Raw genomic sequence first — 230,686 nt, forward strand, 5'->3', positions numbered from 1 at the left:
AAGTTAACGCGGACGAGATCGGCGGAATGTCCATCCAGGATGCCGCGAAATCCGTGGTTAAACGAGTCGTGCAATCCGTTATCGATCACAGTCCTTCGAATAACTACGATATTTAATAAGCATGTCCGATAAAGCGGTTGCCGATTAGGTAGCCGCTTGTTTGTTTCGTCAAGATCCCTCTTTATATGGGGAGACTGATCTCTGGATGCCAACATCACCCGTGCTGAGGTTGCAGCTATCGTCCAAAGAATATTGAAGGCTTCTGACTTGACTTAAAACACCGAAAGGGTTCCCCCATGCAGGAAGAACTGCATAAGGGGAACCCCTTTTTGTCTTTGTTTTAATACCATCCATTAACTGTAGTAGTCTAAAACTCCCCATCATCCCAGGCGGTAATTAATACACATGCACAACCGTACCAAGCACGGATTTGTTTTGGACGGAATTACCGGAGAGATACACCTTTTTCAGATCAGGCAGTTGGCTTAGGGTCTCGATATTGGAAATGGCATTATTCTCGAGATGAAGCTCTTCTATGGCCTGCCAGTTACTCATGAATTCGAGAGAAGCCAAATTGCTGTCTTGCAGAGTAAAGGAACGCAGAGCGGGCAGTTTCGCAAAGTAAGGCATCATTTGGTCAACTTCAGTAACAGAGGTATTGTTTATGCTGAAATACGGCTGCTCTAAGGTCAAATGTTCAAGTACGCTGTTCTCCGTGGCCGATTTTTCTTCAAAGTTCAGCCTGCACTCGGAGCACATCAGAGATTTGATCTGCTTCAAACGAAATAAAGCATCGCTCTCCTGATATAGTGACGAGTCGTAAATGCTTAGAGTCTCCAGGCTGGATAAGCCGTCCAGGGCGCCCAGACGGGTTACTTCACTGACCTCCGAGAGGGAGAGTTGCTTAAGTTTCGGGAATTTCCCCAGCGCCGCCAAATTCAACTCGCCACTTCCGCCACGGAGCGTCAGGCTGGTTGCGGCGGGCGCTTTCAGTCCGGCGAGAAAAGCGCTTGGAATTTCTACTCGCGTTGCCTTAGGTAATGTCAGCGCTTCTGCATTCTCGTAGTAGCCGGACAACGTTAATTCCCGCAAAGAGGACAGGCTATTGATGGCCTTTACCGAACTAAGTTGACTTAGAGAAGCTAGGCGCAGTGAAGTAATAGAGGCCTTGCCGTCCAAGGGCTCCAGGCTTGAGAAGTTTACGCTTTCGAGATCAAGCGTTTGTAGAGCAGGCATATTTTGTACAAAGTCGATAGACTTTACATTTGTTAAAAAGGATAGCTGAAGCTCCTGAAGCTGGGTCAAGGCGTACAGCGGTTGCAGGTCTGTGGTTTCACTGTATTGTATGGATAAGGATGACAGCCCGGTCATGGAGGATAACCATCCCAGTTCATCGACAAAGGTGAGCGACAGGGACTTGAGCGGCAGCTTGTTCAACAGAAAGAAATCCGTTACGGATTCATCCACATAGGTAATGGATAACGAGCTCAGATTAGGAAACTCCAGCAGCATGGCCAATTCCTGATTGCTGCGAAGCTGAGTGGAAAGCTCCGTAATGTTAGTCTTGTCGCCAAAGTAGCCCGAAAATTTGCTAAAGGATTCGTTAAAAGCGCCTCCATAACTTTTTAATCCGGACATATGGGCCAAAGTGGTTTGATCCGTCTGGGAGATTTCATAGGTATTCGTCAGATCGAGTGCCGTCAGTCCCGTAAAGGCTTCAAAATCCCGCTGATCGATCTCCTGGTTATTCAGTTTCTTGTCCTGAGTAACATAAGTGATTTTCTCAGCCTGTTCATCGCTGAAGGGGTCGGAGAAGCTGTATGTAAACTCCCACTGGTCATTATCCGAATAGTCTACAGTTAAGTAACGAATACGAGCAAGTTCATCCTCAGTCGGCAGGGCAGTCCCTTTATCGAAGATATCTCGCAAAAAGGAGAGTAGAACCTCGCTTTCAGGCATCTTTCGCATAGGCAGTTTGGCTTCTGTTGGTGAATGAGTAGAGCTGACATTGGAGTACACATAAGTACCGATGGCACCGGTTAACACCAGCATCAGTATAAGTAAAAGCTTTACGGAGACAGCCTGCTTCGGTGTTGCCTTGGGAGGCGTTCCATGGTAATGATTAATGGTCTGGTCCACGTAATAGACATTATTTTGCTTCAATAGAAGCTCTGTTTCACAATAGGGACACTTTAAAACCTCATCCTTCTTGTATTCAATTCGTCCGTTGCAATTGGGACAGTTTAACGGAATAAACGCCACAAATGTCCTCTCCTTCGTTATGATGTTCATCAATTTATGCCAAACGGTCATCTGACTTCATTATACCTTGTATACTCCTGTGAGAGCTTGATTATATTGAAAAAAATGTAGTTGACGTGTGGCTTGGACAATATATATCATATGATATATAACGTTTGAAATTTATCGTTGCATTTATGGCAGGAGGAGACATATGGCACCCAAAAAGAAATTTACTAAAGATCAAATTATTGATGCGGCATTTGAAATCGCAAGAACAGAAGGCATTGAATTCATTACAATTCGCAAGGTGGCAGAGAAGCTGGGAGGGTCCATTGCACCGATCTATGTGAATTTCAAAGAGGTAGGCGAATTGTTAGAAGGTGTATATCAGAAAACCTTCGAGTTGAGCAGACAAATGCTGCGGGAGCAGAATTCAGGACATCCGTTTCAGGATATTGGTGCTGCCAGCATCCGTTTTGCCAGAGAGTACCCTGTATTGTTTCGGGATATTGTGATGAAGAAAAATGATCAAGCGAAGCACAATGAGGAGGAAATGAAAAGCTTTATACACGTGATGAGAATGGACCCTGATCTGAATGGATTATCAGATGATGAACTGCAAACCATTTTGCTCAAGATGAAGATGTTTCAGGTAGGGATCAGCGTGATGGCCGCGAATGAAATGTTGCCGGAAGAGTACACGGAACAAGAGATGATCCGTCTGATGAACAGTGCAGCGGAAGATGTCATCAGCACAGCGAGGCGAAGAGTGGAACAATCCTGACAGGAGGTGCTTGTCAATATGTCAGCAGCAAGAATAAAGCTCAGTCTGCTTGTATTCATGGTGGTCGTATTAGCAAGTGGCTGGATTGGTGTATGGGTGGATACGATGATGCCGGAGCAGCCAGCAGAAAATTCGTTAGGAATGGGATTGTGGCTAATCCTGCCGTTACTCATGATGCTTTTACTGCGAATTGTGAATCGAGATTGGAAAGATATTGGTGTGAGATTCAAGCTGGAGGGCAATTTGAAATGGTATGGTGCGGCTCTTCTCATCTATCCGGTTGTGATGGTGATTGTTGTAGGTCTTGCCTTCCTTTTCAATAGTGCCCGTGCTGCTGATGTTGAGCTAAATACATTGCTGCCGCTTATCGGGGTTTCTATTGCAGGCAGTTTTATGAAGAACATTTTTGAAGAGTTTGCCTGGCGCGGCTATCTGACTCCCAAATTGATTGAATTGAAGCTGAACGATTGGGCGCTCTATTTTGTGTCAGGCCTTATATGGGCTTTATGGCATGCTGCGTATTATATGGTTTTCCTACCGGAAACGTATTTCGAGAATACGACCAGATTGAACTTTATGATCCTAGGGTGTGTGTTGATGATTGCCTGGTCCATAATGTATGTTGAAATATACCGTCTGACCGAATCTGTATGGCCATGTGTGATCATGCACGCTGTGGAGGATGGAGTACCGACCTTGTTGGTATCCGTAGCAGGGATCATCACGTTAACCCAAGCAGGGGAATTCTGGTTCAGTCCAACCACGGGGATTGTGACAACCGTTTTGTTTGTTGGTTTCGGGTTATTTCTAAGGTCAATTCGAAAGAAGAAGGAGCAGAAGATCAATCTTTGATCATAAAAAAAGAGCGGGGAAGCCCACTCTTACTGATCTGTCTTCAATGCAGAGCATAGTGCTGATATAAGGTTGGTCCGAAGATACATCAAGCAATCGATGTAATCGGATGTTTAACTTGCACCGGGTAGAGATGCTCACCGGGGGTTCTTACAAATAAGCCTTCATGGGTAGCGGTACTTTTTAGAACGAGATGTTCTGTTGCATCTGGTGTGAAATGGAAGGTGATTGTCTCTGTATCCTCATCTGCAATCTTATCCAAGATATCTTTCATATTTATTTCGTTTAAGCTAACAACGTCGAAGAGCTCAATATGATTGTCTTCTTTCTGATAAATAACAATGACGTTTTCATCTTCTAAGTAATTAATATCATTACTAAAGACATTCAGGCAATAAAACATGAGTATGCCTTGCGTCTGGGCGGTTCCGAAATGCCGAGAAACCGGCAATCTTTCCGATGCGAATTTTTGAATAAGATGTAAATCATCCGAGATAGTAACATCGAGCCTCTGAAGGTTCGCAGGTTTGGGTGATTTTTTTGCCGTATAATCCATTGAAAAAAGATGTTCTTCCACCGGCTTAAAACCAAACTTGGGGTAAAAATCAAGCACCGATTCATTGGCAAAAAGGTACATGAGATCGTATTTGTTCTCGTATTCCTCTAAAATTCTGTTCATTAAACGAGTGGATAGTCCTTTCCCTCGATAGTCGGGATGTGTCATTACTGTACCGATTTGAATCGCTTTTTTCTGCTCCCCGTGAATGATGAGCTCAAGGATGTTAACGGGAGCATTGGCAACAACCCGATCTCCGTCCACAAATGAAAAAGGGATGTAGTTCTCGCCCCAGCATCCGTGCTGGTACCAATTTTCAAAATCAATATCAAAAGTCTCGGCAGCAAGCTCGAAAAAACTCTTGCGCAGTACTTCGTTGTTTTTATAATTCTTCATAAATATTAATTCTTGCATGGTATTCTCTCCTTAACCCTCAATAGTAACTACATAATATGACCATGCCGTAATTGCAATTAAGTCAGTAATCTGGTATTCACTATTCAAAGTCTTGGTCCATTAATCTAAGGCAAAATGCACAACTGCGCTATATAACATTTTGGTGCGAATAGGATCAAACGTTACTTGATGTTGGACTTGCTTTACACGCAGCATTAATGCCTTATTGATTTCAATACGTTCTTCGATCGCTCGCGCCAGTTCATGAAAGTCATAAGCCTGCAAGCATTCGACTTTATCTTTTATGATATCCAGTGAAATTTCCATATTTAAGTCAAGCCTCCTCGGAATGTCGATCTGCAGGTTAAATGCCTGTCGAGCTTCATTGTAGAGGAGCTTTTCCAGTTCGGCAAGATGAATTCCACTCAACATATCAGAATCTAAAGAGACGAAGCCAACCGCCCGATATATATGTATAAATAAATTTGGATGTAAACATTGATTCAAGGCCGCTAATCTTTAGCATGAACGAAAAAGGAGAACAGCCAATGATCCGTGTTATGTTGATTGACGATGAAGAAGATGCACTAGATCTGCTTGAAATATTGCTTGGTCAAATGGGGAATGTGGAGATCGCTGGAAGATATCTAAATCCCCTTCAGGCGTTGGAAGATTTAAACCGAACCATGATAGATGCTGTGTTTTTGGATATCCAAATGCCGGGTATGAAGGGTACCGAAGCAGCTCGGCGAATAAGAAGCATTTCTCCTGAGTTGCCGATCATTTTCACGACGGCCTATGCCGAGTATGCATTAGAAGCGTTTGAGATTGATTCAACCGACTATCTGTTAAAGCCGTTTACGGTGAGCCGTTTACAGAATACGGTGGCACGGATAACCAAAGATCTGTACAAGCAGTCCAGTCTAACAGAGGAAAATAAGCTTTTAGTTCCGTCAGTTCTTTCTCTCGGAGGATTCCATATCATATCACCAGGCGATACGGGCAAGGAAGTTATATGGAAAACGAAAAAAGAGCGGGAGCTATGCGCATTTCTAATTCATCATGAAGGTAAGCGCGTAAATGCCGCTGTCATTATAGAGGCGTTGTGGCCGGGTTACGATCTCGATAAAGCCAAATCGTATTTGTACACCTGTCTTTCTTATCTTCGAAGAAGCTTGACAGAGCATGGCGTAGCAATTCATATCCGTAAAGGAAATCAGGGGTTTTCCGCTGAACTGAACGACATTACAATAGATGTCTCTCAATTCGAGACATTGTTAAATAAAATATTGGCGGAAGAGCACATAAATGAGCTTCATTATGATCAGATGAACGAGATGTACGTCGGAGATTATATGGATGGATGCAATTTTGACTGGGCAATTGCCAGACAGTTGAATATCAAGTCGTTGTATGTCCGTGCACTTCGCAAATGGTATATGTATTATCGTAGCCAAGGAAAGCTTTTGTTTGCAGCTAATAGCTTACAGCGATTACTGGCACTTGTTCCTGACTCCGAGATCGATGGACGTGAGTTGATTAGAATTCATCTGGAACTCAGTAACCGGAGTGAGGCATACCGTGTAAGTCAGGAGTTAGAGCAAGCCGTGCGCATTCAACTTGGAACAGAACTGGAGGAGGAGACGTTGTTATTGATTCAGAACACGATGGAGGGATCGGGGCGCACATTTCAATGAAACGCAAAATCGTTGCGATCCTAATTACATTGACAATGTTGTTCGCGACTTACGGTATGCTGTTAACATACTTTACTTTTAACAAGAAAACGATGCCGATGGCGGCCAATGGAGTCATGGACTTAACCAATTGGGCATTTCAGGAGAAGGGTGTCGTCCGGCTGGACGGGCAATGGGAGTTTTACCCGAATCGACTACTCTTCAGCCATCCCCTCACCTCTGAGGAAGCGGGAGATGAAGCCCCTTCTTTCATTCAGGTGCCCGGGTCATGGTCCAAACAGATGGATACGTTGGGTGTGGCAACGTATCGTTTGAAGCTTTTAATTGATGACGATAGCGTCATATATGGAATGAAGACGGCAGCCATATTGATCTCCAATAGGCTTATCGTCAACGGGCAAGTCGTGGGCTCAAGCGGGTATCCCGATCACAAAGACGATTATTGGGCGCTTAACAAGCCATATGTCAGTTATTTCACTTTAAAGCCAGGCTGGAACGATATCGTGATCGAAGTTGCCAACCATGAATTCCGGGTAACGAGTGGAATCGGGGAGTCTATCCAATTTGGCAAGGCTGACCAAATTGCGAAAATTCGGGATGTCGCGACAGCACACGATTGGATTGCCCTAACAGCCTTCCTGATCATGGGGCTGTATTTTATCGGATTATTTTCTCAGCGCAGGAATGATCAGTCCCTTGTTGTATTCGGACTCGTCTGTGTATTTATTGCAGCGTTTACAAGCATCAGCGGTGAGAGGGTGCTGTTCGATGCGCTGGGCCCACTTCCATTTTGGCTATATTTTCGCATTCAAATGGTGTTGACCATTGGGGTAGGTGTAGGATTTTTCTTGTATGTGTATACTGCTTTTCGTCCCTACAGTTATAGAGGATTTACGAAGGCAGGACTACTATCAGGAGGTGCTTTACTTCTCTTGCATATGGGCTTTGCTACGCAAATTACGACAGGGCCGTTTCGCCTTGTGACATCACTGTACGTCACGTTAGCTTTGTTGTACGCCACCTATGTGTTTGTATATGCTGTTCTAAATAGAGTGGCTGGCAGCTGGTATCTGGCTGTGGCGGCGATGGCTTTGAACGCGCTAGTGTTGAACCAGAACTTAAACGTCTACTTTGGCGTTCCGATCTATTCGCTGCCACCCGTCGAGCCATTTCTTGTACTGCTCATGCTTGCACTATTGATGTCGCTCCGCTTCTCAAACGCATTCCAGAGAATAGAGGAACTCTCGGGTCAGTTAATGGAGGCGGACAAGCACAAGGATGATTTTCTCGCACGTACCTCACACGAATTCAAGACGCCTCTTCATGGTGTTATGAACATATCCCGGTCTATGCTTGATGATACTGCGTTACCTCCTACGTCAGGGCAACGAGAGAAGCTTCAGTTGATGATCGATATTACCAGGAAGCTTTCTCAGATTGTCTATGACATTCTGGACTTGTCGAAGCTTAAACAGGGGGAGCTTAGAATTGATCCGGCGCCAGTCGATGTCCGTTCAGTCGTAGAGATGCAAATCCGTTTCTACTCTTATCTCAGTGCGGAAAAGGAGATTCAACTCGTCAATCAGGTGCCAGCGGACTTGCCGCTCGCTTATGCTGATGAAATCAGGTTAAGTCAGGTCATTAGCAATCTGCTGGACAATGCAATCAAGTACACAGAGAACGGAACGATCATTGTTGCCGGGAAGGAACAAGAAGGCCTGTTGCAATTCGAAGTACAGGATACGGGAGCGGGTATACATCCGGAGGATATGCCGTCTATCTTTGAGCCGTTCAAATCCATGGAAGAAGTAAGCCAACGCGGCTCCGGGCTTGGGCTGTCTATCGCTAAGCAGCTGATCAATCTGCAAGGGGGGACACTATCCGTGAGCTCAACCCTGGACGTGGGGACGACATTCACGTTTACCCTGCAGCGGGCAACGTCAAATAATGAAAATATAGCTAGCTCGGACCATTCATCAGCATCTTACATTCAACCTTTGGAGAACGAGTATTCGTTTCCTACACCGTATATTGCGAATGCCGCTGGTAAGCGCACGATTTTGATCGTTGATGATCAGTATGTCAATCTGAAGGTTTTGCTGGATACGCTACAATCCCATGACTATCGGATCATCGCAGTCAAAGATGGATACGAAGCACTTCGCCAGATCGATGAACCGGGCAGAATTGACCTTGTCATTCTGGACCTGATGATGCCAGGCATGTCCGGATACGAAGTATGTCAAGAAATTCGCAAGCGCTATTCACTCCTGGAGTTGCCCGTGTTGATGGTTACTGCGGCAATTCAACCACAGGATAAGGTGGCTGCATATCAGGTTGGAGCAAACGACTACTTGCCCAAACCGTTTGATTTGGAAGAATTAAAAGCCCGAATCGGAAGTTTGCTTGCCATGAAGGAATCATTGGGACGTGCAGTATATATGGAAGTGGCTTTCCTTCAATCGCAGATCAAGCCGCATTTTCTATATAACGTTCTTAATAGTATCGTTGCCTCCAGTTATACAGATATAGAGCGTGCACGGAGCATGATCATCGCGTTGGCTGATTATTTGCGAGGAAGCTTTCGGTTCAGCAATTCAGATAAACGCATCGAACTCGATGAGGAATTCAAGCTTATTCAAACCTATGTACAGATTGAGCAGGCAAGATTCAGGGACCGTATTTGCTTCCAATATGAGATTCCTGAAGAGGCATATCGTTTACAGATACCACCGTTGCTGCTTCAGCCGTTGATCGAAAATGCGATTCGCCACGGCATCGGAGATCGAATTGAAGGCGGAACAGTGAAATTGATAGTGCAGAGATTAGAAGAGGATTGGTTATTTGTTGTATCCGATGACGGAGTCGGAATTCCTCCCGACCGTATGAAGATATTACTTGAACATAGCGAATCGGCCGTCCAGCAAGGAGTAGGTTTACGAAATATCGATAAGCGATTGAGATTTGAATACGGAACTTCACTGGTACTAACGAGTGAACCTGGGCATGGAACGAGCGTTGCCTTTCATATTCCTAATGGGCTGTCTTAAGAGAACATGTGTTATATCAATGGGTTCCATCGTACATGCGGTGGGGCTCTTTTTGTATTTATTTGATGGATAGTTAACTGAAAATGTGGATTGGTGGACGGGTATGATTAATGTCGTCGAATAAAGTCGAATAACATCGTTTTTTAAGGTTTTTTTAAGGTGTACTCCGTTATGCTGAGTAGAATGCAACTGATTAATATTGCGGAGGGGGAGACATGTAATGATTTCAGTGGGGGGAGCAAGTAAGAAATACGGAAATTTTCGAAGAATGGCACATCTGTTTCTAGCCATCATTCTTTTTATACCATCTTTAGTGATTGGGGGCGGTGTAACTTCGGCGGCATCCGGCTGGTCGATCATTGATGGGAATGGAGCAACTGGCATTAATGTAAATTCAGCCATGAGGGGTGAAAAACCTGCCATAGTGGAATGGAATGGTGAGATTTATGTGGCATGGAAAGAAACGATTCCGAGTACGCCTACAATTAGCCAGATCAGAGTTAAAAAGTTTAATGGCTCAAACTGGATTAGTGTTGACGGCGGTCACCCAACATATGGTCTGAATTACGATTTAACCAAAGATGTCGTATCTCCGACCCTCGCCGTGTACAATAACGCTCTATATTTGTCTTGGACGGAAATGAAAACTTCTTCTATTGGCCAGATTCGGGTCAAAAAATATGATGGTACGAGCTGGACAAATGCTGAAGGAGGAAGCACAGAAGGAATTAATGAAAGTCCCTCCGTAAGCGCGGGTACTCCCAAGTTGGCTGAATACAATAATGAGTTGTACGCAATCTGGACAGAAGCAGCTAAGATTCGCGCTAAGAAGTATAATGGCGTCACGTGGACAAGCCTTGACGGGGGCGGAGCAGATGGGTTGAACGTGAGTCCAGGCAGTGGAGCAGGTAGCCCCGTCATGGCTGTATATGGTAATGATTTATATGCTCTATGGTCTGAAAAAGTGGGTACCGGCTATTATTCGGTGCGTGCTAAGAAGTATGATGGCAACAATTGGACAGTAGTCGACGGTGGAGTTGGATTGAACAAGGTTAGTTGGAACAACGCAATAACCCCGGTCTTAAGTGTTATCGATGATCATCTGTATGTAGCATGGGTAGAAGCCCGCGGTGGTCAATATAGCACGGATGATCAGATCCGTGTCAAAAAATTTGACGGCATCACCTGGACTAATATTGATGGAGATGGCGAATATGGTATCAACGTAAATATAGGGATGCGTGCTTTTGAAGTTCAGTTAGCTAGTTTGAATAATGAATTATATGCCACTTGGTCCGAAAATTCAGGAGAATGGGTAAGCGGAGTTCCCGTTTTCAAGATCCGCATAAAAAAGTATAACGGCAATGGATGGGCTCTAGCCGAAAATGGAAGAAATGGTGGCTTGAATGCTTTTGCAACTAAAACCGCCAGAAATCCTGCCATAACAGCAATGAATGGAGCGCTGTATGCGGTGTGGGACGAGGATGACAGAAAAGTGGTAAATATAAGGGCAGCCCAATTCACGCCGCCGCCTCCACCAAGCGTCACCAGTGTAACTGTGAGCCCGATCACGACAAGTACGATGCAGGGTGGAAGCAGGCAACTATCGGCTGCTGTTAACGCCGTAGGAGAGGCGCCAACAACGGTGACATGGAGCAGTAGTGATGCAACGAACAAGGTCGCAGTTAATGCTACGGGTTTAGTTACAGTTGCACGGGACGCAACACCAGGTAATTACATCATCACGGCGACTTCCACGTTCGATAGTACCAAGACAGCTACATCAACCGTTACGGTGACATATGCACCAGCAGTTCAGAGTATAACCGTTAATCCAAGTACGGATAGCCTGATGCAGGGTGAGAGCACCCAGTTAACGGCAACGGTAGTTGCCGTAGGTGGAGCGCCAGACACGGTAAGCTGGCATAGCAGTGATCTCAGTAACAAAGTAACGGTAGATGCAACGGGGAAGGTTAGTGTAGCATCGGATGCTGCACCGGGCGACTACACCATTACAGCATCTTCCACTTATGATACGGGTAAGAGGCAATCAGCGGTCATTACGGTTACCTATGCACCAGCTGTTAATAGCGTTAGTGTTAGCCCAGATACCGACAGTTTGATGCAAGGAGAGAGCAGACAACTGGTCGCAACGGTAAACGCTGTAGGTGGGGCGGGAGCAACGGTGACATGGGCCAGCAGTGATACGGATCACAAGGTTGAGGTAAGCGATACCGGCTTCGTGACGGTTGCCCCAGACGCTATGCCAGGGAACTACACCATTACGGCAACTTCGACGGTAGACAGCAGTAAGGTGGGTACAGCAACCATTACGGTGACGTATGCACCAGCAGTAAACGGAGTTATCGTTACGCCTGATCCAGCAAGCATCGTGCAAGGAGATGGTACACAGTTAGAGGCAATCGTTGAGGCAGTCGGTGGAGCTTCGACGGAGGTAACATGGAGCAGCAGTGATCTAACCGGCAAAGTCTCTGTAAGTAATACCGGCTTCGTAACGGTTGCAGCGGATGCTGTACCAGGGGATTATACGATAACAGCTACATCGATTGAAGACAGCAGCAAGATGGGAAGGGCAACCGTTACCGTGATGTATGCGCCAGCTATTCACAATATCGCTGTCAATCCGGAAAATGCTTCTGTCGCACAAGGAAGAACCGAGCAACTCACTGCCACGGTAACTGCGGTAGGTGGAGCCGATTCTTCCGTGATGTGGACGAGCAACGATTCCAGCAACAAGGTAACCGTAAGCAGCATGGGAAATGTTAGCGTTGCTTCCGATGCCGTGCCAGGTGACTATGTGATTACAGCGACATCCGTGTACGATCTAACCAAGGTTGCAACGGCAACCATTAAGGTGACGTATGCACCGGCCGTGAACAGCGTCACGGTTAATCCGATTACGGACAGCCTTATGCAGGGAGAGAGCAGACAACTGACGGCAACGGTTGATACCGTAGGCGGAGCGGATGTAACGGTGATGTGGAGCAGTAGCGATGCAACCAACAAGGTGAAGGTCAGCGATTCCGGCTATGTTACGGTAGAAGCCGATGCCGAGCCAGGGGAATATACCATTTACGCGACCTCAACAGCAGATATCAGCAAAAAAGGCAGCATGGTTCTTACGGTGACAGCAGCTCCAACGTATACGATTGCTCCAATTGAAGATCGCACATTGGAACCGCTCATGCTCGATTATGAATCCGGTACTCAGGAAACGAACAGCGTATCCATTCAGCATACGGGAACAGGAAATCTGGTTCATTTATCTGCCTCTCTGAGCGGGCATGATTCGGATGCCTTTGTTATTACGCAGCCGGATGCTGAATTGATCGCTGGAGATCAGACAGAGTTCACTCTCCGTGCCAAGGACGGATTGCCCGCAGGAACATATACAGCAACGGTTACGTTGACAGCAGATCTGATGGTACCAGTCACTTTCAAAGTAATACAGGCCGTAAATCTGCCTAATGCGCCAGCCAACCCTCGGAATCTGACAGCCGAACCTGGGGATGGTCATGTCACGTTGAAATGGGAAACGGAACCCGATGTAGAGTACCGAATTTACATGGCAACAGATGATGATCCTGATCATAGGGTTGAAATCACAGCCGAGGCATCATCACCTTATACCATTCCTGAGTTGGTTAACGGCAAGACATATTACTTTGTTGTAAAAGCAGAGAATAAGGGAGGGCTTAGTGAAGCCTCCAATCAAGTAAGTGTAATTCCATCAAGCGTTCCGGGATCGCCAACAGATGTGACAGCGACATCGGGCAACGGACAAGCGACCGTAAGATTTGCAGCGCCAGTCCATGATGGTGGAAGTCCAATTACGGGATACGAAGTGACTGTATCGCCTGGGAATACGATAATTACAGGCAGCACTAGTCCAATAACAGTACCGGGATTGAGTAACGGAATAAGCTATACGTTTACGGTGAAAGCCATTAACGGTGCAGGCAAAAGTACAGATTCGACTAGGTCCAATGCAGTTGTGCCTGCAGCGGCCTCTGCTCCGTCAACCAACCCGCCTGTAACACAAGCTCCATCAAACCCACAGTTAACGCCTGTCACACCACCGACAACAACACCAACTACAGGCGTCAATATTTTGGTTAATGGAAAAGTGGAAAATGCTGGACAAGCGATCATATCCCGGCGTGACCAACAAACCGCATTGACAATTGTAGTAGATCAGCAGAAGCTGAATGACAGATTGGCAGAGGAAGGACAACACGCGGTTGTCACAATTCCTATTAATCAAACGTACGACGTTTTTGTGGGTGAGTTTACAGGCGAGATGATTAAAACGATGGAAGATTATCAAGCTATTCTCGAATTCAAAACAGAGCAGGCTTCGTACACTGTTCCTGCTGGACAAATCCGCATTGGGGAGATTGCGAGCCAAGTTGGAGTGTCTAATGACTTGCAGGAAATCAAGGTACAGATTGAAATTGCAGCTCCGACCTCAGTTCAATCGGACATTGTAGATCGCGCAGTCGCTCACAATGATTTAACTCTGATTGCTCAGCCGCTTAATTTTACAGTTAATGCCGTTTATGGTGACAAGTCTGTTGAAGTAAAAAACTTCGATGCATATGTCGAAAGAACGATAGCTATGCCAGAAGGCATAGATCCGAACAAAATTACAACTGGCGTTGTCGTGGAGCCAGACGGATCAGTTCGTCATGTCCCGACCAAAGTACGTCAAAACAATGGCCGATACGAAGCTCAAATTAACAGCCTGACTAATAGCACATATGCAGTAGTGTGGCATCCATTACAATTTACAGACGTAATGCATCATTGGGGTAAAGAAGCTGTAAATGATATGGGATCTCGCATGATTGTGGAGGGCGTTGGCAATGGTATCTTCAATCCTGATCGAGCCGTGACTCGTGCAGAGTTCGCTGCCATCGTTGTTCGTGGTCTGGGACTTCGTCCGGAGAATGGGGAAACTCCATTTACGGATGTGAAGACTGAGGATTGGTACAATGGTGCTATCCGCACAGCACATGCATATGGGCTGATCAACGGCTTCGAGGATGGTACTTTCCATCCTAACGAAACGATTACAAGAGAACAAGCGATGGTTATATTGGCGAAAGCGATGACGATTACTGGATTAAAAGATAGCCTGAACGCAGAGTCTTTAGATGCCACACTCCAGATGTTCCAAGATGAGACTACTGTATCCTCATGGGCACGCATCAGTGCAGTGGACAGCGTGAAGTACGGTCTTGTGCAGGGTCGCAGCCAGTCTTTATTGGCGCCAAAAGGTAAGATCACACGTGCCGAGATTGCCACGATCATGCAGAGATTGTTACAGAAATCGAATCTAATCTAGGTGGTAATCGATAAACTTTTGGATGATTCGTAAGGTACAGTCCGGGGAAGCTAGAAAAGCGGAATGAGTGCTAATTAGTGCTCATTCCGCTTTTTTCCCATTCAGGGTGTACAGTTGGATTCATAATATATCTAATCTTCCTGATTTCCCGGTATGAAAACACGTTTCATAAAGAGAGAAGATGAAGCCTAGCAAGATATTCATTATCTTTAATGTGTCGAAAAAAAGGCATAACAAAAAAGCCTATACTTGATAAGAATTCAGTAGAATGGCATACCGTTGATCTATTTTGTTAAATAGATGATTCCAGGCTCATTTTATTTTGCTAAATTCATTTTGGGCGGGATGTATCCGAGTAGTCTGGCTATTTTTGCGATTTGTCCCCGATGATGGAATTCATGGGTTGTGCAATGTGTAAAAAGCCATAATTCACTTAATTCGGCGGTTTCACTCATCCAACTGGATTGAATGTCGGGGTTCCAGTTGCTTCTAAAATTCTGCAGGAATTCGTTAACGAGTAAGTCTGTCGCCTCAAATAATTTACGCATCTGCTGAACATTTTGGATGGATTCTGGTTTTATTTTGGGCATGGATCGCCCAAGACCACGCACACCTAACCATACGCGATAACAATCTGTAACATGAACATGCAGGTTACGAATTGAATCTCCACCTAAAGCTTCTACCGGTTTAATATACGCTGTGGGGGACATGTTTTCACACATTCGGAAGAGGGATTCCCTTGTCCGTTTAATCATTTCGTACTGACTTTTTAGTACATCCATGTTTATTGATCTCCTTTCTAACTGTACTGTCTGTTGTATGTTAAACTGCAATCTCGAGCAAGGTCTGACACTGTCTGATTTTAATTAAAGATTACATGTATCTATAATATATATGATATATTATGATGTCAAACATATATAGCTACTCCTTGATGGGTTAAATAAAGTGAATGCATAGGAATGAACAGATGGAAAAAAGAAGTTAGTATAAATGTGGATAATGAAGTTGTCTTGCGCCAAGCAGTGGTTTTATAATGGTACATTCAAGATATTTAGATATCCATTCCTACGTAGTCGACGTTGTTTATTCAGGCTGGCGGGAGAAGTATGCTTCTCTCGGGGGTGTGATATAATCGGTTACAGATGATTTAATTTTCGGGATAAAGAAGTTCCCTAGTATGCATAGAGAGGTTTTGGATATGACGAAAGACAATTTTTGGCGTGAATTGCCACGACCATTTTTTATATTGGCACCGATGGAGGATGTGACGGATGTTGTGTTTCGTCATGTGGTAAGTGAAGCAGGACGACCAGATGTATTTTTTACGGAATTTGCGAACACGGAGAGTTATTGTCACCCGGAGGGGCACAAGAGCGTGCGTGGGCGTTTGACATTTACAGCAGATGAACAGCCGATTGTGGCTCACATCTGGGGAGATAAACCGGAATTCTTTCGTGAGATGAGTATTGGCATGGCGAAAGAAGGCTTTAAAGGTATCGATATTAATATGGGCTGTCCTGTAGCGAATGTGGCTGAGAATGGAAAAGGAAGCGGCTTGATCTGCCGCCCGGCTCTTGCGGCGGAGATTATTCAGGCGGCGAAGGCCGGAGGACTGCCAGTCAGTGTAAAAACGCGTCTCGGATTCACGGAAGTCGACGAATGGCGCGACTGGTTAACTCATATTTTGCAACAGGACATCGTGAATCTGTCCATCCACTTGCGGACGAGAGAAGAAATGAGCAAGGTAGACGCTCACTGGGAACTGATTCCGGAGATTAAGCAGCTTCGTGATGAGATCGCACCGAATACACTTCTGACGATTAACGGGGATATTCCGGACCGTGAGACAGGCGTTAGACTCGCGGAGCAATATGGTGTGGATGGCATTATGATTGGACGCGGTATTTTCCAGAATCCGTTTGCGTTTGAGAAGGAGCCGAAGGAACACAGCAGTGAGGAATTGCTTGATCTGCTACGGCTGCATCTGGATCTCCATGATCAATATTCAGGACAGGAGCCACGTTCGTTCAGCGCGCTTGCCCGTTTCTTTAAAGTCTATGTCCGCGGATTTCGAGGAGCAAGTGAACTCAGAAACAGCCTAATGAACGCCAAGTCGACAAGTGAAGTTCGTACGCTGCTCCATGAATTTGGAAATAAGGATCAAGTTGAGGCGGAGGAACGTGGGATTTAAGTTTCCGAGTTCGGATAAAGAACGGACGATAAGTAAGGTTAGTTTTGGTGTGGGCAAGCGTCATACTCCGGTCAACAAACTAACAGGGATTGAAGAGTTACGTTATTTAGGAGTACTTCCAAAGTGGGAAATCATGAGGGTATCCCGATATATTAGCAACTTCATCCACGGTAGGCTCTCAAGCCATGTCGAGTATTACTCGCACTTAGTCAGGAAAGAGTAGTAGTTATGATGTATTGACGATTATTAAGAAAATAACAGCTAAAAAAGAAGCGGGAATAACTCCGCTTCTTTTTTAGCTGTTGTCGTCTATCCTTGGAACGTTAACGCGTATACTCCGGTTGGGCCATGGCGATCGGCTGAGGGTTCGTTACTACCCATAATACCGCCAACTCGGATAATCTGGCAGGCGCATCAAAATCATATCCATCATGAAGCCTGCTGACCAAGTCTGATGCTTCTTGGAGAAGTGCCGGGGTGAGTGGCTCACCAGTGCCCAGGTGACGAATCAGTGCATCCAGCATCTTGCGATACTCGCTATCCCAGTTACCTCCGCCATTATCTAATACTTCATGAGACACGCGCCCTGTGATGCGGATCATCTCTCCCTGCACCGTTTGCGCATGTCCCTGGGCCGGGACAAGATATTCCCACAGCTCTTGGTGCTGCTTGGGCCAGGTGGTTTCTTTTACCTGAATGGGGGTGGTTCCATCGTGCATGATCCGATTCGCGACCGGCTCAACATTAAATAACGGGTACAGTTTAATCAGCGCGTCTGAAACTCCATCGACCTTGTCCTTATTGAACTTCTCACGGGCGAATTCAAAATCCTTACCGATCCGCTTCACCGATTCTTTCATATCCGGGGTGAGCGATGCTCCGGCATCCAGCAGAATTGCGGCAATCTCCGCTAGATTGACAATATCACTATTCCTGCAATTGACTAAGCCCTTGGCTAATGGCGTATTTCCCTGTTTATTTTCTACGTTAATCGCAGCGCCATGGTTTACCAACGCTTGAACCACTGTGGTTCTATATCCACTGACCGCTGCATGTAAGGGTGTTTCATTTTGGTAGTCCACAGCGTCCAGATCCGCACCTAATTCAAGAAACAGGGCTACATTTCCTGACCAGTGTGAGGCATGGGCATGTAAAGGCGTGCGTTGATATTTGTCACGTGCATTAATATCTGCCCCTTGCTCTACTAGCCAGCCGACCACTTCATCCGATATTTGACGAAAGCTGAGGGCTGTACCTTTGCTATAGCCCCCACGGGCATCCCATTCACATTGCTCGAATACTTCTTTTACAGCAGAAATATCATTATCTTTAACGAGTTTTTCCATATGAGCAGGTAAGGTTGCTTTCTTCTTAGCCATTTAAAATCCCTCTCCTTGTGAATGACATCGTATTTTCGTAATGATAGGCAATGATAGATGGATAGAAAGCAGATAATTTCTGCAAGTTTATCACATGAGGAATGTTAAACCAATTACTGGATTTAATCTGCGGATACGACGAACAGAGGGATTGAATCTGTTTTCAGATTGAATAGGGGACTTTGCTTTGTTTGGCTATGTTATAATTTTAGATGAGTTTCCGTAGGATTGATGGATTGAAAAGTATATAAAATGATCACCGCAATACGTGCGGTAGGCTTTTGATAATAGGAGGATCTATGTCCTGGAGTAAACTGAAGCAACAATTAGAGAGTTTTCTTAGTCCCGCGTTAATTGGAAAAGTGGAGTATCGTGCAACCAGCTATCGCTATGCCCCTGATAAATCAGGCAATTGTTACATTACCGTAGATCAAAAGAACATCCTGAATATGAGTGATACTTCAACGCCGATCCGTTGGTATCAGACGGAACAGGAGATTAAGAACGACCCTAACATTCTCATTCCTGTAAGTGAAGATGAGATTGAAGTTATCCGGCAAGAGTCCAAAGGCAATATCCCCGAGGATCGATTGCATATCATGGCAAGGAGCAGAAAAATCTCCGTACATGCCAAAGCGCTTTTGGGGGCACAGGCTGCACTCAGTAAATCAAATTTTACCGTTGCAGCTACCACATATTTATCTACTTCTATAGAAGATAATCTGGAGAGCAATGATATTTTGTATAATGTTCTGGCTTTAATGGACAGACGGGTTGGCAAAAAACGAATTCTGAACATGTCCGAGCAGATCAAATTAAAACATCCAGCGGTGCAATATTTCTATGAACTGCGTCGTCGTACGGTGTGAAATTTAAATAACTGTCATGGATAGAGATACACTGTGACGAATTCAATGAAATCTGCTAACAAGTGGGTATAGCTTTTAACTATAACCAGTTATGGTTTTTAAGTATCCCTTCTAACTGCTCTCGGCGTGATATGATCATGGTATACAACGAGGGGGTAATTTACATGACTGACAAGTTCCAGATCGTAGGAAGTTTATTGCGGCCGGAAGAGCTGCTGAAATATAAAACGCAAATTGAACATAACGATGATATCCAATATCCGTTCTATGAAAACTACGAAGGATATGAGAAGTGCGAGACGGAGGCTATCAAACAAGTTGTAGCCAAGGAGATCGAACATAACTTGTCCGTTGTTACCGATGGTGAATTCTCCAAATCGATGTGGCATCTGGACTTTGTATGGGGATTTGGCGGTGTGAAGCGTTACATCGCGGATCACGGCTATTTCTTCAGAGATGTGGACGGAACTTCGAAGTATGAAACACGCAAAGATATTGGACTGCGCATCACGGACAAATTAAGCGGAAAGAATCATCATTTCATTCAGTTGTTCCAACAACTGCAAGACACGGCGGGTGACCAGCAAACGAAACTTTGCGTACCATCGCCATCCCATATTTTCGGTGAACTCTCCTGGTCAGATAACATTGGGGGTACAGATTCCGTTTATCAGAACAAACAGGAGCTCAAAGAGGGCCTAGTAATCGCGTATAAGGAATTCGTCGAAGAATTCGCTGCAGTGGGCGGTAAAATTCTGCAATTCGATGATTGCTTGTGGGAACTGTTTGCAGACGACAACCCGAACTCTCCATTTACAGGGGAGCATATTAATCAAGATGAAGTACAAGGTCTCGCTTCTGAATTCATTGATATTAACAATACCGTGATTGACTTCGGACATAGCCTGGGCTTGAAAATGTGGACACATAACTGCCGCGGTAATTATGATTCCCGTAACATGGGCGGTGGATCGTATGTGAAAATCGCCAATCTGTTCCTGAAGCAATTGAAGTATGACCGTTTCTTCCTGGAGTGGGATGATGATCGTGCGGGTTCCATCGAAGCTCTGGAAGTGTTCAAGGACAGACCGGAAACGGAAATTGTATTGGGTTTGCTTTCCTCCAAAACGAGTACCCTTGATGATGAAACACGTGTTGTCCGTTTGCTGGACGAAGCATCCAAAATCCTCGATAAGGATCGACTGCTGCTGTCTCATCAATGCGGCTTTGCATCCTGTGATGGCGGTAACGAATTAAGTGAAGCTCAGCAATGGGCGAAGATTGATCAAGGGCAGAAGATTGCAAAGCAATATTGGGGCGGCACCGTCTAGGATTCAAGTTGAATGTATTGTGACCGTATAAACACATTGCTCGATCAATAGTGTTCTGCGCGATAATAAAACGGCGACTTTTCCTCTGGAATCTATCCAGGGAGAAGCCGCCGTATTTGTTGTGGAACGTACGCATGGTTACGTTCTCATGTCTATAATCTTTTTACGAATGATGAGGCTTGTAAGGCTTTATTTCTGTACTTCACGCTGTGCCAGCCATTCCTTTTTCAACAGTGCATATTGATACGTATTTTCATATTTCGGTGTGCCGTCCTCATTTTTGACAAATGAAATGAACTCCAAAAAAAGACCTTCCCGGCGCATGCCCAGCTTCTCACACAGTTTCTGGGAACGAAAGTTATCATCCTCGACATAGGCGTACACTCTTCTTATTCCCTGTTCCATAAAGAGGTGCTCGATGAAAGCATTAGCGCTTTCACTTGCGTACCCCTTCCCTTCGAATCTTCCATTAAAATTCCAACCAATACTATACGTATCTGAATTCGAATCCTTATCTGTATCAGGATCCTGATCTTCCCTCATGCCAAACAGCTCACCGATCAGCTCGTTACTGTCTTTCAGGCAGACTGCGATTTGGGAATCGTCATTGCTTCTTTTTGCGACCTCCGCCGCCGCGTCTTCCAGTGTTGAAATTCGGTGATCCATAAAGCAATTCACTCTGGGATTTGCTGTGTATTCCAACAGTCCGGCTGCGTCTGTTGCGGTGAAATTTCGTAGGATTAATCGATTGGTTTCAAGGTTTTGCATGAGATATACCTCCAGTGTTCATATCAATAGATTGGCTTTGTTCGTATTGTATTTCTTTTCATTCTACCAAACACACTATTCTTTACTATAGCTGGGTGTAGCTTTGAGTTTGGCTTTCGTTCTGGTTGTGTCAGACCGGGAGAACAATCCCACCAATTTCTCCCTATAGATATAACCGAGCACGAACCCGATTACAGCGATAACAGAAATACTAATGGCGATTGTATATTGTTGCATATGAATGGTGGACCCCACGGCGGCAGATGCAATGATCCATGGCAGCCGACCGACGATAAGGATCATGAAGAACTTAAACGAACGAATTGAGGTAAGAGCGGCAACAAACACAAGCATGTCTTTGGGCAAGCCGGGTATCACGAAAAAGATAAATAAAAAAGCGGAGAACTTCTTCTCATCATGTATAAACGACATCCACTTATAATTTTTCTTTTGCAGCAGCCGTGAAATGTAAGCCCGACCGATAAAACGAGTGAAATAAAAGGCGATCGCTGAGCCGAGTATCAAACCTATCGTTGTATACAATGAACCAATGGCTGTACCGTAAATATATCCGCCTGCGACTTGCACCACTTCTCCTGGAATAGGTGCAACCACGATCTGAAGAATCTGGAATAAGATGAACATGATTGGACCCCAATGTCCGGTTGAATGAATATATTCTCTGAAGTTGTCCATGGAAGACATGATTTTAATTATGGCAGGAGAATAATAGACCAGCAGACCAATGAACAACATGAGGAACAGACCCAACAATAGGTTAGTCATTACTTTTTTCGAGGGTTGTGGCATAGCTGACGACTCCTTTGTGTAATAACCTTTAGATATTTACAGTATAAGGCGAAGTTATTAAGAGATAACTACATAACTTCTGAAGAATTCTTAAGTCGATTGTATTTGCTGGTAGTCGCCAATAGCGCATATTATACTGAAATTAGACGGAGGGATCAGATGAGTAAGAAAATTCTAATTGCTGATGATAACAGCGAAATTCGTGAAATTGTAAGGATTTTATTAGAGAGCGAGAATTATGAAGTCATTGAAGCGATAGATGGTCAAGATGCGATTGATAAAGTAAACGAAGAGACGGATCTCATTATCTTGGATATGATGATGCCCAATAAATCGGGCCTGAAGGCATGTCTGGAGATTCGTGAACAAACAAGCGCACCGATCCTGTTTCTCACGGCGAAAACGCAGGATTCTGACAAACAATTGGCCTTTTCTTCCGGCAGTGATGACTTCTTGTCCAAACCCTTCTCCTATACAGAACTCGTTTCAAGAGTGAAGGCCTTACTGCGGAGGTATTACGTTTATCGGGGCAAGGAGAAAACTGAAGAAACGGATCAAATCATCGTTAAAGATCTTACCGTCCATCAGGATTCAAAAGCCGTGTTTGTTGGGAAGAAGGAAATTGCTCTAACTGAAATTGAATACCAGATTTTGCTGCTGCTGGCTAAGAAGCGACGAAAGGTGTTCTCTGCAGAAAACATATATGAGAGTGTTTGGGGGCAACCCTACTTTTATACGTGTAATAACACGGTGATGGTTCATATTCGTAATTTGAGAGGCAAACTGGAGGATGACCCGCAGAACCCTAAATATGTGAAGACCGTTTGGGGGAAGGGGTACAAAATTGAATAGATTACTAATGGGAAAGAAACTGAAGATTAAACTGGTTCTGGCGGTTGTCATCTCTTTGGTCATAGCCGTAAGTACTTTCGTTATTTTACAAGTTGTTGGCGAGACTGTATTGGATAGTTATTTAAGCAAATCCACTTTTGTAGAGAACAGGCAGCAAGATGCGCTTGAACGATTCGAAGCGTTCGTGAACAATCAGAACGTGTCAACACGTAATCATGAGCAATTGTCTGATTGGATAAGTCATGAGCGCTACTTAAATCTGTATATTTTTGCAAAAGAAAAGTTGATATTTTCCTCTAACACGGAGATTGATCCTGCCATTAACGAGGAGCTGTTAACTCAATTTGTACCATCGAAAATACCCATCACCACCATCCATTTTGCGGATCAGGATGCCCAAATATATTTGGTTGGCTTTTATGAGTATCAATATTACAACCTCATTCTGATTATTGGTGTTTTCATAGCAGCTATCGTGTTCATCGTTTCCTTTCTACTGATAATTAATAAGAAAACGTCGTATATTGGCCTGCTTGAACAAGAGATCAAAATACTTGAAGGTGGAAATTTGGAATATTCGATTACGGTATCGGGAAAGGATGAACTGTCATCTTTGGCCCAGAGTATAGATGAGATGAGGAAATCTTTTGTGGAGCGGCTCGGCAGCGAGGAGAGGGTCAGGATGGCCAACCGCGAATTGATCACGGCGATTTCCCATGATTTACGAACGCCACTCACGATTCTATTGGGGTATATGGATATCATAGAGCTCAACAAGTATAAAACACATGAGGATCTGTTGCAGTATATTCATAATAGCCGGGAGAAGGCCTATCAGATCAAAGTGCTGTCGGACAAACTATTTGAATATTTCACGGTATCCTCTGCCGCTGAAGAAGAGGAAATAGAATTTGAAAGGTATGAGGGCAGAGCGCTTATCGATCAACTCATCGATGAACAATTAGTGGTTTTAAACGATATCGATGTGCAGGTTCAGACAGATGCACATCATGAGGAGTTTTTACTTGAAGTCAATCTGGTCGCCATGCGTCGCGTAATGGATAACATATTTTCAAATATTCGAAAATATGCCGATCCAGTGTTTCCCGTTCATATCCAGATTTCTTTGAAGCAACAATGGGTCACTCTTGAGGTGGAGAATAAGATTAAACGTGTTGGCAAAAAGAAAGATAGCAACGAAATTGGGCTCGTTAGTTGTCAGAAAATGATCGAACAGCACAACGGGACGTTGAAGGTGTCACAGGAAGAAGATACGTTTTCACTACAAATTACGCTACCTGTCATCTCCAATAAACCAACACAGACTCATATATAATGGGAAAAGAGAGATGTTATTGTATTAAAAGAGCCATGCATTCGCATGGCTCTTACGATATCGTCAGAGGGCAAGCCTCATGTCTCAAACAACAGGTTCATTCTGTTTCTTGAAATATTGTTCAATGAGAAACGAGAGCATCGGTCCAGGCTCAGCCTGCTGTAATTGAGACTGATCGCCAAATTCCATGAGATACGGCTGTTCCGTAGTACAAGGAATCCAATGAGGCATCCGTTTTCCGGTGGAATCTGGACCGTTCGGGTCACCTGTAGCAATAAAATTGGATAAATAATTGCACATCTGGCGCGCCAGATCATAATGTTTGCCCGTGAAAGGCCGCCAGCACTTGGCCAATGTCTCGAAGAAAAACCACAGATCGACGGAGTGAAAGGTTCCCGGCTGGTCCCATCCCGGAATCTCGGCGTCAAAGTTATAATAATAAAGAGGCGTCTCAGACGCATGACCGCTGTTCGCGCGGATGGCGAGCAGAATGGCATGTTGGATCATGCGTACTGATGCTTGTTGCAAAGCCTGCTCGATTTGGCCGGTCTCGGTCTCACATAGCTTCAAAAAGGCAGGAGCATCCTCGCCGAACAGCTCCACAGCCATCTGTTTCAGTTCTTCCAGATTGGCTGCGGCGGGACGGGTCCAGAATTCGGAAGATGTATGCCCCAGCATGACGGGGATCGCCTCGCGCTCCTGCTGAACAAAACGAGTAAACGGATCGCCTGCGCAGAATTGATCGTCGATGATGGTTCCCCAGAAGCTTTTGTATTCGAGTGCTTTGTCACGGAGAAATTCAGCATCCAGTTGTCTCGCTTCTGTAAGGGAAGATACCCCCAGGAAGTCGAAAAATGCAACCCCGGCCTGCTCTGCATCCCGCAGTGTGGAACGGACAGAAGGCACGCGGACTTTCGGGTACAACTCCGTAGCCATGCCGCTCATAATGACGGCTCGCTGGAACAAGCCCTTATTTTGCGGAGAGGTCATCTGGCTGAGTACACTTCCTCCGCCTGCCGACTGTCCACCGATGGTGATCTGGTCCGGATCACCGCCAAAGGCGGCAATGTTGCGTTTGACCCACTGCGTGCCTGCTTGCTGATCGAGATGACCGAAGTTGGCGGGTGCATGGGGAGATTCAGCGCTAATCTCGGGATGACACAGGAAACCAAAGGCATTCAGTCGATAATTAATCGTCACAACGACAATACCTCTGCGAGCGATTCGTTCGCCATCAAATTCCATTTCGGCCGTATGGCCAACCTGTAGGCCCCCGCCAAAGTACCAGACAAAGACAGGCAACTTCTCGTCCGTGCGCTTGGCGGGTGTCCAGACATTCAGATACAGACAATCCTCGTCCATGGGCAGGTCAGGATCAACTGCCCATTCGCGGGTGTAGATATTGTTATCATCGATGACTGTTGGGGCTTGCATGGAGATAGGGGCAAAATCGAAAGCTTGCAGTACACCGTCCCAGTTCGACTGCGGCTGCGGAGCACGCCAGCGGTTCTCACCTACAGGAGGTGCGGCAAAAGGAATTCCCTTGAAGCTGGTAATCCGCGGATCCGCCGCAGGCAGTCCTTGCACTTGTCCATGTTCTACCGTAACCATTCTAAGCATAACAACAATCTCCTCTCTGGATTTAGGTTGTAAGCGTTACCGAACATCTGATTAACGATATTAAGATAAACCGAACGCGAGAACAGGGTAGCTGTAGAAATGGGGGAATCAAGGTTGAATCCGATTTGGCATGAGAGTAACAGAGCCAGTAATTTGTATTTTATCAGCGGTGGTCACAAGCCAGCTAATTCTCATCAATGGGGGCCAGGCGTGCGTGACGTTTATGCGCTGCATTATATTATCCGCGGTCAAGGGACGCTGGAGACGGGCGGCCGCGTATTTCGGTTAGTTACAGGGGAAAGCTTTATCATATTTCCGCAAAAGGAGATTTATTATTATCCAGACCCGCAAGATCCATGGGAGTATGTCTGGGTGGAGTTTAGCGGTGAGGATGCCGGACGGTTGCTGGGGCTAACGCAGCTTTCAGAAGTACAACCCGTAGTGACGATCTCACCGGAGACACTGCAGCCTTTTTATCACCTTGCCTGGAACGCAGGTGCATCATCCTATGAATTGCTGCGGGCGGATGCGCGTTTGCGTCTGCTGCTCTCCTACTATATGGAGTTTTATCCAAAGAGGCCGCAGGTGGAGGCCAAGGATTATGTCTGGTTGGCGAGAAAGTACATCGAGCAGAACTACTGGAAGCCGACATTGACCGTCACGGAGATTGTAAAGGCAGTCAATCTGGAGCGCAGCTATTTGTTTCGTCTGTTTAAAGGAGCAACCGGCAAGTCTGTTCTGGAGTATATTACCTCCTGCCGAATCCAGCGCGCCTGTGAGCTGCTGAAGACATCAGGTCTGCCGATTCAATCGGTAGCCTACTCCGTCGGCTACAATGATCCGTTATATTTTTCCAAAGTATTCAAGAAATCCACTTCACATACACCAACAGCGTTCATGATGCTGCACCAGACCAAGGCATAACGTTAACGGAACAGGGCGCAGTTCCCGGACTCGCGGAAATAACGTATCAGCTTTTCAATGGGCTCGCGTCCACAGTTCAGTTTCACTCCAAGACAATCGATGCACAGAAATTGCTGGGCAGAGCGCGAGATCAATTTGAGATAGATGCCCACATCGTCTGAAGAGAGCGGGACCTGACAGGAGGTGCATAGGCGATGTTGAGCCATTATTTCACCAGTTTGGCCCGGACGATGAGGCAATCATGTGCTGCGACAACGGGAGCGAAGCGTTCACGGAACACGCCAAGCTCTTTATGTTCCCAGCAGTCGTACAGCGACAGAGCATAACCGGCAGCGTAAGGCAGACCCATATCCCAAAACTGCAAAGACAACTCCCGCTGGCTGTCGCTCAGGTTGAAGAAGCCAATAGCCAGATCACCATCTGTAAGTACCTTCACCAGCATAAAGACATCGTCTGTGTGAAACCATTGCGGCTCTGGTTTAATGCGGTAAGCGCCGCGAGCTTCTACATCCTGATTGATGGCAAGAAGGTCAGGATTCAGGAGAATATCTTTGGTGATCTGGTTAGCCTTGCGCACGTCGCATCCGATCATTAATGGAGAACCCATCATGGACCAGAGGGAGAAGTGGGTTTTATATTCGATGTCGTTGCATCCGCCGATACTGCCAATATAATCATTGTTGCTTCCACCGTACATACCAACGATTAGCATATCCATATCGTTATGGCAGAAGGAGCCGGTGTAGCTTTGTTTCCCCAATTGAGATAGGGCAAGTTCCTTTACTGAGTCCCAGTTGTCGCGGATATCGCCAGTGGAGCGATACATGTGGGCACCCGATTCCCGAATCCAGTCGTATACGTCGTCAGCTCCCCAGTTGCAGGCGGAGAACAGGATATCGCGACCGCAGTTTTTCAGCGCCAGGCTCATTCGTTTGTACAGCAGCTCTCCTGAGATATGTCGTGGCTTGAAGCAATAATCATATTTCAAATAGTCAACGCCCCATTCGGCAAAAAGGGCAGCATCCTGGAATTCATGCTCAAAGCTGCCTGGATATCCGGCACAAGTATGCGTACCCACGCATGAATACATGCCGAACTTCAGTCCTTTGCTATGGATGTAATCAGAGAGCGCTTTCATTCCGCTGGGGAACTTCTCCGGGTCAGCCACCAGGTTGCCACTTTCATCCCGTTCCTTCAGGCTCCAGCAATCATCAATGACGATATACTCGTAGCCAGCGGCCAGATAACCTTCCGATACAAAAACATCAGCGACATCCCGAATTAATTGTTCATTAATATCCCACGTAAAGGTATTCCACGAATTCCAGCCCAGCGCAGGGGCAAAGCCTAATACTTGATTGTTGCTCATGATCTCGCATCCTTCCTCTCCTCAATTTCGTTAACGATACTAAACTGAACATAAACGATGAGCGATGATTCCTGCCATAGCTTAACGTTGCTTGGACATGGACATATGTTGCTCAGCTGTGCTGAGAGGAATGATTGCTTCAATCCAGACTTTGGGCAGGTATTCAGAAGTGGTGGGGAGAAGCATTTAAGGAAGGAAAAATGTCTATCTGCACAGAATTTATGTTATCTTTTCAGGAATCTGTGGGGAATGATACTATGAATACTATGGTCGGTAATCATGCTCGAACAGGATAATGTGTGATTTTCCATCGGTAGTTCGTTAAACATAAGATTCTGTTTGATATGATCAGATATATAAATGATAGGATGGGGAGTGTCACCAAATGAATCTAGATGAAGTGATGCAAGAGCTGGAAGCGCTGGGTAAAGAACGAACGAAAAAAATCTACATCTCCAATGGTGCGCATGAACCGCTATTTGGCGTGGCAACCGGGGCGATGAAACCAATGGCGAAGCGGATCAAAAAGGATCAACCTTTGGCGGAGCAACTATACGAGACGGGAAATTATGATGCGATGTACTTTGCGGGCGTGATTGCCGATCCTCAAGCGATGACGGAAGCTGATTTTGACCGTTGGATCGATGCTGCTTATTTTTACATGATCTCTGACTTTATCGTTGCCGTCACGCTGGCAGAGACGGATATTGCTCAAGAAGTTTCGGATAAGTGGATTGCGAGCGGAGATGAGCTCAAAATGTCAGCAGGATGGAGCTGTTACTGTTGGTTGCTCGGCAGTCGAAAGGATAGTGAGTTTTCTGAGAATAAACTGACGGAGATGCTGGAACAGGTAAAAAGGACGATTCACGAATCTCCGGAACGAACGAAATATTCGATGAACAACTTCCTGTATACCGTTGCAACATCCTATCAACCGTTGCACGATCAGGCGGTGGAGACGGCCAAGGCCGTGGGACCTGTCGAAGTGAACAAGGACATGCCAAAGAGCAAGCTTCTGAATGCCTCAGAGAATATCCAAAAGGCAGTGGAAAAAGGGCGGACAGGGTTCAAGCGTAAATATGTAAGATGTTAATGGCAATCGCTGTAATGTGATAGACTAGAACATCAGGGATGTAACACATACAGGAGGTGCTCGTATGCATGTAAAGAGTGTCTCCCTATTTGTGTTGTTGTGATTATCACGTGCGTGTGTAACTGAAATCCATTAACCGTCAAGCAACAAGTTAGTCAACAAATTCTCTGTCGATCCTTTATACTAATAAAGCCAGAAACATATCTAAGGAGTTGCCGAATCCAATATGAATAAAAAAGAAGTCGCGCATATACGCAAGCAGTTTAAACTCGATCACGATTTACTGAATATTTACGATATTCTCAACGTCTATATTACGAAGGAAACCAACGAGGTCTATCACTGGGAGCGTCACCCGTTCGAACTGGTGGACAGAGAGAAGCAGGAGCTGTACATGGGCAATTTCAAAAAGCTGCTGACAGGCGATCTGGATCAGAAGCTGTTTGAGTTGAAGTTCCAGGAAGCAGCGGAGGACCCGGCTCAGGTATTGCTTCACCAGGCTCTGGTCACAGGTGACCCGGACGAATGGCAGGATCTCATGCTGTTGCTCGTGGATCGAATGTTGGTGGATGCCAAGTATGAGCGGGATATGGTAGCTACGTTCGTGCGCGGACAGTATTATCTGCCGACTAAGGCTAGAAACGAAGCCACGGAAGAGAGTGAGAAGAATGAGGTGTTCGCCCATCCCTTCATTCTGTGCAGCGTGAACTCCACGGAGAAACAGCGGAAAACGCTCTTGTTTGACTATGTGGAGAGAGAATTCAAATACAACATTATTGTCGATCCGATTATCAAATTAAGCACGCCAGAGCAAGGGTTCCTGTACCCGAGCGTAACGGACAACTACTCCGATGTGAATCGTGTTCTATATTGCACCGGGAAATCCAATTTCCCGGACCCACATTTTGTTGAAAATGTACTGAATGGCGAAAGATCCGTAACCGCACTGGAAGAACGGGCGATCTTCGAGGATATCGTCAAGGAAGTGGCCGGTGAACAGCTCGATTCAGCCACCATTGCACATGTATATGAGGAGATCAACCGCGTTATCGAAATAAATGAAGAGTCTCATGAGGAAGAACCTCCGAAGCTGGATTATAAGGATCTGGAACGTGTACTGACCGCAAGTGGTGTGGAAGATCTGACAACGGAGAAAGTGGAACGTGCCTTCGAAACGATCGTGGACAACAAGAATTATGAGATGAAAGCGACCAGTGTTATGCCGAAGTTTACGTCCAAGTCCATCAAGATCGAAACTAAGGTTGCTACGATTTCGGTTAGCCCGCAAGACCTAAGATATGTGAAACAGGTGAACTATCAAGGCAGACGTTGCATCATGATTGAAGTGGACGAAGATGTCGTGATTGAAGGGTTTACCCTTAATACAGAAAAACTTATCAATGAGTAATTGATTCTAGACCCTGATGATGTAATATCATCAGTTATGGACGAATGAACGTCCATTTATGGCAAAAAGCCCAAGCCTAAAGGAACACCGAACTGCTCCCTGTCGTAGTAAACCATAGAAGACTACGATAGGAGCAGTTCAGTATGCCAAGGCATGGGCTTTTTTGCTATTTCAGGACTGTCGCAACAGTTGCTTGATTTCCGCTGCCGGACTGGAGCCAAGTTCTTCTTTGAGTAGTTCCTCCAGAACAAGATACTGTCGCTGCGCTTCGGTTCTTCGTCCAAGCGACAGATACAACAGGATGATCTCACGATGAATATCTTCCCGAATCGAATCAATCTGGAGGATACGTTCAAAATAATACAGCGCCCGTAACGTCTCGCCTTTCTTCGCGTGATAGTGGGCAGCGGTTTCCATCGTCATGAGGAAATCCAGTTCCAGCTGTCTGGACCACGCGAAAGCCCACTCATAGTGCCTTCCTTTCAGGAGTTCACCCGTATACAATGTGTCCATCCGCTCGAAGAGCTCTGGACGATGTGCCGAGGCCTGACGCATCTGGCGGAACAAGGCCTCAAACTCGTACAAATCGCAGTTGATTGCATCTCGGTCAATACGAATGCCATTCCTGTCCTTAAGAATGATTGGCACGTCACTGTTGTCGCCGATGGCACGCCGCACGTAATACAATGTGGAATTGATGTTCGTCCAGGCCTTCTGCGGACTGAGGTCCTTCCACAACGTATCAGCCAATGCATCGCGGGTGGTTGACTTGGTATACAACAAGAAGGCGAGTAACTCTTCCGTTTTGGGCGTTCTAAGTTTGATGGGGCTATCTGCTCCGGCTCCACCGAACACGGTGAATTCACCAAACAGACGAACGTTCAGTTTCGGTTCTGGCACCGCTGGCCCTGGCGTTGTCACGGATTTGTGAAGCTGCTGCTGCAACCGCTGAATGCTGCGATTCAGTCGCTCTGCCGTGACCGGTTTAATAACGTAATCGATCACCTCTTTGTCGAAGGCCTGCACCGCATATTCCTCATATCCGGTCACCAACACGATGGGAAGCAAAGGGTGATGTTTCCGCAATTCACCAATGAGGTGCATACCCGAAATGCGAGGCATTGTAATGTCCAGAAATGCTGCATCGAAGCTATTCTCTGCCGCGTATTCACAGGCTTCCTCCGGATCGTGAAACGCACGACATACTTCAACTTCTCCGCTTTCTGTCAAAATACGATTCAGTCGCTTGAGCGACAGATCCTCATCATCCACGATGATGACTTTTATCATGTCTCATAACCCCCGTTCCCATCTGTGCTAATACGTTGATTGGGAAGATCAAATGTAATGCGCGTTCCCTCGCCGTCCAGACTTTCCATCTGAAGGTGTCTGCCATACAGCAGGTTCAACCGGCTGGAGATATTCCATATTCCCACGCCGTTACTGCCGTCCGTGGATTGCCGAATTTCCTCCATTCTTTGCTTGGTTATGCCGATTCCGTTGTCCTCGATAGAGAAACGTGTTTCCGTATCATTCAGATTACGAATGGACAATATGACGCGACCACCGCGAATGCTGGACATCAGCCCGTGCCGAATCGCGTTTTCAATCAGGGGTTGCAACGTGAGGGGCGGAATGTCCATATTTCGGTTCACGTCCGCATCCACATCAATAATGACCTCCAGCCGTGAGCCAAAGCGTGCCTGCTCAATGGCAACGTATGCTTCGATCATCTCCAGTTCGTTCATCAGGCTGGTTTTGGAGTCCAGATGTTTGAAGTGCACACTGCGCCTTAAGTAACTCGATAATTGCAAAATCAATTGTTCTGCCTGATTTGGCGCATCTACACACAATTCGGCAATGGCATTCAGAGCGTTATACAGAAAGTGCGGGTTCATCTGTGACCGCAAAAAGGATATCTCGGCATCTCGCGCGGCTTGAACAGACGTTATCATCCGGGTCAAACCGCCGATCCGTGCCAGCAATTCCTCTGATTCAAACGGTTTTGATACGAAATCATTGGCACCTTTCTCCAAAGCCAGCTTCAACTGGTTGGCTTTATTACTTGCCGTCAGCATAAGCACCGGAAGCTCGGAAGGAGAGTAACGTTCCCTGATCCGTTCCAACAATTCGTACCCTGACATGTCCGGCATCATAATGTCAGCAATGACCAGATGTACGGAAGGAAGCTGGTCGAGCAGATCCAGTACAGAAGGGGAACGTGAGGTTACCGCATAACAGTAGCCCTCCAACTTCAAGAGATTCACTATGGTCTGTAAATTAGCCGAGTCGTCGTCCACAACGATGATCCATTCGTTGAGATGCCCTTCCACAATCGTTGGTTCTTCGAACCTTAGTAACTGATTACCATGACTTGTAGGAGCTATGGTAATTGGCTTGACGTTGGATCGTTTCTCACCTTTGCCATCGGCCAACGGAAAAGTCAGGATGAACGTGGCCCCCATGCCAGGTGCCGATTCTGCATGAATGGTTCCTCCATGCAGCTCTACCAGCTTGCGTGTAATGCTTAGTCCAAGTCCGGTGCCTCCGGCAACGACTGGTCCTGTATCTGCTTCCTGCTCGAATGGCAGGAAGATATGCTCCAGCTTGTCCTTGCCGATGCCACGACCGGTATCGATAATGCGGATTTCCGCTTTGCCATGAACAACGGCAGCTTCGATGCTTACTGTACCTTTTTCCGTGAATTTGACGGCATTACCGATCAGATTATGTAAAATCTGAATCAGTCGGTTGCCATCCGCATAGATTGGCGGGAAATGAGCCGGGATGCGATTAACGAGCTCCACCATTTTCGAGCCAAGCAGGAAGGAGTGCATACGCATGACCGATTCGACAAACGAGTACAGATCGGTTGAAGACCGGTAAAGCGGGATGTCGCCATGTTTCATTTTCGAATAATCCAGTAATTCATCGACCAGGTAGGTTAATCGTCTGCCGCTACCCGTCACGATCGCCAGGTTATGCGCCTGTTCGTTGGTAAGCGGACCTTCGGCACCTTTGAGCAGGCTCTCACTGATGTTCACAATGGCATTCAGCGGTGTTTTGAGCTCATGCGAGGTGTTCGACAGGAAGTCATCTTTCACCTTATCCAGCAAGAGCAACTGATCTTTTAGCGCACGGACTGTACGATATGACTCGAAGAACCGAAGTACCGCCAGAAACAACATCAGGATGCTGAACAGGACAATGGAGACCTGCCCGATGTTCATATTTTCCTTTAGCGAGATGGAGAAGAGATTAATGTCCAGACAGTACAGCATGATGCTTAAGAGAGCCGCATACCACAAGAAAGTAGACAGCCGATCACCCTTCTCACTCGTCAGAAACTGTGATGCGCATTGATATAACAACCAGAGCAACATTAACGTGTACATAACGACAACGTAAGGTGCAGCCAGCCCGTAGATGGAAATAGGCAGGAGCGCGACCATGCATAAGTAAGCTCCGAAGATAATCAGGATTACCGTTGTAAGCAGACTGGTCAAGATGCCTGTTTTGAATCGGTAGAAGTAAAAGGTCAGCAGACCCAGGCATGCAACGGAGCAGAAATCTTTTAATTTATAAAGCGTGCTAAAGGAGATTTCCATGTTCACCATGGATAACACACGTTCGCTGATCATGCCGTTATAGAGCGCATACAGCAGACAGACTAGACCAAGCAGCAGCAGGGAATCGTCCCTGTTTCGGTAGAGAGCAGACCCCAGGTAACTGATAAGGAATATGATCGAAATGGTAGCCAGGACAGCAAGTGTGCCGAATTCAACGGCTGTGCTGATTTGATGTTTTTTCAGCATGGCTGCTTGTTCGCCGAAAAAGAGTGGCCCCGGAATGCCAGCGTCCGCGTAATCATAATTAGCCACCCGGATCACAATTTCAATGTCACCGCCATGATAAGGAAAGAAGCCGATCTGTGGGGAGTTTCCCGGTCGATATCCCGCTGATTTCTCCACGGCATGTCCGTCTTCCAGTAGCTTGTTGCCATTGATATAGATTTCGCTGGCAAAACGGATGTTCATTTTTTTGATAGCCAGCGTTCCTTCAACTGGTACATTTCGGAGCACCAGTCGATACGTGGCGAAGCCGTGGGTTGGCAGTCGTTCGCCGTCCATTTTAATTCGATTCCATGAACCGGGAACCTTTGCATATGTATCGGGTGCTATTGTTGGACCAACCTGATTCGGAGTTGCAGATTCAACAGGAAGCAACTTGTTCCAGTAAAATTCCCACTCACCGTCCAGCTTGATCCGCTCGTCTTGTTCCGGGTTCCAGCCCGATAGATCCATAACACCTTGACGGGCAAGAAGAGCCGCAGATTGGGGTTCTCTGATTGTTGACAGGAGCAGTACGGTAACAGCAACTACAACCGTCAGGACAACGCCTGAAATTTTTAATAACACGAAATGCTGCTCCTTTAGAGGTTGTATGAACCATTGGTAGATTCGAACCAAATCTCTTGTATTCTATCGGCATTGTAGCGAATATCTCTGGGGGGTGCAATCATATTTCGACAAAATCCTTCATACCCACCCCGTGAATTCCAGTATTGATGCTTTTGCAGACTGTGCTTCTGTATGGGCTGCTTTGCGCCAGGCTTTGGGTGATTGTCCCATCAGTTTGACGAAGCAGCGGTTAAAGCTGGAGATGGATCGGAAGCCGACTTGCTCGGAGATGGACAGGATGGAGGCGTCCGTGCTTTTCAATCGCTTGCATGCCTCTTCAATTCGGGTACTGTTCAGAAAATCAAGCGGTGTGGTTCCCATAATTTCATGGAACTTGCGCCGAAAATGCGTTGTACTCAGATGACACAGATCAGCGAGGTAATCGATGGTCACAGGCATCATATAGTTTTTGGTGATAAACTCCAGCACGGGTGAGATGACCAAGTCTCCTTGGAGGTCTCGTTCCCGTTCCTGATTCTGGGCTGACCAGCTCTCGTTGCTTGCATGAAGTCGAAGCAGTTCGATGTATAGAGACATCAATAAGCCGTACGCGCTCTCCCGATAATAGGGGGACTGCTGCTTAATCTCTTCTACGATTGATGTTGCGAGTGAGTGAATTTTGGGATGCTGCTCCTTATTCAGAATGCAATTGGTTCCCTGAATCGCCCATAGATTCGGTTCAATGTGGTTTTGGGCTGTTTTGAGTGAATGGCGGAAGAGTTCTTCCGGTGAAAAAAAGATATATGCCCACAGGCTGGCGTTATTAGGTGAACTATATGTGGTATGCGGAAGGTAACGGGGAATGAACGTGACGTCGCCTGCCCGAAACGGTACAGATTCCCCCTTAATCTCCATGACCCCTTCATCCGAATAACAGATGCCAATCTCCATGTGGTTATGGAAATGAAGATGCTCACTCTTGATATCGGATATTCTCCAGCGGTCTCCACTGAGTAACAGGACAGGGAAATCAATGGGCAGGCTGTAGTGACGATATTCAATGACAGGTTTCTTCGGTTTGGGCATTGTCGAGGGCTCCTATGTATAAATGATTGAAATTGCGCACTTTTGTTGTGAATATGCTTAGATTGAGACTATTTTACTGCGTACAATGGAATAAGTAAAGCGTTTACAAATGGACGGACACCTCTCAAGGCGCACTTGGGGGTGTGTGCGCAGGGAGAGGGGAATAACAATGCTTCAAGTGAAATATGACAGAGAACAGATTCTTCACGTAATCGAGAATGTTACCAAGAAAACACTGGATATGGATCTGACATGGGATTGGCCCGGCGGTGTGGCCTATTATGGTGTATCCAGAGCCTATCAGACGACAGGCAACCAAGAGATTCTGGACAGGCTGGTGAAATGGGCAGACGAATATATCGAGCTGGGTCTGCCAAGTTGGACGGTAAATACATGTGCCATGGGTCATGTGCTCATCACTTTATATGAAGAAACAGGGGATCAGAAGTATTGGGATATTGTTCTCAGCAAGGTTGATTATCTCCAGAACCATGCACTTCGCTTTGGAGACAATGTCCTTCAGCATACAGTATCCGTGTCCAATGATTTTCCGGAACAGGCTTGGGCGGACACCTTGTTTATGGCGGCATTTTTCCTGCTCCGTGTAGGTAGCAAATTAAAGGATGAAGCCATGATTCAGGATGCGCTGAATCAGTATTACTGGCATATCAAGTACCTTCAGGATCCAAGCAGCAGTCTGTGGTATCACGGTTATAACAATATCAACAAGGATCATATGTCCGGATTTTACTGGGGGAGAGCGAACGCTTGGGGCGCCTATACAATGTCTCAAGTGAAGCCGCAATTGAACGACTGGTATCTGTATCCGCAATGTATGGATGTAGAATGTGCTCTTCGCGATCAATTGGCGGCTCTGAAGCTGGTACAGACCGAGAACGGCTTGTGGCGTACGGTGCTGGATGACGTAGAATCGTATGAAGAGGTATCAGCTTCCGCGGGTATTGCAGCGGCAATGATTAATAACGGCAACCCACTGCATACCAAATATGTGCAAAAGGCACTCGAAGGCATCCTGAACAACATTAGCGAAGATGGCCGTGTGCTTGGTGTATCTGGCGGTACAGCAGTGATGAAGGATCGGGATGGCTATCGCAATATTCCTAAAGACTGGATTCAAGGCTGGGGTCAGGGCCTGGCACTCGCTTTTCTGTCCGATATGTTGAGATAGGGAGGGAACCCAATTGTCCAAATTAACCAAAGGCTCCTTTACACTGCCGGGAGAATCCGGTTATGAGGCGCTTACGCTGGAACTTGCCGATCGCTGGGGTGCTGATGTGATCCGTGACAGTGACGGTACGAAATTGTCTGACGAGATTATTAATGCCGGATATGGCATCTATTCAACCATTTGCATCATTCGGGATCATAATGAGTGGGCATCCCGTAATCTGGATAAGCTGCAGCAATGTTTTCTCATTACGAATCCGAAGGTCGCTGTACAAGATTATGTATCCATCTATCTGATGGAGGATTTTTTTGCTGAACAATTCAGGGTGAATGATTCCAAAGAAGCGTTTAAGTATTGGCAGGTATATGATCGAACGACTGGAGAAGAGGTACCAAGAGCACAATGGAATTATGAAAGGGAATCTGGCAATGTAGTGATTACTGGCGTTGCTCCCTGGCATAAATACACGGTAAGTTTCATGGTCTATCGGATCTGGGAAGAGATATCCATGTACAATCATACGACGAATAACTGGGATAAAGAGCATCTGATGCAGATTGACCCAATCTATACGGAAACGCAAACCTATCTGCTGGATTGGATGGAAAATTGGTGCCAAAATCATCCAGAAACAACGGTTGTACGTTTTACATCGCTATTCTATAACTTCGCCTGGATCTGGGGCAGTGATGAACGGAATCGCCATCTGTTGTCGGATTGGGGTTCATACGATTTCACGGTAAGTTCGAGAGCGCTGGATCTGTTTGCTCAGAAATTTGGGTATTCACTCTCAGCCGAGGACTTTGTGAATGGCGGTAAATATCAGGTCACTCATATGCCTGCGGATCAGCGCAAACTGGACTGGATGGCCTTTATCAATGATTTTGTCATTGAATTCGGTAAGAAATTAATTGATATGGTGCACAAGCATGACAAGCTGGCGTATGTCTTCTATGATGACAGCTGGGTGGGCATGGAGCCGTACAATGATCGCTTTCAGGAGTTTGGATTCGACGGCATGATCAAATGTGTGTTCTCCGGTTATGAGGCTAGAATGTGCTCAGGCGTTAAGGCTGATACCCATGAGATTCGATTGCATCCCTACTTGTTCCCGGTTGGCTTAGGCGGGCTTCCTACCTTCAAGGAAGGCGGAGATCCTACCCTTGATGCAAAGAAATATTGGATTAATATTCGGCGTGCGCTGCTGCGTGAGTCAATCGACCGGATAGGACTGGGTGGGTATTTGCATCTGGTTGAGCCTTATCCTGATTTTGTGGATTACATTGAGAAGATTGCCCATGAATTCAGGGAAATGAAAGAGCTCCATCAGAAGGGAAAACCTTATCAGATCAAGACAAAAGTAGCCGTTCTGCATAGCTGGGGCAAGTTAAGATCGTGGACCTTGTCCGGTCATTTTCATGAAACGCATATGCATGATCTGATTCATGTGAATGAGGCATTAGCCGGATTACCTGTTGACGTGCAGTTTATTGATTTTGAGGATATTCGTCAGGGCGTATTGAAGGATGTGGATGTTGTCATTAATGCGGGTTCTGCGGGTTCAGCATGGAGCGGTGGAGAGCACTGGAAAGACCACCAATGTGTAGACATCCTAACCCAGTGGGTGTACGAAGGCGGTACATTTATGGGGATCAACCAGCCCACAGCGACCCACGGGTACGACAGCTATTTTAGAATGGCTCATGTGCTTGGGGTAGATGAGGATACAGGTGCAAGGGTTGTTCATGGAAAATGGTCCTATGAGGTTAGTGATGAGTATGGTTTGGTGCCTGAGGGGGCCAGCATACTTCCGAAAAAGAACATTTATCTTACTGATGGATCAGCAGCTGTAATGAGTGAAACGAATGGTCAGATCACGTTGTCCACACATGCTTTTGGAAAAGGAAAAGGGATCTACCTGCCTTCCTTCGAATTCAGCTGGGCAAATACAAGATTACTTCTGAATTTGATTCGATTTGCGGGCAATGAATTCCATGAAACATTGTACATCACGGATAACTTGTATACCGAGTGCGCTTACTACCCTGAAAGCAACATATTGGTTGTGATCAATAATAGCGATCAGGTTCAGTCCACGACGATCCATACAGAGCATGGGAAACAGACCATGGAATTGGAGCCGTATGATACGGTGATCACCAAAATTGGTTTAACCAAATCGGTATCCCCATAGAATAAATAATGATTAAATAGACCGTATCCCTTAACCAGGGAGCGGTCTATTTAGTGATTAGGGCGTGTCTGAAAACTCTCAAGGAAGCAGATTGTATAGTACGGATATTACTGTATCGTGTTAAAACTATTTAGTAGAATATTTAAATAAGGATAGGGATCATGAGCCCTAAATATATTATTGTTTTCATCCTTTCAAAGGAGAGAGTGCCCTAATGTACAGTTATAAAATGTTGGACAAGATAAGCACGGAAACACTTCACCAAGCGTTTGTGGATGCGTTCTCCGACTATCAGGTTAAAATGGGTCTGCCCTTTTGGAAGTTTCAACAAATGCTCCAACGAAGAGGGTATCACCCCGAAATATCTATGGGAGCCTTTAAAGATGGGAGAATGGTCGGATTTGTTATCAATGGACTTCGAAGCTGGAATGGAAAGGCAACTGCATATGACCTTGGGACAGGCGTTGTACAAGAATGCAGACGGCAGGGCATTACAAGCCATCTGCTCTTGAATATTCGAAAGCTGCTAAAAGAAAAAAATATAGCGCAATATCTGCTGGAAGTCATCCAATCCAACGAATCTGCAGTTCAGCTTTACAGTAAACAAAACTTCAAAATTCAAAGGGAATTCGCATGTTTCCAGCTGGAAAAAGATAAATTCATACCGAAAACGGCCTGCACAGTGGAATGTGTGGAGAGAATTGATTTGGAGCAGTTTAAGGAATTTTGGGATGTGGAGCCCTCCTGGCAAAATTCAATAGATTCCATCTACGCTGTACCAGAAGCTTTTAGCTATGTAGTTGCACGTCAGGATGACAAAATTGTTGGCTATGGCATTATAGATCAAAAAACAGGTGATATTCCACAGCTTGCAGTGAACCCAAATTATCGGGGCAAAGGTATTGCAAGCAGCATCCTGACAGAGATGGTCAAGCGCACAGAATCGCCAATAATCAGTGTCCTCAATGTGGAATCTCATCTCAAACCGATGGAAGATTTCCTCCTGGTCAAATCAGGTTTTACGTATCATGTTGGCCAGTATGAAATGCTCCTAAAATTATAACGTGATCGTCGTCTCTACGTAGGATCAAATCGGGTTCATACGAAAATATGTGAGGTATTCGTATCTGTCCTGTTGGGCCAGTCGATCGGGAGGTTGAATTATAGGCCTCCCGAATTCCTGGATTGGAGTATCCAATCATTCCCTTACTCGTTATAATAATGTGGATGTCAATGTAAGAGGAGACAACGATAAGACATGAGCCGCAAGATGCACTGTAAGCGCATTCAGTTTCTGGATGATTGGAGCCTCAAAACGAAGTTGTACATATTGTTCATTTTTTGTGTGCTGGTTCCGGTTCTGGTCACAAATACCGTGTTTTACCTAAGCATCAAAGGTAACATTGAGGAGAAGGAGCATAGCCGATTCAATGAAATGCAGCAAAGGATCAAGTTCAACCTGCGAAACAGTATAGACAATAGCTTGTATGTGTCCAATTTTCTCTATACCGATGGAACGCTGAACCGGTTCATGGAGTCCAAGTACCGCGATCAGGAAGACTATTACTCTGCCTACTATGATATGCTTAGCAACAACAATCTGGTCAGGTACTATTACAGCTATCAGCAGGTGAACCAAGTTACGTTTTATGTTGGAAATGATACCTTCGTCAATGGAGGAAACTTCATTAAGCTGGATGATGAGGTGAAGAAAAGTGATTGGTATCAAGCGCTGATGAACACAAGCGACCATATCATGATCTATTCGTATTTTGACAAGCAGCAGGCAGAGATGTCGCAAAGTCAGGGAGGACGCAAAGTCAGCATTATTCGCAAGCTGGATTACTTTGGGGAGCAGCAGGTTGAAAAGGTGTTAAAGGTTGATCTGGACTATTCTTTCATCAACAAATCGCTTAAAAATGAGGGAGCGAACGGGAAGGTATATGTCGTTTCGGATGGCAGGGTCATTTTCTCGAACGATTCCGAAATGAATCAGACGCGCCAGCCATTTAATCTGATTGCAAACAGTCCAATTGATCCTGTTCAATCCATGCAATCGATTCCCGTCGTATCCGAGGATTGGCAGATTTTCGTCAGCACGGAGAAATTGGACGTTCTGTCGGAGATTGTTAATTCCAAGCTTAATTTGACGTTGCTGATCATTCTTAATCTGTTGGTGCCCACACTGCTGATCTGGTTGATATCCAGATCACTGGTCATCAGAGTTGATCGGATAGCGAAGCACCTGGATCAAGTGAAGCATGAGAAATTTGAAGTGATATCGGGACCTGTGGGCAAGGACGAGATCGGTAGCCTGACCCATAGTTATAACATGATGGTCATCAAGATCAAGAACTTGATTGAAATTGTGTTTAAGGGTCAAGTGGAGCGGCAAGCCCTTGAGCTCTCCAAGAAGCAGGCGGAGCTGAAAGCCCTTCAGAGTCAGGTGAATCCCCATTTCATGTTCAACACGCTTGAAACGATCCGTATGCGGAGTTTGATCAAGCAAGAGCTTGAGACCTCCGATGTCATTCATAGACTGGCACTGCTGCTGCGTCAGACGATCAATTGGGGCGACGATCTGATTACCATCGCACAAGAAATCAATTTCGTGGAAAGTTATCTGAGTATTCAGCAGTATCGCTTTGGCGAAAAGCTGCAATTTGCAATCAGGATCACTGACGAATCCATTGCTGCGATGATGATACCCAAACTAACCGTTCTCACCTTTGTGGAGAATGCTTGTATCCATGGCATTGAAGGGACAGCGAATGATGGGATCGTGGAGGTATTATTCGAAATTCGAAGTAATGCGCTCTACATTTCCATTCGAGACACCGGCGTCGGTATGGATCAGGACAAGCTGTCCTCGCTCCGCAAAATGATGCAAGACCCGAGTATGGATCGGATGAGCGAGCTTAGCAGCATTGGCATGATGAATGCATATATTCGGCTACGGATGTATTTTGATGATTTCGTTCAGGTGCACATATTCAGTGAAAAGGGGAAGGGGACAACGATTGGCATTCAAATTCCTCTTATGCTGGCATCCCAAGAATAAGGAGCGAGGATATGATCAACGTGCTGATTGTGGACGATGAGCCATTTATTCGCCAAGGACTTCAATTGTTAATTGATTGGGAGTCTTACGGTTTCCAGATTTGTGGTCAGGCTTCCAATGGCAAGCAGGCATTGGAAGCCATACGCGCTGTGCAGCCGGATCTGGTCATTTCCGACATCAAGATGCCGGAAATGGACGGCATGCAGCTTGCTCAAACCTTGTATGAGCAATATAACGGTGATATCAAGCTGATTCTGCTTAGTGGATTCTATGAGTTCGGATATGCCAAGCAGGCAATTAAATATCAGGTGAATGACTACATTCTCAAGCCTATCGTGAAGACAGAACTGGTACAGGTGCTGGAGGAGTTCAGGGATGCATTTCATGCGCGGACAGAAGAGAAGCGTTATCAGCAAAAAAAGGATCAAATGATTATGGCTCAGCATATGCAGTCAATCTTGCTTGGGGTGGCTGAGGAGGAGGCTGTTACGAGTCTGCAGCCGCACTATCAAGATGCTGGCACAATGCGTTGCATTCTGATTGAGGTGGAAGGCATTCCAGAACAGGGAACGGATTGGTGCGCTCGGGTTGAGGCATGGGTGGGTGAGCCCTTGCCGGGGCAAGTTTTGAAGCCGTTCACAGGTGATAAAAATGCGATTCTGCTCATTGTTACGGATTCGATGGTGAAACGTAAGGCAGCGGCCTTGGAGCACTATTTGACCCAACTACATACCGAGCTGAGCCGCGATCAAGGGGCGGTGGTTGCTTGTTATGTCGGGAAGGAAGTACAGGGGTTGGAGGCGCTGCATGAGTCTTATCAATCCTGCAGCATAATGAAAAACTTACGTTTCTTCACCACGTGTGGGCCCATTTATTATTTCGAGCTTATGGATACGAACTTATTTGTTAATCGGCCTGGTCAATTCGAAAAACAATTGTTTGATGGGCTGGTCAAGTCTATCGAGGAACAGCAGACGGATGAGCTATACAGCCATGCAAAGGCCATTTTTCAATATTTTCTGGATGAGCGAATCGAGCCTGCTATTGTCCGAATCCACTTGCACTATTTGGCATACAATTTGCTGGATCTTGTGAATAACGATACGGTTACTCCAGATTCCAGGCTGATGGAATCGGCTTTTCTGAAGGTGAACTACGCGATGTTATCCATGGAGGAAAACATTGAACATTTATGTGAGTTCTCGCTTATGTGTGCAGAGGAGCTGAAGGAGCAGCAAAAGTCGAAAGGGATGGGCATATTAGCCAAGATTGAGGCCTTCATTCACGAGCATTACAGAGAGAATATCAGCCTGAAGCTGCTGGGAGAGCAGTTCTACATGAACAGCGCATATCTGGGACAGATTTTCAAAAAGCATTACTCGATCAGCTTCAGTGATTATTTGAATCAATTGCGAATAGAGGAGGCCGCGCGGCTGTTGCGCAGAACAGATCAAAGAGTATACGAGATTGCAACAATGGTGGGATATCGGGACTCCGATTATTTTATTAGCCGGTTCGAGAAACTCATGGGGGAGACGCCTGCACAATATCGTAAAAGTGCCCATGCTGCGTACTCTCTTGATTCAACATCCTGCACTCCTTGACGGAGCGGCGGGATATTTTTTTCGCAGATACTGGAATTAGTGGGATTCCGTCTATAGTTTATCCCGTTGAGAGGGGCATGGAAGCATGATAATTTTAAGTCAGCCTTTGGAAAGCGCTTTCCAAAAAGCTTCTGTCAATATAATCGATGGAGGGGTCATGATGAAAAAGGATGTTAGAAAAAGAATCAAGTATAGTGCTCTGCTAGCTTTAATACTGGTCATTGCACTCGCTGGATGTACACCGGGATCGTCCTCGAAAGGGGAAACAACAGCAGATGGAAGGGAATTAAAACAGTTTTCAGCCTTTTTTGCCGTACCTGGGAAAATTGCGCCTGACGATAATCGGGTGTTAAAAGCCATTGAGGAGAAAACAGGCGTCAGAGTTACGATGGACTGGCTTACGGGCCAAACAGCCAAAGAACGAATTGGTGTGCTCATTGCAGGCGGCGAATATCCCGACTTTATCGATGGGAGTGACGGTACTCAGCAACTGGTAGCAGCAGGGGCGTTAGTACCACTTGAGGATTACATCGATAAATATCCAAACATCAAAAATTACCTGGGTGAAGACTGGAAGAAGATGAAAAATACGACGGATGGACATATCTACTTCATTCCTCAGTTCGGCAATATACAAGAAAAGTCGATGAAAGTAACCCATGATGGAGAAGCGTTCTGGATTCAGAAGGCCGTACTGGAATGGGATAATTATCCGACCATCAAAACACTTGACCAATACTTTGACTTGATTGAACGGTACAAAGCAGCGCATCCGACCGTTGATGGTCAGCCAACCATTGGATTCGAGATTATCTCTTATGACTGGCGTTATTTCGCACTGGAGAACCCTCCGCTCTTCATGGCTGGTTATCCTAACGAAGGCGCAGCCATCGTTGATAAAGAAACGCTGACGGCCAAAAACTATAATACTATTCCCGAAGCGAAAGCATATTTCAAGAAGATCAATGAAGCATATCATCAAGGCCTGGTCGATAACGAAACCTTTACAGCAAACTATGATCAATATATATCCAAAATTTCAACCGGACGTGTGCTGGGCATGGTGGATCAAGGATGGCAGTTCCTTGACGCCGAAGCATCACTCGTGAAGCAAAAATTGTATGACAAAACCTATGTACCGTTGTCCATCACACTCTCCGAGGATGTCAAAGGACGTTATCAGAACAATCCAATCCTTAACGTAAATGGTGGCTTGGCCATTACTAAGAGTTGCGAGGATATCGAAGGGGCACTTCAATATATTAATGATTTGCTGGACCCTGAGATAGAGGTATTGAGAACCTGGGGACAGGAAGGCGTGGATTACCAGGTGGATGACAAAGGCGTGTTCTCCAGAAATGAAGAGCAACGTGCGAATTCCAAAGATCCGGACTGGGTGCTTGCGAATACGGGAAGCCCATTGGTCTATTTCCCGCATCATGAAGGCATGACCGCTGATGGGAAGAATGCTCTTGATCCTAAGGAGCAGTCGGAGGAGTACCTTGCCACATTGAATGACATCGATAAAAAAGTGCTCAAGGCTTATGGATATACGAAGTTTACCGACTTCCTGGAGCCTGCGGAGGAAAATGAACCGTGGTTCCCGATCTATACCTATAATTTCGAACCGAATAAACCGGAGACCATTGCCAGACAGAAGATGGACGATGTTAAACGCAAATGGCTGCCAAAGGTGATTATGACTTCACCAGCCGAATTTGATAAGGCTTGGGAAGAGTATCAAGCCACGCTCAAGGAGAGTGCAGATATTAAAGCGTATGAAGATGCGCTGACGGAAGAAGTTCGCAGACGTATGGAACTGTGGGGATAAAGGCCTGTCACACCGGAAGGCTATGGGGAACCCCGTAGCCTTTCTTACACGCCAGATTCGGGAAGATTGGATAGGAAAGGAATCGATTCATCCAGACTGGGTGATATAGATAAACTCGTCAGCAAGGAGAGAAAAAACATGGCCAAAAAGGAGCTGCAGCCTTCGTTAAAGACCAGCCATATCCCAGCGGGAACAAGCTGGATCGGGTACAACCTGTCCAGAATGAAAAGTCAGCGACAATTAATGTGGATGTCATTTCCGTTTATTGCGTTTATCGCTATTTTTGCGTATGGGCCATTATGGGGCTGGTTGATGGCTTTTCAGAATTATAGACCGGGCATTGGTTTTATGGAGCAGGATTGGGTTGGGCTGGATCATTTTCGAACGTTATTCACGGACCCTACATTTTTACGTGTCATTCGCAATACGCTGGCGATGAGCCTGATCAGTCTGTTTCTGGGATTTGTCGGTTCAATTGGTCTGGCGCTCTTATTGAATGAGCTGCGGATGGTATTGTTCAAACGCGTGGTACAGACGGTCTCTTACCTTCCGCATTTCCTGTCGTGGATCATCGTAACAGGGATCGTTGCGAATGTATTGTCAACGGAAACCGGAATTGTGAATGTACTGCTGACAAAATTGGGTCTGATTGATGCACCGATCAACTTTTTTGCGGAACCCAAATACTTCTGGGGGATTGTGGGTCTATCCAGCATGTGGAAGGAAATTGGCTGGGGTACGATCATCTATCTGGCGGCCATGGCGTCGATTAATCCGAGCTTATACGAAGCAGCTTCCATTGACGGAGCCGGCCGCTTTCGCAAAATGTTCAATGTCACACTTCCAAGCATCAAACCAACGATCATTATCCTGCTTATCATCAACGTGGGTAACGTACTGAACGCAGGTTTTGAGATTCAATACTTGCTGGGGAACGGACTTGTGCAGGATGTGTCCGAGACAATCGATATTTTTGTTTTGAAATACGGAATTAATCTCGGCAACTACTCACTTGCCACCGCCGCAGGCATTTTCAAAAGTGTGGTCAGTCTCGTGCTCATATTTATCGCTAACGGGATTGCCAAGTCTCTTGGTGAAGAGCGGTTGATATGATAAGGGGGCAGAACTGTGAAGCGATTTCGTAGAAGACGAAGCTTGGGTGATTCAATTTTTTCCATCACGAATGGCATATTTATGTTGCTTGTCATGGTTGTTACGTTATATCCTTTTTTAAACACCATTGCCGTATCTTTCAATAACGGGCTGGATACGATCCGCGGAGGGATCTATCTCTGGCCGAGGGAATGGACACTGCAAAATTATGTCTCCGTATTCCAGAATCCGAATCTGACACAAGCTGCATTTATTTCGGTTGCCCGAACCGTGGTTGGAACGGTTGTGCAACTGTTCTGTACCGCGATGTTGGCCTATGTGCTGAGCCGCAAGGAGTATATGTTTAACAAATTGGTCACGACGCTGTTCGTAGTAACGATGTATTTCAGCGGCGGTTTAATTCCAGGATACATGCTGATCAAACAAGTGGGGCTGCTGAACAGCTTCTGGGTATACATTATTCCCGGCTTGATCGGGGTGTTCAACATGATTGTCATTCGTACCTACATTCAGGGACTCTCGGAGGGATTGATAGAATCAGCGAAGATGGATGGAGCTGGAGATTTTCGGATTTTCATGCGCATCGTGCTTCCGCTGTCCAAGCCGGTGTTGGCTACAGTTGCTCTGTTCATTGCTGTAGGTCAGTGGAACTCCTGGTTTGACTCCATGTTGTACACGGCGGGTAATCGGAATTTGACCACTTTGCAGTATGAGCTTATGAAATTATTATCCTCTGCGACCTCACAGGGTGGAACCGTCAACGTGGATTCATACAAAAATGTGACCAACATGGTGACTCCTGTATCCATTCGTGCAGCAATCACGGTTGTGACGGCCATGCCGATCGTTTTACTGTATCCGTTCTTGCAAAAATACTTTGTCACTGGACTCACCATTGGAGGGGTAAAAGAATGAAAAATGCAAATCAAAACGAACAATGCTCGTTTAACAATCCGATTATGCCCGGGTTTTATCCAGATCCGTCCGTTTGTCGGGTGGGTGAAGATTTTTATTTGGTGACCTCGACTTTTGCCTATTTTCCTGGGGTTCCGATCTTTCAGAGCCGTGATCTTGCACATTGGAAACAGATTGGCAATGTACTGGATCGCCCTTCACAATTGAATCTTCAGGGAGCAGGGCATTCACAAGGAATATTCGCTCCAACGCTTCGGTATCATGAAGGGACCTTCTATATGATTACAACCAACGTATCACATGGCGGCAATTTTGTTGTAACCGCTACCGATCCGGCTGGGCCATGGTCTGATCCTTATTTTATCGAAGGCGCAGAAGGAATAGACCCTACGATTTTCTTCGATGACGGCAAAGCATATTACCTGGGTACACGTCCTTGTTCCGAGGGAGTTCGTTATAACGGAAACTGGGAAGTTTGGCTGAGGGAGCTTGATCTGACCACCATGAAACTGGTGGGGGACAGTTACGTGCTCTGGCGTGGGGCCATGGTTGATGTTATTTGGCCTGAAGGACCGCATCTGTATAAGATCGACGAATATTACTATTTATTGATTGCAGAGGGCGGCACAGGACCCAACCATGCCGTGACCATTGCGCGTAGCCAAAGCTTAACCGAAGGGTACGTTGGAAATCCCAATAATCCAATCATTACACATCGCCATTTGGGCAAACGATACCCTATTGTTAATGTGGGACATGCCGACTTGGTGCAGGCTGCGAACGGTCAATGGTTCATGGTCATGCTTGCTTCGCGTCCTTACGGTGGGAGCTTCAGCAATCTGGGGCGGGAGACGTTCCTTGCTTCGGTCATTTGGGAGGACGGATGGCCAGTTGTCAATGAAGGGCGCGGCATCCTGGAGGAGCAGGGTACGCTGGATTTAAAACCTGTTCCGGTAGAGCCCCAACTGCGTTTTGACCATTTTGACAGTGATCGTCTGGGCTTGCAGTGGATGTTTTTGCGCAATCCTCAGGAAGACCTGTATTCATTAACCGAGCGAAAAGGATATCTGCGATTGAAGCTGAAACCGCAAACATTGAAGGAAAAAGAGAATTCCAGCTTTGTCTGCCTGCGGCAAAGGCATATGGATTACGTGGCAGCTACAGCGATGGAATTTGTGCCCGGTAATGCAAATGAGACGGCTGGTGTTGTCGTCATTCAGAACGATCAGTATCATGTACGTATTGAGCGTGCACTGGTTGAGAAACAGCAGATGCTGCGTGTGGTGACCTGTATAGATGGTCAGGATACTCACATTGCGCAGGTCGCGCTGGATGATGAAGTATCGCGGGTGTATATCAAATTGGCCGCGACAGGTCAGCAACTCAACTTCTACTACAGCACGGATGGAAGTCAGTATCATCTGGTTGCGGAACAGGTGGATACAAGCAGCCTGAGCACTGAAGTGGCCGGCGGCTTTGTTGGCTGCTGTATCGGAATGTTTAGCAGCAGCAACGGGACTTCATCGGATCAGGTAGCGGATTTTGACTGGTTTGAATATGGTTCCTATGAAAGTTAGTTAGATGACAGAATAACAGCAAGTAAGCTCAATCCGGTGGCGGTAGTCCAGGGATTGAGCTTTTTTTTCTTTTTGTTTAAGCGAAAACTGTGGGGAGTGGGGCCGCGTTACAGTTTATTGTCCAGCTTCATGTGCTGAGCTTTTTATGATGTTAACAATTTTACGCTGAGCATCCCTGGCTTCCGGAATCGGATAGAGGACGAAGACATGATTCATTTTGGGATAAACGTATGTTTGGTGATCGATTTTCTGATCCGTCAGCAGCTTGTCGAGCTTCATATTATCAGGAAACAAACCTTCGTGAGTTCCGATAAAGATGCTGATTCTGCCAAGGCCGGCGAAATCTCCGTAGATTGGACTGATTAACGGGTCATTTAGAGGTTTATCAGCTGCCCAGATTCGCCGGATGACATCATATCCTTCCACAGCGAGCATCGGGTCGCGGGTCTCGTATTCAAATATGACCGGATTGTCCAGCACCATATCCACACAAGGTGATAACAAGATGATATCTTTGGGCTGCGAGAGATCATGCATTTTCAGATAATGGGCTAAGGCTAGGGATATGTTGCCTCCTGCGGAGTCCCCCATAATGGTGAGTTGTGCCGGGTCGTCCACAGAGGCGAGCAAATCCCGATATAGATTGAGCAGTTTCGGATACGTGTGCTGATAATTAAAATGAGGAACCTTTGGATAGATGGGAGCAACCACCTTGGCATTCAGAGCCTGAGCCATGCGGTCCATGAATTTCCAGTGTAAAGAGAGCGGCTGGTGTGTATGCGCCCCGCCATGAATGTAGAGAATGACCCTCTGTTCACGGGAATGCTGATCGTTTAATGTGAATACCTGCATGTCTTCATGGGAGCGTTCTTTGATGGAAGATGACCATTTTGTTTTAGCCAAGGTATAGGGTTTAATGTTTTCCAAGCCCATATGATCCAGATGTTTGCGAGTAAGCTCGCGTGTTGAAAAATTCTTTTTGGTATCTAACGTTGCGATATATTTCTCGAATAGAAAACTCGTCAACGAGCGTTTATGATTATGGATATACAGATTCATTGAGGAATCACCCTTCCTGATGGAGTTCAGATATAAGATCTGTGAAGAAGAATATAAATAAAGTATAAAGGTTGAAGTGTACTGCATGGTCAATCTTAATTTTTCCATCGAATCGTTTACGGTTAGAGTAAAGCATGGTATCCGTTCTATGTTATGATATTTGCATCTTCAAAAGTTCGATTGAAGGGGCATAGCGTATGAATCAAAGCATACAACAGTTTAAAGCGGATTTTTTCAAAGCGTTGGCACACCCGATGCGGATTCAGATTCTGGAGCTGCTGAGTGAAGGAGCCAAGAATGTGAATGAACTGCAAAGCATTCTGGGATCGGAAGGCTCTGCTGTTTCACAACAACTGGCTGTACTGCGCAGCAAAAACGTTGTTCATGGAATCAAAGAAGGCACAACCGTCACCTATTCGCTGCGTGATCCGCTGATTAAGGACCTGCTGGCAGTCACCAAACAGATTTTTGACAATCATCTGGTTGATGCCATTTCCATGTTGGAAGACATTCGTAAAGAGTCCTGACACAACAAACAAGAGCAACTGGGTGTCATCACCGGAGGTTCTTGTTTTTTGTGTTAGTCTCCTGCCGGAAATAGTGTGCAATCCGATTGACGGATGTGTGCGGGGGAGTAGTCTTTTATTTATATTCAAATATTTAAATATATGAAGAAAAGAAGGTTTTTGTACATGAGATGGATGGGGAGATATGCAGGTTACAATGCTGCCGCTTTTCGCAAGGATCTGTTATCGGGGCTGATTGTAGGTATTATTGCAATTCCACTCGGTATGGCCTTTGCCATCGCTTCCGGGGTCAAACCGGAGTATGGATTGTATACCACAATAATCGCAGGGATTCTCATTTCCTTGCTGGGTGGGTCTAAGTTCCAGATTGGCGGGCCAACGGGTGCATTCATTCCGATTCTATTCGCCATTGTGATGCAGTATGGATATGAGAATCTGTTGATCGCGGGAATGATGGCTGGTTTGATGCTTGTTCTTATGGGCGTATTCAAGCTTGGGGCATTAATCAAGTTCATTCCCAGGCCGGTGACAATCGGTTTCACGGCAGGAATCGCCGTTATTATTTTTAGCGGACAGATTCCGAACTTCCTGGGACTTCGCGGCATCGAGAAGCATGAGGACTTCTGGTCCAATATGAAAGAAATTGGGATGCATATCTCGACAGTTAATATATACAGCGTGCTTACAGCTGGAATCTGTCTGGCTGTTCTTCTGCTTTTGCCCAAGTTTGCACCGAAGGTTCCTGCATCACTGGTGGGACTGATTCTTTCGACGGTCGTCGCAGCGTTCTTTTTTGAAGGGCAGGTGGCTACGATCGGTTCGTCCTTTGGCGCCATACCTAACGCCTTGCCTCAGTTTCATGTGCCGGAGATCACTTGGGAACGTATCATGAACTTGCTGCAACCCGCTTTTGTCATTGCCATGCTGGGTGGCATTGAGTCGTTGCTGTCAGCTGTGGTTGCCGATGGCATGACCGGAAGTCGACATAACAGCAATCGGGAGTTGATTGGGCAGGGGATTGCTAATATGGTGACGCCGCTATTCGGGGGCATTCCTGCAACAGGAGCGATTGCACGTACGGCAACGAATATCAAATCCGGCGCAGTATCGCCATGGTCTGGCGTGATTCACGGTGTAGTGGTACTGCTGGTACTTGTTCTCTTTGCGCCATATGCATCCCACATTCCTCTTGCCAGTATGGCTCCCGTTCTGATGCTGGTGGCTTGGAACATGAGTGAACGGAGATCCTTCATGCATGTCATGAGAACCAAAACGAGCGATTCACTCGTTCTGCTCATTACCTTTTTGCTTACTGTATTTACAAGTTTAACGACGGCTGTAGAGGTGGGGTTGATTCTGGCTGTTGTTTTATTCGTTAAGCGGATGAGTGAGATGTTGAAGGTTGCCAAAGTACTGCCCGATCCCGAGCATAAACATGAGAAAGTCATGGCCCACATGGTTCGGGAAGGACATGACTGTCCGCAGATCAGCTTATATACGATTGAAGGACCTTTATTTTTTGGTGCGGCAGATATGTTCGAGAAGTCGGTCATGGATTCCATTCATCGTCGACCGGGCATTTTGCTGTTGCGCATGGGTAAGGTACCCTTTATGGATACAACAGGCGAGGCTAACCTGGCGAGTTTAATCAAGCATTTTGAACGGTCGGGCAGGATTGTATTGTTATCGGGCATACAGGAGCAGCCGCTTGAGATGTTGAAACGAACGGGTCTGTTAGAGCGTTTAAATCCTGCACATCGGTTTGAACATACTGGGGAAGCCATTAATTATGCGTTACAGCATTTGAACGAGGAGAAGTGTAAGGGGTGCAAACATTTTGCCTTTCGTGAATGTGCTGTATTGTCGAGCGCTGGAACCGATCCAGAGCGTATGAACCGGCTGAAGACTGGAAAGCGGGCCAATGCAAGTAACCCTGTATGATCACCAAAAGAGTGCGTGTTAAAATGAACTTTGATTATAAATATAGGCCGTAAGATCGACATTTTGAAAAAAGGTTCCACCCATCAGGCAAATTTCAGACGTGGGAGCAGTGTGCGCTCACGTCTTTTTTTATTTTTCATAAGATTAATTTATAGAGGGTCTAGATATCATTCCAATAAATTCCTATGTACGATATATTAAGAATATATTAATAAAGAAGGAAGGGAATAATGTGTTCTACCGAAAATGGTTCACCGTTTGCCTGACGATTGCGCTAGTGATGTCTTCCCTGGTATTCATTGAACCCACGTATGCTGAGGAAGGGCCGATAGCAAGCTACCGATATACACCGAACGAGGATGGCAGCATTTTTATTGAAGGGGTAGGCTATAATTCCAAAAATGAAAAAGTTAGCTTACGAGTGAGTACAGGAGATTTTGTCATCGTTGGGAAGAAGAAAGAGTATAAGCGCGTTATCTTGTTTGAAACAACGGTGCCAGCGAATAAAAATGGATATTTTGCCGTGACTACTATTCCCATAGATGCTGCACAGGTACAGCGAAATTCCATTACAATATCCTTCTATGATGAACGAGGAAAGGAATCCAGTATCTCCCCGGACTATCCTTTGCCCGTGCCGAAGGTGGATACGAATATTTACTATGTAGATCCTGATCATCTCCCCGAGGGAGAATATGATAAATATAAGGACGACTATACCCCGCAAACAAAGGTGATCATTGATTATTCCCAATATGGAGTAGGCAGCGCTGCACCCGATGTGCATTTTGCAAAACAGATCAAACAAGTGGTTAAACCGATATCAGTAGCAGCAAGTGATACGCATGTTATTGCTCTTACCGCTGACGGTACGTTATATGGTTGGGGAGATAATTTACATAATGAACTTAACAATAGTATTTATCCAGTACTGCCTGTTACGAAAATCAACAAGGTATCTAACGTTAGCCAAGTCGGAGCGGGAGATCGCTTTTCACTGTATTTAACCAAGCAAGGGGAACTGTTTGGCTGGGGTGATCTGAACTATTTAGGCATTCAAACGAAAACTGGAACACCTCAGAAGGTTACTCTTGTACCTGAAGCAATCAAAAAGATGGATGTTTATAGTAACGGGGTTGTGTTGTTAACTCATTCAGGTAATGTGTATCAACTTGGTGGGGCTCCAGGTACAGGTATGAAACTTCTGAAAAATCATTCGAGGAAAATTGGGATTACAGGTGTTATTGATGTAACCATTGGTGATCTGAATCGAGCTTACGCTGTGAAAAAGGATGGTACGGTCTGGTTCTGGGACACGAATATGAAAGAAACCGAAACGATAGCAACACCTATTCAAGGATTCAAGAACATACGGCAGATTTCTTCCTCAGGAGCGAACAATCCGTACCTCATCGCAATTGATCAAAAAGGAAATCTATGGGCTTGGGGTAGCAATTCTTCACGCCAATTGGGCTTCAATGTGACTCAGAAGATGTATAAGCCAATCATGATTAACAGGGGACCCATTCGGATTACGAAAACAGGATATTACTACCCTCAGGAAGATTTGGTGTACAAGTCCATATCTGCTGCGGATAACGGAGCCCTGGTGATTACCGACAAAAATGAGATGCTCTTCATGGGGTATAATGCGGGCACGATCGTATATGCCGATACAAAGGAAGCTCAACGTTCGTACCAGAATGTGACGCTCATTGAAACAAGTAAGAGTAACATGTACTGGGTATCGGGTGGCAAGTTGTGGGTTGCAGGATATCGTAATGAACTGGGTCAGCTCGGTTTCGGTGTTAAGTTGAACTAAATATCATTTCAGAGTGAAGGAGTATACATATGTCCATTCAACCGACTGCTTTACGTTCAGTGCTTAACCCCAGGTATCTGGAGTCTGCATTGAGCAATCAGTATGACCTTGGAACATGGGAAGAATGTTTGTTTTGGCTTAGAGGATTGAATGATACCTACCGGGTTCGCACGTCCAGTGGTATCTATATTCTCCGGATCTACCGCACTGAAATCACGGAGGAAGATGTTCAGTATGAGCTTTCGTTATTGTCTCAACTCAAGAACGTTCTAGGTTCTGCGGAACATACCGATATTGGAGAATATATTCAGAAGAGAGATGAGACTGGATATACGGTGCTGGAGGCGGCAGAAGGCAAACGGGTTGCTGTAATGTTTAGTTATATTGAGGGCACGGAGAACAACTTGGAGGATGAGGAGTCTTGTTACGCCTTTGGTCAATCTGCCGCTGAATTGCATAAGGCTATGGATCAGGTGAACGTGGGGCTGCCGCGATATGAGCTTGATTTGAAATTTCTCATCGACGAACCCTTAGAAAGAATCATCCGGTATATCGGTGAGAACCATGAAGCAGCAGCATTCCTCCATACGTTTGCAACAGCATTAAAAGAACGCATCTTTGCCACTTCCAGCCAAGACCTGGACTTTGGTCTGTGCCATGGTGATATGCATGGGAATAACAATGCATTTCAACAGGAGCATTCGTTTATTCATTATGACTTCGAATGGGCAGCCAAAAGCTGGCGTGCTTACGATCTGGCCCAAGTGAAAATTCGGAAACGGCAGTCGGGTGATTCAGGGCAGAAACAAAGACTATGGGATGCGTTGATGAAAGGATACCGGTCGGTCCGGAAGTTTACGGATGCAGATGAACAGGCGGTTGATCTCTTTATTATCGCTCGAAGGTTCTGGGTGATGGGTCTGGATGTTGCTTTTATCGAAAGTGATATGGGAGCTCTGGATTATGGCGAGGATTGGCTGAATGATTTTCTGGAAGAGTTCCGAGATACGGGGATTGTATCATAGCGAAGATGAATATTATTTAAGATGTATGCATGAATGCTTTAAGACCCTTCCGAGTGAACTTGAACTCGGGAGGGTCTTTTTTAACTCATATTCAAGGCAACCTGGTCCTTGTTAGTTGGAAGATGATGAAGAAGCGGCAGCAGCCGATGCTGCGGCAGCTGCGGCCATGGCTGCTTGTTGAGCGATGATAATATTCGTGATGCTGGTTGAGATCGCTGTCGTTAGCATACCGTTTCGCAGATTCTCCACATATTGAATGGCTATCAACGCGGATGAGAACAGAAGCAGCTCCTGTTTATCGATCGACCATGCACCGAAACCTTTTTGAGTCCGTAACCAGTCATTTGTCTCCGCGACTTCATCCACTAATGCGTCTCTGTCCGAGGGCAGTAGAGAAAGTAACCCGAGAGAAGGTAATGTGTACGTTTTATCCATTCGGAGATTCCTTTGACGAAAAGCTTCATTTAAGGCAATCACACGAGTCCCTGCATCCGGGGTATCCTCTCCAAGAACGAGTACCTGTGTTAACGCCTGCACACTGTTTCTGGAAGAGAACTCTGGTTTCAATTCCCCGTAGAGTTGTTCCATTCGTGCCACACCAGTATGCACGTCGAGATCGGAAAGGGCTAACATGGCAGCGAAAATGTAGTCATCCTGCCCAGTAAGGAAGCGATGCTCTGCTTTCATGCCGTCATAAAATGATTTTGCTCGCTCCACCGTAGGTTGAAACTGCTCGGGTGACACCTGAGTTGCAATCTGATAGGCGGCAATAACGAGATAATCCGAGTTGCGGAATTTGATCTCTTTCATCAGATCATAGACATGCAGGGTATCTGCCAGCTTTGTGTTCTCATCCGTTGTAAGGGAGAGCATGGTAGCAATGCTAATGGCAGAATTACCTCTGAAGGCAGAGAAGAGTTTTGTGTTTTGTTTAATCAACTCTTGGCTTTGGCGAATAGCTTCTGCATCAGCAACTTTATTCTCCGCTGCATAGAGCAGGGCGGCCAGACGGTGAATCATCCCATGTTGCCATTTGAACGACTTCTTGATGATCTGAGTGTTGGAAACGAATAATTCAACTCGTTCTGCATGAGGTTGTTGCATAGGGCTTACCTCCATTTTAAGAAAATATCATAGTCAATCTTTCATCCTGCCGTCATTGAGAGATCAGATGATTAGGAATATTAAATGAATTAAAGAAATTATTCCCATTGGATATATGAATGTTCTGGAGAATCCATTTTTAAATTCATTGTGCGGGTGCTTCTCGAAAAAGAAGTGCAACACGGTATGTATGATGAAAAAGATATCCAGCACCCAGAATGTAATCGTTTGATAGGAGCTAAAGAGCAGAGAGAGGATGATAGTGTACATTGGCAAGTGAATCCAGGTGAAATACCTGTAGGCTTTATCATCTTTCATATTTTTTAATACAATAAACAATTTCCACTCGGACCGCCTGATCGCATCCATTTCATGAAGCAGGAATAGAGAAAGGTTAAACAAAAATAAGACCAGTAAGAAGTCAGGCATGTGAAGCCTCCTATTTATCAATTTTATACAAGCAGATCGATAACGACAAGTCGCATAATACCCAAAGTTACAATACGTGAGCTGTCCATAGCGGTTCCAGTGACCTCCCTGTAGAGTCGGGGAAAAGGAAGTCTGGCGCTATGATTACACAACACTGCGAGGAATTGTTGAATCAGTTGTCTGCCATATTCATTAAGCGGTTATCCTATACCTATATGTGTAGTGAATCCGTTTCCTCACATTCCTTGTTGTATTTCTGCGGCACATCTCGTACAATTTGGTGAAGCAATTCTGCATTGCGTTAATGTGAATGTGAAAATTAAAAAATTACATCAAGAAGCTGTACACAAGAAAAGGGGAGAATCGCTTGGAATCAAAGCAACTATCTAGAGGGCTAAAGCCCCGCCATGTTGAGCTGATTGCACTCGGAGGTACAATCGGTGTTGGCTTGTTCATGGGATCGGCGAGTACGATCAAATGGGCAGGTCCATCCGTGCTGCTTGCCTATTTGCTGGCCGGTATCATTATCTTTTTTGTCATGCGTATTATGGGGGAAATGCTGATTCAGGAGCCAGTCACGGGTTCGTTTGCGACATTTGCTCACAAATATATTAGTCCGCTTGCCGGATTCCTCACCGCCTGGAGTTATTGGTTCCTGTGGGTTACAGTTGGAATGGCGGAAGTTACGGCAATTGGCATCTATGTCGGGTATTGGTTCCCGGATATTCCACAGTGGCTGCCGGCACTTGCCGGGGTGCTCATCATTGCGGCGGCGAATCTGGCGGCTGTGAAGTTCTATGGGGAATTTGAATTCTGGTTTGCGATGATCAAAGTAACGGCTATTGTAGCCATGATCGTGATTGGAACGGGGCTGATCTTCTTCGGATGGGGGAATGGGGGGCAGCCAATCGGACTATCGAATCTGTTCAGCCATGGTGGCTTCTTCCCTGGAGGCATCAAAGGTTTCCTCTTCGCGCTGTGTATCGTCACGGCTGCTTATCAGGGGGTGGAGATGGTCGGTATTACAGCAGGCGAAGCGGAGAATCCGAAACACACCTTGCGTAAAGCGATCAAAAATATCGTGTGGCGTATTCTTATTTTCTACGTCGGTGCCATATTTGTCATCGTGACCTTGTACCCGTGGAACGAGGTAGGGGAGACAGGCAGTCCGTTTGTGCTCACCTTTGCCAAGGTCGGCATTGTTGCTGCAGCGGGAATCATCAACTTTGTGGTGCTCACGGCGGCCATGTCGGGTTGCAACAGCGGAATCTACAGTGCGGGACGGATGCTGTACACGTTGGCTGAGAATGGGCAGGCACCTGCCTTTTTCAAAAAGCTGTCCAAAGGTGGGGTTCCCCGCAACAGTATCGTCATTACGATCTCCTTGTTGTTAATCGGAGTTGTACTGAACTATCTGATGCCAGACTCCAAGCTATTCCTGTACATCTATAGCGCAAGTGTTCTTCCAGGCATGGTTCCATGGTTCGCGCTGGCGTTCAGTCAGTTCCGATTCAGAAAGCGCTGGGGCAACGAGATGGCGGATCATAACTTTAAGTCCAAATGGTTCCCGATCAGCAATTACATTATCATCGTGTATCTGATCCTCGTTATCATCGGTATGGCGTTTAACCCGGATACGCGCTTGCCTCTGATAGTTGGAGCTACGTTCATGGCTATCGTGGTGGCTGGATATTTCGCATTTGGCATCGGAAAAAGACAACGCATAGATGGCGGCAAAGGTCGCTAATCTAATATTCAGTAATCAACTTATATCGTAATATCATACGTGCATTCCTTGAAATGACTGGAGAACCTGCGGGTGATTCAGCATCATTCAGGGAGTGCTTTTTTTTATCTGGAAATACATGTTTGATATAAAATTCTCTAATCTCCGTAGATTCTAAGCCAGACAGTTGCCAACGAAAATGGGGCAGGTCCAGTTTAAATTTGGCCAATCTCGGTTACAAAGAAAAGAGTGAAACTTTTATGAAAACAACTTCTGTGATTGTAGTGATCACTATAAATATCCAAGGAGGAATTGAACATGGCTAATCAAGACCAGCACACCATGCAAGATCCAACGACACAATATCCGAAGGCTACACCGGAGTGGAAACAGCAACAGGATGAGCCGGGACTTCAGCGTGAGATGACTCCTGTTCCTGATGCGGGTGAGAAAAGTTATAAAGGTAGCGGACGTTTAACAGGCCGCAAAGCGGTTGTGACCGGAGCAGACAGCGGGATTGGCCGCGCGGCAGCGATTGCGTTTGCCCGTGAAGGTGCAGATGTTGTCCTGGCATATCTACCGGAAGAGGAAGCAGATGCACAGGAAGTCGTGAAGCTGATTGAGGAAGCTGGCCGCAAAGCAATTACGATGCCAGGTGATCTGAAGGATGAGAAATACTGTGAAGAACTCATTGAATCTGCGGTCAAAGAGCTTGGTGGGATTGATATCCTAGCTAACGTGGCAGGGAAACAGCAGTTTGTAGAGCAAATCGCGGATCTGACCACCGAGCAGTTTGATGCAACGTTCAAAACAAATGTCTATTCCATGTTCTGGCTCTGTAAAACAGCCGTGAAACACATGAAGCCGGGCAGCTCTATTATCAACACATCGTCGATTCAGGCGTACAAGCCTTCGCCAATCCTGCTGGACTATGCGACAACGAAGGCAGCCATTAACACGTTTAGCAAAGCATTGGCCCAACAGGTGGGCAGCAAAGGAATTCGTGTCAATGTTGTTGCACCAGGTCCGGTATGGACACCGCTGCAAGTTGTAGGTGGACAACCCGTCGAGAAGCTGGCCGAGTTTGGTTCCAATACACCGCTTGGTCGTGCAGGACAACCTGCCGAGATGGCTCCGGCATTTGTGTTCCTGGCAAGCCAGGAATCCAGCTATGTGAGCGGCGAAACATTGAATGCAAATGGTGGTACGGTTAGTCCGTAAGGTTTTAGATAATCCGATTATAGTCTCAGAGGATACCATCTCCATAGTGGGGGGCGGCATCCTCTTTTTTTTCGTTAAGATTAGAGAAATAAATATTTTTATATATGAAAGCGTTCTTATTTAAAACGGGAAGGGTACATGGTAATATATTCAAGAACATGTTCTTAGCTCCCAGATTTAAGAGTGCGTTGCTTATACAATGAATCTGTTCAGAAGAATACACTATGCCTAGGAATCGAAGGAGGAATTCTGTAATGGCCAAGAATGTACTTAAACTAGGTGACCCTGTCATTAGCACGTACACATCTTATGGGGCATTAACATCCATTATGCACGAAGATTTATGGCCATGGATTTTCAATAACTTTATACAGATCAGGTACGCACATGGATGGGGAATTTTTTCGTTTGATTCTCATCAGTTTCTGCTAGGTACCTGCCCTGGAATTTCTTTTTACAACCTGCCACAAGAAATTGTGATTAACAAATGGGGAAAATCGCTTAAGCAAGTGATTACGGAATCAATAGATATGGGATATTATCTATATATTTATGCAGACAGATATTACATTGGGTGTACAGACTATTATCAAAAAGAACATCTCATGCATGAACTATTGGTGTACGGGTATGATCTGGAACAAAATGTGATCTACATTGCTGATAATCTGGAAGATGGTAAATTCATACAAACCTTATGTAGTCTGGATGAACTTGAGAAAGGCTACTGGAGCATGTCTAATGAGTACAGTTTTTGGACAGAGATGAGATTTCTTAAGCCGATCGAGAATATCAATTACGCCGTCCATGTAGAACAGATAATAACGGCGATGGAAAACTATCTTCAATCAAGGGAGACATATGATTTAGTAAGGGATCAGCAATACGATTTTGGAATGCAAGCCATTCAGCGCATCTTTACCGATATTGAGCAGGCAGCCCTAGTTGGGGAAGAATTGGATTCACGAGTTTTTCATCTTTTGTATGAACATAAGCTGCTGATGGAGTTGCGTTTATCTTACTTAATGGAGAAATCAATCATTGAGCCAGATGCAGCATTTATGGAAGCAAGCACTGGTCTGAAACAGGACTACTTTAAATTGAGAAATATTGTTCTCAAATACAATATAACGCGTGATGCAAGTACACTCCGTAAAATAAGTGAGAGATTGCAAGAGAATCTTACAAAAGAGAAAGCATTTATTTCTTCTTTTATTACCAGATTGCAACAGGTTAAATTGCTGGCTTGAAGCCATCCAATAACAGACTAAAAATCCCCTTTGCTTGTTGGAAAGCAAAGGGGATTTTTAGTGAAATTAAGTTACTTCTGTTCTGGTTTCGGGTCCAGAATGGCATAACTGCCGAGCGTGGCCAATTGCGCCGTGTTCAGTAGGGCTTCATCCACAGCAGCAAGGGCTTCACCGGCAGCTGTCATGAGCTCATCAGAATCGACAGGTGAGGCAAAACGGAGAATGACCCGGTTCTCTCCTTTTTTAAGTTCACTCTCAGCCTTGGTTTTGTACTCAGTAATGGAAGCGACTTCGAGATCATTCTGCACATAATAATCATTGGCATCGCTCTCGCCATCGAACATCGCGAGTTCGGAATCAAGCCAGTAATCCTTATCTGCTATCGTTTTCTGACTGGCAGCAGTCTCATCGTTGGCATTGTACAGGAAGTAAGGGATGCCGGAGTTGGTCAGATTGTTGGTGGCATCGACATGGAACCATTCGTTTCCGATTTTGACCTTGTTCCAAGCATGTGGAACGCCGCTGGAAGCTCCCGTTACGACGATGCTTTCCAGTCCCGAGAGATCGGAAAGCAATTTGTAGACGGAGGCATAGCTGGCACATACCCCAACACCTTTGACTAGAATACCGTAAGTAGTAAACGAGTCATTGAACTGTGGGTCGACATTTTTGAAATTGTTCTGCTCTGCATTCTCCAGCGCTGCATCGTCATACTTCGCGTTATCGTTCAGATAATCGTAGATGGCTTTACGTTTCTCGTCTTCGTTCATGCCATCCTTGATGATGGAAGCCACGACTTCGTTTGCTTTGGCAATAATCTCATTTTGCTTCTTCTGAATACCACTTGCAGACTCATTGTAATGAATCGAAAGGGTAAGCGTACCGTAGTTATATTCGAAACCTTCCACACCAAGAATCAATGGATTCTGGTACATCACTTTCAGAACCACATCCGAGAGTGTCGTGAAATTTTGAGCCTCGGGAAAAGCCTTTAACGAAATTTTATCTTGTGCCGCAATCATGTTTTTGGCCAAAACTTCTTCCAATGCGGAATCTGCATTGATCATTGCATCACCTGTAGCAGGTTGGGGCACAGTTTCCTGATTACCTTGTTCTACATTTTGCTGTGTATTGGATTTCTGTTCATCTACCAGGTTGTCTTCTACAGCTTCAGGAGCTGGAGCAGGTTCTTCGTTCGAAGTTTCCTCGGAGGCGCTCTCGGAACTATCACTAGAAGCCTCGGTGGTTACCGGATCAGCTGCATTCTCTGAAGTCTCAGTATCGGTTGTGGACTCTGTAGTTGGAGTTTCCGCTACCGGTGCTTCTTCTGTGTCTGTTGCAGACTCAGGTGCATCATGATTGTTGATGATCGTTGGCACATCAGGGGCAGGAACGTAAGGTGTGTCATTCTTCGGTTCCACCAGTCCGTTGCTGGAATCGGCTACGGTTTGCTGAGCAAGTCTGTCCAGGTCTGCTTGGGTCACATTTTCTACGCGTACGTAACTTTTCAAAGCAGTTCCTTTAACGTGAAAAGGAATATTCGTCTCATTGAACTCTGAAATTTCTACGCTTTTGGTATCATAGACAATGGTTTCACGAGCTAGAGAGCCGTCATTGTACTCAACTGTTACTTTCTGAGGAAGTATATCTATATTCTTTAATTTCTCCCTATACAATTGTTCTTTCAGAGATGTTGGTAACTGGGAAGCAAGCGGAGCTGTAGGGACACCTCTGCTAAAATTGGATTCTTTGCCTCCGCCGATTGCAGTGACATAATATTCTCCTCGTATACCATGGTTCTGAGTGGTAGTTATCATTTCATTATAAGTGCCTAGCCCGCCTTTTCCGTCTCTCAAAAAATCATTGAAAGACGTCTCTGTCGTTACCGCAATATCTAAAGGCAGACTATTACTGAAAGCGTCCTCTGCGCCAGTTAGAGGTACATTGGTTTCGAAGTTGGTTAGGTCAGAACGTTTATAAATTTTATATTCAGTGGCACCTTCAACTTTGTCCCAGACCAGCTTGAACCGTCTGTCTTTATCAATCTCATATCTTAGGTTGGGCACAGGTAACTCCGATTTCACTGTAAACGGAATAATGATGGGCTGATCGAGTAGTGTTAGCTTCTCAGCATCTGGATCATAATTCAGACGAATGTAATAAATGGGGGCACCGCCCCAAGAACTTTGATCCTTGTTCATCATGGAATCTGAACTTAAAACGCCCCATCCAAGAGGTTTAATGGAAACACTATTGTCGTTTGTCTCGGGAATGGCATATACATCGCTTGCTTTGAGTGCTTTAATATCGGTATGTACACTAATAATGTCACTAGCTCGCAGGTTACTTTTACGTAAATCTGCTTTAAACTTGAACGTAAATTCTTCATCCTGAGCTACGTTGTACATCGGCATGATCGCTTGTTCCGATTCAGAGCCGTATTTCTGCTTCAAACTTAAAATGGTAGAACCTTCTACGACTTCTGTAGGATTATTCTCGGACGGACTGCTTTCCTGTTCATTACTCTGGCATCCAGCCAGTAACAGGGTGAGCGCAAACATAATAAAAAATAGACGTTTCATGATACACCGCTTTCTTGTTTTTCTGAGTGACTCTAATGGCTAGTTCTACACACCGAAAGATTATCAGATATGGTTAAAACCCATACTCAATCCTCTTAACGGCTAAACCTCCTATTAATTTCCTGACATCCTTTGCTAGTTTATGGTCATATTGACGCATTGTCAAGGTAAGAGGGTAGGTTTTAAGTCCTGTAGAACAATAGAACAGATGTGATTCCGTAGCGTGTGTTCCATGTTAAAATACAAGAATTACTACATATTTATATATAATCGGATATTTTGAATAGACTGGAGTGGCTCAGATGATAGCAGAACAGATTGTCAGATCCTTTTTTGAAGAGGTCCGATCAGGCCGGAATCCGGATTATGCAAGCACTGTAATGGCGGAACAGGTACTGGCCCATCAAGTGATATCCGAAGAAGAGGTCACGGTGACCCGAACGCCTTCCGATTATGCGGATCATGTGCGAGAGATGATCGAAGCTTACGGGGATTTCTCACTTGAGATCCAGGAGTTGCTGACACAAGGGGATAAAGTCTATGTGCGCTGGAAACAAACCGGTACCCTTGTAGGAGACGTGGACGGATATACACCAACGAACTTGCCAGTGATCGAAATTGCGAGCGCGGTATACCGGGTGGCAAACGAACGGATTGCAGAATATTGGATTCAGATTGACAGGTTGGGCATCGAAAAACAATTGGAACGGAATCGGAGCTGATTTTTCAGCTCTTTTTTAGTTTTTGATTTTCTGTAAGCGTTCTCGTGTTATAATGGACCAAGTTGTATACAAGTTACCTAAAACGTTTTCTGACTTTTGACTCCATAATCTGAAAGCGAGGATCAGAGATGATTAAAGCAACGGAAGATAATCAATATGTTGAACTGACAAGCCCGACAAGTTTACCGAAGGCATCCGGATTTCTTTGGAATGAAAAGATGATGATTCATGTGAATTGTCGGGGGTACGCTGTCGCCCAATTTATGCAGCCCGAACCTGCCAAATATTCGTACGCGCCTAACCTGGAAGCGAAGACATTTATGCAACCGGAGCAGCCATACTATGCCCACCATCCGGGTCGGTTTGTTTACATTAAAGATGAAGTAAGTGGCGAAATCTTCTCGGCCCCGTATGAACCGGTTTGCAAGCAGGCGGATAGTTATACGTTCGCTGTAGGCAAACATGATATTCATTGGAAAGTGATTCAGGACGACATTTGCATCGAGATGTCCCTGCGTCTGCCGAGGGAAGATGTCATGGAGCTGTGGCGTGTAAAGGTAACCAATCTGTCTTCGAGAAAACGCAAGCTGAGTATCTACCCGTATTATACGGTCGGTTATATGTCATGGATGAACCAGTCCGGTTCCTATGTGGAAGATTTACAGGGCATTGTCTGCTCGGCGGTTACGCCGTACCAGAAATATCAGGATTATAGCAAAATCAAAACCTACAGTGACAAAACCTATCTGCTTGCAGATCACCAACCGACCGCCTGGGAAGTGAATCAAGAGAGCTTTGAAGGTGAAGGGGGACTTCATCATCCTTCTGGACTTCAGTCGGAGACACTCGCTGGTGGAGATGCGCGATATGAGACACCTGTGGCCGTATTGCAATACAGAGTAGATCTGGAAGCTGGTGCTGAGCAGGCCTACCGATTTATCTTTGGCCCGGCTCATGATGAGGCAGAGATTGAGGGCATCCGTCAGCATTATTTTGTGAAGCAGAATGTGGAAGGACAGGATGGTTTTACGGCTGCCGAGCAGGAATATGCGGCTTATGTTGCAGAAGGGCAGGGGAACATCCAGATCCAGACACCGGATGGCTGGCTGGATAATGTCGTGAATCACTGGCTGCCTCGGCAGATGTATTATCACGGGAAAACAAACCGTCTCTCGACCGATCCACAGACCCGGAATTATCTGCAGGATAATATGGGGATGAGTTACATTCAACCGCAGGTTGCGCGGGCTGCGTTCCTGACTGCATTGTCACAACAGCATATTAGCGGCGCCATGCCGGACGGCATTATTTTGCACCCGGATGCAGAATTGAAATATATTAACCAGATTCCTCATACCGATCACTGTATCTGGCTCCCGGTCTGTATGAAGACTTATCTGGATGAAACCAATGACTATGGCATTCTGGAGGAACAGGTTGCTTTTACAGACAGTCAGCAGAAGCTTTCCGTACTGGAACATATGAATCTCGCGATGCGCTGGTTGATCCATGAGCGGGATGCGCGTGGGTTGAACTATATCAATCAGGGTGACTGGTGTGATCCGATGAACATGGTGGGATACAAAGGCAAAGGCGTATCCGGCTGGCTGACCATTGCAACGGCATATGCTTTTAATGTGTGGGCAGATCTTGCTGAACAGGCAGGCCATGCCGAGGTTGCAGCGGAATTCCGCCAGGAAGCCAATCAGACGAATGCGACAGCGAATGAGTACCTGTGGGATGGGGACTGGTATGCCCGAGGCATTACGGATGATAATGTAGTGTTCGGTGTGAGCAAAGACGTGGAAGGGCGCATCTATATCAATCCTCAGAGCTGGGCACTTATGAGCGGTGCTGCCGATCAGGAGAAACAGGAGAAGTTAATCCGCGCGGTAGAGGAGCAATTGGAGACGCCATATGGTGTCGAGAAGCTCGCGCCGTCTTTCACAGCGATGCGGGAAGATGTAGGCCGTGTCACGCAGAAACATCCGGGAAGTGCAGAGAATGGTGCAGTGTACAACCACGCGGCAGCTTTCTATATTTATGCATTGTATCTGGTGGGTGAGAAGGAGAAGGCGTATCGTCTGCTGCGTAAAATGATTCCGGGGCCCGATGCCGAGGATATTCTCCAACGGGGTCAACTGCCTGTATTTATCCCAAATTATTATCGCGGAGCTTATCGTCAATTCCCACGTACAGCCGGGCGCTCGAGTCATTTGTTCAACACCGGCACAGTGCCTTGGGTGTATCGTTGCCTGATCGATGGATTGTTCGGCCTGCAAGGTCACGCACAAGGGCTTCAGGTTCGTCCGCAACTTCCTGCCGATTGGAACGAGGCATCAGTTACGCGGTTGTTCCGCGGGGCTGAGCTGAACGTGAACATGAAGAAGGATGCAACAGTCCAGACGATTGAAGTGTATGTTGACGGTGAACGTATAGAAGGTGACATCATCAAGAATATCCAAGCTGGCGTGAATTATGAGGTGCTGGTGAAGCTGCCTTTGTAGAAAAGAGTACGGAGAACTGCCTTTCCTCTAAATAGGAGGAGGGCAGTTTTTGCTGTCAGCTTGATCAGGACTTGTTCCATTCTTTGACTCTGTACCAGTAGCTATATACTTCCGAATAACCAAGCTTGGCGTAGAGCTTTACCGCAGGTGCATTATTTGCAACAACTTGCAGATAACTGGACGTGGCGCCATTCTCTTTTGCCCAATGGAGGAGGTGAAGGATCATCTGTTCAGCAAGTCCCTGATTCCGAAAGTTAGCATCTGTAATGATATCATACAACCCAACATAGCCGCGTTCGATTACACCAAATCCACAAGCGACGACTTGCCCGTCAAGTAACAGCGAGATGAAACCTGCCTTTGTGCGAATATTGTTCAACATAAGTTCTGTCGTTTCCCGTTGCAGATCATTCACCTTGTTCAGTCGGCAAAAGTGATCCAGCCACGTAGTGGTCAACTGTTCGTCAATCTGTACAGCTTGGTGCACAGGTTCTTTGATGTCATCTAGGCTCCGAATCTGGATACGAGTCAGATCCACAACAGCATACCCTTTGTCCTGCAAAAGCTGGTCGAGATGATCCGGCTGAATAAACGGCGTGATTTTGAAAATCGTACTTAACTGATTGGAAGCATAGATACGCTCACATTCCTCAATTTTTTCATGCACATCCAGTGTGGAGTAGTAGATGGGTTGAATGGAATTGGCACGTTTGGTATACCCTTTGGCAAAACGCAGTACCCAGCCGTCATATAGTAAGGTAGACAAGGGCTGCCAGTGGTTAAGAGATATCTCTTCAATGGTTTTGTGTTCTGTATCCGTTGTATGCGTCATATTCAACCTCCGATTTTATAATTTAATAATAATACATATTAATGAATAAAAATACAATACGAATATATATCGCCGAACAGTATGCATATTGGTTGGAGATGGTATACAATTTGATTTGGTTGAAAGAATGTATATATCTTTTACACATTAACGGAGAGGACAGAAATAACCTGAAGAAGCGAAGTGTTCGCCTTTATCCACGGATTTTTCCTTTTAAAAAGGAATCAAAAAAATCTGGGGATAACAGCGATCGGAAGGTTGTTCTGTCATCGGAGTGCCAGAAGCGGAGCGCATTATGTTAACGATAGAGATGCAAGGCCATAACATTAACTGTCATATCGAATACGGCAAACGCAAGAAAGTTTCCATCACGATGGACTTGCCTTATATGGTAACGATCAAAGCACCCAATGGTACCAGTGAAGACATGATCCGGCAACTTGTGGAGCAGCATGGAGATGTGATTTTGAAGAAGTCCGCTCTGATGCAGCGGGCGCTCGAGGGTCCTCAAGCGAAGGAATACGAAGATGAGGGCAAGGGGATGTTTTTGCTTTTTGGCAAGGAACATGCACTGCATGAATTAATTCCTGTAGAGGGGCTTACAGAAGAGGAGCTACGAGCGAATCTGAAGAAGTTTTATTTTGCCGAATGTAAACGCATGATTGGGGAGCGCATCGGTCGTTATCAGCAGGAGTTGAAGGTGAAGCCGAAGTCGATAGAAATCGTAGATTCTCCCACGAAGTGGGGAAGTTGCAGCTGGGACAAAAAGCTTACGTTCAATTACCGCCTGGCAATGGCGCCACTGGAAGTAATCGATTATGTCATCATTCATGAACTTTGCCATATTCACCACATGAATCATGATCGCTCCTTCTGGCGGCGTATTGGCAGCATTATGCCGGATTACAAAACAAAAGAAGATTATCTGATGCGAAATGGTCGGGCCATGACGCTGTAAATTCAGGCTTAATTCTACATTTCAAATTGCATGAAAATAGCTGTTCTCCTCGTCCATCTGAAGTACAATATAAGCAAATATGCCCGTACCACGAGACCATTGCTGTATCCGTGGTGGAAGGAGTCCCCGATGGCTGAGAGTAACCATTATTCGGTGCTGGTAGATGAATATATCTCCGAGTTTGCACCCGATGTACAGGTGAGATTACAGGCGTTAAGACAGATAATTCGTGAAGCAGCTCCGAACGCCGAAGAGAAGATCAGTTACAAGATGCCTACGTATGCACAGCATGGGAATTTGATTCATTTTGCCGCATACCAGCATCATATTGGCTTCTACCCTGCTCCCAGTGGAATTTTGGCGTTCAAGGAGGAACTCTCCAAGTATAAAGGGGCCAAGGGATCTGTCCAGTTTCCGCTGGATCAGCCATTGCCGGAGGATCTGATCCGCCGGATTGTGGAGTTTCGGGTGAAAGAAAATGTGGAGATCGCGCTGGAAAAGAAACGGAAAAACTGAGTGATGGCGATAGACAGGCCTATCTATGGAAGGAGATACCGGGTGAATAAAGGGTTAATTGTACTTGATGTGCAGCATGGACTTACAAGTCTAAGGGATGTATCTGTTCCAATTGCAAAGATTCAGTCTGTCATTGCTATTTTTGAAAAGATGAACTGGCCTATTGTGTTTACCAAACATCTGGACCAGGACAATGAGGAATCCTCTCTCTATTATGCGAAAAGTACCAATGTGCAGATCGTTGTCGATACTGGGGAACATCCTATTCTGGAGAAAAGTAAACCAAGTGCGTTCAGTAATACGGAGCTGAAAAAATGGCTGCTGGATCATCAGATTGAACATGTATTCATTGTTGGATTTAACATGGAGTATTGTTGTCTGTTTACTGCGATTAATGCTGAACATGAGGGGTTTAAAGTAACTCTGATCGAAGATGCGTCGGGTACAGTAAATACAGCAGAAACGTATGAAATGAAGGGACTAGACATACAAGATTTTATCGGTTCGATTCTGAATTGGTCAGGTTGTATTGATGTTCTGTATATGAATGAATTCAAGGAGCAGTATACTTAGACATTTTTTGAATTTAATATGCACTACTGAATCTATAGTAAACAAAAGCTCGTATCATAAACCAAAAAACAGTCGGATGCCTATGCATTCCGACTGTTTTTGTTGTTGAATTTTTTTAATCCGATCACTACTTCATTTTACTTTAGTTATTCCAGTACTCTTGCTCCCGTTCTATTCGAAGTAATACGTGACGTCTGAATTACTTGCCGTAGGAATCAAGTACATAAAGCTTGGGTCCACTTGCAAATAGATCGTCAGATCGGACACGCCCAGATTGGGAACGGTTAGACTAAATCGACCGTCAGCATCCAGCTTCACCGTTTCAGTACGAATATGCTTTTCGTCAGGTGAAGGACCGTGGATCTGGAAAGAGAATGTTTTGCCTGCATAAGCGGTGAGGGTTCCGCGTACTGTCAGCGTTCGATCCGCTGTATATACGAATTGCATCAGATGATTATCCAGGTAATCCTCGTTCCCGGTATCCGGTTCTTGTGGCTCTGTTCCAGGTTCTGTCCCAGGATTCTGTGGATTAGTACCAGGCTCTTGTGAAGGGTTGCTAACCGAGAAGAAACGAGTCTGATATGAAATTTCTGCTTTGGACCCGTTTTTCTTTTTCAAACCGGTAATGCGAACGTTGAACATATCGCCTGCCTTCAGGGCTTTCAAGCTATCCGGGCGGAAAATGACAGCGTAGTTATATCCGTAACCATCGGTATTTACATTGAAAAAGGCCTTTGCAGGATCACTGCTAACCGGCGTTTTTGCTCCCAGTACCCATGTTTTCTGATCGGATGAACGCACGATCTCTACCTGTACCTCGGAATTGGAAGGCTTCGCAAAGACGTCTGGATTCAGCTGTGCAGACCAGGCTTGTGACACATGGAATGCTTCAATCGGGAATGCACCTTTGTTCGGATACAAGTTGTAATTGTAATTGAGTTTTCCTGAACGGCTTGTATCCATCACTTGCATAGTGCTGAAGTGGCTCGCATAGTTTTTGTTGTCCCTGGATGCGATCCCGAAGCCGACTTTCTTCAGTTGCGGACTCAAAATCCAGCGACGATGGCCGAGTGCAGCAATGTTGCTGGCATCCGAATCATCCATATAAGCTTCTACGCTTTTGACTGCAAGATTTCCTTGAGCACCATATGCAGCATACAGATTGGAACTTGAAGCCGATTTGGCGCCCAGATCAAAAAAGTCTTTTGGCATATCGGCAGGACGGGCCGGGAAATGAGTCAATTCTCCGGTAGAGACCACAACTGCTCCATGTTGGGCTTGACGATTAAGCGCAGCGTCCAGAACGAGATCCCCATCCAGACCGGAGATATAACGATAGAAGTTGGCTGCTCCTAAAGCTTGCTCTAATGTGGAATCACTTACTACACCAGCGACGTAAGGTGCCTTGATCGAGGGATTCTGAGTGAATGTAGCAGTTTGGTTCCTGCCACTCATCCATTGCGTCCATTTTTGACTGATTTCTTGTTCACTTCGCTCAGGCAGCAGACTGTCGACAGGGGCCGCAGCGATTGGCTGCGTTCCGAGCAGCATAAACAACAGACCTGCCAGAGACAGACTTGCCAGAGGAAGAAAGAGTAACGAGCGGATGTACCTTTTTTGAATAAACATGTTCTAATCTCCTTCTAGTTAAAAATGATATGATTATGTATTCGATGTATGTTATCGACATTAAAGGTATAATTCGTTAGTTTTGTGGATGGAATTGGTGTTCAAATTCAGCGATTTTTCAGCCAGAGCGATTATAATACTCACGGAATCCTGTAATGGAAAAGGAGTTTTGGCATGTCTAAGATGCTGCATAAGTCGTTTTATCTCATTTTGCTCGTGTTTGTTGCGGTGTTTATTGCTTCATCCTTGTTGGTTCGGGCACAGTACAACTACGCCTTGTATGGGGACAATCCCATTTTGGGCATGCAGCAGTGGAGTATTTTTCTGCCGGTCATTCTTTTGCTTCTTGGTTCTGGTGTCGGATTATATGCTCTGTGTCTGAAACTGAACAAATACAGTCCGAAAGTTGTCATTCCAATCGTGCTGTTATGTTCTCTGGCCATTCAGATTATCATCATTTTCGTATTTCCAAGAGTGCCTACGGATGATTCGCAGACGGTTCTTTCACTCGCCATGAACATGCTCTATGACCAGGATTACTCCTCGTTTGAAACGGGCGGTTATTTGCACATGTTCCCGTTTAACTACTCGATCGTACTGTACCTGAAGACGTTGCTGTACCTGTTCCCGGACAACTATCTGGTTATCAAACTATTCAATATTTTGTTTTCAACATTAACCACATTCATGATTTACCTTATTTATAAACAAGTGAATGACAGATCCACTGAACGTGATTACGGTGTGTTGATCTTTGCAGCGACGTACCTGCCGTCCTTGTTCCTGAACAACCTGATCTATAACGATGTGATTGCCACAGCATTTCTGACATCGTGTTTATACTTTATCATTCGTTTTGTGCGTGAAAAGTCTTGGAAAACAATCGTCATTGCCGCCATTTTTCTCGCGATGGGCAATTACTTTCGAAGCATCGGTGTTATCGTGCTAATCGCTGCTATCATCTATATTTTGCTGAATATGCGGAGCATCGGAGTGAAGAAAGTTGTCATTTCCATCGGTGTGCTAGCTATGTTGTTTAATGTACCAACCTGGACTCAGAATGCAGTTCTTCAATCTTCCGGTGCTGTAAACGAACCTGTTGGAGAGAATGCTGCACCAGTCTATATGTGGCTAAATATGGGGATTAATCTGGAGCGTTTTGGCTTCTGGGACAACATGGAGAGTTATCAGATCTATCAGAGACAGGCCAACTACAATAAGGCCGACAGCGCAGCATTGTTCAAACAGGAGATTGGTAACAAGCTGTCTGAAGCAAGTGCGAGTGACTTGGTGCAGATGTACTACAAAAAGATCATATGGACCTGGACCGAAGGGACATACCAGATGGACCGATACGGAATCGGCAATGAAAGTTCCATCGGTGCCGGAAGAGGAAGGGGAGGCGCAATCGCAGGGTCCTATAGCTATACCAATGCAATAACAGAACTGTTGCAGGGGGATTCGGCTTATCGGACGGGATTACTCTGGATCGTTTATGTGATGAATTTCCTGATGTACTGTTTTATTCTCATTCGGTTGATCGGTGGAATTCGTCGTAAAAGGTATGATGAAGTTTCATTGATTCTGGTCATTCTCGGATTCATCGGTTTTTATATTCTCTGGGAGATTAAGTCCAGATACATCTATCCTGTATATCCGTTGTTGGTTGTGCTGTCCTATATGGGGTTCAAAGACATGTATGACTTCATATTCCATCGTAAAGGTACCTTGGAGCAATATTCCCTGAGAAAAAGGTGATCATATGCGAAAAAAACAATATTTCACATCGGTTACGCTATTCCTGTTGCTAGGATGCTTGGTTATGCTGACGGCTTGCGATGTTATAACCGCCCAGAATATTACCAACACCGGTTCTGTGCAAGGCATGAACGGGTTTGGGATGCCAAATGGTGGCGGTCTGGGCATGAACGGAGGAACACCAAGAGGTGGAAGGGGTACCCCGGGCACGAATGATCGAACAGGCAGTCCCGACATGACGCAGGGGACGATGAATGCCGACATTACGGGTAGAATCGTCTCCGTGGAGGGAAACACAGTTACGCTGGCGTTACTTGAAATGCAGGACACCTCATCTCCAAGCATGGAATGGAAGGATACCGGAATGGAATTGAAATTGAATATAAAAGATGATGTCACTATCACTGAAGGCATGGGGATGCCACGCTCGGGCAAATCAAGCCCGAGTGCGAATACGTCCATTCAAGTGTCTGATCTTCAAAAAGAAAATATCGTGATGGTGTGGTATAAGGATAACTCTGAGACGGTGGAACGGATGATGGTTGTGCAGTAAAAGATGATGGGATTATCGTCATTTTGTAATTGCTTACAATAGGGTTATCGGCTATTATGGAAACAACTGGTTTTTTTGAAGGGAGTGAGCGTCATGAAACGACGGTCTAAGATGGTATGTTCGATCACTACAAATAAGGTAAGAATGAACTGAATAATTCCGGCAGACCAGCAGACGAAGGGGGAAGCACATCTTGTTTCCCAGTCCGATCTGAGTTCTGCCGACATATAGGGATATAACTGCTCAATTTTTCTGGCGTATGCGAGGTTTATTTGCTTGTGCAAATTTCTCATACACTCAGAATTTTTAAAAGCCGCAGGCATAGCCTGCGGCTTTTTGCGCGCAAAAATAGGCACACGATGGCTATAAACCATCCACACGAAATGATCAAAAAGGAGAAATGCCCATGTTATCATTAAAATATTTATTTCAAAATAACAACCTTGCCGAGATGATTCTAAAGAATTGGAGTTATGATCCCGAGTCACTGGATATGTTTCAGTATTATCGCATATCCTCCAATGCCGTGTATCCGTTTAGAGATCAGGGAGAGGTCCGATTGCTTCGATTTGCCCCGGTAGAGGAAAAGAATAAAATCAACCTTAGCGCTGAACTGGATTTCCTCCGTTATCTTCGAACGAATCATTATGGAGCCATGGAGGTGGTACCTGCCCATTCAGGAACAGAACTCGTAGAGACTCACACGCCGTGGGGAACATACTACGCTTCCGTATTCAAGCGAGTACCCGGATCGCAGTTAGGGAGCATTGAACTGAATGACTCCATCCTGTACAGCTATGGTGAGGCTTTGGGTGAACTGCATCATTTATCGCGATCATTCATACCTGAGCAAAAGGAGAAGCAACGCTGGACCTATACAGATGTTTTGGATTGGATGCAGAAGATTTTGGAGGGGTTTCCTGCGGAGGCGGCTGCTCTGAACGAGGTAGAGCTTCTTCGAACGTATTTTGCAGCATGGCCGATAAACAAGCAAAATTTTGGACTTATCCACTACGATTTTGAACCGGACAATGTCTTCTATGACGAAAAAAAACAGTCTTGTTATGCCATTGATTTCGATGACTCGATGTATCACTGGTACGCGATGGATGTGGAGCGAAGTCTGGATAGTCTGCGTGAGGAGATCGAGCCTGAGCAATGGGAGCAGAAGAAACAATGGTTCCTGAACGGGTACTGGTCCAAGGCGGGAGAACGTTATGATCTGGAGAGCATGTTCCCCGCATGTCGCCGGTTTGCCAATCTATATGGATACGTGCGTGTGCTTCGGTCTGCCGAAGAGCAATTTTCACATGAGCCGGAATGGATGAGTGCACTCAGAGCAAAATTGAGTCAGAAGATGGCTGAACAAGCGGAGCAATTTGGTCATCCGATGTAAAGTCTACACGTAAACAGTGATCCCATAGATTAAACATTGAACGTAAGTCACATCCCATACCAGAATCAATCCTCATAACTAACAAACCAGCTTGGGAAATCGAATGTAGAATCCCCGAGCTGGTTTTGAGCACAGGTTACCCCGCTGATTCGGGGCAGCTCATGCTCTTTCTACATATGTATCTATTTGGTTAGTCGAGACTCAGATCGAAATCAGGCTCACACATATATTCTAATGGGTACAGATCGTCACGTGCCGAGATTAATGCACGGAAGTGAAGATAAAGATTATTGGGTTGTACCACAATGCCACCAACACGATGAGGTATTAGTTCAGCCACGACGAAGACATCTTCGGCATTGTTACATTTAAACAGAACATTCTTCGGATGAATAACTTCCTCCAGGTAACTGTATGTCATCACATGAAATGTTTGTGCACGCCAGTTTGTCTTGATTACTTTATAGGACTGTGTGCGAACTAGGTCCAGATAACGTTCCAGCTGGAACGTATGTTCAAATTGCGTAATATAACCTTGTTTATCTACATCAATCGTAAACTCCACATCGTAACTGACATGCATTTCATCTTTATAAGTTCCGTTCATGACCTCCATGACGTCAAAGTGTGATCCGAATGCCGGATCCTCCACATAGGGAATGGTTACGAGTTCGGCATCAACATAATCTGTAATCTTACTGTTTATGGAAGGTGGGCTGTAATACTTCGATGGCTGAAGATTAATGGTTCCAATCATGCTTCCAGGAAAACCGGGGCTGCAAGTTATTCGCATAGTCATCTCCTTCGTCGTTGGTCAGTAGTTAGACGAACGAGTAAGAAGAAAGTTGCACCAGAATAAGGAAATGGAAGGTGAACGTGAATCCGGCATGTTTCGTTTGAATAGGAATACTGGCACTATTTCCAATCTACCTTCTCTTTTGATACAGTAACTGTAGGACATATCGGAGGTTATATCATATATGGAACAAGCACTTCAGATCCTGATGCAAAATGCACGAGCAGAAGAGAATACCTTGTTGTATATGCTGCATGAGGAAGCACGTTTCGATCAGGAACTATTCTGGCAATACGTGAACAGTATTATGGAACTGACTCGTCTTACTGCCAATCAGCCTTTGGATCGAGAACTTTCCAGTGCCGTTAGTTTCACCTATTCCAAAATCATGGAGTATTTGCAATGGCATCAGTTGGATCGTGATGTGTATGAGATTAAACAGTTTCCATATGTCTACGCACATCAGATTGTGAATCTGCTAGGCAATGTAGTTAACGGTTTCTATCAAGGTATCGCACCCGATGAAGCCAGTTTCGATGAGGAGTTCCCCAATCCAGCCTTCACAGGCAAAATGGCAGAAGAGCAACCAGCTGTTCTGCAGCTGGGCTACTATAAACAACATACGAATGTACACGCCCTTGGCTTCCGCGAGGAAGATGGGGCGTATCGAATTGTTTTGAACGAAGAAGAGGATCGGGATCTTGCAGATTCCAGGATGAGTCGCCGAGAGGTGGAGGGAACGTATCTTTTTACGGCCCCCGATGCCAGCAGCGCCTACCAATGTTTTCACGAATGGGTCATGGAGAACAGTGCCCCGTATCGCTCTTGGAGAGGAGTCCATCGAATGAATGTGAATGAACATGTAATTGAACAGCAGCCGCTTACCTTTGTGGGAATCAAACAAACATTTTCTTGTGTGGATGGTGAGAATTTAAGAGGGATCCCCAAGATGTGGCAGGAGGCTTTGGCAGATGGGATTGAGGAACGTTTAAACGGGTTCAATAACGGAGCTATTCCCGGTCTGGTGGGTATCTGTGTAGATCAGAGGGAGTTGCAGGACAATCAAATGGAGTACTGGATTGCCACTTCTCACACAGGTGAAGTGCCTGAAGGCCTGGTGTCGATCGAACTTCCCGCGTCTCATTGGGCTGTATTTGAGGCCGATGAATTAGAGCCCGAGGCGATACAACGGTTGTGGCACCATATTATGACAGAGTGGTTTCCTTCCACTACATATAAGCATGCAGGTATTCCGGAACTTGAAGTGTATAAAGGTCACGGCACACCTCCCCAAATCTGGATACCTGTAAAATCTGTGTGAGAAAAATTATATCAGGAGGCTTACGATGTTATCCCATAAAGTAATTGATTATTGCCAGGAACAAGGTTGGTGGCATGAAGATGTTCCAACGGCATACGAAGACGCATTACGGAAGCTTGAGATTGATCTTCATTCGGATTTTGCCCAATTTTATTTACATGCAGAGGATGGACCGACTTTTTACAGCAGGCATCAGGAGTTGTATCAGATCTGCTGGTTTATGGAGAACACCGTATATATGGAAGACATGAATGTAGCACAGCTTACACTGGGACTTCCCGAGGCGTATATTCCACTGGACAGTTTTGAAGGTGAAGGTGGATTTTTCTACAATCGTCGGACGGGAGAAGTAGTACTGGTGGAATTGGGGGAGTCCATCGAACGGTTTCTTAATGGCGAGAGCAAACCGCAGTGGGCTGATTTCAATGCTTTTCTGGAATGGTATTTCGTCCTGGAGGAGGAGACGGTGCAATGAAAGATCTGACACCGGAACATGCCGAACTGGAGCGACAAATTATTGAGACCGTAGAAGCCGGTAATGTGCTGGATGAGACGCAGCAGCATGAACAAGCACTTATCCATTATGATCAGGCATGGGGCATGTTGCCGGAGCCAAAGATGGAATGGGAGATTGCAAGCTGGATCGCGTCCTGCCACGCGAATGCACATATCGATCTGAAGCAATATGAACTGGCGAAGCCGTGGGCTGAGATATCGTTACATACGCGGAGTACGGATAGAAATACGAGTCCATTGATCGATCTCGGCATGATCTGCATGAGACTTGAACAGCATGACGAGGCGTATATGTATCTGCACCAGGCGTATGAGTTCGGCAGAGAGCGGGCATTTCAGGGAAGTTCGAAGGACGTACTGAGTTATTATAAGGAAGAGCGGGCTAGACGCAAGTAGAGCCAATTCCATATCCATACCATGCAACGAAAAGGGTACCCCGGTTTGGCCAAACATGACCATAGGAGTACCCTTTCAATTATTACGGCATGTTCGACTTCATCTAATCCGAAATGTTACGCGTATAGTATTCAATAATATCCTTACGACGGATAATACCGAGGAAGACACGATCGACATCCACCACAGGCACAAAATTTTGGTCTGCTGCAAGTGTCAGCATATCCTCCATCTCAGCCTCAATGAATACACATTCATTATATACCCGATTGTTAATCTCATGGACTTGAACCTGATCCATCGTATCAAAAGTCAATCCGGGTGTATTTCGCATTTTCCATAACAAATCGCCTTCGGACAGGGTAGCAACATATTTTCCATCCTGGTCAATCACGGGAATGGCGGTGTAGTGGTGCGATTCCAATTGCTCAATAGCATCTTTCATGGAAGCGGTAGACTTGATATAGGCCACTTCGGCTTTGGGGAGTAAAAAATAGCTGATTTCCATCATCGGGCTCCTTTTCAGCCTTTTGCATAGCAAAAAAGCTTTAGTATGTAATCTCACTATCCTTATTTAAACATATTATGTGAGCTTTCGGCTATTTTTAATGATAAATTCGTCAGATTTGTTTCATTGTTTAAATGGCGCTGGAAATCTATAGTGTATATTAGAGGTGATGTAACCATGAAATCCAAACGTAAATTAATGTACGGACTGCTACCCATCTTGTTTGCAGGTGGAATCGGAATGTATCTATACATGCAGAATAACAAAGAAGCAGAAGCCAAGCCCCAGACTACCGTGAATCAGTACGTAGAGCATCTGCAAAAAAAGGAGTTTGACCAGCTGTATACCTTGATGACGTCTGCTTCGCTGCAAGAGTCCGGCATGAACAAGGAACAATTTGTTGAAAAATACAATGCGATCTATTCAGGTATGGAAGTATCCACCGTCAAGGCAGAGGTTAAGCCAGTGGATATTGCCGAAACGGCGGCCGATGGCAGCAAGACCGATGCAGAGAAACAAAACCCGGATACATATGAGGTGGATTATAACCTGCAGCTGACAACCTTTTTGGGGGAAGTCAGTGAGACGCATACATTGAAACTGGTCCGACAGGAGCTTGAAGATGGAAGAAAAAGTTGGAAAATTAACTGGCAGCCCTCGCTGATCCTGAATGACATGATTAAGGGCAGTAAGGTACGCGTGAGGACACTGTTCCCTGAGCGTGGAGACATTGTGGATCGTGATGGTTTGCCATTGGCTACCAAGGGTACGATGAACGAATGGGGCATTGTACCTGGGAAACTTGGTGATAACCCGGACCAGATGATTACCCAAATCGCAAATCATTATCAGGTTTCGGAAGATGCCATTCACAAGGCGCTTGCACAGACATGGGTGAAGCCGGAGTACTTTGTCCCGATTGGTTCAACAGAGGAGTTTGACGTGCCAGAATCTTTGAGCGGGGTTACGATGCAAAGCAAGGAAATTCGTTATTATCCCCTCGGCGATGCGGCTGCGCACCTGATTGGTTACGTGCGTAAAGCCACCAAGGAAGATCTGGATAAGGATACAGAAGGCTATTATCGCGCAGAGGATTGGATTGGCAAAGCGGGTTTGGAGCAGTCCATGGAGAAACAGCTGCGTGGTGAACGGGGTGGATTGATTGAAATTACGGATGAATCCGGCAACTCCCGTTCTGAGCTTATTCGCAAGGATGCTGTAGATGGACAGAATGTTCAACTGACGATTAGCTCCAAACAACAGAAGAAATTGTATCAGACATTGTCCAGTGGTGGAGACGCCGGTGCGATGGTTCTGATGAATCCGACGGACGGCAACTTGCTGGCGTTGGTGAGCGCGCCTTCCTATAACCCGAACAAGATGGTTACAGGACTTACACAGGCAGAGTGGGATGCTTATTCGGCGAATGAGAAGCTTCCTTTTATCAATAGAGTCACTACTCGATATGCTCCAGGATCAACCTTCAAAGCAATAACTGCGGCAGCAGGCCTAATGGAGAAGGTAACGACAGCGGACAAAACCCACGAGATTTCCGGTTTGCAGTGGCGTAAGGACGACAGTTGGGGCGGATATTACGTCAAACGGGTGAAAAGCCTGAGCCCTGTCAGTATGGTCGATGCTCTGGTGTATTCTGATAATATTTATTTTGCGATGGAAGCCACCGAGATGGGCAGTGCAAAGTTCATCGACGGAATTCAAAAGTTCGGGTTTGATGACAATTTCGGGTTGGATGAACTGTACCTGAAGCCAAGTCAATATGCGAATGAAGCTCATAAAGACCTTTCCTCCGAGGTGCTGTTGGCTGACACATCCTATGGACAGGGTGAAATGTTAATGTCGCCAATTCATCTCGCCGCTGCCTTTACGCCATTTGTGAATGAAGGAAAGCTGGTGAAGCCTGTTCTGACTGCTGGCAAAGAAACCTCTGACCCCGAGGTGATCATTACACCGGAGGTGGCAAATACGGTCAAAGACGCTCTGAGAGAAGTCGTATCTCGCCAAGGTGGTACGGCACACACATTGAGTTCTGTTGGTGGCAGTCTTGCAGGTAAGACTGGCACGGCAGAACTGAAAGCGAAGAAGGGTGAGCAAGGGCTGGAGAATGGCTTCTTCGTCACCTTTGATACTGAATCACCGTCTTTTCTGGTGGCAGCGGTAATCGAGGAAGTCAACGGCCGCGGCGGCAGCCATTATGTGGTGGATCGCTTGAAGCCGTTCTTGGAGAAGCTTAAATTGACGGAACAGTAAACGAACGATATACATTTATTAAAAAGCGGGTTGAAGAATTCATTATACTGAGATGTGATTAACTCATGGACTGATTCTCCTTGTGTGAATGGTAGTGTAGCAACTATTATTCACACAGAATCAGGGTATGAGTTTTTTGTTGTCCAGTAATACCTCTGTGCTAAGTCCGCTATAATCCAGGTCTGTTTACCGCGATATTTCTACATTTGCTGGTCTGGAATATATATCTTCATCGCAAAAGGAAATACGTGGCTAAAAAATAAAAACTCCATCCATATCTTTTCACCAAAAGAATTAGCTCTCCGGAACAAAAAATAAATGTATAAAAGGGCTATCCCCAGTTCATACGAGGGGATAGCCCTGGCCATTACTTATCCTTTGAACTTCTGCTTATTTCCTTGCAGTTAGCATAAAACGGGCCGAATTGGTGCGAATGCCTTGATCGCATCGATATGTTTCCACAAACTGCTGGAATCGCTCAAGGTCAGAGGCAGTTTCTCCAAAACCGGGAATGATCGGTGCATGGGTGAGCAGAAACAGCAAATCATCCGGTGTGGCGTAATACTCAATCGCATCATATTCACGGGCCTGAATGTCATGAAATCCAGCTTCGTGAAGTTCATGCTTGTAACGTTCCATCAAAGTGCCAGGTTGAATGCCAAGGCTTTGTCCACGGCCGAAAACTTCTGAAATGTTGGATTTATCGTGTTCGCTGACCTGCTGAGTTAGAAAAATCCCACCCGTATCAAGTACCCTGAAAACTTCTGAAGCAGAGAACCGGGAGTGTCTGGAGGATACCACATTAAAGAAAGAATCAGGAAAAGCCAGTTTTTCTGCGTCCATTTGAAGAAAGCGTACATTGGAATGAGTTCCCTTAGTCTGAAGATTCTGCTGTGCGGTCTCAATCATTCCTTGAGCAAGGTCGATTCCCACCAATAACAAGGCCTTTCCCGCAATGGACAAAACAGCTTCTCCACCGCCTGTTCCAATATCAAGTAACAGATCGGACGATCGCGTACGGCGAACAACTTCCTCATAGAAGTTCCATCCGATGTTCTCCGAGACAACATTCATGGAGCTGAAGTTCCAGCCATTCGTCCGGCCTACGCGTTCATAAAAGTCAGCATAATCTATATTGTTTTTCATTTACATTTCCTCCAATGTGAGTTTGATTAAACAGGACAAGAGAGTTGTGCCGAATCGTTCTATTGTAAATGATCGAATGGGGTCAAATGGACAGACGTATCCCTTAATAGCTGGTACGCGTTTTGACCCAGCCCGACCACTATGTACTTCGAACAATACGGAGCAACATCCGTGTCACCTCACAAGTTGGAATGTCTTCATTATATTCAATTGACAGCGTATTCGCGAGGTTCTATTTTGAGTTGGAATCTGTTCTATGCAGATTTTTGTCAATTTACCTGTTCAAGACCTGAAGAAATCAACGAACCGCAGGATCAAGGATTCATGTACGGATGGAGTTTTCAGGATATGGATGATCATCTGCGGGAAGTTCCTATATGGATCTAAGCACTTTTCCTTCGGCATGACAAAAATATGTATGTAGATCCTTCCTATAGTTGTATAGGAAGTTTTTTTGCATTCATTATAATTCGTTCAAACGTGAAAGGTTATCGCTATCGTATTGGTAAAAAGCAATATATCGTAATCCAGATTCACCAAACGGCGAAGGGGTATGCCGACTACAGGTTAACCAGGTGGACGTGGACAAAAGCCGTTTGAAATTCCAGGCACGACAGCTATAATCTAGATAGAGGTACCATTACGAGAATGGTCAACTGAAAATATTGCATGGCAAAGGTAAAAAAGTGAAATGATTGTGGAGGGAGGGTTGGCCGATGTGCCAAGTCTCCTTTTTGATTGCTTATATTCAATGCATCTGTTAAAATACAGAACGAATGTTCAGTATGCATGGAACGGAGTGAATGGAATGAATATGAATAAAAAACAACTTCAAACCGAGCAGACCAAGAAGAAACTTGCGGATGCTTCCAAAGCCCTTTTTGTACAGAAAGGCTATAAAGCAACGTCCATTGAGGATATTGTAGCTGCGACGGGTAGCAGTAAAGGCAATATATATTACCATTTTAAAAGTAAGGAAGGTCTGTTCCTCTATCTAATCGATGAGTGGGATCGGGAGTGGGAAGCGAGCTGGGCGGCCAAGGAACATCTCTATCGCACGTCCACGGAAAAGATTTACGGACTGGCTGAACAACTCGTCATGGATGACATGAATCATCCACTGACGAAGGCGGCTGATGAGTTCTTCACTGGGGAGAAGAAAGAAAATGATATTGAGGAACGGATCTCCTTGATGTTTGAGCGGCATATTCAATTTAATAAACAAATGATAGAACAAGGCATTGAGAGCGGCGAGTTCAAAGCAGACAATGTAGATCATCTCGCACTGATCTTGGAAAGTACCATTATTGGCCTAAGCCAGATGTCACGGGGCATGGAGCCTGAACAGGCTCTTGCGTTATACCGCCAGGCTGCCAGTGTATTCTTGCATGGCATTGCAAAAGATAAAGCTTAAGCAACATTTTGACAACTACGGAGGATGGAATCATGGCATTACTAACACGGAACAGGGGCGCATTGCTGCTGTTAATGTTTAATATTTTTCTTGTTTTTACGGGTATTGGTCTGGTTGTGCCGATTATGCCTGCGTATATGGATCTTCTCCAAATCACTGGCTTCACAGTTGGATTGCTGGTCGCGGCATTTTCCTTTACACAGTTTCTGTTCTCCCCGCTTGCGGGTCGTTGGTCGGATACGTGGGGACGTAAAAAAATTATCGTTGGCGGTATGCTGATCTTTGCCGTATCGGAGTTTATGTTTGGTGCGGTTAATGCACCGGTGCTGCTCTTCGCAGCCCGTATGCTTGGTGGGATTGGAGCAGCGATGATCTTCCCGGCGGTTATGGCTTACACTGCGGATATTACTACGGAGGAAGAACGCGGTAAAGGGATGGGCTTGATCAATGCAGCCATTACAACCGGATTTATCATCGGACCGGGAATTGGTGGATACATTGCTGACTTTGGCATTCGAATTCCGTTCTACGCCGCAGGGGTTGCCGGTTTGCTGGCATCCATCATTACATTAATTATTTTGCCTGAATCTACCCGAAGCACAGGAGAGCAAAGTAAACCTGTGGCTGGCGAGTCGAATGTCAAAGCTCCGGGCATGATATCTCAATTACTGAATTCGTACCGTGAACCCTACTTCTTCAGCTTGATTATTGTGTTTGTTATGGCATTTGGTCTGGCAAACTATGAGACCGTATTTTCATTGTTTGTGGATCACAAGTTTGGTTTCACCACGAAAGACATTGCATTCATTATTACATTTGGTTCCATCGCGGGTGCGGTGGTGCAAGTATCCCTGATTGGTTGGTTGCTCAACCGATTTGGTGAAAAGATGGTTATTTCGGTCTGTCTGTTGTTTGTAGCCGTATTTGTATTGTTGACCTTGTTCGTGCACACGTATTGGCTCATTCTTGTCGTAACGTTTATCGTGTTTCTGGGTATGGACATTTTGCGTCCGGCCATCAGTACACAGATGTCCAAACTGGCACAGGAACAGCAGGGTTTTGTGGCTGGACTGAACTCGGCGTATACCAGCTTGGGGAATATCGCAGGCCCGATTGTAGCTGGAGCACTGTTCGATGTGAATATTAACTATCCTTACGTTTCAGCAGCTGCCGTTCTGGCGATCTGTTTCCTGTTATCCCTGCGGGTACTCAGAGAGGTCAAAACGGTGAAACAACCGAAGACAGAAATGTAATTTTATTATTGGAAAAGAAGTATATTAACACAAAAAAACAGTCGATCACACCTAATGTGTGGTCGACTGTTTTTTATTATGATATTAAAGGATTAAGGTATTAACGAATTTCTCCATTCGTTTCAATCAGTTTTTGATACCAGTGGAAACTCTGTTTGCGGATACGTCTCAATTCCTTGATATCGAATTCCTCACGATCCACATAGATGAATCCATAACGTTTGCTCGACCCTTGATGTGTGCTGACCAGATCGATTGCAGACCAAGGGCAGAAGCCAAATACATCTACGCCGTCCGTGATCGCCAGTTGAATCTGTTCGATATGTTTATTGAAAAATTCAATACGATACGGATCGTTAACCACGTCGCCTTCCTCCAGTTTATCAAATGCACCCAGACCGTTTTCCGTAACAATTAACGGCAGATGATAGCGAGAGTAGATCTGACGCAGGGTAGAGCGGAAGCCGACCGGATCGATTTCCCAGCCAAACTCCGTTTTTTGCAGATTGGGATTCACAGATCCTCTATATGCGCCTGGTTCACCCACAATTTCATGCTGGTCTCCTGTATGAGAGAAGTCATTACCATCGTTCAGACTTTCACCAACCGTCTGGGAAGTGTAGTAGTTAAACGCAATAAAGTCAGGATTTCCTTGCGCCAGGATGTCCATATCTCCATCTTCAATGATGGGAGTATATCCTTTCTCTTCGAGATAACTCCAGGCAATATGATTATAACGTCCGTATACCGCCATATCGAGATAGAGCCAGTTACGAATGGCAGCATAGTTATCAGCCGCGAGTGTATCTTCTGGTTTGGAGCTCGCCGGGTAAATTACACCGATATTGGGAGCTGGGCCAATCTTGGCTTCAGGCAGCATATCATGACATAGGACCATGGCTTTAGCTTGAGCAACCAGCATATGGTGATTTTGCTGATACAGTGTTTTTTGCGGATCAAAAAGTGTTGTATCCAGTGTCCCCAGAGAGCCAGGATGCAGGATCAGCATATTTTGTTCGTTAATGGTCAACCAATATTTAACCCGATCTCCGTAGTTCTCATAAAGGGTCTTGGCATATTGTTCAAATGCATCAATTGTGGCACGGTTGGACCAGCCTCCTTTTTCTTCAAGCGCATAAGGAAGGTCGAAGTGGTACATGGTCACAATGGGCTCAATACCATATTTAATTAATTCATTAATGAGAGAATCGTAAAAGGCTAGACCCTTAGGATTCACTTCACCTGCTCCTTGCGGATAGATGCGTGTCCATGCGATCGAGAAACGGTAGGCTTTGAAGCCCATTTCAGCCAGCAATGCTACATCTTCTTTGTACATATGATAGTGATCACTGGTTACCTTGAAGTCGGTTACACCTTCGACATGGTTTCCCATATCGATGACAGAAGGGCCTTTACCATCTTCATTCCAGGCTCCCTCAATCTGATAGGCAGAGGTTGAACCTCCCCAGAAGAAATCTTTAGGAAATGGCTTTAGTTGAGTATGTTTCATGGTTAGTTCCTCCTAAGTTGAATTCGTATAGATAAGTTGTGTCAGACAACGAGAGTCAGCAGGACATCATTTTTCTCTACCTGCTCTTGATTCGTTTCGAACACATCCACTTCTTGCTTCGTTAGGGTCACAATGACAGGGGTTACGGTTTCGTATCCGGCTTCCTTGATCTTATCGATGTCAAACTGGATCAACAGATCGCCCTGTCTGACGATATCCCCTTCCTGAACGACAGGAGAGAAGTGTTTTCCCTTTAACGCTACTGTATTGATGCCGATATGAATCAGGATTTCTGTTCCTGCGTTGGTGGTTAATCCAATGGCATGTCCAGTCGGGAAGAGGGAAGTGACAACACCATCTACCGGAGCGACAACTTCACCAATCTCAGGTACAATCGCCAAACCTTTGCCCATAGCACCAGTCGAAAAAGCTGGGTCATTAATGGTACTCAGTGCTACGACTTTACCCGTAAGTGGACTATGAATTTGTTCCTTTTTGATTTCTGTTGTTTTGGTCTCAGGTACGACAGGAAGGTCTACCGGCGTACTTTCAGCTGATGTGCTGGAACCAGATTCATTTTTCTCGGAAGCTGTGTCTTTCGTTTTGCTTTCATAACCAAACATCACCGTTAATACCGCGGCTACCGCAAAGGAGCAGGCAATCGCAATCACGTAGACAACCGTTGGTGTGTAGACAGGAATGGCAAAAATATTGTGGAACACATAAGCAGTCATTTTAACGCCAAAGTGACCATTAATGGCACCGCCGATCGCACCTGCGATAACTACGATAGGAATCACACGTTTATAACGCAAGATCAGACCGTATACGATTGGTTCAGTTACTCCTGCAAGTAAACCGGTAAGGCTGGTCGAGCCAGCAAGGGTTCGCAGGGTTTTATTCTTTTTGGCTTTCAGGAAAATACCGAAGGCTACACCGATTTGTGCAAATACAGCTGCAGCAGCCATGGCTTCAATCGGATCGCCGCCAACCCCGATATTCTGTATCGTGATGGGAGTAAAGCCCCAGTGGAGTCCAAAGACAACCATGAAGGTCATGAATCCACCGAGTACAATCCCTGATAATATACCGCTGACACCAATGAGCCAAGTTACGCCGGATGAGATCCAGTCACCTACCGTAGTACCGAACGGTCCAAAGGCCATAGCGGATAGAGGAACCATAATCATCAAAGCAATCATCGGAACAAGGAACAATTGCAGGTCTTTCAAAATGATCTTCTTAAGTAACTTATCCAGAACAGCGTAGATGCTGATCGATATGAAGATTGGGAATACGCTGGCTGAATAATTCATCATCACAACCGGTATACCCAGGAACGATACATCTGAGCCCTTATCCATCAGCCCGGTGAAGCTCGGCTCCATCAGAGCGGCACCAATTACGCCAGCTACATAAGGATTGGCTTTCAGCTTCATACCCAGTGTGATCCCAAGGAAAATGGGCAAGAAATAAAATACAGCGTTGCCGGCAGCGGATAAAATCAAGTATGTGTCACTTGTATCCGACATCCATCCGAGCATGGTCAGGACTGTCAGCAAAGCTTTTAGCATACCTGATCCTGCCATAGCCGGGATTAACGGCGAGAAACTTCCGGATATAATTTCAAAAACTTTGGATAACAGCGAGGTTTTTTCCCCTGTGGACTCAGCCGATGAGGAGGAATCTCCTCCAAAATCCCGGTTTTTCATAATCTCCGCATATACATGAGCCACGTTACTACCGATGACAACCTGGAACTGGCCGCCGCTTTCGACAACGGTAATAATACCATCGTGTTTTTCAAGCGTTTCGCGTTCGGCCTTTTTCGAATCTTTCAGGTCAAATCTCAGCCGGGTCGCACAGTGGACAAGACCATTGATATTGGCTTCTCCGCCGACGAGACGAACGATGTCATCCCCCATTTTTTTATGATCCATGTTCATTCTCCTTTGTTGTTAAGATTGCCTGAAAACAAAAAAATACCTAAACGAATGGCTATGATCATCGGAAAGATGACCTGTTGCCAATCATTTAGGTATCGCCTGCTTGAGCAGTAACAATCCTTGTCGTTAAGTTGTGAGACCTACTATATATGACGCCGTAATCGTTTGCAAGCTTTTTTTATTCCGCGTCAAGCAAATCGTTACGGGAAGTGACACGTTGAATATGGATCGTCAAATACACCTTTTCATCAATGGACATGGCACTTTCAAACTTGTCTTCAAGATAATGATTAATCAACTGGGTGCACTGAAAAGCCTTGCTATATTTGTCTTTCACTTGCTCATACAGAAAGTTATCGCCTGAAGCAAATTGCTCCTGTTCATTACTTAACATTCGCTGCACAAAGTATTGCAGATGGGTAATAAACCGGGAATAATTAAATGAATTTTCATCCAGGGCGATGTGGTAATGGTTGGTCACAATGTTGAAGATATCATCAATAACTTCGGTAATTTCAACGGTCTGTTTCATGCCTTGAGCATCTTGGCGTGCGTTGACAAAATGCATGGCAATAAAACTTGCCTCATGTTCATCCATTTGGATGCCGAATTGTTCCTGGATCAGCTCCACAGCATTCATACCAACCCCAAATTCCTTCTTGTAAAACTTCTTAATTTGCCACAAAAGGGAATTCTTCAGCCCGACGGATTTACGGTACCGGGTAATGGCAAACTGAATATGATCGATTAATGATATATAGATATTATCACTAAAAATATCGCCCATTTCCTTTTTGGCATGGCCCACAATTTCGTCTGCTAACTTCAAATATTCAACCGATGTTTCCCCAATCAGATCAATGAGCTTTTGCGGTATTTTATCTGATTTCAGCACAAAGGTTTTTTCAATTTTATCCTCATCCACGGGCTGGCCGTTTTTCTTTTTAAAGCCAAGACCGTTGCCAATGACAACAAATTCGTGACCAACCTGGTTCTCAGCCCGGATGACATTGTTGTTGAAAATCTGACGAATGATCATATATGTGTTTCACCTCAATGGTCATAATAATAACAAAAAACCCAAACTAAGGCTCCATAGACAGCCTTGGTTTGGGTATCGCCTGCTTACCAGTAACAATCCCGAAGAAGATACAGCTTCCTCTTTCAATTATGTCCACTATACCGCTTTCATAACAGAATAACAATACAATGATTTATGGAAATGGACGTAAAGACGTGGATTTTTGGTATAATAAGAGATGCTGGAAGTGAATTAGATGGGCTGGGTTGCATAATAAGTTACCGAGGACGGTCATTTTTAAGCATATACAGGATTATTGGAGTGATAACATGAGTAAAGCAAAAGGTAAAGGCGGCACCGGCCGTGGCACGGGAAAAAAAGGCTGGAACCGTTGGCAAGCCGCCGCTAACCGGGCAAAAAGTACACCGAAGCCTTATAAAAGTAAAGGTACGAAGAAGAAGGACGATACCGAAACTTCAAGTGGCAAGCCCGAGTAAGTGTGGTTTGACGATGCCAGAGGAGAGAGCTGCCTGACTAACGGGTGGGTCTCTTTTTGTTTGGAAATATAGAAAATTAAATTGACAGTAGTGTAGATTTGGTAATAATATAGAGCTTACGCAAATTAGATGGTAGTGCTACTATATGGAGAAAGGAGCATCAGTATGCCTGTTAATATGGATGAAAATCCACTTGGACTGATTCTGTCACGGACGTATCTGGCCTATAAAAAAACAACAACCAGAAATCTGAGTGAACAGGATATTACTCCGGAACAATTTGCAGTTCTGAATGAATTGAGCAAGGCTGGAAGTCATATATCACAGAAAAAACTGGCTGAATTAACCGTTCGGGACCAAACAACTGTGGGTAAAATTATAGACAAGTTGATTCGTAAAGGTCTGGTGACAAGAGAAGAAGATCCACAGGACCGCAGAGCGGTATTGCTTTGTTTGACGGCGGAAGGACTGGAAATGAATAACGATCTGACACCAAAGGCAAAACAGCAAGAGCAAGAGGCACTCGCCGAATGTTCCCCTGAAGAGCTGGAAGTATTCATGAATGTGATGAATCGCATCTATGAAAAGATGAAATAAATTTTTTTGGACATATATGTGCATGTGCATATATATGTAGTGCAATTATTTTAATTTTAACTAATGGGAGTCGTGAACGAATGAAAAGCTTCAAAGATTTTCTTAAAGTGCCACAGACAAAAATAGGGTTGGTATTTGCATTGATTGTTCCGCTGTTATTTGTTGTGATCTGGATGACGGGTTATCATCAAGCCACGGAGAGAGTAGATCAACTTCAAGTTGCTTTGGTGAACGAAGACGGGACACAGGGAACAGAGGCGCAGAAGCAGATTGAAACGCTCGCGCCTTTCCATGTCAATGTTCTGAATTCTTCACAGGAAGCCGAGAAACAGATGAATGCGGGTAACTATGCGATGGTTATTGTTATTCCGGAAGGATTCACTGACCAGATTGCAGGCGGTACAGACGCGAGTTTGTCCTTTTATATCAATCAGGGAAATGCCGATGTAGCCAAATCCATTGTGGAACATGCGGCGACCGGAATGACTGCACAAATGGGTCAAGGGATTCTGGAATCCAAGGTTCAAGTGACACTTAATAACGATAGTATAAACAGCGATGAACTGAGTTCAGCTATTGGACAAGCGATGGCGAAGATGAATGAAGGGCCTGTGAAGGCTGAAATTAATAAAACGAACAGTGTCAGTGATTTTGCTACATCGATGCTGCCTATGATTCTGGGTTTTATCACCTACATTGCTGCGATGACCATGAACATTCAGTTCAATATCACGTCGAATATCATGAAGCGTAATCACTCCAAATGGGAAATCTTCTGGGGACGGCAATTGCTGTTATTGTGTATAGCTGTGATCGTTCCTCTGATTGTGGATACAGTCGCTCTTCAGTTCACGGATGTGGCGAGCTCCTTCGGCGCGTTGTATCTGTATCATGTGCTGGTGAGTCTGGCTTGTATCTGTTTCACACAAATGAGTTTTGCCCTGTTTGGCAATGCAGGCCCTCTATTTAATGTGGCGATGGTTCCGCTCCAGTTGATGACTGCAGGAAATATCATTCCAGCCGAGATGCTGGCGCCATTCTATCGTCATATTGGAAACTTTCTGCCCGCCTCCAATGGGGTACAGGGATTTATGCGTTTGATCTATAGTGGAGAAGCCGTAGGTGGATACATGATTCATCTTCTGTTGATCGCGGTTATAACGTGGGGGATTACGCTGCTGCGAGTTGGCATGCAAAAGAACAAGTCTGCCCAACCCACAGTCGCAACGGTTACAGCCTAAACATAATTAAGAAAGATCTGATGTGCAGCAACGATCCTGAAGATACGATATATCGTATCTTCAGGATCGTTGTTTTTGTTATTGAGCCTAATAATCAGAGGTCATGTTTTAACGGTTACGAAGCCAAAATCTGTTTCAGAAAGTACAGTTATTACTTCATACGTGCCTGTTATGACATGAAAGTTTAAGTGATGAGATTGAGTGCTACACTAAGTTTACATAAAAGGCACAACAAATCTAGGAGGTAAACGAATATGCAAACGGTATTTACTGGAGAGAATATTCAATTCAGTTATAACAAAAAGAAACCAGTACTAAAACAATTATCCTTATCGGTTGGAGATCGTCAGATTTACGGCTTACTTGGTCCCAATGGGGCAGGGAAATCTACTTTAACCAGAGTTATGCTTGGGCTGGATAAACCTCAAAATGGTAAAATTCAGTGGTTTAACGAACATCTCAATGCAAGCACAAACAAACGAGTAGGTTATGTTCCACAGGATTTGGCCTTGATTTATGACCTATCTGCTTATGAGAATGTATTGTTTTTCGGTAAACTGTACGGATTAAAGGGAGAGCGTTTGAAGAAACAGGTTCGTTTTGCCCTTGAATTTGTTGGACTGTGGGAAGAACGCAAACAAAAACCTAAAAAATTCTCGGGTGGCATGAAAAGAAGACTCAATATTGCTTGTGGTATTGTCCACAACCCGGATGTCATCATACTTGATGAGCCAACAGTGGGTGTTGATCCACAATCCCGTAATCGAATTTTGGATGCCATTATAGAGTTGAATCAACTTGGAACAACCGTTATCTATATTTCTCACTACATGGAGGAAGTTGAACGAATTTGCTCTCATGTCGGAATTATCGATGATGGACAATTGCTCTGCCAAGGTAAGCTCAATGATGTAATTCAGGAACATACAGACCAGGCTATCATCCGTTTGGAGCTACAACGTAAAAGTACGGCGTACACCAAGCAGCTTGAGGATTATGTTGTATTACTGGCAGAAGGCAACAATGTCGAGTTGGGAGTCCCTAAAAATGACGTGAATGCAATAAGTCAGATCAAGGAGTCTTTTGGCGAAGATGTGAAAAGCTTTCAATATATTACCCCTAATCTGGAACAAGTGTTTTTCAAATTAACAAGAAAGAATCTGAGGGATTAGATCTATGTGGACGATATTTGCAACGAGTATGAAGCGTAAGCTTCAGAACCCTGTCGTATTTGTCAATTACATCCTGTTGCCGCTTCTTTTGATTATGATTCTGGGGAATGCATTGTCTGGTGTGTTTCAGACAGGAGATAAGGAAACAAAGTCCACTATCATATCTCAGATTTCAACAGTTGTGGTCAATGAAGATAGTGGAGATGTTGGGAAAAATATTGTTTCATTCCTTAGTAGTGAAGACAACAAAGAGATGTTTAATGTCAAGGTAGGCTCTAGTAGCACACAAGCGCTCAAGATGTTGGAGTCTGGAGAGGTAGAACAGTATATATATCTGCCTAAAGATCTAACAAGTGAGTATGAGAAAAATAAGAACGGTAACATCACGGTGTATGGTAAGGATAATAATATTGAGAAAGTTAATATTACAGACCTGGCCCTATCAGCCTATGGTGATGGCTACCTGGCAATGGAAGTTGCGAGTGCGGGCAATCCGAATATCGTATATTCACATGAGTATAGTAACATGTTGGTTGCTCCGGGAACTGCAACAGAGGCTTCCACGGAGAGTGGTTCCAATATTTCAGCGATGAGCTATTATGGCGTGACTATGTTAGTTCTGATTCTTGTATATGGTTTGGCTAATACCATGAACTTTGTACAGGAAGAGTACAGTGAAGCACTGGGAGATCGTTATCTGGTTAGTCCAATTTCCAAAACAGCATTAATTATGGGGCAGTTTCTAACAGGATGTACGATATCTATTCTTCAAGGCGCAGTCATTGTATTCTGTGCAAAACTCTTCTTCAACGTCAGCTATGGAGACAACATGATGTTTGTATTCTTCATCATTATCGCAGGTTCAATTTTCTTTAACGCTCTAGGTTTGCTCTTGGGGGTTATTGGACGCCGAATCAAACAAGTGGATGGTGTAGTGACATTGTTGATTCCGGTTATGACATTTGTGGGTGGCGGATTCGTTAAACTTGATATGGGTGAGCTCAGTTCCATAAGCATCAATGAAGTGTTCCAACGTCCAATGTTCGATTATATTGGGCAAGGCGTAATTGATTTGATGCCTGTATTTACTGCCCTTATTGCTGCAATGGGATTTGTTCTAATTGCAGTGTACTCCCTCACAAGAAAGGAGGCACGATAAGATGCGGGTATTCGAACTGTATTTAAGACGTATTTTCAAGCGAAAACTTACCTTTATCTTAATCTTGTTGTTGCCAGTTGTATTTACGTATTCTGTAGTAGCGCAATATGAGGAAGCAACCAAGGTCACACTTACGATGTATGTAGAAGATTCAGCTGTGAATTCTTATATCACGGATATGCTGAAGAAGCAGAATGTCACCATTACTCAAGCAGCTTCGGCAGATGATGCTATTCATCATAGTACCAATCTGGGAATTGTATTCCCTTCAAGCACTCAGGACATATTTAATGATCCGGATCTGCTCAAGGTGAATAGTTACGTGAATGAGCAGAATTTCAATTCAAACTCGTTGGAGATTAAACTGAATAGTGTATTCTCTGTTTTAAAAACATTGGCCAAAAATGCCACCAGTGAAGAATCATTAACCGCAGGTATGAAAGAAGCTGCAGCAACCAAAGCTCCAATACAAGTGGAACAGAAGATTCTTGGAAACCCTAATGCGGTGGTATTAACGAGTTCATTCAATATGATTGTGTTTATCATTATGTTCCTTACAATGACGAATACACTGTTATTCCTTGGTGATAAGGTGCATACCACGACCCAGCGTTTATTACTGGCAGCGAGCAGTAAATTGAGCTACTATGTGCAGACCGTAAGTGTGTTTGCAGTCATCGGTGTAGGACAATTTATACTTATGATTGCTCTGATGACCGGAGTTTTCCAAATTGATCTGTCTTTATCGTTCGGAGAACTTCTATTGCTCGTGTTGGCGTATGGATTACTCAATATGATCGCGGCAGGTATTGGGTTACTGCTTGTAAGTCGTACAACCAAAATGTCTACCGGGCGGTTGCTTATTACCGTAGTATCACTTCCTCTGGCGATGTTAGGCGGAACACTCTGGCCAAGTTCAATTATGCCTGAAGGTATGCAAAAGATTGCAAGTGTATTGCCTACCCATTGGATTACAGAGTTGAACAATGAGATGTTCAGTGGGTTTACAGGTAACAGTAGCATGATTACAGTGCATATTATCAGTTTGTTCGTCTGTGCTGCGGTTATTTTTGTACTACTGACAAGAGTGAGAACAGAAGATATTTAAGCTCTTCCAGCGTATAAAATATAGCAGAACCTCGTTTTCCCGGTACATCCTCGAATTGAAGGGAGATGCCGGGGATACACGATGGAGATCGGAGGACGGATTATCTTGACCATTCAGGTTGCGCAAACCATCGAATTATCCAATCTATCATCTCTACACGAAAAAATTCTGTATGCCGAGAAACATCGTAAGAACTACGATATATTCTTCACCGTGAAATATGATTCTAAGTGGGCGGTTTGTAATATAGCTGATGCTATTGAACGAGTAATGGAAGGCCATAAAGCTTTAGGATTAACCATTGTACAGAAGGAGTCCCAATATGCTTTTTGTTCAAGGCTAAACACGCCTAATTCATTTAGAAGTCATATTTCTCTTCAGGATGTCAAACTGGATGTTTTTGAGGGAGAAGGGTTGGCAAAATACTATATAGATGAAGCGGAGTGCAGAATTGAATTTCTTATCCATCATCTGGTGTTTGATGGCGATTCGATGAACGAGTTCATGACCGCATTGGAATATTCAGTGCTTCATGGTGAGTTCTCTGTTCCTGCTGGTCTGTACGATATGCCAGAGAGGTCCCTAACAATTCGAAAAAAAGATTCATCGATGCTCCATGACTATTTCGAATCCTTTAAGTCCATATCCCATTTCTCTGCTCATGAGCCATTGGAAGATCCCGTTTATGGAAAAGTCAAATTGTCATCACAAGTGTGGGAAGCCATAGGATCATTGGCACAAAAGCTCCGGATTACCAAATTTGGTGTCATATTATATGCAATAGCTCTTGCAACGGAGCGTAGACAATCCCGTTTCGGGATAGTTATATCACGGCGGAATCATCAGACAGAACAAAATCAGATTGGTAATTATACAGATGTTGTTCCGTATTCATTCCAACTGTCAGAACAGCTGAGTTACAAGGATAACGCTAAAGCTCTGTTCAAGAATTTTTTTGTGGCTATTGAATCTTCAAGTGCATTAACTTATGAGGAATATATGAATCTTATTGGCGTGAAGGGTTTTGACTTGGTCGTCTCTTATACACGAATGTCAGATCCAATTGCCCATTCTGAAGTGTTCTCAACCTTTGTTTTGGGAGATTATTTGTACAAATATGATAACCATACCCAATTCAATGAATATGAAGACGGTCTGTATATGGAGTTTCGTTACGATAACACGTTAGTAAAGGGCGTATGTGATTGTTTGGGAGAGATGGTACTTGAATTGAATAGTATTAATCTCGATGAGCAGTTAAGTATGAGTGGGCAGGAAGTAAGTATCAAAAAAGGTGAAGTTGAGCCAAAAAACAGCGCCACTATTAGTGCTGGTAAAACTCAGCGGAGTTCTACACTCCAACTTTTATTTGAGCGATATAACGAAGAAGATCATCTACTGGATACGGATATCACCTCTTTCGAGATTGCTCAGATCATTACAGATGCCTACGAGTACTATGACGTTCAATTGTCTTACCATGATATTTATACTTCTTCTACAATTAAAGAATTGAAACAAAAACTCAGTAAAAAGTCCATTTCAGAACGGGAGGATGGACCAGAATCGACTAACCCTAATCATTATCATCTTCCTGGCTTTTTGAAAACAATCTTTATTGATAGTTTTCGTTTCATAAATACGGATATGTACAATGTAAGTTATGCTTTACGTCTAACGTCTCAGGCAGCCAACCATATGGAAAGGGTTAAGGAAGCTATTGAACAGGTTATTCAAGGAAATGATATTTTTTTCACTTCATTTGAAATGCAGGATGGCCAGTTTATAGCTTCAGTAATGCCTCAGCAGCAGGTACATATTGAATGGGTGGATGTAGGAGATTTAAGCGATCTACAGCGAGATCAAGAAACACTTCGTATACATCCTCACTCACAATTATGGGACTTCAAACTTGTTCATTTGAATTCTACAGGAGATATGTATCTGTACTTCAATATTCATCATATACTTATTGATCATATGGGTATTCAAATCCTAAAAGATCAGATAACAGAGTGTTATAACAATCATAAACCTGTATATTCGCAATATGCTTCATTGGCAGAGGAGTACAGTCATGCTACCTCTATAGCCCTCAAGCAATGGGAAAGTCTTCTTCCGTACAAACAATTCCACAATCCGGGTAAATCTTCTCTTGGTAGTGGATACTTTCATCCATATCACTGGAACCTGGATATAGGCATACCGAATTTCGAAGAGACAGAATTAAGGATACTAAACGTAGTCCATTATTCATTATCCAGGTATTTTGATTACGAAGAGGGATATATTGGTGCTGTCTATCATGGGCGTGTTATAGCACGAACCAGTCAGGTCATTGGTTCATTTGCCAGAGTCTTACCTTTGTTCTTCTCTACTACGAATTCGGATATTCTGAAGAACAGCCTTTATATTGCAAGAATGAACCAAACGGTATCTTTAATGGATTTGAATGAACATGGATTTAATCTCTCCTATCCTCGTGTTGTTTTTCAAACACTGCAAGAAGGGGAAGAGCCTGAGGATTCATCTATATTTGATGAAACGATTGAATTTGATGGATTATCCAAGTTTCAAATTTTCGTTCAGCTGCGTAGAGGTTTTTCAAATTCCCAACTGAGTGTGTATATCGATAGTAACGTATATGACTCAGAAGAAGAAAGACGGATAATGGTTACTTTTGAGCGAGCTTTGAGGGAGTTTCAGATAATTCCTATGGATATTGAAGGAGGGGTAACATCAGATGGACCTTCTTCAATCTAGCGAACTGACATATATACAACGAAAAATGTTTATCTGCAATCAATTGCCTGTGTATCGTTTGCCATTCATCTATGAAATTCCAGAACCTGTTAGTCTTAAGGAGGTCTGCACTGCTCTTTTAATAACAATACAGGAGTGTCAAACCTTACAGACCCGGTATACCTATGATGCGGAGCACCGAATGTTTAATCAAGTTTATCACCGCCTGGACCCACATCAATTTGAAATTCCGCAGATCTATTTAGATGAACATCCCGAAATTTATTTAAAGCAAAGGAAAGAAATGATCGATCTTACCAAAGAATATCCCTGGAGAACTCAATTCGCAGAGTATAAACAAAAGATGTATTTACTAATTGAATTTCACCATATCTGTATTGACGGATGGGGTATTCGAAACTTTGAATCTATGTTTATGGATCACCTTGCAGGACGATCTCGGAATTCACCAGATAGCGACTTCGGTTTTTACCAACGAATTAATGAGTTACAAACCAACAAGTCTTCTTTTACTAAGGAAGAATTCTTAAGGCTATCTGGACAAAATATGCATGTAACAACTAAAAAAGGTCATTTGGAACGTCTAATAAAACAATTGAAACCTGAACAATTTCAACATATTGATCAAATTTCAACCTTGTTGAAAGTAACCAGAAATTCAGTTTTTCAAGGATTATGGGAATCGGTATTAGAACAGACTTGCACAGGCAGCGTGTATGGAACTATAGGTAATTGGCGTATGAGTATGGGAGCATTTCATGAGATTGGTTGTTTTGTACAGATGCAGTCCCGAAGAATTGTTAGGGGACGCGACATTTTAGCAACGATCAAACAGATCTCTTTGGATAATCTCAGTGCGTTTGCAGAGCGGAGCATGGAACCACCAACACGATGTAACATGGATCATCCAGTTGTCTATTCCTATGAAGAAGATATGTTCAGATACTTTCAATATATTCCTGCGGATAACTTAAACAAATTTGAACTATATATTCGTGTTTTTCTAGTGAATGGTAACGCACAGATCGAAATTGAATATAATCCAAGCCAATACAGTGAAGAGCAAATTCGATTTATGTTAGATCTAATGGATACAACGCTGAAAAACTGTCTTGTCTGAAAGGGGGATTTCTGTTGAATGTATTAGAAGAATTAGATTGGAGTTTCAATACGCATAAGGAGAAAATTGCGATTAAGGATTCCTCAAAGACGCTGACGTATGGTCAATTGGATATACTGACAGCCAGGGTAGCCGAAAATTTAATGTGGCAAAAAATAGCCAATGAAGATGTGGTAACTATTGAGGCGGAGGATAAGTTGGAGGCGATCATTCTCATGCTGGGAGTTGTCCGAGCGGGGGCTGCATATTGCGTCATTCCACAAGACTATCCGAACCATCGCAAAAATAAAATGCGTACTAAAGTGAATGGCAAAGTCGTACTTCGTAGTCTTAATGAAATAGAGAAGCAAGAGTGTGCTCGTCAAAATGTGGTACAAGACGTATTGGGGGTACAGCAAGCTTCTCGCCAAGCCAACAGTCTTTTATACATTATCTTCACTTCTGGATCAACTGGCGAGCCTAAGGCTGTAGCTATTGAAGATCGATCTATTGAAAAAATTGTGAGACAAAATGAATTCTACGAAGGCAATGTAATTGGTCAATTTGCTCCTCTTGAATTCGATGCATCCGTCTACGAAATTTTTGGCGGATTGCTGAATGGGATGACACTTAGAATGGTAAGTAAGGATGATAGTCTAGACTTTGATATCCTCCCAGAGATTTTGGAAGAGATCGATACGGTATTTCTGACAACACGATTGTTTAATCTATATGTTGAAGAATGTGTGGAGGACTTGAGCAAGTTGCAACTCATCTTAACGGGGGGTGAACGTGCTTCCATCAAACATCTGCATGAAGCGGCGCAATATTGCAATGTGTACAATGTGTATGGCCCAACGGAGACCACAGTCTTTGCCACCCGATATAGGGTAATTGGGGATGAAACAGAGATTCCGATCGGGAAGATGTTTGACCAGGGAAATTCTCTCATTCTGGATGAAAGTGGCATACCGGTTAACCGTGGAGAACAAGGACAGTTATTGTTATCTGACTCAGGTTTGATGAGAGGCTACATCGACAATGACCAAGCGAATGAAAAAGCGTTTGCGTACTGGGAGGGGCAACGCTATTATCGGACAGGCGATGTTGTTTATGAGAGTGCTGGAGGGGAATTGAACTATGTCGAGCGAGCAGATCGGCAGGTTAAAGTCTCTGGATATCGGATTGAACTTGGCGAGATTGAACGTTGTGCATACAACTATGGCCTAAATAAAGAGTGTCTGGCTCATTATGATGGTACACGGCTGTACCTGTTTGTAACGGATATGATCGAACTCGAACCATTCCGTCAGCATCTTCGCAATATACTGCCAGATTATATGATACCAACAGTTAAGGTGGTGGGCAAAATCCCGATGAATAACAATGGTAAAACAGACATGCAAGCAATGAACCGACATAAAGATCAGGAGTCCAATAGTGTGAACAAGGTTGCAGAAGTAATGACAAGTGTACTCCAAAGTGAGCTAATCATGAGTAAGACTTTTTTGGAGCTGGGTGGTGACTCTATTAAAGCAATGGAAGTCATCTGGAAATTAGGAGGAGAGGGTTATCCGATAGATCTGGATATGCTATTTACACGCACCTTAGGAGAGATTGTGAATGATGTCAAAGCCGGCTAGTGATAGTGAAAAAAGAATCATTAATAGCAGTTTACTGAATCCTACGGCTTACAATATTCCCATGATTGTGAAGTTTGGGGAAGGGCTCAATGTTGCCAAAATGTATAATCTGCTTACATTATACTTTGAACAATTTGATATTTTCCGGACTTCCTATCGAATTGCTTCTGACATTGAGAGATGGATCACGGCAGAAGTACCTACAATTGAAATTTGCTCACAGTCTAAGTTTGAACCTCAAGCAATGCTCGATGCTCACTTGATATCGGTGGAAGATAAAGAGTTAGTCAAAATTGTATTATGTAAGGTGGCTGATGAAACCAATGATTACCTTTTTGTTAATGTACATCATGCGTTACTTGATGGCTTAAGTATTAATCTTTTTTTGCAAGATGTAATTGCAGCATATCTCTCGGATGAGCCATTGGCCTTCCAATGCAGTTCGGTGGAAGAACATACGGATTCTAATATTAACTCACAGCGTAATACAGTTGATTTTGGAGAATATGAAGGATTTAAATCTCGGTTGCTCAACAAACAGAGTGAGCATGTGAACTATCGAAGTGAAACTGTGAAACTGGGGAGTATGGTCAAACACAAATACACGGATTTCTCTTTATGTCTGACTGCTTTTGCAATCAGTGTAGCCGGCTGGCTGAACCATAACTCCGTGTATCTGGCTTATCCGTATCTGGGTAGAAATCAGACCAATTTTAGAGCACTTGGAAACTTTGTTCAGTTAGTTCCTTTTCATAAGAGGTTTGATACACAGAATTATTCAAGCGTGGAGCAACTCACTGCAGAAGTTCAACAACAGATATTCAAGGATCTGACAACGAGCAGCCATTATGATGCTGTGAGATATCGGGAGTCCATGAAATGTATGAACATTTTTCGGGATATCATTTTTGACTACAAATCAGGAAGTCTGATCGAGACTACGCTTAGTCATGAGCATGCAATAACACTCCATGAAATCGAGACATATCGCGATGAAAAATATGGTCTTCACTTCTCGATATATAAACAACTGAATGAACTTCATATAACAATGATATACAGCGAATATAGTTCGGAAGACATGGAACAACTGTTATCTATTTTTAGTCGTAATGTCCATGCATTATACGCTGATACGGAAATAGGGCTGGATCAAATGTTACGTTTGAAAGATGAAACTAAGACAGATGGAGATAACGCTTCTCCAAACGTTATCTTAAGAGAAGATAACTATGAAGTTATATACAAAGAGGTATCCGGGATGGTATGCACATTGCTGAATGAGCAGACTGTACATGCAGAAGAAAGCTTTTTTGATCTCGGTATGGATTCGACACTCTTGGTAAAGTTCAAAAAAAGAATACGAGAACAATTCAAAGTGAATCTAAAAATAAGTGATTTCTTTAATCACTATACTTCCGAAATGCTGACACATAAAATTCTTGAACGATTATAAGGAGGATAACTCGATATGAAAATTGCATTAATGTTGGCAGGACAAGGAACTAAAATTAGCGAGGAAGTAAAGGAAGCATGGCTGAAAAATAAACAAACACTAAAATGGATTGAGCAAGCAGAGACACAGTTGCAGGAGCCGATCAGAGAGTGGTTCTGTTCTGATCTAAGCCAAGACACACGAAAAGCACAATTGGCAACCTATGTAGGGTCCATGTGCATGTATCAATTGTACCGGGAACATGTGGGTTTATATCCTAGCATCGTTCTTGGACACAGCCTGGGTGAGATTACAGCACTAACCATTGCAGGTGCTCTAAGCTATAGTGAGGGATTAAAACTGGTAGATGTGCGAGGAACTGCCATGAAAAAAGCAATTGATACACAAGAAAGTACGGGTATGACAGCTGTGTTTGCTTCACCGGAGAAGGTTGAATCGTGGTTGAGCGATAGACAAGATATCTATATAGCCAATTATAATTCTTCTAAGCAAACGGTCATTGCAGGTAAGAAGGCTGATCTGCAGGACTTCGTCAAACAAAACAAGGTAGAGTCTGTTCCTTTAGGAGTCAGTGGCGCTTTTCATACTCATTACATGCAGGCAGCGGCAGACGAAGTTTACAATCAGTTGAACAGTTTCTCGTTTAACCCATATTGGAGTACTGAAGTCATTAGCAACGAATTCGCAAGACCGTATCAGCCTTCTAATGTTCAGAAGGGGATATCCAGTCAGATGGTAAATCCCGTCTGTTGGACACAGTCTGTAGATTATGCAGTGAAGCAGGGCATTCAAGTATTCATTGATTTATCCCCGAACGGAATGTTTGTCAAAATGCTTGGAAATCAGGTCCAAGTGCACGCCCTCCACAACGAGGAGCAACTCTCAAAGCTTAGTAATGAACTGAAAGACGACATCGAAGTCAATAAACACTACAGTGTCTTTTCGCGAGCACTAGGGATTATTGTCTCGACCAAAAATAATAATGAAGATTCGGAAGCATATGAAAATATTGTGATTAGTGGATATAACCAGATCAAATCACAGATTGGAAAAGAGGCAACGGCTGAGGATGTAGAAAAAACGTTATCCTTGTTGGAGCTCATTCTTCGGACCAAAAAAGTTCCAGAGGAACAAATCATGCATTATCGCAACAAATTAGCCTGGAAAGCGGGATAAATCCCTGGAAGCTGATCAAGGAGAGGAGGAAAAGGATTGAGTATAGGAGATATTGCCATTATCGGTATGGACCTTACGCTTCCAGGGTGTGGGAATATGAATGATGCATGGAATAAAATACGTGACAAGCGAATTTCTGTGGGGAAATTTCCGACTAACAGGCATGCACAGATTGGTGAACTGGTTGAGGACATATTCATGCCAGGTTCATATCTTGAACATATCGATCAATTTGATCATAAATATTTCAACATCGCACAAAAAAGTGCTGATTTTATGGATCCTAACCAGAGATTGACCCTGTTATCAGCCACCCGGGCACTGAATGATGCGGGTTGTCTTGAGCAGATCCGCGGTACACAAACCAGTGTATATGCAAGTGTGAACTCCACACAGCAATATCAATATCAATTATTGTTGCAGCAGCGTAAGTTGAAACCGGATCTGCTTGGGATGCTAAACTCGACCATATCAAGTCGCATCCAATATATCTATGACTTGCGTGGTGCTTCCATAATGACGGATACGGCCTGTTCATCATCACTGGTATCTATTATTCAAGCGTCAAATGATCTTAGACAAGGGATTATTGATCAGGCTATAGTCGTTAGTTCTAATCTTTATGTTAAGCCGGGGTACAAGTCCGATAAATTGGTAGACATTTTGGCAACAGATGCTAGGACGCGTACCTTTGATGATCGAAGCACAGGTACATCCATTGGAGAGGGCGTAGGTTCTGTAATTCTCAAACGGAAGGAGGATGCAGAACGGGATGGTAACTTTATCTATGGTCTGATCCGCAGCTACGCCATGAATAACGATGGTCAAACGATGAATATGTCTTCGCCTAACCCGGATGCGCAAGAACGACTGATAGAACAGGCATGGGCTCCCCTTCAGGATGAGATGCAGCAGCTGGCATTTATTGAAGCACACGGTACGGGGACGGCTATCGGAGACACGATCGAATTTGAGAGCCTGAGTAATTACTTTTCAGAACGTGTTAAAACAAAACAGAAAATTGCTCTGACAGCATGTAAGTCCAATTTCGGACATCTGGATGTAACATCAGGATTGTTCTCATTGATTAAGTCGGCCTTATCTTTACGTAACCGCGTTGTGTTACCTCATCCGGATTTTCAGATTCCCAATGAGGAGATTGATTTTGAAACATCAGCTTTCTATATTCCGGATCAGTCTGTTCCGCTGGAAGAACATGCGCTTGCAGGTATTAGTTCCTTCGGCATGACGGGTACAAATGCTCACGTTATTCTTCAACAATATAGCTGTTCGGTGCCATCCAAAGTTAAGGAATTGCCATTGAATTTAAAGAGTTACTGGTTCCCATTGGATGAAAATTCATTCACAGTACAAGATGATCTTCAGCGCTTGGAAACGGATGAGTGGCTTATCGTGCAGTTTCCTTTACACAGTAAAAGACAATGGGAGATTCGTGAACATCAGTTCAATGGAAAACATCTGCTTGTGGGTACAAGTATTTTTGAAATGATAGCCCAGGGGTTAGGTTGTACACCGTACACTCTTGAGCACTATGACATTAATGGTCTTCACATTATGAATCAGATGGCGGTTCAAGATGGCCCTCTGACGATTCTACTCAAACTGGATAAGAAAACCTTAAAGGTGGTTGTAACATATACGACTGCTGGTGTGTTGAAGACTTGGCTACAGTTTGAGTTACATGATAAATCTTCATTGCACAAACCGGTAAGAAGAACGGCTACAGAGCTGGATCAGAGAATAGAAGCAGGAGAACTTATGGAAGTCGCTGTAACAAGCCAAGTTGGGGGCGAAGGAGTAGAAGATATTGCTGTATCCCGAAGATGGGATGTAGTAGATCGTTTATGGACTAATCAAGAACATACAAGAGCTGTAGTTAAGCTGAGACCTCCTTCAGAGTACAAAGTGGAATTCTCAATGTATAGCTTTTATCCCTCCATTCTCGATCCTGCCTTCAATGCTCTAAACCGAATGGCTGAACCGGAACAGATTGTGTTTCCATGGTATTGGAGCGATATCCGTTTTGAGCAGTTTGAACTTGTAGGAGAAGAATTCTATTCGGAAATAGAATTAGTAGATCGCACCATGGATGAACGAGGAAACATCATCCTATCACTTAATGTTAATTTGTTCGATGGACAGTGGAATCTTATTCTATCTGCTGATCATTATAAAGTGAAAAATGCTCTTAACAAGGAAGAATCGAGTTCATATTTTAAGCAAGAAGAGATTATACCTGCAACGTTTACACAACATTCGTACAGTCCATCCGAAGCGATCCATTTTGTACATGAATCCTTGCGTTCCCAACTTCAACTTGATAGTCCAATAGTCTATTTTACGGAACTAACAGAAATCAACGAGAAGGCGATAGGGCTTCAAGAGAAAGATATGTTAAAGCACGTATACCTGTGGGACCGGAATTATACAGAGATAGATCGTGTTGCGGATGAGACGTATACCCTTGGAAAAGTGCTAATCAGTTTAAATAAAATCCTGCATATGAAAAAGTTCTATTACGTGAATTCAGGAGTTTTAGGATACACAGATAAGAAGAGTGAGTATCCCAAAATGAATGCGTTAAATCGTTCCATAGCCATGGGTGCCTATGCCTTAAGACTGGAAGTGAATAGTGAAGTTATTGTTGTGGATACAGATCATACATATTCAACGGATGTGGAGCGAGTTGACTATGGGTCGGAGCAACATATTATTCACCGGGAAGGTAAGTTCTATATCCTGCGTTTGAAGAGTTTGAAAGTGGATGAATCATCCCGGGACAAATTCTCCGAAGGTAAGACTGTACTGATCGTTGGGGCCAGTTCTGGAATTGGTGAGGCATACACAAGAGATTTGGCTGATCGATATGCTGACATCCATATCATAGCTGCGGGAAGAAGGTCCGTGTGGGATGGTCTGCCATCAAGAGATAATGTGAGTTATCTCAAGTTGGATATATCTAATGAGGATGAAGTTTCTTCTTTTGCTGCTCAGTATCATGGCAAACTTGATTATATTTTGAACTTTGCAGGTGAGCCGGCTCAGGGATTGTTTGTTAACAAGTCCAGGAATGAGTTTTGTGCGAAAACAAAAAGTAAAATAGAAGGTTCACATCTGTTGGGAATGTATTTCTCAGAAGTGCAAGAGATCATTCATTTTTCCTCACTAGCGGGTGTAATTGGGGCGATGGGACAAGCGGAGTATTCCATGGCTAATGCATATCAATCGGGCTTGCCCTTAACGAATACGAATGTAAGAGTTCTCAATCTAACGGGTTGGCAGGATGTAGGTATGTCAGCAGGAATGGAAGATTATTATTTCGAGAAATTAACCAGTGCAGAGGGCATTCCATTATTAAATCGGTTCATTCAATCGAATGCCAAGTCGGCTGCTCTCTTTAAGCTAAAACGTACAGCAGATGAATATTCTTCTCTCTTCAGTCCTGTTACAAAAATGCACAGGAAGAAACAAACTGAGAAGGTATACACGGGTTCTGATCGTGTTAAAGATCATATCGTTGCTGCATGGGGGAGAACTCTTGGTGAAGATGATTACGACCATAATGTTAGTTTCTTTGAACAAGGAGGGGACTCTATTACAATCGTACATTTATGTGATGAATTGAATCTAGCGTTTCCTGGACAATTCGATGTAACAACATTGTTCTCTATTGCAACGATACAGGGTCAGGTTGATCTTATCAATCAGCTGGACAACCAGGAGGCAGTGACAGAACAAAGTGATGGTCATTATGATGCAGCAGAGATGCTGGCATTTCTCAATAAATAATAATCATGAAAGAGGCGATTGAACATGAAGGCGAGTGAGTATATCTTCGGTCAGATTCAAAAGGGCCAACTTGATTCAGCAGTAGGCAAAGACTTATTAGAAGAGATTATTCCAGATGATATTGCGATAGTAGGCATGTCATGCGAATACAGTGATATCAAAGATACATTTGAGTTTTACCAAACGGTTAAAAATGGAAAGCAGGGGTTTAAGGAATTTCCTAAAGGTCGAATTGCTTATATTCCCGAAGATCACACTTATCTGCACAACGGAGCCAAACATTTAAAGATCACACCAGAGGAATTCCTGGAGAGATTGTGTAAAGAAAAGGGATCTTATCTCGATGATATTGATTCCTTTGATTATGAATTTTTCGGTATCAGTCAGGACGAAGCCAGATATATTGATCCCACGCATCGTTTGGTTATGAAGCACTCCTATCTTGCTTTGGAGGATGCAGGTATTCGCCTATCCGATGTTAAGGATAGCAAAACAGCTATCTATGTAGGCAAAGACAAATCCATTACAGCAAGTTATCGTTCCGAGATTGAAGAGGACTCCAATCATATAAACTCAGGAAACTGGGAAGGCATACTGGCAAGTCGTCTCAATTATATATATAACTTGTCCGGAGGTTCGTTTGTCGTTGATACAGCTTGTTCTTCCTCGTTGGTCGCTGCACATATAGCATTGAAAACACTTCGGGATAAAGAGATTGATACAGCAATTGTTGGCGGTATTGCTCTTGGACTATTCCCACGTCAAGGTAGCGTACTCGATCAATACAGTAATGTGGAGACACCGCGTTCCTTCCTGAAAGTATTTGATGCCGAATCTCAAGGAACGATCTTTGGCGAAGGTGTCGGTATTGTCATTCTGAAAAGGTTGAAAGATGCGATAGCAGACAATGATAACATTTATTCTATTATCCGTGGCAGCATGATTAATAGTGATGGCAAATCTAACGGTTTGACCGCCCCTAATCCACATGCTCAAAAGGATCTTCTACTGGATGCCTATACAAGCAGCCATATCTCACCTGAAACGGTGGATTACATTGATGCACACGGAACGGGCACGAAACTTGGCGATCCGATTGAAGTTCGAGGGCTAACGGATGCATATAAAAAATATGTGAACAAACGCGGCTTTTGTGCATTAACAAGTTTGAAAGAAAATATTGGTCATACCGTAGGAGCAGCAGGGGTAGGCGGATTGATTAAGATGTCGCTGGCTCTTCGTAATCAGGAAATCTTCCCCAACCATTCTTTTGAAGCTCCGAATGAATATATCAAGTTTGTGGATAGTCCATTCTACATTCCTACTCAGGCTGAGAAGTGGATCAAAGGAAAGTACCCGCGTCGAGGAGGAATCAGTTCCTTTGGATTCAGCGGTACCAATGCTCATGTGATTCTTGAGGAATATGAGCACGCTATAAGCGAATCAGATCATAATCAACTGACCTTTCCATTTGTTTTCACGGCACAATCGACTAATCAATTAATCAAGATGTTGTACAAGTACGTGCGGCATGAAGAATACATGAGCGAATATAGATTACAAGATATTTCATATACCCTTATTCATAGAAGAAACTGGTTTAATACAGGAGTTGGTTTCCAAGCTAATTCAATGGAAGAATTCATAACAAAAGTAAGAGCGGCGATAACATTGCTGGAAGGCCAAGTGCCAACAGATGAAATCTTTACGACCAGTGATCGTGAAGTAACAACGGATATGAAAAAACTTATCCATTATCAATTGAAAACAGACTATAGACAATTTGACTTGAATGAGCTTATTCAACTCAAACTGGATGGGTACGAGACGACATTTGACGAATATCCATATGAGAAGGCCAGAACTGTAACATTACCAGGTTACGAATTCAAATCTGATATTCTATGGGCTACAGTTAAACGATATAGTCCACCTGTTCAATCAGGTCCAAGTCTTCCAGTGAAAGCGACATTAATTCAAGAGCAAGTGATCAGATCCGCCAAATCGGATGTGTACCAAGTCAACTTATCCCCAGATGATTGGTTCGTGGATGATCATCGGATTGGAGGTAAGCGTACGTTCTCGGGTACCACCTATACCGAATTGGCTGCTGAGTTAGCTTCCTTATACTTTGACGAACCTGCGTTCACGTTAGAAAAGTTGTATTTCAAAAATCTGATTCAGCTCGATGATAAAACAGATAAACGTTTCCTGATTCATGTTAACAAACTGTCTGCTAAGCAACTGGATATTGAGGTTCTCTCGTACGAGAATGATGATCTGGAGCAGTATACGACTCATGCGGTCTTTACACTTAAACCTCAGGAAGTAATGGAGAAGCATAAGCTTGATTTGTCCTCAGAGGTACAGAATCAATTGAAACCTACAACGATGGGAAGTACAGAAGAGGAAAATAACTTCTTCAAAGGACGTTGGAACTTTATCGCTCAGGACTTCCGGATGGTTCATATGGCCGATTCCAAATTGCTTCTCTCACTTGATCTGCAAGAGGAGTTCCTTGAAGATCTTGACGCCTACCATCTGCATCCTTCCATGTTGGATGGAATTCTGGGGGCTATGGTATATGAACGGGCTCAGGCTCGCCAGAAGACATATCTTCCCTTGTCTTATGGTCGGTTTACCTATACAGGAGTAAGATTCACCAAGAAGATGTATTCCGTCACCGAACTTCTTTATGACATTACCGGTGATCATGATGTAATCACTGCGCACATCCATGTGTACAATGATCAGGGGGATCTAGTTGCTTATGTAGATAAATATGTTATGAAGTCTTTTGCTAATATGTTATTTAAGCCGTATCTTCATACTATTGGGTGGGGACGTTCAACGGTTGAGTTTACAGGTGGAGAAGAAGAACATTGGGGAGACAAACAAGTGTTGCTCATATGCAATGATCTGGTTTCAACGCCTGAATCTTCTACAATAACTCATGTGAATTATGAACAATTAGATCAGATAACAACAGGGGTTAGATATGATCTGGTAGTTTATGCACCGTGGATTGGATTGGACATATCTGATCCCGGGAAAATTGAAGATGAGATGATGAAGTACTTCCTATTCTCCAAGACAGCTAACAAGTTCCTCAAGAGAGGCGGTAAATTAATTTTTGCAGCTGATCAGGGTCTTGCTTTGGGGAAAGACGAGCTTCAAGTTAACCCGCTTCAATATGCAATGCTGAGTTCAGGTCGGATTGTGGGTTTGGAGAATACGGGTTTCACCACACAAATGATTCAGATCTCCGAGTTTAATATTACCGAGTTGTTAAAGGTCGCTGCTCGCAGTGAACTGGACGGTAAAAAAGTCATTGTTAATGATGGAATCATATACGAAGAATCTCTCATCGAAAATAAAGATTTGAAGCAGAGATCTGTAGACTTGTTGAAGGATGACTGCGTTATTGTCACAGGGGGTTACGGGGGTATCGGGCTTGAATATATTGAGCAGCTACTCGATGTGAATGCCGAAGTACACATAGCGGTATTGGGACGTACGGATATCCAAGCAGCCCTCGCTTCCAAACAAGAACGCACACCATATGAAGACAGCAAACTAAATAAATTGAATAAGCTGATATCTAAAGGGGCTGACCTGGAGTTCTACCCTTGCGATATTTCACATGAGTCTGAAGTACAGACAACTATAACTAGAATTCAAGCGAAATATAATATAGCTGGAATTATTCATTTGGCGGGAGTTCCAGAGGAAGGCATGTTGTTCTCCAAAACGGAGGATGAATTCAAAAATATTATAGCACCAAAGGTTACGGGTACACTTTTGCTTCAAAAGTATGTCGACGTAGACAAGTTACAATTCTTTGTTACCAGTTCTTCAATGACTACAATTACAGGTTCTGCCGGCCAGTTCTCTTATACCGTGGCTAATGCATTTTTGGAAGGGACGGCACTATCTGATTCGTTAATAACAGCAATACAGTGGCCGGGATGGAAAGAAACGGGAATGGCCCTTAATTTCGGAGATCTGGATGCCGCGGATGAACATCTCTTAATGAAATCTGTTACTAACATGGAGGGCAGAGAATATATTAAACTTTCGCTTCATGCGGGAGACTCCGGTTTTATTGCAGGTGAATTTAACACATCCAAGGTCGAAGAATATTTAGGCGCATATATCCAGTTACCAAGCGGTTACAGTGATGGGAAATCTCGAAATAATGTGGAAGGGGAAGAGGAGGAGGCTCGTCCTTATCAGATCAAGGATTATGGTTCTTTAACTGTAACTGGGACGGATCGTCAGGATGATATTGAGAAGTTTGTTACCGTCGTATTTGCTTCGGTGCTTGATCTTAATGAGATTGATGTGCATAAGAGCTTTACCGATCTGGGTGGAGATTCTCTCAAAGCATTTGGTATTTACGGGCCTATTGCAGAGCAGTTTAACATTGATATAGAGGTTGCTGATGTATTTATCTACCCGACGATTGTGCAGTTAAGTGAATATGTGAAAGAGCTGATGGAAGAGGCTGCAGCATGAGTAAATCCAGTTCTCGTGTCGTCATAGTAGACTACCGTTGGGATATGCCGGCGAAGGATGATTCGCAAGCGAAGCAGCTTCTCCATAGCAAGGACAAGCTCTGGGAAAATAGAATAGAGCAGTTGAGCGAGCGCTTTAGTCAAGATTTCCACGGAGCTAGCTCATTCGATGGGATTTTCTATCCATCCATTGAAGAAAGATTTGCTTTAGAAGGCATAGATGAGGAAAAAACAACATATTTGCTCTCCAGTGAAAGAATCACACTATCGTTGTTTCAGTCGCTCATCAATCAGAATGTCGTGACAACGAAGCACGATGTGTTGGTATCCAACGGAAGTGCACAAACAGACTTGATATCCAAATCGGCCTATTTGGGAATGCAGGGTGTTGATTTCATGAAGGCTATAGAGTTACTTGATCCGTTGGCATATCTGAAAATGCTACGTTTATCCAGGCCGCCAGCAATTCAGATGGTAAGCGAAGCATCAACTTCAGGTATAGGGGCTTTATATAGCGGGTATAACGCCGTTAAAAAGGGGAAGTTTAACACAGCCTTGGTCGGTGGTTCTTGCGCTAGTACGATGCCATTCCCCCATGAGTTATCCAACTTTGGGTTTGGTTCTGATCGATTCACTCAACCATTCGAACAAGGTGCTTCGGGGCACTATTTTTCAGAAGGAGGCGTTGCCTTTCTAATTAAAGAAAGGCAGCAAGCCCTTGCAGATGGAGATCACATTCTTGCTGAGATTAAAGATATCACCGCAGGCACTATGGGAAGTCCTGTAATTAATCGCAATGCAGTTAAAAAACTGGTGCTTCAATCTCTGGCAGATGCCGGGGTACTTCCTACAGATGAGATATTTATGGACCTGTATGGAAGAGCTAATGAGATCGATGATACTGCTGAGTTTTCCTGTTTGAAAAATGTACAGAAGGTATTCCCTGGTTTAAAGGGAGGATATCTCAAACAGCATGCTCAATACATGATTGGATACTATGGACTAATAGGATTATGTCGTTTGCTGGAATCGAAGAAAAATAACAAAGAGCTACAGGGTAGAGTTGTTACTCAGCCAAACTCCTATATAGGCAAGATAGAACCGGATCAATGGACGAATCAAGTGAATGATTATCATTGGATTACAATGCCCATGTATTCAATGCATGGTAACGTGTATAACTTAGTCATTCATATGAATCCTGATGAAGGATAGAGGAGGAAATAGACATGCAACTGATATGTTTTCCTTATGCTGGAGCTCATGTAAATGTATTTGTTGAACTACAAAATCAAATCAAAAACAAGTATCCCCATATGCAGATCATGTCTGTGGAATATGCTGGGCATGGGAGACGGTTTTCTGAGACAGCGTATCAGTCCATTCAAGAGAATGCGGCCGATCTATACATGAGAATTACAGCAACAATGAATAAAGAAGAAGAAATCATGTTGCTTGGATACAGTATGGGTTCAATTGTTGCCTATGAAGTTGCACAAATGCTAATCAGGGAAGGCTACAACATAGTCAAACTGATTTTTATGGCCGCTACTCCGCCTCATCGAATAGATATTCGAAATGAGGATTTATCAGGAGATGAGGAACTTCTTCTACGCTGCAAACATTACGGATTGATTAAAGAAAGGCAGTTTGATTCTGCACAGATGCGTAAGCTGTTTCTGCCAGCGCTTCGCCATGACATTAATGCAGTGAATACGTACAATGTCGTCAACAACTATCAGAGCTATACATTTGATGAAAAAGTTCAAATTGCTGTTTTTCTAGGTCAGCAGGATCTGTCTGTCGCCGATGAAGATTATTGGACAGACCTTTCCGAGAATGATGTACAGTATCATTTCTACCCTTCTGGACATTTCTTCTTATATGACCACCAGAATCAAGTCAGTCTGCATGTTATTGATTTTATTACTAATTCAAATAAGACCATTATCTGAGGAGGGGTTAGAATATGAGTTTACTTGGAATGCTTCAGCAAAGCGTGGAGATGTATAAGAACAAGATTGCCATTTCCGAAACGAATCGTACGGTTACTTATGGAGAATTGAATGCATTGTCGAACCAGTACTATGACTGGCTAGAAGAAAAAGGGGTATCCGTTAATGATATTGTTGCTATTGAACTGGAGAGAAGCATAGAAGCTATTGCTGCAATGATCGCCATATTAAAACATGGTGCAGCATATACGGTTATTAATAAAGACTATCCAGAGACTCGTAAGGAGTATATGAGACAAACACTGGGCATTAAGATAACCATCGAATCTGTTTTTGAGGTAGATCATCAAAGGATGGAAGAGTGGTCAGGTGTAACGAGAACAGAGGATCAAATGTGTTATGTCATTTTCACATCGGGAACAACATCCCTTCCCAAAGCAGTGGGAATTCCTGATCGTGGAGTGGTGCGATTATTGCATGAAGATCGTTTGGGATGGGACGCAGCTAAGACCATCTCTCATATCAGTCCTCTGGAATTTGATGCTTCAATTATTGAGATCTGGGGGGGATTGCTTAGTGGCATGACCATTGCGCTACTTTCCAAAACAGAGGTTCTGAACATTTATCTGGTTGAAAAACGAATTCAACAAGAAATAGATATCATGTGGATAACGAGTTCCTTGTTTAATTTTTGGGTGGATAAAAAACCTGAAATGTTCAAGAAATTAAGTCATGTTATTGTGGGCGGGGAGCAGCTAAGCTTGTCACATGTGGAGAAGGTCCTGCCATTTACGAAAGTTATTAACGGATACGGACCTACGGAGAACACTGTTTTCACTACACTAGATGTAATGGAAGGTTCTGTGGACGAGATTGCAATAGGAACGCCAATTTTCGGAACGGAAGTATATATCGTTAATGAGCAAGGCGAGATGAGTAATGAAGGGGAACTTTACGCAGCGGGAGAGGGAGTAGCCTTAGGATACCTTGGTAACCCCGAGAAGACGAAGGAATCTTTTATTAGCTGGAATGGCCTACCTGTGTATAAGACGGGTGACCTTGTACGAGTGAATGCAAACGGCCGAATAATCTATATGGGAAGAAAAGATACCCAGGTTAAAATTAATGGTTACCGCATTGATCTTCAGGAAATCGAATCTACTGTAAAGTCGTTGGGTATCTCCAACTGTCATGCTTTTGTACAGGATAAAAAAATCTACCTTGCTGTTACAACACGCCAAGAAAATATAGCAAGCCAACTAAAACGATTGCTTCCTATTTACATGATCCCGTCCAAAATAGCTTATGTTAGCGAATTGCCTTTGACAGGGAACGGGAAGACCGATACTAAAACGTTGTATGAGCATTATTTTATTACCAAAACGAAAAGACTTATTCGAATTTTACAGCGGTATTTGAATGCGGACATCACTGAACAGACCAATTTGTTTGAGTTCGCTATCGATTCAATTACGATCTGGGAGATTGCAAGAGAGATTAATCATTCGTTCCACAGTGATCTCAGTTTCTTTGATATTATTGAGAATCCGACAGTCAATGAGATTACCAAAATGTTAGGAGAAGAATATGATGCAGCGTACAATTTATGATTTTCTGCTCCGAAAGTATGAACTGCATCATGCAGGTCAAGACCCTTCATTTAGGAAAACATTTACGGGAAGCATGAAGTGGTACTGGGGATTAAAACTGATTGTAGTGGGTATCTACATTGCTCTTTTTCTCCATTATGTAGGAAAGGATCAGTTTCTTCCGTCGGAAACGTATTGGTTCATTGGGGGAATTGTGTTCTCATTATTCGTTATTACCTTATCCTACCTGAATATTTTTACAGCCTGGTTTGCCATCATGCTTGGAAAACATCGTAAATGGATAGACAATCTATTAATTATTACAGGTATTCTGTTGTGTATAAAACTCCCCGTGTATACGTTTGGAAATGGTGATGTTAACTTTTTCAATATACAGGATTCACTGCTTCTTCCCGGTATATTGATGATTGCTATGGGGCTCTATCGTAAAGTTCATTACAGATCTTCAAAAGTAGTACCTTGGTGTGCAGCCGTGAGTCTCTTGATCTCAGCAGTTATTCTTGTTAAATTCCCAATTGATTCTATCGGCCAGAGTATTTATCTTGGATTTATAATGTTGGTAAATGCAGGTTTTATCATTGATTTGCTAGTGCTCTATATGTTGCATTTCAAATCAAGAATGCTGGCACATTGAGGTGAATGCGTATGATTACTCCAAATCTGATTGCTATTAGTGAGCAAGAGATTGAGGCTGACGACATCTTGAGTCCTTATGAGCATGAAATATACGATAACATAACCAATGAAGGCCGAAGGAAAGAGTTTCTGGTCGGGCGATATGCTATTAAAAAAAATCTGAAGGATCAATTTCCCTCATATCATGGGGAGATGAGTAATATCTCTGTTGAATATGGGAGCCTGCGTTTTCCGCTGATTCATGACAATCTGTTCGAAGTGGGATTAAGTCACTCTAAGACGTATGCTCTTTCTGTACTATACAGCAAGGATAACGTAGTCGGAGTTGATATAGAGACCATACGTTCAGATATCCCGATTGCAGAGATGCTTAGTGAGGCCGAGAAAAAACTTATAGAACATCTTTACCCAGCTTTACAATTTGCCTATATATTCTTCAGTTGTAAAGAGGCACTGGGGAAAGCGTTGAAAATGGGACTTCTAGCTGATTATTCAATCTATGAGATAAGTGAAGTTGTTTCAGAATTAATACATGGACAAGAAGTGTTTCGTATACAATTCAAACGATTTCCGTTCCTTACAGGTTATAGCTTTATGAAAGATGATAAAGAAATATGTAGTTTGGTTGTACCGCAAAAAGTTGATATAAGGGAGGTACTGAGATTACTCATTGCTTCCTGAATCAAGAAATAGAAAAACCACCACGGTTAGTAGTCGTACAGACTACGAAATCGTGGTGGTTTTGTCTTTTCATGCAGTTACGTGACATTATGAAGCGCTTATGACATAGGTAAAGGCAGATCATGTACGTTTGTGACGGAAAGAATCAATAGTAGGAAGGGAACGGATGTATAGGTCTTTACTCCCCTATAATTAGTACCAGAGAGGTGATCAACATACAAGAACAACCCGCAGTACATACCAGCTTAACGGAATCATTGGCTAGTAAGATTGCACTATGGATTAACAAGGAGCGTGATGGAGAACACATTCGATACTTAAAGATGAAGCTTGGTATTGAAACGTTATTGATTAATACCATGAAAAGTGTTTTGGTCTATGGTCTGGCTCTCTTATTCAATCTGCTTCTGGAAACGTTAATTGTACATGCTACATATTATGCTGTCCGTCGAATATCATTTGGATTGCATGCCAGTACAAGCTTCAGATGCAGCATGATCAGCGTCATGTTATTCGTTGGTTTACCTTACATATGCTCATACATAATGATTGGCAACGATATGGTTTTAATTACTGGATTGATCTCTGCAGTGCTTTTGTATCGATATGCGCCAGCAGATACTGACAAATTCCCACTTCTTGGAGCGAAGAGAAGAAAGAAACTGAGAATGGCTTCTGTACGAACGGCAGTAATTCTCACTTTAATTGCACTTTTATGTCCAAGTCATACGGTGAAAACATTAATGATGACAGGCATGTTGTTACAGATCATTTCAATTCTTCCCGTAACATACAAAATACTTAAGAGGAGTGTTAGAAATTATGAAAAATATGAAACAGATGCTGTTGGACGGATTTAAGAATAATGTAGCGAAATCAATGGAGGTAATGGCGATTAAAAGTGGAGAGATAGCGATGGAAACGAGCTGTTCACTTTTTAATTATGAGTCTAAAATCCCGAGCGAATTGTTGTTGAGTAATAAGGAGTAGTTAAATATTACCTGATTTATCCTAATAGTCTATCTTACTTTGTACCCAGCTATGGACTGGTGAAACAGTAAGATAGACTATTTTGTTGATAAATTTTACATTATTTCATATAATCATGATTATGAACTCCTGCTAATTTTTGTTAATGATTCAGAATTTATTACAGGCAAGAATCGCTCAATCTTTATCACATAGAGAGAAGGTTATCGATAATGTTGCTGATTATTGGTTCTATAATTCAAATGGTAACCTTTAGTTTGTCTATTCCTATTATGTTGAAGAATCAATTTAGTCCGAAGTATGTTGCTTTTATGGCCATTGTTTCAAGCATTCTAGGATATTTCTTTTTTTTAGTTATGGGATCAGCAGCTAGTTTTATAGTTTTATTGTTTCTAATGTTAAGCGTGTATTACAAATTGAGAAAGTTTATTCTTAGCATTCTAATTCCTACGATTACGCTTATTTTTATGGTCATAAGCGATTACATATGTGGTGTAATAAATATCAGGATTATCGGTGGTTCTAATGCATCTATTCAAAATAATGGTTTCCATATGTTACTTTCTGTGACGGGAACTATGGTTTTAACATTTCTAATGAGTGCAATAGTTAGGGGACTTTTTACAAAGTTAAATAGCCGAGATATGTTTTTGAAAAAATATGGTTTATATCTATCGATTTTATCCATTTTTACTGTTGTGATTTTTTATATAAACATATGGATAGGACAACGACAAGGTTTTTCCGATGAGAACATTCAAGCGAATAGTATTCTTTTTATATTCTATTTTGCATTGTTAATTGGAGTTTTCGTTGCATTAACTCGAACAGTTATGAAAGAGTCGGCACTTCAGAATCGACAGGAACAGTATGAACAATTAACAGAGTACACGGAAAATTTGGAACACTTATATACTGACATGCAGAAATTCCGACATGATTATATTAATATTCTTCTGAGTATGTCTGAATTTATTCGAAATAAAGATATGGAACAGTTACAAATTTACTTTGAAAAAAAGATTATGCCAATCAGCCAAGGAATGCAGTCTAATACATACAAGTTAGGGCAATTACATAATCTGAAAGTACAGGAATTAAAAGGTGTCATTTCTGCCAAGATGATTAAAGCACAAGAGTTGAACATTGATGCGGTAATTGAGGTGATTGAGCCTATTGAGCACATCAATATGGATTCCATTCAATTATGCCGATGTGTAGGGATTTTGCTAGATAATGCTATCGAAGAAGCGATTCATTGTGACGAACCGATTGTGAATTTAGCACTGATTCGTAACGAAAAAGGCATATTAATTGTGGTTATGAACAGTTGTAGAGAGGAAACTCCTGCATTATATAAACTTTTTGAAAAGGGCTTCTCAACCAAAGGCAACAATCGTGGACTTGGTCTTAGCAACTTAAAAGAGATGGTTTCACAGTGCAAGGGCGTTGCTCTGGATACGGAGCGCAAAGAAAAGACATTTATTCAAATATTAGAAGTGCTCGAGCCCTCGTTCAATAGTGATGCCAATAGATCTGCGAGCAGTGTGATATTAGGATAACTCAGTTTAAGTGGGGGGAAGGGCATGTTGGAGATTTTTATTTGTGAAGATGATGAAGAACAACGCAAACGTTTAACCAAATATGTAACGGACTATATTATGATAGAGAACTTAGATATGAAGGTTGTTGTCTCTACTGCACATTCTAATGATATTATTGAATATCTCCAGCAAAATAATACAACAGGTCTATATTTTTTGGATGTAGACATTCAGGAAGAGAAGAGTGGAATTGCACTCGGAGCGGAAATTCGTCAATATGATACTCAGGGAGCCATAGTATTTGTGACGACACATTCAGAGCTGACCTATCTAACATTTACTTATAAAGTAGAAGCAATGGACTATATTACAAAAGATAATTTCACTGATATACAAAAACGGGTTATCGAATGTATTAATACGGCAAATCAGCGATATGTTCAAAATAAACAAAACAGTCGTAAAATTTTTCAAACAAAGTCTGGAGATAAAGTCATCAGTATTGAATACAACGATATTTTATTTTTTGAAACCTCTCCGCAATTACATAAAGTGATTCTTCATGCTAAAAATCGTCAAGTTGAGTTCTATGGAAAATTGAAAGCTTTACTTGAGATGGACAGCAGGTTTTATCGTTGTCATAACTCGTATGTAGTGAATAAAGATAATATTTCAGAAATTGATTTTGCCACGAGGGAGATTCAGATGGTGAACGGTCAGATCTGTTATGCTTCCAGTCGGTTTTTGAAAGGATTAAAGGATATCGTTCAAAAGTGAGTATATTAGCCCTCATTGTTATGGCTGCTTACAGTCTATTATAAATGAGGGCTAATATTATGTTTGAAGTAGAAATGAATCTTATACTCATAAATATGTGTCTATACATATTTTATTAATGAAGAGAAAGGTGATGAGCCAAGAAGGGCTGCAACTAAATAAGTATTTTTAATAAAGTGTTGCAATTGATGATCTGGCGTGATATATTATTAGTCCGGCCAAGAAAACACGAGAAACACGGTGCGGCAAGCGAATGAAATGAGCTTCGAAAGAAACTTAAAAAAAGAGCTTGCAAAGTTGGTTCGGACATGATATTATATAAGAGTTGCTGAAGAGAACGACATTCGGTAACGAAACAAGTTTGATCTTTGAAAACTGAACAACGAGTGAGTAAACATTCTGCTTGCAGAATGAACGCGAAAGTTTGAGACAAGCCTTGGCTTGGATCGACTGGAGCACAATTGAGATTTTAATCTCGTCAGATTCAAAATGAGCTTATCGCTCTTTTCAATACTTTATTGGAGAGTTTGATCCTGGCTCAGGACGAACGCTGGCGGCATGCCTAATACATGCAAGTCGAGCGGAGTTGATAAGAAGCTTGCTTCTTTGAGACTTAGCGGCGGACGGGTGAGTAACACGTAGGCAACCTGCCCTCAAGTTTGGGACAACTACCGGAAACGGTAGCTAATACCGAATAATTGTTTTCTTCGCCTGAAGGAAACTGGAAAGACGGAGCAATCTGTCACTTGGGGATGGGCCTGCGGCGCATTAGCTAGTTGGTGGGGTAACGGCTCACCAAGGCGACGATGCGTAGCCGACCTGAGAGGGTGATCGGCCACACTGGGACTGAGACACGGCCCAGACTCCTACGGGAGGCAGCAGTAGGGAATCTTCCGCAATGGGCGAAAGCCTGACGGAGCAATGCCGCGTGAGTGATGAAGGTTTTCGGATCGTAAAGCTCTGTTGCCAGGGAAGAACGCTTGGGAGAGTAACTGCTCTCAAGGTGACGGTACCTGAGAAGAAAGCCCCGGCTAACTACGTGCCAGCAGCCGCGGTAATACGTAGGGGGCAAGCGTTGTCCGGAATTATTGGGCGTAAAGCGCGCGCAGGCGGTCATTTAAGTCTGGTGTTTAATCCCGGGGCTCAACCCCGGATCGCACTGGAAACTGGGTGACTTGAGTGCAGAAGAGGAGAGTGGAATTCCACGTGTAGCGGTGAAATGCGTAGATATGTGGAGGAACACCAGTGGCGAAGGCGACTCTCTGGGCTGTAACTGACGCTGAGGCGCGAAAGCGTGGGGAGCAAACAGGATTAGATACCCTGGTAGTCCACGCCGTAAACGATGAGTGCTAGGTGTTAGGGGTTTCGATACCCTTGGTGCCGAAGTTAACACATTAAGCACTCCGCCTGGGGAGTACGGTCGCAAGACTGAAACTCAAAGGAATTGACGGGGACCCGCACAAGCAGTGGAGTATGTGGTTTAATTCGAAGCAACGCGAAGAACCTTACCAGGTCTTGACATCAGCATGACCGGGCTAGAGATAGTCCTTTCCTTCGGGACATGCTAGACAGGTGGTGCATGGTTGTCGTCAGCTCGTGTCGTGAGATGTTGGGTTAAGTCCCGCAACGAGCGCAACCCTTGATCTTAGTTGCCAGCACTTCGGGTGGGCACTCTAAGGTGACTGCCGGTGACAAACCGGAGGAAGGTGGGGATGACGTCAAATCATCATGCCCCTTATGACCTGGGCTACACACGTACTACAATGGCCGGTACAACGGGCTGTGAAGCCGCGAGGTGGAACGAATCCTAAAAAGCCGGTCTCAGTTCGGATTGCAGGCTGCAACTCGCCTGCATGAAGTCGGAATTGCTAGTAATCGCGGATCAGCATGCCGCGGTGAATACGTTCCCGGGTCTTGTACACACCGCCCGTCACACCACGAGAGTTTATAACACCCGAAGTCGGTGGGGTAACCGCAAGGAGCCAGCCGCCGAAGGTGGGATAGATGATTGGGGTGAAGTCGTAACAAGGTAGCCGTATCGGAAGGTGCGGCTGGATCACCTCCTTTCTATGGAGAATCGTTTCCCGCGTGGAAACATTCAAATAGCAGACTGGATCTGCACAAACTAGCCAGGTCGGCTAGTTACTCACTCGTTGCTCAGTTTTGAGAGCTCAAACTCTCAAACAGCTTGCTTTTGCATGGAGCTTGTTCTTTGAAAACTAGATATCGAAACGAAAGTAAATGCGAATTAGAACATTCCTTTTTAGCTGAACTTGTGTATAACAAGTTTAAATAAAAACGGTAGATTGCTGGAGCGAGTGATCGAAATGGAGCGACTTTTGGATTTGCGCAAGCAAACCAAGCGGAGCGACAGCTCGAACACGAGCGCAATGGTTAAGCTACTAAGAGCACACGGAGGATGCCTAGGCGCTAGGAGCCGATGAAGGACGTGGCGAACAACGAAACTGCCTCGGGGAGCTGTAAGCAAGCTTTGATCCGGGGGTGTCCGAATGGGGAAACCCAGCTGGGGTAATTTCCAGTTACTCACAACTGAATACATAGGTTGTGTAGAGGCATACCAGGGGAACTGAAACATCTAAGTACCCTGAGGAAGAGAAAACAATAGTGATTCCGTCAGTAGCGGCGAGCGAACGCGGAGAAGCCCAAACCAGAGAGCTTGCTCTTTGGGGTTGTGGGACGTCTCACATGGAGTTACAAAGGAGTCAGTTAAACGAAGAGGTCTGGAAAGGCCCGCCAAAGAAGGTAAAAGCCCTGTAATTGAAAGTTGATTCTCTCCGAGACGGATCCCGAGTAGTGCGGGGCACGTGAAACCCCGTATGAATCCGGCAGGACCATCTGCCAAGGCTAAATACTTCCTAGCGACCGATAGTGAAGCAGTACCGTGAGGGAAAGGTGAAAAGCACCCCGGAAGGGGAGTGAAATAGAACCTGAAACCGTGTGCTTACAAAAAGTCAGAGCCCGTTTTAGGGGTGATGGCGTGCCTTTTGTAGAATGAACCGGCGAGTTACGTTCCCGTGCAAGGTTAAGGTGAAGAGCCGGAGCCGCAGCGAAAGCGAGTCTGAATAGGGCGACATAGTACGTGGACGTAGACCCGAAACCGGGTGATCTACCCCTGTCCAGGGTGAAGGTGCGGTAACACGCACTGGAGGCCCGAACCCACGCACGTTGAAAAGTGCGGGGATGAGGTGGGGGTAGCGGAGAAATTCCAATCGAACTCGGAGATAGCTGGTTCTCCCCGAAATAGCTTTAGGGCTAGCCTCGGAAAACAGAGTCGTGGAGGTAGAGCACTGATTGGGTGCGGGGCCCGCAAGGGTTACCAAGCTCAGTCAAACTCCGAATGCCATAGACTTACTTCCGGGAGTCAGACAGTGAGTGCTAAGATCCATTGTCAAAAGGGAAACAGCCCAGACCATCAGCTAAGGTCCCCAAGTGTGTGTTAAGTGGGAAAGGATGTGGAGTTGCACAGACAACCAGGATGTTGGCTTAGAAGCAGCCACCATTGAAAGAGTGCGTAATAGCTCACTGGTCGAGTGACTCTGCGCCGAAAATGTAACGGGGCTAAACACACCACCGAAGCTATGGCTTGATGCTTGCATCAGGGGTAGGGGAGCGTTGTATAAGGGTTGAAGGTGTACCGTAAGGAGCGCTGGACATTATACAAGTGAGAATGCCGGTATGAGTAACGAAAAGATCAGTGAGAATCTGATCCGCCGAAAGCCTAAGGGTTCCTGAGGAAGGCTCGTCCGCTCAGGGTAAGTCGGGACCTAAGGCGAGGCCGAAAGGCGTAGTCGAAGGACAACAGGTCGAAATTCCTGTACCACCGTAAGCCGTTATGAGCAATGGGGGGACGCAGTAGGGTAGTGACGCGGACTGATGGATGTCCGTCTAAGCAGTGAGGCTGATGTGTAGGCAAATCCGCACATCGTAAGGCTGAGCTGTGATGGGGAGCGAAAATTGTAGTAGCGAAGGTCATGATCTCACACTGCCAAGAAAAGCCTCTAGCCAGGTGAAGGTGCCCGTACCGCAAACCGACACAGGTAGGCGAGAAGAGTATTCTAAGGCGCGCGGAAGAACTCTCGTTAAGGAACTCGGCAAAATGACCCCGTAACTTCGGGAGAAGGGGTGCCCCGGTAGTGTGAATAGCACGAGGGGGCCGCAGTGAAAAGGCCCAAGCGACTGTTTAGCAAAAACACAGGTCTGTGCGAAGCCGTAAGGCGAAGTATACGGGCTGACGCCTGCCCGGTGCTGGAAGGTTAAGGGGAGTGGTTAGGAGCAATCCGAAGCTGTGAACCGAAGCCCCAGTAAACGGCGGCCGTAACTATAACGGTCCTAAGGTAGCGAAATTCCTTGTCAGGTAAATTCTGACCCGCACGAATGGCGTAACGACTTGGGCGCTGTCTCAACGAGAGATCCGGTGAAATTTTAATACCTGTGAAGATGCAGGTTACCCGCGACAAGACGGAAAGACCCCATGGAGCTTTACTGCAGCTTGATATTGAATTTGGGTACGATCTGTACAGGATAGGTGGGAGCCTTTGAAGCGTGAGCGCCAGCTTGCGTGGAGGCAACGTTGGGATACCACCCTGATCGTATCTAGGTTCTAACCTGGTACCGTAATCCGGTGCGGGGACAGTGTCAGGTGGGCAGTTTGACTGGGGCGGTCGCCTCCTAAAGAGTAACGGAGGCGCCCAAAGGTTCCCTCAGAATGGTTGGAAATCATTCGAAGAGTGCAAAGGCATAAGGGAGCTTGACTGCGAGACCTACAAGTCGAGCAGGGACGAAAGTCGGGCTTAGTGATCCGGTGGTACCGCATGGAAGGGCCATCGCTCAACGGATAAAAGCTACCCTGGGGATAACAGGCTTATCTCCCCCAAGAGTCCACATCGACGGGGAGGTTTGGCACCTCGATGTCGGCTCATCGCATCCTGGGGCTGAAGTAGGTCCCAAGGGTTGGGCTGTTCGCCCATTAAAGCGGTACGCGAGCTGGGTTCAGAACGTCGTGAGACAGTTCGGTCCCTATCTGTCGTGGGCGTAGGAAATTTGAGAGGAGCTGTCCTTAGTACGAGAGGACCGGGATGGACGTACCGCTGGTGTACCAGTTGTTCCGCCAGGAGCACCGCTGGGTAGCTATGTACGGACGGGATAAACGCTGAAAGCATCTAAGCGTGAAGCCCCCCTCAAGATGAGATTTCCCAGTATGTAAGACCCCTTGAAGACGACGAGGTAGATAGGCTGGGGGTGGAAGTGCAGCAATGCATGGAGCTGACCAGTACTAATCGGTCGAGGGCTTATCCAATAGCAAGTTGTAGTTCGCATGTTTCGTTTCGAATCTAGTTTTCAGAGAACGATCTCTGAAATGTAAGCTATGCGTTTGGTGGCGATGGCGGAGGGGTTCCACACGTACCCATCCCGAACACGACCGTTAAGCCCTCTAGCGCCGATGGTACTTGGACCGCAGGGTCCTGGGAGAGTAGGACGCCGCCAAGCAATCGAAGGACACACTTGATCATATCGAGTGTGTCTTTTTTTATTTTAATGTAATTCATTGGTTCTGATTTGACTTGTTATATACATAAAATACTGGCGTTCCAATCCTTAAAGCTGTGATACAATAGGTGAGGTCTATATAGAAAACGGAAACACGCATAAGTACGAGGAGGAACAGTGAACACAATGAAATCAGCCCCGTTTATTGCCGTGGAAGGTCCGATCGGAGCGGGGAAAACAACGCTGGCAACGATGCTTTCCCATGAATTGAATCTTCCGTTAGTTAAAGAAATTGTAGAAGAGAATCCATTTCTGGCTTCCTTTTATCAGGATATCGACGAGTGGAGTTTCCAATTGGAAATGTTCTTTCTGTGTAATCGGTTTAAACAACTGGAAGACACGGGTGCTCATTATGTAGAGCAGAATACCCCAGTTATTTCGGACTACCATATTTATAAAAATATGATTTTTGCCGATCGTACCTTAAAAGGAACGAAACGGGATAAATACCGTCAAATTTATCATCTGTTAACAGATGATCTGCCCAAGCCCAATCTGGTGCTTTATATTGAAGCTGAACTCGATACGCTGATGTACCGCATTAACAAGCGTGGACGCTCATTTGAGCAGGACATGGACCCGGCATATATGGAACAACTGATCGCTGATTACAAAACAGGTATGGACTATCTTGCGAATAGCTCAAATCCGCCAGTAATCATTAAGGTCAATGCAGAGCAACTTGACTTTGTGGAACATCCTGAACACTTCAGGCAAATTGTTAATCAGGTAAAGGAGTATATTATATGAATAACTATGGCATTCCAACGAATGCATTAATTACGGTAGCAGGTACGGTTGGAGTGGGTAAATCCACGTTAACAGCTGCACTCGCACAGCGCTTGAATTTCAAGACTTCTTTGGAGCAAGTGGATCATAATCCATATTTGGAGAAGTTCTATCATGACTTTGAGCGTTGGAGCTTCCATCTGCAGATTTATTTCCTGGCAGAGCGCTTCAAGGAACAGAAAAAGATTTTTGAACTGGGTGGGGGATTCGTACAGGATCGTTCCATCTATGAAGATACGGGCATTTTTGCACAAATGCATGCAGATCAAGGAACCATGTCTGCTACAGATTTCGAGACATACAGCAGTTTGTTTGAAGCGATGGTGATGACACCGTATTTCCCACATCCAGATGTACTGATCTATTTGGAAGGAAGTCTGCCTTCAATTTTAAACCGTATTACGGAACGCGGACGCGAGATGGAGATTCAGACGGATCGCTCATACTGGGAACACATGCATGAGCGTTATTCTGTGTGGATTGATCAGTTTACGGCTTGCCCTGTGCTGCGTCTGAACATTGATGAGTATGATGTGCATGATCCGGCATCGGTGGATGCTATTTTGGCACAGATTGCAGCTGTCATTCAGCCTGCCAAGGAAGCGCAAAGATAAGAGAGAATGCGTTTTTCAATGTAGTTTTCTGAATTACAGTGGTTATATCTAAAATATAGATACGGACAACATCCCTTCTACGGCTATTATGCTGATGGAAGGGATGTTTTTTATGGTCAACAGTAGAAAAATGTTGAGTAATAGGCCTTTTTGTGGTTTCATAGGAAAGGTGAATTCTGGAAAAGAAGCATATGCATGACTCAGGAGGGAAAGACAACGTGGAAGAGAAACAAGGAGTTAAAATTGGTATGCCCATCATTGGTGGCTTAATTGCAGCCATTCTTGGGGGCATCGTCTGGGCGGCAATTGCTGCAATGACCGAGTATGAGGTAGGATTGATTGCGATTTTGATTGGAGCACTCACGGGTTACGCCGTTGTATTGTTCTCCAATAAACGAATTGCGACAGTACATAAAGTTATTGCCGTACTGTTTGCGCTCGTTGGCATTTTGCTGGGGAAATATCTGACGGTGGTTTATTTTACTTCCGAACTGTTTGGCGATGTAAGCGTGATGGAACTCGTGTTTGATAGCGAGATGATCAGCGCGTTTGCAGAAACCTTCCAGGACTATTTCAGTCAACCGATTGATTTGTTATTCATTGTGCTTGCGATTGTATCTGCATGGCAGATTCCTGGTCGGATGGCGAGAACCAGTCTGGCTTCAGACGCAACTTCATCGGATCACGCGCCAAGAGCTTAATCCGATAGACGGTGGACGCTGGTAGCAAAATGAAGGACGTCTGACAGAAGAAACTTAATGCTCATCATCCTAAGCATCTGGTGAAGTTATATCGAAGGACGGGGAGCAGAAAGTAGTAAAGAGCATCTACTTTAAAAGATATTCATAAAGTACTCAGAGTGATCAGCAGTTAGGCTAGTTCACATTGCGGCTGAGGTACTTGAATACATAAAAGGGACGTAACGCCTGAGAGGGCGTACGTCCTTTTATGTATTTACTAGGCTGTAGGCGGGTTATGGCTCATAACTGATGTAATAACTTGGATGGATCAAATTATTTGCAACGTACCTAGGATATATCCAGCTTGTTCATAAGGTTAATTCCAAGAACGATATAACCAACGCAGGAGGAAGGTTATAATATCCTGATCTCATATACAGCGAATAAGGCTGATGACGAGAGATAACGTTTACCACTATAGGACAGAGGTCCAAGTTACAGACGATCGTTTACAGCGCTCATCTGATGGCAATGAGAGTGAATATATTGCTTGTGTTTGAAGACAGGGCTATATTATTTGTTTTGGTCAGCAAATACAGCCATAGCATCTCTCATGAATACTGCCAAACCATCGCCAAACTGATCAATATTACGCGTGAAGCGCTCATCGTCCACGTACATCTGACCAAGTCCTCTGAAGGCTTCAGGCGAGTAGCTTCCCATTTGGTTTAGCCAAGTGTACCACTCTTTGATGCCAGACTGTGCCTCCGCAGATGCCGGTTCTGTGTGACGAAGTGAAGCCAGATGTTTGTAGATTTCGTTCATTTGATCGGATAGCGCTTTCTGCGCCGTGGTTGATTTACTGTACAGCTTCTGATTTGCCTGGTCTACAGCATGGTCTCCCCACCGTTCGCGCGCTTCCTGTTCATACGGATTCTGGCTAAAATTAAATCCTTCGAATTGTTCTTTGGCTGTCATTTTAATGTCTCCTCTCACGTGTAGGACTGTTTTATCAATGGTAGCAATCATCTGGTCCAAGCGTTGGCGCTTCTCCAGCAGTATAAGTCGATGCATTTTAAGTGCTTCTTCCGGATTGAAGGAGGGGTTGGTTATAATGTATTTGATCTCCTTCAGAGAGAAGTCGAGTTCCTTGAAAAACAAAATCTGCTGCAATCGTTCCAGGTTGGCGTCTGAATATAATCGATACCCGGCAGCAGTTACTTCGTCCGGAGTTAATAGCCCGATCTCATCATAGTGATGCAGTGTGCGCACACTGATTGAGGCAAGTTCAGCAACTTCTTTTACCTTCATGGCCATGAGTGAAACCTCCTTACAACACTGATTGTACAGTGTCACGTTACGTGAGAGTCAACAGTTGAAAATGAAAAAAAAAGATGCGGCAGGAAGCTGCATCTTGATCATGGATTGGTTACTGGATGTGACTAGGGCTGATTGGAATGTGGCTAGATATGGCTAGATGTGAATAGGTGGACGAAATAATTGTATTATTCAGTCACTGTAGGGTGGCGGCTGCGCTTTGATGTCGAAGACATGAGTTGCTGCCGCGCCGCCGGGGTGTTGTGGAGCTCCTCTGTTATGGAGAGGAGAGCGATTGGTTGTGGGTTGTGGCTGCACCATGTATTCGGTGCAGCCCACGGGCTGGCTGTGCAGGGAAGCAAGGCTACGCCCGCATCCCGCGCACTGCCGCAGCGAACTGCGCAGCCGCTGTGCACACATCGGCCGCGCCCGCGATGGCGGAGATGACGGCTACGCCGTCGGCTCCAGCCGCCATCACGGCGGCCGTGGTATCGGGCGTAATGCCGCCGATACCCACAATCGGAACTGCGATGCCTGCGGCGCGCAGTTCCGCCACCCCTGCGGGGCCCAGCACAGCGTGGGCATCCGCTTTGGAGCGCGTCGGGTACATGGGCCCGACGCCAAGGTAGTCGGCGCCCGCCTGCACAGCACGGCGCGCCTCACCCACAGCGTGGGCGGATACGCCAAGCATCCGCCCAGCGCCAATGCGGGCGCGTACCAGCGCCGCGTCCGCATCATCCTGGCCGACATGCACGCCGTCGGCCTCCACCGCTACAGCCAGCTCCACATCATCGTTCACGATGAACGGGACCTCGTGCTGGCTGCACACCTCGCGAAGCCGCATCGCAAGCGTCATGCGAGCTTCGCCGATCAGGGCGCCAGTTCCCTTTTCGCGGAACTGGAATAGCGTAATGCCGCCAGCAATGGCTTGGCGCAGCACCTCGACGGGGTCTTGCGTCGTATTTACGCTGCCCATGACCAAATACACCTGCATCGCACGTTGTACCGCTTCTGCATCCCAAGGGCGCATCACTGCTCACCCCGCTGTCTGCGCTGATACGCAAAATGATTTGTTGGCCCATGTCCGGCCCCAATCCCCAGCTCGTCTTCAATGGCTGCCTGAATGAATGCTCTCGCGGTCGTTACGGCAGCCAGAACAGGTGAACCCTTGGCTAACTCTGCGGTGATCGCAGCAGAGTACGTGCATCCCGTTCCGTGTGTATGACGTGTTACCACACGAACATTCTCCAGATAATGAAAAGACTGCCCATCGTAGACTACATCCACGATCATGCCACTTCCTTCATCATGACCACCTTTGACCAAAGCATACGTCGAGCCCATTTGTACAATCCGTCTCGCGGCTTCTTCCCGCTGACTAAGATTCGTGATGGACATTCCGGTAAGCAGTTCGGCTTCCGGAATATTAGGTGTTGTGATCAGGGCATGGGGCAACAGCTCTGTAATCAGCGCCTGTACAGCTTCCTGCTGGAGCAGGGGGGCTCCGCCTTTGGCGACCATCACGGGATCGATGACCAGATTAGACCAATCATATTGCTGCCACTTCTCAGCGACGAGTCGAATAATCTCGGCACTATATAACATGCCGGTCTTCACCGCAGTTGGCTGAAAGTCTTCTCCGGTTGAGTCCAATTGCTGGGCAATGCCATCGTAAGGGATGGGGAAGACTCCCTGTACACCTGTTGTATTTTGTGCAGCAATAGCGGTGATAACCGTCATGCCGTATACGCCAAGCTCCTGAAATGTTTTCAGATCAGCCTGAATTCCTGCACCGCCCCCGTTATCGGAGCCTGCAATGGTTAGGGCTTGAGGAATGCTCATACCACACCTCCACGGATCAGACGAATCTGTGCGCGTTCTGCCACAAGGTCGGGTGTTACTTGTGCCAGTTGATTCAAGAATTCAATCTGGAAGCTGCCCGGCCCCTGATGAGCCGTCTTCTCTGCCGCCAGTTCAGCCGCTACGCCATAAAAAGCGAGTGCTTCAACAACACTGCCTGGAAGATCGTCTTCGGATTCCGCAATGGCTGTAAAAGCGCCAATCACCGAACTTAGCAGACAGCCAGCACCTGTGACCTGAGTGAGCAGGGCATGTCCATTACTCGTGAGGAATGTAGATTGTCCATCGGTAATGATATCTTCTTTACCGGTAATGACCACGACACAGCCAAGTTTATGCGCTGCCCGCTCCGCTATGCCGATCCGGTCACCCTCACCTGATCCCGCGTCCACACCTTTGATACTCCAGCTCTCACCGATGACATTGGCAACCTCCGCCACATTGCCGCGCAGTACCGTGAGGCGAAGCTCACGAACGAGCATCTGAACGGTTTCTGTACGATAGGCGGTTGCGCCTGCGCCGACGGGATCTAGCACCACAGGCACATGATGCGCATTAGCCGATTGGCCTGCCAGACGGATGGCCTGAACGATTTTATCATCGAGTGTGCCAATGTTGAGCACCACGGCTCCTGACATCTTGGCAACATCAGCGACCTCTTCATGAGCATAGGCCATAAATGGGGATGCACCAAGTGCAAGCAAACCATTGGCTGTAAAGGGAGCAACGACAAGGTTGGTGATATTGTGTACCAGCGGATTTTGCGTACGAACACGTTTCAGATAAGACATATAATTTCCTCCTTGTTTTGAAGTAACGCCACCGGCAGAAGCCTGATATGCAGAGTCACTCAACAGAATAATAGGATATGAGTCTCAGTGTTGAGCAGGGCGAATAGTGTAAAGACACCGAGAGACGTTACAGCGGTAAAAGCAGATGTAAAAGATAAATCCAATTCATAATGCAATAAAGATGGATTAATGTAACTGGATATGGAAGAACAAACGATCAATATCTAGCCTTGATTGAAACAGCTAAAAGGTAGAGCCACATAAAAATGTAATTCGCAAAAAATAGTAATAATACAAAAACGCGATAGTACAACAACGCAATGAACCCAGGGTAAGTCTCCTAATTCAGGCAAGCGGTATAGTGAAGGAATTGGCGTTCAAATATAGTCTTGAAACCCAAACCTAAACCAAGCTGGTAGCTCTTTTGGCGAATTCCTTCCGCAGGTTTAGACGGTGTTTCTAAAGAACCCGGGACATCTTATTTGTCTGTCAAATCCTACTTTTGAAATGTAAGGAACGTCAGACACGTTATTTCCCTGAATTCCTTGATTAAAACGATGCAAACGGCTGTTTATTCTAATATTGCGTGTCTCAGATTCCTTAGATTTCTGAGACTGCTTTAAATCCTCGAATAAGACGTCTCAGATTCGTTAGCGCTCGCCGCATGCTCTACTCCGAACACATTAGGACGCGATTCAGCTCCCGGTAGATTTGAAGATGTGCTCTAATGTACATGAACAAATGCATAGCTCCAAGCCGCCTAAACGTATACAAGGTACTCGATCGCATACCATGTCATCCAAACGTTTACAAGGTACTCGATCGCATACTATGTCATCCAAACGTATACAAGGTACTTGATCGCATACCATGTCATCCAAACGCATACAAGGTACTCGATCGCATATCATGCCATCCAAATGCATTTCAAGGTACTCAATTGCACATCAAGTCACGTAGAATTACTAAAGATTATGATTCTCCACTCCTTGCTCCAGCCAGTTCCATTACGGAAACCTTTTACATTCGCAAACCTTGTTGCCCCTAACGCCTCGTCCTTGCTAACTTTCTATTCATTCCTCTTACTTGCCGATCCATTTCTTTTAGTCATTTTCCCTTCATTCTCGTGGCTTTTCTTTACTTACTCTCCTTGCAGATTTATAAACGCATCCTCGGCTTTCACCGATTCAGGAATCATTTCAGTTGCAACGAGCCATGCACGTACATTCTCCCACGACTCCATTTCCTGCCGACCAAACGGTTGACCTTCTTCATTCATGAGCGGCAGTAGAATAGCCAGGCTTTTGGTTTCGATCTCCGGGTCAAGCGGAGATGTTTCATTCTCATGAGCAAGCAGAATATTCAAGGCTTCTTCTGAATGCTCCGTGACATATTTCTGTCCTTCCTGGATCGCTTTGACGAACCGGGTAAGTTGTTCTTTTTTGGCTTCCATACCAGCTTCACTTGCGGTCAGGACCAATTCATAATAATCAGGCACGCCATAGTCGACAGGGTTAATCGATTTCATGGCATGGCCTTCTTTCTCCAAAATCAATTGTTCATGGTTAATAAAACCACCCATAATCGCGTCCGCCTGTCCGGAAGCCAGGGAAGGAATCAGATCGAATCCAACGTCGACCAGATTCATGTTGTCTGGGTTGCCACCATCTTGGCTGATCATCGTCCGTACCATCGCGTCATACAGCGGAATCGAAGAATAGCCAACCGTCTTTCCTTCAAGGTCTTTGGGTGAACGCACGTTGCCATTCGCTTCGGTCAACAGATGTACGAGCGGGTGGCGAACAACAGCAGCAATGGAACGTACAGGAATGTTCTCACTACGCGCGAGCAAGATTTGAGGCTGATAGCTTAGAGCCAGATCAATTTTACCGGCAGCAACAAGTTTGAGTGAATCATTGGTATCCGCAGGCATCTGAATGTCGACATCGAGACCTTGGTCTGCAAAGTATCCTTTTTCCTGAGCTACATAGATGAAGGAATGTACTGCATTGGGGTACCAGTCGAGCATGATGGACAGTTTATCTTTGGTGTCTGATGCTGGTTCTGTTACAGGCGAGTTTGCTTGCTGTGCATTGGTTTCCGATTCTGTTGTTGGCGTGTTTTTGCCAGCACCCGTGTTGCCGCATCCGCTAACGATCAGCAACAGGCTTATGAGCATAATGGGAAGCAGGGAGTATATACCTTTGTTAGTCATAAATGAAGTTCCTCATTTCATCGTTTGGGTTTGTAGACAATGGACAGCAGTATGTTAACGGACAAGATGACAAAGTACTGATTGAAGTTAGCTGCTGAAATGGTGCATAAGTTATGTTGTGTAGAGCGTAATTCTTGTAGTAACATCTAAAATCTAAATTCTCTCTACGTTTTATCCAGCTATTTTTTCGCTTCATGGCGCCGAGTGCCAAACCGTTTCTCCAGCCAGGCAATCAGTACAAACAAAACGATCCCGAGCAGGGATAACAGCACAATAGCGGCGAACATCGCGTCCGTGTTCATGTTGCTGGACATGCGGCGGCTGAAGTATCCGAGACCTTTACTGCCACCGAGCCATTCGCCTATCGTTGCACCAACCACGCAGTACACCACAGACATCTTTAACCCCGAGAAGAAGGCGGGAAGTGCCAGTGGAACCTGGAGTTTGCGAAAAATATCCCACGTGCTGGCTCCCATGGTGAGCAGTAGTTCACGCTGCTCTGGATCGCCTTGGCGAAGTCCATCGTAGGTACTCACCACAATGGGAAAGAAGGCGATCAGGAACACAACCGCAACTTTGCTCCACAGCGTGTAGCCAAACCATAGAATGAAGACGGGGGACAGGGCAATCAACGGGATCGTCTGACTGATTACGATGAAGGGATATAACGCTTTTTCAATCGACCGATTCATATGCATACCAGTTGCAAGTGCAATTCCGGCACCAATGGACAAGCCAAAACCAACAACAACCTCCATCAAGGTAGCAGGCAGATGTGTAGCCAGCAGGAGGTGACGATGCTCATACAGGGAGTTGGCAATCGCCGTTGGGGCTGGAATGATGAAGGAGGGCACCCATCCCATACGCACAATCCACTCCCAGAAGACAAGCAGCAAGAGCAGGAGCCAAAGAAACAGACCATGACGGTCAAGCCAACCCCTTACGTTATTCTTCATGCAGTTTCCCAAGTTATTCTCTCGCATGCAATTGTTCCTCCAGTCGTCGTCTCATCTGAACGAGCGCCGGTTCGTAGATCATGTCCGAATGTCTTGGACGTGGCAAAGGTACCGTCAAATCTTGTAGCGGTTGGCCTTGGCTCCCCGGAGTTAACAGGATAATCCGATCACTGAGTAGCAGGGCCTCTTCAATATCATGCGTAATGAACAACACGGTTTTGCCCAGATCTTCCCACAGCTCCAGTAGCCAGCGATGCATCTCGCGTTTGGTTAAGGCATCGAGTGCGCCGAATGGTTCATCCAGCAGCATGAGTTGGCCACCTGTCAACAAAGTACGAAGCAGCGCGACACGTTGGCGCATGCCACCCGACAGCTCGTCCGGGTAAGCATGCGCGTAGCCGGATAAGCCAAATCTGTCGAGCCCTGCCATAATGTCTGCGCGAATTTTTCCCTTATCCTGTCGCCTTGGAGCAAGTTCAGCGGGGAGCATGCAATTCTCCATGACGGTTCGCCAGGATAACAGGAGGTCCTTTTGCGGCATGTAGGCCACCTGCCCCAGTCGCTTTCCTTCAGGGACCCAAGGAATTTCAATGGTTCCGTGGGTTGGCTCAAGCAGGCCTGCCAGCAGCTTGAAAAGGGTGCTTTTACCGGAGCCGCTGGAGCCGATGAGCGAGACGAATTCGCCGTTGGCAACACGCATCGACACATTGGAGAGCACGGGGGAATCCCTTTTTCCCGGGAAAGCGTAGCTCATGTTGTGAATGATTATGTTATTATCCATCTCGTTCTGTTCCCCCTTGTTATTCCAAATTCAACTTCAAACTGCGGGATCTTTCATTACACCTGCTGATCTGCCCGCAGAACGCGAAAAAGACCCACCCATTTCCGGAGAAATGAGTGGGTCTGTAAGTTCAATTCACATTAAAATTCATAATCAACATGAAAAAATCTGCTTACTGAAAGGCCGCTCCACTTCCCTCCGCTGGTATGATCCAGATCAGGTTCAAAGGGTCCGAATCATCGATTCGTCTCAGCCGTAAGGCTCCCCTAGTGCATTGTTCAAGATATGCAGTTGTGTGTTCAGCATATATCACATGCAAGTGGAATGTAAAGGGGGCGCTCAGAAAGAATGTGAGTACTGATCTGAAAATGGTTCCGGTCGGATTATTCGGATTGCACAGCCAGATCATTCGGGCAGAAGCATTAATTCGTTGCCGGAATTGCACCAGTTTCCTCAACTCCTCTTACTGTGGCAGGTTTATTTAATGAAATAGATACGATACAATATCTACTGAATTTCTATATACTGCTTTCGGGATGTAATCAATGGAAGGGTGAGTGTAATATGAAAACGATTGGTCTTATTGGTGGAATGAGCTGGGAGTCATCGTTAGAATATTATCGAATTATTAATGAAGAAGTGAAAAATAAATTGGGAGGATTGCATTCAGCCAAGTGCATTTTATATAGCGTGGATTTTGAAGAAGTCGAGCGTTATCAAGCTGAAGGTGATTGGGAAAGTGCTGGTGAATTATTGGGGAATGCTGCCCAGTCTTTGGAAAAGGCAGGAGCAGAAATGATTGTAATTTGTACAAATACGATGCATAAAGTGATTAAACATATTGAAGAAAAAGTGACACTACCCATCGTACACATTGCTGATGCAACAGCAAATCAAATTCATAAGTCCCATATAAGTACGGTTGGTTTACTCGGCACCAAATATACGATGGAACAAGACTTTTATAAAAAACGAATTGAATTTAATGGTATTAAGGTTTTGATACCGAATGAAGAGGATAGAAAAGTTGTCAATAAAATAATATATGAGGAATTATGTTTAGGAAAAATTGAACCCTTATCAAGGGATTATTATAAAAAGGTGATTCAAAGGCTGGTTGATGATGGAGCTGAGGGAGTCATATTAGGTTGCACCGAAATTGGATTATTAGTAAAAGTAGAGGATTCAGAAGTTCCATTATTTGATACAACACATATTCATGCGATTGAATCTGTTCATTTGGCACTAGCCAAATCATTTGACTCAACCCGATAAACCCGTTCTCTGATTTACCTTGGCTCATGAACTCGATATAATAGGGATGGGCCGTACAGGCCGGATCACAAAATGCAGGTGGGATTGTTCTCCCTCCTAGGCAGAATGGGGACCCAAGTTGAAAACGTTCAAAAAAGTATATATTGAGATCACGAGTATCTGCAATCTGGCTTGCAGCTTCTGTCCGCAGACGCAGCGTGCCAAAGGATTCATTGACCCTGAAGTCTTCAACAATATACTGGAACAAGTTAAACCACATACCAATCATATTTATCTACATGTCAAAGGCGAACCCTTGTTGCATCCCAAAATAGATCTTCTGCTAGATTCCGCACACGAGAAGGGACTCAAGGTGAATATTACAACGAATGGTACACTGCTGCCCAAGACTCAGCATAAATTGCTTGGTAAACCGGCGCTGCGTCAGATGAACTTCTCCCTGCACAGCTTCGATGGGCACGAAGGTTCAACAGATCGTGACGGATACCTGCGTCATATTTTGTCCTTTGTACACGAGGCCGTTAAGCACAATGTCATCATTTCATTCCGACTGTGGAATCTGACGCAGGATAACTTCACGAATGCTCAGATGAATCGAAATCGGGAGACCCTTGAAGTGCTGGAACGTGAATTCAATCTGGACTTCCGCATTGAGGAAAAAGTGGTTCCAGGCAGCGGCGTCAAAATTGCTCCGAATGTATACCTGAATCAGGACCACGAGTTCCAGTGGCCAAGTCTGGATGCACCTGAAGATGACGGCAAAGGCTTCTGCCACGCATTGCGTAGTCAGGCGGCTGTGCTAGTGGATGGAACGGTGGTTCCATGCTGTCTCGATGGCGAGGGTGTGATTAACCTGGGTAATGTGCACGAGAAGTCATTCTCAGAGATCATTGAAGGGGAGCGAGCGAACAATCTGGTATATGGCTTTTCCAAGCGGGAAGCTGTGGAAGAGTTGTGTCGAAAGTGCGGTTATCGTCAGAGGTTTGGAGCCTGACATCTTATATCAGCAAGCTGGAAGCCATTTAAGATCACACATTTGAAAGACAAATGTAGTGATCTTTCTTGTTTACTGGGGATTAAAGTAAGTGGTACTTACGTTACAAATGAGCATACCAGAGGTTGATATCAGCATATTGTTCAAAGACCCTGACTTGCAAAAAAATGCCGATATGACAGTCATTATGCGATGTCAGGATATATCTGATCTAATGATTATTCTAGTTACCTTCCTTATTTGGTAGGATTAGGTTGTGAGTTAGGCAGAGGTGCACCTCATGCGAACTTTCAGTACAAGCCCAGGCTTGTACACGATCCAATAACGAGAGAATAAGGGAGGAATAAAGTAATGAAAAAAATGTTGACGTTGTTGTTGTCTGCTGGTTTGGTAGCTTCCATATTTGGTGCGGTTCCGGCTGCTGCTGCGCCTACAGTTGTTAATTCAACGATTATTGTTCCAGCGGGCACGACTTATGACGGTCAAGGCAAAACATTTGTAGCCAATCCTTCCACATTGGGTGACGGGTCTCAAGCAGAGAATCAGAAACCGGTATTTCGTCTGGAGGCAGGGGCTACCCTCAAAAATGTAAATATCGGATACCCTGCTGCCGATGGTGTTCACTGTTATGGTAACTGTAATATATCGAATGTAGTCTGGGAGGATGTGGGTGAGGATGCACTCACATTGAAGTCGGCCGGAACGGTCAACATTACCGGCGGTGCGGCGTATAAGGCCTATGATAAAGTATTCCAGATCAATGCAGCCGGAACGATTAACATCAAAAATTTCCGTGCAGATGATATCGGCAAGCTGGTACGTCAAAATGGTGGAACAACCTTCGCAGTTAACATGACGCTGGATAACTCCAATATTTCCAATGTGAAAGATGCTATTATGCGTACAGATAGCAGTGTATCTCAAGGGAAAATTACGAATACCCGCTATTCCAAAGTGCCAACCCTGTTCAAGGGATTTGCTTCAGGTAAAACCAGTCAATCCGGCAATGTCCAATATTAAACGAGAGACTCAATCGCTGGAGTTGTTAAAAATATAAGCTCCACTTAATTTGGAAGTAAGCCGGAATATAACGCCAAAAAAAGAGCGTCCCAAGGTCATTGTCACACTGACTTTGAGGAACGCTCTTTGTAATGCAGATGTCACCATAGTATAGTTCTGCTGAGTAATGTTTCATTGTGGAGGCACATATTATTTCTCTCCTGGAACCTCAACGATGACTTTGCCATGCTCGGGGGCAACGGAACCGGTATCCGTGGAGCCCAATTTGTTTATGACCTCATATGAGGTTTCCTCAAGCATGCGAGAGTACTTGAATGATACGAGTGTTTGACCTGCTACGGAAGGACGAGTTCCTGCTTCAGCCACGGCTTTGGTTTTAATAAAGAACAGGTCACCGATAGTTCCTGCATTATTGCTGATGTTTGCCTGCCATTGCAGCAGTGCACTTCCATTTTTAAGAACATAATAACTGACCAGATCGTTATCCTCCACAACGAAGAAACGATCTTTTTTGCCTTGTTCAAAAATGTATTTAATGGAGGAATCCACCGGACCCAGAGGGTTGCGAATATCCAGACGTGTTTGTCCGAGTTCAGAGAAGCGTGGCAGATGAAGTGCGGCTTCGCGCGCCACAGTCAGATCAGAACTGTTATATTCTTTTACAATCGTAGCATCGGTAGTGTAAATGTAGGCTTCCTTGGCCTTCTGATTCCACTGCACCTTCGTACCAAAAGCCTCACCAATGGCACGGAGCGGAAGCATCGCTTTACCATTCACCAGAATCGGGGCGGAAGACAATGTTGCATTTTGGTCATTTTTCTTCATTGTCTTGCTATTAGGTTTAAGGACATAATTATCGCTGCCTGTGCTAATGCTGATCTCTTTTGTTTTGTTATTGTAGCCAAACGTATAGTTGCCGAGGAATTGAAGCTCAGTCAATGCCACGTACATGGTCCCCTGCCGGATGACAACTTCATATTGAGCTTGAACATTGTTAATATAAGCTGTCGGTTTAGGTTCAGTTGCCGCGGCTTCCGCCACAGTGGATGAGAGTAAGGCAGGTGCCGTACCTGCGGTAAGTATCGAAGCGGCAAGGATCATTTTCCATGTTTTGAGCTGCCAAGCAGAGTTGTACATTTTCATTACTATCAATCTCCCTTCTAGTATTTCAGACGGACTACATAACCTAAATGTTTCATATTATGGAAAGTGTGCAATAGATATCCCCTGTTCATTTACCCCAAATGAAGCATGGTGATACTTCTGGGGATTGCCACAAATACCCATCTGATGTACATTAGAAGCAATGAAATAAGTGAACCGGGAGCTCAATGAAGTTGGGCTGAGAGAGTGGCCTTGTGCCGCTGACCGTATATCTGATCTGGGTAATGCCAGCGTAGAGAACATGGATTTGCAATATGTAAGGGTGAATTGTGGGAATGAACGTGGATGAACAACAGACCTTTTTGAACTGTGGTGGTGTATCTGCCAGGGCGGAGAGGGATGGTTGATATTCCGTATTTCGACATCCACCCAATACATCATTGTGAGGATTGTATACTGCGTGTTAGGCCTGCCCGGAACCGGGGAGGCTTTTTTTGTTTATTTTTAGAGGTTGTTCAACCAGTCTTTTTGAACACACACTTTTACAACCCCACAGGGGACAGAGGAAGGACGTAGAGAACATGGCAACAACAACAGGCAACAAACGATTGAAATTAACGGATATTCTGGTAACCATCGTAATCGCAGTGGTGTTTGGGGTGATTTACAAGATATGGGGACCTACGTATGACTTGATGAAACCATTCGGCGTTCATGCGGAGCAGATGATCTACGGCATGTGGTTTATGGCGGGCACGTTTGCATTTGTCATCATTCGTAAACCAGGCGTGGCTATCTTGGCCGAGGTTGCGGCTTCAACGGTAAGTGCTTTTCTGGGCAGTGAATGGGGCATGTCCACACTGGTGTATGGTCTGTTGCAAGGATTGGGAGCCGAGATCTTCTTCGCAGCATTCCTGTATCGTAAAACCAATCTGTTTGTCACTTGTCTTGCAGCCATTGGAGCCGCAGCGGCCTCGCTTTTGCTGGATTATCAGTATGGCTATATCGATTCACTCTCGGCCTGGAATTATACGTTATTCATCGGTTTTCGCTTCATCGGAAGCATCCTGATTGCAGGAGTGTTTGCTTATTACCTCGCCAAAGCTTTGGAACTGACTGGTGTAACACGTTCCCTCAGACCGGTATCCAAACAGGATTATGAGGCGTTGGATTAGATGAGCGGAGATGGGAATTCGCAGGCGGTAAGTGTGATGAATCTAAGATGCAAGTTCCCGGGAGAGAAAGCCTTGGTATTTCAAGGCTTGTCTCTTTCTGTGCGTCAAGGGGAGAAAGTGCTGCTGCTTGGACCAAGTGGCTCCGGTAAATCGACGTTATTACAAATCTTGAGCGGTCTGATGCCTCGTTCGGTTGAAATTCCGATGAAATGTGATGATATTCAGGTTCCCGTCAAAGCAGGAGTGGTCTTTCAAGATCCGGATACCCAGTTCTGCATGTCCTTTACGGATGAAGAGATCGCATTTGTTCTGGAAAACCGAAGTATTCCGCGTGAAGAGATGCCTGCTCTGATTAAATATTATCTGAAACAAGTGGGGTTATCCTTGGAACAGAACCGTGTATTGATCCAGTCCATGTCTCAGGGGATGAAGCAACGTCTTGCGATTGCCTCGATGCTTGCCATGGACCCGGAGGTATTGTTTTTGGATGAACCCACGGCACTGTTAGATGATGAGGGGACTTCCCAGGTGTGGGATACCGTCAAACGGATCGCCAGTGATAAAACGATCATCATCGTTGAACACAAAATAAACGAGATTGTAGATATGGTCGACCGCATCATTGTCTTATCACCTGAAGGAAAGATTGTGGCGGATGGGCCAGCACAGCAGGTATTCACGGATGAACGGAGCAAGTTGAGGGATTATGGAATCTGGTATCCAGGCGTGTGGGAAGAGCATGAGCAGGAGAGGGTAACAAAAGAAGAAGAGGGAACTTATGGAGAGCTTCAAGCGTGTGAGAATCAGGGGACCTCAAGCTTGGAAGCACAGCAGTCGTCTGGCTTATCTGATGCAACGAAGATTTTCCCCGTATCTCATGTATCATCCTTATCGCCTGTATCGTCAGCCGATCAGCCTGCACTGGACTTGCAGCAGTTCACTGGATGGCGTGGAAAAACACCTTTCATTCAGGTGGAACAGGCCAAGGTATGGCACGGAGATTGGATTGGTATTGTCGGAGCCAATGGAGCTGGCAAGAGTTCATTGTTGTTATCTCTGATGAATATCCTGAAAACAACAGGTCATTATGAGGTGCACGGTCAGCCTTCTGGCAAAACGGAACAGCTTGCAGATCAGATTGCGTTTGTCTTTCAGAACCCGGAGTTTCAATTTGTAACCAACACCGTCGCGGAAGAAGTGGAATTCTCATTGCTGGGGGGCAGGCTTACAACGGAAGAAAGACATGCCAGGACTCATCATATGCTGAATCAATTTGGACTAATCGACTTGTCCGAGCGCCATCCCTACCAATTATCGATGGGGCAGAAACGACGTTTGAGTGTGGCGTCCGCATTGGTCAGAGAGCAGCGAATTCTGTTGCTGGATGAACCCACTTTTGGACAGGATGCCCGTAATACGTTCGCCATGTTAGCACAACTGGAGCAATTGCGGCGTGAAGGAACAGCTATCGTTATGGTTACCCATGATCGTGAAATTGTAAAAAGATATTGCACCCGAATCTGGTCGGTGGATGAGGGGAGGTTAAGTGATGCAACTGTCGTTTCCTCATCGTGAAACCTGGCTTCATTCCGTTAATCCGGGGTTGAAGATGATTATTCTGACACTGATGTTTGTCATCGTTATCCTTATTCACAATCTGAATGTAATGGCCAATGTTGCGGTGGTAATGATGTTATTACTGTGCTGGACAGGCCATCCGTGGTACAGATTGATTCTGTACGCATCACCATTCATTCTGGTGTTTATCTCTACGTCTGCGGGCATGATGATGTTTGGCAAGGGAGAGACCACTTGGTATAAGTGGGGGCTGATTCACATCACCGAAGAGAGCTTCTATCGCGGTCTACACTTGGGTTTTCGCTCGCTGACTATGGCCGCGGCTGGGTTACTCTTTGGTCTTACGACCAAGCCAGTACGGCTATTTTATTCCCTGATGCAGCAGTGGAAGCTTCCTGCAAAATATGCCTATAGCTTTCTGGCCGCGATGCGCATGATCCCCATTTTGCTGGATGAATTCCAGACGCTCCGTTACGCTATTCGTATTCGTGGAACAAGGCAGCGCGGTTCGCACTGGAACGTGTATGGTACACTCAAGCGTTATGCTATTCCTCTGCTGGCACAGAGCATTCGTCGTGCACAGCGAATGGCGGTAGCGATGGAAGCGAAGGGATTCACGGATGGGGCGAGCCGAACGTATTACATTCAGATGGGCTATTCCCGAGCTGATCTGTGGTTTGTATTTTATTATATCCTCACCTTAACAGCTGCTTATTACATCGGGATTACCTTTCCTTATCATGCTACGATGGTAGATGTAAGGTAATACTGGGAGATAGAGAGAAATATATTGAGGTAAACGGTAACTTTTTCCTGCGCACAACGTCTATATGGAAATAACTTCTAATGGATGGGGATGAACGAGAGTGAAGACGGGTCCTGACTGGCAGGGGATGGGGTACAAGTGGATTACCATGACTGGATTATCAGCTGTACTGTTGACGGGATGGATGATGCTTGATTCACAAAAGGTAGTGCTTGGAGGACAAGCTTCGGTTACAACGCCCCAAGCTTTGGGAGCAAGTCCCCAAGCCTTATCAACAAAGTTGGCCTACAAACAAGGAGACTCCGTTACGCTCATGAATGATATTCCCCTGTTTCAAAACAGGAGGGACAGCAGTGTGGCTCCTGACCAAATGAAGATTGAATACTATACTACAAAAAACGAGAAGTATAGGTTGGCATCGGTTCGAGGCGAGTGGTTGCAGCTTAAGTCATCCGATCATGGAGACTTCTGGCTGCCAAGTTGGTATGCAATGAAGGAGAGCAGAAGCATGACGGAAACAGCTCCGCAAAGTCTCAAGATCCAATCGGGCAGCAAGCTGTATCTGGCTCCAGACAGTGCTACAACCTGGACTTTTGAGAAAGCGCTAACAAGTAAAGCTGTTATTGTTGCAAAGTGGAAAGGATGGTATGGCGTCTCCATTGCTCCACGAACCTGGAGTAAAGAATCCTCCACGTATCGGCCAGGACTCTTCTGGATCAAGGCAGGGGCTCTAGAGCAGAGGAAGAATGTGGCTGATGGTTGGTTCCAACAGAATACATCGCTACCGACCTCGGTTATTCGTCATTTGACGGATATTAAGCTGAACAAGGCAACCACCTCCAAACAAGTGGCCGAGTGGTTAGGCGAGCCCGATTGGAGAGAGGGTTCAGGCAATCTAAATGATACAGGGTATGCAATGAGTATTGGACAGACCTGGAGATATGAGCGGCAAGATGGACAATTTTTGGTCACATTCAACAAGAATGGCAAGCTGGTCAGAACTCGCTGGAATCTACCACAGCATGATCGAAATGCTGTCGTTTCTGATTGGAATATCAGTCGGGCGGATGAATATGGGTTTACGACAAAAATGTACGGCACAACGCTGCCGAAGACAATCCCTTGGAAACCGGTCTGGACTAACCAGGGGAATATTAATTACACTTTTTTACAGGTAGCCACGGATGATGTACTCCTGATGAAGGGGGATGACGGTGGATTTAGCGGGGGCTACTACGAAGGTTCCATATATGCCCTTGACCGTCATACGGGCCAGAAATTATGGAGGATTAATGGGGGTTTTGGAAGACAGCAGGCTGAGGTGGATACAGCACGCCAATACGTTACAATCTACAATGATTATGACCCTGACAAGAAAAAATACGTGGATCGTATTCGTCATCTGAACTTGAAGAGCGGGAAGGTCACGTGGACGTACACCCCTAAGCAAAATTTTAGACTAAATGGCATCACTGCTGCGAAAAACGTTGTGGTCGTGGATAGCCCGGTTGTTGATAGCTCAAGCAACAGTTGGTTGACGGTACTGGATAGTGCAAACGGAAAAACATTGTGGACGCGAAAACTCGCGAAAGGTTATGAATTATTGAACAAGAGTGCAGATGACCCTTATGTGTTGTATTGGGAAAAGAATAAGCTGACTGCAGCCGATCCGCAATCAGGGCGAACTGTATGGAGCTTGAAGGCCAAGCGATCTACTATAGAACAACTTGGGAATGATCCATATTTTGATGGAATTGAACGTCTGGATCCCTTTGTAACCAGGAATGCTGGAAGATGGCTATCGTTAGATAATCAGTGGCTGCTGCTTGATCTGAACACGGGGAAAAAGCTTGCACAATTTCCTGCTCGGGTAGGACAGAGATTGGAGGAGCTGAATGATGGCATGCTGTTGATCCGTGAGAATCAAAACGGCGACCATTACGGAGAGTATGAAGATTTTACAACCACCCTGTACGATGCCAAGACAGGCAAAACACGGTGGACGCTCAAGGGCAAAATTGAACGAGGACTGGTGGAAGATGATCAGTTATATGTAATTAAAAATGGTTACCCCGCGGCTTTGAATTATGATACGGGGGAGACGCGTTGGAATGCCAAAGATACGGTTGCCACTCTCAGGTATCCCACGAATCAGGGGAGCTATCTGGTCATTGATGATCAGTTGCTGCTGCCCATGGATGAGAATTGGTTGGTATTGAATAAAAACAATGGAGCCTTGTTAGGTCGTGTACATGACGTGGCGATGGGAAACCCGGAGCATCGCGACCGGGATGCGAAGAACGGAACGATCAACCGGATCGGCAATGAAGTGTATGTGGGTTCGTCCAACGGACGTTTTCGCGTGTATGAAGCCAGCCGCCTTCAGGAGGCAATCTCACCTTAAAAGCTTGTCTCATCAGGGATGTTGATTTATTATAAATGAACAGGATTGCTCGCGCTCCGGTTATCGGCTGTGCGGGCTTTCTTCATGTGTTCTTGAAGAACCATGCATGATCATTCACGGGAGGACTCTCCATGATCTCATTATATGGTGTAAGCAAACGTTATAACGAGCGCGGTTCCCGTGCAGATCAGGGATTCGAAGCGTTAAGCTCGGTGTCGCTCGAAGTGGGACAAGGCGAAATTCACGGCATCATCGGTTCGAGTGGCGCAGGCAAATCCACGCTTCTGCGGATGCTCAATGGTCTGGAAAAGCCGGATGAGGGTGAGGTTGTTGTGAATGGGCAGCACCTGACCCAGATGAATGAGCGCACTTTGCGTCTGGCACGAAGGTCCATTGGCATGATCTTTCAGCACTTCAATCTGGTCAGTAATCGGACGGTGAGTGGCAATGTCTGTATGCCGCTGGAACTGGCCGGGATGTCCCGTACACAGCGAGTCGAGCGTGGACTTGAGGTGCTTAGGTTTGTTGGACTGGAAGACAAAGCGGGTCAATATCCTGCTCAGCTTAGCGGAGGACAGAAGCAACGTGTGGCGATTGCACGCGCACTCGCCAGTCGTCCGGATGTGCTTCTCTGTGATGAACCGACCTCTTCGCTTGATCCACAGACTACGAATGGCATACTGGATGTGCTACGTCATATCAATGAAACGCTGGGCGTGACCATTGTCGTCGTGACGCATGAGATGGAAGTGGCTCGTAGACTATGTCACAGGGTATCCGTCATGAAGGATGGGCGACTCGTACGAACATTGACTGAAGCGGAAGTGAGCAGTATTCCCGCTCCGCAGCCGGATCTGCTGACCTCCTTGCTTGCGGGTGATGAATATGGGATGGCAGGTTCGTCTTTGTTCCGTCAGACAGAACAGGGGGACAAGTCATGAGGTTACCTGAATCTGTACTGAAGTATCAGCATGAGATATGGCAAGCGATCGGAGAGACTTTTGTCATGGTAGGCATTTCCATTGCAGCGGCTGTTCTGATCGGGTTACCTCTGGGTACACTTCTGTACTTATTCCGGAGAGGACAACGGTATCAGAATCAAACGTTGTCTTTTGTACTCGGCAGTATCGTCAACATCATTCGTTCGTTTCCATTCTTACTGCTGGTTGTCTTCATGATTCCATTCACACGAATCGTCGTTGGAACGTCGATCGGTACACTGGCGGCAACCGTTCCACTCTCGGTCATTGCGATTGCCTACTATGCCAGACTCGTGGAACAAGCGTTGCTGGATGTACCGAAGGGCGTGGTTGAAGCTGCATCATCCATGGGGGCATCGACGATGCAGCTCGTGGTGAAATTCCTGTATGTGGAGGCAAGATCTGGCCTTGTACTGGGACTCACCACAGCTACGATTAGCTTTATCTCCTACTCGACGGTGATGGGCATTGTAGGTGGCGGCGGGGTTGGAGATTTTGCCATTCGCTACGGTTATCAGCGCTTCGAAACGGAGATCATGGTATTTACGATCATCATTATGATTATCCTGGTACAGATGATCCAATTCACAGGCAGCAGATTGTCCCGCTGGCTGGATCGCAGATCCTGAGCGTAGTGACACGGTACATGATTGAAGAAAGTGCAGTAACAAGGAAGACCAATACAGATTATATGATGAGGGGTAGACATACAATGAAAGCAAAAATGATGCTTATGTTGCTTGCAGTAATGCTTGTCGTAGCTGCTTGTGGCAAAAAAGAAGAAACACCTGCGGCTGAAGGAACGAAAGAAGATACACAAGCTGCACAAGAAGTTACACTGAAAGTGGCCACATTGATTCCGCCAATGACAGACGTACTGGATATTGTTAAACCACTCTTGAAGGAAGATGGCGTCAATCTGGAAGTTGTTGTATTGTCGGATAACGTTCAACCGAATACAGCACTCGCGAACAAGGAAGTAGATGCAAACTTCTTCCAACACGTGCCTTACATGAATCAATATAATGAAGCAAACAATGCGAACCTGGTGCCCGTGCAGCCCATCTATAATGCTATCTACGGCGGCTACTCCAAAAAGTACAAAACGATTGAGGAATTGCCAGAAGGTGCAACGATCGCCATTGCGAACGATCCTTCCAACATTGGTCGCTCTCTTGTGATGCTGGAGCAGAACGGATTGATTAAGCTGAAAGAAGGCGTAGGTTTTAACGCTACACAGGCAGATATCACCGAGAATACGAAGAACTTCAAGTTTGAGGAAGTGGACTTGTTGATGCTTGCACGCATGATGGATGACGCTGATCTGGTAGCCATGACACCTGCTTATGCCAGTCCGCTCGGTCTTACACCGAAAAAGGATGCACTGTTAACCGAGAAGGATGATTCCCATTTTGCCATCACTCTGGTTGCCCGTGAAGATAATAAGGACTCCGAAGCGATCCAGAAGCTGGCTAAACGTATGGCGGGCCCGGAGGTCAAAGCCTTCTTCGAAGAGAAATATGCAGATATCGCTATCCCGGCATTTAAATAGAGAATACGTGAGAACAACGTGAATAGTCTTGAGATCTAAGCGATAACGCTTGGATCTTTTTTTTTGTCCTCACGTGCTTATTAACAAGTATTTAGAAAGTTAACAATTAGGTCATATCCCCGGAACATTTTATTTAATAGTTTTTTTGTATAATTTGTTTGAAAATAGTTCTTTAGGATTATAAATTAAGAGATTTTATTGTCTTTTTGAGCGTGAAAAATGTCTTTTACAAAAATGGAGACCTAGTTTTTAGAAAGATGGTTTACACTCTATGAGAGCTATATAAAAGCTATATAAGATGTATTAATCATTTACACGAAAACGGAGAGGACAGAAAAAACTAAAAAAGCGAAGCGGTCGCCTAAAAGCTTTCTGAAAGAAAGCTGCATCGGAAGCATAAGCTATCACCGGATGTTCCTGAAAAAGGGGAATTAAAAAAATCTGGGGGATAACAGCGATTGGAAGGTTGTAAAATTAATCTGGAAGAGGTAGAGAAAATTGTCCCAAAACAATAGCAAACCGACCTGGTTCAACAAGATACATAAGAGCTTTAAGACAAAGCTGGTGGTGTCCTTTATTGCTTTCCTGGCCATTCCTTCGTTAAGTATTGGAATCTTATCGTATAACAGTGCCAAAGGTGAAGTAGAGAAGCAAATTTTACATAGTGCGATGGAAAACGTGAACCTTGCCAGTGCGACGATTGATCTCTCAATCAATGCCAAACGGAATCATATTGAATACTATGCCAAAACACTTGCAGAGCAATTAAGACAGGAAGATGCCGAGGTTCGGGTTGTGAACGAATTGAAGGGGTATGCTGCGCAGAACACAGACATCATCACCATAGGTGTGGGCACAGAGGCAGGTGTGTATCTCATGTCCTCTGATGCGGAGATGCCTGAAGATTATGATCCGCGAACCAGACCATGGTACACGGAAGCCATGGGAACTCCACAGCAGGTGATTGTTACAGATCCCTATATATCTGCTGAGACAAAAGAGATCACCATTACGATTGCAAAGGCATTGGAAGACCAATCCGGTGTGGTCCAGCTGGATCTCGATCTGTCGGACATTAGCCAATTGGTTAGCGGAATTAAAGTTGGAGAGCAAGGGCATCTGATTCTGCTGGATGCCAGTGAAAAGTATATCTATCATCCGACAATGCAACCTGGAACAGATGCAACAGAAGATTTTTGGACTCAAGTGTATACGAACGAATCCGGTAACTTTAGATATACCTTTGATCAGATGGATAAGGTCATGTATTACGCTACGAATGCATCCACGGGATGGAAGGTCGCTGGCACCATGTTCTCCTCTGAAGTAGAGGATGCTGCTGCGCCCATTTTGAATCGAACGATTATGGTAATTGTTTCTTTTCTCGTCATCGGAATTATGATCATCTGGCTGGTGATGCGATCGATTGTTAAACCGATTCGTCAGTTGAAGGTTCAGGCGATTCAGGTGAGTGAAGGAGATCTAACCCAGACGATTACAAGTACAAGTAATGATGAGATTGGTGAACTGAGTGAAGCATTTGGCAAAATGCAGAGCAACCTGCGTGTATTAATCCAAAATGTGGAGAACAGCGCCAATCAGGTCGTTATCTCATCGGATGAAATGACTCAGAGTGCGGAATCAACCAGTGCAGCCAGTGAGCAAGTAGCACGAGCTATTCAGGAAATTGCGAGTGGCGCAGAGAAACAGACCCAGGGAATTGAACATAACCATCAGGCCATGAATGAAATCACGATTGGCATTACGAGGATCGCCGAACGTTCCATACATGTTGCTGATTTGGCTAAACATACAACCGTACAAGCGGAAGAAGGCGGCAACACCGTCAAACAGACGGTGAGTCAGATGCAATCGATTCAAGAGACGGTAGAACAGACAAATCAATTGATTCAGGCGTTATATGAACGATCACACCAAATTTCAGCGATCACGGAGTTAATCGGAAACATCGCCAAACAGACAAACCTGCTCGCACTGAACGCATCCATCGAAGCTGCTCGTGCAGGTACACATGGCAATGGATTCGCCGTTGTAGCAGCAGAGGTTCGCAAGTTGGCAGAACAATCCGGGCAGTCTGTCAATGAAATTACCGTGCTGACTACGGCGGTACAGGAAGATATGGCTGCTTCCGTTCGCATGATGGAGAAGGTAACTTCAGAGGTGGGAGAGGGCATGGAGATCTCTACAGAAGCGATTCGAAAGTTTGAACGCATTCTGGATAGCATGCGTGAAACGACACCTCAGATTGAAGAGATTGCAGCTACGTCACAAGAGATTACAGCAGGTGTACAGGAAGTATCTGCTGTATCCAATGAGTTGGCTGGCATTGCGTCAGGCAACGCTGCAACTTCCGAAGAAGTGGCCGCTTCCTCAGAGGAGCAGCTGGCAGCGATGGAGCAGATTTCTGCCTCGGCTCGTGGCTTGTCTACCATGGCGGAAGAGTTACAGCACCTGATTAGACAGTTTAAGTATTAATCGGGATCGTAGATACGAATATCACACAGGGACAGCATCACATGATGTTTCATCAGAGGGAGTGGACAGCCATGCAACCAGAACTCAAAGCCTTCTTGCTGCTAACGGATGCGGTCATGATTACAGATGAGGAGGGTGTGATTCTAGATGTGAATTCCGTTTATGTAACCAAAACAGGATTCTCACGGGAAAGCACCATAGGTCAGCCTGCCCGATTGCTAATGGATACGCACTGGAGAGGAAATCAGACCTGGTCCGGCGTAGCCAAACTGATGAAGGTAGATCAGGAATTTTGGGAAGCTCAAGTTACGATTACATCGGTTTATTTGAACGATTCTCTCTTTTATATCAGTATTTTTAATGATGAATTTTCATAAAAAAAAATCGTTGTTTTGTGATAAGGGTATGTTAGCTGAAAGTGGGAATTATTTTCAAAAAAAAGGTCAATATCGTCAATTGAATAAGGGAGCCTGGCATACTATGATTTGTGTACCGGGGGACTGCGAACGTGAATCTGGCAACATTCATTGAATGCATGAAATCCTGAAGTCGTAATGTGGACGGTGACCATTTGCTACGCGATCTTGTGTTAAATTTCACGCTAATTTTGATCTTTGTTTTCCTGACTCATCACTATCTGAACCAAACCAATGCTACCCGTTCTACATCCATCACGACTCGGATCATTATTGGTATTACACTGAGCATGTTGGGTACGGCGCTCTATTATTTCTCTATTGTGCTTGAGGATGGAACATTGTTGAATTTCCGGGCCAGTGTATATCTGCTCGCCGCTTATTTTGGTGGAACTGGCTCTGCCTTTGTTACTTTTGCATTCATGTGGATTTTTCGCATTAATATGGGGCGTAATCCTTTGTTGGAGAACTGGCAGTATGCGTTGGCAGAGTTGTTATTTGTTGTAGCCGTATGCCTGATCTTTCAGTATGTTAAGGGATTTATGCAAAAGTGGTTGTCTGGAGCGTTGCTGCTGATAACTGTGTATGAGTTTTTCGTACTAAAGATATATTCTCCTTCTCTGCTAATGTTGGGACAGATTCTCCTTTTTCAAGGTATCTGCATGCTCTTCGTTATATTATTCCTGTACTATCTGAACCAAAATCATCGATACAGGAGATTGGTCATTCAAAGGGATCAGGAAATGCTGGAGATGCTTCGGATGCAGCCTGGTTTTACGTTTAAAATCCATAAACAGAATGGGAAATTTGAATATCTTCTGCTTGAAGGAGAGATGCTCTCCCGACTGGGTCTGGATATGAGTAGTCTGAAGCAATATGACAAGCTGGGTACGTTGAACATTTTACCTCAGGAAAAGATAGAATTTCTGCGAAAGCAGTTTAACCGGGCCTGGGAAGGGGAATCTTTTTTTTACGAGATTGACCATGAAGGGGTCTATTCGCTGGTGAAAGTTCGCCCTCTTCGAGAAGAGGGCGTGGTGAAGTATGTCATGGGATTTGGACTCGATATCACGGAACACAGAGCGGTTAAACGAAGGATTCAAGAAAGTGAAGAGCGATATCGAACGCTTGAGCGTGTGTCGGCAGACTGGTTCGTCGGTATGGACAGCAACAGGTGTATTGTGTCGGTTAATCAGAAATTTCTGGATGTGCTCGGTCTCAGCAGGCAGGAAGTGCTTGGTCATCAACTTGAAGAATTGTTATTCATTGAGCAGTTGGATAACTGGTTGTTCATTTTTCAAAAGGCCTTGCATCACAATATAGCCCAGGATACGGAACTGAGTTTTATTATTGGAGAAGGTCATGAGCAGCATGTCCGGGTTCACCTGTACCCTGTCAAAGGACTAAACTCAAGTGAGAAAATTAAGACAGTCATTCGTGACATTTCGGATCACTATAGACGTGTTAAGGCTGACAAAGCAAGTCAGGCGAAGAGTGAGTTTCTCGCATTCATGAGCCACGAGATTCGTACCCCACTGAGTGGCATTATCAGCTTTTCGTTGTTGCTTCAACGAACGGATCTATCTCCACAACAGAAGGATTATTTGAGTAAAATGAATGCGTCCTCCCAAACCTTGCTTGCCCTCGTAAATGATATTCTTGATTTTTCGAAAATTGAGGCAGGCAAATTGATTTTGGAGAAGGTTCCTTTTTCACCGGAGGATGTGATCAAACGTGTGGCAGATCAGATTGGTGTAGCTATCGGAAATAAAGATATCGAAGTGATCTTTTCAACCGATCCAGATCTGCCGTTAACGGTGATTGGTGATCCGTTCCGACTTGAACAGGTTTTATTGAATCTGCTGAGTAATGCGATTAAATTTACGGAGCATGGCTATGTAACACTTAAGGTAGAGGTACTCTCATTGGAGGCGGAGCGGGTACAGGTTCGTTTTGAGATAGAGGACACGGGAATTGGAATCTCATCTGAGCAACTGGAGCGGCTGTTTGTACCGTTTACTCAAGCGGAGCCTTCGACGTATCGAGCATATGGGGGTTCTGGACTCGGACTGGTTATCTGTTACCTTCTGGTGAACTCCTTGGGAGGAAGTTTGCAGGTGGATAGTGTTCTGGGAGAGTACAGTCTGTTCTCATTCGACTTGATATTTGAACTGGCAGAATCGGAAGAAGAAAGTTCCTTTCTGCAAACATACCCTCTTCTATATTACGCGGATGATGTGGTGATCGTTGAGGAAGATGAACGAATGGGTGCGAATTTGAAGCAGATCCTCCACTCATTCGGGATGAAGCCGAAGCTGTATCCTTCGTTGAACCATATGATGGAAAGTGATTGGTGTATACCAAAGGCAGAGGGGATAAGTTCAATATTATTGATGATAAATATGGATGCAGCACACGCACACCATCGTTTACCTTGGAACAACCTGATGAAGCGATTGAATCGAACCAAATTTCAGATGGTGGGTTATACCCATGCCTTTAGTGAAAATGCCCTGTGGAGTGAGGAGAGATCCTTTCGCCCGGATCTCATGATGATCAAACCGATTACACGTCTGGGATTGTTCGAAGTGTTACTTGCACTTCAGGGTGAAGGGCCATTAGAGGACAAGCGGATGAGCGAAGGCGACGAGTTCCATTCGCGTAACCTGAAAGGCCACATTCTGATAGCTGAAGATCATGAAATCAATCAATTGGCCATTCGGGCCATGCTGGAGCATATCGGATTCAAGGTGACGGTAGCAGACAGTGGCACAGAGGTTTTGGAGAAATTGCACGAACAAACATGGGAACTGATTCTGATGGATCTCTTAATGCCAGATATGAATGGTATTGATGCAGCAAGGCACATTCGCAAGATGAGGAAATATGACCGTACACCCATTATCGCGCTTACAGCGAATGCTTTAAAAAGGGACGATGAGCTATATCTTGAAGCGGGCATGAATGCAATCCTGACTAAGCCCATACAGGAACAACAGATCGCAGATATGTTGGACATATGGATTGATCTAAAAGGCATAAGAGATATCAATGGAATCGATTCAGATAAGGCCATTAGACAGATGGACGGCAAGCCGCATATTCTGCAATATGCGCTTACGAAATTCAGGACGGAGTATGGTTCGTTTCAGCAAAAGCTGGCGGCACAGCTTCAGCAACAGCAGATTACTGAAGTAATCCGTAATGTTCATTCTCTTCGAGGCGTAGCTGCGAATCTGCATGCAGTGGACCTGATGTGTGCGGTTCTCCAGCTGGAGCTGCTCTTATCCGATCCGTTACTCGAAGAAAAGGCACTGAACTCGGTATTAGAGAAGGTGCAACAGGAAATTGATAAAATTACCGGGTCTCTGCCATGGTGACCTGAATAAAGTTATATTATTTTAAGGAGTAAACTTATATCCGACCCCCCAGATGGTTTGAATGTATTGGGGGTTTTTCGGATTGTTCTCGATTTTTTTGCGAAGCTTGGTAATGTGCACATCGATGGTGCGATCATTAATGCCGGCATCAATACCACGAATGGCTTCAATCAGGGCATACCGGCTGTAGACCTTGCCAGGATTGAGGATAAACAGCTTCATGATCTCAAATTCGGAAAATGTCATCTCCACTCGCTGGTTATTTAACAGAACGGTTCTTCGCGCCAGATCGAGAGATATTCCAGTTTCCTGTTCAGTGACAATAGAGCTGTTCAATATGGCGTAACGACGCAATACAGCCTCAATACGTGCTTTCAGTTCCTGCATGCTGAAAGGTTTACATACATAGTCATCAGCCCCATCTGTTAATGATCGAATACGTTCGGATACTTCGGTTAACGAAGAGATGACAATGATGGGGATTGCCGTATGTTGGCGCATGAGAGAACAAGGATTCTTATTACCCGAATCAGGGAGCAGCAAGTCAAGAAGCAGGATATCAGGCCGCGCTTGAAGCTGTAGAAGACCATCTCTTGCGTTATCGACACGGGTAACATCATACCCTTCACCTTGTAAATACAAGGATAATGTATCGCCTAACATGTTGTCGTCCTCTATGATAAGCACTTTCGTCATGATATTCCTTTCTGAACCCCCTTCTTGTAGAAGGATTAAGATCCATGGATTAACTTAATATACCTGATATTTAAAACAGGCTGCATGAGGATGTCAAGACTCTAACATGACTCCAAGAAGGTGAGAGAATCTGGTTTATTGCTCGCCCAAATGTGGATGAGCTTCACGCTCGATCAGGCGCATCAGTTTGCGCTCGGTGGCTGTCTCTGGTGCAGGGGTGTAGACACTGCAACGCAGATCGGAACTACCCTGAACCTGCAACGAAGTCAGATCAAACAACATTTTGCCTGCTTTGGAGTGCCTGAATTCGATTAATACGTCCGGGGCGCTGCTGACGCTGCTTTGTTTCCAAAGGGTGTGAAAATCGTGATGTCTGTTCATCATGTCGTCCAAAAATAAATTATACCATTCATCATCAACATACTGACCATAATAAGCACGAAATATCGCCAGAAATCCGCTAACAAAATCCTCCCAGTTCACCGCGAGCCTGCGAAACTCCTTTCGATCAAATAACAGACTGATCATATTCCGCTGTTCGGGGGCAATCTGTTCAAAATCCATAAAAACATGCCGGGCTGCATCATTCCAGCCAACAATGTAACAACGCCGATCCGAGATCACGGTAGGGCAGTGATGAAGCTCTTGCAAAATTTTCTGCAAGGAAGGGTGAAGTTGAACAGGTTCTTCTTCCAGTGTCGGCAGTTCGGAGTGATGTTCCATGGCAAGTGAAAACAGATATTTTCGCTCATCCGCAGTAAGTCTTAGTGCTGAAGCGATGTTGTCCAAAACCGAATGGGATACCTGAATATCCCGACCTTGTTCAAGCCAGGTATACCATGTTGTACTTACACCTGCCAGTTGGGAAACCTCTTCTCTCCTCAAACCAGGCGTTCTGCGCCGGCTTCCAGTGGGTAAACCGACAGATTCGGGAGAAATTTTGGAACGCTGTGTTTTTAGAAAAGTAGACAATGCCTGTAACCTGACATCGTAGTTCAATCCATCACCTTCCGTCCTCGTTATCATGGTAGTCATTATACTATTATAATTGACAACTTGTAATAGGATATTCAAAAGTGCACTATTAGTGGCATAGCGTAAGAATGAAGGAAGATAACAGCGCTGAAGGAGGATGGATATGGAACGAGTCGTCATTACAGGTATGGGAGTCATCTCTCCTTTGGGAAATGATGTACATACATTCTGGAATGGATTAATTGAGGGTAGATCAGGAATATCAACAATAGAACATTTTGATACAGCTTCCTATAAAACCAGAATCGCTGGTGTGGTCCGTGATTTTGATGGTGAAGAGCAATTTGGACGCAAGGAAGCAAGGCGTATGGACCGCTTCGTTCAATTCGCTGTTGCTGCTGCGGACCAGGCAGTATCCCAATCGGGTCTTGTGATGGACGAACTGGATCGCGAACGGGTAGGTGTATATATTGGTTCAGGAATAGGCGGAATTCAGACATTGATGGAACAAGGCAAGGTCCTGTCTGATCGGGGACCTGCGAGAGTCAGTCCAACACTCGTACCTATGATGATATCCAATATGGCTGCAGCTATGGTTAGTATGAGGTTTGGTTGCTGGGGGCCGACATTGTCGCCAGTAACCGCTTGTTCCATTGGCAATACAGCCATTGGAGAGGCTTTCCGTCTTATTCGTCATGGTGGAGCCGATGTCATTATTGCTGGCGGGACAGAAGCCGCTGTAACTGAAGTGTCACTGGCAAGCTTCGGTAATGCGACAGCGTTGTCAACAAGAAATGAAGCGTTCCATGCAGCAAGCCGTCCATTTGATGCGGGGAGAGACGGTTTTGTCATGGCGGAGGGCGCTGGGATTCTGGTTGTTGAGTCACTATCTCATGCACTGGAACGAGGGGCAAATATTCTTGCCGAAGTAATTGGATATGGTGCCAGTTCAGATGCATATCATATGGTAGCAACCCACCCGGAAGGACGGGGGGCATATCTGGCAATGAAAGCAGCGCTTAAAGAAGCTCAGATTGAACCTGAAGACATCGATGTAATTAATGCTCATGCCACCAGTACGGAGGCGGGCGATCTCTCTGAGACGAGAGCGATTAAGCAACTTTTCGGGGAAGCTGCCTATGATGTTCCGGTCACAGCGAATAAGTCCATGACAGGACATATGCTTGGTGCAGCTGGTGGTGCGGAGGCGATCTCACTTATTCAAAGCCTGCGTCATGGCATCATTCCTCCAACCATCAATCAGGAGCAGAGTGACCCTGAATGTGATCTGGACTATGTACCCAATGAGGCAAGAAGAGCAGATTTGCGGATTGGAATGTCCAATTCCTTTGGTTTTGGCGGTCATAATGCGGTGATTGTTCTTCAAAAATATTCTTCTTAAGCTTAAAAGAACAGCTGAAATAACCAAAGGAACAGCGCAGCCTGGTGAGGCCACGCTGTTCCTTTGGTTATACGCGAATCATTCGTATCACGGAACCCTATTAACAGGCAAGTGTTTGCATGCCTTACGAAGAGAGAGGCGTTGATTCCGCTAAGCCTTTGCTGCCCCGACTCAACCAGCTTACACGCCAGCGGGATTGCATGAAGAGAACAAGGAACAGGGAAGCTGCAGCAATCAGGCTAAGAATGACGAAGCCTGGAGTGTAGGATTGGTAGCTGCTATACAGTTGACCGAGAATCAGCGGCAGTGCGTATCCGCCCAACCCGCCAGCCGCGCCTACAATGCCTGTCATCAGGCCAATCTCGTTACCGAAGCGTTGCGGAACCAGTTGGAACACGGATCCATTTCCAGCTCCCAAACACATCATACCGAGGAACAGCATGACCACTACAACAGGAAGTGGTGGCATGAAGGATACTCCAATCAACATGACGCAGGCTCCTGTATAAAGGAAAGTCAGCATGCGGGTTCCACCAATTTTGTCTGCCAGATAACCCCCTACAGGCCGGAAGAAGCTGCCTGCAATGACACAGAAGGTGGTAATATCTGCGGCTCGAACAGGTGAAAGTCCATACTGGGTGTTGAAGAAGATGGTTAGATAGTTACATAATCCAACGAAGCCGCCAAAGGTTACACAATAGAAGGCACAGAACACCCAAGCATCTTTTTGTTTAAGCAGACTTCCATATTGGGACAATTTTTTGGGCTCAGGCCGGTTAGGACTATTCTTGGCAAAGAGAGAAAAGAGAATAAATACGAGAGCAATCGGGATAATAGCAAGTCCGAACACAACTTCCCAGCTGCCAAAATGCGTAGCCAAGCGATTGGCAAACAACGTCGCGAGTACGGTTCCGCTGTTACCCGCCCCGGCGATACCCATGGCAAGACCCTGGTGCTCTTTGCCATACCATTGGCCCGCCAGCGGCAACGCAGCAGCAAAGGAGGCACCAGCCACACCCAGCAAGAGTGCCACCACGTAAAGCTGGCTTAAGGAGTCAACCCATAACCAGCCGAGTAATAAGGGAACCAGAGTGACGAGCATCCCGATCTGTGCGGTTAGTTTCGGACCGATATAATCAGACATGAAGCCGAGTACAAGTCGCAGGATGGAGCCGCCAAGAATAGGCAATGCGACCAGATTGGCCTTTTCCAATGGAGTCATCGGATAGTCCAATGCGATGACAACTGCGAGTGGACCCAGCATCCCCCATATCATAAAACTGATGTCAAAGTACATAAATGCCCCGAACAGGGTGGGCTTATGCCCGCTTTTCCAAAAACTTTTGCTCTCCATCATCCATCATCGCTCCTCATCCAATTAAGATCTTCGTAATTTGTCTATGTGCTTGTTGAGGCAGAAAAAGGCCGCAATTCGTCCAGATCAGAACGATTTGCGGCCCCGTTGCCGACAGGCGGTACACGTCATTGTGTTCCCGCATCTGAGTTGATCACAGCACTGTGATTTTGATTCAAATTATAAGCAAGAGAAAATGGTCATGTCAACAAAAATTACACGTAATTTTAATTAATTCTTTTTTTGATCGTGTTTCGTGGTTTTGATGTTAATTATATTGACATTGTATTTGGATTCCCTTAATCTGAATCTAATATGAATCCACACAATGGCGTGTGGATTCCGGAGGCAACGGTGCCCTTTTCCGAATGATGGAGAAGGGATTTTTCTGTTTATTTTCAGGTGAGAGAGATAGGGGGCAGCCCATGAGCAGAAGCAAACTGGTGATTATCGGGAATGGCATGGCAGGAATGAAGTGTGTTGAAGAGATCATCGCACTGGAGCCTGATACGTATGAGATTGTAATCTACGGCAATGAACCCCGTCCCAATTACAATCGGATCATGTTATCAAAAGTATTGCAGGGGGAGCATTCGCTACAGGATATCATAATCAATGACTGGGGCTGGTATGCCGAGCATCAAATCCGGCTATGCACAGGTGAGACGGTACACCGAATTGATACCCGAGGGAAATATATAGAGACTGAATCCGGCCTAAGAGAAACATATGATGTCTTGATTCTGGCGACAGGGTCTTCACCGTTTATTCCACCGATTCCAGGAGTGGATAAAGAGCGGGTCATGTCCTTCCGAACCATTGATGATTGTATGCGTATGTCCGACTATTCCAGAGAATTTCGCAAGGCCGCCGTTATTGGGGGTGGATTACTTGGACTGGAGGCTGCACGTGGGTTGCTGCATCTGGGGATGGAAGCTGTGGTGATTCATAATGCACCTTACATTATGAACCGACAGTTGGATCAAAAAGCAGCTGCGATGCTTCAGAAGCAACTTGAAGACCAGGGTATGTCCTTTCTTTTGTCCAAAAACACGCAGAAAATTACCGGACGATCACAGGCGCAGGGGTTGCTGTTCACAGATGGTTCCAAGCTTGAAGCTCAGGTTATCATTGTCGCTGTAGGCATTCGGCCAAATGTGGATCTCGCCAGACGAAGTGGAATTGCCACAAATCGGGCAATTGTGGTAGATGACTATATGCGCACCAATGTACCGGATATATACGCAGTTGGGGAATGTGCCGAACATCGGGGAATCAGTTATGGTCTGGTGGCCCCCTTATACGAACAGGGGAAGGTGCTCGCACGTACGCTCTGTGGACAGGAAACGCATGAATACAAAGGATCGATTCCCTACTCACAGTTGAAGGTATCGGGAGTTGATGTTTTCTCAGCCGGCGAGATTAGTGGTGAAGGTGTACAGACTGCAATTCAACATCTGGATGGCATTCAAGGCACATACAAAAAGGTACTGATGCAGGCTGGCAAAGTGCGTGGCGCCATTTTATTTGGAGATACAGCGGAAGGAACGGCTTTGCTTGGACTGGTGCAACGAGGTGCGGATGTAGCGGAATTGGCTCCGCGTGAAGGGGCCCCAGACCCGGCTGAGATGGCTGCTGCGGCATTACCAGTTCAGGAGACCGTATGTGCCTGTAACAATGTGACCAAGGCTGCCATTATGAAGGCGATTCAGGAACAGGGCCTCGAGACGGCAGATCAGGTGAAGGAACAGACGAAGGCTTCTGGTTCATGTGGTGGCTGTCGCCCGATGGTGGCTGCACTGTTGAAACATACGCATAACCTGAAAAATAACGGGGGTACTGGAGTGGAAGCCACACCAGATAAACCTGCTCCAATGTCTGTATGCAGTTGTACGGCGCTTGGGCATGCAGAACTGAAGGAAATGCTGGCTGACATCGTTGTTCCGAATACAGATCTACCTTTGATCTTGCAGAAGTTGGGTTGGGGTTCGAAGCTTGGCTGTGCTGTATGTCGTCCAGTGATCCACTATTACTTGCAAGTATCCATTGAAACGAAAGTTGCTCCAGAGTTCGAAGGTCACTCCGAGGTTCAGGTGCGCTGGGATAATCATATCCCGTCGTCATCCTATGCCAGAGATGTCAGTAGGTTGGCTGCCCAGCTTCGTGCCAGTTGGATCGGTGCAGTGATGCCGTCATCCGTGAATATAGGGGTTGCACCAGGGCCGGGGTCATTAGTGAGCGCACTGGTTCAGGATATTGGTTTGCTGGCTTCACCAGCTGGATGGGAGATCTATGCAGGTGGTCATGCAGAGCATCCGGTGAAGGAAGGTGAGTTGCTTGGGGTGGCTGAGACAGAGATGCAAGCGGCTATGCTTGCATCAGCCTGCCTTCAATGGTATCGCCAAACCGCTTGGTATGATGAGCCGTTATGGGCATGGACGGAACGATTGGGATTCATGTCGATTCGGGAAACGCTGCTGGATGACCAACTACAGAAGGAACTTGTTGCGATTCATCATTATGAGCGGGATGTGGCTTCAGCATCCCCGATGAAGCAATTTCTTGAATCTCCCGCGGTGCAGGGCACCGTCTGAAACGGATCAGTATTACAGCTGAAAGGCAGGGATGGGAAAATGGAATTATCGATAACTTCGGAAATGGCGGTATCCAAGCTGTATGTAAAAGAAACACAGTGTCCATATTGCAGTGTGCAATGCAAGATGACAGTTGAAGAACTGGCCGCACCTGTTGCAGGTCAGAGCCGAGCGGAATATACGGTCCAAGGCGTTCCGAATGAAGCTTCTCAGGGCAGGCTGTGTGTGAAGGGTATGAATGCTCATCAGCATGCGCTCAGTGGTCAACGATTAATGCATCCGCTGATTCGTCGCAATGGTGAGCTTGAACCCTGTTCCTGGGAGGAGGCTGTTCAGACTATCGCACAGCGGTTTCAGAACTTGAAAGATTCATACGGAGCAGATACGGTTGGAGTATACGGAGGCGGATCTTTAACAAATGAGACAGCCTATCTGCTCGGCAAGTTCGCCAGGGTAGTTTTGGGGACGAAATATATCGACTATAATGGACGATTCTGTATGTCAGCTGCCGCCTCGGCCGGAAGTAAAGTATTTGGAATGGACCGAGGACTAACGTTCCGCCTGTCCGATATACCGAAAGCGGGCTGTATTATACTTGCCGGAACCAATATCGCAGAATGCCAACCTACACTCTTGCCGTACTTTAATCAGGCGAAGGAGAATGGGGCCTTTCTCATCGTTATCGATCCCCGTAAGACGGCAACCGCTGCGATTGCCGATCTTCACTTGCAGGTAAAGCCCGGAACGGATGCCTTGTTGGCGGATACCATGTTAAAAATATTGATCGATGCCGGATTGGTGGATCCTCATTTTATAGGAGAACGAACGCATGGATACGAGCAATTGATACAAGGGTTGGCTGATCTCCAACTCGAACAGTCGGCACTAGCATGTGGAGTCGATCTGGCCCTGATTCGTCAGGCTGCACTGGCCTATGGTGAGGCAGAGACAGGCATGATCATGACAGCACGTGGCGTTGAGCAACAGACGGATGGACATATGGCTGTCAGACACTTTCTCAACCTGGTGTTAGCGACTGGCAAAATTGGCCGAGAAGGCTGTGGATATGGTGCGATCACAGGTCAGGGAAACGGGCAGGGTGGACGGGAGCATGGGCAGAAGGCTGACCAGCTGCCGGGCTATCGATCGATTGAAAATGAAGCTGATCGTGCCTATGTGGCATCGATCTGGGGCGTGGACCCTGCAAGTTTACCGGGTAAAGGAGTCTCGGCCTACGAGATGATGGAGAAAGTTCATGACCAGGAGATTCGGGCTTTGCTTGTGATGGGCTCCAATCCGGTTGTATCCAATCCTAATGTGCGTTTGGTGGAAGAAGGTTTGCGTAAGCTGGATTTTCTAATCGTGGCAGATATGTTTCTGTCCGAGACTGCACGAATGGCGGATCTGGTTCTTCCGGTTACCTCTTATATGGAGAATGAAGGTACACTGACCAATCTGGAGGGGCGTGTTCTGCTCCGTGAACAGGGGCGGCCTGCGCCGGGCGAAACGCTCAATGATTGGGAGATATTATGCCGGATTGCCGCGCAATTGGGTAAAGTTTCTTACTTTGAATATGAAACTGCTGAGGATATCTTTAATGAGCTTCGGTTGGCGAGCCGTGGTGGAGTGGCTGATTACTATGGCATTACCTATGAGCGTTTGCGTAACGAGAAAGGGGTATACTGGCCGTGTTCTTCCCTTGAAGAGCAAGGAGAAGGCCTGTTATTCGGTGATCGATTCGCACATCCCGATGGCAAAGCGGCATTCACATGTGAGTCAAGCCTGGGATGGAATGATATATCACCGGAATTCCCCTTAATTCTTACCAACGGACGTGTGCTCCCTCATTATCTTACAGGGGTGCAGACGCATCGCAGTCCGGCACTTGCAGCTCGTGAATTGGAGAACTTCGTTGAGCTTCATCCGGTTACCGCTGCCCGTCATCGTATTCACGATGGAGAGTGGGTAGAGATACAATCGGAGTACGGAAGTTTCACGGTTCGTTCGCGCATCAAGGATTCCATTCGGGAGGATACCTTGTTTGTGCCGATGCATTGGGGTGGTGTTCAAAATGTGAATCGGGCAACCCGACCGGAACTGGACCCGTTCTGCCGTATGCCCGGATTCAAGACGGCGGCAGTAACCATTCGACCATTGCGATTAGCCAAATAATCCATACAGGTTTCAGCATACAGGTTTCCAGGCATCATAAGCTGCTCTAATGCTAACTTCGAGAACGGATATGTAAATGACTGGAACTTAAAAGCAGAATAAAGCGTTAAGAATATATACTGACTAAATAAGAGGTGGTCAAACCTTTGAAAAAGAAAACATTGGTTTCACTACTCACCCTACCACTGGTAGCTGCATCTGTATGTGGCTACATGTACTTGAACAAGCCGTCTATAGTTAGTGCTCAAAGCGATGTTGAAGCAGCAGCACTTAAGGCGACCCAGGGTAAGGTGGATTATATTAAGGAATCGTTTGAAGACGGATCATATATCGTTCGCTATCGGGACCGTGTGAATTTGACAGAAGTCACTGAGGAATACCGTGATAACCAGCTTCATTACAAAATGATTATTGAAGATGGTGGTAAGAAAATCACTTCGTATGGTCGAGATTTTGAGACGGGAAAATTGGTTGGGAACACTTGGACCATGCCGGACAACATAGCTGCTGAAAATGAGAAGTTGCTACAGAACTCGCTGTTGGAAAATGCTAAAGAAGAATTACAAGGTCAGGATTGGACCGTACTGGAAACTGCGGGAACACACTCCCGTTCTGCTACAGAGCGTAACGAGCAAAAGGCTGTTTCTGAAGACGCACTCCACAAGGAAGTGGTGACCATTGATGTAAATACGGGTTTACCGACGCAACGTGTGATTTATCAGAAAGACAAAAACGGTGAAATTGTAACCAGACCAACCAAGACCGAAGAGTACAAGCATTTGGATTCTATCCCGATGAAGATCCAGAGCTTTGCTCCGGAAGAATCGATTGAGATTAGAGAAATACCGGCGCCGGTCATTGAAGATAAGGTGCTTGGAGGGTCCTAAGATTTTCTATTTCATCAGCAATTACAATTACAAGAAAGCCAGCCCTCATATTTGTTGAGAGCTGGCTTTTTCCTTGAATTTAGCCCTCGATCTGGAGTGTATGGCGAAGGCGCTTGATATCACTTTTAGGAGGAAGGCCATACATGCGGGCGTACTCCCGACTGAACTGGGAAGGACTCTCGTACCCAACCTGGAATGCCGCATCGGCCGCATCGGTTGAACCTGCAAGTAACATTCGCCGGGCCTCCTGCAATCGAATCTGTTTTTGATATTGCAGTGGGCTCATGGCGGTAACGGCTTTGAAATGATAATGCAATGAGGACGTACTCATGTTAATCATGGAAGCCAATTGCTCGATTCGCAGTGGATGGGCGTATTCGGAGTGAATGACTTCAATGACTTGGGCGATATGCTGTGCATGACTGTTTTGGACTGCAAACTGCCTGATGGAATGTCCGTGTTCATCCTGAATCAGGCGATATAGAATCTCACGAGTCATAAGAGGTGCAAGTGCAGGTATATCTTCAGGTGTATCCAGCAATCTGACCAATCGGATTACGGCTTCCAGAAGCGGAGGTTTGTTTGAGCTTACAAACAACCCACGACGTGTTGAGTTGTTGGATTTGGTGTGTGCGGAAGGAGAATCTTGAACAAGATCAAAAACCTGCCCCGAATCAAAATCAAGTCGTAAGCAGAGATAAGGGTGTTCTGTCGTTGCCTGTACCACTTGTCCTGAAATAGGCAAGTTTATGGAAGCGACCAGATACTGTGAAGAGTCATAGGTATAGCTCTCTTGTCCGAGAATAACCAGTTTGGAACCTTGGGCCACAATGCACAAGGCGGGTTCGTGCACGGTATGAATGGGCTCTGAAACCTGGGAAGCACGGATCAAAGCAAGCGAAGGAATTGCTGTTAGATGAATCCCGTCATCGTGGGCGAAACGACCGATTAAGCGGGCCAATTCCTGTTGCTGCTCAATAATAGCTGTACCCTGTTCCGTTTTGGATAGCATGGATTGCAGGCCCCCTTTCCTGATACTCATAACCATTTTAAAATGCGTTGGACGAATAGGCAAGAATACTGTGGGATTCTTCTATCGTACAGAGACTGATCGACTACATAATGAAATTAAGCAATTGAATCTGTTGGCAACAGAAAGGAGTGACGTGGAAATATGGCAGGTAATAGATCAGAAGACAGACCAGAATTGGAGCACCCGTATGTAGGAATGTGGGTGACGAAGGACGGGTACATCCGACATGAACTGCTTCCTTCCGGTCGTTATGACGAATCACGGGGAGATAGGCAAAGTGCGTACCAAGGTCGATATGTAGTCGAAGGAGATCATATTGAATATGTGGATGATACTGGCTTTACTGCGGATGGAGACTTTAAGGAAGGCGTGCTTTATCATGCAGGCATGGTTCTGTACAGAGAAGATGCACAATCAAATACCTAATAGGGAGAGAAGTCGATATGTTTAATGTAAAAGGGAAAGTCGTTGTAATCACGGGTGCAAGCAGCGGAATTGGGGAGGCAACAGCGCGTCTGTTAGCAGAGCAGGGAGCACATGTTGTTATTGGTGCAAGACGAGTGGATCGCCTAGAGGTGCTGGCTTCCGCCATTCGCTCGGAAGGTGGTTCAGTAGAATATCATGCCCTTGATGTTACACAGCTGGAAGACATGCAAACGATCGTAGAGCTTGCGCTCAGTCGTTATGGACGTTTGGATGTGATAGTTAATAATGCCGGGGTCATGCCACTATCAACCCTTGAAGCACTAAAAGTGGACGAGTGGAATCGTATGATTGATGTTAATATTCGGGGTGTTCTACACGGTATTGCAGCTGGGCTGCCCGTTATGAAAGAACAGGGTTTCGGGCAGTTTGTTAATATCGCTTCCATTGGAGCTTATGCCGTGACACCAACAGCCGCAGTATATTGTGCAACCAAGTACGCTGTCCGGGCGATCTCGGAGGGTCTGCGACAGGAGGTAGGCTCAGATATCCGCGTGACCCTTGTATCGCCAGGTGTGACTGAATCCGAACTTGCCGAATCCATCTCTGATCATGGAGCACGGGAGTTTATGAAAGATTATCGGAGCATATCCATTCCAGCTACGGCTATCGCTCAAAGCATACTATATGCGATCAACCAGCCGGCTGAGGTGGATGTGAATGAAATTGTGGTAAGACCCACTGCAAGCTTAGTTTAAACCTCGCTGTAAGATTCCGAAGACGCCCCTACCATATATACGGTTGGGGCGTCTTTTTGTACCTTATAAACAACTTGGTTCATATCTCAGGGTGACCAACCACTAATGCTATCAACAGTAAGATAGAAGAATTTAACATGGGGGCAATCCAGAAAGAGTGTATTAGCTGATTTTGCGTATATCTACGCAAGTAGTTCATAGTTCCGTGGTTCCACGTAAACATGAGGATTGGCTCATGAATATGGATTGAATTTTAGTTATGATGTTCATTAGGGGTACATATGTACGTATTTTTAATTTTATTTTGGGATAGATCGTCATTGTGAGTTTAGGTTATTACGCATCGTGGTATAGATATCGGGGCTTATGGAAGCTTCTTCAAATAGGGCAGGACAGAGGGGGCATGACAGTGAACATATGGATAACGGTAAAAAGTCTGGGTAAGCGCAAGCCGGTACTTGCCAAGCAAGCTGCTGAACTTCCGGAAACAACTCATACGCTAAGGCAGCTCATTGAAAATATGGTGGCTCTGCAAGTAAAAGCTCTTCAGGACAAGAAGCAACAGGCGGAATTGCTCGCCTACCTGATGCCGGATGATATTGAATCGCAGGGAGCGGCGGGGAAAGTCGGGTTTGGCGCAGTATACAATGAGGGTGTTCCTGATCTGAATGGCGCGATGGAGACAGCTATAACTGCCTATGAGGATGGATTGTACAAAGTGTTTCTCAACGATGAAGAATTGCAGGAACTGGACAAGTCAATTTTGATACAAGACGGCGACAACGTGGTGTTTATCCGATTTACAATGCTTGCCGGACGTCTGTGGTAGAGAGTGATGAAGGAGGAGAACAGGATGAATCAGGAAGATCAAGTGCAGGTGTATATGGATGAATTGCAGGAAAGAGCCAAGTCGTTAACAGGGGTACAGCTTGAGTTGGCAGGTTATGTTGTGGAGATCGCCGGGTCTACGTATTTGCGTGGAGACGAAAAGATGTTTTTGAATACAGAAAAGTTGCTTGAAAGGCTGGCTGCAGAGACACAGAAGCCATTATTCCAGCCACTATTGGATGTGCTCCAGCATCTGGCGAGTGAGTCATTGGTTGCACGATTCCGTTATATTGCAGAGCGTGCGACCCGTTTCCCATACAGTAACAACTATGAACGCAGGCCCTTCCGCACATCCGATCCGGGGCAGCATGTAGCACAGGTCATCCGTAAACTGATGGGGTTGTTCCGGATGGAAATGAATAATTTTTCTCTGGAAGAATATGTGTCACTTCGTGAGTACAAGCTGGATTATCTGCATGAGATCCGTTGGGTCCTGGCGGATTGTATCGCGTATGAACTGGATCATCAGGGCGGAGGTATGAAGCAGGCGCTGCACGATATTATATATGGTGACAATCAGAATGCACTGTTAACCCATGAAATGATAAAGGGCATATTCATGAGCGATCAGGTGGAAGCCTATCAGATGGTAGGTGAGCTGCTGGTTGCAGCACGGTTGCAGGAAGGTCTGCGCCAAAGCATTGTGGAGCGGATGGATGAAGGAACACTGGAAGCCTATATTTACATATTAAAAATCATTATCGACAACAACCTGATTCGTTTCAGTTCTGTGGTAAGAGCGCTCGCTGTCTGGACGGGGATCGGCATAGAAGCAGCCAATCAGCGAGTTGCTGCACAGCTCATTGAACAGGCTCATGAGGCGCTGGTACAACCAGAGGTACGAGAAGCCTGGCAGCAGGAAGCGAACGCGAACAAACTCTTTATCAGCCTGTGGGCGACAGCAGTCATCGAAGAGAATGATTTGAAGAGCAAGATCATCGAGATTATGGATCAAGGCCAATTATATCAGAAGATCGTTGCCCAATATGTACTGGCTAACAGCCAGAACCGAGAGCTTCGATTGGACATTGCACGTCGGTATTTGGAAGCGCAGGATACCGAGTTAATGCACTGGATTGTGACCAACTATGACGCCATGTATATGTATAACTGGAGTTTCGAGAATGGTGAGAATCAGCGTAGCGTTTACGTGTGGCCATTGCAGGCTCTTGAAGATAAGGCCTTGCGGCGTCAGGACTTTGAACGATTCAAACAGATGCTGGGTGTCATTCCAAAAGGCGGGTCAGGCGGACCATCGGGTGTACTTGAGTATGTTCACTACCGGATTGATATGGATGATGTAGTCAAAAAAATGTTATATCTGGCCGCTTATGATATGGACCCGGAATGGATCGGCGAAGTCATTGCAATCAAGGACCGCCTAAGCCCGGAACTGCGTGGAGAACTGTTATCCCAGTTTGTTCAGCATCCTGAGAATGAGGTGCAAAGACAGTTTGTGTTTGAGAGTCTGTCTGATAAAAGTATGAGTAACCGGGAGAGTGCACTCGCCAAGGCGAAGCTGCTCACGTTGACAGTTGAAGAGATGGAACAGATGGAGGCACTGATGAAGCTCAAGACAGGCTCACTTCGTCAGAAGGTCATCCATGTATTATTACTGCAACCTATAGACCAATTGACGGTCTCACTGAAGCGACTTTTGCAGGCTAAGAGTGAGTTGCAGCGTCTGGGCGCACTCGAATTGTTGACCGAGATTGCGGCAGATCCGGAGCGGGCAGATCAGCAGGAGGCATTACAGCCATTGGCGCAGCTTATTGAGACACCAACTGCCAAGGAACAGAAACTGCTGGATAAGCTGACCGATCAGGGGAGTCGTTACACAGCCTCCAATGGATTTGGTTTATTTGATCCGAAGCGACGTGAGCCATTGCTGGATGAGATGCGTGATCTCAAGGACGTTACTCCGAAGGACATCTTCACGCTCTCTCTGGATAAGACCAGACCTTTTCTGGAGGGTCTCAATGAATTGGTGCATGAACACAGGGATTATGAGTATGAAGTGGAGTACTACGCTGGCTATAAAGAAACATTGTTAGTTGGAGCGAGTCTTCGCTCCAAGGTTCCGTATGGAGAGCGCAATGAAATGAAGCATATGCAGCAGTTTCCGCTTCATGAGGTATGGGAGAACTATATTCAACATGGCGAGTTTAGCAGTATGGAGTTAATGCAGTTGTATATGGTTATACAGCTCCGGGATTTCAATGGCAAATTGAGCGACCATTACAGTTACTTCCATGATCAGTATGACTACGAAGAACTGCAAAAGATTCCGTTACTGGAAGGCTGGCGCAAGACGTTTGCTGAACAAATCTATCCGCTGGAGGATATCGAAAAACTGCAGCAGATGCTGAATTCGTTACCGTATAAGGATCAGGTAGTGGCGCTTATATCGGCGGCATTTCTGGATAGCGATCCGATCGACACGTTTGAGATAGCCGAGAAAACCTGGGCCTCTATTATTGCGAGTATGCCTGCTGATCGACTCGAGAAGGAGTCAGGCATGCTTCATATTCTGACTGCACCCTGGAATTATGTGGTTCGTGGCAAAATCCATGACGATAACAGCTTCAAACGTTTCTTCCAGACGGCTTACCAGTTCACCAGTCTTGTAGAGCGTAGTGAGCCGCTGTCTTTACTGTCACTTGAAGATTTCCTCCGTGCGTACCAGTTAAACCTGATTGACGAACAGGAGATATATAGACAGGTTCTGGTCGGTGGGAATCGTCTGATGTTTATTCGGAACTTAACATCCACTCGTACGGAAGAGATCGCAAGTGACCCGAAGCTGATTCACTTACGGGATACGGTCGTTAATCGGATTCTGGAAATCGAGCTGACCCGGGGAGAACTCTCTACAGAAGTAAGTACACTTGCCATGAAACTGGAACGAATTGAAGGCATGGAACACTGGGTACATCTAGTCTCTGCGATGGATCAGGATACCTTTGTTCGTGGATATATCTACAGTTATGGGGACAACACAACACGCAAAGAGACGTTCAGCTATCTGATTCAGAATTGTCATCCACGGGATGGAGAAGATGAGAAACAACTCGGAGAGTTGCTCCAGAAATACCCGATTAAAGAGAAAAAATTGCTGGAAGCAGCCATGTACGCGCCACAGTGGATGGAGATTGTTGCAAAACATCTGGGATGGGAAGGTCTTCGCAGTGCGGCATGGTACTTCCATGCTCATATCAATGAACGCTTTACTGCGGAGAAAGAAACCATCGTGGCCCACTATTCTCCAATCTCACCACAGGACTTTAATGAAGGTGCGTTTGATATCGCTTGGTTTGAAGAAGCTTATGCTGCTGTCGGGGAGGAACGGTTCAATCTCTTATACGATTGTGCCAAGTATATTTCCGGGGGAGCCAACCATCGCAGATCTCAATTGTTCGCGGATGCTGCACTGGGCAAGCTTCGGCTGGAGGATATGCGTGATTCCGTGTCAGACAAGCGAAACAAAGATCATTTATTAACTTACAGTCTGATTCCATTCGCCGTAAATCGTGAACAGGACCTGCGTGAGCGTTACGACTTCATTCAGAAATTCCTGACGCAGAGCAAGCAATTCGGCGCACAACGCCGCGCAAGTGAAGGTGTAGCATCACAGATTGCACTGGGTAACCTTGCTCGTAATGCTGGCTATGCCGATGTTACGCGGCTGATGTGGGACATGGAAGCACGTAAGCTCGATGAAATGAAGACTTTCTTTGAGCCACATGCATTGGATGCTGACACGACAGCACAATTGGTCATTGATGAGGAAGGCCAGCCCGAGATGGTTATCGTTAGCAAAGGCAAGACACTCAAATCTGTACCTGCCCGGTTCAAAAAAGATGGATATATCGCTGAACTGAAAGAGCTCAAATCGGATCTGGTGGATCAGTATCGTCGGGCAAGACAGGAGCTGGAGCGTTCGATGACGGCTGGAACATCCTTTACACGTCAGGAAATTGCCAGTCTGATGCAAAATCCGGTTATACATCCGCTGGTAAGAACGCTTGTATTCCAGTCAGGTGACAAGATGGGAAGATTCGATGGTTCGTCCAGTGGTCTGGTTGCTCCAGGACCAGAGGGTACGATCCATGTCCTAGCGGAACAGGATCAACTGTTGATTGCTCATCCGCTTCATCTGTATCAGAGCGGAAGCTGGAGTGAATTCCAACGGGATCTGTTCACCCGCCAGGACCGTCAACCGTTCAAGCAGGTATTTCGTGAATTATATCTTCCTAACGAGGACGAATTGGCTAATGGTACGGTGTCCCGCCGATATGCCGGGTATCAGATTCAACCGAAAAAAGCAGTAGCTCTGCTCAAAGGACGCCAATGGACAGTCAGTTATGAAGAAGGTCTGCAAAAGGTAAGCTACGAGCATAATCTGATTGCGAATCTCTATGCTATGGCGGATTGGTTCTCACCGGCAGATACTGAGGCGCCAACACTGGAGATGGTGCAGTTCTACGATCGCAAGAGCTACAAACCTGTACCGTTGCAAGATGTGCCGCTGACGTTCTTCTCGGAAGTTATGCGTGACATCGATCTGGTGGTCAGTGTTGCACATGTGGGAGGTGTAGATCCGGAAGCCAGCCTGACCACAATCGAGATGCGCCATGTCATTGTGAACGAGTCGTTGCGTCTGCTGAAGATCGAAAATGTACGTCTGGACGGGAATTACGCACGGATTGATGGTAAATTGGGTGAGTATGCTGTTCATCTGGGTAGTGGCAATGTATTCAAACAAGCCACAGGTGCCCTTCATATCGTACCAGTGCACAGTCAGCATCGGGGTCGAATCTTCCTGCCATTCCTGGATGAAGATCCGAGAACGGCCGAGATTCTGTCCAAGGTGATGTTGCTTGCCGAAGATAAGAAGATCAAGGACCCGCAGATTCTTGCACAGTTACAGAATTAGAAGTTAGTGAATTAGAAGTGAACCGCCCTGTGGGGCGGTTTTTTTTATTTGTTACCCCGATTTTCAATGTATCTCCGAATCTCGTGAACAAGCGGGAGAGACTTCAACATAAAGCGGCTGAGGAACCTGATAAAAGGGACTTCAGTTGCTTTTATATTTTTGGATAAATCAATGGGCCGGATTGGTTCCGGTTACAAATAGACCTGGGACCCAGAGTATCTCAACATATTCCTTAATATGTTAATTAATTGTATTAATTGGTTGGTGAGGAGTGGGTCGAACCGACTGTTTTTAAAAGTAGAGAATTGGTTCGGAAATAGTTACGGAACTGTAAATAATTCGCTTTCTTGTTATGTTATCTGAATTTAAAGTGAGATGATTCCAAAGGACTAGGCTCGGTATAATCTGTTATTTACCAAATTTAAGGGGGTGTAATTCATGATCATGTCGGCTATCGTTAGGAAGCGAAATCTGCTGTCTTGCTTGCAGGCTGCAGTTTCCGAAGCCATGTGCAGGACGACCTGAATGCTTGAAAGACTGGGATCAAGCCAGTTTGCATTCCCTTGTATACATGTATTCAATATGTGCACAAGAAAAATGATCAAGAGAGAGGGAGAACTTACAACATGAACAGAAGACTCAATCTAATTTTCCTCAAACGATGGTTTATGCTATTAATCATCGTGGCGGTTGCGGCTATGCCGCTGCATGCCTTCGCCGCGGAGGCGGAATTCGGGGCTGATCGGCCTTGGATGAACAAATCCTTATCTGCGAAGGAACGCACCGAGCTGTTGCTCAAGGAGATGACGCTGGAGGAGAAAGTTGGATTCGTAACTGGTAAAGTAAATAACTATTATGGTTTCTATAATGATGGATTGGAGCGCCTCGGCATTCCGGCATTACAGATGGCAGATGGACCTGCAGGGGTACGTGTGGCCAACCCGGATGTGCAGGACAAAAAGTCTACGGCACTGCCTGCACCAATTGCGCTAGCTGCTTCCTGGGACACTAATCTTGCCAAGAAATATGGTGATCTGATCGGTCAGGAAGCACATGATACAACACATAATGTAGTTCTCGGCCCTGGGCTGGATATTGCACGTACACCATGGGGTTCCCGGAACTTTGAATCGCTCGGTGAAGATCCATTGCTGGCTTCCGGTATGGGTGCAGCGTATGTAAACGGGATTCAAAGCAATCCGGTTATCGCTACAGCGAAACACTACATCCTGAACAACCAGGAGACGGAGCGTTTCACCACCAATGCAACAGCCAGCGAACGTGCCATTCAGGAAGTCTATGCACGTCCGTTCCAAGCGATGGTTCAAAAAGCGGATCTCGGTTCCGCAATGTGTTCATTTAACCAGGTGAACGGTACATACGCTTGTGAGAACAAGGAGATGCTGACCGATGTCCTTAAGGATCAGTTTGGCTTCGAAGGGTTCGTCATGAGTGATTACGGTGCAAACTTCAGCACTGTCAAATCCGCCAATGCGGGTCTGGATCTGGAGACACCTGGGGAGCCGTATGGCAAATGGGGAGACAAATTGCTGGAAGCCGTGAACAAAGGCGAAGTCAGCGAGCAAACGATTGATGAGAAGGTTAGACGCATTTTGCTTCAGATGTTCGATAAAGGGCTTTTCGATAATCCTGTAACGAATACACAAATCAATGCCAAGAAAGACGGCAAACAAGCGCGTGAAATTGCAGAAGAGAGCATGGTTCTTTTGCAAAACAACGATAATGTACTGCCACTTTCCAAGAAAGACGTGAAATCCATCGCGGTCATCGGACCGGATGCAGATAACGCATCAGCTGCTGGTGGTGGTAGCAGTCTGGTTAACCCGACGTATACCGTAAGTCCACTGCAAGGTATCCGTAACCGTGCCGGTAACGGTGTGGATGTAAAATATGCGGCCGGAACTGATCCAATCTCCGCAGGAGATGCATTTAATGGACCGTCTGCCGTACCTTCCACTCTTTTATCGCCAGCAGATGCTCAAAAAAGTGAAAGAGACTATGGTACAGATCGTGCGGAATACGGTCTGCGTGCTGAATACTGGACGAATAAAGATATGGAGGGTAGCCCTTCTCTGGTCCGTACAGACAATCAGGTCAACATGAATCTTGGATTCTACAACTATGAAGGTTTTAACGCACAATCTTCCAAGCTTCCCGTGACACCAACCAAATTCAATGCCAAAATGTCAGCTCGTTGGACAGGGGCAATCACAGCACCTCAAACGGGCGAATATAAACTGTCCCTGACCAGTCTCGGTTCTGCGAAACTGTATGTGGATGATGAGTTGCTCGTAGACAATCAAGGTGAAACACTGAGTACAACGAAGAAAGAAATTACGTTCAAAGAAGGCGAGTCCCACGACATTCGGATTGAGTATCGTACCGATTTCCCGGTACAGTCCAATCACGATATGGGTGCGCAGGTTCGTTTTGGCTGGGAAGCTCCAGAGGACGCTGTTGATATCAAAATGCAAAAAGCAGTTGATCTGGCGAAAAAATCCGATGTTGCCGTCGTGGTAACTCGTACGTATGACAGTGAAGGTTATGTCGACCGTTCGGATCTGGAGCTGCCGAATAATCAGGAGCAGCTTATTCGCAAGGTTGCGGCAGCCAATCCAAAAACGATCGTGGTACAAATGAGTGGTCGTGCTGTTGAGATGGATTCCTGGCAAAAAGAAGTGCCATCCATCGTTCAGGCTTGGTATGCAGGTCAGGAACAAGGGAATGCCGTGGCACGTGTGCTATTCGGCGATGTGAATCCATCCGGTAAATTGCCGGTGACGTTCCCATCTGATGATTCCCAGACCCCGGTATCTACTGCGAAACAATTCCCGGGTGTAAATGGGGTGGGTAACTACTCCGAAGGTATCTTTGTAGGGTACAAAGGATACGACAAAGAAGGCATGACACCTGCGTTCGCCTTTGGACACGGACTGTCGTATACCGATTTTAATTATCGTAATCTGCATGTGAAGAACACTGGCAAAGGCGACAAAGCAACCGTTGAAGTGTCTCTGAACCTGCGCAATACCGGCAAAGTTTCCGGTGCAGAAGTGGTACAGGTCTATGTCGGCAATCTGCCAACCAAAGTGGAGACGCCAGAGAAGCAGCTTGCTGGTTGGGCAAAGGTTGATCTGAAGGCAGGCAAGCAGCAAAAAGTGAACATTCAACTGGATCGCAGTGCACTGTCCTATTGGGATGAAACATCCCATGAATGGGTAATGCCTAAGGGTAAAGTTCAAGTGTATGTCGGCAGTGCATCAGATGATATCCGTCTGACAGGCAGTGTGAATATCGGAAGCAAGTCCGGTAAATAAAAGTGAAGTCAGGGAGATCGCAAAAATGAGTCGTGGCCTAATGGCCGCGGCTTTTTCCATAATGGAAGGAGAGTGAAGTGTGATGAACATGGGCTGGCGTGAGCATCCCAAACGATGGATCATCCTGTTCATCGCTGTTTGTTGTTTCGGTGTTGGGGTCTGGATTATCTTCAACCGAAGTGAAGAACCCGCTCCGCCACCGGTTGTGGACAAGCTGAGAGCGGCCGAAGTATGGTTAACCACAGGAGATCAGCAAAATCTGCTTACACCACAAAAGCCTATTCCAATTACAGATCAGAATGATGCAGACACAGGCTCTTCAGTCGCTTCAACGCAGGAGTCAGACACTTCTTCGTCGGAGTTCACCATACAGATTAACCCGGATAAGACGTATCAAACCATGGATGGATTCGGTGCAGCGATGACAGGTTCATCGGTACATCTGATTGATCAGCTTCCAGAGGAAAAGCAAGAACAACTACTGAAGGAACTGTTTACAATGGAAGGGCTAAACATGGATATGGTGCGTCATACGATTGGTGCTTCCGATTATTCGGTGGGTGAATCAGGTGAGGCTTCAAGCTATACCTATGATGATATTGAGTCCGGCACGGATTATGAGATGCAACACTTTTCGATCGATAAAGATCAGGATGTTGTGAATATATTGGAGCGTGTAGCTGGATTGAAACCGGATCTTAAAGTGTTGGGCACACCGTGGACGGCCCCGGCTTGGATGAAGTACGGGGAAGAGAAGACCACTAACGGCTGGTATCTGGATTATAACAATCCCAAGGTATATGAAGCTTATGCGAGATATTTTGTGAAGTATATCGAAGCTTATCAGGCGAAGGGCATTCCCATCTACGGGATCACGTTGCAAAATGAACCGGAGTTCACCTCGGATAAATATCCGAGTATGAGTATGGGGGCCGAAGAACAAGCTATGTTCATTCGGGATGATCTCGGCCCGGCACTACAGGATGCGGGACTGGATACACGAATCATCGCATATGATCATAACTGGGATCGGGCGGTCGAATATACCGGCAAGGTGCTGGGTGATGAGCAGGCTGCTGCCTATATCGATGGATCTGCTTTTCACTGTTATGCAGGTGATCCATCTGCCATGTCGGAAGTGCATGAGCGCTTCCCAGACAAAAATATTTATTTTACCGAATGTAGTGGTGGGGAGTGGAGTCCTGATTTTGGCGAGAATCTGAGCTGGCAGATGTCCAATCTCATCATTGGTGCACCTCGCAACTGGGCGAAGAATATACTGCTCTGGAACATTGCACTCGATCCGCAAGGTGGTCCCACGAACGGGGGCTGTGAGAACTGCCGTGGGGTTGTGACGATTGACCCGGACAGTGATGAAATCACTAGAAATGTCGAGTATTATGCGTTGGGCCACATCAGCCGTTATGTGCGTCCGGGAGCTGTAAGAGTGGATTCCACGCAAGAACATGGGCAGATCGAGAACGTTGCCTTCCGCAATCCGAATGGAACGATGGTGCTGGTTGCAGCTAATACGGGTGAGGCAGATGTTTCCTTTGATGTAGTCATGGATGGAGATACGTTTCGATATGTACTGACTTCCCAATCGGCAGTTACTTTCCGTTGGAACCCGAAAATGGGGACAGAGCATTAATTCAAGCTTGGGGATTAGAGTGCAGATGAAAGGATGGCATGGTAAAAGGCTTTTGGAGTTTTTTCGAATAGGCTGATAAATGATAAGAGGCAGGCGGGGTAATGTAAGCTTGCCCATAGACAAACCCCCCGGCAACCTTTCCCCTGAGATGGGAAGGTTGCCGGGGGGTTGTCGTTTCTCTTACCGGTTAGCCTCGGTCAATGGACCGGGCCGGAAGGGGATCTTTTTTTTACCGGAGATTAATGTGTCTCTTCATCCAGAAAAGGTTTGTTCACCGCATAATACATAAAGCCCATCAGCAGCACACCACCCACCAGATTACCCAAGGTCACGGGCACCAGGTTGTGAAGCACACCTTCAAATGAGATCGTCCCCGGGTGATTCAGCACAAGCGCGATCGCGAACGTACACATATTGGCGATGCTGTGCTCATATCCCGAGATGAAGAAGCAGAACACAAAGAGCATCATGGCAAACATTTTGGCTCCATTCTCCTTCATGAACATCGGGACAAAGAATGCCATACATACGAGCCAGTTACACAAAATTCCCCGGAAAAAGAGCTGCATGGTTGGGACCTCCATCTTGTGCTCCACCACGCTTAACAGAAACCCATTCACCTGAGACGAGTCGAACAATCCGGTCAGGTAGATTAACAAGGCAAACACGGCTGCGCCCATCAGATTACCGCTATAACTTGCAATCCACAGCTTGATCACTTCGAACCAGCGCAGTTTCTTGCGCAGCGCCGCATACGTGTAATAGAACGTATTGCCCGTGAACAGGTCACCCCCACCGTAGGCGATCAGGATGATGGCCGCGCCAAACGTAATGGCTGCCATCGGATAGGTAAACGGGGACTGCTCCATATAAAAGAAGTTACCTGTCTTAAACGCCACGATGACGCCGAATCCGATAAACATACTGGCCAGCATGGAGCGTGCAAGGTACCTGATTAAGCTTTGTTTGTAAATCTTGTGTTTCTTCAGAGCAAGTTGTTCCACGTTCCGTAGAGCTTCCGTTTCCATAATTATCCTCCAGTAGTTAAGTTGAATGATTGCATTAACTTACAAATCTCACCAAGTTCCTTTTATTATAACGATTTTTGAGATAGTAACACGCTTTTTCAGAAAGAATATCTTTAATCAGTTAAAGTTTATTTTGGATGTGAACTTATAATATGGGTTCATATTGTTTGCATTTTTTGAATAGTTATTTGCATATTTTTCTCGTTCCGTAATTCTGAAATTTATATAGAACAATGTATCCCCATGTTAAGTGAAATTTGTATGGGTTACATCGATATAATCTTCTTTTATCTGGTTTTTTTACTAGTTGTTTCGTTCAGAAATTGTTCAGAGTATCTTGATAAAATTTGTGCGGAAAACGAAGTTTTATTGGGAGGAACAAATATGAATCAGGATTGGAAAAAAGTGTTGCTGACTTCACTGGTAGTAGGCATGCTGTGGGGAACTCAATTTGTCAACGCAGCAGAGCAAACCGGAGAAGCAACAGTCTCCGTATCATCGGTTTTTACAGATCAGAACGATATACGATCGTCCTCTCTTCAAGCGGTAAAGGAAGCAGTAGAGAAAGGGTTGATCTCGGGTTATCCAGATGGATCATTTCACCCTGATAAGCCTTTGACTCGGAGAGAAATGGCTGTGTTGTTGGCCAAAGCATCACAATTAGAGACTGATAAGACTTCCAACACTGGGCTTAACCATTCAGATTGGGCCACTCCTTATATTGAAGCAATTCGTCAAGAGGGATGGATGACCAGTGATGCAACAGGTAATTTCCGTGCTAACGATCCGATTCGTCGTGAAGAGCTTGCTTCCATTTTGGTAAGAGTTACAGGAACACAAGGAGCAAAGGGAGGCCAACAGCAGACGCTTGCAGATGAATCTACGATAAGTGGTTGGGCTAAAGAACAGGTACATACGGCGTTGAAACTGGGGTTATTGGATTCCAATGAGGGGAAATTCGAATCCAAGGCTTTGGTGGAGCGGCAAGATATAGCAAAAGTTCTCGTTGATGTTTTCCAGACGGGTGAGCGGACAGCCTCTTTGACTGCACTGGACGGAGATATTGCTTATGTGGATGGACGTCCATTTGTGATTAGTCAGGCATTGCAAAGAATTTTGAATGACGAGAACAAAGAAGCATTGCAGAACGCAGTAATTACTTATGATGCACGTACACGTAACCTGTCTGCCTTATCAGAAATCCAGATCACCCAAGCAGGCACGCCACAAAATTACGTGAAATTAAATTTGGTCGGTACCTCCTATCAAGGTGTGGTCACAGTCTCTTCAAATCATGTTGCTCTCAAGGCTGATACCTTGTCCAAGGTTGTATTAAAGCCAGGCGTAAGTGCGATAACGATTGATGGAGATATCGATGCGGTAACCGTAGATACGACTGACAAAGTCACTGTTCTAGGAAGTGGAACGTGGAAGGAAATTGTGTTAAAAGACGTGAAATCCATTATTCAATTACCGACAAGTGTAAAAACAAATACAGTTATTCTTCCAAAAGGCGGTGTAACCTCACAGATCATTCGTAGTGCACCACCACTAACCGCACCATCCAGCAATACCGTGGCAAACAACTCCAATTCTGGCTCAGGATCAGCGACACCAACAACTCCTACACCGACTCCGACTCCAGAACCTGAGCCGCCGGTTATTGTACCTCCGTCTCCTCAGAATAAACCGCCTGTTGTTCAGTCTAACATCTCTGACATGATGGTGTTTTTCGGACAAGGCATGCAAGAGGTTGATCTTGGAGCTGTATTTACTGATCCAGATGAGGATGAGCTAAACTATGAAATTACCGAAATCGATCATAATATCGCTACTGCGAATATTCAGGGTTCAAAATTAAAAATTGTGGACGTTGCTATAGGGCAAACCACGGTTACGGTGAAAGCTGCAGATGGAAAAGGAGGAAGTGTATCGGCTACATTCATTTATTTGGTGAAACCGGCCTTTGTTCCACCACCATTCCCGCCTTTACCGCCTATCATCATCCCACAACCACCAATCAACCATGCTCCTGAAGTGGTAAAAACACTGCCAACTGTTACGGTTGAATTGGGTACCGTGAGTAAGACAGTTGATTTGGCTGATGTGTTCGCTGATATGGATGGCGACATTCTATCGTATTCAGCGCAATCTTCTGATCCCGCTGTGGTAGAAGTGAGTGTACAAGGAGATATATTGACTTTAGATCTCAAGAACGTTAAAGGTTCTGCCACCGTTAGCGTCAAGGCTACTGATCCCGCTGGTAAAGACGCTGAGACCACATTCACGGTTAAGGTGGAGGACCCGGATGCAGGAAAGAGCCTGTTTATTTCCGAGGTGGTCTGGGGAGAAGGCACTACTCAAGCGATCGAACTGTATAATCCAACGTCCAAACCAATTGAACTCAGTCAGTTTGAAATTAAACGTAGTGATATAGACGATCCGATTACGTTTGCTCCTGGAACTATCATTGCACCTTATAAAACAATGGTCATTGCCGATGACTCCACAGATTTCACGATCAATGAGGACGAAATCTATTATGTGTCTTTTAATTTTGATATTGATCAACCCCAAGACATTACTTTGATACTCTATCAGATTAACGATGGGGAACCTATGGATACAGCCATCTTGAAGCCTGCGCAATCTTTAACAAGGACGTCAGGCAATGTTCGTGGTGATGCAAATTATGAAGGAGCACGATGGATCCAACAAGGAGAGAACTATTACAACGGTCTGGGTAACTACACATCCTCACCTTCGATTCCTTAATTTTGAATATCCCACATGAAGGAGAACATCTATGCCCAAAATAAGAAGGACTGTGCAGCTCGCTTTGATTGCGTTGCTTCTTTCCAACACTGTACCTGTATCTGCACAACATGATAAGTCGGAGGCACAGATTATGTCTGTGTCTGACATATCCTCAGATGATAATAACAATAGCAAATTAAACGATGTTATGAATAGGGCCGTAACCATGGGGTTCATCAAAGGTGATCCGGATGGGGATGTTCGTGCAGCTGACCCAATCACCCGTCAGGAACTGGCAGTTGTTCTTGCTCAAGCTCTGGGTCTCACACTGGACAAGTCAGTCTCAGCATCTTTTACGGATGTGAAATCTACTAGTTGGTCAGCACCTTCGATTCAGGCGGTCAAGAAGGCGGGGATTTTACAAGGAGATGCAACAGGACGTTTCCGTCCACAGGCCCAGATTACTGGACAGGAACTGGTGACGGTTCTTGTAAGAGCCACGGCTTTGGCTAAACAAGAAGTTCAGGGAGATTCTCTCCCCTCAGATTGGAAAGAAGCGAGTACATGGGCTGCTCCATACATTCGAACTGCTGAGAAGGCTGAAATTCTAAGCGAATATCAGGGACCAAATAAAGTTAAACAAGGGCTTGTTCGGGGTGAAGCCATAGGCATGTTGTTGTCGGCCCTATTCCCGGAAAACCGCTTGTCTGTCATTCAGTCAATCGAAGGAAAGCAGATTCAGATCAACGGTGTTGTCTATCAGATTTCTGAACAAGTGGGAGGCCTTTTGAATAATCGCAATAAGGCTGTACTGGTTCAGGCTGGAATACGGTTTAAGAGTCAAAATCATACACTCACCGAGATCAAGGGGTTGGAAATTAGAACGGGGGGTCAGGATGCGGCCTCAGGAAAAGCTGAATTTAGCGGAAATCTGCTATTGGAGGGTGGAGACGCCGTAATTCATGGGGATCTAACGACGAAGGCAGACTTTGTTTCAGTGGAAGGACTTACAGTCGAGGGCAAGCTGACGATTGCCCCCGAGGTCAAACATGATTTTTATGCCAAAAATATCAGTGTGAAACAGTCTGTTTTCGTTTATGGCGGTGACAGTAATACGGCTGTATTTGACAATTCCACTCTCAATAATGTGGATGTAGATAAAAGCGATGTACATGTGGCACTAACAGGGGATACCCGTACTCAAGAAGTCAACATTAGATCAGACAGTATGCTTGATATCGGGAAAACAGCTAATCTCCCGTTATTAAATATTCTCGAAGGTACAAGCAAAGTAGAGCTACAAGGAGCCGTTGATACGGTTCAAGTGAATACATCCAAGTCCCTCCAACTCAACGGTAACATCACTTTACAGCAACTTAATGTCGATGGGACAGGCGCTGTCAACATTAATGCATCAGGCTCCATTCAACAACTTCAAGTGAATAACCCTTCCGCCCAGGTTAATGTAGCGGGCAATGTGAAAGTTTCGGAGATTTCTTTGGCTGCTGGAGTCTCGTCTTCAGCTGTAAGTGGAAATACAGGAACGTCATCTCCAAATCCGGTATCTTCTTCATTAGGGGGAGCAAGTGGGGGGAGTGGAGGCGGAACATCTCCTGTTGTTGCCAATCGTGCTCCTGAACTACTCAAATCATTCGAAAGTCACAAGTTTACACGGAATGGACAAGGGGCAACGTTAAACCTAAACAACTATGTGACAGATCCGGATGGTGACTTGGTAACTTATACGGTCAGTTCATCCAAACCTGCCGTTGTAAAGGTTATCCTGAATGGATCGCAATTGGATGTTGTTCCCTTGGAGGATGGCACGGCTACCATAACAGTAACTTCCAATGACGGCCGTGGTAAAAGGCTGAGATCCACATTTGAAGTCTACGTGAATAGACCTCCTCTTGCATCATCAATTCCTGATCAGGAATTGATAGCTGAGTCAGGTAGCAAGGATGTAGATCTCATGGTCTATTTTATGGATGATGTGAAGTATGAATCGGAGTTGCTATACAGTGTAACAAACAGTGCCCCGGAAATCGTGCACACTGAAATTGTGAAATCGAACTATGCTGAATCTGTACTGAGGTTAACGCCTAAAAAGGCAGGTGAAGTTATTCTTAAAATTAAGGTAGATGATGGGCAAATAGCAGATGATGGCAGTACGGGAGTTACTGAGCTTGACATGAAAGTTGTTGTTCTGCCACCACTCAATCGTGCGCCCGTGGGGGAAGCCCCATCGAAAATAGAGGTATACCTGGGGGAAGACATCCCTGTAGTAAAGTTGAACGAGGGATATACTGATCCAGACGGTGATCCTTTGACGTATACAGCGACTTCATCCAATCCAGACGGGGTAACAGTAGAGGAAAATGAGGGTGAACTGAAGTTAACATCACTTCAAAATGGGACGTATACGATATCGTACATAGTGAATGACGGTAACGGAGGAATCACTACAGATTTCTTTGAAATCGATATTCTACTCGTTCCAAATCATAATCCGGTAGGAAATTCACCAGGATGGGTTGAAGCATACCTGGGTTTCCTCACAGATCCTATCCCCTCGGTTGACTTGAATGATTATTATACAGATCCGGATGGTGACCCACTCACATTCAGTGCATACTCCTCTAATCCTCACTTAATTGTTAAGGAGGAAGCGGGTGTACTGAACTTTACCGCTATAGAATTTGGAGAATACATCATTTATTATTCAGTTGAGGATGGAAAAGGTGGTCTCATTTCAACTGCATTTCAGATAAGGGTTAACCGTAAGCCTAATGCTTCTCCAGTGCTTACTCAGCATCTACCTGCTCAAACGGTGTTTGTAGGTAAGGAAGATGCGGTCATTAATCTCTCGGATTATTTTAATGATCCCGATGGAGATGCATTAGAGTTTAATACACCACTTGATTTCAATAATCTCCTGATCGCAGCGGTGGATATTCAAGAAAACAAGCTGATTATTCATCCAAGACAGGTTGGTAAATTTCAAGCTAACATCAAAGCAAAAGATATGTATGGAAAAGAAGCGTCAGCCTATATTGACATTGAAGTTCTTGAATCTGGGAATATCAGTTCAATTCCGGATCAAACGGTAACATGGCCTTGGTCTGTTCTGAATCTTGATCTGACATCGTACCTGCTGAATTTTGATTCAGCTACGTTAACAGTGGATGCTTCCTCAGCAGATCCCAATATTGCGACGGTCTCTACCAATAGCTCACAGATAACTGTTGCTCCAGTTGCTACAGGAAATACGACAGTCACGTTAACGGTATATGACCAGAAAGGTCGTAGCGAACAAGCATCCTTTGGCGTGACTATACAAGGAGAGCCTACTGGCCCTAACTTGGCCCCTGAGGTAGTGAGTAGCATTTACGAACAAGTATTGACACCTAATGTAACGAATGAGCGCACGTATGATCTGAGTCAACTGTTCAGTGACCCCGATGGAGATGCGATGCAATTCACGATAAGCAACAGCTCAAATGAAGCGGTGAATGCAAGCATTAATGGTAACCAGATTATACTAAAACCAGGAACAGGGAATGTCGTTGCCCCTTTAACGATAACAGCAAAGGATGGGAAAGGTGGACAGGTAGATTACACCTTCAACGTTCGCACTGCTTCTCTGGTTAACGGTGGGGTTATGCAGATCAATACGAAGTCCGGCGTCATAGATCCTCTGACCCTTACAGCTTCCAATTGGTTCCCTGGGCAGACGAGTTTTAAAGTATATAGCGGTACGCCGGATTCGACGTTTACAGGACCGGATACGATTAATTCTTCCCAGATCCCTTTGAGTGTATCTCCGTTATTATTCTGGATCATAGGGGATGACGGTAGGGCCGTGGTCGTTCAGGTAAACTCGAAAAATCAGGGCACCTCAGAGTTGTTCTTCTCTCAGTATGCAGACGCAGGGGACGGACGCAGTGTAGTTCAACTTTATTACACAGGTGACGGTGATCCGTCGCATAAAGCAACCGGATATCAGTTGGAAGTTCATCAATGGATGAAAAAGACATCCACAATGAAAGTGACAACAAGAAACATATCTGATGTTACTTCAGGGTTACCTTATTTAAACATCAATTATACTTTTTACGACTTTTTCGATATAACGTCAGCTTGGTACTATAATGATGAATTGGAATTGTATAATCCGAATGAGTATAATGTCGTTGCGTTCGTTCTGAGAAAAGATGGACGAATCGTAGATGTCCTAGGTGACCCAACTTCACATGATCAATTCATGCCTGCTGGCGGGACGTTTATTCGAAAACGGGGGATATATACAGGTTCACAACAGTTCTCATTAACCGGTGAATGGAATGAGTTTCCTAAAGGAACTCTACAGTACGTGGACAAACATACACCGTAGACTTGTATTTGCTACAATGACGTTCAGTTTAACAGAGGGTACATCCTAATAACGAAATGAAAATCCTCCATGCTCTGAAAGAGAGTATGGAGGATTTTTTCATTTAACCGGATACGGATACATGCAGGATCTAAGAATTTCGTTCTTCTGCTCCTCTGTTCGTTCACGCGGTGCCAATTCTTCTGCATAGGAACGCTCCACCTTGGCGCGCATAAAACGCTCCGCATATTCGTTTGGACGAGAGTGAAGTTCTTTGGCGTACTCACCAAATGAGCTGACATCCCGTACCTTTTCCAACACACTGTTCAGTAGCGGACTGCCTGCATAGAGCAAGGAGGCCGTCTCTTCAGATTCAAACTTGAGGAACAGAATAGCTTTCTGTAGGGCGTTGATCTCACCTTGGGTGAGGTAAACAGCCTGCGTAGCATGCTCTCCTGATGCTTCTGCTTCTTCTGATGCTCCTGGCGTTCCCGATGAAAATGGTTCATGGTCCTGATTCATAAATCATCACTTCCTGATATGGAATGCAGTTCTCGCTTGGCGGAAGCGCCGAAATGCGGATGAGATTGAAGAGATTTTAGCGCAAGGACTGCGCCCGGAACATGTTTGTGAGCAGCAAGAATAGCAAAAGCTGCACCTTGAAGTAATATATAGGCATTCCCCGACAATACATCATGGGCCAACGTAATCTCAGCTTCCGTAGCAGGTAACAAGGCCAGAGTCTGTAACGCATAAATCTGTACATCCTCATCTTCTTCCGAGTCACGAACAAGTTGTGCGGCAGCATGACGAATTTCATCTAAAAGTGAGGAAGACTCTGCCATGCCCAAAGCTCGCCATGCTTCGATACGGATGAGATCCTCTTCATGTGTATCCATACCGATAGATAGAACTTGATGTGTAAGTTCGCTATCGGTTAGTTCGATCAGATCACGAAGTGCCTGGATTTTCTCTTCACCACTGATTTCGTTAAAATCAGGGTGTTCATTGTTGTTATGATTGAAATGATTAATATCAGACATCTGCATCATTCACCTCCTGAAGAATATGAAGATGGGGGCGGAAGAATGATCGGACGAGCTGCCAACGCCTCCTCTACAATCTGTTCTGGCGTCAGGTCTCGATCATCCCAGTAAATCAGGTTACTGATCTCAGCGTGAGGCACCTGTTGTTGTAGCTCCGTCAACATGTCATCCAACTCGGCTTCGGTTCCTTCGGCGTCCATTAGTTTGCGAACCAATTCTATCAGATGCGAACGATTGTTCATATGTATTTACACCTCCTGAATGATTAATATCGTAAAGTAACTAGTCTTTCATGGGCTCATTCAATGGATCATATATAATGATCACCGGTAAAAATTTGGGCTCAAGCATCAGAGTAATGAGTTGTTTATCTTGATCAGTATAAGAAATGATATAGTTCCCGAAATGAGACTCGTATATGAAGTCTTTGAATTGAAAGGAATGTTCTGGATACTTTATCTTCACATATAGCGCAGTAACTCCGCGGGCTAAAGTTTCTTTTAACACAGGAATTTGGGCCAAAAGCATAATAGCGACCAGAAAAATTAGTATACGTTTAGCGAGACGGGTCAAATGAATTCACCCCATTATCATAAATCAATATTTTAACAAATCATGAAGGCCCATCTCAAAATAGATTTCACTCCATACGTATAGCCAGATTACCAAACTGCTCGCCATTTTCTATACGTTCGAACGCTTTCGCTACGTCCTGCAACGGATATACGCTATCAATCACAGGATGTATATCATGTTGCTCCACCCATTGCAGCATCTGCACAAACTCCTCACGGCTGCCCATAGAGGTGCCGATCAGACTGATCTGCGGGAAGAAGATAGAGCGAATTGGTAGAGTCAGATCATCCCCCGAGCTTGCACCATACATCACGATACGTGCACCTGGTTTAATTATATCAAAATATTTTGGGAACATGGCTTGCCCGATGCTATCCAAGATCATGTCCACAGGTTCCAAATCGTTCTGCAAATTCCAATCGGCATGACTATCCAGTGCATGGGTAGCACCCAAGCGCAGTGCATCATTTCTTTTGGCTTCACTTCTGGAGGTGACAGTCACCTTCGCGCCGGCAGCGACAGCCATGAGCAGGGCATAGGTCGCCACACCACCACCAATACCGGGAATGAGCACATGTTCACCTTGCTTTAATACGCCGCGAGTAAATAAGGCGCGATAGGCCGTCAGCGCTGAAAGGGGTAACACGCCTGCTTCCTCCCAAGATAGGTGGACTGGTTTAGGCAGGGCATTTTCAGCAGGCAACGTTATATATTGAGCCAGTGTTCCATCCGTAGGACCTCCAACAATATCGGGCACGATGGGTACGTTATTCGCAACTTCCCAACCGAGCGTAGGATGGATAATGACTTCATCCCCTATCGCGAGTCCACTTACTCCTTCGCCAATCCCAACAATAATACCTGCTCCATCGGAACCGGGAATGAGCGGGGTGTCCTGAGTACTGCGTCCTGCCATGACAAATAGATCCCGATGGTTGATACCAGCGGATTTTAATTGAATCTGCACTTCCCCGGCTTCGGGTACCCGAGATGTTGACTCTGTATATTGAAGACCTGCAAGGCCGCTCTGGCCTGAATGTACGATAGCTTTCATATTCAATATTCCTCCTGTCGATATAATCGGATTTCACTACTGAGCCTCATTGTACAGATGGTGCAGATTCACGTAAAATGAACAAAAATGATGGTCAGTATCATTGAAAATAATAGATAAGCACTTTGCATGAATCGATGATGTAGAATGCCGATATAAACGACGAGCAGGTGATCAGGGTATGGATGCAGGTGATTTAAAAATATTTCAGGCGGTTGCCCGCGAAGGTAGTATCAGTAAAGCTGCACTCGCACTCAATTATGTACAATCCAATGTGACCACACGAATCAAACAGTTGGAGACACAGCTACAGGTTCCGCTGTTTCATCGTTCCAATCGGGGGATGTCTCTTACACCAGCGGGCGAGAATCTGCTTGTGTATGCGGATCGAATTTTGCAATTATTATATGAAGCAGAGCAGGCCACACAAGTGGGAAATCCGCCTTCCGGCATGCTTCGTCTGGGTGCCATTGAAACAGCAGCTTCCACTTTCCTCACGCCGCTCCTGGCTGAATACAGCTCATGCTACCCGGAGGTACAACACTCGCTTGTCACGGGTGGGACCCATGAGCTGAATCAGAAGGTGATCCAACATGAATTGCATGGGGCGTTAATATATGGCCCAATCGATCATCCTGATCTGAACTATATGAAGATGTATGACGAGGAATTGGTGTTGATCGCTCAACCTGGAGTGCATGAGATACACGAGTTATTATCCAAGCCAATGTTGTTTTTTGAGATCGGCTGCACACATCGCACTCAGGCGGAATCCTTTCTGCAAGATCAGGGTATCCACTCACTGAGCATTATGGAATATGGAACACTGGACACGATTCTGAATGGGGTATCTGCCGGGCTCGGTGTATCATTGCTGCCACGATCTTCAGTTACCAAAGCAGAATTAAGAGGTGAGATCGCGGTGATGTCTTTGCCAGATCCCTATTGCCGGTTGGAAGTAGGATTTGTGTATTCCCGTGGTGAACATATATCAAGTGCGCTAAGCGCTCTGGTACAGATCATTACAGAACCAGAACTATAGCCGTTATTGAAAAAGTAAGCTTTTGAACACGCATTATTAAAGGAGTGAATGGCTTTGGAGGATACTACGTTAACATTGGCTGATGCATTTAATCAGGTAGAATTTATTGTGGGCGGTCATGGCAGTCGCCAGGTGAAGGTGCTTCAGAACGTACTGGACCAGATGGATGGGGAGACCTTCAGTGATCACTACGGCAATGGCCCGATCATTGAAGAATTTCAGCAACAGATGGCTGACATTCTCGGCAAGGAATCGGCGGTATTCTTCCCAAGCGGAACGATGGCGCAGCAGATTGCGTTACGAATCTGGTGTGACCGCATAGGAGTGAAGCGAGTAGCTTACCACCCCCTATGTCATTTGGAAATCCATGAAGAAAACGGATTGAAGGAATTACACCAGATTGAATCGATTTTGCTGGCGGACAAGGAGCGGCTGATTCGTTTGCAAGATGTACAAGCGCTTGATCAGGACATTGCCTGCCTGCTCTTGGAACTGCCACAACGCGAGATTGGCGGGCAATTGCCAGCGTATGAAGAACTCGAAGCGATCTCGGCCTATTGCCGTGAACGCGGAATTAAGCTGCATCTGGACGGGGCACGCCTGTTTGAGATTACTCCCTATTACGAGAAAACGCCTGCGGAGATTTGCAGTCTGTTTGATACGGTGTATGTGTCCTTTTACAAAGGGATCGGGGGCATTGCGGGGGCCATATTGGCCGGGGACACGGATGTGATGCAAGAGTCGAAAGTATGGAAACGGCGGCACGGCGGTGATCTGATTGGCCTGTATCCGTATATTCTGAGTTCCCAGTATTATTTCAATGAACGGATTGGCAAAATGGAGCTTTATTATGAGCAGGCTAAAGAACTGGCATCTCTATTGAATGCGTGTCACGGGATACATACCTTGCCTGAGGTCCCGGTATCCAATATGTTCCATGTGCACTTTGCGCTCGCTGCTGACGAAGTTGAACCCCTTCTTGTGCAAATGGCTCAGCGATATGGCATAGGAATGACTTCATATCTGAACAAAACAAGTGCGAACAGCTGTGCTTTTGAATTGTCCACGGGGGATCGTTATGAGAAACTTCCCCAAGATAAGCTGCGTGCAGCACTGGAATGGCTGGATCAAGAATTGCGTACACAGGTGAGATAACAAGAGGATTCTAGTGTAAAGGAGGAGTCCAAGTGAAGTCGATCGAATTGGAACCGATTCGTGATCTTTTGGTGAAAGCTTACGATACGACAATGGGAGAAGGGTGCGCGCCGGAAACGCAACAGAGCATTGAGGATATTGAGCAGAAGTATAACGTAAAACTGCCCGCAGCGTACCGTGCACTTCTGCTCGAATTCGGAGCATGTAATTTCGGCGATCCAGCCTTGTATTCAGCCAAAGAACTGGATTGGGCATATCCCGAGTTTCTGGAAGTCTACCGTGAAGTTAAGAAAGAGTACCAGCTTTCAGATGATCTCAATCCGTTCCCGATTGGTGGATTTGGCGAAGGAAGTATGGCTATGCTCGATCAGACCTCGGGCAAGATCCTGATGTTGATCCACGATGCAGGAGATACGCCAATTCGAGAGATTGCAGCAGATTTTAATGATTTAATGACGCAGCTGACGGAGTCCGCGATCTGGGTACAGGAACAGATGAATTAACAGGGAGACGGAAGGAAGCGCAACAGACCTATGGATATTCGTAAGTTAAGATATTTTATAACCGTGGCGGAGGAGCTTCATTTTCACCGTGCAGCGGAAAAATTAAACATGACGCAGCCACCTTTGAGCCAGCAGATTCAAAATCTGGAGGAAGAGCTTGGCGTAAAGTTATTGGAGCGCACGAGAAAAATGGTTCGTTTGACGCCAGCGGGTGCCATCTTTCTGGAACAGGCCAGACTCATCATGGCCCAACTTGATCGATCCATTCAGCTTACACAAAAGGCTGATCAAGGTATCATTGGACATATATCCGTAGCCTTCGTGGACTCCGCTTCGGGCGGGATCATGGTGGAGGTGCTTAGAAAATTTCGCACTGCATATCCGCAGATTGAATTGACACTACATGAGATGACTTCGTCCCAACAATTACAGGCATTGGAAGACGGACAGATCCATATTGGATTTTTGCGGTATCAGGAAGATACCCGGCATGTTTCCTTCCGCCCCTGTCAGGAGGAAACGTTGCTCGCCGTGTTGCCTGATCATCACTCCATGGCAGCCCAGTCTCAAGTTTCGATTCGGGAACTGGCGGATGAAGATTTTATTTTATTCCCACGGCATCTTGGCTCCCCATTTCATCGAATGGTTCTGGACTATTGTAGAGCACATGGTGTAAATCCACGAATTACGCAGGAAGCGATCCAGATGTATACGATTGTAAATCTAGTTGCAGCGGGCATGGGGATTTCCATTGTTCCCTCCTCGGTGGATGTGTTCCAGCGAAAGGGTGTGGTCTTTCTTCCCTTACAAGAAAATCCGCCCTCCGTACCGTTGTATACGGCATGGCGGACGGATATGAATCAGGAAGTGGTATCCCGTTTTATGGACATTGTTGAGCGGGAATACGAGTTGCACTAAAGGTTATTTACACTTACACTGCGATGACAGAACAACCTTCCAATCGCTGTTATCCCCAGATTTTTTCGATCCCTTTCTCAAGGGGAAATCTGGTGCTAAAGGCGAAGTGTATGCTTCCGAAGTAGCTTTCTTGCAGAAAGCTTTTAGCTCCGCTTTTTCAGGTTTTTTTGTCCTCTCCGTTTTCGTGTAAATGATTAGTTCAACTTAGTATGTTGTGAGTAGTGAAAAAAGAAACTATCCCGTCTTGGTTGGATCACGCTCAATCCAAGGATTCAGTATTTTATCAATACGAGTCATGATCGCAGAGTCCAGTTTCACACCGGAGGCTTTTACATTTTCCAATACCTGCTCCGGCCGAGATGCGCCAATAATAACGGAACTGACATACGAGTGCTGAAGAACCCACGCCACAGCGAGTTGAGGAAGAGTTAGACCAATCTCTTTAGCGAGCGGAACAAGCTGTTGCACAGCGGTAAGAACATCTTCGCGTAGCCACTGACCAGCCAGTTTATTGAAAAAGGGTGCACCTGCCTCCCCAGCTGCACGTGATCCGGCGGGCAACGCTTCGTTAGGCACATATTTGCCTGATAGTATACCCTGAGCCAGAGGAGACCATGTAATCTGTCCAAGTCCTGCCTGATCGCTTGCAGGTACCACTTTTTGCTCAATCACACGCCATAACATTGAATATTGGGGCTGACTTGCAATGAAGGGTACATGAAGTTCCCGCGCCAAAGCGGCTCCTCTTGCAATCTGATCCGCGTTCCATTCACTCACCCCGATGTAGTGAACCTTGCCCTGACGCACCAGGTCGGAGAATGCCAGAAACGTCTCTTCCAGCGGCGTGCTGTAATCATAACGGTGAGCATAATAGACATCGATATAATCAGTCTGTAGCCGCCGTAATGAACCATTGCATGCTTCCATGATGTGTTTACGTGAAAGTCCGCGGTCATTATGACCTGTGCCGGTTGGGTGACAGACTTTGGTGCATAGTTCAATACTTTCTCTTCGTATATCCTTAAGAGCCTGTCCCAAGACGGTTTCTGCCTTCGTATTCGAGTACACGTCTGCCGTATCAAATGTGGTAATGCCTGCATCCAAAGCGGCGCTTACACAAGCTTCTGCTATTCCATCATGTACTTGCGCTCCATGCGTAATCCAATTCCCCAGTGAAATCTCACTGACGGTTAATCCACTGTTTCCTAACTTGCGATACTCCATCCATGCCGCCTCCCTATGTGATCTGGACTCCATTGTAGCAATGGCAGATTAATAGGTGAAATATCTTTTACCCCCATCTTTGATATGAAAAAGATATCAGTGCACCTACATGTTCTCCTGTATGTATTTACGATAGAGGGCAGGCGTAATTTCCTCGAACTTTTTGAATATTTTGATAAAATATCCCGATTCATTGAATCCCAGCTCATCACTGATCTGTGAGACAGGCATGTCGGTGACCTCCAGCAATTGCTTGGCCCACTTAATTTTGAGCCGTGCCAGGTAGGTTGTGAAATTCTCACCCGTTTCCTTGGCAAACAATCTGCTGAAATAACTCGGACTCAGGTGGCACAGATCAGCCATTTGTTTGAGCGAAACCTGTTCGCTTTTGTGACTATGAATGTATTCAAAAGCAGGCTGAAGCACGGGACTGGAGCTTTCCGCATCACTTGGGCTGTTCTTGAGATAGGCATCCGCAATCGCATTGGTCATTTCTTTTTTGATCGACTCGATATTACGAATGGAGTAACCCGGCAGAATGGTGGAGAGGTTCAGAGACTCCTGATTGCCTGAAGCTTTCTCGAACATTTCAACTAATAAATTTTTGTTGAGCGCTTCCTCCACAATGTAGTTGCAGAGCAGGGATAACATGTTGGAGATTTTCACAATCTCTTCATAGGTCATCACAGGCAGCTGGGCGTAATCATCCTTTAATTCCTCCAGCTTCGCTGCATGCATGGGTACGTTTTTGGACGTGACAATTTGCTCCAAGTCGCTACCTTTCTCGGGATCGGCGAGTTTCACTTGTCCTGCCATGACGGCGCCGATATATTTACCATCGATTGTAATCGGAATCGCGATATCTATAATATTGAAATGGCATAAATACACATAAGGCTCATTCAACCGAACGGCTTCCAGACCGCCGCGTGAATCACATTTTTGGCAGTAGGGGAGCAGCTCGGGGTCTTTGCGTACGTTCTGGCAGAAGGCCTGACAACTGCTGTGACTGGTTACAGGAATGCCTTTATAATCAACGGTGAGGATCGCCAGTTTGGTTACTGTTGCAAGAGAATCTTGTAGACGCTTCCATTTATTAAGGTCCAAAATTTTATTGATATGCAGATATTCTTTGATCATTGGTGCAACCTCCATATCTAACCTAATTCATGATTTAGGCCGTTAAAAGTTAGCAAGTTGTACATATTAAGATGTAATGATGACGGGTAATGTATGATGGGAGGTCAAAATTCAACCATCTCATGACAATAACATACCATGATTGCACCAAAAAGCAAAAAATTACGATTGTAAGTTATAATAATTTGTTATCAAAGTCCACTGTAAACCTGCTGGCTATGCGTTATATTAAGGTCAATTGCAAGAGATTAAAATTTAATGTATTCACTACACCATTCCATATCCTTTAGGAGGCTATATTAATATGAGAAAAGCATTTATCAGCCCAACCAAATATGTACAAGGCGAAGACGAATTGTTGAACCTGGGGTACTTTGTGAAATCCTTTGGAGAATCTGCCTTGCTGATCGCACATCCGGATGATGTACAGCGTGTCAAAGCAAAGCTTGATGCAACAGCTGAAAAATTCAATATTACATTTGTTGAAAGCGGTTTTAAAGGGGAATGTTCCCGTGAGGAAGTTGCGCGTCTGCAAGCAATCGCGAAGGAAAAAGGATGTGACTCTACCATCGGTCTTGGTGGCGGTAAATCCATTGATGCAGCCAAATGTGTGGCTGAAGGCGAAGCATTGATCATCTGCCCAACAATTGCGGCAACAGACGCACCGACAAGTCACTCCGCTGTATTGTACACACCGGAAGGTTCGTTCGATGACTATGCTTACTTTAAACAAAGCCCAAGTGTCGTTCTCGTCGATACCACGGTAATCGCCAACGCACCAACACGTTTCCTCGTATCCGGTATGGGAGATGCGCTCTCTACATACTTCGAAGCAAGAGCAACAGCGAAATCCTATTCCCGTGTAAACGCAAGTTTGCCAATGGGTTCTCGTGAAGGATATACACCATCCGCAGTAGGTACCAATGCGGCACTTGCCTTGGCAAAACTGTGTTATGAGATGCTGCTAACTGATGGTGCAAAAGCGAAAGTGGCAAGTGACAGCAACGTCGTGACCCAAGCGCTGGAGAACATCGTTGAGACCAACATTCTGTTGTCTGGCCTTGGATTCGAAAGTGGCGGTCTGGCCGCAGCACATGCGATCCACAACGGTTTGACTGTTTTGGAGGGAACACATCACTTCTTCCACGGGGAAAAAGTATCTTTCGGTACGATTGCACAACTCGTTCTTGAAAATGCACCAACCGAAGAGCTGCATGAAGTCATGGACTTCTGTCTCGAAGTAGGACTGCCGATCAGCTTGGCGGATATCGGTGTAGATACAATTAGTCAGGAAGAGCTGTTGAAAGTGGCAGAGATCGCTTGTATTCCGGAAGAATCCATTCACGCGATGCCATTCCCAATCACCGTTCCTGAAGTGGCTGCTGCCATTGCTGCGGCTGACCGAATGGGTCGTGAGTACAAAGCAGCACGCCGGGAGGCAAAATAATGAAAAAAATTATTAACCAAGCTGAACATGTTGTTATGGAAATGTGTAACGGGATTGCGCTTGCACACCCGGAGCTTGAATTTCTGAAAAAATATAAAGTCATCAAACGCAGAGAGATTCAGGCTGATAAAGTCAGCCTGATCAGTGGTGGCGGCAGCGGACATGAACCGGCTCACGCAGGTTATGTGGGTAAAGGGATGCTGGATGCAGCGGTATGTGGAGATGTATTCGCATCTCCTTCTCAAATCCAGGTGTATCAAGCGATTAAGGCAACAGCTAGCAACAAGGGTACACTCCTGATCATCAAGAACTATAGCGGTGACATGATGAACTTCAAGAATGCAGCGCATCTGGCTGAAGAAGATGGCATTGACGTACAGTATGTTCGTGTTGAGGATGATATCGCTGTGCAAGACAGCTTGTACACGGTAGGACGCCGCGGTGTTGCGGGAACTGTACTGGTTCACAAGATTGCCGGAGCAGCAGCCGAAGAAGGCCGCAGCCTGGCAGATGTGAAATCCGTTGCTGAGAAAGCAGCTCAGAATGTTCGCAGTATTGGTTTTGGATTCACATCCTGTACCGTGCCAGCCAAAGGTACGCCTACCTTCGAAATTGCTGAAGACGAGATGGAATTCGGCGTAGGGATTCATGGTGAGCCAGGAATTCGTCGTGAGAAAATCGTATCTGCGGATGAATTGGCAGGACGTATGGTTGAAGCGTTGCTCGCAGACATGAAGCTGGATAAGGATGCATCCGCTGAGATTGCGGTACTCGTGAATGGTTTTGGTGCAACGCCACTGCAAGAACTGTACCTGCTCAACAATTCCGTTCAACGTGAGCTTGCAGGACATGCAGGTCTAAAGGTTGCGACTACGTTTGTAGGCAACTACATGACAAGTATCGATATGGCAGGGGCATCGGTTACGATTCTGAAACTGGATGATGAACTGAAAACGCTGTTGTTCAAGGAAAGTGATACTCCTGCGTTTAAAGTATCCGGTCCTCCAGTGGCACAAGTGGCGTATTCCGAAGCGTTGGAAGCGGTTGTTGGTGAAGACGCTCCCGTATCTTATGAAGTGGAGACGGATGCATCTGCTGCGGTAATCGAAGGCAATCAATTTTCATTGGACAATGTCGTCTATCTGATCGATAAAATGGGTGAGATCATCATCAAGAACGAGGTACCGTTCTGTGAACTGGATTCCCATGCCGGTGATGGCGACTTCGGTATGAGTGTGGCTAAAGGCTTCCGCCAGTTGAAACGCGAATGGAATCACATCATTAACGAACATAAAAAAGATATCGGATCGTTCTTGGATGCATGCTCCTTGGTCATCATGGAATATTGTGGCGGCGCATCCGGCCCAATCTGGGGTTCGGCATTCCGTGCGGCTGGCAAAGCTGTAGGGGATAAACAGCAATTAAACGTTGCTGAGTTCGCTGAGATGATGCATGCAGCCGTGCAAGGGATTCAGTCTACTGGAGAGCGTTCCTTCGGACGTGGTGCCGTTGTAGGCGACAAAACTTTGATCGATGCACTCGTTCCATGTGCCGATTCCTGGACACAAAGTGCGGAGTCTGGTGATGACTTCAAAACTGCATTTGCCAAAGGTGCAGCAGCAGCCGTTGAAGGTGCGAAGAAAACAGAAGATATCGTGGCACGTATGGGCCGCGCAGGTACCGTCGGCGATCGCAGTCTGGGGTACCCAGATGCTGGCGCGTATGCGCTGGGTGTTATATTCACAGAGCTGTCCGAGTCGATGAAGTAAAGCTGTCGACAAACTCGCAACTGTAAAATTATAGAGTGTTTCTACGAAGAGGATGTCCATAAGTCATGAATATGACGGGGGACATCCTCTTTGCTGTGTTTTTTTGTGGTAATGAACCTGTGTTGGGTTCGTTAGCAATTGGAGCGAGGGTGAATTCCTTTTGAGACAGCTCCTCCGTTGTAAAGAGTACATAGTCAACCTAAATGCGCTTATTGAAAACTTCTATAATAAACTCTATATGGAAATTACAGGTGATAATTCATATACTTATAGGAGTATGGAGTCTGCACAAGCGATCAGATTTCTCACATCCGTATCTGACGGAGGAAGCTTATAGTTTTTGAAAAAAAATAATACGGAGGTAGAAGTTATGAGCGATATAAAACTGCCAATGATAAGACCTTCTGTACATGGTTACCTATGTAATGCCTATCCACTCTCAATTGTAATGCAGCATAAACAATCGGAGGCTTGGTTTTACAGTAATTATATTCAATTGATTTGTGCTGGAAACTTTCCAGAAGGGAAATTCTTGTCGTTTTATACATCTAACTTGCCTTGGTATGATTTCTTTATGAGTTGTCCTCTCATTAACTATCAAAAGATCAACCAACACTTTTTGGAAAAATATATGGGGGGCATCATCAGCTTTATTTGTGATTCTATTGATCAAAATCAATATATTCATTTGTATGTGGATGAAAGTTATATTGCCCATAAAAAGGCGTATAAAAAATATGCTTTGCCGCATGAAATGTTAATTTTCGGTTATAACAAAGAGACATTAAAATTTTATGTATCAGGCTATAATTCAGATGTTATATTCGGAGAATATGAGGTAGGCTTTGAAGAGTTTCTAGTCGCTTTTAACCATTGTGATAAAACAAAAAATAGAGAATATGTATGTTTATTATCGTATAACCCAGAGCATAATTATCATTTTGATCTAAAATTGATTATTAGATCTTTGAAGGAGCTAAGGTTTAGTCTCAATTCATCTTATCATTATCGTTCTATGAGCACTCCTTCTAATTGGATCTTTGGATTATCCATCTATGATCATATTGTTCAATATTTAAGTGATCAAGTTAGTACATCAAAGGAAAAGATTGATATACGAATCTTTCATACCATGTGGGAGCATAAGCGTGTGATGTTGGATAGATTAGATTATTTGAAAGAACATCATTATTTGGACGATGCTGACGAGCTTATAAAAATATATTCTGAAATCGAATCGGATTCAAAAATTTTAAGAAATTTGGCTATAATATATAACAAAAATGAGAACGCCACCAGTATAACTTCTATCATTGAAAAACTGAAAAAAATCAAGACTATAGAAGAGAATGCATTAAGCGACTTAATTTCAAAGTTGGAAAGTGTGGAGATCGATGAAAAGCTCCTGAGTCATTATTATCTATAATGTATACAGAGGTGCAGTATGAGGTATAGGAATCTATGATGCGTGTAAAGTATAGCCATAAACCTTTAAAAAAGTTGTCTGATTTAATGTTTAATGTAGATAATACACAGCTAGCGATTTATTAGCTACAACTAAAGGGGGAGTCAGAGAAAGCGGACTTAGCTCCCCTTCGTATCAACTAATGAGCCTCCAGTTTCCTTCCGAATGTCCTGTTCTCTGCACGCTTGAATACCCCATACATAACCATGTTTAATAAACCGAGTATAGCCCGCTTCCAATCCTAATACTGCACTTCCCTAGACAATGGATAGGACAACGCTCAGCATGCTGAATAGGCTTATGAACTGTATCTCACTGTTACTCTAGTGTTATTGGCTTGATAATGTTAAATAGTGTAAGCTTGAGAGCAGATATAAGGGTTCTAATGATGCGTAATGCGATATGTCAAACGGGCAACAAAAGTGGTATCTATATGAATGAGAAGGGATCTGGATGATTCAATGACTCAAAAAATCTATTATGACTCTGCTTATACAAGAGAGTGGCATACAACAATTACTGGCAAAGTAGACAAGGAAGATGGTGTATATGTCACGCTGGCGGAGACTGCTTTTTACCCGCATGGGGGTGGACAACCTTGTGATGTGGGACAGATTGGCGGCATCGCTGTACTGGATGTAAACATCGAAGACGGAGAGGTATGGCATAAGCTGGAACGTGCTCCTGAACAGAGCGAGGTACAGTGCGAGCTGGATTGGGCGCGAAGATTCGATCATATGCAGCAGCATACGGGACAGCATTTGTTATCGGCAATGACGTTGAAAGTGGCTGAAGCGATGACGCTCAGTTTCCATCTCGGTACGGAGTATGACACGATTGATGTGGCTGCTGAGTTGGGAGCGGATCAATTGACCATCATTGAACAAGAGGTGAATCGTCAGATCTATCGTAATGCTCGCATCAACACGTCTTGGGTTACGGCAGAAGAGGCTGCACAATTGCCGCTGGTGAAGCAACCTACGGTAACAGAAGACATTCGTATCGTCGAGATCGAAGGTGTGGAGTATAACGCCTGCGGCGGAACCCATGTGTCGGCGACAGGTGAAATCGGCATCATCAAACTGTTAAAGACCGAAAAAGTGAAGGGCGGTACCCGTATTTATTTCAAATGTGGAACAAGGGCGCTGAATGAATTCACATCCGTTCAACATGTGCTCAATAGCATTATGGTTAAATTAAAGACCAGCAAGGACGAATTATTGGAGCGTATTGAGAAAATGGAACTGGAGCAAAAACAGCTGCAAACTGAGCTGAATGCAGTGAAAACAACCAATGATGCCTACTATGCGGAGCAACTTCTGGCTGCTCGCGAAGGGCTGGTGATTGCTCAGGTCTTTGAAGACAAATCGCTCAAGGATATGCAGAGCCTGGCTACCAAATTGACGACAGACCATGAAGGTCTCGTACTCTTTGCCAGTATCTCCGAGGCGAAAGTTGTTCTGGCACAGAACGGACAGCCGCCTGAATGGGCTTGCGGACCTTTCTTCAAAGGCAATCTTGGTGCCTACCAGGGCAAAGGTGGCGGCAGTGAGAAAATGGCTCAGGCCGGCTTTGCCAGCAGTGAAGACGCGCTTGCCTTTTACGAATTCACCAAGGACCAGTTGGGACATCACTGATCTGTATTTTGCAGATACGAAACAGGCAGTATTGCAATATGAGTTGGACAAGCACGTCACATTGTGGCGTGTTTTCCATGGATATCGAGGGACATGGGTTACTGGTTACATGAGTTGAACGATTGGCAATCGTTGAAGGAGGTTGGAAGATGACAGAACGAATTCCGTGTATACGGGAGGCATGTGCAAATACCATTTTGCCAGCAACGGCTGCCAGAACAGGTGGATTATGCATGCCTTGCAAGCAGGAGATGGAGCGCGAGGAGCGCCAGAGGTATATTGAAGCGAATCGACGTGACGTGAACTTGTATGCAGGTATCACAGACCCGGTCGAAGTATTGAAAATCATGCATGAACCTCAGGTTCGCGATCCTCTAATTCGTTATGTACCCTATGAACAATCCAAGGAAGAGGTATATCTATCCTTGTCTGCAGAGCAACAAGATCAGATGAAGGATTATGCGATGCAGCGGATTCAAGCGGGTGATGAAGATACCGGCAAAGATATCCTGATATACCTTGTTTGCTACCATGATATATCGTTGACCGCCGAAATTCCTGAGCTGCTGGAGCAGGAGATCTATTATCCTGCGATTTTGGTTAAAAGTGCCTCGCCTGAAGTTCGAGATCGTCTTTTGCAGCAGGTGAACACCGATGATGAGAATCGAAACCACATATTGCTCATGTTGGCCCATATCGGGGACGATGTTGTCGTGCAGCGGTTCCGGCAATGGAGACAATCTCCGCCATCTTGGACGAGCGAGTCGTACGTGGCACCTGAGCATTACACCACTGAAGCTGGATGGGAGCTTACGAAAGACGGGCAGTGCAGAGCGTTATTCACCACCCCAAGTTATTCACTCTATAAAGTAACAGAAAATGAAGAAAATAACGTGGCAATATCCGGAGATTCGCTATTGATGCTGACCCCGAGCGCTCAAGGTTGTCCATGGTGTGGTAGTGCGTTAACGTCCTTAATTAATCTGGATGTTAAGCATCCGGCACTGCGGGATGTGTCTTGGCATGCTGAGCGACTTCAGATCCAGACTTGCGTGATATGCAGTAGTTATGGCGTGGTTTACATGGAATTGGACGCAGCAGGGGAACCGTTATGGAGTTCTCATAATGTCATGCCTATGGGAATGGATGAGATTGACCTGGAAGACTATGGTGAACTTGCACCGGATGTCGGCCGGCAGTTTAGGATTGCGAATGCATCGCGTCATGCATTCCATGCCAGTGAGTGGGGGATGGAGCCATCGCTATCTCAGATCGGGGGCCATCCGGGTTGGGTTCAGGATGCGGAGTATCCACCATGTCCATGCTGTTCCGCGAGAATGAAGGCTGTCGCACAACTGGATTGGGGTGAGGTTGAGGAATATGGTGAGGGCATGTATTACATGTTCATATGTGAGCCGTGTCAGATGACCGCCGTATCGTACCAGCAATCTTGAGGTGGAAGCTATGATTATAAGCCATTAACACATCTATAGTACTACAGGACCGATTCGGTTGTAAGAGAGTGGACAGTTGCAATCATACTATGACTATATAAGGCATCCCGTAAGTTCTTGAACTTCATGGATGCCTTTTTGCTTGCTCTGCGCAGGATACAAGGAGGCTATCTGCTCCAATTAGCCTTTTTTATGTTAGTTATTTAGTCAGCAGTGAGAGAATGGGCGGTTTTTCTGCGTGCTTGGGCAGCTTTGTCGTACGCACACAATGTAACGAACCCAGCACGTCTTATTAGGCGATTTTGCAGCACTGTAGAATTCTAACGAATCGTAGCGATGTTATTGCTTCTTATGCCAGGTGTTTTCGAAGCAAATCAGAGGTTTTGTCTGTAATAAGACTGCTGAGATTCGTTAGAATTTCATATGGCTGTATAACTGCGATATAAGGTGTGTCCGATTCGTTAGCGTTCGGCCCGAACCCGAACCCGAACCCGAACATTAACCCATCTCGTACACACCGCCCGCGCAATTACTACTCATACACACTAGCCGCCAGCATAATAACACCTAAGTTACTCCTACTGCGAGCGTATGCTCCTGTTCAATACATCCGTCTACAATTCCGCAGATGCCTGCTTTAACAAACCAGCCAACCACTCATAATCCGGCGTATCTTTTTCCTTGAGCTTGATCGTTTTGCGTTCTTCCGGGCCTTCAAATATGCCATCGGGTAGATCAAGTCCGGTTGCATGAAAGATCGTGAAGGATACGGCTTGTTTGGATGGAGAGATGACCGCAGCGTAACTTCCGTTTTTCAAAAAATGAGGTTTCTTGTATTGCACGCGTTCCTGCACGTCTGGGATGGTATCATGCACCATTTGTCGCAATTGTTCAGCGACCTGTACTTGCCAGGGGATCTGAATCTGTTCAATAAACGCAGTAACTTCTACATTCTTGGTCATGCATGTTCACCCTCCGTATGGATCTGATTGTGTGTTTCCCATTCTGATCTCAGGATTCCCATCATTAAGCGGTCGTAACGTTTGCCATCACGATATACTGCTGAACGTGCCCGACCTTCCAATTGAAAACCAACCTTCTCATAGGAGCGAATCGCTTTGGCATTGTAGGCGATGACATCGAGACCAACCCGGTCCAGATTCATCTCGTGGAATGCATATCGTAAAATAAGATTCAACGCTTCCGTGCCATATCCCTTGTTGCGATGTTCCGCAAGTCCGATGCCAATGGCAAGCTGTCCGCAGCGGTTATTCCATTCAATGCTATGAATGACGACAAAACCAATCAGCGTATCCTCTTCATGCGTGCGAAGTCTGAAGTACACTTCCTTGTTCTTAGTCTCGCCCTCATCTTCCAACTGTTTCTCTGAATAGGGAATGGCAAGATCAGTATCCACATTCCGTAGATATTCCGGGTCTTCGTTCCATTGCAGCATGGTCTGCACATCTTCAGCACGTGGGGGTGTCATTTTCAATCGTGTGCTATAAAACAGGTTATCCGTTGTTAGTGTCATAGGGTTCTCCTTTTACATCTGATAGCCTCATCATACTGGAAATTACAGATGGATCACAATAGAACATTTTATTGCATATAAGTGGCCTCTTGTCATGAAACCTAACACGGTAGTAAGATGAATTAATCGAAATGCATTCAGTGATAGAACCAATAAAAATGTCAGCAGGAGTGATATGTTTTGGAGATCAAAGTGGATGATTTGAGTGGAGTACAAGTGAAGGCATTAATCGCGGAGCACTTGCAAGGGATGGCAGCGGATTCGCCTCCAGAGAGTATTCATGCGTTGAATCTGGATGGACTCAAGAAGCCTGAAATTACATTCTGGTGTGCATGGGAAGCGGATGAACTACTGGGCTGCGGAGCCATCAAAGAACTTGATCCAGAACATGCAGAATTGAAGTCGATGCGTACGGCTTCGGCCCACTTGAGAAAAGGCGTAGCGAGAAAAATTTTGGCTCACATTATGGAGGTTGCCACAGAACGTGGCTATAAACGAATTAGTCTGGAGACGGGTTCAATGGATTCATTTATCCCGGCAAGGAAGCTGTATGAAGATTTCGGATTCGAATATTGCGAACCATTCGCGGACTATATTTTGGACCCGAACAGCGCATTTATGACGAAAACAATCTAAATGGATTCGCATGAGAAACCAGCATTCTGTTTGTACAGGATGCTGGTTTTTATTTATTTTGCAACATATCGTACATTTTTAAAGTTGGAAAAAGAGTAGAATACACGCAATGATGTAACATGGACCATGCTATGAAAAGGGTGGAGGGAGCTGTGGATGATATATTGGTGGCTAGATCAGATGAATCCGCTGTTTGCCGTCTTAGTGTTATGTCCTATAATTGCTGTGGTGCTTACCTAGATTGTATACAGATTGCTTTGTGCCATTGTGGGGTATAAAACATAGGTTATGTCCAAATATGCTTGGGATGAATTGGCCATAAGGAACTTCTGGGCTGATTGCTGGACAATAGGGTATACTGGACATTATGTCTATGAAACAAGACAGTATTACAGACGTTTTTTACATCAGGAGGATTTGAATTGGCTCAGACAGAAGGAACACTACAGAAGAAGCTTAAACCAAGACACATCAGTTTTATGGCTATGGGCGGTGTCATTGGTACAGGGATTTTCAAAGGCAGCGCAGAGACAATCGGACTCGCAGGTCCGGGCGTTATTATCACGTACATTTTTGCCGGATTATTGCTGCTGGTGGTTATGGCCGCGATGGCGGAGATGGCTACGGTGTATAAAAACAAGAATATGAAAGACTTCGTGCAGGAAGCATTCGGTAGCCGAGTTTCCTTTGTTATGGGATGGATGTATTGCTTCCTATGGTTATCGGTATGTGTTATTGAGGTGATTGCCGCCGGGAGCTTTTTGCAGTATTGGTTTACAGAAGTACCGTTGTGGATGCTGAGTCTGGCGTGTGCGGCGTTCATTATACTGGTTAATCTGCTCAGTGTGGGTGTGTTCGGGGAATTTGAGTTCTGGCTGGCCGGGATTAAAATTGCCATGATCATCATTTTTATCTTCCTGGGTGCAGGGTTGATCTTTGGCATTATTCCAAGTGATAACACCCCTTATCTGCAAAATTATACACAAGCAGGCGGGTTCTTCCCCAACGGTTGGTCATCGATCTTCTCGGCACTGCTTGTGGTCATGTTCTCTTATGGTGGATCGGAGCTGATTGGTCTGACTCTGACGGAGACGGAAAATGCAGAAAAAGTGATGCCCAAAATCGTGGGCAATTTCATGCTTCGAATTATTCTGTTCTTCACCTTGCCGATTCTCATCATCTGTGGTCTCATCCCATGGAATGAGATTGGGCCGGAAAGCAGTCCGTTTGTACAGGTACTCGCCTCAACGGGACTACCAGGAGCAGCACACATTATGAACTTTATTTTGGTGACGGCAGTTCTGTCCGCTGCAAATTCAGGGATCTACGGTGCATCCCGGATGATGCATTCCATGGCAGTGGGTGGTGAAGCTCCGAAGGCATTATCACAGACAAATCGTAACGGCAGCCCGGTTAATACCTTGCTGGTGTGCGCGGTTGTATTGCTCGGAGGTTCCATGCTTGGTCTGTTCGCGCAGGATCAACTGTTCCGTGTATTGCTCGCAGTTCCGGGCTTTGTGGTCATCCTTGTGTGGATCTGTATTGCCTCATCACAGTTAAAACTGCGGAAGAGATATCCGGTTCAACCAACCTTCAAAGTTTGGGGTTTCCCTTACATCACCGGAGTGGTGGTACTATGTCTCAGTGTGATTGCTGTGATGTTTGTGTTCGATGAAGGTAATCGGTTCAGCATTAGCATCTGTCTTGCCGTGCTTGCGTTGCTGATCATCTGGTCCCTGATTAGATTCAGGAGGACGAATGGACGAACAGTTTAGTATGAATGGGTAGTCATCATTAATGAGAAAACTTTATAAGTAAAATAGGGGCTGCTTTTAGCAGTCCCTATTTTATACACTTTGAGCGAATATATTTTGTTCTATAACCAGAACCGATTGCTAGAATGGACATTAACACTTTCCTATTAATTATTTAGACATATATCTAATCTTTGGGTAGCTTTTCCCAAGGGGTGGAGTACTTTGCGGCGATTTCACCAAAGCGTACTAGATTATGCTTCGCCCTTTTTGTTTAAGTGCATGTCAGCTTTCAATCTTCAACTTTAGAAAACGGAGATTTGATTTTAAAGAATTCCTTATATGACATTGGTTTTCGGCCAATCAGACGTTCAAGATCTCCAGACGTTTCCGAGAATTCTCCAGTGTTGATTGCCCGCATCCAACCTAATAAGAAATCAGTCATATGAACAGGTAAGCCATTCGCTACCATAGTGTCTATATATTCGGTTTCGCTAATTGCCTCATAAGGGATATTGATTTCACTAATCTCCGAGAGGGCTGCAGCGATATCTTCGAAAGAGCTTCCCTCACTGCCGCTTAGAGTATATGACTTATTTTCGTGCCCGTTTTCGGTGAGAACGGCTACGTTGGCTGCCGCCAAATCATCCAGAGATGCAGCGGATACTTTACCGGAACCCTTTGGTACTCGCACACTTCCAAATTTAAGTGCATCTCCAGAGAACGAATTTATGACTTCAAGATACGGTGGATTCCGCAGGATTGTATAGTCTAATCCGGATGCTTTAAGCGTTTGTTCAGCGAATAAGTCTGACATCGTTACTTCGGGCAAAATTAGATTTGAATTTTCTTTTCGTATGATCGACGTGAAGATGACTTGCTTAACCCCAGCCTGCTTTGCAGCAGCGATGACGTTGAAATGTTGTGTATTGCGATCGGTAAATGCTACGGCGGAAATGAGCATCACTTTTTCAACACCATCAAAAGCTTGTAGAAGAGAGTTATAATCAAAATAGTCGCCTTGATGGGCTTCCACACCTTCTTTAATCAATCTTGCCACTTTATCAGATTCCGGATTACGGACTAATATAGCCACCTGATTTGACGGAACTTTTTTGAGAAGAAGTTCTAGCGTTCTGCTTCCGAGATTACCTGTTGCTCCAGTAATAAGTATTTTCCCCATATTTACAACTCCTTTGAACGTCTATAAATACATGAAAATATTTTGTTTCACATGCTCATCTTGAAAACTTACCGTCTTACATTCGTCAGTGTACTACCCCATTCACCGACTGGTTCAAGCCAGCTTACGATTCTATCATCAATGAGGTTGGTAAGCGCACCTTCATACTCAGCACGATAAGGTTTAGTAAGTTCATCTTGAATCCAACTTTCTCTTGTTCCTTGCCAGATTTCATAGATCACCAGATCATCAGAATGATCAAGATCATCGGAGACGATCGCATTAACAAAAGTGGGTTCACTTTTGAAATGGCTAATCATCGCGAATAGATTGTCGCGGAAAGTTTCTTTCTTACCGGGCTTAATTTTGAAACGGATATTGAGAATGACTTGTTTGTTGGTTGTTGACATCGTTACACACTCCTCAATTCTTTTATTTTCTTTATATTACAAGGCTCATTATGTACCATGTAGCACTTTTAAAATAGTACGTACTTTTTGGTTATATAGTAACCAAAAAGTGATAATTGTGATGAATCAGATCATAAATTGATTTTGAAATTACTCTATTCTACATTTATTCTCTGATATTCATCCTTGCTCAATGTCTTCTCTGCATAATTCTGACCCCATTCACAAAGAGCTCGCAGAGTGGGTTCAAGTGACATACCCATTTCTGATATTGAATATTCCACTTTTGGTGGTACCTGATTGTACATTGTTCTTATAACTAGATTATCACCCTCCAACTCCCGTAATGACTGGACTAACATTTTCTGAGAAATGGTTGGCATGAGTCTTTTCAATTCACCGGTCCGTTTAGGACCTTTTAATAAATAATACAGAATAAGAGGTCTCCACTTTCCGCCAATGACATCCAAGGTAATTTCCAGATCACAATAAAAAGTTTTCAATTGAGAAACACCATCCCTCTTTTAGTTTCGATTATTATAGTACATGTGTTGATTCAATCAACCTTCCTACACAACACTCCTAATACTGAATAAACATAACTCATTTAAGCCTAAATGCAGTTCCATCGACCAAAGCTACCACAACCATGATAGCGTTTTTATTTCAACCCAATATTTTCTTGCCTAATTCGACATATTCGTTTACTATTTTCCCATACTTAGTGCTTCAAGCATGCGTTTTTTGGGTAGCGTCTAGTCAAAAAGGCTTGGGTTCACGGGAGAGGAAGAGGAGCGGATGATCGGTTTTTTTAGAAAACGTTTGGTTGTACGCATTGTTGCAGTCGTTACACTGGCCATGACGATTATAGCTGTTGGCAGCATGCTGTTACAGGTGGCCAATATGAAACTGGCTGCACAGGAGGCCATTTCGAGTTACAATATCCAAATTGCTCAGAGTTATGTGAATCAGCTGGATACAGCATCTTATGCCGAGTTTGCCAAGGATCCCAAAGAGAATGACGCATTCTTGAAGATTCGTGATGAACTGGATGATTTTCGTGTAAGGATTGGTGCAATGTATGTCTATTTCGTCAAAATAGATGACAAAGGTACCCCGCTTATTATGGTGGACGGTATGAAGGATGCGGATAAAGCTTCACCGATTAATGAAGTCACGGATGTCCCTCAGGAGGCTGTCCAGAAGCTGTTGCAGGGGCAACCAGCCAGTTCTTCAATTATTAATAATGAGGATTATGGCAACTATATTTCCTCTTACGCTCCTATGCTCGATAGTAATGGCACTGTAACAGGTGTAATTGGTATCGATACGGCGGTATCGGTGATCGGAAACATTGAATCGGATATCATGAAATCCAGTATTCCCTTCTATGCCTTATTGCTACTAATTACCCTTATAGGTATTGCCGTTGTCATGACGTTTATCGTAAGGGGGCTGCGACCACTTCAACCGCTGAAGGCGAGTGTGGAAAAAATGGCGCAGGGTGAGCTTGCAGAAGCCAACCAAATTTTGACGTCTTACCGTCTGAAAAGCAAAGATGAGATTGGAACCACATATCAAGCAATGATACATATGTCCGGCAACTTGAACAAGATCGTGAGTAACATGGTTGAAGGCGTGGCAGTAACCACCAATATTTTATCGGAATCTACGAAGGAATTTAATCGCAGTACCGAAGAGATGATTGAGATGAGCAGGACGGTTGATCAGTCAGTCGAACAGATCAGGCAAGGGGCGCATACGCAGAAGCAGGGCGCGAGCGATAGTGCGAATGCGATGGAGGAGATTGCCAAAGGCATAACGGAGATTTCCGAATCCTCCATGATCGTATCGGATGCAGCAACAAGTGCGCTTGCTACAGCAGAGTCCGGTAAACAGAGCATGACATTGATGAAAACACAGATGGAGAGCATCTCGCATGTCTCAGGTGAAGTTGTAACGATGGTTCAGGTGCTGAACAACTATTCCCAGGAGATTGGTGGTGCCTTGCACACGGTTCGTGATTTTGCGAGTCAGACGAAGCTGCTTGCACTTAATGCATCCATTGAGGCAGCTCATGCAGGAGAACACGGCAAAGGTTTTGCGGTTGTGGCGGATGAAGTTCGCAAGCTGGCTGAGGCCTCAAGCACATCTATGGAACGGATCTCCGACCTGCTGCTTCGCATTCAACAAGAATCACAGCAGATTGGCTCACAGATGGGGGTTACCGCGCAGGAGATTGGACAAGGTGTTACGATTACCGCAGAAGCGGAGCAAGCTTTCGCCCATGTGGTTGATGCGTTCCAACTGGTGACTCATCGTATTCAAGAAGTCTCCGCTGCGGCAGAGGAAATCTCGGCAGGATCGGAAGAGGCCGCAGCCTCCGTCAATACGATCTCGCAGATCTCAGCCGGGGTCTCGGATCATTCGGATGAAATCTATCGCTTGATGCGTGAACAGTCGGCCATGTTCAACAGGGTGGCGCAGACCTCCACCATGCTGGAGCAGCAGACCAACGAGATGAGCGAAGCCGTGCGTAAAGTAAAAGTATAGTTTTTGTAGTTGGAGTATGCTGTAGCCATAGTTTACGTAAGAGGCAGCAGAAAAAAACTGGTCTGTTGTATAGTCAGTGTAACGATGTAAGGTATAAAAAAGTGCTCCGTTCCTGGAGAAGTTGGTGTGTATCCCAAACTTCCTTCAGAGGCGTGGAGCACTTTTTGTTTTTCATATCACTTTGATAGATGATCCAGCTCTATCGCCTGTCTGAAGCGTCGGGCGAATCGTTCTGCGGCTACGGCGGCCTCTTTGGATTCCGTCTGCACGAAGCCAATCTGCATTTTGGGTTGATCGATTCCAGCGATCTCTACCATCTTCACCAGACCTTCCTTCCATAATGGATTTTGGTAAAAGGAAAAGTCGTGACCAATCGTGGCAGCAATATCGTTTCGTAACACCATGTTGATGGCTTCTGAATTATTTGTTTTGAACAAAATGGACAGATATCCATGATCATAGGTGAATTCCCTGAGAAAGTCTTCGATGAAACCATCTCGATAGAGTGCAAGCTTGTGTTCTTTTAATTGATCTGGTGAAACACGGCTGTGCTTGGCAAGTTCAGACAGGTGATGAGTACCAATTACCAGCTTGCCCGAGTACATGGGACTGAAGTGAAGTCCATCGAATTCCCGCAATTGCTTGGCATAGATCGCGATAAAGCCCAGATGGGTTTTGTTATTCCGAATATCCTCGATAATTTCCATGGACCCTTTCTCTTCAATGGAGATGTTAAGTTGCGGGTGCTCACGCTTCATATCTGCAGCAGACTGGACAAGATAGGGCATGACACTTGGAAAAGTAGCCACATGAAGCTCACCGCTAAGAGAGGAGGCTTCTGCGTTCAGAGATTTCAATTCATCAATCCGCTGTAAAATGTCCAGTGCCTTGGCTATGAATTGTTTGCCTTCGGGCGTGGGATGAGTTCCCTGCCGCGAGCGTTCGAACAGGATGATCCCCATTTCTTTCTCCAGACGATGAACCGATTGGCTGATCGCCGATTGTGTGACATGCAGATGCTCCGAGGCGGCGGAGAAGGATTGGGTTTTCGCAATTTCAACGACATATTCGAGCTGTTCCAGATTCATGAGTTCATCTCCGTTTAGCATTAATACAACTAATGTTAACATTAGTATCTATAAATATGAATAATACATGAACAGCGATATAATATATAGACAATCATATAAAGGGGATGAACTTCATGAAAGCAGCAGTATGGTATGCCCATAAAGATGTGCGTGTTGAAGATCGCGAGGTTCCGGTTGCTCAAGCAGGACAAGTCAAAATCAAAGTGGAATATGCGGGGATCTGCGGCAGTGACTTGCATGCTTATCATCATGGTGTGGGCATTCAAGAAGGCGAGAATCATCCGCTCTCAGGACAGAAAGCACCGCTCACATTGGGTCATGAATTTGCAGGAACCGTGAGTGAATTGGGTAGTAATGTAAGCGGTATCAGTGTGGGGCAGCGAGTTGTGGTAGAGCCATTGTACCACTGTGGAAAATGCGAATACTGTATCCAGGGGCGTTATAACCAGTGTACTCAATTTGGATTCGTTGGACTGAATGGTGATGGTGGTTTTGCGGAGTATGTTGTTGTTGAATCCTATATGGTACATCCCATCCCGGATAACGTAACCTTCGAAGAAGGTGCCCTCGTAGAGCCTACGGCAGTAGCGTTTCATGCGGTTCGACACAGCAAATTGAAAGTGGGGAATAAGGTAGCCGTGTACGGAGCCGGTCCAATTGGATTATTGACCATTCTGTCTGCCAAAGCAGCAGGCGCTTCTGAAATCTATGCAGTCGATGTATTTGAGGAACGTTTGGACTTGGCAGCCAAGCTGGGAGCTGTTCCGGTGAATAGTGCCAAAGTTAATGCAACCGAAGTGATTTTGCAACAATCGGGTGGCATCGATGTGGCTTATGAAGCAGCGGGAGTGCAACCAACCATGGACAGTGCCGTTGCGGTTGTCAAAAAAGGTGGAGAAGTTGTTGTGATCGCGGCGATTCCAAATCCGCTCCAAGTGAACTTCTTCGATCTTCTGGTGAAGGAAGCGAATCTGACAGCAACGCTGGCCTATCGTCACATTTTCCCTGAAGTAATCTCATTGATTGCGGAAGGGTCGCTTGATGTGAAACAGGTCATCACCAAAAAAATTAAACTGGACGACATCGTAGAGGAAGGGCTGGAGCTGTTGATGAGCGACAAGAGCCATGCGAAGATTTTGGTGGAGATCGGCGGCTAAAGACTTTTCGCTAACTTCTCACTAACAAGGATAGATTTTCATATCAACGTAATTGAAGTATAAATTTTAGATCGCGAAAAAGGCCGTTCATCCGCATGAATGGTCTTTTTCGCTTTATTCAAGTAGAACAGTGAGCTTTCACTAGCTACTCATTATGAATCAATTCCGCTGATCGCGGTTCGTTAAGCTAATACCCAAAACTAGGAATCATAGCGGTAGCAAATCGCCTTACCCCCGCTACTCTCGGAGCTGAATTCCTTATCCTCATAGAATCCAAAACGCTCATATAAACGGATGGCATTCACCATCTGACCTCCCGTATATAAATACACCGTATTTTTGCCCATGTCTTTGGCAGATTCCACACATTGCTGGAGCAATGCTCTGGCGATCCCATGACCTCTCCATTTTGGATCAACACCTAACAGCCGAATAAACGGATAATCGATTGGCAATTCAAAGTCTGGATAAGCCTTGCGCGCTGTTTCGAACAATTGGACTGTACCAACAATCTGATCATCAATCTTGGCGATCCATAATTGTGTCAGGTACGGATTAACCACGGACTCTCTAATGTCTTTTAAGTAGGCCTCCCAGCGTTCATTTTGCTCAAAAGTCTCCCGATACTCGGCATAACTTGCAATAAGGATATCTACAATCTCTGGATGGTCCGTTTCTGTGGCGGGATGAATCGTAACGGCAGCCGTTGTCATCTTTTAATTCCTCTTCTCTTATGGGTTAAGTATGATATAGAGTTTTCTTGCATTTTACCATAACGGATTCCATCCGATTCATTCAAATTTTCTATAGTTCACTCAGTCATTTCTATAGGTCAAAGCATATCAGCGATTGAGCTGTGTGGAATACAGATGATTGCGATATTCGGTTGGCGTATTGCCTTCGTATTGTTTGAACATGCGCAGGAACAGCTTGTAATCGGAGAATCCGCACTGTCCGGCGATTTCTTTTACACTGGCATTGGTATTGAGCAGCAGTTGTTTCGCCCGGCGAATACGTTCGGTGAGGATATAGGTTTTGAGCCCGGTACCTTTCTCGCGTTTCACCATTTTGGAGATATAGTCTTTGTTAAAATTAAAATTCTCTGCAATCTGACTCACCGTAATGTTTGTATGCAGATGAATATCGACCCACTTGCAGATATGGTCCACAATCGCATTGTGCGGGCGATAATCGGCCTCTATATTACGCTCCAGTTCTCTGAACAACAATAGTAGTGCAGCGTCGGCTTCCTCCGGTGAGAAGGATGACACATGCAGCAGCTGCTTGAATAACTGATTGGCCATGGAAGGTACCTGAATGGTGGCATGTGTCCTGAGCCGATTGAATTCTGCTGACTTGGCAGCATAGTGAACCCAGTAGAAGCTGACGGGTGTGTCGCTAATCTGGTAGCCATAATGTGTACGACCGGCGTGTAGAAACAACAGATCATTGGCACGAACCACGTACTTTTCGTCGTCCTCCGCGATGTACATCTCACCTTCCAGCATCAAAATGATCTCGTGAACGGGCATGCTGCGTCTCATATGGCTCCAGTTGCCGTCGGATATGAACTTGCCGCACAGGTAATGTTCCAGTGGCTTTTGCATAGGACGGATTTATCCACCTTTTCTAGGATTATGAGTCTGATGTTATTACATTTTATTTGATACTATGGGGATATTCAAGTGATAAAGAGGGTTTTTGAGTATAGGGCATATGGGACAGAACACGGATTTTACCCCTCTGGATATATCAATGAAAATACAAGTGGATATCTGTCTAGTACATACCGTGAAGGAGTGAGTGTCATGATTGATACGAAAAAGGGATTTCTGGGACCGGAACATGTAGAGTTGTTAAACGGTGTGTTCCAAACATCACAAGAGGTCGGGGAGCGTTACCTGTTATCGCTGGATATCGATCGATTCCTGGCCCCATGCTTTGAGGCTCATGGTTTACCTGCCCGAAAAGAGCGATATGGGGGTTGGGAGGCTCGTACCATCAGCGGACATTCCCTCGGTCATTATCTGTCTGCCCTGGCTGTGACGTATCAGGCAACCGGGAATAAGACGTTAAAAGAAACACTGGATTATGCAGTCACGGAACTTGCGAGAATCCAGCAGACTACGGGAAGTGGGTACATCGGCGGTTTGTCAGAAGAAGCGTTCCGCATCGCATTTCGCGCCGAACATATTGGTGGATTTAACATCGGGGAGTACTGGGTTCCCTGGTACAGTGTGCACAAAATCTATCGCGGTCTGATTGACGCCTACAGACTCACTGGCAACGGTCAGGCACTAGATGTGGTAACACGGTTCGCGGACTGGGCAGTAGAAGGTCTGAAGACCATGACGGAAGAACAGATCCAGACGATGCTACAGAGTGAGCACGGGGGCATGAATGAGGTTTTTGCACAACTGTATGGGATTACGGGGACAGCCTTATACCTTGAGATCGCCAATAAGTTTACCCATCAATTGATTCTGAGACCCTTGGAACACAAGCAGGACGATCTTCAAGGCAAACACGCCAATACTCAGATTCCCAAAGTGATCGGTGCTGCCGAAATCTACAATCAGGACCATACCCGTGAGAGTTATCGGACAGCAGCAGAGTTTTTCTGGGACACGACGGTACATCATCGTTCTTACGTATTTGGAGCGACGAGCATTTCGGAGCATTATGAAGCGAAGGGCATGGAGAGTCTTGGTATCAAAACAGGAGAGAGCTGCTGTACTCACAACATGATGCATTTGACGAAACAACTCTTCGCCTGGAATCACGATAGTGCCTACATGGACTATTATGAAAACGCCATCTACAATCACATCCTCGGCACGCAGGACCCCGATACGGGGAACAAAACGTATTTTGCATCAACGCTGCAAGGCCACTACAAAATCTATGGTACTCACGATACCGCCTGGTGGTGCTGTACAGGATCAGGCATGGAGAACCCGGGCAAATATGCCGAGGCGATCTATTTCGAAGACGAGCAAGACCTGTACGTCAACCTGTATATCGCTTCCCAGCTGGATTGGACGTCTCAGGGAATATCCCTGAAGCTCGAAACCGACTTTCCTTATTCGGAAAAGGTGACCCTGACGATCACCGGCGGCAGCGCCTCGGCTCATCTAAGATTACGCGTGCCCTCATGGCTGCAACAGCCAATGACGGCAACCGTCAACGGGGATACGGCACATCCGTATACACGGATGGAACCCGGCTATCTTTCCATCGACCGCACCTGGACAGCGGGCGATGTCATTACAATCACACTGCCAATGTCGCTTCGCCAGTACACTGCCCGGGATGATGTGCACAAAGTAGCCTTTCTGTACGGCCCGATTGTACTCGCCGGTGCACTGGGAAGCGAGGGTCTGCCAGAGGACACAATTGTGGACGAAACAGCATTGAATCCCAAGACCGCACCCGTACCTGTGATCTGGACGGAGCAGGAGGATGTGCGACAGTGGATCAAGGTCGTAGATGCAGACACGTTAACATTTGAACTTAGCAAGGATGTCACTTCCACGGGAGAACCCGTGAAGCTGATTCCGTTCTATGATGTGCACCATGAATTTTATACCGTGTATTGGCCGTTTAACGATGAAGGTGATGCGTTAGAGAAAGAGTTGAACGACATCACGATCGACAGGGTTCAGGCGGATGGTCAGCAGGATGAGATCGGACATCAACTGGATAGCAACTGCCGTGGGGAGCATTATAACGGTTCAACCACAGATGGACGTAAGAAGTTGCATATGTGGCGAGAGGCTTTTGGTTTCAGTGGGGCTTACTTCAGTTACCAACTGGCGGTGGATCGCGCCGCAACCAATTATCTATGTGTGGCCTATTGGGGTGGAGATTATTCTACATTTGAACGGGAAGGTACGTTATACAACAGACAGTTCACCATTACCGTGGATGGCACACGCATTGGAGAGCAGCGAATTCATATGAACAAAATCGGCGACGTATTCTATGTGACCTATGATATTCCTGAGTCCGTTACATCAGGTAAAGACAGCGTTAAGGTCATGTTCCAGGCGGAGGGCGACAATGGCTGTGCCGGGAAAGTTGTCGAGGTACGCACTACGCGAAGCAAACCCGAATCTCTCTTTGCATGATAAGAGGCATGGTGTGAAAAGGCGCAAACACAATGTTATAATGATAATAAATTACGGTTAGTTGGGAAGAGGAGGTTGGAAGTGTGGCAAAACCCGATAATAAAGGTACGTATAACTTTCAGGATTGGTTAACTTGGGAGGGGGCATGGGAATTAATTAACGGCAAAGCTTTTAATATGTCTCCAGCACCCACTTCATTGCACCAGTTTATTGTGGGTGAGCTGCACTTCTCTTTGCGGACTTTTTTTCAGAATCGGAAATGTTTCGTGTTTGTTGCCCCTTTTGATGTGTATTTTAGCGAAAATGAACAATATGACCTGCCAGATCAAGTTGTACAGCCTGATTTATCGGTGGTTTGCTCCAAAGACCAGATATCTAAGAATGGCTGTCACGGTGCACCTTCTTTAATTATCGAGGTGTTATCGCCTTCGACTGCGCTAAAGGATTTTAATGAAAAATTTAACTTGTATCAGAAATACGGCGTGAACGAATACTGGATTGTTGACCCCGGGAATCAAACCGTCCATGTGTACACGTTGGAGGATGGCAGTTATCAGACCCGTCATCTGTATACTGAGCAGGAAACGATGATATCTGTCTTGTATCCTGAATTGCACATTCCGCTGGATTCGTTGTTCAAGCTCAGGTAGTGCGAAGCGTCAACCTGTCCGCTACAGAGGAAGCGATAAGGCAGTTGTTTTCTAATGCTAACGAACCCTACACGCCTTAACCGAGCAAATTGGATGAGGTGGAAAATGTAACGAATCTCAGCGACGCTATTTCATCTGAAATAGGCGATAAACAACGTTTTTACACCTAATACACGAATATAACGTGTCTCAGGTTCGTTGCATTTTCAAATGAGCTGACATGCACCCAATAACGTTACCTCAGTTCGTTAGCTATAGATAACCCAACCTTAAACGAAGAAACAACGCATAAGAGGCGAAATTGGATGATCTCCGTTTCGTCTTTTTTTATGCTTCAGTAGTGTTTGTAGTTCTGACATGTTGTGTGAGTGTTCTTGTGACCCCTGTTTTACATTGCTTATTTTTCAGACAAGTCTTATATAAAAAATGACACGCATAGCCATTTTCCACGTATTACCTGATAACATTTCTTATCCACAATCTGCTGTCTTGTAAAACTCACTTTGTATGGATTGACCACAACATTTCCTGCCAAGTTCCACGTTGTCCCTGAAAATATGAAATGGGATAAGCCCAAACCACGTATATTATGAGTATTCCATTATCCAATGTTATCCACCTGAGAGCGTTAACATCATGTACAATAGAAAAAGTGGAACAGGAAAATAACGACATATAGCTTCAATATATAACATGAAAGGAGGTCGGATGATTGAACATGATTAAGTACATACAATTCATGGGATTAATCCTTGTTGTTGTTGCTGTGAATGTTCTGGCATTCTCACCCGGCTTTATCGGGCTGAATTTCGGGGAGGGTGCATTCACAACTTCGCTATCCGTTACCCTGTTGTTCGGCAGTGCAATGGCACTCTTATATGGCAGTTACACCATGCTGTTCAGACAGCCGGTGGTTCTGCCCGTGAAGCATATCGAAACACATGAAGATTATGTGGAAGCTTTATCTTTTTATAGACGCATCAAAGTCCTCGAAGAAGATATTACGCTGGGGCTGTCTCAACTTAGCCGGATGAAAAAGAAGAAAGAAACACTTCTGAATGTGCTTCATCAGCGGTTTGATCCGGGGGAACTTAGCTACAAAAAATTCGCATCAGTCACGATGGAAGTGGAGAAGCTGTTATACCTGAATATCCGCAGTGTACTGAATCGGTTGAATGTATTCGATGAAGCAGACTATGCCAACATGATGAAATCCAAATCCTCAAACCTACCCCAGAAACTTTTTCAGGAAAAAACCAAGGTATACAACGATTATTTGTCTTATGTGAAGAATGCATTACACACCAATGAGGAAATTTTGCTCAAGCTGGATCAGTTGTTACTTGAGATTTCACGCCTCGACAGCTTTGAAGCAGGAGATATTGAACAGATGCCTTGTATGCAGGAGATTGATCAGTTAATCAAGCACACCAAATTATACAGACAGTGAGGGGTTGCTCGTATGGCCAAGAAGGGAAAGTTTTTTTTCATATCGATTGTAATGCTGGTACTCGTATTCGGTCTGGTCTATGCAGGAATAACATTAACATCGAACTTTGGCAAGTCGACCACACAGGTGAGCACAGAGAATGCAGGTAAGGAACTGGGCAAACTGTACGCAAACATTGCACCAGCGACGGCAGAACCGGTCAAAGGACAGATTGATCTCGATCCGGTCGACGTAGCAGAATCGCTGCCGGATATCTCCAAATTCGCAATTGCCGTAGAGAATACAACGAATGATTACGTCGAAATCTTCTCTTCCACAGAGAAGTCAGGTAGCGGGGTAGATGGCTGGTTAACTGAAGTGGGCGAGGAATTCAACAAAGCAAAAATTACCGTTGGCGGGAAACAGGTATCCGTCAAAATCCGCAACATTGCCTCCGGAACGGCTACCGATTATATCAAGTCGGGCAAGTATATACCTGATGCATTCACGCCTTCTAATGAACTGTGGGGCGAGATGGTTGAGGCCAGTGGGGTGAAAACAGAGATGGTTTCCAAGCGATTGGTTGGGAATGTCCCTGGTATTGTCATTTCCAAAGCCAAGTATGATGCACTGGTTGATACTTACGGCTCCGTGAATGTAAAAACCGTAACCGAAGCGATTGCCAACAATGAACTCGCGATGGGATATACCGATCCATTTGCCAGCTCCACAGGACTGAACTTCCTGGTGACTGCTCTGAATACTTATGATAGCGCCAATCCGCTGGGCGAGAAGGCGATTGAGGGATTTGAGAAATTCCAGACGAATGTACCGTTTACAGCCTCGACAACCATTCAGATGCGGGAAGCTGCCAAGTCAGGCCGACTGGATGCCTTTGTACTCGAATACCAGACGTATGTGAATACTGCCGATCTGAAGAGTGGTTACGTCTTTACACCTTTTGGCGTGAGACATGACAGTCCGCTGTATGCATTGGGACAATTGCCGAAGAACAAACAGGAGATTATCCAAAAGTTTGCGGAATTTGTAACCCAGGCGAAGTATCAACAATCAGCGGAAGAGTTTGGTTTCAACGGGTTGCAGGATTACAAATCCGAACTGGCCACCGTGGATGGCGGCACGTTGTTGTCTGCACAGAAAGTATGGAAAGAAAAGAAAAACGGTAGCAAACCGATTGCCGCTGTGTTCGTGACGGATGTATCCGGAAGCATGGACGGCGAACCGCTTAACCGACTGAAGGAGTCCCTGCGCAAAGGTCAGAAGTACCTGGGTACAGACAACAGTATTGGCTTGGTTTCTTACTCCAGCGGGGTAACCGTGAATCTGCCCATTGCCAAGTATGATACGAACCAACAGTCCATGTTTGTCGGAACAGTGGATAGTCTGCAAGCTGGCGGAGGGACGGCTACTTTTGACGGGATCGTGGTAGCGATGAAGATGCTGGAAGATTACATGGTTGCTAATCCGAATGTGAAGCCGTTAATCTTTGTTCTGAGTGATGGCGAGACCAATGAAGGTCATACCCTGAAGGATATCCGGGATCTGGTCGAGACGTACCAAGTGCCGATCTATACGATTGGATACAACGCGGACATTAAGGCTCTGGAGAGCATCTCCAGCATTAACGAAGCGGCAAGCATCAATGCCGATACCGACGATGTCGTGTACAAGATCGGGAACCTGTTTAACGTACAGATGTAAATTTAAAGGGGGAACTTAGATGTCATTTTCAATGGAAATACCAAGCCAGAAGGAAATTCAGAAGGTGATTGAAGAAGAGGTGAAACCCGTGCCCGCCGAGGTCGCGGAGCTTCAACAAGTGGCCAATGCCAACGTAGAGATGATTATGACACTGGATCTCGAATCCCTGGAGAAGCGCAAAGAGATTCTGCAATCCATTGATGGCTTTGGCATGAATACGATGAGATCCTCTTCTGAGAAAAACGCCTTGCTTCAAGTCTCCGTTGGACATCTGTCCAAGACGGGAGACGAAGGCGGTCAGGTCGCCAAAGGTTTGACCGAGCTGCATATGCAACTGAAGGATCTCGACCCGAGCGTGGTCGACTTTGCCAAGACCGGTTTCCTCGGGAAATTGTTCAATCCGCTTCGCGCCTATTTCCTGAAATATCAGAAGGCTGACGCAGTCATCGCTGACATCGTAACCTCTTTGGATAAAGGCAGATCCACCCTGCGTAACGATAATACGACGCTGGAGATCGAACAACAGAACCTGAGAGAACTCACCAAACGACTGCAAAAGGAGATTCAGCTTGGTGTGCTCATGGATGAGTCCATCGACGCGCAGATTGAAGCCGCCAAGGTCCGCAATGAGGACCCAGAGAAAGTCCGCTTTATTACAGAGGAAGTGTTGTTCCCACTCCGTCAGCGGGTCATGGACCTGCAGCAAATGCTGGTCGTGAATCAACAGGGCATCATGGCGATTGAAGTGGTCATCCGTAACAACAAGGAACTAATTCGAGGGGTAGACCGGGCCAAGAATGTAACGATCTCGGCACTGAAAATTGCCGTTACGGTAGCGAGTGCTTTGTATAATCAGAAGATTGTATTGCAGAAGATTGAATTGCTGAACCAGACAACCAATGATTTGATTGCCGGTACATCCAAAATGCTCAAGGATCAGGGGATTGCCATTCAGAAACAGGCATATGAAGCCAGCATTTCCGTGGATACGATGAAACAGGCGTTCACCGATGTATTGTCAGCACTCGATTCAATCAGTTTGTATAAGCAGGAAGCCTTGCCAAGAATGCGTGAAACGATTAACCAGTTCCGTGAGCTTGCAGATACTGGAGAGCAACAGATACAGCGTTTGGAGAAGGGGCAGAAGCTAGGGCTGTAAACAGAAGAGAAAGAAATACAATGTCACTTGTTCGCTGGCTATCATTTGTATAATTAGAAAAAGCGATCGTTCCTCATTAAGCATGAGGAATGGTCGCTTTTTGGTTCTCTATGAAGATTGGTACTAATGTAGATACCCAATATTCCGCGCATAAGGGTATATCTGTTGCTCGTATTGGTCGAGGAGAACGCCAGCCGCACGTACTTTGGCACGACCTTGTTGCAGTATCTTGGAATTTACTTTGTTTTTAGAAACGGCTTGTTTGTACAACAAGTATCCTTCCAGCTGAAGGTAGCTTCCCTTGACATAATAGGCATGTATTTTCTTAAGTTCAGGATTAGAAGGTTTGATTTGTTTTAACATGGATACCGTTTTTGTATAATTAGGGATCACCGTATTCGTAAGTTTGAGGTACATGGACTTGCGATTGGTTGAACTCACCTCACCTCCCACACTACCCAATGTGTCGATTGCTTTATTCTCATAAGGTACAAGGCGAGATATTTGTTCGAGATATTCTTCGAAATCCTTTTGATCTTTAGTGAGCTCCTGTTCTGCATCATCTAATTCTAATTCGTCCATAAGTTCTTTGTTCAAATTATCTTCGTTTTCACTATAACTCTGATCTGAATCTGAATATGTAGATGTTGCTACTTTGGCAGCATCAGCAGAAGCGGCTGGAGAGAAAAGAACTCCTCCAAGCAAAACAAAACTGGTAATCAATGATATAATCCACGACTTCTTCAAATGTATTGTCATCCTCCTTTGGTTGTATTCCACTGGATAACCTAACATATCATTATCAGAAATTACAGGAATACATTTACATAAAAATAGAGTTGCCGCTTTTTTTCAAAATCCCCCTCAATAATCATCTTTTAACACGACATTGTCAGGTCTGTAATGAATGATCTTGAATAACTCCTCGGCCATGTAGGCGGGGCTGTGCTTGAAATCCTGCCTGATCCACTCCATGATCATGCCGAATATCGCATGAGACTGGTAACTTGCCAACAGTTCATGGTTAATGTGCTGCGGGAAGATATGGTTCAGATCCTGTAAGGAGAGATCGCGAAGAACATCACAGATCATGCGTTGAAAGTTGGACGAAGCCTCGGACTGTACAACCAGTGTGTAGAATTGTGCATGCTGGTGCACATGTTCAAATATGGTGATGGCCGAAGAGGGCATCAGACCGACCTCGAACTCTTTCAACCCTTGATAGGGTTTGCGAAAAGAAGTCACCAGATCCTGAATCACATCATCGATGATTTCGTTGAACAGGTCTTCTTTATACTGATAATGTCTGTAGAAAGTACCTCGATTCAGGTCGGCGCGCTCGACAATATCCGTAATGGATATTTCTTTAAAGGGATGTTTTTGCATCAGATGGATGAGAGCATCCTTCAGCGCAGCTTTTGATTTTTTGATTCTTCGGTCCATCGAATTCGGGGTCTCAGACATCTATTTTCCTCCTCTCTATATAAGTTGAACTAAAGAATATTTACACTGGCCACTTCGATGACAGAACAACCTTCCAATCGCTGTTATCCCCAGATTTTTTTGATTCCTTTTATAAAGGGGTAAATCCGGGGATAAAGGCGAAGCATATGCTTCCGATGCAGCTTTCTTGCAGAAAGCTTTTAGCTCCGCTTTTTCAGGTTCTTTCTGTCCTCTCCGTTTTGTGTAACTGTTTAGTTCAATTTATATAGTTCACTTAAATAGTTAAAGTACATTTGGGCTTAATAGTGTTGTTTAACGTACAACTGGACAAGCTTTTACTGATTGAAGTGAATTGCTATGACTTATTATACTAAGGATAAGAGTTAATGAACATTTGTTTGTTAACTTATTGTAAACGAATACACAAAGGAGGATACATGGAATGAAACTTCAAGATAAAGTGGCAGTTGTGACAGGTGCTGGTTCAGGTATGGGGAAAGCGATCGCGATGTTGTATGCCCAAGAGGGAGCGAAAGTAGTCGTATCGGATATTAACGAGGAATCCGCACAGGCGGTTGTGAATGATATTAAGGCACAGGGCGGGGAAGCGATTGTGGTTCTGGCCAATGTAGCCAAAGAAGAAGATGTGCAGAATCTGATTGATACGACGGTGAGCACATACGGTACAGTAGATATTCTGATTAACAATGCGGGCATTATGGATGGCATGGAGCCTGCAGCGGATATAACGGATGAGAAGTGGGAGAGATTGTTCGCTGTGAACACAACCAGTGTGATGCGGACAACGCGTAAGGTATTACCGATCTTCCTGGAAAAACAAAAAGGCGTCATCGTGAACATTGCTTCGGCAGGTGGATTGCACGGCGGACGTGCAGGAGCAGCCTATACGGCCTCCAAACATGCGGTCGTGGGCTTCACCAAAAATACAGGGTATATGTATGCTGAGCAAGGCATTCGTTGTAATGCGATCGCCCCAGGTGCCGTGGCAACCAACATCAGCGCATCCATGGCCGACATTAGCCCATACGGTGCAGGACGGCAACAGCTGGGCATGGCAATCAACCCACGCATCGGGACGAGTGAAGAGATCGCCAAGGTGGCCTTGTTCCTTGGGTCGGACGAGTCCAGCTTCGTGAACGGAACCGTCGTTACGGCTGATGCAGGTTGGAGTTCCTATTAATCCATTCAAGCGCAGTCGAGCATGAAGTACCGAAATAGTGCGAACAGTCAGGAAGCCGCATAACCATATGCGGCTTCTTTTTTGTGTTACTCCGAGAACGGTGGATCACAGCGCCATATCCCGTATAGGACAAACGTTTGCATTTCTACACGGATGCTCGAAATGAATCAGTTTGAGGGTGGTTTTGGTTTGGAAAAGAGTGAGGATTCACGCACGATCAGACGATGGGGAATAATGACCGGATTATGAGGCTGTGGTTCCCCGCTTAGAATTTTCAACAAGACCTGAACGGCTGTATAGCCCAGCTGATAGGTTCCAATGTCTATAGAGCTTAAGGGTGGTGAAGCCAGCTCCGATAAAGCAATATTGTTAAAACTGACCACGCTGATATCCTCAGGCACCAGATAATGAAGCTCGGCAAGAGCTCTCAGTACCCCGAAGGCCACATTGTCATCAATGACAACGATTGCGGTGGGTCTGTTCGGCAAGGACATGAACAGCGACATGGCCCTGAATCCACTTTCCTGCAGAAATTCACCTTCCACAATCCAGTCACTATCGGCATCCAGCCCGGCTTGGGCAAGCGCTTTTTGGTATCCTAGCATGCGATCATGCGATAACGTAATGTCCGGTGGGCCGCTGACAAATCCGATTCGCGTATGCCCTTGGGCGATCAGATGATGTGTCGCATCATAAGCAGTCTGTACATTATCGTTATCCACCATGGGGGCATTGGGATGAGCTTCGCTGCGACCGATTAACACAAAAGGAAACTTTTCCGCTTCCAAAAATGAAATGATGGGATCGTCTCGTTTGGACCCAAGCAACAGAATGCCATCCACTCTGCGACCATGAACAAGACGGGAGATCGCGTGCAGTTCATTGTCTGATGAAGTTTCAGTGGTTAGCAGCAATTCATAATTCATACGGGTGGCATGTGTAATAATACCCCGCAGCAGTTCCCCGAAAAAGTAATTCTGAAACAACTCTTCAGCAGGACGCGGAAGCATAATGCCAAGGGTATGGGTCGTCTTGGAAACCAGGCTCTTCGCCATGATGTTGGGATGGTAGTTTAATTCTTTCATGATTTGCTTCACTTTGAGAGACGTCTTGGTGCTGATTCTGGGATGGTTGGAAATCACTCGTGACACTGTAGAAGGGGAAACACCCGCCAATTTGGCAATATCCTTGATCGTAATCATGTAAAAAATCCCTTCTGAACAATCGTATAAATATTCTCCTATGGTAATCCAAAGGATACGATAAATCAATTGCTAACTGCCACATATGAGTTGCACAGGAAGTAAAATAAAGGAAGAAAGAGTCTGAACAAGGAAATAGGAAATTACTGTAGGTAGAAGAGGTAAATTGGTTAAAATTGAGCAAATATGGCTTGTGCAAACGTTTGTGCAAAGAAAGTTAGGTATTGTATGATGTGATTGTTATTGTAGCGCTTACATCTATGAATTTACATACTTCTTGACTTATTTCCCCCTACATATTGAACGAAGGAGTCATCTTGTCTTCCATTTGAGCAAACGTTTGTACAAAAGTGAACATGGAATGCAAAACCTGACAACATACGCAGACAAAAGGGTGAAAAGCGCGAACATTGTTGGACCAAGCAGAGGGAAGGGGACATTTTACATGAGAAAATGGCAAGGGGCAACATTGTCCGTCATGATGGCTTTCACACTGGCTGCATGCGGGGCTGGAGGCGGAAGTCCATCTCCAACTACGGCAGGTGAAAATCCGGAGGAAGTGGTAGAGCTGACAGCTGAGAATCTTCAACCGGAAGAAGGGGCAACCCTGGTGATCTGGGAGGACAAAAATCAAAGCAGTTTTATTGAGCAAAGAGCCAAAAAATTCGAAGAGAAGTACGGGGTAACGGTCAAAATGGAGGAGCTACCTCCAACCGATCAGGTCACCAAACTAACGACGGATGGCCCGGCGGGTCTCGCGGCAGATGTTGTCGTTTTCCCACATGATAAGATTGGTAGCGCTTCAGAGGCGGGACTTATTCTGCCCAATGACATATTTGAAGCAGAAACCGCAGAGAACACCAGCGACAACGCACTGAAGGCGGTAACGTTCAAGGATATCCTGTACGGCTATCCGTACAGCGTGGAGACGTATGCTCTCTTTTACAACAAAGCATTGTATCCAGAAGCTCCGAAAAACTTTGATGAGATTATCAGCTTCGCCAAGACGTTCAATAACGTGAAATCCAATCAATATGCGCTGATGTGGGAATTGCAGCAATTTTACTATAACTATGCGTTCCTGGCTTCACAGGGCGGTTATATTTTTGGGGACAACGGGATGGATAGCGGGGATCTCGGTCTGAATAACGAAGGAGCACTGAAGGGTGGACAGTTCTTGCAGAAGCTGAAGTCGGAAGTACTGCCGCTCAAGATGGGTGACGTGAACTATGATATCAAAAAAGGATTATTCTCCAGCGGCAAGCTGGCTATGGATATTAACGGTCCGTGGACCATTGCCGATTATCGCAATGCCGGTATTGATTTTGGCGTTGCTCCGCTTCCGGCAATTGATGGCAAACCGATGACCTCCTTCTCAGGTGTTAAAGCCTATTATGTAAATGCATTTACACAATACCCAAATGCATCGAAGCTTTTGGCAGCGTTCCTTTCCAATGAAGAGGCTCAGATGGAGAACTTTGATCTAAACGGTACACTCCCTGCGAACAAAAACGTGGCTGCTGATTCGAAGGTGCAGGAGGACCCAATCAATAAGGCGTTCTTGGAACAGTTCAACAACTCTACACCAATGCCTTCCCTTCCTGCCATGGACAGCGTATGGGGACCAATCACGTCTGCGATTACGGATATATGGGATACCGATAAGGACGTGAAGGCATCGCTGGACAATGCCGTGAAACAGATCCAGGAAAGCCTTGCTACCGTCCAATAGGGACGAACGACGAATCCGAAGATATGCATAAGAATTGTATAGATTGAACTTCATATTTACACAAAAACGGAGAGGTACAGTGTAAGCACACTTAGTTCAATGTATACACGTTAGCAATAGGCGGGGAGGAGAGAGCAAATGCAGCAGCAGCATGTCCCGGTGCCCGTTGGACCGAACAGGGAAAGACAACACCGGATGACAGCGGCTATATGTTCCATCATACTGCAAGGTCTTGGACAGCTGTACAATCGACAATGGATTAAGGGGATTTGTCTACTGTTACTGGAGGGAGCAGGGCTTGCGTACCTGCTTCCTCGTCTGTCACAGGCTGTATGGGGCATATGGACACTGGGGGAAAATACACAGCGTTTTGTCAAAGTGAATGGGTCCACCGTACTTCAAAGGGGAGACCATTCCATCTTTTTACTGTTGGATGGCATTATCGTACTACTGGTGTTTTTTGTGTTTATTCTGATCTACATCCTGAATATTCGGGATGCATACGTCACGGGAGTCGCCAGGGAAGAAGGGAAGAAGACCCTGGGCGCAGGGGCTTCGCTTCGAAACATGATGGACAAAAACTTTCCCTACCTGTTTCTGTCCATTCCGGCACTGGGCATTCTGTTTTTCACCGTTATGCCGATTCTGTTTACGATCACGATTGCATTTACCAACTACTCAGCCCCGGATCATATTCCGCCAGCCAAACTCGTGGACTGGGTTGGCTTCAAGACGTTCAGTGATCTGATTCAGTTGAAATCCTGGAGCCAGACCTTCTATGGCGTACTGACCTGGACGGTCATCTGGGCCATTCTGGCGACAGTCACCACCTATTTTGGCGGTGTGCTTGTGGCACTGTTGATAGAACAGCGGGGCATACGCTTCAAGAAGCTATGGCGCACGATTTTTATTTTGCCTTATGCGATCCCGCAGATCATTTCTTTGCTGCTCATGCGTAATCTGTTCAATGGCCAGTTTGGACCAATCAATACGTACATGCGAGCGTTTGGGCTGGAGGGATTACCTTGGCTGACAGATCCGTTCTGGGCGAAAGTCACCGTCATTGTTGTCAACATGTGGATCGGTATTCCCGTCAGTATGGTGCTTATTCTGGGTGTATTGACGGCCATCCCTCGTGATCTCTACGAGGCTGCCGAAGTGGATGGAGCATCCGCATTTCAGAAATTCCGAATTATTACGATGCCGTTCATTCTTTTTGCTACAACTCCGGTACTCATCATGCAGTTCGCCGGAAACTTCAACAACTTCAATGTCATCTTCCTGCTGACGAACGGAAATCCGCTACGCGGAGATTATCAGTACGCGGGGGCGACAGACCTCTTGGTAACCTGGCTCTACAAGCTCACGCTCGACAATAACAAGTTCAATATGGCTTCAGCGGTAGGGATTATTATCTTCCTTATCATCGCTTTATTCTCCATCTGGAACTTCCGCCGCTCCAAATCATTCAAGGAGGAGGACATGATTCAATGAAGACACGTAATAATCCGCTGCGACTGGCTCTGAGTTATGTGTTATTGGTGATTATCGCTATTGTCTCCATCTACCCGGTACTCTGGATCTTTCTCTCTTCCCTGAGACCGGGTGCGGCATTGTTCAGTGAACGGTTGTGGCCCGAAGCATTCACGCTGACTCATTACGGTGAGTTATTCAATAACCCGTCTTTTATGTACGGAAGATGGTATATGAATACGCTGAAAATTGCCTTTTTCACGATGATCTTCTCCACGTTGATGGTGACACTCGGGATGTACGCACTGTCCCGCTTCCGCTTCCGTGGACGTAAAACCATTCTCTCCACCATGCTGATTCTTGGCATGTTCCCAAGCTTTATGAGCATGATTGCGATCTATATCATTTTGCTGCAAGTTAAATTGCTCGACACCCACGCTGCGCTCATCCTGGTCTATTCATCCGGAGCAGTACTGGGTGGATTTATCGTCAAAGGTTTCTTTGATACGATTCCTCGCAGTCTGGACGAAGCTGCTCGCATGGATGGTGCCAGTCACCTGCGGGTATTTACCAGCATCATCCTGCCCTTATCCAAGCCGATGCTAACCTATGTGGCACTAACCAGTTTTACCGGTGCGTGGATGGACTTTATCTTCGCCCGGCTGGTATTGCGGACGAAGGAAAATTGGACGCTGGCGGTGGGCATGTGGGATCTGGTCAACCGTTATCAGGACAGTAACTTTACGATGTTTGCTGCGGGGGCGGTACTGATCGCCATTCCAATTACCCTGCTGTTTGTATTCCTCCAGCGATTCCTTGTTCAAGGGCTGACAGCAGGTGCTTCCAAAGGGTAATGCCGTGCCATAACAGCATAGTCAGCCGCGGTAAATATGGCACTTCAACCAGGCACTTCCGTAATGTCATGTCTTTTTCGACTGACAGAACTGCGGAAGTGCCTGGTTCTATATGGGCTCGAATCTTGATTAGGGAGGAACGTGATGTATGGGCATAAACCCGTCCAGTGAGCCCGAGGTTATGGGATATCAAGGAGGACAAGCTGCATTGCAAAATGCCAAGACTCCGCGAACGCTTTGGCGTAATGTTACCTTTCGGAGGATATTGTACGGCTATGGTATCTCCGTATTCGGGGATTGCTTTAATGGGATTGCGATCAGTCTGTGGGTGTTACAGACCACAGGGAGTGCGAAGAGCATGGCGGCCGTACAGATCTGCAATATGGCCGTCAGCTTTCTGTTTGGATCGGTGGCGGGTACGGTTGCAGACCGATTGGAT

The 230,686-nt window shown here is 45.3% G+C and carries 171 protein-coding genes, 3 rRNA genes and 2 riboswitches (2 of these 176 only partly in view); of the genes, 120 read left to right on the top strand and 54 right to left on the bottom strand.

Annotated features, from left to right (window positions below; translation table 11 throughout):
* Positions 1–116, top strand: partial view of a GTP-binding protein gene (locus MKY85_RS03980; RefSeq protein WP_342571836.1) — the final stretch only. Its footprint begins 1,558 nt before the window's first position; the window shows 116 of its 1,674 coding nt (coding positions 1,559–1,674); the start codon falls outside the window, past its left edge; it ends in the stop codon at positions 114–116.
* Between the two features lie 280 nt (positions 117–396).
* Here the strand turns inward: MKY85_RS03980 and MKY85_RS03985 are convergent, their stop codons facing one another.
* A complete protein-coding gene (locus MKY85_RS03985) occupies positions 397–2,163 on the bottom strand; it encodes a leucine-rich repeat domain-containing protein (RefSeq protein ID WP_342571837.1) in 1,767 nt (588 codons plus the stop codon).
* Between the two features lie 292 nt (positions 2,164–2,455).
* On the opposite strand from MKY85_RS03985, the gene MKY85_RS03990 reads away from it, so the two are divergent.
* Positions 2,456–3,028: a TetR/AcrR family transcriptional regulator gene (locus MKY85_RS03990; protein WP_339239532.1), complete on the top strand. Its 573-nt coding sequence runs from the start codon at positions 2,456–2,458 to the stop codon at positions 3,026–3,028.
* Between the two features lie 18 nt (positions 3,029–3,046).
* Positions 3,047–3,880 (top strand): CPBP family intramembrane glutamic endopeptidase, encoded by an 834-nt coding sequence (locus MKY85_RS03995; protein ID WP_339239533.1) that lies wholly within the window; start codon positions 3,047–3,049, stop codon positions 3,878–3,880.
* An 88-nt stretch (positions 3,881–3,968) separates the two neighbouring features.
* Here MKY85_RS03995 and MKY85_RS04000 read toward each other — a convergent pair whose 3' ends face one another.
* Together MKY85_RS04000 and MKY85_RS04005 are read right to left on the bottom strand one after the other, a co-directional pair.
* The gene (locus tag MKY85_RS04000) at positions 3,969–4,850 is read right to left on the bottom strand and encodes a GNAT family N-acetyltransferase (protein ID WP_342571838.1); all 882 of its coding nucleotides are present in this window, start codon (positions 4,848–4,850) and stop codon (positions 3,969–3,971) included.
* Between the two features lie 102 nt (positions 4,851–4,952).
* The gene (locus tag MKY85_RS04005; RefSeq protein ID WP_339239535.1) at positions 4,953–5,159 is read right to left on the bottom strand and encodes a DUF2536 family protein; all 207 of its coding nucleotides are present in this window, start codon (positions 5,157–5,159) and stop codon (positions 4,953–4,955) included.
* A 221-nt stretch (positions 5,160–5,380) separates the two neighbouring features.
* On the opposite strand from MKY85_RS04005, the gene MKY85_RS04010 reads away from it, so the two are divergent.
* From MKY85_RS04010 to MKY85_RS04020, 3 genes are all read left to right on the top strand, one after another.
* The gene (locus tag MKY85_RS04010) at positions 5,381–6,529 is read left to right on the top strand and encodes a response regulator (RefSeq protein WP_342571839.1); all 1,149 of its coding nucleotides are present in this window, start codon (positions 5,381–5,383) and stop codon (positions 6,527–6,529) included.
* Positions 6,526–9,579, top strand: coding sequence for an ATP-binding protein (locus MKY85_RS04015; protein WP_342571840.1), 3,054 nt, complete (start codon positions 6,526–6,528; stop codon positions 9,577–9,579). The genes MKY85_RS04010 and MKY85_RS04015 overlap by 4 nt, the downstream gene beginning before the upstream one ends.
* Positions 9,580–9,799: 220 nt before the next feature.
* Positions 9,800–14,947, top strand: a complete 5,148-nt coding sequence (locus MKY85_RS04020; RefSeq protein WP_342571841.1) for an Ig-like domain-containing protein — start codon at positions 9,800–9,802, stop codon at positions 14,945–14,947.
* A 317-nt stretch (positions 14,948–15,264) separates the two neighbouring features.
* Here MKY85_RS04020 and MKY85_RS04025 read toward each other — a convergent pair whose 3' ends face one another.
* Positions 15,265–15,732 (bottom strand): DinB family protein, encoded by a 468-nt coding sequence (locus tag MKY85_RS04025; RefSeq protein ID WP_342571842.1) that lies wholly within the window; start codon positions 15,730–15,732, stop codon positions 15,265–15,267.
* Between the two features lie 419 nt (positions 15,733–16,151).
* Between MKY85_RS04025 and MKY85_RS04030 the strand changes: the two genes are divergently transcribed.
* Entirely contained in the window at positions 16,152–17,144 is a 993-nt protein-coding gene (locus MKY85_RS04030) for a tRNA-dihydrouridine synthase (protein ID WP_342571843.1), read from the top strand.
* A 323-nt stretch (positions 17,145–17,467) separates the two neighbouring features.
* On the opposite strand, the gene MKY85_RS04035 is transcribed toward MKY85_RS04030, so the two are convergent.
* Positions 17,468–18,523 carry an ankyrin repeat domain-containing protein gene (locus tag MKY85_RS04035; RefSeq protein ID WP_342571844.1) on the bottom strand — a complete coding sequence of 352 codons (1,056 nt, stop codon included), beginning with the start codon at positions 18,521–18,523 and terminating at the stop codon, positions 17,468–17,470.
* Positions 18,524–18,822: 299 nt separating this feature from the next.
* Here MKY85_RS04035 and MKY85_RS04040 point away from each other — a divergent pair, with 299 nt between their 5' ends.
* Both MKY85_RS04040 and MKY85_RS04045 read left to right on the top strand, forming a co-directional pair.
* Positions 18,823–19,392, top strand: a complete 570-nt coding sequence (locus MKY85_RS04040) for a hypothetical protein (RefSeq protein ID WP_342571845.1) — start codon at positions 18,823–18,825, stop codon at positions 19,390–19,392.
* Between the two features lie 164 nt (positions 19,393–19,556).
* Positions 19,557–20,723, top strand: a complete 1,167-nt coding sequence (locus tag MKY85_RS04045; protein WP_342571846.1) for a cobalamin-independent methionine synthase II family protein — start codon at positions 19,557–19,559, stop codon at positions 20,721–20,723.
* Between the two features lie 189 nt (positions 20,724–20,912).
* On the opposite strand, the gene MKY85_RS04050 is transcribed toward MKY85_RS04045, so the two are convergent.
* The gene (locus MKY85_RS04050) at positions 20,913–21,491 is read right to left on the bottom strand and encodes a GNAT family protein (protein WP_342571847.1); all 579 of its coding nucleotides are present in this window, start codon (positions 21,489–21,491) and stop codon (positions 20,913–20,915) included.
* A 75-nt stretch (positions 21,492–21,566) separates the two neighbouring features.
* On the bottom strand, positions 21,567–22,301 hold the full coding sequence (locus tag MKY85_RS04055) for a TVP38/TMEM64 family protein (RefSeq protein ID WP_342571848.1): 735 nt from the start codon (positions 22,299–22,301) through the stop codon (positions 21,567–21,569).
* A 159-nt stretch (positions 22,302–22,460) separates the two neighbouring features.
* On the opposite strand from MKY85_RS04055, the gene MKY85_RS04060 reads away from it, so the two are divergent.
* Complete coding sequence (locus MKY85_RS04060) at positions 22,461–23,153, top strand: response regulator transcription factor (RefSeq protein ID WP_339239549.1); 693 nt, start codon at positions 22,461–22,463, stop codon at positions 23,151–23,153.
* Positions 23,146–24,489 (top strand): HAMP domain-containing sensor histidine kinase, encoded by a 1,344-nt coding sequence (locus MKY85_RS04065; RefSeq protein WP_342571849.1) that lies wholly within the window; start codon positions 23,146–23,148, stop codon positions 24,487–24,489. Before MKY85_RS04060 ends, MKY85_RS04065 begins: the two co-directional genes overlap by 8 nt.
* 84 nt (positions 24,490–24,573) lie before the next feature.
* Here the strand turns inward: MKY85_RS04065 and MKY85_RS04070 are convergent, their stop codons facing one another.
* A complete protein-coding gene (locus tag MKY85_RS04070) occupies positions 24,574–26,109 on the bottom strand; it encodes a carboxylesterase family protein (protein WP_342571850.1) in 1,536 nt (511 codons plus the stop codon).
* Between the two features lie 114 nt (positions 26,110–26,223).
* Between MKY85_RS04070 and MKY85_RS04075 the strand changes: the two genes are divergently transcribed.
* Entirely contained in the window at positions 26,224–27,033 is an 810-nt protein-coding gene (locus MKY85_RS04075) for an AraC family transcriptional regulator (RefSeq protein WP_339239552.1), read from the top strand.
* A gap of 205 nt (positions 27,034–27,238) precedes the next feature.
* Here the strand turns inward: MKY85_RS04075 and MKY85_RS04080 are convergent, their stop codons facing one another.
* On the bottom strand, positions 27,239–28,402 hold the full coding sequence (locus MKY85_RS04080; RefSeq protein WP_342571851.1) for a glycoside hydrolase family 27 protein: 1,164 nt from the start codon (positions 28,400–28,402) through the stop codon (positions 27,239–27,241).
* A gap of 385 nt (positions 28,403–28,787) precedes the next feature.
* Between MKY85_RS04080 and MKY85_RS04085 the strand changes: the two genes are divergently transcribed.
* Both MKY85_RS04085 and MKY85_RS04090 read left to right on the top strand, forming a co-directional pair.
* Positions 28,788–29,495: a DNA alkylation repair protein gene (locus tag MKY85_RS04085; RefSeq protein WP_342571852.1), complete on the top strand. Its 708-nt coding sequence runs from the start codon at positions 28,788–28,790 to the stop codon at positions 29,493–29,495.
* Between the two features lie 226 nt (positions 29,496–29,721).
* Complete coding sequence (locus tag MKY85_RS04090) at positions 29,722–30,903, top strand: DUF4317 domain-containing protein (RefSeq protein WP_339239556.1); 1,182 nt, start codon at positions 29,722–29,724, stop codon at positions 30,901–30,903.
* Positions 30,904–31,074: 171 nt separating this feature from the next.
* Here MKY85_RS04090 and MKY85_RS04095 read toward each other — a convergent pair whose 3' ends face one another.
* From MKY85_RS04095 to MKY85_RS04105, 3 genes are all read right to left on the bottom strand, one after another.
* The gene (locus MKY85_RS04095) at positions 31,075–32,193 is read right to left on the bottom strand and encodes a response regulator (RefSeq protein WP_339258864.1); all 1,119 of its coding nucleotides are present in this window, start codon (positions 32,191–32,193) and stop codon (positions 31,075–31,077) included.
* A complete protein-coding gene (locus tag MKY85_RS04100) occupies positions 32,190–35,321 on the bottom strand; it encodes an ATP-binding protein (protein WP_342571853.1) in 3,132 nt (1,043 codons plus the stop codon). The genes MKY85_RS04095 and MKY85_RS04100 overlap by 4 nt, the downstream gene beginning before the upstream one ends.
* Positions 35,322–35,441: 120 nt before the next feature.
* On the bottom strand, positions 35,442–36,389 hold the full coding sequence (locus MKY85_RS04105) for an AraC family transcriptional regulator (protein ID WP_339258869.1): 948 nt from the start codon (positions 36,387–36,389) through the stop codon (positions 35,442–35,444).
* A gap of 169 nt (positions 36,390–36,558) precedes the next feature.
* Between MKY85_RS04105 and MKY85_RS04110 the strand changes: the two genes are divergently transcribed.
* From MKY85_RS04110 to MKY85_RS04150, 9 genes are all read left to right on the top strand, one after another.
* Positions 36,559–37,578 carry a glycoside hydrolase family 88 protein gene (locus MKY85_RS04110; RefSeq protein WP_339304091.1) on the top strand — a complete coding sequence of 340 codons (1,020 nt, stop codon included), beginning with the start codon at positions 36,559–36,561 and terminating at the stop codon, positions 37,576–37,578.
* Positions 37,579–37,591: 13 nt separating this feature from the next.
* Positions 37,592–39,772: a 1,3-beta-galactosyl-N-acetylhexosamine phosphorylase gene (gene gnpA, locus MKY85_RS04115; protein WP_342571854.1), complete on the top strand. Its 2,181-nt coding sequence runs from the start codon at positions 37,592–37,594 to the stop codon at positions 39,770–39,772.
* A gap of 214 nt (positions 39,773–39,986) precedes the next feature.
* Entirely contained in the window at positions 39,987–40,835 is an 849-nt protein-coding gene (locus MKY85_RS04120; protein WP_342571855.1) for a GNAT family N-acetyltransferase, read from the top strand.
* 195 nt (positions 40,836–41,030) lie between these two features.
* A complete protein-coding gene (locus tag MKY85_RS04125) occupies positions 41,031–42,833 on the top strand; it encodes a sensor histidine kinase (protein WP_342571856.1) in 1,803 nt (600 codons plus the stop codon).
* A gap of 11 nt (positions 42,834–42,844) precedes the next feature.
* Positions 42,845–44,437, top strand: coding sequence for a response regulator transcription factor (locus tag MKY85_RS04130; protein WP_342571857.1), 1,593 nt, complete (start codon positions 42,845–42,847; stop codon positions 44,435–44,437).
* A 157-nt stretch (positions 44,438–44,594) separates the two neighbouring features.
* Positions 44,595–46,268 (top strand): extracellular solute-binding protein, encoded by a 1,674-nt coding sequence (locus tag MKY85_RS04135; protein WP_342571858.1) that lies wholly within the window; start codon positions 44,595–44,597, stop codon positions 46,266–46,268.
* A gap of 138 nt (positions 46,269–46,406) precedes the next feature.
* A complete protein-coding gene (locus MKY85_RS04140; protein ID WP_249913521.1) occupies positions 46,407–47,381 on the top strand; it encodes an ABC transporter permease subunit in 975 nt (324 codons plus the stop codon).
* Positions 47,382–47,396: 15 nt separating this feature from the next.
* Entirely contained in the window at positions 47,397–48,296 is a 900-nt protein-coding gene (locus MKY85_RS04145) for a carbohydrate ABC transporter permease (protein WP_339239579.1), read from the top strand.
* A complete protein-coding gene (locus tag MKY85_RS04150) occupies positions 48,293–49,873 on the top strand; it encodes a glycoside hydrolase family 43 protein (protein WP_342571859.1) in 1,581 nt (526 codons plus the stop codon). Before MKY85_RS04145 ends, MKY85_RS04150 begins: the two co-directional genes overlap by 4 nt.
* Before the next feature lie 114 nt (positions 49,874–49,987).
* On the opposite strand, the gene MKY85_RS04155 is transcribed toward MKY85_RS04150, so the two are convergent.
* A complete protein-coding gene (locus MKY85_RS04155) occupies positions 49,988–50,932 on the bottom strand; it encodes an alpha/beta hydrolase (RefSeq protein ID WP_342571860.1) in 945 nt (314 codons plus the stop codon).
* Between the two features lie 197 nt (positions 50,933–51,129).
* Between MKY85_RS04155 and MKY85_RS04160 the strand changes: the two genes are divergently transcribed.
* The 4 genes from MKY85_RS04160 (at position 51,130) to MKY85_RS04175 (ending at position 56,247) form a co-directional block, all read left to right on the top strand.
* Entirely contained in the window at positions 51,130–51,459 is a 330-nt protein-coding gene (locus tag MKY85_RS04160) for a metalloregulator ArsR/SmtB family transcription factor (RefSeq protein ID WP_017690603.1), read from the top strand.
* A gap of 165 nt (positions 51,460–51,624) precedes the next feature.
* Positions 51,625–53,400: a sulfate permease gene (gene sulP, locus MKY85_RS04165; RefSeq protein ID WP_342571861.1), complete on the top strand. Its 1,776-nt coding sequence runs from the start codon at positions 51,625–51,627 to the stop codon at positions 53,398–53,400.
* 232 nt (positions 53,401–53,632) lie between these two features.
* Complete coding sequence (locus MKY85_RS04170; protein WP_342571862.1) at positions 53,633–55,222, top strand: hypothetical protein; 1,590 nt, start codon at positions 53,633–53,635, stop codon at positions 55,220–55,222.
* A 29-nt stretch (positions 55,223–55,251) separates the two neighbouring features.
* Complete coding sequence (locus MKY85_RS04175; RefSeq protein WP_342571863.1) at positions 55,252–56,247, top strand: phosphotransferase; 996 nt, start codon at positions 55,252–55,254, stop codon at positions 56,245–56,247.
* 111 nt (positions 56,248–56,358) lie between these two features.
* Here the strand turns inward: MKY85_RS04175 and MKY85_RS04180 are convergent, their stop codons facing one another.
* Positions 56,359–57,351 (bottom strand): DUF4003 family protein, encoded by a 993-nt coding sequence (locus tag MKY85_RS04180; RefSeq protein WP_342571864.1) that lies wholly within the window; start codon positions 57,349–57,351, stop codon positions 56,359–56,361.
* A gap of 63 nt (positions 57,352–57,414) precedes the next feature.
* Positions 57,415–57,780 carry a DUF6713 family protein gene (locus MKY85_RS04185; protein WP_342571865.1) on the bottom strand — a complete coding sequence of 122 codons (366 nt, stop codon included), beginning with the start codon at positions 57,778–57,780 and terminating at the stop codon, positions 57,415–57,417.
* 367 nt (positions 57,781–58,147) lie between these two features.
* On the opposite strand from MKY85_RS04185, the gene MKY85_RS04190 reads away from it, so the two are divergent.
* From MKY85_RS04190 to MKY85_RS04200, 3 genes are all read left to right on the top strand, one after another.
* The gene (locus MKY85_RS04190; RefSeq protein WP_339239597.1) at positions 58,148–59,527 is read left to right on the top strand and encodes an amino acid permease; all 1,380 of its coding nucleotides are present in this window, start codon (positions 58,148–58,150) and stop codon (positions 59,525–59,527) included.
* Between the two features lie 297 nt (positions 59,528–59,824).
* Positions 59,825–60,727 carry an SDR family oxidoreductase gene (locus tag MKY85_RS04195; protein WP_342571866.1) on the top strand — a complete coding sequence of 301 codons (903 nt, stop codon included), beginning with the start codon at positions 59,825–59,827 and terminating at the stop codon, positions 60,725–60,727.
* 254 nt (positions 60,728–60,981) lie between these two features.
* Positions 60,982–61,977, top strand: coding sequence for a hypothetical protein (locus tag MKY85_RS04200; RefSeq protein ID WP_342571867.1), 996 nt, complete (start codon positions 60,982–60,984; stop codon positions 61,975–61,977).
* Positions 61,978–62,048: 71 nt separating this feature from the next.
* Here the strand turns inward: MKY85_RS04200 and MKY85_RS04205 are convergent, their stop codons facing one another.
* Entirely contained in the window at positions 62,049–64,559 is a 2,511-nt protein-coding gene (locus tag MKY85_RS04205) for a transglutaminase domain-containing protein (RefSeq protein ID WP_342571868.1), read from the bottom strand.
* 302 nt (positions 64,560–64,861) lie between these two features.
* On the opposite strand from MKY85_RS04205, the gene MKY85_RS04210 reads away from it, so the two are divergent.
* Together MKY85_RS04210 and MKY85_RS04215 are read left to right on the top strand one after the other, a co-directional pair.
* On the top strand, positions 64,862–65,281 hold the full coding sequence (locus MKY85_RS04210) for an ester cyclase (protein ID WP_342571869.1): 420 nt from the start codon (positions 64,862–64,864) through the stop codon (positions 65,279–65,281).
* A gap of 128 nt (positions 65,282–65,409) precedes the next feature.
* The gene (locus MKY85_RS04215) at positions 65,410–67,788 is read left to right on the top strand and encodes an amylo-alpha-1,6-glucosidase (RefSeq protein ID WP_342571870.1); all 2,379 of its coding nucleotides are present in this window, start codon (positions 65,410–65,412) and stop codon (positions 67,786–67,788) included.
* Between the two features lie 64 nt (positions 67,789–67,852).
* Here the strand turns inward: MKY85_RS04215 and MKY85_RS04220 are convergent, their stop codons facing one another.
* The gene (locus tag MKY85_RS04220) at positions 67,853–68,620 is read right to left on the bottom strand and encodes a GNAT family N-acetyltransferase (RefSeq protein WP_342571871.1); all 768 of its coding nucleotides are present in this window, start codon (positions 68,618–68,620) and stop codon (positions 67,853–67,855) included.
* Between the two features lie 295 nt (positions 68,621–68,915).
* On the opposite strand from MKY85_RS04220, the gene MKY85_RS04225 reads away from it, so the two are divergent.
* The 3 genes from MKY85_RS04225 to MKY85_RS04235 all read left to right on the top strand — a co-directional run bounded on the left by MKY85_RS04225 (position 68,916) and on the right by MKY85_RS04235 (position 70,667).
* Entirely contained in the window at positions 68,916–69,578 is a 663-nt protein-coding gene (locus MKY85_RS04225; RefSeq protein ID WP_342571872.1) for a SprT family zinc-dependent metalloprotease, read from the top strand.
* 129 nt (positions 69,579–69,707) lie between these two features.
* A complete protein-coding gene (locus MKY85_RS04230) occupies positions 69,708–70,094 on the top strand; it encodes a DUF1801 domain-containing protein (protein ID WP_342571873.1) in 387 nt (128 codons plus the stop codon).
* Between the two features lie 42 nt (positions 70,095–70,136).
* Positions 70,137–70,667 carry an isochorismatase family cysteine hydrolase gene (locus MKY85_RS04235; protein ID WP_342571874.1) on the top strand — a complete coding sequence of 177 codons (531 nt, stop codon included), beginning with the start codon at positions 70,137–70,139 and terminating at the stop codon, positions 70,665–70,667.
* Between the two features lie 171 nt (positions 70,668–70,838).
* Here the strand turns inward: MKY85_RS04235 and MKY85_RS04240 are convergent, their stop codons facing one another.
* Positions 70,839–72,296 (bottom strand): CAP domain-containing protein, encoded by a 1,458-nt coding sequence (locus MKY85_RS04240; protein ID WP_342571875.1) that lies wholly within the window; start codon positions 72,294–72,296, stop codon positions 70,839–70,841.
* Between the two features lie 174 nt (positions 72,297–72,470).
* Here MKY85_RS04240 and MKY85_RS04245 point away from each other — a divergent pair, with 174 nt between their 5' ends.
* The 3 genes from MKY85_RS04245 to MKY85_RS04255 all read left to right on the top strand — a co-directional run bounded on the left by MKY85_RS04245 (position 72,471) and on the right by MKY85_RS04255 (position 76,003).
* Complete coding sequence (locus tag MKY85_RS04245; protein ID WP_342571876.1) at positions 72,471–74,054, top strand: glycosyltransferase family 39 protein; 1,584 nt, start codon at positions 72,471–72,473, stop codon at positions 74,052–74,054.
* 4 nt (positions 74,055–74,058) lie between these two features.
* Positions 74,059–74,607 carry a hypothetical protein gene (locus tag MKY85_RS04250; protein WP_342571877.1) on the top strand — a complete coding sequence of 183 codons (549 nt, stop codon included), beginning with the start codon at positions 74,059–74,061 and terminating at the stop codon, positions 74,605–74,607.
* Between the two features lie 406 nt (positions 74,608–75,013).
* Positions 75,014–76,003 carry a phosphotransferase gene (locus tag MKY85_RS04255; RefSeq protein WP_342571878.1) on the top strand — a complete coding sequence of 330 codons (990 nt, stop codon included), beginning with the start codon at positions 75,014–75,016 and terminating at the stop codon, positions 76,001–76,003.
* A gap of 190 nt (positions 76,004–76,193) precedes the next feature.
* On the opposite strand, the gene MKY85_RS04260 is transcribed toward MKY85_RS04255, so the two are convergent.
* Positions 76,194–76,796, bottom strand: a complete 603-nt coding sequence (locus MKY85_RS04260) for a hypothetical protein (protein ID WP_342571879.1) — start codon at positions 76,794–76,796, stop codon at positions 76,194–76,196.
* A 187-nt stretch (positions 76,797–76,983) separates the two neighbouring features.
* On the opposite strand from MKY85_RS04260, the gene MKY85_RS04265 reads away from it, so the two are divergent.
* Genes MKY85_RS04265 through MKY85_RS04275 form a run of 3 tightly spaced genes read left to right on the top strand, consistent with a single transcriptional unit; the run spans position 76,984 to position 79,032 of the window.
* Positions 76,984–78,120: an Imm41 family immunity protein gene (locus tag MKY85_RS04265; RefSeq protein WP_342571880.1), complete on the top strand. Its 1,137-nt coding sequence runs from the start codon at positions 76,984–76,986 to the stop codon at positions 78,118–78,120.
* Between the two features lie 25 nt (positions 78,121–78,145).
* Complete coding sequence (locus MKY85_RS04270; protein WP_342571881.1) at positions 78,146–78,595, top strand: hypothetical protein; 450 nt, start codon at positions 78,146–78,148, stop codon at positions 78,593–78,595.
* Entirely contained in the window at positions 78,592–79,032 is a 441-nt protein-coding gene (locus tag MKY85_RS04275) for a hypothetical protein (RefSeq protein ID WP_342571882.1), read from the top strand. Before MKY85_RS04270 ends, MKY85_RS04275 begins: the two co-directional genes overlap by 4 nt.
* Before the next feature lie 103 nt (positions 79,033–79,135).
* On the opposite strand, the gene MKY85_RS04280 is transcribed toward MKY85_RS04275, so the two are convergent.
* Positions 79,136–79,540 (bottom strand): CBS domain-containing protein, encoded by a 405-nt coding sequence (locus MKY85_RS04280; RefSeq protein WP_074093601.1) that lies wholly within the window; start codon positions 79,538–79,540, stop codon positions 79,136–79,138.
* 177 nt (positions 79,541–79,717) lie between these two features.
* On the opposite strand from MKY85_RS04280, the gene MKY85_RS04285 reads away from it, so the two are divergent.
* Positions 79,718–81,808 (top strand): penicillin-binding transpeptidase domain-containing protein, encoded by a 2,091-nt coding sequence (locus MKY85_RS04285; RefSeq protein WP_342571883.1) that lies wholly within the window; start codon positions 79,718–79,720, stop codon positions 81,806–81,808.
* Positions 81,809–82,198: 390 nt separating this feature from the next.
* Here MKY85_RS04285 and MKY85_RS04290 read toward each other — a convergent pair whose 3' ends face one another.
* Positions 82,199–82,954 (bottom strand): class I SAM-dependent methyltransferase, encoded by a 756-nt coding sequence (locus MKY85_RS04290; RefSeq protein ID WP_342571884.1) that lies wholly within the window; start codon positions 82,952–82,954, stop codon positions 82,199–82,201.
* Between the two features lie 814 nt (positions 82,955–83,768).
* Between MKY85_RS04290 and MKY85_RS04295 the strand changes: the two genes are divergently transcribed.
* On the top strand, positions 83,769–84,368 hold the full coding sequence (locus MKY85_RS04295; protein WP_339242912.1) for a TetR family transcriptional regulator C-terminal domain-containing protein: 600 nt from the start codon (positions 83,769–83,771) through the stop codon (positions 84,366–84,368).
* Between the two features lie 32 nt (positions 84,369–84,400).
* On the top strand, positions 84,401–85,621 hold the full coding sequence (locus MKY85_RS04300; protein ID WP_342571885.1) for an MFS transporter: 1,221 nt from the start codon (positions 84,401–84,403) through the stop codon (positions 85,619–85,621).
* A 100-nt stretch (positions 85,622–85,721) separates the two neighbouring features.
* On the opposite strand, the gene MKY85_RS04305 is transcribed toward MKY85_RS04300, so the two are convergent.
* From MKY85_RS04305 to MKY85_RS04315, 3 genes are all read right to left on the bottom strand, one after another.
* Positions 85,722–87,131 carry a glycoside hydrolase family 1 protein gene (locus MKY85_RS04305; protein WP_342571886.1) on the bottom strand — a complete coding sequence of 470 codons (1,410 nt, stop codon included), beginning with the start codon at positions 87,129–87,131 and terminating at the stop codon, positions 85,722–85,724.
* 41 nt (positions 87,132–87,172) lie between these two features.
* A complete protein-coding gene (locus tag MKY85_RS04310; protein ID WP_342571887.1) occupies positions 87,173–89,071 on the bottom strand; it encodes a beta-glucoside-specific PTS transporter subunit IIABC in 1,899 nt (632 codons plus the stop codon).
* A 184-nt stretch (positions 89,072–89,255) separates the two neighbouring features.
* Positions 89,256–90,116 carry a PRD domain-containing protein gene (locus MKY85_RS04315; RefSeq protein WP_342571888.1) on the bottom strand — a complete coding sequence of 287 codons (861 nt, stop codon included), beginning with the start codon at positions 90,114–90,116 and terminating at the stop codon, positions 89,256–89,258.
* A 311-nt stretch (positions 90,117–90,427) separates the two neighbouring features.
* Between MKY85_RS04315 and MKY85_RS04320 the strand changes: the two genes are divergently transcribed.
* The 28 genes from MKY85_RS04320 (at position 90,428) to MKY85_RS04455 (ending at position 128,201) form a co-directional block, all read left to right on the top strand.
* Positions 90,428–90,595 (top strand): DUF3934 family protein, encoded by a 168-nt coding sequence (locus tag MKY85_RS04320; RefSeq protein ID WP_076333364.1) that lies wholly within the window; start codon positions 90,428–90,430, stop codon positions 90,593–90,595.
* A 165-nt stretch (positions 90,596–90,760) separates the two neighbouring features.
* Positions 90,761–91,192 carry a MarR family transcriptional regulator gene (locus tag MKY85_RS04325; protein ID WP_342571889.1) on the top strand — a complete coding sequence of 144 codons (432 nt, stop codon included), beginning with the start codon at positions 90,761–90,763 and terminating at the stop codon, positions 91,190–91,192.
* An 80-nt stretch (positions 91,193–91,272) separates the two neighbouring features.
* Positions 91,273–92,433, top strand: coding sequence for an ABC transporter permease (locus MKY85_RS04330; protein ID WP_342571890.1), 1,161 nt, complete (start codon positions 91,273–91,275; stop codon positions 92,431–92,433).
* A 254-nt stretch (positions 92,434–92,687) separates the two neighbouring features.
* A complete protein-coding gene (locus MKY85_RS04335; protein WP_076333361.1) occupies positions 92,688–93,605 on the top strand; it encodes an ABC transporter ATP-binding protein in 918 nt (305 codons plus the stop codon).
* 4 nt (positions 93,606–93,609) lie between these two features.
* Positions 93,610–94,764, top strand: coding sequence for an ABC transporter permease (locus MKY85_RS04340; RefSeq protein WP_339239650.1), 1,155 nt, complete (start codon positions 93,610–93,612; stop codon positions 94,762–94,764).
* A 1-nt stretch (position 94,765) separates the two neighbouring features.
* Entirely contained in the window at positions 94,766–95,872 is a 1,107-nt protein-coding gene (locus MKY85_RS04345) for an ABC transporter permease (RefSeq protein WP_339239653.1), read from the top strand.
* Between the two features lie 105 nt (positions 95,873–95,977).
* Positions 95,978–98,635, top strand: coding sequence for a condensation domain-containing protein (locus MKY85_RS04350; RefSeq protein WP_342571891.1), 2,658 nt, complete (start codon positions 95,978–95,980; stop codon positions 98,633–98,635).
* Positions 98,616–99,755, top strand: coding sequence for a condensation domain-containing protein (locus tag MKY85_RS04355; protein ID WP_342571892.1), 1,140 nt, complete (start codon positions 98,616–98,618; stop codon positions 99,753–99,755). Before MKY85_RS04350 ends, MKY85_RS04355 begins: the two co-directional genes overlap by 20 nt.
* A 14-nt stretch (positions 99,756–99,769) precedes the next feature.
* On the top strand, positions 99,770–101,377 hold the full coding sequence (locus MKY85_RS04360; protein WP_342571893.1) for a non-ribosomal peptide synthetase: 1,608 nt from the start codon (positions 99,770–99,772) through the stop codon (positions 101,375–101,377).
* A complete protein-coding gene (locus MKY85_RS04365; RefSeq protein ID WP_342571894.1) occupies positions 101,358–102,833 on the top strand; it encodes a condensation domain-containing protein in 1,476 nt (491 codons plus the stop codon). Before MKY85_RS04360 ends, MKY85_RS04365 begins: the two co-directional genes overlap by 20 nt.
* A 15-nt stretch (positions 102,834–102,848) precedes the next feature.
* The gene (locus MKY85_RS04370; protein ID WP_342571895.1) at positions 102,849–104,009 is read left to right on the top strand and encodes an ACP S-malonyltransferase; all 1,161 of its coding nucleotides are present in this window, start codon (positions 102,849–102,851) and stop codon (positions 104,007–104,009) included.
* A 36-nt stretch (positions 104,010–104,045) separates the two neighbouring features.
* Positions 104,046–107,819, top strand: coding sequence for an SDR family NAD(P)-dependent oxidoreductase (locus MKY85_RS04375; protein WP_342571896.1), 3,774 nt, complete (start codon positions 104,046–104,048; stop codon positions 107,817–107,819).
* 24 nt (positions 107,820–107,843) lie between these two features.
* Positions 107,844–112,337, top strand: coding sequence for an SDR family NAD(P)-dependent oxidoreductase (locus MKY85_RS04380; protein ID WP_342571897.1), 4,494 nt, complete (start codon positions 107,844–107,846; stop codon positions 112,335–112,337).
* Positions 112,334–113,551, top strand: coding sequence for a beta-ketoacyl synthase N-terminal-like domain-containing protein (locus tag MKY85_RS04385; RefSeq protein ID WP_342571898.1), 1,218 nt, complete (start codon positions 112,334–112,336; stop codon positions 113,549–113,551). The genes MKY85_RS04380 and MKY85_RS04385 overlap by 4 nt, the downstream gene beginning before the upstream one ends.
* A 14-nt stretch (positions 113,552–113,565) precedes the next feature.
* Positions 113,566–114,291, top strand: a complete 726-nt coding sequence (locus MKY85_RS04390; RefSeq protein ID WP_342571899.1) for a thioesterase domain-containing protein — start codon at positions 113,566–113,568, stop codon at positions 114,289–114,291.
* A 14-nt stretch (positions 114,292–114,305) separates the two neighbouring features.
* The gene (locus MKY85_RS04395) at positions 114,306–115,901 is read left to right on the top strand and encodes a non-ribosomal peptide synthetase (RefSeq protein WP_342571900.1); all 1,596 of its coding nucleotides are present in this window, start codon (positions 114,306–114,308) and stop codon (positions 115,899–115,901) included.
* Entirely contained in the window at positions 115,879–116,535 is a 657-nt protein-coding gene (locus MKY85_RS04400) for a hypothetical protein (RefSeq protein WP_339239679.1), read from the top strand. Before MKY85_RS04395 ends, MKY85_RS04400 begins: the two co-directional genes overlap by 23 nt.
* Before the next feature lie 11 nt (positions 116,536–116,546).
* Positions 116,547–117,218: a 4'-phosphopantetheinyl transferase superfamily protein gene (locus MKY85_RS04405; protein ID WP_342571901.1), complete on the top strand. Its 672-nt coding sequence runs from the start codon at positions 116,547–116,549 to the stop codon at positions 117,216–117,218.
* Positions 117,219–117,424: 206 nt separating this feature from the next.
* Positions 117,425–118,078: an accessory gene regulator B family protein gene (locus MKY85_RS04410; protein ID WP_342571902.1), complete on the top strand. Its 654-nt coding sequence runs from the start codon at positions 117,425–117,427 to the stop codon at positions 118,076–118,078.
* On the top strand, positions 118,059–118,208 hold the full coding sequence (locus tag MKY85_RS04415) for a cyclic lactone autoinducer peptide (RefSeq protein WP_339261306.1): 150 nt from the start codon (positions 118,059–118,061) through the stop codon (positions 118,206–118,208). The genes MKY85_RS04410 and MKY85_RS04415 overlap by 20 nt, the downstream gene beginning before the upstream one ends.
* Before the next feature lie 212 nt (positions 118,209–118,420).
* Complete coding sequence (locus MKY85_RS04420; protein WP_342571903.1) at positions 118,421–119,770, top strand: GHKL domain-containing protein; 1,350 nt, start codon at positions 118,421–118,423, stop codon at positions 119,768–119,770.
* 24 nt (positions 119,771–119,794) lie between these two features.
* On the top strand, positions 119,795–120,529 hold the full coding sequence (locus MKY85_RS04425) for a LytTR family DNA-binding domain-containing protein (protein ID WP_339239689.1): 735 nt from the start codon (positions 119,795–119,797) through the stop codon (positions 120,527–120,529).
* 515 nt (positions 120,530–121,044) lie between these two features.
* A 16S ribosomal RNA gene (locus MKY85_RS04430) occupies positions 121,045–122,596 on the top strand.
* A gap of 325 nt (positions 122,597–122,921) precedes the next feature.
* Positions 122,922–125,846, top strand: a 23S ribosomal RNA gene (locus MKY85_RS04435).
* 74 nt (positions 125,847–125,920) lie between these two features.
* A 5S ribosomal RNA gene (gene rrf, locus MKY85_RS04440) occupies positions 125,921–126,037 on the top strand.
* The 16S, 23S and 5S rRNA genes sit together here, the layout of an rRNA operon.
* A 186-nt stretch (positions 126,038–126,223) precedes the next feature.
* On the top strand, positions 126,224–126,847 hold the full coding sequence (locus MKY85_RS04445; protein ID WP_017690540.1) for a deoxynucleoside kinase: 624 nt from the start codon (positions 126,224–126,226) through the stop codon (positions 126,845–126,847).
* Positions 126,844–127,500: a deoxynucleoside kinase gene (locus MKY85_RS04450; RefSeq protein WP_339239693.1), complete on the top strand. Its 657-nt coding sequence runs from the start codon at positions 126,844–126,846 to the stop codon at positions 127,498–127,500. The genes MKY85_RS04445 and MKY85_RS04450 overlap by 4 nt, the downstream gene beginning before the upstream one ends.
* A 218-nt stretch (positions 127,501–127,718) precedes the next feature.
* Positions 127,719–128,201, top strand: coding sequence for a hypothetical protein (locus MKY85_RS04455; protein WP_339239695.1), 483 nt, complete (start codon positions 127,719–127,721; stop codon positions 128,199–128,201).
* A gap of 552 nt (positions 128,202–128,753) precedes the next feature.
* Here MKY85_RS04455 and MKY85_RS04460 read toward each other — a convergent pair.
* The 7 genes from MKY85_RS04460 to MKY85_RS04490 all read right to left on the bottom strand — a co-directional run bounded on the left by MKY85_RS04460 (position 128,754) and on the right by MKY85_RS04490 (position 136,100).
* Positions 128,754–129,497: a MerR family transcriptional regulator gene (locus tag MKY85_RS04460; RefSeq protein WP_342571904.1), complete on the bottom strand. Its 744-nt coding sequence runs from the start codon at positions 129,495–129,497 to the stop codon at positions 128,754–128,756.
* Between the two features lie 364 nt (positions 129,498–129,861).
* Positions 129,862–130,527: a thiamine phosphate synthase gene (gene thiE, locus MKY85_RS04465; RefSeq protein WP_342571905.1), complete on the bottom strand. Its 666-nt coding sequence runs from the start codon at positions 130,525–130,527 to the stop codon at positions 129,862–129,864.
* Positions 130,527–131,339 carry a bifunctional hydroxymethylpyrimidine kinase/phosphomethylpyrimidine kinase gene (thiD, locus tag MKY85_RS04470; RefSeq protein WP_339258941.1) on the bottom strand — a complete coding sequence of 271 codons (813 nt, stop codon included), beginning with the start codon at positions 131,337–131,339 and terminating at the stop codon, positions 130,527–130,529. The genes thiE and thiD overlap by 1 nt, the downstream gene beginning before the upstream one ends.
* Entirely contained in the window at positions 131,336–132,148 is an 813-nt protein-coding gene (gene thiM, locus MKY85_RS04475; RefSeq protein WP_339258943.1) for a hydroxyethylthiazole kinase, read from the bottom strand. The genes thiD and thiM overlap by 4 nt, the downstream gene beginning before the upstream one ends.
* Positions 132,149–133,289: 1,141 nt before the next feature.
* Positions 133,290–134,363 (bottom strand): ABC transporter substrate-binding protein, encoded by a 1,074-nt coding sequence (locus tag MKY85_RS04480; RefSeq protein WP_342571906.1) that lies wholly within the window; start codon positions 134,361–134,363, stop codon positions 133,290–133,292.
* A 179-nt stretch (positions 134,364–134,542) separates the two neighbouring features.
* Positions 134,543–135,346, bottom strand: coding sequence for an ABC transporter permease (locus MKY85_RS04485; RefSeq protein ID WP_342571907.1), 804 nt, complete (start codon positions 135,344–135,346; stop codon positions 134,543–134,545).
* Positions 135,333–136,100 carry an ABC transporter ATP-binding protein gene (locus MKY85_RS04490; RefSeq protein ID WP_342571908.1) on the bottom strand — a complete coding sequence of 256 codons (768 nt, stop codon included), beginning with the start codon at positions 136,098–136,100 and terminating at the stop codon, positions 135,333–135,335. The genes MKY85_RS04485 and MKY85_RS04490 overlap by 14 nt, the downstream gene beginning before the upstream one ends.
* A gap of 176 nt (positions 136,101–136,276) precedes the next feature.
* Positions 136,277–136,378: riboswitch (TPP riboswitch) on the bottom strand.
* Positions 136,379–136,664: 286 nt separating this feature from the next.
* On the opposite strand from MKY85_RS04490, the gene MKY85_RS04495 reads away from it, so the two are divergent.
* The 3 genes from MKY85_RS04495 (at position 136,665) to MKY85_RS04505 (ending at position 139,389) form a co-directional block, all read left to right on the top strand.
* Complete coding sequence (locus MKY85_RS04495) at positions 136,665–137,375, top strand: aspartate/glutamate racemase family protein (protein WP_342571909.1); 711 nt, start codon at positions 136,665–136,667, stop codon at positions 137,373–137,375.
* A 118-nt stretch (positions 137,376–137,493) separates the two neighbouring features.
* Positions 137,494–138,369 carry a radical SAM/SPASM domain-containing protein gene (locus MKY85_RS04500; RefSeq protein ID WP_253430463.1) on the top strand — a complete coding sequence of 292 codons (876 nt, stop codon included), beginning with the start codon at positions 137,494–137,496 and terminating at the stop codon, positions 138,367–138,369.
* A 351-nt stretch (positions 138,370–138,720) separates the two neighbouring features.
* The gene (locus MKY85_RS04505) at positions 138,721–139,389 is read left to right on the top strand and encodes a pectate lyase (protein ID WP_339239716.1); all 669 of its coding nucleotides are present in this window, start codon (positions 138,721–138,723) and stop codon (positions 139,387–139,389) included.
* 189 nt (positions 139,390–139,578) lie between these two features.
* Here the strand turns inward: MKY85_RS04505 and MKY85_RS04510 are convergent, their stop codons facing one another.
* Entirely contained in the window at positions 139,579–140,532 is a 954-nt protein-coding gene (locus tag MKY85_RS04510; RefSeq protein ID WP_342571910.1) for a copper amine oxidase N-terminal domain-containing protein, read from the bottom strand.
* A gap of 166 nt (positions 140,533–140,698) precedes the next feature.
* Positions 140,699–140,809: riboswitch (TPP riboswitch) on the top strand.
* A gap of 265 nt (positions 140,810–141,074) precedes the next feature.
* Here MKY85_RS04510 and MKY85_RS04515 point away from each other — a divergent pair.
* From MKY85_RS04515 to MKY85_RS04560, 10 genes are all read left to right on the top strand, one after another.
* Positions 141,075–141,668, top strand: a complete 594-nt coding sequence (locus tag MKY85_RS04515; RefSeq protein ID WP_339239720.1) for an ECF transporter S component — start codon at positions 141,075–141,077, stop codon at positions 141,666–141,668.
* A gap of 36 nt (positions 141,669–141,704) precedes the next feature.
* Positions 141,705–143,243: an ABC transporter ATP-binding protein gene (locus MKY85_RS04520; RefSeq protein WP_342571911.1), complete on the top strand. Its 1,539-nt coding sequence runs from the start codon at positions 141,705–141,707 to the stop codon at positions 143,241–143,243.
* Positions 143,218–144,012, top strand: coding sequence for an energy-coupling factor transporter transmembrane component T (locus MKY85_RS04525; RefSeq protein WP_339258954.1), 795 nt, complete (start codon positions 143,218–143,220; stop codon positions 144,010–144,012). The genes MKY85_RS04520 and MKY85_RS04525 overlap by 26 nt, the downstream gene beginning before the upstream one ends.
* Positions 144,013–144,112: 100 nt before the next feature.
* Complete coding sequence (locus MKY85_RS04530) at positions 144,113–146,416, top strand: PQQ-binding-like beta-propeller repeat protein (RefSeq protein ID WP_342571912.1); 2,304 nt, start codon at positions 144,113–144,115, stop codon at positions 146,414–146,416.
* A gap of 131 nt (positions 146,417–146,547) precedes the next feature.
* Positions 146,548–147,357, top strand: a complete 810-nt coding sequence (locus MKY85_RS04535) for an ATP-binding cassette domain-containing protein (protein ID WP_339258957.1) — start codon at positions 146,548–146,550, stop codon at positions 147,355–147,357.
* Positions 147,354–148,025, top strand: coding sequence for a methionine ABC transporter permease (locus tag MKY85_RS04540; RefSeq protein ID WP_339239730.1), 672 nt, complete (start codon positions 147,354–147,356; stop codon positions 148,023–148,025). Before MKY85_RS04535 ends, MKY85_RS04540 begins: the two co-directional genes overlap by 4 nt.
* An 83-nt stretch (positions 148,026–148,108) precedes the next feature.
* Positions 148,109–148,948, top strand: a complete 840-nt coding sequence (locus tag MKY85_RS04545; RefSeq protein ID WP_339258959.1) for a MetQ/NlpA family ABC transporter substrate-binding protein — start codon at positions 148,109–148,111, stop codon at positions 148,946–148,948.
* Between the two features lie 498 nt (positions 148,949–149,446).
* Positions 149,447–151,444, top strand: a complete 1,998-nt coding sequence (locus tag MKY85_RS04550; protein WP_342571913.1) for a methyl-accepting chemotaxis protein — start codon at positions 149,447–149,449, stop codon at positions 151,442–151,444.
* A 71-nt stretch (positions 151,445–151,515) separates the two neighbouring features.
* Positions 151,516–151,821, top strand: coding sequence for a PAS domain-containing protein (locus tag MKY85_RS04555; protein WP_339239734.1), 306 nt, complete (start codon positions 151,516–151,518; stop codon positions 151,819–151,821).
* Positions 151,822–152,015: 194 nt separating this feature from the next.
* Positions 152,016–155,240, top strand: a complete 3,225-nt coding sequence (locus MKY85_RS04560; RefSeq protein ID WP_342571914.1) for a response regulator — start codon at positions 152,016–152,018, stop codon at positions 155,238–155,240.
* Between the two features lie 21 nt (positions 155,241–155,261).
* Here the strand turns inward: MKY85_RS04560 and MKY85_RS04565 are convergent, their stop codons facing one another.
* Both MKY85_RS04565 and MKY85_RS04570 read right to left on the bottom strand, forming a co-directional pair.
* A complete protein-coding gene (locus MKY85_RS04565; RefSeq protein ID WP_339239740.1) occupies positions 155,262–155,936 on the bottom strand; it encodes a response regulator transcription factor in 675 nt (224 codons plus the stop codon).
* Between the two features lie 135 nt (positions 155,937–156,071).
* A complete protein-coding gene (locus MKY85_RS04570) occupies positions 156,072–156,935 on the bottom strand; it encodes a helix-turn-helix transcriptional regulator (RefSeq protein WP_339239744.1) in 864 nt (287 codons plus the stop codon).
* 139 nt (positions 156,936–157,074) lie between these two features.
* Here MKY85_RS04570 and fabF point away from each other — a divergent pair, with 139 nt between their 5' ends.
* Positions 157,075–158,313 carry a beta-ketoacyl-ACP synthase II gene (gene fabF / locus MKY85_RS04575; RefSeq protein WP_339239747.1) on the top strand — a complete coding sequence of 413 codons (1,239 nt, stop codon included), beginning with the start codon at positions 157,075–157,077 and terminating at the stop codon, positions 158,311–158,313.
* Positions 158,314–158,437: 124 nt separating this feature from the next.
* Here fabF and MKY85_RS04580 read toward each other — a convergent pair whose 3' ends face one another.
* Entirely contained in the window at positions 158,438–159,667 is a 1,230-nt protein-coding gene (locus MKY85_RS04580; protein ID WP_339261308.1) for a nitrate/nitrite transporter, read from the bottom strand.
* Positions 159,668–160,092: 425 nt separating this feature from the next.
* Between MKY85_RS04580 and nirB the strand changes: the two genes are divergently transcribed.
* The 3 genes from nirB (at position 160,093) to MKY85_RS04595 (ending at position 165,320) form a co-directional block, all read left to right on the top strand.
* On the top strand, positions 160,093–162,261 hold the full coding sequence (gene nirB / locus MKY85_RS04585) for a nitrite reductase large subunit NirB (RefSeq protein WP_342571915.1): 2,169 nt from the start codon (positions 160,093–160,095) through the stop codon (positions 162,259–162,261).
* A 39-nt stretch (positions 162,262–162,300) separates the two neighbouring features.
* Complete coding sequence (locus MKY85_RS04590) at positions 162,301–164,433, top strand: molybdopterin oxidoreductase family protein (RefSeq protein ID WP_339258968.1); 2,133 nt, start codon at positions 162,301–162,303, stop codon at positions 164,431–164,433.
* Between the two features lie 146 nt (positions 164,434–164,579).
* Positions 164,580–165,320, top strand: coding sequence for a hypothetical protein (locus MKY85_RS04595; RefSeq protein ID WP_339239756.1), 741 nt, complete (start codon positions 164,580–164,582; stop codon positions 165,318–165,320).
* Between the two features lie 79 nt (positions 165,321–165,399).
* Here MKY85_RS04595 and MKY85_RS04600 read toward each other — a convergent pair whose 3' ends face one another.
* The gene (locus MKY85_RS04600; RefSeq protein WP_339258970.1) at positions 165,400–166,332 is read right to left on the bottom strand and encodes an AraC family transcriptional regulator; all 933 of its coding nucleotides are present in this window, start codon (positions 166,330–166,332) and stop codon (positions 165,400–165,402) included.
* 162 nt (positions 166,333–166,494) lie between these two features.
* On the opposite strand from MKY85_RS04600, the gene MKY85_RS04605 reads away from it, so the two are divergent.
* The 6 genes from MKY85_RS04605 (at position 166,495) to MKY85_RS04630 (ending at position 178,347) form a co-directional block, all read left to right on the top strand.
* Complete coding sequence (locus MKY85_RS04605) at positions 166,495–166,779, top strand: Atu4866 domain-containing protein (protein ID WP_339239761.1); 285 nt, start codon at positions 166,495–166,497, stop codon at positions 166,777–166,779.
* Between the two features lie 17 nt (positions 166,780–166,796).
* Positions 166,797–167,534, top strand: a complete 738-nt coding sequence (locus MKY85_RS04610; RefSeq protein ID WP_339239763.1) for an SDR family oxidoreductase — start codon at positions 166,797–166,799, stop codon at positions 167,532–167,534.
* A gap of 403 nt (positions 167,535–167,937) precedes the next feature.
* Positions 167,938–168,363: a hypothetical protein gene (locus tag MKY85_RS04615; protein WP_339258971.1), complete on the top strand. Its 426-nt coding sequence runs from the start codon at positions 167,938–167,940 to the stop codon at positions 168,361–168,363.
* 24 nt (positions 168,364–168,387) lie between these two features.
* Positions 168,388–173,358: a DUF4132 domain-containing protein gene (locus tag MKY85_RS04620; RefSeq protein ID WP_342571916.1), complete on the top strand. Its 4,971-nt coding sequence runs from the start codon at positions 168,388–168,390 to the stop codon at positions 173,356–173,358.
* 626 nt (positions 173,359–173,984) lie between these two features.
* On the top strand, positions 173,985–176,696 hold the full coding sequence (locus MKY85_RS04625) for a glycoside hydrolase family 3 C-terminal domain-containing protein (protein WP_342571917.1): 2,712 nt from the start codon (positions 173,985–173,987) through the stop codon (positions 176,694–176,696).
* 82 nt (positions 176,697–176,778) lie between these two features.
* Positions 176,779–178,347 carry a glycoside hydrolase family 30 beta sandwich domain-containing protein gene (locus MKY85_RS04630; RefSeq protein WP_342571918.1) on the top strand — a complete coding sequence of 523 codons (1,569 nt, stop codon included), beginning with the start codon at positions 176,779–176,781 and terminating at the stop codon, positions 178,345–178,347.
* Positions 178,348–178,586: 239 nt separating this feature from the next.
* On the opposite strand, the gene MKY85_RS04635 is transcribed toward MKY85_RS04630, so the two are convergent.
* Positions 178,587–179,375: a formate/nitrite transporter family protein gene (locus MKY85_RS04635; RefSeq protein ID WP_017690511.1), complete on the bottom strand. Its 789-nt coding sequence runs from the start codon at positions 179,373–179,375 to the stop codon at positions 178,587–178,589.
* 384 nt (positions 179,376–179,759) lie between these two features.
* On the opposite strand from MKY85_RS04635, the gene MKY85_RS04640 reads away from it, so the two are divergent.
* Positions 179,760–182,150 (top strand): S-layer homology domain-containing protein, encoded by a 2,391-nt coding sequence (locus tag MKY85_RS04640; protein ID WP_342571919.1) that lies wholly within the window; start codon positions 179,760–179,762, stop codon positions 182,148–182,150.
* Positions 182,151–182,181: 31 nt separating this feature from the next.
* Positions 182,182–186,525, top strand: a complete 4,344-nt coding sequence (locus MKY85_RS04645; RefSeq protein WP_342571920.1) for an S-layer homology domain-containing protein — start codon at positions 182,182–182,184, stop codon at positions 186,523–186,525.
* 99 nt (positions 186,526–186,624) lie between these two features.
* Here the strand turns inward: MKY85_RS04645 and MKY85_RS04650 are convergent, their stop codons facing one another.
* The 4 genes from MKY85_RS04650 to MKY85_RS04665 form a co-directional block, all read right to left on the bottom strand.
* A complete protein-coding gene (locus MKY85_RS04650; RefSeq protein ID WP_342571921.1) occupies positions 186,625–187,026 on the bottom strand; it encodes a hypothetical protein in 402 nt (133 codons plus the stop codon).
* Positions 187,023–187,547, bottom strand: a complete 525-nt coding sequence (locus MKY85_RS04655; RefSeq protein ID WP_342571922.1) for a HEAT repeat domain-containing protein — start codon at positions 187,545–187,547, stop codon at positions 187,023–187,025. The genes MKY85_RS04650 and MKY85_RS04655 overlap by 4 nt, the downstream gene beginning before the upstream one ends.
* Positions 187,548–187,552: 5 nt before the next feature.
* Positions 187,553–187,792: a bacteriocin immunity protein gene (locus tag MKY85_RS04660; RefSeq protein WP_339239787.1), complete on the bottom strand. Its 240-nt coding sequence runs from the start codon at positions 187,790–187,792 to the stop codon at positions 187,553–187,555.
* A gap of 398 nt (positions 187,793–188,190) precedes the next feature.
* Entirely contained in the window at positions 188,191–189,180 is a 990-nt protein-coding gene (locus MKY85_RS04665; RefSeq protein ID WP_342571923.1) for a zinc-binding dehydrogenase, read from the bottom strand.
* 181 nt (positions 189,181–189,361) lie between these two features.
* Between MKY85_RS04665 and MKY85_RS04670 the strand changes: the two genes are divergently transcribed.
* From MKY85_RS04670 to MKY85_RS04685, 4 genes are read left to right on the top strand one after another with little or no spacing between them, the layout of a single operon-like run.
* A complete protein-coding gene (locus tag MKY85_RS04670) occupies positions 189,362–190,222 on the top strand; it encodes a LysR family transcriptional regulator (protein WP_342571924.1) in 861 nt (286 codons plus the stop codon).
* Between the two features lie 48 nt (positions 190,223–190,270).
* Positions 190,271–191,377 (top strand): beta-eliminating lyase-related protein, encoded by a 1,107-nt coding sequence (locus tag MKY85_RS04675; RefSeq protein ID WP_342571925.1) that lies wholly within the window; start codon positions 190,271–190,273, stop codon positions 191,375–191,377.
* Between the two features lie 32 nt (positions 191,378–191,409).
* Positions 191,410–191,880, top strand: a complete 471-nt coding sequence (locus tag MKY85_RS04680) for an SMI1/KNR4 family protein (RefSeq protein WP_342571926.1) — start codon at positions 191,410–191,412, stop codon at positions 191,878–191,880.
* A 30-nt stretch (positions 191,881–191,910) separates the two neighbouring features.
* On the top strand, positions 191,911–192,798 hold the full coding sequence (locus MKY85_RS04685) for a LysR family transcriptional regulator (RefSeq protein WP_339258991.1): 888 nt from the start codon (positions 191,911–191,913) through the stop codon (positions 192,796–192,798).
* A gap of 234 nt (positions 192,799–193,032) precedes the next feature.
* Here MKY85_RS04685 and MKY85_RS04690 read toward each other — a convergent pair whose 3' ends face one another.
* Together MKY85_RS04690 and MKY85_RS04695 are read right to left on the bottom strand one after the other, a co-directional pair.
* Positions 193,033–194,022 (bottom strand): aldo/keto reductase family protein, encoded by a 990-nt coding sequence (locus MKY85_RS04690; RefSeq protein WP_342571927.1) that lies wholly within the window; start codon positions 194,020–194,022, stop codon positions 193,033–193,035.
* Positions 194,023–194,127: 105 nt separating this feature from the next.
* Complete coding sequence (locus MKY85_RS04695; protein ID WP_342571928.1) at positions 194,128–195,162, bottom strand: PocR ligand-binding domain-containing protein; 1,035 nt, start codon at positions 195,160–195,162, stop codon at positions 194,128–194,130.
* A 304-nt stretch (positions 195,163–195,466) separates the two neighbouring features.
* Here MKY85_RS04695 and MKY85_RS04700 point away from each other — a divergent pair, with 304 nt between their 5' ends.
* The 5 genes from MKY85_RS04700 (at position 195,467) to MKY85_RS04720 (ending at position 202,934) form a co-directional block, all read left to right on the top strand.
* A complete protein-coding gene (locus tag MKY85_RS04700) occupies positions 195,467–196,609 on the top strand; it encodes a glycerol dehydrogenase (protein ID WP_342571929.1) in 1,143 nt (380 codons plus the stop codon).
* Positions 196,609–198,378: a dihydroxyacetone kinase subunit DhaK gene (gene dhaK / locus MKY85_RS04705; protein WP_342571930.1), complete on the top strand. Its 1,770-nt coding sequence runs from the start codon at positions 196,609–196,611 to the stop codon at positions 198,376–198,378. The genes MKY85_RS04700 and dhaK overlap by 1 nt, the downstream gene beginning before the upstream one ends.
* Positions 198,379–198,748: 370 nt before the next feature.
* A complete protein-coding gene (locus MKY85_RS04710) occupies positions 198,749–199,804 on the top strand; it encodes a hypothetical protein (protein ID WP_342571931.1) in 1,056 nt (351 codons plus the stop codon).
* A 500-nt stretch (positions 199,805–200,304) separates the two neighbouring features.
* Positions 200,305–201,480 carry an alanyl-tRNA editing protein gene (locus tag MKY85_RS04715; protein WP_342571932.1) on the top strand — a complete coding sequence of 392 codons (1,176 nt, stop codon included), beginning with the start codon at positions 200,305–200,307 and terminating at the stop codon, positions 201,478–201,480.
* A gap of 149 nt (positions 201,481–201,629) precedes the next feature.
* Positions 201,630–202,934, top strand: coding sequence for a DUF1963 domain-containing protein (locus MKY85_RS04720; RefSeq protein ID WP_342571933.1), 1,305 nt, complete (start codon positions 201,630–201,632; stop codon positions 202,932–202,934).
* Between the two features lie 614 nt (positions 202,935–203,548).
* On the opposite strand, the gene MKY85_RS04725 is transcribed toward MKY85_RS04720, so the two are convergent.
* A complete protein-coding gene (locus MKY85_RS04725) occupies positions 203,549–203,896 on the bottom strand; it encodes a DUF1801 domain-containing protein (protein WP_342571934.1) in 348 nt (115 codons plus the stop codon).
* On the bottom strand, positions 203,893–204,468 hold the full coding sequence (locus tag MKY85_RS04730; protein WP_339239814.1) for a GNAT family protein: 576 nt from the start codon (positions 204,466–204,468) through the stop codon (positions 203,893–203,895). The genes MKY85_RS04725 and MKY85_RS04730 overlap by 4 nt, the downstream gene beginning before the upstream one ends.
* A gap of 180 nt (positions 204,469–204,648) precedes the next feature.
* Between MKY85_RS04730 and MKY85_RS04735 the strand changes: the two genes are divergently transcribed.
* Positions 204,649–205,104, top strand: a complete 456-nt coding sequence (locus tag MKY85_RS04735; RefSeq protein ID WP_339239815.1) for a GNAT family N-acetyltransferase — start codon at positions 204,649–204,651, stop codon at positions 205,102–205,104.
* Positions 205,105–205,526: 422 nt separating this feature from the next.
* Positions 205,527–206,879, top strand: coding sequence for an amino acid permease (locus MKY85_RS04740; protein ID WP_339259010.1), 1,353 nt, complete (start codon positions 205,527–205,529; stop codon positions 206,877–206,879).
* 271 nt (positions 206,880–207,150) lie between these two features.
* Here MKY85_RS04740 and MKY85_RS04745 read toward each other — a convergent pair whose 3' ends face one another.
* The 3 genes from MKY85_RS04745 to MKY85_RS04755 all read right to left on the bottom strand — a co-directional run bounded on the left by MKY85_RS04745 (position 207,151) and on the right by MKY85_RS04755 (position 208,954).
* A complete protein-coding gene (locus MKY85_RS04745; RefSeq protein ID WP_342571935.1) occupies positions 207,151–208,041 on the bottom strand; it encodes an SDR family oxidoreductase in 891 nt (296 codons plus the stop codon).
* Between the two features lie 68 nt (positions 208,042–208,109).
* A complete protein-coding gene (locus tag MKY85_RS04750; protein WP_339239821.1) occupies positions 208,110–208,451 on the bottom strand; it encodes an antibiotic biosynthesis monooxygenase in 342 nt (113 codons plus the stop codon).
* Positions 208,452–208,606: 155 nt separating this feature from the next.
* Complete coding sequence (locus tag MKY85_RS04755; protein ID WP_339239823.1) at positions 208,607–208,954, bottom strand: helix-turn-helix domain-containing protein; 348 nt, start codon at positions 208,952–208,954, stop codon at positions 208,607–208,609.
* A 295-nt stretch (positions 208,955–209,249) separates the two neighbouring features.
* Between MKY85_RS04755 and MKY85_RS04760 the strand changes: the two genes are divergently transcribed.
* Positions 209,250–211,004 (top strand): HAMP domain-containing methyl-accepting chemotaxis protein, encoded by a 1,755-nt coding sequence (locus MKY85_RS04760; protein WP_342571936.1) that lies wholly within the window; start codon positions 209,250–209,252, stop codon positions 211,002–211,004.
* 176 nt (positions 211,005–211,180) lie between these two features.
* Here MKY85_RS04760 and MKY85_RS04765 read toward each other — a convergent pair whose 3' ends face one another.
* The gene (locus MKY85_RS04765; RefSeq protein WP_339259015.1) at positions 211,181–212,092 is read right to left on the bottom strand and encodes a LysR family transcriptional regulator; all 912 of its coding nucleotides are present in this window, start codon (positions 212,090–212,092) and stop codon (positions 211,181–211,183) included.
* Between the two features lie 116 nt (positions 212,093–212,208).
* On the opposite strand from MKY85_RS04765, the gene MKY85_RS04770 reads away from it, so the two are divergent.
* Positions 212,209–213,252 carry a 2,3-butanediol dehydrogenase gene (locus MKY85_RS04770; RefSeq protein ID WP_339259017.1) on the top strand — a complete coding sequence of 348 codons (1,044 nt, stop codon included), beginning with the start codon at positions 212,209–212,211 and terminating at the stop codon, positions 213,250–213,252.
* 200 nt (positions 213,253–213,452) lie between these two features.
* Here the strand turns inward: MKY85_RS04770 and MKY85_RS04775 are convergent, their stop codons facing one another.
* Positions 213,453–213,965 carry a GNAT family N-acetyltransferase gene (locus MKY85_RS04775; RefSeq protein WP_339259019.1) on the bottom strand — a complete coding sequence of 171 codons (513 nt, stop codon included), beginning with the start codon at positions 213,963–213,965 and terminating at the stop codon, positions 213,453–213,455.
* Between the two features lie 129 nt (positions 213,966–214,094).
* Positions 214,095–214,859 carry an AraC family transcriptional regulator gene (locus tag MKY85_RS04780; RefSeq protein WP_342571937.1) on the bottom strand — a complete coding sequence of 255 codons (765 nt, stop codon included), beginning with the start codon at positions 214,857–214,859 and terminating at the stop codon, positions 214,095–214,097.
* 201 nt (positions 214,860–215,060) lie between these two features.
* Here MKY85_RS04780 and MKY85_RS04785 point away from each other — a divergent pair, with 201 nt between their 5' ends.
* The 5 genes from MKY85_RS04785 to MKY85_RS04805 all read left to right on the top strand — a co-directional run bounded on the left by MKY85_RS04785 (position 215,061) and on the right by MKY85_RS04805 (position 222,342).
* Positions 215,061–217,382 carry a beta-L-arabinofuranosidase domain-containing protein gene (locus tag MKY85_RS04785; protein WP_342571938.1) on the top strand — a complete coding sequence of 774 codons (2,322 nt, stop codon included), beginning with the start codon at positions 215,061–215,063 and terminating at the stop codon, positions 217,380–217,382.
* 83 nt (positions 217,383–217,465) lie between these two features.
* The gene (locus MKY85_RS04790) at positions 217,466–218,032 is read left to right on the top strand and encodes a Uma2 family endonuclease (protein ID WP_339239834.1); all 567 of its coding nucleotides are present in this window, start codon (positions 217,466–217,468) and stop codon (positions 218,030–218,032) included.
* A 718-nt stretch (positions 218,033–218,750) separates the two neighbouring features.
* The gene (locus MKY85_RS04795; RefSeq protein ID WP_342573271.1) at positions 218,751–219,482 is read left to right on the top strand and encodes a hypothetical protein; all 732 of its coding nucleotides are present in this window, start codon (positions 218,751–218,753) and stop codon (positions 219,480–219,482) included.
* Between the two features lie 12 nt (positions 219,483–219,494).
* Complete coding sequence (locus MKY85_RS04800) at positions 219,495–221,183, top strand: VWA domain-containing protein (protein ID WP_339239839.1); 1,689 nt, start codon at positions 219,495–219,497, stop codon at positions 221,181–221,183.
* A 19-nt stretch (positions 221,184–221,202) separates the two neighbouring features.
* Positions 221,203–222,342 (top strand): toxic anion resistance protein, encoded by a 1,140-nt coding sequence (locus MKY85_RS04805; protein WP_017690481.1) that lies wholly within the window; start codon positions 221,203–221,205, stop codon positions 222,340–222,342.
* Positions 222,343–222,465: 123 nt separating this feature from the next.
* Here the strand turns inward: MKY85_RS04805 and MKY85_RS04810 are convergent, their stop codons facing one another.
* A complete protein-coding gene (locus MKY85_RS04810) occupies positions 222,466–223,089 on the bottom strand; it encodes a hypothetical protein (protein WP_342571939.1) in 624 nt (207 codons plus the stop codon).
* A 117-nt stretch (positions 223,090–223,206) separates the two neighbouring features.
* Positions 223,207–223,806 (bottom strand): TetR/AcrR family transcriptional regulator, encoded by a 600-nt coding sequence (locus tag MKY85_RS04815; RefSeq protein WP_339239843.1) that lies wholly within the window; start codon positions 223,804–223,806, stop codon positions 223,207–223,209.
* A 421-nt stretch (positions 223,807–224,227) separates the two neighbouring features.
* On the opposite strand from MKY85_RS04815, the gene MKY85_RS04820 reads away from it, so the two are divergent.
* Positions 224,228–224,986, top strand: a complete 759-nt coding sequence (locus MKY85_RS04820) for an SDR family oxidoreductase (RefSeq protein ID WP_342571940.1) — start codon at positions 224,228–224,230, stop codon at positions 224,984–224,986.
* A 167-nt stretch (positions 224,987–225,153) separates the two neighbouring features.
* Here the strand turns inward: MKY85_RS04820 and MKY85_RS04825 are convergent, their stop codons facing one another.
* Positions 225,154–226,188, bottom strand: a complete 1,035-nt coding sequence (locus MKY85_RS04825; protein WP_192132664.1) for a LacI family DNA-binding transcriptional regulator — start codon at positions 226,186–226,188, stop codon at positions 225,154–225,156.
* 445 nt (positions 226,189–226,633) lie between these two features.
* On the opposite strand from MKY85_RS04825, the gene MKY85_RS04830 reads away from it, so the two are divergent.
* The 4 genes from MKY85_RS04830 to MKY85_RS04845 form a co-directional block, all read left to right on the top strand.
* Complete coding sequence (locus MKY85_RS04830; protein WP_342571941.1) at positions 226,634–227,920, top strand: maltose ABC transporter substrate-binding protein; 1,287 nt, start codon at positions 226,634–226,636, stop codon at positions 227,918–227,920.
* A 138-nt stretch (positions 227,921–228,058) separates the two neighbouring features.
* A complete protein-coding gene (locus MKY85_RS04835; RefSeq protein ID WP_342571942.1) occupies positions 228,059–229,414 on the top strand; it encodes an ABC transporter permease subunit in 1,356 nt (451 codons plus the stop codon).
* Positions 229,411–230,247, top strand: a complete 837-nt coding sequence (locus MKY85_RS04840; RefSeq protein WP_091015889.1) for a sugar ABC transporter permease — start codon at positions 229,411–229,413, stop codon at positions 230,245–230,247. Before MKY85_RS04835 ends, MKY85_RS04840 begins: the two co-directional genes overlap by 4 nt.
* A gap of 148 nt (positions 230,248–230,395) precedes the next feature.
* Positions 230,396–230,686, top strand: the 5' portion of a protein-coding gene (locus tag MKY85_RS04845) for an MFS transporter (protein WP_342571943.1). It continues 996 nt past the right edge of the window; only the first 291 of its 1,287 coding nucleotides appear in the window; the start codon lies at positions 230,396–230,398; its stop codon lies off the right edge, out of view.

It is taken from the genome of Paenibacillus sp. FSL R5-0749, assembly GCF_038595085.1.
Classification (GTDB): domain Bacteria; phylum Bacillota; class Bacilli; order Paenibacillales; family Paenibacillaceae; genus Paenibacillus.

What these genes read in the sequence shown, in the direction of transcription:
- MKY85_RS03990 (WP_339239532.1), top strand. Translation starts at nt 2,456, where the DNA reads ATGGCACCCAAAAAGAAATTTACTAAAGATCAAATTATTGATGCGGCA.
- MKY85_RS03995 (WP_339239533.1), top strand. Translation starts at nt 3,047, where the DNA reads ATGTCAGCAGCAAGAATAAAGCTCAGTCTGCTTGTATTCATGGTGGTC.
- MKY85_RS04000 (WP_342571838.1), bottom strand. Translation starts at nt 4,850, where the DNA reads ATGCAAGAATTAATATTTATGAAGAATTATAAAAACAACGAAGTACTG.
- MKY85_RS04005 (WP_339239535.1), bottom strand. Translation starts at nt 5,159, where the DNA reads ATGGAAATTTCACTGGATATCATAAAAGATAAAGTCGAATGCTTGCAG.
- MKY85_RS04010 (WP_342571839.1), top strand. Translation starts at nt 5,381, where the DNA reads ATGATCCGTGTTATGTTGATTGACGATGAAGAAGATGCACTAGATCTG.
- MKY85_RS04015 (WP_342571840.1), top strand. Translation starts at nt 6,526, where the DNA reads ATGAAACGCAAAATCGTTGCGATCCTAATTACATTGACAATGTTGTTC.
- MKY85_RS04020 (WP_342571841.1), top strand. Translation starts at nt 9,800, where the DNA reads ATGATTTCAGTGGGGGGAGCAAGTAAGAAATACGGAAATTTTCGAAGA.
- MKY85_RS04025 (WP_342571842.1), bottom strand. Translation starts at nt 15,732, where the DNA reads ATGGATGTACTAAAAAGTCAGTACGAAATGATTAAACGGACAAGGGAA.
- MKY85_RS04030 (WP_342571843.1), top strand. Translation starts at nt 16,152, where the DNA reads ATGACGAAAGACAATTTTTGGCGTGAATTGCCACGACCATTTTTTATA.
- MKY85_RS04035 (WP_342571844.1), bottom strand. Translation starts at nt 18,523, where the DNA reads ATGGCTAAGAAGAAAGCAACCTTACCTGCTCATATGGAAAAACTCGTT.
- MKY85_RS04040 (WP_342571845.1), top strand. Translation starts at nt 18,823, where the DNA reads ATGTCCTGGAGTAAACTGAAGCAACAATTAGAGAGTTTTCTTAGTCCC.
- MKY85_RS04045 (WP_342571846.1), top strand. Translation starts at nt 19,557, where the DNA reads ATGACTGACAAGTTCCAGATCGTAGGAAGTTTATTGCGGCCGGAAGAG.
- MKY85_RS04050 (WP_342571847.1), bottom strand. Translation starts at nt 21,491, where the DNA reads ATGCAAAACCTTGAAACCAATCGATTAATCCTACGAAATTTCACCGCA.
- MKY85_RS04055 (WP_342571848.1), bottom strand. Translation starts at nt 22,301, where the DNA reads ATGCCACAACCCTCGAAAAAAGTAATGACTAACCTATTGTTGGGTCTG.
- MKY85_RS04060 (WP_339239549.1), top strand. Translation starts at nt 22,461, where the DNA reads ATGAGTAAGAAAATTCTAATTGCTGATGATAACAGCGAAATTCGTGAA.
- MKY85_RS04070 (WP_342571850.1), bottom strand. Translation starts at nt 26,109, where the DNA reads ATGCTTAGAATGGTTACGGTAGAACATGGACAAGTGCAAGGACTGCCT.
- MKY85_RS04080 (WP_342571851.1), bottom strand. Translation starts at nt 28,402, where the DNA reads ATGAGCAACAATCAAGTATTAGGCTTTGCCCCTGCGCTGGGCTGGAAT.
- MKY85_RS04085 (WP_342571852.1), top strand. Translation starts at nt 28,788, where the DNA reads ATGAATCTAGATGAAGTGATGCAAGAGCTGGAAGCGCTGGGTAAAGAA.
- MKY85_RS04090 (WP_339239556.1), top strand. Translation starts at nt 29,722, where the DNA reads ATGAATAAAAAAGAAGTCGCGCATATACGCAAGCAGTTTAAACTCGAT.
- MKY85_RS04095 (WP_339258864.1), bottom strand. Translation starts at nt 32,193, where the DNA reads ATGATAAAAGTCATCATCGTGGATGATGAGGATCTGTCGCTCAAGCGA.
- MKY85_RS04105 (WP_339258869.1), bottom strand. Translation starts at nt 36,389, where the DNA reads ATGCCCAAACCGAAGAAACCTGTCATTGAATATCGTCACTACAGCCTG.
- MKY85_RS04110 (WP_339304091.1), top strand. Translation starts at nt 36,559, where the DNA reads ATGCTTCAAGTGAAATATGACAGAGAACAGATTCTTCACGTAATCGAG.
- MKY85_RS04120 (WP_342571855.1), top strand. Translation starts at nt 39,987, where the DNA reads ATGTACAGTTATAAAATGTTGGACAAGATAAGCACGGAAACACTTCAC.
- MKY85_RS04125 (WP_342571856.1), top strand. Translation starts at nt 41,031, where the DNA reads ATGAGCCGCAAGATGCACTGTAAGCGCATTCAGTTTCTGGATGATTGG.
- MKY85_RS04130 (WP_342571857.1), top strand. Translation starts at nt 42,845, where the DNA reads ATGATCAACGTGCTGATTGTGGACGATGAGCCATTTATTCGCCAAGGA.
- MKY85_RS04135 (WP_342571858.1), top strand. Translation starts at nt 44,595, where the DNA reads ATGATGAAAAAGGATGTTAGAAAAAGAATCAAGTATAGTGCTCTGCTA.
- MKY85_RS04140 (WP_249913521.1), top strand. Translation starts at nt 46,407, where the DNA reads ATGGCCAAAAAGGAGCTGCAGCCTTCGTTAAAGACCAGCCATATCCCA.
- MKY85_RS04150 (WP_342571859.1), top strand. Translation starts at nt 48,293, where the DNA reads ATGAAAAATGCAAATCAAAACGAACAATGCTCGTTTAACAATCCGATT.
- MKY85_RS04155 (WP_342571860.1), bottom strand. Translation starts at nt 50,932, where the DNA reads ATGAATCTGTATATCCATAATCATAAACGCTCGTTGACGAGTTTTCTA.
- MKY85_RS04160 (WP_017690603.1), top strand. Translation starts at nt 51,130, where the DNA reads ATGAATCAAAGCATACAACAGTTTAAAGCGGATTTTTTCAAAGCGTTG.
- sulP (WP_342571861.1), top strand. Translation starts at nt 51,625, where the DNA reads ATGAGATGGATGGGGAGATATGCAGGTTACAATGCTGCCGCTTTTCGC.
- MKY85_RS04175 (WP_342571863.1), top strand. Translation starts at nt 55,252, where the DNA reads ATGTCCATTCAACCGACTGCTTTACGTTCAGTGCTTAACCCCAGGTAT.
- MKY85_RS04180 (WP_342571864.1), bottom strand. Translation starts at nt 57,351, where the DNA reads ATGCAACAACCTCATGCAGAACGAGTTGAATTATTCGTTTCCAACACT.
- MKY85_RS04185 (WP_342571865.1), bottom strand. Translation starts at nt 57,780, where the DNA reads ATGCCTGACTTCTTACTGGTCTTATTTTTGTTTAACCTTTCTCTATTC.
- MKY85_RS04195 (WP_342571866.1), top strand. Translation starts at nt 59,825, where the DNA reads ATGGCTAATCAAGACCAGCACACCATGCAAGATCCAACGACACAATAT.
- MKY85_RS04200 (WP_342571867.1), top strand. Translation starts at nt 60,982, where the DNA reads ATGGCCAAGAATGTACTTAAACTAGGTGACCCTGTCATTAGCACGTAC.
- MKY85_RS04205 (WP_342571868.1), bottom strand. Translation starts at nt 64,559, where the DNA reads ATGAAACGTCTATTTTTTATTATGTTTGCGCTCACCCTGTTACTGGCT.
- MKY85_RS04210 (WP_342571869.1), top strand. Translation starts at nt 64,862, where the DNA reads ATGATAGCAGAACAGATTGTCAGATCCTTTTTTGAAGAGGTCCGATCA.
- MKY85_RS04215 (WP_342571870.1), top strand. Translation starts at nt 65,410, where the DNA reads ATGATTAAAGCAACGGAAGATAATCAATATGTTGAACTGACAAGCCCG.
- MKY85_RS04220 (WP_342571871.1), bottom strand. Translation starts at nt 68,620, where the DNA reads ATGACGCATACAACGGATACAGAACACAAAACCATTGAAGAGATATCT.
- MKY85_RS04225 (WP_342571872.1), top strand. Translation starts at nt 68,916, where the DNA reads ATGTTAACGATAGAGATGCAAGGCCATAACATTAACTGTCATATCGAA.
- MKY85_RS04230 (WP_342571873.1), top strand. Translation starts at nt 69,708, where the DNA reads ATGGCTGAGAGTAACCATTATTCGGTGCTGGTAGATGAATATATCTCC.
- MKY85_RS04240 (WP_342571875.1), bottom strand. Translation starts at nt 72,296, where the DNA reads ATGTTTATTCAAAAAAGGTACATCCGCTCGTTACTCTTTCTTCCTCTG.
- MKY85_RS04245 (WP_342571876.1), top strand. Translation starts at nt 72,471, where the DNA reads ATGTCTAAGATGCTGCATAAGTCGTTTTATCTCATTTTGCTCGTGTTT.
- MKY85_RS04250 (WP_342571877.1), top strand. Translation starts at nt 74,059, where the DNA reads ATGCGAAAAAAACAATATTTCACATCGGTTACGCTATTCCTGTTGCTA.
- MKY85_RS04255 (WP_342571878.1), top strand. Translation starts at nt 75,014, where the DNA reads ATGTTATCATTAAAATATTTATTTCAAAATAACAACCTTGCCGAGATG.
- MKY85_RS04260 (WP_342571879.1), bottom strand. Translation starts at nt 76,796, where the DNA reads ATGCGAATAACTTGCAGCCCCGGTTTTCCTGGAAGCATGATTGGAACC.
- MKY85_RS04265 (WP_342571880.1), top strand. Translation starts at nt 76,984, where the DNA reads ATGGAACAAGCACTTCAGATCCTGATGCAAAATGCACGAGCAGAAGAG.
- MKY85_RS04270 (WP_342571881.1), top strand. Translation starts at nt 78,146, where the DNA reads ATGTTATCCCATAAAGTAATTGATTATTGCCAGGAACAAGGTTGGTGG.
- MKY85_RS04275 (WP_342571882.1), top strand. Translation starts at nt 78,592, where the DNA reads ATGAAAGATCTGACACCGGAACATGCCGAACTGGAGCGACAAATTATT.
- MKY85_RS04280 (WP_074093601.1), bottom strand. Translation starts at nt 79,540, where the DNA reads ATGGAAATCAGCTATTTTTTACTCCCCAAAGCCGAAGTGGCCTATATC.
- MKY85_RS04285 (WP_342571883.1), top strand. Translation starts at nt 79,718, where the DNA reads ATGAAATCCAAACGTAAATTAATGTACGGACTGCTACCCATCTTGTTT.
- MKY85_RS04290 (WP_342571884.1), bottom strand. Translation starts at nt 82,954, where the DNA reads ATGAAAAACAATATAGATTATGCTGACTTTTATGAACGCGTAGGCCGG.
- MKY85_RS04295 (WP_339242912.1), top strand. Translation starts at nt 83,769, where the DNA reads ATGAATAAAAAACAACTTCAAACCGAGCAGACCAAGAAGAAACTTGCG.
- MKY85_RS04300 (WP_342571885.1), top strand. Translation starts at nt 84,401, where the DNA reads ATGGCATTACTAACACGGAACAGGGGCGCATTGCTGCTGTTAATGTTT.
- MKY85_RS04305 (WP_342571886.1), bottom strand. Translation starts at nt 87,131, where the DNA reads ATGAAACATACTCAACTAAAGCCATTTCCTAAAGATTTCTTCTGGGGA.
- MKY85_RS04310 (WP_342571887.1), bottom strand. Translation starts at nt 89,071, where the DNA reads ATGGATCATAAAAAAATGGGGGATGACATCGTTCGTCTCGTCGGCGGA.
- MKY85_RS04315 (WP_342571888.1), bottom strand. Translation starts at nt 90,116, where the DNA reads ATGATCATTCGTCAGATTTTCAACAACAATGTCATCCGGGCTGAGAAC.
- MKY85_RS04320 (WP_076333364.1), top strand. Translation starts at nt 90,428, where the DNA reads ATGAGTAAAGCAAAAGGTAAAGGCGGCACCGGCCGTGGCACGGGAAAA.
- MKY85_RS04325 (WP_342571889.1), top strand. Translation starts at nt 90,761, where the DNA reads ATGCCTGTTAATATGGATGAAAATCCACTTGGACTGATTCTGTCACGG.
- MKY85_RS04330 (WP_342571890.1), top strand. Translation starts at nt 91,273, where the DNA reads ATGAAAAGCTTCAAAGATTTTCTTAAAGTGCCACAGACAAAAATAGGG.
- MKY85_RS04335 (WP_076333361.1), top strand. Translation starts at nt 92,688, where the DNA reads ATGCAAACGGTATTTACTGGAGAGAATATTCAATTCAGTTATAACAAA.
- MKY85_RS04340 (WP_339239650.1), top strand. Translation starts at nt 93,610, where the DNA reads ATGTGGACGATATTTGCAACGAGTATGAAGCGTAAGCTTCAGAACCCT.
- MKY85_RS04345 (WP_339239653.1), top strand. Translation starts at nt 94,766, where the DNA reads ATGCGGGTATTCGAACTGTATTTAAGACGTATTTTCAAGCGAAAACTT.
- MKY85_RS04355 (WP_342571892.1), top strand. Translation starts at nt 98,616, where the DNA reads ATGGACCTTCTTCAATCTAGCGAACTGACATATATACAACGAAAAATG.
- MKY85_RS04365 (WP_342571894.1), top strand. Translation starts at nt 101,358, where the DNA reads ATGATGTCAAAGCCGGCTAGTGATAGTGAAAAAAGAATCATTAATAGC.
- MKY85_RS04370 (WP_342571895.1), top strand. Translation starts at nt 102,849, where the DNA reads ATGAAAATTGCATTAATGTTGGCAGGACAAGGAACTAAAATTAGCGAG.
- MKY85_RS04380 (WP_342571897.1), top strand. Translation starts at nt 107,844, where the DNA reads ATGAAGGCGAGTGAGTATATCTTCGGTCAGATTCAAAAGGGCCAACTT.
- MKY85_RS04385 (WP_342571898.1), top strand. Translation starts at nt 112,334, where the DNA reads ATGAGTAAATCCAGTTCTCGTGTCGTCATAGTAGACTACCGTTGGGAT.
- MKY85_RS04390 (WP_342571899.1), top strand. Translation starts at nt 113,566, where the DNA reads ATGCAACTGATATGTTTTCCTTATGCTGGAGCTCATGTAAATGTATTT.
- MKY85_RS04395 (WP_342571900.1), top strand. Translation starts at nt 114,306, where the DNA reads ATGAGTTTACTTGGAATGCTTCAGCAAAGCGTGGAGATGTATAAGAAC.
- MKY85_RS04400 (WP_339239679.1), top strand. Translation starts at nt 115,879, where the DNA reads ATGATGCAGCGTACAATTTATGATTTTCTGCTCCGAAAGTATGAACTG.
- MKY85_RS04405 (WP_342571901.1), top strand. Translation starts at nt 116,547, where the DNA reads ATGATTACTCCAAATCTGATTGCTATTAGTGAGCAAGAGATTGAGGCT.
- MKY85_RS04415 (WP_339261306.1), top strand. Translation starts at nt 118,059, where the DNA reads ATGCTGTTGGACGGATTTAAGAATAATGTAGCGAAATCAATGGAGGTA.
- MKY85_RS04420 (WP_342571903.1), top strand. Translation starts at nt 118,421, where the DNA reads ATGTTGCTGATTATTGGTTCTATAATTCAAATGGTAACCTTTAGTTTG.
- MKY85_RS04425 (WP_339239689.1), top strand. Translation starts at nt 119,795, where the DNA reads ATGTTGGAGATTTTTATTTGTGAAGATGATGAAGAACAACGCAAACGT.
- MKY85_RS04445 (WP_017690540.1), top strand. Translation starts at nt 126,224, where the DNA reads ATGAAATCAGCCCCGTTTATTGCCGTGGAAGGTCCGATCGGAGCGGGG.
- MKY85_RS04450 (WP_339239693.1), top strand. Translation starts at nt 126,844, where the DNA reads ATGAATAACTATGGCATTCCAACGAATGCATTAATTACGGTAGCAGGT.
- MKY85_RS04460 (WP_342571904.1), bottom strand. Translation starts at nt 129,497, where the DNA reads ATGGCCATGAAGGTAAAAGAAGTTGCTGAACTTGCCTCAATCAGTGTG.
- thiE (WP_342571905.1), bottom strand. Translation starts at nt 130,527, where the DNA reads ATGCGCCCTTGGGATGCAGAAGCGGTACAACGTGCGATGCAGGTGTAT.
- thiD (WP_339258941.1), bottom strand. Translation starts at nt 131,339, where the DNA reads ATGAGCATTCCTCAAGCCCTAACCATTGCAGGCTCCGATAACGGGGGC.
- thiM (WP_339258943.1), bottom strand. Translation starts at nt 132,148, where the DNA reads ATGTCTTATCTGAAACGTGTTCGTACGCAAAATCCGCTGGTACACAAT.
- MKY85_RS04480 (WP_342571906.1), bottom strand. Translation starts at nt 134,363, where the DNA reads ATGACTAACAAAGGTATATACTCCCTGCTTCCCATTATGCTCATAAGC.
- MKY85_RS04485 (WP_342571907.1), bottom strand. Translation starts at nt 135,346, where the DNA reads ATGCGAGAGAATAACTTGGGAAACTGCATGAAGAATAACGTAAGGGGT.
- MKY85_RS04490 (WP_342571908.1), bottom strand. Translation starts at nt 136,100, where the DNA reads ATGGATAATAACATAATCATTCACAACATGAGCTACGCTTTCCCGGGA.
- MKY85_RS04495 (WP_342571909.1), top strand. Translation starts at nt 136,665, where the DNA reads ATGAAAACGATTGGTCTTATTGGTGGAATGAGCTGGGAGTCATCGTTA.
- MKY85_RS04505 (WP_339239716.1), top strand. Translation starts at nt 138,721, where the DNA reads ATGAAAAAAATGTTGACGTTGTTGTTGTCTGCTGGTTTGGTAGCTTCC.
- MKY85_RS04510 (WP_342571910.1), bottom strand. Translation starts at nt 140,532, where the DNA reads ATGAAAATGTACAACTCTGCTTGGCAGCTCAAAACATGGAAAATGATC.
- MKY85_RS04515 (WP_339239720.1), top strand. Translation starts at nt 141,075, where the DNA reads ATGGCAACAACAACAGGCAACAAACGATTGAAATTAACGGATATTCTG.
- MKY85_RS04520 (WP_342571911.1), top strand. Translation starts at nt 141,705, where the DNA reads ATGAATCTAAGATGCAAGTTCCCGGGAGAGAAAGCCTTGGTATTTCAA.
- MKY85_RS04525 (WP_339258954.1), top strand. Translation starts at nt 143,218, where the DNA reads ATGCAACTGTCGTTTCCTCATCGTGAAACCTGGCTTCATTCCGTTAAT.
- MKY85_RS04535 (WP_339258957.1), top strand. Translation starts at nt 146,548, where the DNA reads ATGATCTCATTATATGGTGTAAGCAAACGTTATAACGAGCGCGGTTCC.
- MKY85_RS04540 (WP_339239730.1), top strand. Translation starts at nt 147,354, where the DNA reads ATGAGGTTACCTGAATCTGTACTGAAGTATCAGCATGAGATATGGCAA.
- MKY85_RS04545 (WP_339258959.1), top strand. Translation starts at nt 148,109, where the DNA reads ATGAAAGCAAAAATGATGCTTATGTTGCTTGCAGTAATGCTTGTCGTA.
- MKY85_RS04555 (WP_339239734.1), top strand. Translation starts at nt 151,516, where the DNA reads ATGCAACCAGAACTCAAAGCCTTCTTGCTGCTAACGGATGCGGTCATG.
- MKY85_RS04565 (WP_339239740.1), bottom strand. Translation starts at nt 155,936, where the DNA reads ATGACGAAAGTGCTTATCATAGAGGACGACAACATGTTAGGCGATACA.
- fabF (WP_339239747.1), top strand. Translation starts at nt 157,075, where the DNA reads ATGGAACGAGTCGTCATTACAGGTATGGGAGTCATCTCTCCTTTGGGA.
- MKY85_RS04580 (WP_339261308.1), bottom strand. Translation starts at nt 159,667, where the DNA reads ATGGAGAGCAAAAGTTTTTGGAAAAGCGGGCATAAGCCCACCCTGTTC.
- nirB (WP_342571915.1), top strand. Translation starts at nt 160,093, where the DNA reads ATGAGCAGAAGCAAACTGGTGATTATCGGGAATGGCATGGCAGGAATG.
- MKY85_RS04590 (WP_339258968.1), top strand. Translation starts at nt 162,301, where the DNA reads ATGGAATTATCGATAACTTCGGAAATGGCGGTATCCAAGCTGTATGTA.
- MKY85_RS04600 (WP_339258970.1), bottom strand. Translation starts at nt 166,332, where the DNA reads ATGCTATCCAAAACGGAACAGGGTACAGCTATTATTGAGCAGCAACAG.
- MKY85_RS04605 (WP_339239761.1), top strand. Translation starts at nt 166,495, where the DNA reads ATGGCAGGTAATAGATCAGAAGACAGACCAGAATTGGAGCACCCGTAT.
- MKY85_RS04610 (WP_339239763.1), top strand. Translation starts at nt 166,797, where the DNA reads ATGTTTAATGTAAAAGGGAAAGTCGTTGTAATCACGGGTGCAAGCAGC.
- MKY85_RS04615 (WP_339258971.1), top strand. Translation starts at nt 167,938, where the DNA reads ATGACAGTGAACATATGGATAACGGTAAAAAGTCTGGGTAAGCGCAAG.
- MKY85_RS04620 (WP_342571916.1), top strand. Translation starts at nt 168,388, where the DNA reads ATGAATCAGGAAGATCAAGTGCAGGTGTATATGGATGAATTGCAGGAA.
- MKY85_RS04625 (WP_342571917.1), top strand. Translation starts at nt 173,985, where the DNA reads ATGAACAGAAGACTCAATCTAATTTTCCTCAAACGATGGTTTATGCTA.
- MKY85_RS04630 (WP_342571918.1), top strand. Translation starts at nt 176,779, where the DNA reads ATGAACATGGGCTGGCGTGAGCATCCCAAACGATGGATCATCCTGTTC.
- MKY85_RS04635 (WP_017690511.1), bottom strand. Translation starts at nt 179,375, where the DNA reads ATGGAAACGGAAGCTCTACGGAACGTGGAACAACTTGCTCTGAAGAAA.
- MKY85_RS04640 (WP_342571919.1), top strand. Translation starts at nt 179,760, where the DNA reads ATGAATCAGGATTGGAAAAAAGTGTTGCTGACTTCACTGGTAGTAGGC.
- MKY85_RS04645 (WP_342571920.1), top strand. Translation starts at nt 182,182, where the DNA reads ATGCCCAAAATAAGAAGGACTGTGCAGCTCGCTTTGATTGCGTTGCTT.
- MKY85_RS04650 (WP_342571921.1), bottom strand. Translation starts at nt 187,026, where the DNA reads ATGAATCAGGACCATGAACCATTTTCATCGGGAACGCCAGGAGCATCA.
- MKY85_RS04655 (WP_342571922.1), bottom strand. Translation starts at nt 187,547, where the DNA reads ATGTCTGATATTAATCATTTCAATCATAACAACAATGAACACCCTGAT.
- MKY85_RS04660 (WP_339239787.1), bottom strand. Translation starts at nt 187,792, where the DNA reads ATGAACAATCGTTCGCATCTGATAGAATTGGTTCGCAAACTAATGGAC.
- MKY85_RS04665 (WP_342571923.1), bottom strand. Translation starts at nt 189,180, where the DNA reads ATGAAAGCTATCGTACATTCAGGCCAGAGCGGCCTTGCAGGTCTTCAA.
- MKY85_RS04670 (WP_342571924.1), top strand. Translation starts at nt 189,362, where the DNA reads ATGGATGCAGGTGATTTAAAAATATTTCAGGCGGTTGCCCGCGAAGGT.
- MKY85_RS04675 (WP_342571925.1), top strand. Translation starts at nt 190,271, where the DNA reads ATGGCTTTGGAGGATACTACGTTAACATTGGCTGATGCATTTAATCAG.
- MKY85_RS04685 (WP_339258991.1), top strand. Translation starts at nt 191,911, where the DNA reads ATGGATATTCGTAAGTTAAGATATTTTATAACCGTGGCGGAGGAGCTT.
- MKY85_RS04690 (WP_342571927.1), bottom strand. Translation starts at nt 194,022, where the DNA reads ATGGAGTATCGCAAGTTAGGAAACAGTGGATTAACCGTCAGTGAGATT.
- MKY85_RS04695 (WP_342571928.1), bottom strand. Translation starts at nt 195,162, where the DNA reads ATGATCAAAGAATATCTGCATATCAATAAAATTTTGGACCTTAATAAA.
- MKY85_RS04700 (WP_342571929.1), top strand. Translation starts at nt 195,467, where the DNA reads ATGAGAAAAGCATTTATCAGCCCAACCAAATATGTACAAGGCGAAGAC.
- dhaK (WP_342571930.1), top strand. Translation starts at nt 196,609, where the DNA reads ATGAAAAAAATTATTAACCAAGCTGAACATGTTGTTATGGAAATGTGT.
- MKY85_RS04710 (WP_342571931.1), top strand. Translation starts at nt 198,749, where the DNA reads ATGAGCGATATAAAACTGCCAATGATAAGACCTTCTGTACATGGTTAC.
- MKY85_RS04715 (WP_342571932.1), top strand. Translation starts at nt 200,305, where the DNA reads ATGACTCAAAAAATCTATTATGACTCTGCTTATACAAGAGAGTGGCAT.
- MKY85_RS04720 (WP_342571933.1), top strand. Translation starts at nt 201,630, where the DNA reads ATGACAGAACGAATTCCGTGTATACGGGAGGCATGTGCAAATACCATT.
- MKY85_RS04725 (WP_342571934.1), bottom strand. Translation starts at nt 203,896, where the DNA reads ATGACCAAGAATGTAGAAGTTACTGCGTTTATTGAACAGATTCAGATC.
- MKY85_RS04730 (WP_339239814.1), bottom strand. Translation starts at nt 204,468, where the DNA reads ATGACACTAACAACGGATAACCTGTTTTATAGCACACGATTGAAAATG.
- MKY85_RS04745 (WP_342571935.1), bottom strand. Translation starts at nt 208,041, where the DNA reads ATGGGGAAAATACTTATTACTGGAGCAACAGGTAATCTCGGAAGCAGA.
- MKY85_RS04750 (WP_339239821.1), bottom strand. Translation starts at nt 208,451, where the DNA reads ATGTCAACAACCAACAAACAAGTCATTCTCAATATCCGTTTCAAAATT.
- MKY85_RS04760 (WP_342571936.1), top strand. Translation starts at nt 209,250, where the DNA reads ATGATCGGTTTTTTTAGAAAACGTTTGGTTGTACGCATTGTTGCAGTC.
- MKY85_RS04765 (WP_339259015.1), bottom strand. Translation starts at nt 212,092, where the DNA reads ATGAATCTGGAACAGCTCGAATATGTCGTTGAAATTGCGAAAACCCAA.
- MKY85_RS04770 (WP_339259017.1), top strand. Translation starts at nt 212,209, where the DNA reads ATGAAAGCAGCAGTATGGTATGCCCATAAAGATGTGCGTGTTGAAGAT.
- MKY85_RS04775 (WP_339259019.1), bottom strand. Translation starts at nt 213,965, where the DNA reads ATGACAACGGCTGCCGTTACGATTCATCCCGCCACAGAAACGGACCAT.
- MKY85_RS04780 (WP_342571937.1), bottom strand. Translation starts at nt 214,859, where the DNA reads ATGCAAAAGCCACTGGAACATTACCTGTGCGGCAAGTTCATATCCGAC.
- MKY85_RS04785 (WP_342571938.1), top strand. Translation starts at nt 215,061, where the DNA reads ATGATTGATACGAAAAAGGGATTTCTGGGACCGGAACATGTAGAGTTG.
- MKY85_RS04795 (WP_342573271.1), top strand. Translation starts at nt 218,751, where the DNA reads ATGATTAAGTACATACAATTCATGGGATTAATCCTTGTTGTTGTTGCT.
- MKY85_RS04800 (WP_339239839.1), top strand. Translation starts at nt 219,495, where the DNA reads ATGGCCAAGAAGGGAAAGTTTTTTTTCATATCGATTGTAATGCTGGTA.
- MKY85_RS04805 (WP_017690481.1), top strand. Translation starts at nt 221,203, where the DNA reads ATGTCATTTTCAATGGAAATACCAAGCCAGAAGGAAATTCAGAAGGTG.
- MKY85_RS04815 (WP_339239843.1), bottom strand. Translation starts at nt 223,806, where the DNA reads ATGTCTGAGACCCCGAATTCGATGGACCGAAGAATCAAAAAATCAAAA.
- MKY85_RS04820 (WP_342571940.1), top strand. Translation starts at nt 224,228, where the DNA reads ATGAAACTTCAAGATAAAGTGGCAGTTGTGACAGGTGCTGGTTCAGGT.
- MKY85_RS04825 (WP_192132664.1), bottom strand. Translation starts at nt 226,188, where the DNA reads ATGATTACGATCAAGGATATTGCCAAATTGGCGGGTGTTTCCCCTTCT.
- MKY85_RS04830 (WP_342571941.1), top strand. Translation starts at nt 226,634, where the DNA reads ATGAGAAAATGGCAAGGGGCAACATTGTCCGTCATGATGGCTTTCACA.
- MKY85_RS04835 (WP_342571942.1), top strand. Translation starts at nt 228,059, where the DNA reads ATGCAGCAGCAGCATGTCCCGGTGCCCGTTGGACCGAACAGGGAAAGA.
- MKY85_RS04840 (WP_091015889.1), top strand. Translation starts at nt 229,411, where the DNA reads ATGAAGACACGTAATAATCCGCTGCGACTGGCTCTGAGTTATGTGTTA.